Origin of the sequence: Phascolarctobacterium succinatutens (genome assembly GCF_023497905.1) — a bacterium.
Classification (GTDB): domain Bacteria; phylum Bacillota; class Negativicutes; order Acidaminococcales; family Acidaminococcaceae; genus Phascolarctobacterium_A; species Phascolarctobacterium_A succinatutens.
In genome coordinates, this window is record NZ_CP097284.1 from 535,343 (window position 1) to 766,028 (window position 230,686).

General features: G+C 47.9%; 217 protein-coding genes, 3 tRNA genes, 4 pseudogenes, 1 riboswitch and 2 other annotated features (2 of these 227 cut by a window edge). Of the genes and pseudogenes, 174 read left to right on the plus strand and 50 right to left on the minus strand.

What is annotated here, in order from left to right; translation table 11 throughout:
• From M5E81_RS02555 to leuC, 6 genes are all read right to left on the minus strand, one after another.
• Positions 1 to 61: the start of a transposase gene (locus M5E81_RS02555; RefSeq protein ID WP_249747798.1), read on the minus strand. It extends 344 nt beyond the left edge of the window; 61 of the gene's 405 nt are visible here — the first part of the coding sequence; it begins with the start codon at positions 59 to 61; its stop codon lies off the left edge, out of view.
• A gap of 81 nt (positions 62 to 142) precedes the next feature.
• A complete protein-coding gene (locus M5E81_RS02560; RefSeq protein WP_249747799.1) occupies positions 143 to 454 on the minus strand; it encodes an AzlD domain-containing protein in 312 nt (103 codons plus the stop codon).
• 3 nt (positions 455 to 457) lie between these two features.
• Positions 458 to 1,222 carry an AzlC family ABC transporter permease gene (locus M5E81_RS02565; RefSeq protein WP_249747800.1) on the minus strand — a complete coding sequence of 255 codons (765 nt, stop codon included), beginning with the start codon at positions 1,220 to 1,222 and terminating at the stop codon, positions 458 to 460.
• A 157-nt stretch (positions 1,223 to 1,379) separates the two neighbouring features.
• Positions 1,380 to 2,453, minus strand: a complete 1,074-nt coding sequence (gene leuB, locus M5E81_RS02570) for a 3-isopropylmalate dehydrogenase (protein ID WP_009145340.1) — start codon at positions 2,451 to 2,453, stop codon at positions 1,380 to 1,382.
• Positions 2,453 to 2,947: a 3-isopropylmalate dehydratase small subunit gene (locus M5E81_RS02575; RefSeq protein ID WP_009145339.1), complete on the minus strand. Its 495-nt coding sequence runs from the start codon at positions 2,945 to 2,947 to the stop codon at positions 2,453 to 2,455. The genes leuB and M5E81_RS02575 overlap by 1 nt, the downstream gene beginning before the upstream one ends.
• A complete protein-coding gene (gene leuC / locus M5E81_RS02580; RefSeq protein ID WP_009145338.1) occupies positions 2,944 to 4,209 on the minus strand; it encodes a 3-isopropylmalate dehydratase large subunit in 1,266 nt (421 codons plus the stop codon). The genes M5E81_RS02575 and leuC overlap by 4 nt, the downstream gene beginning before the upstream one ends.
• A gap of 187 nt (positions 4,210 to 4,396) precedes the next feature.
• Positions 4,397 to 4,611, minus strand: a binding site (T-box leader).
• Positions 4,612 to 4,962: 351 nt separating this feature from the next.
• Between leuC and M5E81_RS11380 the strand changes: the two are divergent.
• The 19 genes and pseudogenes from M5E81_RS11380 to M5E81_RS02680 all read left to right on the plus strand — a co-directional run.
• Positions 4,963 to 5,151, plus strand: a pseudogene (locus tag M5E81_RS11380) (glutamate synthase); the annotation flags it as partial.
• 53 nt (positions 5,152 to 5,204) lie between these two features.
• Positions 5,205 to 7,295, plus strand: a pseudogene (locus M5E81_RS11385) (glutamate synthase central domain-containing protein); the annotation flags it as partial.
• Positions 7,295 to 7,651: pseudogene (locus M5E81_RS02600) on the plus strand (glutamate synthase); the annotation flags it as partial. The pseudogenes M5E81_RS11385 and M5E81_RS02600, both read left to right, overlap by 1 nt.
• A 10-nt stretch (positions 7,652 to 7,661) precedes the next feature.
• Positions 7,662 to 7,877: a hypothetical protein gene (locus M5E81_RS02605; RefSeq protein WP_050787102.1), complete on the plus strand. Its 216-nt coding sequence runs from the start codon at positions 7,662 to 7,664 to the stop codon at positions 7,875 to 7,877.
• A gap of 278 nt (positions 7,878 to 8,155) precedes the next feature.
• Entirely contained in the window at positions 8,156 to 9,424 is a 1,269-nt protein-coding gene (gene obgE, locus M5E81_RS02610) for a GTPase ObgE (RefSeq protein ID WP_249747803.1), read from the plus strand.
• A 273-nt stretch (positions 9,425 to 9,697) separates the two neighbouring features.
• A complete protein-coding gene (proB, locus tag M5E81_RS02615) occupies positions 9,698 to 10,837 on the plus strand; it encodes a glutamate 5-kinase (RefSeq protein WP_009145331.1) in 1,140 nt (379 codons plus the stop codon).
• 15 nt (positions 10,838 to 10,852) lie between these two features.
• Positions 10,853 to 12,109 carry a glutamate-5-semialdehyde dehydrogenase gene (locus M5E81_RS02620; protein ID WP_249747804.1) on the plus strand — a complete coding sequence of 419 codons (1,257 nt, stop codon included), beginning with the start codon at positions 10,853 to 10,855 and terminating at the stop codon, positions 12,107 to 12,109.
• A gap of 316 nt (positions 12,110 to 12,425) precedes the next feature.
• Positions 12,426 to 12,932 carry a hypothetical protein gene (locus M5E81_RS02625; protein WP_009145328.1) on the plus strand — a complete coding sequence of 169 codons (507 nt, stop codon included), beginning with the start codon at positions 12,426 to 12,428 and terminating at the stop codon, positions 12,930 to 12,932.
• Between the two features lie 34 nt (positions 12,933 to 12,966).
• Complete coding sequence (locus tag M5E81_RS02630) at positions 12,967 to 13,257, plus strand: hypothetical protein (RefSeq protein WP_009145327.1); 291 nt, start codon at positions 12,967 to 12,969, stop codon at positions 13,255 to 13,257.
• A 34-nt stretch (positions 13,258 to 13,291) separates the two neighbouring features.
• Positions 13,292 to 13,717 (plus strand): SoxR reducing system RseC family protein, encoded by a 426-nt coding sequence (locus M5E81_RS02635; RefSeq protein ID WP_009145326.1) that lies wholly within the window; start codon positions 13,292 to 13,294, stop codon positions 13,715 to 13,717.
• Between the two features lie 8 nt (positions 13,718 to 13,725).
• Positions 13,726 to 14,286 (plus strand): Maf family protein, encoded by a 561-nt coding sequence (locus M5E81_RS02640; RefSeq protein ID WP_009145325.1) that lies wholly within the window; start codon positions 13,726 to 13,728, stop codon positions 14,284 to 14,286.
• A gap of 13 nt (positions 14,287 to 14,299) precedes the next feature.
• A complete protein-coding gene (radC, locus tag M5E81_RS02645; RefSeq protein ID WP_249747805.1) occupies positions 14,300 to 15,058 on the plus strand; it encodes a RadC family protein in 759 nt (252 codons plus the stop codon).
• Positions 15,059 to 15,072: 14 nt separating this feature from the next.
• On the plus strand, positions 15,073 to 16,116 hold the full coding sequence (locus M5E81_RS02650; RefSeq protein ID WP_009145323.1) for a rod shape-determining protein: 1,044 nt from the start codon (positions 15,073 to 15,075) through the stop codon (positions 16,114 to 16,116).
• A 13-nt stretch (positions 16,117 to 16,129) separates the two neighbouring features.
• Positions 16,130 to 16,978 carry a rod shape-determining protein MreC gene (mreC, locus tag M5E81_RS02655; protein WP_009145322.1) on the plus strand — a complete coding sequence of 283 codons (849 nt, stop codon included), beginning with the start codon at positions 16,130 to 16,132 and terminating at the stop codon, positions 16,976 to 16,978.
• Complete coding sequence (mreD, locus tag M5E81_RS02660) at positions 16,975 to 17,475, plus strand: rod shape-determining protein MreD (protein WP_009145321.1); 501 nt, start codon at positions 16,975 to 16,977, stop codon at positions 17,473 to 17,475. Before mreC ends, mreD begins: the two co-directional genes overlap by 4 nt.
• Before the next feature lie 32 nt (positions 17,476 to 17,507).
• Positions 17,508 to 19,340 carry a penicillin-binding protein 2 gene (mrdA, locus tag M5E81_RS02665; protein ID WP_249747806.1) on the plus strand — a complete coding sequence of 611 codons (1,833 nt, stop codon included), beginning with the start codon at positions 17,508 to 17,510 and terminating at the stop codon, positions 19,338 to 19,340.
• Positions 19,341 to 19,358: 18 nt separating this feature from the next.
• Positions 19,359 to 20,465: a rod shape-determining protein RodA gene (rodA, locus tag M5E81_RS02670; RefSeq protein WP_249747807.1), complete on the plus strand. Its 1,107-nt coding sequence runs from the start codon at positions 19,359 to 19,361 to the stop codon at positions 20,463 to 20,465.
• 250 nt (positions 20,466 to 20,715) lie between these two features.
• A complete protein-coding gene (locus M5E81_RS02675) occupies positions 20,716 to 22,605 on the plus strand; it encodes a TIGR03960 family B12-binding radical SAM protein (protein WP_249747808.1) in 1,890 nt (629 codons plus the stop codon).
• Positions 22,605 to 23,318, plus strand: coding sequence for a TIGR03936 family radical SAM-associated protein (locus M5E81_RS02680; RefSeq protein ID WP_249747809.1), 714 nt, complete (start codon positions 22,605 to 22,607; stop codon positions 23,316 to 23,318). Before M5E81_RS02675 ends, M5E81_RS02680 begins: the two co-directional genes overlap by 1 nt.
• Positions 23,319 to 23,412: 94 nt before the next feature.
• Here the strand turns inward: M5E81_RS02680 and M5E81_RS02685 are convergent, their stop codons facing one another.
• The 3 genes from M5E81_RS02685 to M5E81_RS02695 form a co-directional block, all read right to left on the minus strand.
• Positions 23,413 to 24,798 (minus strand): IS4 family transposase, encoded by a 1,386-nt coding sequence (locus M5E81_RS02685; RefSeq protein ID WP_249747153.1) that lies wholly within the window; start codon positions 24,796 to 24,798, stop codon positions 23,413 to 23,415.
• 116 nt (positions 24,799 to 24,914) lie between these two features.
• Complete coding sequence (locus tag M5E81_RS02690; RefSeq protein WP_249747014.1) at positions 24,915 to 26,300, minus strand: IS4 family transposase; 1,386 nt, start codon at positions 26,298 to 26,300, stop codon at positions 24,915 to 24,917.
• A gap of 221 nt (positions 26,301 to 26,521) precedes the next feature.
• The gene (locus tag M5E81_RS02695) at positions 26,522 to 27,349 is read right to left on the minus strand and encodes a MerR family transcriptional regulator (RefSeq protein ID WP_249747810.1); all 828 of its coding nucleotides are present in this window, start codon (positions 27,347 to 27,349) and stop codon (positions 26,522 to 26,524) included.
• 149 nt (positions 27,350 to 27,498) lie between these two features.
• On the opposite strand from M5E81_RS02695, the gene M5E81_RS02700 reads away from it, so the two are divergent.
• The 11 genes from M5E81_RS02700 to M5E81_RS02750 all read left to right on the plus strand — a co-directional run bounded on the left by M5E81_RS02700 (position 27,499) and on the right by M5E81_RS02750 (position 36,053).
• A complete protein-coding gene (locus M5E81_RS02700; protein ID WP_249747811.1) occupies positions 27,499 to 29,688 on the plus strand; it encodes a TonB-dependent receptor in 2,190 nt (729 codons plus the stop codon).
• A gap of 87 nt (positions 29,689 to 29,775) precedes the next feature.
• Positions 29,776 to 30,594, plus strand: coding sequence for a 4Fe-4S binding protein (locus M5E81_RS02705; RefSeq protein WP_249747812.1), 819 nt, complete (start codon positions 29,776 to 29,778; stop codon positions 30,592 to 30,594).
• A complete protein-coding gene (locus tag M5E81_RS02710; protein WP_249747813.1) occupies positions 30,591 to 30,785 on the plus strand; it encodes a hypothetical protein in 195 nt (64 codons plus the stop codon). The genes M5E81_RS02705 and M5E81_RS02710 overlap by 4 nt, the downstream gene beginning before the upstream one ends.
• Positions 30,778 to 31,269, plus strand: a complete 492-nt coding sequence (locus M5E81_RS02715) for a hypothetical protein (RefSeq protein ID WP_249747814.1) — start codon at positions 30,778 to 30,780, stop codon at positions 31,267 to 31,269. Before M5E81_RS02710 ends, M5E81_RS02715 begins: the two co-directional genes overlap by 8 nt.
• Before the next feature lie 228 nt (positions 31,270 to 31,497).
• Complete coding sequence (locus M5E81_RS02720) at positions 31,498 to 32,049, plus strand: hypothetical protein (protein WP_249747815.1); 552 nt, start codon at positions 31,498 to 31,500, stop codon at positions 32,047 to 32,049.
• 161 nt (positions 32,050 to 32,210) lie between these two features.
• Positions 32,211 to 32,564, plus strand: a complete 354-nt coding sequence (locus M5E81_RS02725; RefSeq protein WP_249747816.1) for a CGGC domain-containing protein — start codon at positions 32,211 to 32,213, stop codon at positions 32,562 to 32,564.
• A 147-nt stretch (positions 32,565 to 32,711) separates the two neighbouring features.
• Positions 32,712 to 33,938 carry a M20/M25/M40 family metallo-hydrolase gene (locus M5E81_RS02730; RefSeq protein WP_249747817.1) on the plus strand — a complete coding sequence of 409 codons (1,227 nt, stop codon included), beginning with the start codon at positions 32,712 to 32,714 and terminating at the stop codon, positions 33,936 to 33,938.
• A gap of 172 nt (positions 33,939 to 34,110) precedes the next feature.
• Positions 34,111 to 34,992 carry a hypothetical protein gene (locus tag M5E81_RS11475; protein ID WP_210683966.1) on the plus strand — a complete coding sequence of 294 codons (882 nt, stop codon included), beginning with the start codon at positions 34,111 to 34,113 and terminating at the stop codon, positions 34,990 to 34,992.
• Between the two features lie 23 nt (positions 34,993 to 35,015).
• Positions 35,016 to 35,486, plus strand: coding sequence for a peptidylprolyl isomerase (locus tag M5E81_RS02740; RefSeq protein ID WP_009145307.1), 471 nt, complete (start codon positions 35,016 to 35,018; stop codon positions 35,484 to 35,486).
• Entirely contained in the window at positions 35,487 to 35,750 is a 264-nt protein-coding gene (locus M5E81_RS02745; protein ID WP_009145306.1) for a GIY-YIG nuclease family protein, read from the plus strand.
• A gap of 102 nt (positions 35,751 to 35,852) precedes the next feature.
• The gene (locus tag M5E81_RS02750; protein WP_009145305.1) at positions 35,853 to 36,053 is read left to right on the plus strand and encodes a cold shock domain-containing protein; all 201 of its coding nucleotides are present in this window, start codon (positions 35,853 to 35,855) and stop codon (positions 36,051 to 36,053) included.
• 81 nt (positions 36,054 to 36,134) lie between these two features.
• Here M5E81_RS02750 and M5E81_RS02755 read toward each other — a convergent pair whose 3' ends face one another.
• Together M5E81_RS02755 and M5E81_RS02760 are read right to left on the minus strand one after the other, a co-directional pair.
• Positions 36,135 to 37,334, minus strand: a complete 1,200-nt coding sequence (locus M5E81_RS02755) for a quaternary amine ABC transporter ATP-binding protein (RefSeq protein WP_249747818.1) — start codon at positions 37,332 to 37,334, stop codon at positions 36,135 to 36,137.
• Positions 37,335 to 39,212: a glycine betaine ABC transporter substrate-binding protein gene (locus M5E81_RS02760; RefSeq protein ID WP_249747819.1), complete on the minus strand. Its 1,878-nt coding sequence runs from the start codon at positions 39,210 to 39,212 to the stop codon at positions 37,335 to 37,337.
• 445 nt (positions 39,213 to 39,657) lie between these two features.
• Between M5E81_RS02760 and M5E81_RS02765 the strand changes: the two genes are divergently transcribed.
• From M5E81_RS02765 to M5E81_RS02800, 8 genes are all read left to right on the plus strand, one after another.
• Complete coding sequence (locus M5E81_RS02765) at positions 39,658 to 40,962, plus strand: ABC transporter substrate-binding protein (protein WP_407725361.1); 1,305 nt, start codon at positions 39,658 to 39,660, stop codon at positions 40,960 to 40,962.
• 67 nt (positions 40,963 to 41,029) lie between these two features.
• Positions 41,030 to 41,908 carry a carbohydrate ABC transporter permease gene (locus tag M5E81_RS02770; protein ID WP_249747821.1) on the plus strand — a complete coding sequence of 293 codons (879 nt, stop codon included), beginning with the start codon at positions 41,030 to 41,032 and terminating at the stop codon, positions 41,906 to 41,908.
• Positions 41,898 to 42,725 carry a carbohydrate ABC transporter permease gene (locus M5E81_RS02775; RefSeq protein WP_249747822.1) on the plus strand — a complete coding sequence of 276 codons (828 nt, stop codon included), beginning with the start codon at positions 41,898 to 41,900 and terminating at the stop codon, positions 42,723 to 42,725. The genes M5E81_RS02770 and M5E81_RS02775 overlap by 11 nt, the downstream gene beginning before the upstream one ends.
• Positions 42,726 to 42,729: 4 nt before the next feature.
• Positions 42,730 to 43,821, plus strand: coding sequence for an ABC transporter ATP-binding protein (locus M5E81_RS02780; protein ID WP_249747823.1), 1,092 nt, complete (start codon positions 42,730 to 42,732; stop codon positions 43,819 to 43,821).
• 21 nt (positions 43,822 to 43,842) lie between these two features.
• On the plus strand, positions 43,843 to 44,598 hold the full coding sequence (locus tag M5E81_RS02785) for a sugar phosphate isomerase/epimerase family protein (RefSeq protein WP_009145562.1): 756 nt from the start codon (positions 43,843 to 43,845) through the stop codon (positions 44,596 to 44,598).
• Positions 44,599 to 44,972: 374 nt separating this feature from the next.
• Complete coding sequence (locus tag M5E81_RS02790) at positions 44,973 to 45,587, plus strand: hypothetical protein (RefSeq protein ID WP_249747824.1); 615 nt, start codon at positions 44,973 to 44,975, stop codon at positions 45,585 to 45,587.
• 103 nt (positions 45,588 to 45,690) lie between these two features.
• The gene (locus M5E81_RS02795; RefSeq protein ID WP_249747825.1) at positions 45,691 to 47,070 is read left to right on the plus strand and encodes a lipase family protein; all 1,380 of its coding nucleotides are present in this window, start codon (positions 45,691 to 45,693) and stop codon (positions 47,068 to 47,070) included.
• Between the two features lie 27 nt (positions 47,071 to 47,097).
• The gene (locus M5E81_RS02800; RefSeq protein WP_249747826.1) at positions 47,098 to 47,736 is read left to right on the plus strand and encodes a uracil-DNA glycosylase; all 639 of its coding nucleotides are present in this window, start codon (positions 47,098 to 47,100) and stop codon (positions 47,734 to 47,736) included.
• A gap of 75 nt (positions 47,737 to 47,811) precedes the next feature.
• Here the strand turns inward: M5E81_RS02800 and M5E81_RS02805 are convergent, their stop codons facing one another.
• On the minus strand, positions 47,812 to 49,368 hold the full coding sequence (locus M5E81_RS02805) for an ABC-F family ATP-binding cassette domain-containing protein (protein WP_249747827.1): 1,557 nt from the start codon (positions 49,366 to 49,368) through the stop codon (positions 47,812 to 47,814).
• An 84-nt stretch (positions 49,369 to 49,452) separates the two neighbouring features.
• On the opposite strand from M5E81_RS02805, the gene M5E81_RS11395 reads away from it, so the two are divergent.
• The 12 genes from M5E81_RS11395 to M5E81_RS02860 all read left to right on the plus strand — a co-directional run bounded on the left by M5E81_RS11395 (position 49,453) and on the right by M5E81_RS02860 (position 58,789).
• Positions 49,453 to 49,530, plus strand: coding sequence for a putative holin-like toxin (locus tag M5E81_RS11395; protein WP_222859551.1), 78 nt, complete (start codon positions 49,453 to 49,455; stop codon positions 49,528 to 49,530).
• A 157-nt stretch (positions 49,531 to 49,687) separates the two neighbouring features.
• Positions 49,688 to 50,152 (plus strand): NanQ anomerase/TabA/YiaL family protein, encoded by a 465-nt coding sequence (locus tag M5E81_RS02810; protein WP_009145557.1) that lies wholly within the window; start codon positions 49,688 to 49,690, stop codon positions 50,150 to 50,152.
• Positions 50,153 to 50,321: 169 nt separating this feature from the next.
• Positions 50,322 to 50,397: transfer RNA gene (locus M5E81_RS02815), tRNA-Asn, on the plus strand.
• A gap of 3 nt (positions 50,398 to 50,400) precedes the next feature.
• Positions 50,401 to 50,475: transfer RNA gene (locus M5E81_RS02820), tRNA-Glu, on the plus strand.
• A gap of 5 nt (positions 50,476 to 50,480) precedes the next feature.
• Positions 50,481 to 50,556, plus strand: a tRNA-Val gene (locus M5E81_RS02825).
• Positions 50,557 to 51,097: 541 nt separating this feature from the next.
• Complete coding sequence (sufC, locus tag M5E81_RS02830; RefSeq protein ID WP_249747828.1) at positions 51,098 to 51,850, plus strand: Fe-S cluster assembly ATPase SufC; 753 nt, start codon at positions 51,098 to 51,100, stop codon at positions 51,848 to 51,850.
• A 14-nt stretch (positions 51,851 to 51,864) separates the two neighbouring features.
• A complete protein-coding gene (gene sufB, locus M5E81_RS02835) occupies positions 51,865 to 53,271 on the plus strand; it encodes a Fe-S cluster assembly protein SufB (RefSeq protein WP_009145554.1) in 1,407 nt (468 codons plus the stop codon).
• Positions 53,272 to 53,282: 11 nt separating this feature from the next.
• The gene (locus M5E81_RS02840; RefSeq protein WP_249747829.1) at positions 53,283 to 54,386 is read left to right on the plus strand and encodes a SufB/SufD family protein; all 1,104 of its coding nucleotides are present in this window, start codon (positions 53,283 to 53,285) and stop codon (positions 54,384 to 54,386) included.
• Positions 54,376 to 55,611, plus strand: a complete 1,236-nt coding sequence (locus M5E81_RS02845) for an aminotransferase class V-fold PLP-dependent enzyme (RefSeq protein ID WP_009145552.1) — start codon at positions 54,376 to 54,378, stop codon at positions 55,609 to 55,611. The genes M5E81_RS02840 and M5E81_RS02845 overlap by 11 nt, the downstream gene beginning before the upstream one ends.
• Positions 55,601 to 56,032, plus strand: a complete 432-nt coding sequence (gene sufU / locus M5E81_RS02850) for a Fe-S cluster assembly sulfur transfer protein SufU (protein ID WP_249747830.1) — start codon at positions 55,601 to 55,603, stop codon at positions 56,030 to 56,032. Before M5E81_RS02845 ends, sufU begins: the two co-directional genes overlap by 11 nt.
• Before the next feature lie 142 nt (positions 56,033 to 56,174).
• Positions 56,175 to 57,374 (plus strand): HD domain-containing protein, encoded by a 1,200-nt coding sequence (locus M5E81_RS02855; protein ID WP_009145550.1) that lies wholly within the window; start codon positions 56,175 to 56,177, stop codon positions 57,372 to 57,374.
• 179 nt (positions 57,375 to 57,553) lie between these two features.
• Positions 57,554 to 58,789 carry a Glu/Leu/Phe/Val family dehydrogenase gene (locus tag M5E81_RS02860; RefSeq protein ID WP_040565096.1) on the plus strand — a complete coding sequence of 412 codons (1,236 nt, stop codon included), beginning with the start codon at positions 57,554 to 57,556 and terminating at the stop codon, positions 58,787 to 58,789.
• 169 nt (positions 58,790 to 58,958) lie between these two features.
• On the opposite strand, the gene M5E81_RS02865 is transcribed toward M5E81_RS02860, so the two are convergent.
• Positions 58,959 to 59,714, minus strand: a complete 756-nt coding sequence (locus M5E81_RS02865) for a TPM domain-containing protein (RefSeq protein WP_249747831.1) — start codon at positions 59,712 to 59,714, stop codon at positions 58,959 to 58,961.
• Positions 59,715 to 59,758: 44 nt separating this feature from the next.
• Positions 59,759 to 60,313, minus strand: a complete 555-nt coding sequence (locus M5E81_RS02870; protein WP_249747832.1) for a LemA family protein — start codon at positions 60,311 to 60,313, stop codon at positions 59,759 to 59,761.
• Positions 60,314 to 60,832: 519 nt separating this feature from the next.
• Here M5E81_RS02870 and M5E81_RS02875 point away from each other — a divergent pair.
• The 8 genes from M5E81_RS02875 (at position 60,833) to M5E81_RS02910 (ending at position 71,931) form a co-directional block, all read left to right on the plus strand.
• Positions 60,833 to 61,147 (plus strand): helix-turn-helix domain-containing protein, encoded by a 315-nt coding sequence (locus M5E81_RS02875; protein ID WP_009145545.1) that lies wholly within the window; start codon positions 60,833 to 60,835, stop codon positions 61,145 to 61,147.
• A gap of 145 nt (positions 61,148 to 61,292) precedes the next feature.
• The gene (locus tag M5E81_RS02880; RefSeq protein WP_009145544.1) at positions 61,293 to 61,706 is read left to right on the plus strand and encodes a CtsR family transcriptional regulator; all 414 of its coding nucleotides are present in this window, start codon (positions 61,293 to 61,295) and stop codon (positions 61,704 to 61,706) included.
• Between the two features lie 4 nt (positions 61,707 to 61,710).
• A complete protein-coding gene (locus tag M5E81_RS02885; protein WP_009145543.1) occupies positions 61,711 to 64,431 on the plus strand; it encodes an ATP-dependent Clp protease ATP-binding subunit in 2,721 nt (906 codons plus the stop codon).
• Complete coding sequence (gene radA, locus M5E81_RS02890) at positions 64,418 to 65,785, plus strand: DNA repair protein RadA (RefSeq protein WP_009145542.1); 1,368 nt, start codon at positions 64,418 to 64,420, stop codon at positions 65,783 to 65,785. The genes M5E81_RS02885 and radA overlap by 14 nt, the downstream gene beginning before the upstream one ends.
• A gap of 512 nt (positions 65,786 to 66,297) precedes the next feature.
• The gene (locus M5E81_RS02895) at positions 66,298 to 66,981 is read left to right on the plus strand and encodes a Crp/Fnr family transcriptional regulator (RefSeq protein WP_249747833.1); all 684 of its coding nucleotides are present in this window, start codon (positions 66,298 to 66,300) and stop codon (positions 66,979 to 66,981) included.
• Positions 66,982 to 67,302: 321 nt separating this feature from the next.
• Positions 67,303 to 68,571, plus strand: coding sequence for an SLC13 family permease (locus M5E81_RS02900; RefSeq protein ID WP_249747834.1), 1,269 nt, complete (start codon positions 67,303 to 67,305; stop codon positions 68,569 to 68,571).
• Between the two features lie 383 nt (positions 68,572 to 68,954).
• Complete coding sequence (locus M5E81_RS02905) at positions 68,955 to 70,229, plus strand: SLC13 family permease (RefSeq protein WP_009146354.1); 1,275 nt, start codon at positions 68,955 to 68,957, stop codon at positions 70,227 to 70,229.
• Positions 70,230 to 70,656: 427 nt separating this feature from the next.
• The gene (locus M5E81_RS02910; protein ID WP_249747835.1) at positions 70,657 to 71,931 is read left to right on the plus strand and encodes an SLC13 family permease; all 1,275 of its coding nucleotides are present in this window, start codon (positions 70,657 to 70,659) and stop codon (positions 71,929 to 71,931) included.
• A 179-nt stretch (positions 71,932 to 72,110) separates the two neighbouring features.
• Here the strand turns inward: M5E81_RS02910 and M5E81_RS02915 are convergent, their stop codons facing one another.
• Positions 72,111 to 73,685 (minus strand): DUF4127 family protein, encoded by a 1,575-nt coding sequence (locus tag M5E81_RS02915; protein ID WP_040565446.1) that lies wholly within the window; start codon positions 73,683 to 73,685, stop codon positions 72,111 to 72,113.
• A gap of 495 nt (positions 73,686 to 74,180) precedes the next feature.
• Here M5E81_RS02915 and thrS point away from each other — a divergent pair, with 495 nt between their 5' ends.
• Positions 74,181 to 75,974: a threonine--tRNA ligase gene (gene thrS / locus M5E81_RS02920; protein ID WP_009146358.1), complete on the plus strand. Its 1,794-nt coding sequence runs from the start codon at positions 74,181 to 74,183 to the stop codon at positions 75,972 to 75,974.
• Positions 75,975 to 76,192: 218 nt separating this feature from the next.
• On the opposite strand, the gene M5E81_RS02925 is transcribed toward thrS, so the two are convergent.
• From M5E81_RS02925 to M5E81_RS02935, 3 genes are all read right to left on the minus strand, one after another.
• A complete protein-coding gene (locus M5E81_RS02925; RefSeq protein WP_249747836.1) occupies positions 76,193 to 77,851 on the minus strand; it encodes a DUF4127 family protein in 1,659 nt (552 codons plus the stop codon).
• Between the two features lie 176 nt (positions 77,852 to 78,027).
• Positions 78,028 to 78,915: an IS3 family transposase gene (locus tag M5E81_RS02930; RefSeq protein WP_040565032.1), complete on the minus strand. Its 888-nt coding sequence runs from the start codon at positions 78,913 to 78,915 to the stop codon at positions 78,028 to 78,030.
• Positions 78,891 to 79,250 (minus strand): hypothetical protein, encoded by a 360-nt coding sequence (locus M5E81_RS02935; protein ID WP_009145279.1) that lies wholly within the window; start codon positions 79,248 to 79,250, stop codon positions 78,891 to 78,893. Before M5E81_RS02935 ends, M5E81_RS02930 begins: the two co-directional genes overlap by 25 nt.
• A gap of 230 nt (positions 79,251 to 79,480) precedes the next feature.
• On the opposite strand from M5E81_RS02935, the gene rsmD reads away from it, so the two are divergent.
• From rsmD to M5E81_RS02960, 5 genes are all read left to right on the plus strand, one after another.
• Positions 79,481 to 80,053, plus strand: coding sequence for a 16S rRNA (guanine(966)-N(2))-methyltransferase RsmD (gene rsmD, locus M5E81_RS02940; RefSeq protein ID WP_249747837.1), 573 nt, complete (start codon positions 79,481 to 79,483; stop codon positions 80,051 to 80,053).
• Between the two features lie 117 nt (positions 80,054 to 80,170).
• Positions 80,171 to 81,556 carry an IS4 family transposase gene (locus M5E81_RS02945; RefSeq protein WP_249747014.1) on the plus strand — a complete coding sequence of 462 codons (1,386 nt, stop codon included), beginning with the start codon at positions 80,171 to 80,173 and terminating at the stop codon, positions 81,554 to 81,556.
• Between the two features lie 116 nt (positions 81,557 to 81,672).
• On the plus strand, positions 81,673 to 83,058 hold the full coding sequence (locus M5E81_RS02950; RefSeq protein WP_249747153.1) for an IS4 family transposase: 1,386 nt from the start codon (positions 81,673 to 81,675) through the stop codon (positions 83,056 to 83,058).
• Between the two features lie 201 nt (positions 83,059 to 83,259).
• Positions 83,260 to 83,751, plus strand: coding sequence for a pantetheine-phosphate adenylyltransferase (coaD, locus tag M5E81_RS02955; protein ID WP_040565452.1), 492 nt, complete (start codon positions 83,260 to 83,262; stop codon positions 83,749 to 83,751).
• Between the two features lie 20 nt (positions 83,752 to 83,771).
• Positions 83,772 to 84,371, plus strand: a complete 600-nt coding sequence (locus M5E81_RS02960) for an ATP synthase subunit B family protein (protein ID WP_009146363.1) — start codon at positions 83,772 to 83,774, stop codon at positions 84,369 to 84,371.
• A gap of 98 nt (positions 84,372 to 84,469) precedes the next feature.
• Here M5E81_RS02960 and M5E81_RS02965 read toward each other — a convergent pair whose 3' ends face one another.
• Positions 84,470 to 85,648, minus strand: a complete 1,179-nt coding sequence (locus M5E81_RS02965) for a nucleotidyltransferase (protein WP_009146364.1) — start codon at positions 85,646 to 85,648, stop codon at positions 84,470 to 84,472.
• A gap of 156 nt (positions 85,649 to 85,804) precedes the next feature.
• Between M5E81_RS02965 and M5E81_RS02970 the strand changes: the two genes are divergently transcribed.
• The 12 genes from M5E81_RS02970 to rnc all read left to right on the plus strand — a co-directional run bounded on the left by M5E81_RS02970 (position 85,805) and on the right by rnc (position 95,941).
• Positions 85,805 to 87,013 carry an acetate/propionate family kinase gene (locus M5E81_RS02970; RefSeq protein ID WP_040565453.1) on the plus strand — a complete coding sequence of 403 codons (1,209 nt, stop codon included), beginning with the start codon at positions 85,805 to 85,807 and terminating at the stop codon, positions 87,011 to 87,013.
• 106 nt (positions 87,014 to 87,119) lie between these two features.
• Positions 87,120 to 87,623 (plus strand): YceD family protein, encoded by a 504-nt coding sequence (locus M5E81_RS02975; protein WP_009146366.1) that lies wholly within the window; start codon positions 87,120 to 87,122, stop codon positions 87,621 to 87,623.
• A 35-nt stretch (positions 87,624 to 87,658) separates the two neighbouring features.
• Positions 87,659 to 87,838 carry a 50S ribosomal protein L32 gene (gene rpmF, locus M5E81_RS02980; protein WP_021720064.1) on the plus strand — a complete coding sequence of 60 codons (180 nt, stop codon included), beginning with the start codon at positions 87,659 to 87,661 and terminating at the stop codon, positions 87,836 to 87,838.
• Between the two features lie 219 nt (positions 87,839 to 88,057).
• On the plus strand, positions 88,058 to 88,645 hold the full coding sequence (fapR, locus tag M5E81_RS02985) for a transcription factor FapR (RefSeq protein ID WP_210684007.1): 588 nt from the start codon (positions 88,058 to 88,060) through the stop codon (positions 88,643 to 88,645).
• Positions 88,642 to 89,655, plus strand: a complete 1,014-nt coding sequence (gene plsX / locus M5E81_RS02990; RefSeq protein ID WP_009146368.1) for a phosphate acyltransferase PlsX — start codon at positions 88,642 to 88,644, stop codon at positions 89,653 to 89,655. The genes fapR and plsX overlap by 4 nt, the downstream gene beginning before the upstream one ends.
• A 4-nt stretch (positions 89,656 to 89,659) precedes the next feature.
• Positions 89,660 to 90,649: a beta-ketoacyl-ACP synthase III gene (locus M5E81_RS02995; RefSeq protein WP_249747838.1), complete on the plus strand. Its 990-nt coding sequence runs from the start codon at positions 89,660 to 89,662 to the stop codon at positions 90,647 to 90,649.
• Positions 90,650 to 90,808: 159 nt separating this feature from the next.
• On the plus strand, positions 90,809 to 91,750 hold the full coding sequence (gene fabD / locus M5E81_RS03000) for an ACP S-malonyltransferase (protein WP_009146370.1): 942 nt from the start codon (positions 90,809 to 90,811) through the stop codon (positions 91,748 to 91,750).
• A gap of 108 nt (positions 91,751 to 91,858) precedes the next feature.
• Entirely contained in the window at positions 91,859 to 92,602 is a 744-nt protein-coding gene (gene fabG, locus M5E81_RS03005; protein ID WP_009146371.1) for a 3-oxoacyl-[acyl-carrier-protein] reductase, read from the plus strand.
• A gap of 56 nt (positions 92,603 to 92,658) precedes the next feature.
• Complete coding sequence (locus M5E81_RS03010; protein ID WP_009146372.1) at positions 92,659 to 92,889, plus strand: acyl carrier protein; 231 nt, start codon at positions 92,659 to 92,661, stop codon at positions 92,887 to 92,889.
• Between the two features lie 86 nt (positions 92,890 to 92,975).
• On the plus strand, positions 92,976 to 93,926 hold the full coding sequence (locus tag M5E81_RS03015) for an NAD(P)H-dependent flavin oxidoreductase (RefSeq protein WP_249747839.1): 951 nt from the start codon (positions 92,976 to 92,978) through the stop codon (positions 93,924 to 93,926).
• Positions 93,927 to 93,943: 17 nt separating this feature from the next.
• Complete coding sequence (gene fabF / locus M5E81_RS03020) at positions 93,944 to 95,203, plus strand: beta-ketoacyl-ACP synthase II (protein WP_009146374.1); 1,260 nt, start codon at positions 93,944 to 93,946, stop codon at positions 95,201 to 95,203.
• An 18-nt stretch (positions 95,204 to 95,221) separates the two neighbouring features.
• Positions 95,222 to 95,941, plus strand: coding sequence for a ribonuclease III (rnc, locus tag M5E81_RS03025; protein ID WP_009146375.1), 720 nt, complete (start codon positions 95,222 to 95,224; stop codon positions 95,939 to 95,941).
• A 130-nt stretch (positions 95,942 to 96,071) separates the two neighbouring features.
• Here the strand turns inward: rnc and trpS are convergent, their stop codons facing one another.
• The 6 genes from trpS to M5E81_RS03055 all read right to left on the minus strand — a co-directional run bounded on the left by trpS (position 96,072) and on the right by M5E81_RS03055 (position 102,276).
• Positions 96,072 to 97,154, minus strand: coding sequence for a tryptophan--tRNA ligase (trpS, locus tag M5E81_RS03030; protein WP_249747840.1), 1,083 nt, complete (start codon positions 97,152 to 97,154; stop codon positions 96,072 to 96,074).
• Between the two features lie 75 nt (positions 97,155 to 97,229).
• Positions 97,230 to 98,600, minus strand: coding sequence for a sodium-dependent transporter (locus M5E81_RS03035; RefSeq protein WP_009145073.1), 1,371 nt, complete (start codon positions 98,598 to 98,600; stop codon positions 97,230 to 97,232).
• A 118-nt stretch (positions 98,601 to 98,718) separates the two neighbouring features.
• Positions 98,719 to 99,153 (minus strand): DUF3887 domain-containing protein, encoded by a 435-nt coding sequence (locus M5E81_RS03040; RefSeq protein ID WP_009145074.1) that lies wholly within the window; start codon positions 99,151 to 99,153, stop codon positions 98,719 to 98,721.
• 255 nt (positions 99,154 to 99,408) lie between these two features.
• Positions 99,409 to 100,767 (minus strand): YadA-like family protein, encoded by a 1,359-nt coding sequence (locus tag M5E81_RS03045; protein ID WP_249747841.1) that lies wholly within the window; start codon positions 100,765 to 100,767, stop codon positions 99,409 to 99,411.
• 477 nt (positions 100,768 to 101,244) lie between these two features.
• Positions 101,245 to 101,718, minus strand: coding sequence for an IS200/IS605 family transposase (tnpA, locus tag M5E81_RS03050; RefSeq protein WP_249747842.1), 474 nt, complete (start codon positions 101,716 to 101,718; stop codon positions 101,245 to 101,247).
• A gap of 195 nt (positions 101,719 to 101,913) precedes the next feature.
• Entirely contained in the window at positions 101,914 to 102,276 is a 363-nt protein-coding gene (locus M5E81_RS03055) for a helix-turn-helix transcriptional regulator (protein ID WP_009145077.1), read from the minus strand.
• Between the two features lie 367 nt (positions 102,277 to 102,643).
• On the opposite strand from M5E81_RS03055, the gene M5E81_RS03060 reads away from it, so the two are divergent.
• The gene (locus M5E81_RS03060; RefSeq protein ID WP_040564802.1) at positions 102,644 to 102,949 is read left to right on the plus strand and encodes a hypothetical protein; all 306 of its coding nucleotides are present in this window, start codon (positions 102,644 to 102,646) and stop codon (positions 102,947 to 102,949) included.
• Positions 102,950 to 103,040: 91 nt separating this feature from the next.
• Here M5E81_RS03060 and M5E81_RS03065 read toward each other — a convergent pair whose 3' ends face one another.
• The gene (locus tag M5E81_RS03065) at positions 103,041 to 103,754 is read right to left on the minus strand and encodes an SIMPL domain-containing protein (protein WP_009144897.1); all 714 of its coding nucleotides are present in this window, start codon (positions 103,752 to 103,754) and stop codon (positions 103,041 to 103,043) included.
• A 234-nt stretch (positions 103,755 to 103,988) separates the two neighbouring features.
• Between M5E81_RS03065 and M5E81_RS03070 the strand changes: the two genes are divergently transcribed.
• The 7 genes and pseudogenes from M5E81_RS03070 (at position 103,989) to rbr (ending at position 109,397) form a co-directional block, all read left to right on the plus strand.
• Positions 103,989 to 104,180: a TFIIB-type zinc ribbon-containing protein gene (locus M5E81_RS03070; RefSeq protein ID WP_009144895.1), complete on the plus strand. Its 192-nt coding sequence runs from the start codon at positions 103,989 to 103,991 to the stop codon at positions 104,178 to 104,180.
• A gap of 14 nt (positions 104,181 to 104,194) precedes the next feature.
• Positions 104,195 to 105,496: an amidohydrolase gene (locus tag M5E81_RS03075; protein ID WP_249747843.1), complete on the plus strand. Its 1,302-nt coding sequence runs from the start codon at positions 104,195 to 104,197 to the stop codon at positions 105,494 to 105,496.
• Positions 105,497 to 105,584: 88 nt separating this feature from the next.
• The gene (locus tag M5E81_RS03080) at positions 105,585 to 106,202 is read left to right on the plus strand and encodes a hypothetical protein (RefSeq protein ID WP_249747844.1); all 618 of its coding nucleotides are present in this window, start codon (positions 105,585 to 105,587) and stop codon (positions 106,200 to 106,202) included.
• 71 nt (positions 106,203 to 106,273) lie between these two features.
• Positions 106,274 to 106,918, plus strand: a complete 645-nt coding sequence (gene fsa / locus M5E81_RS03085) for a fructose-6-phosphate aldolase (RefSeq protein WP_009144892.1) — start codon at positions 106,274 to 106,276, stop codon at positions 106,916 to 106,918.
• A gap of 94 nt (positions 106,919 to 107,012) precedes the next feature.
• The gene (locus M5E81_RS03090) at positions 107,013 to 108,077 is read left to right on the plus strand and encodes a copper amine oxidase (protein ID WP_249747845.1); all 1,065 of its coding nucleotides are present in this window, start codon (positions 107,013 to 107,015) and stop codon (positions 108,075 to 108,077) included.
• A 279-nt stretch (positions 108,078 to 108,356) separates the two neighbouring features.
• Positions 108,357 to 108,791 (plus strand): Fur family transcriptional regulator, encoded by a 435-nt coding sequence (locus M5E81_RS03095; protein WP_071585648.1) that lies wholly within the window; start codon positions 108,357 to 108,359, stop codon positions 108,789 to 108,791.
• Between the two features lie 66 nt (positions 108,792 to 108,857).
• Positions 108,858 to 109,397: pseudogene (rbr, locus tag M5E81_RS03100) on the plus strand (rubrerythrin).
• 179 nt (positions 109,398 to 109,576) lie between these two features.
• On the opposite strand, the gene M5E81_RS03105 reads toward rbr, so the two are convergent.
• Entirely contained in the window at positions 109,577 to 109,777 is a 201-nt protein-coding gene (locus M5E81_RS03105) for a hypothetical protein (protein ID WP_009144888.1), read from the minus strand.
• Positions 109,778 to 109,939: 162 nt separating this feature from the next.
• Between M5E81_RS03105 and M5E81_RS03110 the strand changes: the two genes are divergently transcribed.
• From M5E81_RS03110 to M5E81_RS03125, 4 genes are all read left to right on the plus strand, one after another.
• A complete protein-coding gene (locus M5E81_RS03110) occupies positions 109,940 to 110,197 on the plus strand; it encodes a TM1266 family iron-only hydrogenase system putative regulator (RefSeq protein WP_249747847.1) in 258 nt (85 codons plus the stop codon).
• 60 nt (positions 110,198 to 110,257) lie between these two features.
• Positions 110,258 to 111,673, plus strand: coding sequence for a [FeFe] hydrogenase H-cluster radical SAM maturase HydG (gene hydG, locus M5E81_RS03115; protein ID WP_009144886.1), 1,416 nt, complete (start codon positions 110,258 to 110,260; stop codon positions 111,671 to 111,673).
• Between the two features lie 111 nt (positions 111,674 to 111,784).
• Positions 111,785 to 112,348 (plus strand): transposase, encoded by a 564-nt coding sequence (locus M5E81_RS03120; RefSeq protein WP_249747006.1) that lies wholly within the window; start codon positions 111,785 to 111,787, stop codon positions 112,346 to 112,348.
• Complete coding sequence (locus M5E81_RS03125; protein ID WP_249747005.1) at positions 112,279 to 113,160, plus strand: IS3 family transposase; 882 nt, start codon at positions 112,279 to 112,281, stop codon at positions 113,158 to 113,160. The genes M5E81_RS03120 and M5E81_RS03125 overlap by 70 nt, the downstream gene beginning before the upstream one ends.
• Positions 113,161 to 113,240: 80 nt before the next feature.
• Here the strand turns inward: M5E81_RS03125 and uraA are convergent, their stop codons facing one another.
• On the minus strand, positions 113,241 to 114,488 hold the full coding sequence (uraA, locus tag M5E81_RS03130; RefSeq protein WP_249747848.1) for a uracil permease: 1,248 nt from the start codon (positions 114,486 to 114,488) through the stop codon (positions 113,241 to 113,243).
• 218 nt (positions 114,489 to 114,706) lie between these two features.
• Between uraA and M5E81_RS03135 the strand changes: the two genes are divergently transcribed.
• Positions 114,707 to 115,936, plus strand: a complete 1,230-nt coding sequence (locus tag M5E81_RS03135; protein ID WP_009144884.1) for a M20 family metallo-hydrolase — start codon at positions 114,707 to 114,709, stop codon at positions 115,934 to 115,936.
• A gap of 120 nt (positions 115,937 to 116,056) precedes the next feature.
• Here the strand turns inward: M5E81_RS03135 and M5E81_RS11400 are convergent, their stop codons facing one another.
• Entirely contained in the window at positions 116,057 to 116,137 is an 81-nt protein-coding gene (locus M5E81_RS11400) for a putative holin-like toxin (RefSeq protein WP_363316971.1), read from the minus strand.
• 89 nt (positions 116,138 to 116,226) lie between these two features.
• Positions 116,227 to 117,123, minus strand: a complete 897-nt coding sequence (locus M5E81_RS03140; RefSeq protein WP_040564798.1) for a radical SAM protein — start codon at positions 117,121 to 117,123, stop codon at positions 116,227 to 116,229.
• A gap of 193 nt (positions 117,124 to 117,316) precedes the next feature.
• Positions 117,317 to 117,395, plus strand: a riboswitch (ZMP/ZTP riboswitch).
• Positions 117,396 to 117,465: 70 nt separating this feature from the next.
• Here M5E81_RS03140 and M5E81_RS03145 point away from each other — a divergent pair.
• The 4 genes from M5E81_RS03145 to M5E81_RS03160 all read left to right on the plus strand — a co-directional run bounded on the left by M5E81_RS03145 (position 117,466) and on the right by M5E81_RS03160 (position 121,624).
• Complete coding sequence (locus tag M5E81_RS03145) at positions 117,466 to 118,644, plus strand: phosphoribosylaminoimidazolecarboxamide formyltransferase (RefSeq protein WP_040564796.1); 1,179 nt, start codon at positions 117,466 to 117,468, stop codon at positions 118,642 to 118,644.
• 222 nt (positions 118,645 to 118,866) lie between these two features.
• Positions 118,867 to 119,490, plus strand: coding sequence for a hypothetical protein (locus tag M5E81_RS03150; RefSeq protein ID WP_009144880.1), 624 nt, complete (start codon positions 118,867 to 118,869; stop codon positions 119,488 to 119,490).
• Between the two features lie 48 nt (positions 119,491 to 119,538).
• On the plus strand, positions 119,539 to 120,453 hold the full coding sequence (locus M5E81_RS03155) for an exonuclease domain-containing protein (RefSeq protein ID WP_249747849.1): 915 nt from the start codon (positions 119,539 to 119,541) through the stop codon (positions 120,451 to 120,453).
• 250 nt (positions 120,454 to 120,703) lie between these two features.
• A complete protein-coding gene (locus M5E81_RS03160) occupies positions 120,704 to 121,624 on the plus strand; it encodes a carbon-nitrogen hydrolase family protein (RefSeq protein WP_040564794.1) in 921 nt (306 codons plus the stop codon).
• Between the two features lie 85 nt (positions 121,625 to 121,709).
• On the opposite strand, the gene M5E81_RS03165 is transcribed toward M5E81_RS03160, so the two are convergent.
• Positions 121,710 to 122,744: a DUF2939 domain-containing protein gene (locus M5E81_RS03165; protein ID WP_249747850.1), complete on the minus strand. Its 1,035-nt coding sequence runs from the start codon at positions 122,742 to 122,744 to the stop codon at positions 121,710 to 121,712.
• Positions 122,745 to 122,952: 208 nt separating this feature from the next.
• On the opposite strand from M5E81_RS03165, the gene miaB reads away from it, so the two are divergent.
• The 23 genes from miaB (at position 122,953) to glmS (M5E81_RS03280) (ending at position 147,594) form a co-directional block, all read left to right on the plus strand.
• Positions 122,953 to 124,281, plus strand: a complete 1,329-nt coding sequence (gene miaB, locus M5E81_RS03170) for a tRNA (N6-isopentenyl adenosine(37)-C2)-methylthiotransferase MiaB (RefSeq protein ID WP_249747851.1) — start codon at positions 122,953 to 122,955, stop codon at positions 124,279 to 124,281.
• The gene (gene mutS / locus M5E81_RS03175; RefSeq protein ID WP_249747852.1) at positions 124,281 to 126,863 is read left to right on the plus strand and encodes a DNA mismatch repair protein MutS; all 2,583 of its coding nucleotides are present in this window, start codon (positions 124,281 to 124,283) and stop codon (positions 126,861 to 126,863) included. Before miaB ends, mutS begins: the two co-directional genes overlap by 1 nt.
• Positions 126,863 to 128,887 carry a DNA mismatch repair endonuclease MutL gene (gene mutL / locus M5E81_RS03180; RefSeq protein WP_249747853.1) on the plus strand — a complete coding sequence of 675 codons (2,025 nt, stop codon included), beginning with the start codon at positions 126,863 to 126,865 and terminating at the stop codon, positions 128,885 to 128,887. Before mutS ends, mutL begins: the two co-directional genes overlap by 1 nt.
• Entirely contained in the window at positions 128,887 to 129,675 is a 789-nt protein-coding gene (locus tag M5E81_RS03185) for a class I SAM-dependent methyltransferase (protein ID WP_249747854.1), read from the plus strand. The genes mutL and M5E81_RS03185 overlap by 1 nt, the downstream gene beginning before the upstream one ends.
• 3 nt (positions 129,676 to 129,678) lie before the next feature.
• Positions 129,679 to 130,614 carry a tRNA (adenosine(37)-N6)-dimethylallyltransferase MiaA gene (miaA, locus tag M5E81_RS03190; protein WP_249747855.1) on the plus strand — a complete coding sequence of 312 codons (936 nt, stop codon included), beginning with the start codon at positions 129,679 to 129,681 and terminating at the stop codon, positions 130,612 to 130,614.
• 80 nt (positions 130,615 to 130,694) lie between these two features.
• Positions 130,695 to 130,946 (plus strand): RNA chaperone Hfq, encoded by a 252-nt coding sequence (gene hfq, locus M5E81_RS03195; protein ID WP_009145913.1) that lies wholly within the window; start codon positions 130,695 to 130,697, stop codon positions 130,944 to 130,946.
• A gap of 115 nt (positions 130,947 to 131,061) precedes the next feature.
• Complete coding sequence (xerD, locus tag M5E81_RS03200) at positions 131,062 to 131,955, plus strand: site-specific tyrosine recombinase XerD (RefSeq protein ID WP_009145912.1); 894 nt, start codon at positions 131,062 to 131,064, stop codon at positions 131,953 to 131,955.
• 14 nt (positions 131,956 to 131,969) lie between these two features.
• On the plus strand, positions 131,970 to 133,241 hold the full coding sequence (locus M5E81_RS03205) for a divergent polysaccharide deacetylase family protein (RefSeq protein WP_009145911.1): 1,272 nt from the start codon (positions 131,970 to 131,972) through the stop codon (positions 133,239 to 133,241).
• 513 nt (positions 133,242 to 133,754) lie between these two features.
• Positions 133,755 to 135,002 carry an aspartate aminotransferase family protein gene (locus M5E81_RS03210; protein WP_249747856.1) on the plus strand — a complete coding sequence of 416 codons (1,248 nt, stop codon included), beginning with the start codon at positions 133,755 to 133,757 and terminating at the stop codon, positions 135,000 to 135,002.
• 14 nt (positions 135,003 to 135,016) lie between these two features.
• Positions 135,017 to 135,451 (plus strand): type II toxin-antitoxin system RatA family toxin, encoded by a 435-nt coding sequence (locus tag M5E81_RS03215; protein WP_009145909.1) that lies wholly within the window; start codon positions 135,017 to 135,019, stop codon positions 135,449 to 135,451.
• 96 nt (positions 135,452 to 135,547) lie between these two features.
• Positions 135,548 to 136,390 carry a zinc metalloprotease HtpX gene (gene htpX, locus M5E81_RS03220; protein WP_249747857.1) on the plus strand — a complete coding sequence of 281 codons (843 nt, stop codon included), beginning with the start codon at positions 135,548 to 135,550 and terminating at the stop codon, positions 136,388 to 136,390.
• An 81-nt stretch (positions 136,391 to 136,471) separates the two neighbouring features.
• Positions 136,472 to 136,885 (plus strand): nucleoside-diphosphate kinase, encoded by a 414-nt coding sequence (gene ndk / locus M5E81_RS03225; protein WP_009145907.1) that lies wholly within the window; start codon positions 136,472 to 136,474, stop codon positions 136,883 to 136,885.
• Between the two features lie 72 nt (positions 136,886 to 136,957).
• Entirely contained in the window at positions 136,958 to 137,470 is a 513-nt protein-coding gene (locus M5E81_RS03230) for a cob(I)yrinic acid a,c-diamide adenosyltransferase (protein ID WP_009145906.1), read from the plus strand.
• 238 nt (positions 137,471 to 137,708) lie between these two features.
• Complete coding sequence (locus tag M5E81_RS03235; RefSeq protein ID WP_249747858.1) at positions 137,709 to 139,103, plus strand: alanine/glycine:cation symporter family protein; 1,395 nt, start codon at positions 137,709 to 137,711, stop codon at positions 139,101 to 139,103.
• Positions 139,104 to 139,227: 124 nt separating this feature from the next.
• On the plus strand, positions 139,228 to 139,677 hold the full coding sequence (lspA, locus tag M5E81_RS03240) for a signal peptidase II (RefSeq protein WP_249747859.1): 450 nt from the start codon (positions 139,228 to 139,230) through the stop codon (positions 139,675 to 139,677).
• Entirely contained in the window at positions 139,635 to 140,579 is a 945-nt protein-coding gene (locus M5E81_RS03245) for an RluA family pseudouridine synthase (RefSeq protein ID WP_249747860.1), read from the plus strand. Before lspA ends, M5E81_RS03245 begins: the two co-directional genes overlap by 43 nt.
• Positions 140,580 to 140,648: 69 nt before the next feature.
• Positions 140,649 to 141,200: a bifunctional pyr operon transcriptional regulator/uracil phosphoribosyltransferase PyrR gene (pyrR, locus tag M5E81_RS03250; protein ID WP_021720014.1), complete on the plus strand. Its 552-nt coding sequence runs from the start codon at positions 140,649 to 140,651 to the stop codon at positions 141,198 to 141,200.
• Between the two features lie 37 nt (positions 141,201 to 141,237).
• Positions 141,238 to 141,876 (plus strand): lactate utilization protein, encoded by a 639-nt coding sequence (locus M5E81_RS03255; RefSeq protein ID WP_009145901.1) that lies wholly within the window; start codon positions 141,238 to 141,240, stop codon positions 141,874 to 141,876.
• 65 nt (positions 141,877 to 141,941) lie between these two features.
• A complete protein-coding gene (locus tag M5E81_RS03260) occupies positions 141,942 to 143,165 on the plus strand; it encodes a phosphopentomutase (protein ID WP_040565237.1) in 1,224 nt (407 codons plus the stop codon).
• A gap of 14 nt (positions 143,166 to 143,179) precedes the next feature.
• Positions 143,180 to 143,980: a uridine phosphorylase gene (udp, locus tag M5E81_RS03265; protein WP_249747861.1), complete on the plus strand. Its 801-nt coding sequence runs from the start codon at positions 143,180 to 143,182 to the stop codon at positions 143,978 to 143,980.
• A 16-nt stretch (positions 143,981 to 143,996) separates the two neighbouring features.
• Positions 143,997 to 144,581 carry a hypothetical protein gene (locus tag M5E81_RS03270; RefSeq protein ID WP_009145898.1) on the plus strand — a complete coding sequence of 195 codons (585 nt, stop codon included), beginning with the start codon at positions 143,997 to 143,999 and terminating at the stop codon, positions 144,579 to 144,581.
• Between the two features lie 118 nt (positions 144,582 to 144,699).
• Positions 144,700 to 145,716 carry a UDP-glucose 4-epimerase GalE gene (galE, locus tag M5E81_RS03275; protein WP_249747862.1) on the plus strand — a complete coding sequence of 339 codons (1,017 nt, stop codon included), beginning with the start codon at positions 144,700 to 144,702 and terminating at the stop codon, positions 145,714 to 145,716.
• A gap of 39 nt (positions 145,717 to 145,755) precedes the next feature.
• On the plus strand, positions 145,756 to 147,594 hold the full coding sequence (gene glmS, locus M5E81_RS03280) for a glutamine--fructose-6-phosphate transaminase (isomerizing) (RefSeq protein WP_249747863.1): 1,839 nt from the start codon (positions 145,756 to 145,758) through the stop codon (positions 147,592 to 147,594).
• Positions 147,595 to 147,892: 298 nt separating this feature from the next.
• Here glmS (M5E81_RS03280) and ilvA read toward each other — a convergent pair whose 3' ends face one another.
• A complete protein-coding gene (ilvA, locus tag M5E81_RS03285; protein ID WP_249747864.1) occupies positions 147,893 to 149,107 on the minus strand; it encodes a threonine ammonia-lyase in 1,215 nt (404 codons plus the stop codon).
• A gap of 102 nt (positions 149,108 to 149,209) precedes the next feature.
• A complete protein-coding gene (locus tag M5E81_RS03290; RefSeq protein ID WP_249747865.1) occupies positions 149,210 to 150,526 on the minus strand; it encodes an ATP-binding protein in 1,317 nt (438 codons plus the stop codon).
• Between the two features lie 175 nt (positions 150,527 to 150,701).
• Here M5E81_RS03290 and prmA point away from each other — a divergent pair, with 175 nt between their 5' ends.
• The 9 genes from prmA (at position 150,702) to M5E81_RS03335 (ending at position 161,156) form a co-directional block, all read left to right on the plus strand.
• Positions 150,702 to 151,637 carry a 50S ribosomal protein L11 methyltransferase gene (gene prmA, locus M5E81_RS03295; RefSeq protein WP_249747866.1) on the plus strand — a complete coding sequence of 312 codons (936 nt, stop codon included), beginning with the start codon at positions 150,702 to 150,704 and terminating at the stop codon, positions 151,635 to 151,637.
• Between the two features lie 12 nt (positions 151,638 to 151,649).
• A complete protein-coding gene (locus M5E81_RS03300; RefSeq protein ID WP_249747867.1) occupies positions 151,650 to 152,393 on the plus strand; it encodes a 16S rRNA (uracil(1498)-N(3))-methyltransferase in 744 nt (247 codons plus the stop codon).
• A gap of 6 nt (positions 152,394 to 152,399) precedes the next feature.
• The gene (gene mtaB / locus M5E81_RS03305) at positions 152,400 to 153,713 is read left to right on the plus strand and encodes a tRNA (N(6)-L-threonylcarbamoyladenosine(37)-C(2))-methylthiotransferase MtaB (RefSeq protein WP_249747868.1); all 1,314 of its coding nucleotides are present in this window, start codon (positions 152,400 to 152,402) and stop codon (positions 153,711 to 153,713) included.
• An 86-nt stretch (positions 153,714 to 153,799) separates the two neighbouring features.
• The gene (locus M5E81_RS03310; RefSeq protein WP_009145890.1) at positions 153,800 to 154,138 is read left to right on the plus strand and encodes a histidine triad nucleotide-binding protein; all 339 of its coding nucleotides are present in this window, start codon (positions 153,800 to 153,802) and stop codon (positions 154,136 to 154,138) included.
• A 117-nt stretch (positions 154,139 to 154,255) separates the two neighbouring features.
• Positions 154,256 to 154,432, plus strand: a complete 177-nt coding sequence (gene rpsU, locus M5E81_RS03315) for a 30S ribosomal protein S21 (protein ID WP_021720854.1) — start codon at positions 154,256 to 154,258, stop codon at positions 154,430 to 154,432.
• Between the two features lie 15 nt (positions 154,433 to 154,447).
• Positions 154,448 to 154,897 carry a GatB/YqeY domain-containing protein gene (locus tag M5E81_RS03320; protein WP_009145888.1) on the plus strand — a complete coding sequence of 150 codons (450 nt, stop codon included), beginning with the start codon at positions 154,448 to 154,450 and terminating at the stop codon, positions 154,895 to 154,897.
• Between the two features lie 576 nt (positions 154,898 to 155,473).
• On the plus strand, positions 155,474 to 155,632 hold the full coding sequence (locus M5E81_RS03325; RefSeq protein WP_249747869.1) for a hypothetical protein: 159 nt from the start codon (positions 155,474 to 155,476) through the stop codon (positions 155,630 to 155,632).
• A gap of 42 nt (positions 155,633 to 155,674) precedes the next feature.
• On the plus strand, positions 155,675 to 156,376 hold the full coding sequence (locus tag M5E81_RS03330; protein ID WP_249747870.1) for a LytR/AlgR family response regulator transcription factor: 702 nt from the start codon (positions 155,675 to 155,677) through the stop codon (positions 156,374 to 156,376).
• A 379-nt stretch (positions 156,377 to 156,755) separates the two neighbouring features.
• The gene (locus M5E81_RS03335) at positions 156,756 to 161,156 is read left to right on the plus strand and encodes a YadA-like family protein (RefSeq protein ID WP_249747871.1); all 4,401 of its coding nucleotides are present in this window, start codon (positions 156,756 to 156,758) and stop codon (positions 161,154 to 161,156) included.
• A gap of 344 nt (positions 161,157 to 161,500) precedes the next feature.
• Here the strand turns inward: M5E81_RS03335 and M5E81_RS03340 are convergent, their stop codons facing one another.
• From M5E81_RS03340 to M5E81_RS03350, 3 genes are all read right to left on the minus strand, one after another.
• Positions 161,501 to 162,382, minus strand: a complete 882-nt coding sequence (locus M5E81_RS03340) for an IS3 family transposase (protein ID WP_249747005.1) — start codon at positions 162,380 to 162,382, stop codon at positions 161,501 to 161,503.
• Positions 162,313 to 162,876 (minus strand): transposase, encoded by a 564-nt coding sequence (locus tag M5E81_RS03345; RefSeq protein ID WP_249747006.1) that lies wholly within the window; start codon positions 162,874 to 162,876, stop codon positions 162,313 to 162,315. Before M5E81_RS03345 ends, M5E81_RS03340 begins: the two co-directional genes overlap by 70 nt.
• 484 nt (positions 162,877 to 163,360) lie before the next feature.
• Positions 163,361 to 163,846 (minus strand): hypothetical protein, encoded by a 486-nt coding sequence (locus M5E81_RS03350; RefSeq protein ID WP_249747872.1) that lies wholly within the window; start codon positions 163,844 to 163,846, stop codon positions 163,361 to 163,363.
• A gap of 249 nt (positions 163,847 to 164,095) precedes the next feature.
• Between M5E81_RS03350 and M5E81_RS03355 the strand changes: the two genes are divergently transcribed.
• The 5 genes from M5E81_RS03355 (at position 164,096) to M5E81_RS03375 (ending at position 169,502) form a co-directional block, all read left to right on the plus strand.
• Positions 164,096 to 164,569 (plus strand): NfeD family protein, encoded by a 474-nt coding sequence (locus tag M5E81_RS03355; RefSeq protein ID WP_210684062.1) that lies wholly within the window; start codon positions 164,096 to 164,098, stop codon positions 164,567 to 164,569.
• Positions 164,570 to 164,573: 4 nt separating this feature from the next.
• The gene (gene floA, locus M5E81_RS03360) at positions 164,574 to 165,581 is read left to right on the plus strand and encodes a flotillin-like protein FloA (RefSeq protein ID WP_272881136.1); all 1,008 of its coding nucleotides are present in this window, start codon (positions 164,574 to 164,576) and stop codon (positions 165,579 to 165,581) included.
• A gap of 14 nt (positions 165,582 to 165,595) precedes the next feature.
• Positions 165,596 to 166,195, plus strand: a complete 600-nt coding sequence (locus tag M5E81_RS03365) for a hypothetical protein (protein WP_249747873.1) — start codon at positions 165,596 to 165,598, stop codon at positions 166,193 to 166,195.
• Between the two features lie 38 nt (positions 166,196 to 166,233).
• On the plus strand, positions 166,234 to 167,712 hold the full coding sequence (gene pap, locus M5E81_RS03370; protein ID WP_249747874.1) for a polyphosphate:AMP phosphotransferase: 1,479 nt from the start codon (positions 166,234 to 166,236) through the stop codon (positions 167,710 to 167,712).
• 74 nt (positions 167,713 to 167,786) lie between these two features.
• Entirely contained in the window at positions 167,787 to 169,502 is a 1,716-nt protein-coding gene (locus tag M5E81_RS03375; protein WP_009145880.1) for a B12-binding domain-containing radical SAM protein, read from the plus strand.
• Between the two features lie 334 nt (positions 169,503 to 169,836).
• Here M5E81_RS03375 and rpsT read toward each other — a convergent pair whose 3' ends face one another.
• Positions 169,837 to 170,100 carry a 30S ribosomal protein S20 gene (gene rpsT / locus M5E81_RS03380; protein ID WP_009145878.1) on the minus strand — a complete coding sequence of 88 codons (264 nt, stop codon included), beginning with the start codon at positions 170,098 to 170,100 and terminating at the stop codon, positions 169,837 to 169,839.
• Positions 170,101 to 170,291: 191 nt separating this feature from the next.
• On the opposite strand from rpsT, the gene M5E81_RS03385 reads away from it, so the two are divergent.
• The 23 genes from M5E81_RS03385 to M5E81_RS03495 all read left to right on the plus strand — a co-directional run bounded on the left by M5E81_RS03385 (position 170,292) and on the right by M5E81_RS03495 (position 199,607).
• Positions 170,292 to 170,666, plus strand: a complete 375-nt coding sequence (locus M5E81_RS03385; protein WP_249747875.1) for a MerR family transcriptional regulator — start codon at positions 170,292 to 170,294, stop codon at positions 170,664 to 170,666.
• 155 nt (positions 170,667 to 170,821) lie between these two features.
• Positions 170,822 to 172,621: a translation elongation factor 4 gene (gene lepA, locus M5E81_RS03390; RefSeq protein ID WP_009145876.1), complete on the plus strand. Its 1,800-nt coding sequence runs from the start codon at positions 170,822 to 170,824 to the stop codon at positions 172,619 to 172,621.
• 48 nt (positions 172,622 to 172,669) lie between these two features.
• Complete coding sequence (gene cdaA, locus M5E81_RS03395) at positions 172,670 to 173,509, plus strand: diadenylate cyclase CdaA (RefSeq protein WP_249747876.1); 840 nt, start codon at positions 172,670 to 172,672, stop codon at positions 173,507 to 173,509.
• Complete coding sequence (locus M5E81_RS03400; RefSeq protein ID WP_009145874.1) at positions 173,506 to 174,438, plus strand: CdaR family protein; 933 nt, start codon at positions 173,506 to 173,508, stop codon at positions 174,436 to 174,438. The genes cdaA and M5E81_RS03400 overlap by 4 nt, the downstream gene beginning before the upstream one ends.
• A gap of 7 nt (positions 174,439 to 174,445) precedes the next feature.
• A complete protein-coding gene (locus M5E81_RS03405; protein ID WP_249747877.1) occupies positions 174,446 to 176,050 on the plus strand; it encodes an NAD(P)/FAD-dependent oxidoreductase in 1,605 nt (534 codons plus the stop codon).
• A gap of 243 nt (positions 176,051 to 176,293) precedes the next feature.
• The gene (glmM, locus tag M5E81_RS03410; protein WP_009145872.1) at positions 176,294 to 177,634 is read left to right on the plus strand and encodes a phosphoglucosamine mutase; all 1,341 of its coding nucleotides are present in this window, start codon (positions 176,294 to 176,296) and stop codon (positions 177,632 to 177,634) included.
• Positions 177,635 to 178,148: 514 nt separating this feature from the next.
• Positions 178,149 to 179,978 (plus strand): glutamine--fructose-6-phosphate transaminase (isomerizing), encoded by a 1,830-nt coding sequence (glmS, locus tag M5E81_RS03415; RefSeq protein WP_040565233.1) that lies wholly within the window; start codon positions 178,149 to 178,151, stop codon positions 179,976 to 179,978.
• Positions 179,979 to 180,095: 117 nt separating this feature from the next.
• Positions 180,096 to 181,346, plus strand: a complete 1,251-nt coding sequence (locus tag M5E81_RS03420) for a WYL domain-containing protein (protein WP_249747878.1) — start codon at positions 180,096 to 180,098, stop codon at positions 181,344 to 181,346.
• Positions 181,333 to 182,262 carry a WYL domain-containing protein gene (locus M5E81_RS03425; protein WP_249747879.1) on the plus strand — a complete coding sequence of 310 codons (930 nt, stop codon included), beginning with the start codon at positions 181,333 to 181,335 and terminating at the stop codon, positions 182,260 to 182,262. Before M5E81_RS03420 ends, M5E81_RS03425 begins: the two co-directional genes overlap by 14 nt.
• A 204-nt stretch (positions 182,263 to 182,466) precedes the next feature.
• Positions 182,467 to 184,440: a proton-conducting transporter transmembrane domain-containing protein gene (locus M5E81_RS03430; protein WP_249747880.1), complete on the plus strand. Its 1,974-nt coding sequence runs from the start codon at positions 182,467 to 182,469 to the stop codon at positions 184,438 to 184,440.
• Entirely contained in the window at positions 184,437 to 185,327 is an 891-nt protein-coding gene (locus tag M5E81_RS03435) for a respiratory chain complex I subunit 1 family protein (RefSeq protein ID WP_249747881.1), read from the plus strand. The genes M5E81_RS03430 and M5E81_RS03435 overlap by 4 nt, the downstream gene beginning before the upstream one ends.
• Before the next feature lie 10 nt (positions 185,328 to 185,337).
• Positions 185,338 to 185,967 carry a hypothetical protein gene (locus M5E81_RS03440; protein WP_021720884.1) on the plus strand — a complete coding sequence of 210 codons (630 nt, stop codon included), beginning with the start codon at positions 185,338 to 185,340 and terminating at the stop codon, positions 185,965 to 185,967.
• A gap of 8 nt (positions 185,968 to 185,975) precedes the next feature.
• Positions 185,976 to 187,451, plus strand: a complete 1,476-nt coding sequence (locus M5E81_RS03445; RefSeq protein ID WP_249747882.1) for a proton-conducting transporter transmembrane domain-containing protein — start codon at positions 185,976 to 185,978, stop codon at positions 187,449 to 187,451.
• A gap of 4 nt (positions 187,452 to 187,455) precedes the next feature.
• Complete coding sequence (locus M5E81_RS03450) at positions 187,456 to 188,964, plus strand: hydrogenase large subunit (protein ID WP_249747883.1); 1,509 nt, start codon at positions 187,456 to 187,458, stop codon at positions 188,962 to 188,964.
• A gap of 12 nt (positions 188,965 to 188,976) precedes the next feature.
• On the plus strand, positions 188,977 to 189,699 hold the full coding sequence (gene nuoB, locus M5E81_RS03455) for an NADH-quinone oxidoreductase subunit NuoB (RefSeq protein ID WP_009145861.1): 723 nt from the start codon (positions 188,977 to 188,979) through the stop codon (positions 189,697 to 189,699).
• Positions 189,700 to 189,869: 170 nt separating this feature from the next.
• A complete protein-coding gene (locus tag M5E81_RS03460; RefSeq protein ID WP_249747149.1) occupies positions 189,870 to 190,910 on the plus strand; it encodes an IS30 family transposase in 1,041 nt (346 codons plus the stop codon).
• Positions 190,911 to 191,065: 155 nt separating this feature from the next.
• Complete coding sequence (locus M5E81_RS03465; RefSeq protein ID WP_044484792.1) at positions 191,066 to 191,548, plus strand: N-acetyltransferase; 483 nt, start codon at positions 191,066 to 191,068, stop codon at positions 191,546 to 191,548.
• Positions 191,549 to 191,718: 170 nt separating this feature from the next.
• The gene (locus tag M5E81_RS03470; protein ID WP_249747884.1) at positions 191,719 to 192,471 is read left to right on the plus strand and encodes an exodeoxyribonuclease III; all 753 of its coding nucleotides are present in this window, start codon (positions 191,719 to 191,721) and stop codon (positions 192,469 to 192,471) included.
• Between the two features lie 82 nt (positions 192,472 to 192,553).
• Entirely contained in the window at positions 192,554 to 194,566 is a 2,013-nt protein-coding gene (uvrB, locus tag M5E81_RS03475) for an excinuclease ABC subunit UvrB (RefSeq protein WP_302178449.1), read from the plus strand.
• A gap of 62 nt (positions 194,567 to 194,628) precedes the next feature.
• Positions 194,629 to 194,825, plus strand: a binding site (T-box leader).
• Positions 194,826 to 194,885: 60 nt separating this feature from the next.
• Complete coding sequence (leuS, locus tag M5E81_RS03480) at positions 194,886 to 197,375, plus strand: leucine--tRNA ligase (RefSeq protein WP_009145856.1); 2,490 nt, start codon at positions 194,886 to 194,888, stop codon at positions 197,373 to 197,375.
• Positions 197,376 to 197,817: 442 nt separating this feature from the next.
• Complete coding sequence (locus M5E81_RS03485; RefSeq protein ID WP_249747886.1) at positions 197,818 to 198,192, plus strand: endonuclease domain-containing protein; 375 nt, start codon at positions 197,818 to 197,820, stop codon at positions 198,190 to 198,192.
• A gap of 192 nt (positions 198,193 to 198,384) precedes the next feature.
• Positions 198,385 to 198,744: a hypothetical protein gene (locus M5E81_RS03490; protein ID WP_009145279.1), complete on the plus strand. Its 360-nt coding sequence runs from the start codon at positions 198,385 to 198,387 to the stop codon at positions 198,742 to 198,744.
• The gene (locus M5E81_RS03495; protein WP_040565032.1) at positions 198,720 to 199,607 is read left to right on the plus strand and encodes an IS3 family transposase; all 888 of its coding nucleotides are present in this window, start codon (positions 198,720 to 198,722) and stop codon (positions 199,605 to 199,607) included. Before M5E81_RS03490 ends, M5E81_RS03495 begins: the two co-directional genes overlap by 25 nt.
• A 65-nt stretch (positions 199,608 to 199,672) precedes the next feature.
• Here M5E81_RS03495 and M5E81_RS03500 read toward each other — a convergent pair whose 3' ends face one another.
• Positions 199,673 to 200,713: an IS30 family transposase gene (locus M5E81_RS03500; protein ID WP_249746999.1), complete on the minus strand. Its 1,041-nt coding sequence runs from the start codon at positions 200,711 to 200,713 to the stop codon at positions 199,673 to 199,675.
• Positions 200,714 to 201,199: 486 nt separating this feature from the next.
• Between M5E81_RS03500 and M5E81_RS03505 the strand changes: the two genes are divergently transcribed.
• The 14 genes from M5E81_RS03505 to M5E81_RS03570 all read left to right on the plus strand — a co-directional run bounded on the left by M5E81_RS03505 (position 201,200) and on the right by M5E81_RS03570 (position 215,462).
• Complete coding sequence (locus M5E81_RS03505) at positions 201,200 to 202,585, plus strand: IS4 family transposase (protein WP_249747014.1); 1,386 nt, start codon at positions 201,200 to 201,202, stop codon at positions 202,583 to 202,585.
• Positions 202,582 to 203,304 carry a ComEA family DNA-binding protein gene (locus M5E81_RS03510; protein WP_249747887.1) on the plus strand — a complete coding sequence of 241 codons (723 nt, stop codon included), beginning with the start codon at positions 202,582 to 202,584 and terminating at the stop codon, positions 203,302 to 203,304. Before M5E81_RS03505 ends, M5E81_RS03510 begins: the two co-directional genes overlap by 4 nt.
• Positions 203,304 to 205,451, plus strand: coding sequence for a DNA internalization-related competence protein ComEC/Rec2 (locus M5E81_RS03515; RefSeq protein WP_249747888.1), 2,148 nt, complete (start codon positions 203,304 to 203,306; stop codon positions 205,449 to 205,451). The genes M5E81_RS03510 and M5E81_RS03515 overlap by 1 nt, the downstream gene beginning before the upstream one ends.
• A 63-nt stretch (positions 205,452 to 205,514) precedes the next feature.
• Positions 205,515 to 205,799, plus strand: coding sequence for a helix-turn-helix domain-containing protein (locus M5E81_RS03520; RefSeq protein WP_040564469.1), 285 nt, complete (start codon positions 205,515 to 205,517; stop codon positions 205,797 to 205,799).
• Positions 205,800 to 205,814: 15 nt separating this feature from the next.
• Positions 205,815 to 206,885: a DNA polymerase III subunit delta gene (gene holA, locus M5E81_RS03525; protein ID WP_009144460.1), complete on the plus strand. Its 1,071-nt coding sequence runs from the start codon at positions 205,815 to 205,817 to the stop codon at positions 206,883 to 206,885.
• A gap of 203 nt (positions 206,886 to 207,088) precedes the next feature.
• The gene (locus M5E81_RS03530; protein WP_009144462.1) at positions 207,089 to 209,011 is read left to right on the plus strand and encodes a glutamine synthetase; all 1,923 of its coding nucleotides are present in this window, start codon (positions 207,089 to 207,091) and stop codon (positions 209,009 to 209,011) included.
• A gap of 212 nt (positions 209,012 to 209,223) precedes the next feature.
• Positions 209,224 to 209,670, plus strand: a complete 447-nt coding sequence (locus M5E81_RS03535; protein WP_009144463.1) for a PaaI family thioesterase — start codon at positions 209,224 to 209,226, stop codon at positions 209,668 to 209,670.
• 64 nt (positions 209,671 to 209,734) lie between these two features.
• Positions 209,735 to 210,874 (plus strand): acyl-CoA dehydrogenase family protein, encoded by a 1,140-nt coding sequence (locus M5E81_RS03540; RefSeq protein ID WP_040564471.1) that lies wholly within the window; start codon positions 209,735 to 209,737, stop codon positions 210,872 to 210,874.
• Between the two features lie 187 nt (positions 210,875 to 211,061).
• Positions 211,062 to 211,763: a YggS family pyridoxal phosphate-dependent enzyme gene (locus M5E81_RS03545; RefSeq protein ID WP_009144465.1), complete on the plus strand. Its 702-nt coding sequence runs from the start codon at positions 211,062 to 211,064 to the stop codon at positions 211,761 to 211,763.
• Positions 211,764 to 211,787: 24 nt separating this feature from the next.
• A complete protein-coding gene (locus M5E81_RS03550; RefSeq protein ID WP_009144466.1) occupies positions 211,788 to 212,351 on the plus strand; it encodes a cell division protein SepF in 564 nt (187 codons plus the stop codon).
• Complete coding sequence (gene proC, locus M5E81_RS03555; protein ID WP_009144467.1) at positions 212,339 to 213,160, plus strand: pyrroline-5-carboxylate reductase; 822 nt, start codon at positions 212,339 to 212,341, stop codon at positions 213,158 to 213,160. Before M5E81_RS03550 ends, proC begins: the two co-directional genes overlap by 13 nt.
• A gap of 3 nt (positions 213,161 to 213,163) precedes the next feature.
• A complete protein-coding gene (locus tag M5E81_RS03560) occupies positions 213,164 to 213,949 on the plus strand; it encodes a YlmH family RNA-binding protein (protein WP_021720901.1) in 786 nt (261 codons plus the stop codon).
• An 11-nt stretch (positions 213,950 to 213,960) separates the two neighbouring features.
• Positions 213,961 to 214,779, plus strand: coding sequence for a DivIVA domain-containing protein (locus tag M5E81_RS03565; protein WP_009144469.1), 819 nt, complete (start codon positions 213,961 to 213,963; stop codon positions 214,777 to 214,779).
• An 11-nt stretch (positions 214,780 to 214,790) separates the two neighbouring features.
• On the plus strand, positions 214,791 to 215,462 hold the full coding sequence (locus M5E81_RS03570) for a histidine phosphatase family protein (protein ID WP_249747889.1): 672 nt from the start codon (positions 214,791 to 214,793) through the stop codon (positions 215,460 to 215,462).
• A 61-nt stretch (positions 215,463 to 215,523) separates the two neighbouring features.
• On the opposite strand, the gene M5E81_RS03575 is transcribed toward M5E81_RS03570, so the two are convergent.
• The 5 genes from M5E81_RS03575 to M5E81_RS03595 all read right to left on the minus strand — a co-directional run bounded on the left by M5E81_RS03575 (position 215,524) and on the right by M5E81_RS03595 (position 219,568).
• On the minus strand, positions 215,524 to 217,146 hold the full coding sequence (locus tag M5E81_RS03575) for a recombinase family protein (protein WP_271824414.1): 1,623 nt from the start codon (positions 217,144 to 217,146) through the stop codon (positions 215,524 to 215,526).
• A 100-nt stretch (positions 217,147 to 217,246) separates the two neighbouring features.
• On the minus strand, positions 217,247 to 217,441 hold the full coding sequence (locus tag M5E81_RS03580; protein WP_002334813.1) for a hypothetical protein: 195 nt from the start codon (positions 217,439 to 217,441) through the stop codon (positions 217,247 to 217,249).
• 72 nt (positions 217,442 to 217,513) lie between these two features.
• Positions 217,514 to 218,458: a MobV family relaxase gene (gene mobV / locus M5E81_RS03585; protein WP_249747890.1), complete on the minus strand. Its 945-nt coding sequence runs from the start codon at positions 218,456 to 218,458 to the stop codon at positions 217,514 to 217,516.
• Between the two features lie 189 nt (positions 218,459 to 218,647).
• A complete protein-coding gene (locus tag M5E81_RS03590) occupies positions 218,648 to 219,043 on the minus strand; it encodes a replication initiator protein A (RefSeq protein ID WP_002578726.1) in 396 nt (131 codons plus the stop codon).
• 111 nt (positions 219,044 to 219,154) lie between these two features.
• Positions 219,155 to 219,568, minus strand: coding sequence for a cysteine-rich VLP domain-containing protein (locus M5E81_RS03595; RefSeq protein ID WP_024400051.1), 414 nt, complete (start codon positions 219,566 to 219,568; stop codon positions 219,155 to 219,157).
• Positions 219,569 to 219,907: 339 nt separating this feature from the next.
• Between M5E81_RS03595 and M5E81_RS03600 the strand changes: the two genes are divergently transcribed.
• The 5 genes from M5E81_RS03600 to M5E81_RS03620 all read left to right on the plus strand — a co-directional run bounded on the left by M5E81_RS03600 (position 219,908) and on the right by M5E81_RS03620 (position 224,104).
• A complete protein-coding gene (locus tag M5E81_RS03600; protein WP_002578724.1) occupies positions 219,908 to 220,705 on the plus strand; it encodes a helix-turn-helix domain-containing protein in 798 nt (265 codons plus the stop codon).
• A 24-nt stretch (positions 220,706 to 220,729) separates the two neighbouring features.
• The gene (locus tag M5E81_RS03605) at positions 220,730 to 221,500 is read left to right on the plus strand and encodes a nucleoside phosphorylase (RefSeq protein ID WP_249747891.1); all 771 of its coding nucleotides are present in this window, start codon (positions 220,730 to 220,732) and stop codon (positions 221,498 to 221,500) included.
• Positions 221,501 to 221,524: 24 nt separating this feature from the next.
• The gene (locus tag M5E81_RS03610) at positions 221,525 to 222,301 is read left to right on the plus strand and encodes an ANT(9) family aminoglycoside nucleotidyltransferase (protein ID WP_002578722.1); all 777 of its coding nucleotides are present in this window, start codon (positions 221,525 to 221,527) and stop codon (positions 222,299 to 222,301) included.
• Positions 222,302 to 222,500: 199 nt separating this feature from the next.
• Positions 222,501 to 223,046 (plus strand): P-loop nucleotide/nucleoside kinase family protein, encoded by a 546-nt coding sequence (locus tag M5E81_RS03615; protein WP_002578721.1) that lies wholly within the window; start codon positions 222,501 to 222,503, stop codon positions 223,044 to 223,046.
• A gap of 191 nt (positions 223,047 to 223,237) precedes the next feature.
• The gene (locus M5E81_RS03620; protein WP_001255868.1) at positions 223,238 to 224,104 is read left to right on the plus strand and encodes an aminoglycoside 6-adenylyltransferase AadE; all 867 of its coding nucleotides are present in this window, start codon (positions 223,238 to 223,240) and stop codon (positions 224,102 to 224,104) included.
• Here the strand turns inward: M5E81_RS03620 and M5E81_RS03625 are convergent.
• The 3 genes from M5E81_RS03625 to M5E81_RS03635 form a co-directional block, all read right to left on the minus strand.
• Entirely contained in the window at positions 224,053 to 224,463 is a 411-nt protein-coding gene (locus M5E81_RS03625; protein ID WP_002334817.1) for a hypothetical protein, read from the minus strand. The genes M5E81_RS03620 and M5E81_RS03625 overlap by 52 nt on opposite strands.
• Before the next feature lie 763 nt (positions 224,464 to 225,226).
• On the minus strand, positions 225,227 to 225,547 hold the full coding sequence (locus M5E81_RS03630; protein ID WP_009144471.1) for a hypothetical protein: 321 nt from the start codon (positions 225,545 to 225,547) through the stop codon (positions 225,227 to 225,229).
• Positions 225,547 to 226,068, minus strand: a complete 522-nt coding sequence (locus tag M5E81_RS03635; protein WP_249747892.1) for a thermonuclease family protein — start codon at positions 226,066 to 226,068, stop codon at positions 225,547 to 225,549. Before M5E81_RS03635 ends, M5E81_RS03630 begins: the two co-directional genes overlap by 1 nt.
• A gap of 213 nt (positions 226,069 to 226,281) precedes the next feature.
• Between M5E81_RS03635 and M5E81_RS03640 the strand changes: the two genes are divergently transcribed.
• Entirely contained in the window at positions 226,282 to 227,667 is a 1,386-nt protein-coding gene (locus M5E81_RS03640; RefSeq protein ID WP_249747014.1) for an IS4 family transposase, read from the plus strand.
• 102 nt (positions 227,668 to 227,769) lie between these two features.
• Here M5E81_RS03640 and M5E81_RS03645 read toward each other — a convergent pair whose 3' ends face one another.
• The 4 genes from M5E81_RS03645 to M5E81_RS03660 form a co-directional block, all read right to left on the minus strand.
• Complete coding sequence (locus tag M5E81_RS03645) at positions 227,770 to 227,946, minus strand: YvrJ family protein (protein WP_210684100.1); 177 nt, start codon at positions 227,944 to 227,946, stop codon at positions 227,770 to 227,772.
• A 22-nt stretch (positions 227,947 to 227,968) separates the two neighbouring features.
• Complete coding sequence (locus M5E81_RS03650; protein ID WP_249747893.1) at positions 227,969 to 228,181, minus strand: DUF2922 domain-containing protein; 213 nt, start codon at positions 228,179 to 228,181, stop codon at positions 227,969 to 227,971.
• 241 nt (positions 228,182 to 228,422) lie between these two features.
• Positions 228,423 to 228,650: a DUF1659 domain-containing protein gene (locus M5E81_RS03655; protein WP_210684102.1), complete on the minus strand. Its 228-nt coding sequence runs from the start codon at positions 228,648 to 228,650 to the stop codon at positions 228,423 to 228,425.
• 236 nt (positions 228,651 to 228,886) lie between these two features.
• Positions 228,887 to 229,504: a peptidoglycan recognition protein family protein gene (locus M5E81_RS03660; RefSeq protein ID WP_249747894.1), complete on the minus strand. Its 618-nt coding sequence runs from the start codon at positions 229,502 to 229,504 to the stop codon at positions 228,887 to 228,889.
• Between the two features lie 280 nt (positions 229,505 to 229,784).
• On the opposite strand from M5E81_RS03660, the gene M5E81_RS03665 reads away from it, so the two are divergent.
• Positions 229,785 to 230,686, plus strand: partial view of an IS30 family transposase gene (locus M5E81_RS03665; RefSeq protein ID WP_249746999.1) — the 5' portion only. Its footprint extends 139 nt past the window's final position; 902 of the gene's 1,041 nt are visible here — the first part of the coding sequence; the start codon lies at positions 229,785 to 229,787; the stop codon falls past the right edge of the window.

Consider the following 230,686-nt stretch of genomic DNA (forward strand, 5'->3'; position numbering starts at 1 on the left):
GCCATTTACCTTGTCGATATAATTCTACACACTGTCTTTTGAACTTATAGCTGTATTTCATTAAAATACCCCCAATACTGGGTGTCCAGTATTGGGGGTACATATCAAGAAAAATCTCCTAAGCCGGCGGCTTTTTTGCGCCTTACGGCACCATAATGAATTCTACGATAAACACTACTGCGCAGCAGCAAGAAGCAACATGAAAAAGGCTCATGCCGCGCCAGGCGGTGGCAACGCCGACGCCGAGGGCAAGCACACCTGCAGCAGGTGTTTGTGTTTCCTGCAGGATAGCAGGAAAGGTCATTACTGCGAGCGTCGTGTAGGGGACATAATATAAAAACGAACGGATGAAGGGATTTTTGATTTCCTTACGGATGAGTGTGAGGGGAAGCACGCGGATAGCATAGGTAACAAGTGCCATGACTGCAATATAAATGTAAATATTGTGTTCCATCTGCTAAGCCTCCTTTTGCTGGGACTGTACCGGCCTGAGATAAGCTGCAGCTGCTGCGATGACTACAGTGAGAATAATGGTACGCGTACCGCCGGTAAGATATGCCAACGGCTGCATATATGTTGCTGCAAAGCTGGCGATGAAGCTTGTGATTACAACAGTGAGAATGATACGGCTTTCGCGCGCCGGAGGCATGATAATAGCTAGGAACATGCCGAACAGTGCTACACTCAGTGCGCTGACAATGCGTTCTGGCAGTGCCGCACCGGCGACAATGCCGCAGGCTGTGCCAATCGACCAGCCCGGAATTGCTACTGCCATGCCCCCATAGTAATAGTATGGATTCAAAACCCCCGGACGGGAGATAGCGATACCGAAAAGCTCATCCGTTACAGCGAAGGCCATAGCCAGACGATGTATAAAGCCTTGTGCACTGCTGAGCCTTTGGCTAAGAGCGCAGCTCATCAGCATGTAGCGTGCATTGGCGATAAGTGTTACAAGTGCTATTTCGGTATAGCTGGCGTTTTGACCTATGAGGGTAATGGCGGCGAATTCACCGGCTGAAGTGTTGTTGAGCAGGCTTGCCAGAAAGCCTTGGAATACAGAAAGCCCGGATGTGCGGCAAATAATTCCCAGAGAAAAGGCTACGGCAAAATACCCCAATCCTATGGGGATACCATCGTGCAAGCCTTGGCGGAAGGCCGCAGCATCGCTTGAAGCATTATTAGTATACTCGGAATCAATATTCTTGGTTGAAATTTGCATCATAATACACCACAACGATCATAAAAAAATCCAAAAAACAAAAAAATCAAAATATAATAATGCTAAGTGTTGGAAATTTTACCCGTAAGCCCCAAACGGAAAGCTTACGGGTAGAAAGGCTTTGGTTAACGCTGAGGGGATGGCGTTATACCGGGAATGGTTATTTAAGCAGTTCCTGTGCAACAAGATGTCCTATTTCAGAGGTAGAAACCTTCTTCAGACCTTCTGCATAAAGGTCAGGCGTGCGGTAGCCTTGCTCCATAACTGCGTCAACAGCTGCTTCCATAGCGTCTGCTGCTTCGTTTTGGTTCAGGGAGTAACGCAACATCATAGCAACACTGAGAATGGTTGCCAGCGGGTTAGCAATGCCTTGGCCGGCAATATCAGGCGCACTGCCGTGGATAGGCTCGTACATACCGGTGCCGTCGCCGAGGCTGGCGCTCGGAAGCAGGCCGATGCTGCCTGCGATTGTGCTGGCTTCATCACTGAGGATATCGCCAAAGATATTGTTGGTCAAAATAACGTCGAACTGCTTCGGATTCAGCACTAACTGCATAGCGCAGTTGTCAACATAGAAGTTGTTCAGCTCGACTTCAGGATAATCCTTAGCCTGCATTTCGGCAACAATTTTACGCCACATACGGCTGGAACCCAATACGTTGGCTTTATCAACACTGGTTACTTTACCGCGGCGTTTTTTGGCAGCTTCAAAAGCAAAACGGGCAATGCGTTCTACCTCCGGACGGGTATATAGCTCAACGTCGCTTGCTTCCTCAACGCCGTCAGCGTTGAGGTGCGCTTCGTTGTGCTCACCGAAGTAGATGCCGCCGGTAAGCTCACGTACGATTAAAAGATCGGCACCTTCGGCACGTTCCGTTTTCAGCGGAGAAAGATGCGCGGTGAATTTGGAAACGGTCATCGGGCGCAAGTTGCAGTACAGGCCCAAAGCTTTGCGGATACCAAGCAGGCCTTTTTCCGGGCGGATATCCGGAGCAACATTATCCCATTTCGGTCCGCCGACAGCACCGAGCAGCACAGCGTCAGCAGCCTTAGCGCTGGCGATGGTTGCTTCCGGCAGGGGAACGCCGGTTGCGTCGATTGCGCAGCCGCCGATGAGCTGCTTGTCATATTCAATTTCAAAGCCGTATTTTTTGGCAGCAGCGTCGAGAACCTCTACAGCTGCATCAACTATTTCTACACCAATGCCGTCACCGGGCAGTAAGCAAATCTTCATTATTTGTTTTCTCCTTTAATATAATTAATCAGGCCGCCACAGTCTGCGATATGCTGGATAAATTCCGGCAGCGGTTTTGTTTTGATCGTAATATTTTTATTGAGGATTTTGATTTCACCCTTGTTGACATCAACGTCAATTTCATCGCCGGGTTCAATCTTTTCAACGTCGGCGCCTATTTCCAGCACCGGCAGGCCGATGTTAATCGCATTGCGATAGAAGATGCGGGCAAAGCTGTCTGCTACGATGCATTTGATACCCTTAACCTTTAATACTACCGGGGCATGCTCGCGGGAAGAACCGCAGCCGAAGTTTTTGCCGGCAACGATGTAATCTCCGGGCTGTACGTTGGCGGCGAAGTTAATTTCCAGGTTTTCTTTCGCATCCTCCATAGCGTGTTCTGCTAATTCTTTGAAATCGGCAATGTTCAGATATCTTGCCGGGATAATAACGTCTGTATCGATGTGGTCGCCGTAAAGCCAAACTTTGCTCATTTTACTACCTCCTCAGGGCTGGTGATATAACCGGTAATGGCACTGGCTGCAGCGGTATAGGGGCTTGCCAGATAAACTTCGCTGTCGACATGACCCATGCGGCCGCGGAAGTTACGGTTGGTGGTGGAAACAGCTCGTTCGCCTGCTGCGAGGATGCCCATGTAACCGCCAAGGCAGGGACCGCAGGTCGGAGTGGAAACGGCAGCGCCGGCATCAATAAAGGTATCAATATAACCGCGGTGCATAGCCTCCTGATAAATCTGTTGGGTTGCCGGGATGATAATCATACGCACATGGTCGCAAACCTTGTGGCCTTTGAGAATTTCGGCAGCCTGTTCAAGATCCTCCAGACGGCCGTTGGTACAGGAACCGATGACAACCTGGTCGATTTTGATTGCATGACCTTCCTTAGCAGGATGAGTGTTTTCCGGCAGATGCGGATAAGCAACAACGGGAACAAGCTCGTCGAGCTTAATATCGAGTACGCGGGCATATTCAGCATCTTCGTCCGCAGTAACTGCTTCCCATTCACGGGTTACGCCGCGTTCCTTTAAGAATTCGATGGTCTTTTCATCAACGGGGAAAATGCCGTTTTTGCCGCCGGCCTCAATAGCCATGTTGCAGATAGTCAGACGGTCGGCCATCGAAAGCTCGCTGACGCCTTCGCCGGTGAATTCCAAAGATTGGTAACGGGCGCCGTCAACGCCAATCATACCGATGATGGTCAGGATGATGTCCTTGCCTTTAACGTATTTCGGCAGTTTGCCGGTCATGTTAACCTTGATAGCCTGTGGAACCTTGAACCAGGAGGTACCGCTGGCCATAGCGCAGCCGATATCAGTCTGGCCCATACCGGTGCTCAGAGCATTGAGTGCACCGTAGGTACAAGTGTGGGAATCGGCGCCGATGATGATTTCGCCGGGAGCAACAAGGCCTTTATCCGGCAGCAGTGCATGCTCGATACCCATCTGGCCTACTTCAAAGTAGTTTTTGATTTCGTGCTTTCGGGCGAAGTCACGCATACGCTTGCACATGGTTGCGGATTTGATATCCTTGCAGGGGGAGAAATGGTCCGGAACCAGAGCAATTTTGTTTTTATCAAATACTGGTTTACCGATTTTTTCAAATTCGTTGATAGCCGGAGGACCGGTGATATCATTAGCTAATACTAAATCTACTTGAGAAACAAGCAGGTCGCCGGCACTTACGCTGTCGCGGTGAGCGTGCTTGGCTAAGATTTTTTGCGTCATTGTCATTCCCATAAGATAGTCCTTCTTTCTTTAGGGGCTGCCTATAAGGGGCCATCTGCTTCAGAAGCGCTTCTAGGAGTACTGGTATGTACGCCGTCGTCGCGCTTCTTCGCATCTGACGCTCCTCTAGACAGCCTGTAAATTTTTTAAGTTAGAAAGAGTGTACTATGAAATAAAATAGCCCCTATCTGCGCTTGCAGATAGGGGCGAAGTTTTTTCGCGGTACCACCCTAAGTTGTACTTAATTTTCCCGATTAGCGAATCGGCAGCGTAACGTGCTGGAAACGTCTGCTCCTACTTGGTTCAGAGAAGCTGCTCGCGGGTGAGCTTCTTTGCCTGCTTGCTGGCGGCTTGCACCATACGCCGTCTCTCTGGATGCTGGGGCAGGTAAATTTTCCCGTTCATTGCATTTTTGTTTTTGAAATTAAAATATACACATCGCTGTGTTCTTCACATTATCGCAACAATTTCACGGTTTGTCAAGTGTGAAAATAAAAAAATGCCTAGAAAAACATTTGATGTGCAACTGAAATGGAAAAAAGTATTGCTGAAGTGCAAAGGAGTGTAGGGGTAAAAAAATCCTTCTTTCAGAAAATTGCCTTTTGCAGAACTTTTGTCATGTAAATAAATATATATATATAATTTGTGATCGTAATAACGTGGTATTATAATTAAAATTACAGTCGTTGTGGTGGTCTTTAACAGAAACACTAACGGAACTGCTAATAGATTTATTGATAAAATGCTTTGAGAGGGGAATTTATTATGAATACTTCGCTGCCCAAAAAACAGGGATTGTATGATCCTTGGTTTGAACACGATGCCTGCGGTGTTGGCGTAGTTGCCAATATTAAGGGCAAGAAGTCTAATAAAATTTTACGACAGGCTTTGGTGGTTTTGCATAACATGGATCATCGCGGCGGTCAGGGAGCAGATATGAACTCCGGTGACAGTGCCGGTGTACTGCTGCAGATTCCGCATAACTTTTTTGTCAAGGAATGCGCGAAGCAGTACTCAGCGAAAAGCCGCAGCTTTTATATAACTAATTTAAACAGCTCTTTGTGCAGGTAACAAATCAGCCGATTGATGCCATTCATGAGGAGGTTTTCGCGGATACAACCAGCGGTATCGGTCCGGAACTGAATCTGATTAACTCGTAGCCGGAAAGCTGCCGCCAGATTTCTGCCGAATCTCCGGTATTAAGCAATATTGAGCTTGCTAAGCTGAAGAATATTCCTGATTTCGAGGCAGCAACAATTCCTATGCTTTACAAGGTTGCTGATGGCGGCGCCGGCTTAAAGCAGGCGTTGGATGCAATCTTTGCTGCTGCTGATAAATATATTGCGGAAGGCAAGTGCATTTTGATATTATCCGACCGCGGCATTACTAAAGATATGGCAGCGGTTCCTGCCTTGCTGGCAGGTGCAGGCATGCATCATCATCTGATTAAAAACGGTACACGTTTGCGCGCTTCTATTATCATAGAATCTGCTGAGCCGCGCGAGGTGCACCATATGGCGTTGCTTTTAGGCTATGGCGTCAGCGGTATTAATCCGTATCTTGCTTTTGAAAGCCTGGAGCATATGTGTGCTGACGGAATGCTGGATATCAGCTTTGAAAAGGCTGCTGAAAATTATATCAGCGCCTGCACTCACGGCATTGCTAAAATCCTGTCGAAGATGGGTATTTCTACTGTACAGTCTTATCGTGGTGCTCAGATTTTTGAAGCTATCGGTATCAGCAGTGCCGTTATTGAAGAATATTTCACCGGAACTCCGTCGCGTCTTGAAGGCATCGGCCTGGATGAGATTGCCAAAGAGGTTGCTATGCGTCATGAGCCTGCCTTTGCTGAGCAAAACATTGATCCTTTCAGCTATGAATCAGGTTCTCATTATCAATGGCGTAACGGCGGCGAGCAGCATATGCTTAATCCGGAAACGATTGTTAAGCTGCAGCAGGCCTGCAAGACCGGTGATTATAAGCTCTTTAAGGCGTTCAGCAAGCAGCTGCGCGGCAGTGCCTTTGCCAACCAGAATCTTCGCAGTATGCTGACCTTTACGCCGTAGCGTCTGCCGGTGAATATTGATGAGGTAGAATCTGTAGAAAGCATTTGTCATCGCTTCAAGACAGGTGCTATGAGCTACGGCTCTTTAAGTCAGGAAGCACATGAATGTCTGGCGATTGCCATGAACCGTATAGGCGGCAAGAGCAATACCGGCGAAGGCGGCGAGAATCCCAACCGTTTTGCACCGCTGCCTAATGGTGATAGCAAGCGCAGTGCAATTAAGCAGGTTGCCAGCGGACGTTTTGACGTAACCAGCAATTACCTTGTCAATGCGGACGAAATTCAGATTAAAATTGCACAGGGTGTTAAGCCGGGTGAAGGTGGACAGCTTCCGGGCGGTAAGGTTTATCCGTGGATTGCCGAATGCCGCGGTACGACGGCAGGGATTGGTTTGATTTCTCCTCCGCCTCATCATGATATCTATTTTATTGAAGATTTGGCTGAGCTGATTCACGACCTGAAGAATGCTAATCCCCGTGCCCGCATCAGCGTTAAGCTGGTAAGTGAGGTTGGTGTCGGTACAATTGCTGCCGGCGTAGTTAAGGCCTGCGCCGATGTTGTACTTATCAGCGGTACTGCCGGTGAACGCTTCTGCATCCGTAATAGCGGCGTGAACGCTGTTGTTGAGGGTGTTGGTGACCATGGCTGTGAATATATGACCGGTGGTACGGTAGTTATTTTGGGACGTACAGGACGCAATTTTGCTGCCGGCATGAGCGGTGGTACAGCCTATGTTTTGGATATGCAGGGAGATTTTGCAACCTACTGCAATAAGGAAATAGTGCTGTTGGAAAAGCTGGAGGAAATCGGCGACAGCCTGACGGTAAAGAAAATGTTGCTGCAGCATGCAGAGCATACCGGCAGTAAGCTGGCTTTAGAGATATTGGATAACTGGGATGAATATCAGGATAAATTTGTCAAGGTTATTCCTAAAGAATATAAGATTGTTACGCAGAAGCTTAATGAGTATCTGCAGCAGGGAATGAGCGCGGATGCTGCCACCCTGAAGGTATTTGAGGAGGTGAAGTCATAATGGGTAAGCCTACCGGATTTATGGATTACAAGCGTGTGGAGCTTGCTTTGCGTGCCCCCGAAGAAAGAATTAAGGATTGGCAGGAGATTAAGACGAGCAGCCTGCCGCATAAGGAAGCACTGTGCTGCCAGGCAGCGCGCTGTATGGATTGCGGCGGTCCCTTTTGCCATAGCGGTGTAATGATTAACCGCATGGTTTCAGGCTGTCCGCTGCACAATCTGATGCCGGAATTTAATGATCTTGTTTACCACGGGATGGATGATTATGCCTATGCCCGTCTGAATAAAACCAATAATTTCCCGGAATTTACATCTCATGTCTGCCCGGCTCCCTGCGAGGGTGTCTGCACAGCTGGTGCTCCTGTCTATGGGCTTTGTGGGCAGCGAAGAGCGACTGTTTGAGGAATTCAAGTTGGCGAAGGCACCTAACGGCAGCATAGCGGCTGATGACAGCAGCTATGCGACCAGCGTACCCGGTGTTTTCGCAGCCGGTGACGCGCGTCGCGGACAGAGTCTGGTAGTGTGGGCTATTGCCGAAGGGCGTGGTGCCGCACATGCGGTTGATAAATTTTTGCGTAAGTAAGCTATAAGATTCTCCTTTCCTTTTATAAACGTGCTTGCAGCTTTTGTGTATATAAAAAATAGCTGCAGGCACATTTTTTATTAGCTGTAGCCTTGAAATAGGTAACGGCTACAGCAATGCACCATCTGCGTCATATAAATCAGAAGTGAAATCTTCGCAAACTCAAAGCTTTTCTGCGGATTTGCTTTTTCCCACGTTGCACTTTCCCTGCAAGATAAGCTATAATATAGATAAATATACCTAGCAACAGCTAAATTTAAGATACAGGAGAAAACAAAATGTTTATTGACAGAGCGAGAATTTATGTAGAAGCAGGCGATGGCGGCGACGGCATGAGCAGCTTCCGCAGAGAAAAATTTGTAGAAAAGGGTGGCCCGAACGGCGGTAACGGCGGTCGCGGCGGTGACGTTGTCCTGATTGCGGACAAAAATCTCAATACCCTGATTGACTTCCGTTACAAGAGAAAATATGTTGCTAAGCGCGGCGGTCAGGGTGGTACTAAAAACTGCACCGGTGTACGCGCCGATACTGTTTTCGTGAAGGTTCCGATGGGTACTTTGGTACGTGATGATGCAACCGGCGCCGTTATGGCAGACCTTGTTGAGGACGGCCAGACCTATACGGCTGCTAAAGGCGGCCGCGGCGGCAAGGGCAATGCCTGCTATGTTACCAGCACCAACCGTGCACCGACCTTTGCCGAAAAGGGCGAACCCGGTGAAACCCGTTGGCTGAAGCTGGAGCTGAAGCTGCTGGCCGACGTTGGCCTTGTAGGCTATCCCAGCGTAGGCAAGTCCAGCATTATCGCACAGGTGAGCGCTGCCCGCCCCGAAATTGCTGCCTACCATTTTACAACGCTGTCCCCGGTTTTGGGCGTGGTACGTCTGGATGAGGAGCGCAGCTTTGTACTGGCGGATATCCCCGGTTTGATTGAAGGTGCGCATGAGGGTGTAGGCCTTGGTCATGACTTCCTGCGTCACGTAGAACGTACTAAGGTACTGCTGCATATTGTTGATGTGGCAGGCGTTGACGGCCGTGATCCGATTGAGGACTTTGATAAAATCAATACAGAGCTGGCAGAATACAGCGAGCGTCTGGCACGCCGCAAGCAATTGGTTGTTGCTAACAAAATGGACCTGCCGGAAGCTCAGGAAAACTTTGAGCGCTTAAAGGAATACGTTGAAGCTAAAGGCTACGAAATCTGCAAGGCAAGTGCTGCTACCGGCGAAGGCTTGCGTGAGCTGATGTTTAAGGCTTACGACCTGCTGCTGCAATATGTTCCGGAAGAAGATGAAGAAGACCTGGCACGCTTTGACGAGATTGATCCGGACAGCTATGAAATTATTGTCGGAAATGATACCGACTGGGAGGTTCGCGGCAAGAATATCGAGCGTCTTGTTGCCATGACTAACTTTGATAATGACGAGGCACTTTACCGCTTCCAGCTGATCTGGAAACGTCTTGGCATTGACGAGGCGCTGAAGGAGAGAGGCGTACAGGAAGGTCAGAGTGTGCGTATTAGGGATATGGTTTTCGACTACAAAGAGTAGTGAGTACGCATATAATGCACCGTCGAGCGTCATGAAAATTCCTCGACGTATAAGGACGCAGATAATGCACCATCTGCGTCATGAAGCCTCCTAGACGTACAATGCAGTACGTCGTCGTCGGCTTCATTTAGCATCTGATACATTCTATGCGTCCTTAGGGAGTATGCCGTTGTAAACTGTATTTAGTAACTGATACATCCTATGTGTCCTTAGAGAAAGCTATGTATTGCGGATAACGCAAAAAATAAGAACTAGAACTGCAGGTGAGGGGAAATGTTGAATAATGAAGCAAGCCGTGAGGCTTTAAAAAAGGCTAAGCGTATTGTTATTAAGGTTGGTACGAGTACGATTACCTATGCCAATGGCAAGCGCAATTTTAGTCAGATTGACCGTCTGGCGCGCGAAATCAGCGATTTGCAGAATCAGGGCAAGGAAATGATTCTGGTTACCAGCGGTGCCGTGGCTGTGGGCGTGGACCGTATGGGTTTGCCCGGAAAACCCAAAACTATTCCAGGCAAGCAGGCCGCTGCTGCCGTAGGTCAGGGCGTTCTGATGCACACCTACGAAAAATTCTTTGCCGATTACGGTCAGATTGTGGCGCAGGTTCTGATTACCAAAACAGAGGCCATTGACCGCCACCGTTACACCAATACGCGTAATACCTTTATGGAGCTGATGCGTCAGCGTGTTATCCCTATCGTCAACGAAAATGACGTTGTGGCGCTCGACGAGCTGAAAATCGGCGATAACGATAATATGTCTGCTCTTGTTGCAGGCATTGTGGATGCTGACCTTGTTATCATTCTTTCGGATGTGGACGGCCTGTATACCGCTAATCCGCAAACGCATCCGGACGCTGTTATTGTGCCCGAAGTTGCGGAAATTACTCCAGAGATTGAGGCAAGTGCCGGCGGTGTCGGCTCTGCCCGCGGTACAGGCGGTATGGCGACTAAAATTCAGGCTGCCAAGGCTGCGACAAGCAGCGGCATTCATCTGGTAATTGCCAGCGGTACCGAAAAGAATGCCATTACCCGTGTACTGCAGGGTGAAGAACTGGGAACCTTGTTCGTGAGCCGTGAAAACCGTCTGCAGTTCCGCAAGCGCTGGCTGGCCTTTGGTGCCAAAATCGCCGGCAGTATTGTTGTGGATGATGGCTGCGCCAAGGCTATTCGCAAGGCCGGCGGCTGCAGTATTCTGCCGGCAGGCGTGTTTGCCGTGCAGGGTGAATTTTTGCCGGGCAGTACGGTGAGCGTTATCGATAAGGATGCGCACGAGCTGGCGCGTGGTTTAGTGCATTATTCTTCTGCCGAGCTGGAGCAGATTAAGGGCTGCAATTCCGGCGAGATTGCAAATATTCTGGGACATAAAAATTTTGATGAGGTTATCCACCGCGATGACCTGGTTATTTTATAAGGCAGGGTGAAGATTATGGCAACGTATGAATTGGTGAAGGCTAAGGCGCAGGCTGCAAAGCAGGCTGCAGCAAAGCTTGCCGTTACTTCTACCGCAGTTAAGAATGCGGCACTTTTGGCGATGGCTGCTGCGCTGGAGGCACAACAGTCTGAAATTTTGGCTGCGAATGAGCGTGATATGACTGCTGCTGCAGCCAAGGGCATGAAAAGCTCAATGCTGGACCGTCTGAAGCTGACTGCCGAGCGTATAAGCGGTATGGCTGACGGCCTGCGTCAGGTAGCAGGCCTGGCTGACCCTGTGGGGAATGTTATTGACGGCAAAACTCTGCCTAACGGTCTGCATATTACCAAAATTCGCGTTCCCCTGGGCGTTATCGGTATTATTTACGAGGCACGTCCCAACGTTACGGCGGATGCCGCAGGCCTGTGCCTGAAGTCCGGCAATGCTGTTATCCTTAAGGGCGGCAGTGAGGCGATGGAGTCCAATAAAACTGTTGCTGCGATTTTGGCGCAGGCTGCGGAGGGTGCAGGCATTCCTGCGGGCTCTATTCAGTTTATTGATACCAGTGACAGACAGGCTGTGCAGGATTTAATCCATATGAACGGCTTGGTGGACGTGGTTATTCCTCGCGGCGGTGCCGGCCTGATTCAGGCGGTAGTGCGTAATGCCAGCGTGCCGGTTATCGAAACAGGTGCGGGCGTATGCCATACCTATGTTGACAAGGATGCCGACGTGGAGATGGCTATGAAGATTGCCTTCAATGCCAAGGTGCAGCGTCCTTCCGTATGCAATGCAATGGAAACATTGCTGGTGCATAAGGATATTGCGGATAAATTCCTGCCGATGATGCTGATGATGTATAATTCCTCCGCCGTAGAAATATGCGGTGACGAGGCTGTGCAGGAGTACAGCGGTCAGGTGCATCCGGTAACTGAAGAAGACTGGTCTACGGAATACGGCGATTTGCGTCTTTCCGTCAAGATTGTGGACAGCATTGAGGAGGCTATGGCACATATTGCCAAATACGGCACCGGTCACAGCGAATGTATTGTTACGAATAATTATCAGGCGGCACAGCTTTTCCAATATACCGTGGATGCTGCTGCTGTTTACGTCAATGCTTCTACCCGTTTTACCGACGGCAACGAATTCGGCTTCGGTGCGGAAATCGGCATCAGCACACAAAAGCTGCATGCCCGCGGACCTATGGCGCTGCCGGAGCTTACGAGTACGAAGTATCTGATTAACGGTAACGGTCAGGTGCGCAAATAAGCTCATATGTAACGGTGTTGCTGAATGGTTAGCAATGAAAAACCTCAGGGATGACAGATGTTACTTAAGGCTGACGTAATATCAGATGCTATATTTTAATAAAGCATAATACTTACTGAAACCCGCTTCAATGGCGTAAGCCGGCGAAGCGGTGTTTTGCTTTTGCAGGAAAGCTGTCTGATGCAGGTAAAATTCACATTTTTGCACCGATTTTTATTGCCTGAGGTATATGCTTTAAGTGTAAAATTTGATATAATTAATTGGATAAGATTGCTTTGTTGCTACTGCACAATTTAGAAAGCTGGAGGGAACTCTTTTGGAAGAATTGTATCGTGAAGAATCTGGAACAAGTACGCAAAGAAAAATCTTTGCAGTGATTGCCTTGCTGATGATTGCGAGCCTTTATTGGCATGAATGGACCTGGCTGCAGGAACATAGACGCTTTGATATGCTGGGCTGGGGTATGGATACAGTGCTTTTGGCTCTGTGGATTTGGCGTGTAGCCTTTGGCTATACTCTGATACTCTATAAGGATATGAAGCTTGAGGTAATCAGCCACGGCTTAGGCTTTATTAAACGCAGTTATGTTGTTGACCTGACCCGTACAGAAAGCTTTACCGATAAATATGTAAAGAGCTTTTTCCGTAAAACAGCGATTAAGCATTACATCCATCGCTATAATTCACTTGATGAAAATCCGCAGCGCTTGCTGGTATTTACCGAAGGCAAGAAAAATAAGCTGGCGGGTTTGCTGTTTAAATCCAGTGATGAGTTTGTCCGTGTACTGCGTAAGGAAATGCCGGATAAATTCATTCAGCTTTAATTGATGATTGTTTTGGTATAGGAGGCTTTGACAGATGGAAACAATAGCTAACGTAGAACCGGTGGTAGTCTGCGCCCGCGTTATGCAAATATTTTTTGGTTCTTTTATTTACATTTATCTGATTGCCAAGCTGGTTGGCCCCGATAACAAATTGGCCTGGTTCAGAAAACGTAAAAAATATACCTTCTTTAACCGCCGTGGTATTTTCGGTGAGGATATTAACTTCGGTTATCCTGTATGCTGGCAAGGCGTTCTTGTTTTCCTGGCAATTTACGGCGTAGTTTTCGGCGTCGGTTACTGGTATATTTTCGTACATGCATATTAAGCTAAAAGTTTTATAAGAGGAAGGATTTGCTTCAATGGCAGAAATTAGAGGTATTGTTGTTAAAAAGCAGGGCGAGCGCGCTGAGGTAAAGGTTGATAAAGCTGAAAGCGAACTGACAGGCCTGCCTAAATACATAGATTGCTGGAACCCGGTAGGTGCTAAGGCCGGCGATGTAGTAGGTGCGGAATACCGCGATTTTGACCAACGCAAGGCTAAGCTGGTTATTTACGGTCTGCCGGTAGCAGGCATTCTTGCAGGTGTTGCCTGCGGACACAGTATGGCTACGTTCTTTCATATGGATGAATTGCCGTTTATTGCCGTCTGTATTGTTTTGTGGCTTTTGGTAACCGTAAACTATGCACGTATTTTTAAACGTGATGCGGTACGCGAAGGCAAGCAGGCTGTTATTTTTGAAATCCAGCAGCCGAAGATTGTTATTGATATGGGTCAAAAGGAATAGGCTGAAGCATGAAGGTTATTTTGGCATCAGCCTCTCCGCGCAGACAGGCGCTGCTGCAACAAATAGGTATTACTCCGTTGGTTTGTCCGGCGGATTTTGCCGAAGGCAGCGGAACTGCCAGCCAGGCGCAGGAGGTTGCTTTGTATAATGCAGCCGGCAAATGCGCCGCTGTAGCAGCAAAGATGGGAGATGAGCTTCCTGTAATTGCTGCAGATACAATCGTAGTAATTGATAATGTTATTTTGGGCAAGCCGCAGGATGCAGCAGCTGCCAAGGCTATGCTGCAGTGCTTGTCCGGACGTACACATCAGGTGATAACAGGCGTTGCTGTGCGCTATAAGGGACAGCAGCTGTCCAAGGTGTGCGTTACTGACGTAAGCTTTCGTCAGCTGACTGCTGAAGAAATAGATGCTTATATTGCTACAGGCGAGCCTATGGATAAGGCAGGAGCATATGGAATTCAGGGCAGAGGTGCTGTCCTGGTGGAAAAAATCAATGGCTGCTATAACAATGTTGTAGGTCTGCCGTTGTCATTGTTGTACTTAATGATGCAAAGATTGGGAGTATGAGGAGCTATGAAGAGTGACTAATCCTGCAGTAAGCAGGACCTGCGATTTTTGCAGTGATTTTAGTAGTATCGACAAAACAACAAACAAAGAGAGTATTAAAAATCTTCCCTTAGAGGACAGACCACGGGAAAAGCTTTTTCTGCGTGGGGTGGAAGCGCTGACGGATGCGGAGCTGCTGGCAATATTGCTGCGCACAGGCACTGCTCGAAAATCAGCGTTGGAGATTGCTAAGGAGCTCACGGCTGACGGAGGTCTGTACAGGCGTCTGGCGGGAGTGAGGGACTTAAATGAGCTTATGCAAATCAAGGGTATGGGGCAGGCCAAGGCAGCAACAGTTTTGGCAGCTCTGGAAATAGGCAGACGTATTGCGTCGGCCCGCCCTTTGGATAAAATTCGTTTTGGCTGTCCGCAGGATGGTGCGGCATTTTTGATGCCACGCCTGCGTTATGCCACAAAGGAACAATTTTTGGTAATTTTGTTAAACAGTAAGAATAAAGTAATAGGCACAGAGCTGGTATCAGAGGGTTCGCTGACCAACTCGGTGGTGCATCCGCGTGAGGTATTTCTGCCGGCGATTCTGCAGCATGCAGCCTCTATCTGCGTGGCACATAATCATCCTTCTGGTGATCCACAGCCAAGCATTGAGGACAGGAAGCTGACAGCTGTTTTGCTGGCGGCAGGACAAACGTTGGGGATTCCTCTTCTGGACCATCTGATTATCGGGGACGGTGCTTATTACAGCTTTCAGGAAGATGGAGCATTAGAAGTTTAGGAGGATAGTCGGAAATGAAGTTTACTTTCCCTAATATCAGTATTTTTAACAATATGTCGGATGACATGGGTATAGATCTGGGCACTGCAAATACGCTGGTGCATTGCAAGGATAAGGGTATTATTATCCGCGAGCCGTCGGTAGTAGCTGTTGAAAAGGATACTAACGAGGTACTGGCAATCGGTGCGGAGGCCAAGAGAATGATCGGCCGTACTCCCGGTAACATTGTCGCTATCCGTCCGATGAAGGATGGCGTTATTGCCGACTATGAAATTACTCAGTCTATGCTGAAATATTTTATTAAGCAGGCTATGGGCAACCGTACCTTTGTACGTCCGCGCATTCTGGTTGGTGTGCCTTCCGGTGTTACCGAAGTAGAAAAGCGTGCTGTTGTTGATGCTACTATTGAAGCAGGTGCGCGTGAGGCTTACTTGATTGAAGAACCGATGGCGGCAGCAATCGGTGCAGGCCTGCCTGTACAGGAAGCAACCGGCAGCATGGTTGTTGATATCGGCGGCGGTACCTGTGAGGTTGCCGTAATTTCTCTGGGCGGCATTGTTGTCAGCAAGAGCGTACGCTGCGGCGGCGATGCTATCGACAGTGCTATTGTACGTTATATCCGCAAAGCCTTTAATATGTTTATCGGTGAGCGTACAGCAGAAAATATTAAAATTGAAATCGGTACCGCAATGAAGGTTGATGAGCCTGCTGTTATGGAAGTTCGCGGCCGCGACCTGCTCAGCGGTCTGCCTAAGAGTATAGAGGTTAATGCCAACCATGTATGCGAGGCTGTTAACGAGCCTGTAAGCATGATTGTGGACGCTGTTCGTAACACATTGGAGCGTACACCGCCTGAACTGTCCGCTGATATTATGGATCGTGGCATTGTTATGACAGGCGGCAGCTCTATGCTGCGCAATCTGGACAGACTGATTTCTCAGGAAACCGGTATGCCGGTATTCGTGTCCGATGAAGCTTTGAACTGTGTTGCTCTCGGCACCGGTATTGCTGTAGAAAATATTGATATTTACCGCAAAGGCTTTATGACCTCTAAATAAGTAGGAATGCAGCATGAATAAGAAGGTTATGTTGGTAGCTTTGTTCATTCTGGTCCTGTTTTCCATGCTGGCGATGGCCGTAGCAGGCAGAAGCCGTTTTCCTTTGGTCAACAGAGCGGTGGCAGCAGTAGTGCTGCCGGTAGAAAGTATGCTGACCAGGTTAGGCAATGCCGGTGATGGCGTGCGTGGCTATTGGAAGGCATTGACAGTAATGCAGAGCGAAAATGCAAAGCTGAAACAAGAAAATATTGAGCTGCGTAATGCCAATATCCAGATGGCTTCGATGTATGCAGAAAACAGGCAACTGAGAGGCTTGTTGGAGTATAAGGAGCAGCATAAATCGCAGAAGGTTGTAGCAGCAAAGGTAATTGCCCGCAGCTTCGGCGATTTACGTGACTGCATATATATCGCTGCCGGTAAGGACAGAGGCCTGGCACCTGATATGGCTGTAGTAAACGGCGGCTTGGTAGGCGTGGTTGACGAGGTATATGATGATTATGCCCGTGTACTTTTGCTCACCTCTCCGCGCTGTCGTGTAGGGGCTAGGGTATTGCGCGCTGATTCACGTGCTGTCGGTGTAGCCGGCGGTGTCAGCGGCAAGGATAAGCTGCTGTTGGAGCATATTTACCGCGAAGCAAGCCTGCGTGAGGGTGATATTATCGTTACCAGCGGTTACAGCGGCAGCCATCCTGCGGATATTCTTATCGGTAAGGTTACTGCTACTCATATGGATAGTGTAGGTCTGCTGCAGGAAGCAGATATTGTACCTGCTGCTGATATTGCAGATGTTGAACAGGTATTGGTTATTGTTGGCTTTACGCCGGAAGCGAAAATCGTATTACAGGGAGGACAGGCAAAATGAGGAGACTGATTTGGCCCGTCCTGTTTCTGTTCTTAATGCTGCTGCAGGGTTCGATGTCTGTGTATTATACGGGCTGGCTTTCCTGTGATTTGCTGCTTTTGGCGGTATATGCTTATGCGATACTGCGCGGCGAAAAAGCTGGTGCGGTAGTCGGCGGTATCACCGGACTGCTGCAGGATGCAATGACGGTGGGTGTTTTTGGCTTCCATATTCTTAGTCGTATCTGTGTAGGTTATATAGTTGGCCTGACAAAGGAAAAGGTGTTTAAGGATAATTATCTTTATCATATGAGCGCAATTGCTACGATTACCTTTATCCTGCGTTTTGTTTACTGGTGGCTGGAACTTTTGCGCAGTGGCGGACGCTGGAGCATCTTTTTTGCATATTTATGGGATTCCCTGGGCTATATTATAGGCAATGCGCTGTTGGTATGGCCTGTTGTAGTTATAATGAAGATGATTTATGAATGGATCAGAAAAGAAGATATATCTTATTAACCAGGAAGCAGGAAAGGAGACAGACGTAGCCTATGGAAGATAGAAACCGGATAACCAGATTGCACACCTTGCTGGTTGTGTGTCTGGTATTATTTGCTGTGCTGCTGGGACGAATGGTTTATTTGCAGCTGTGGCGCGGTGATTACTACGCTAAGCAATCTGACGGCAACAGGCTGCGCCAGTCGCGTATTCTTGCTCCACGCGGAATTATTTATGATAGCGAAGGTAAAGAGCTGGTAAATAATTTGCCCGGTTATGCCGTAGTATTGCAGAAGCAGTCCAGCTATAAACCGGAAACACTGCAGCGCCTCAGTAATTTGCTGCAGATGCCTGTAGAAGAAATTAACGCTAAAATTAAGGCGAGTGAAAATTTTTATGAACCGATTATGCTGAAAAATAATCTTGATCAGCAGATGGTAACGAAAATAGAAGAACAGCGCCGCTATATGCCGGAGGTTATGCTTTCGGTGCAGCCTATCCGCAATTACCCATATCATGAGCTTGCTGTACATGCTTTGGGTTACGTAGGCGAGGTAAGCTCCTATGAAATTGAGCAGGGACTGTTTAAGAATATTAGTCAGGGAAGTCTTGTCGGTAAGGGCGGATTGGAAAAGACTTATGATAAATATCTGCGCGGTGAGGACGGCGCCTTTATGGAGGAGGTTGACGTTGCCGGTAACGTTGTCAAGCATTACGATTCCGTGCAACCTATTCCCGGCAAAAATCTGAAGCTGACGATAGATTACGAGCTGCAAAAGGAGCTGGAGGCTTTTACAGATAAGCATCTTGCCTTTCTGCGAAGCTCCGGTATTGCTCCCGGAGCGAGAGCAGCGGCGGTAGTAGCCATCGATCCGCGTAACGGTGCGGTAAGGGCGATGGTAAGCCGTCCAGGCTATGACCCCAACTGGTTTGTGCATGGCATTTCCTCAAAGAATTGGAATTCTATTAATAACGATCCCAATTACCCGATGAATAACAAGGTTATTACCGGTGAATATCCGCCTGGTTCTACCTTTAAGATTGTTACCGGCAGTGCTGCCTTTGAACTGAAAAAGGTTGGCTTGAACGAGCCTATTTTCGACGGTGGTTTTCATCCGATGGTTCCTACTATGGGTAACGCCGGCGGCGAGGTTTTAGGATGGCTGACATTTATCAAAGCGTTGGCGATGAGTGATAACGTTTATTTTTACGAGCTTGGTTATCGCGTCGGCATTGATAATATTGAAAAATATGCGCATATCTTTGGCTTTGGCGAACGCACCGGTATTGACCTGGAAGGCGAAAGCAAAGGCCTTGTTGCCTCTAAAAAAGTAAAGCGTGAAATCTGGGATGAGGACTGGCGCTTAGGCGATACCTTCAACGCTGCTATCGGTCAGGGTTTCAACCTGACGACACCGATTCAGCTTTCTGTTATGCTGAGTATTGTTGCTAATGGCGGTACTAAGTATCAGCCATATCTGGTTGACAGTATTATAAACAGTGATGGCAGTCTTTTTGAAAAGCCTAAACGTGCTGAAGGTAAGCATATTGATGTGTCACAGCAGACAATTGACTATATCCGCATGGGCATGAGTGCTACTACGCAGGAGGGTGGTACGGCATCGTACTTTGCCGGCCTGCCTAAGCCAATTGCCGGTAAAACCGGTACTGCCGAAAACTCTCATGGACGTGACCATGGTTTGTTTGTAGCCTATGGTCCGGTAGATGACCCTGAGCTTGTTGTAGTCTGCATTGTGGAACAGGGCGGCTTCGGCTCTGTTGCGGCAGGTCCTATTGTTTATAAAGCATTTGAAGAATTTTTCCAGGAAAAGGGTTATATGCCCCGCCCTGATAAGGCTGCCCCGAAAAAGGACACCATCCAATAATGCAGGAAGGAGTACATTGTGGATTTAAAACGTATCCTGAAAAATCTTGACTGGTGGCTGATTACTGCTGTGCTGATTCTTATGGGCTGTGGCTTGGGACTTATCGACAGTGCTACCCATTCCTTTGCTGTCAGCACCGGTAAGGCCTGGCATGTGCAGCGCCAAAGTATGTTTATGGTCTTTGGCCTGGCTATTGTTACTGTATCGTTGGCTTTTGATTACCGTGTTCTCAAAAATTATGCCACCAAGCTGTATATAATTAATATCATACTGCTTTTAGCGGTAATGTTTGTAGGACAAAGTCAATTGGGCGCACAGCGCTGGATTCAAATAGGCTCTATGTCCTTTCAGCCCAGTGAATTTGCTAAGGTTTTTCTCATTATCTGCTTAGCTACCTTTATGGATAAGCGAATTGAATGGTTGGAGGAATTTAAGGATTACCTGCCGGTTTTTGCATATATTCTGGTGCCGTTTATACTTGTTATGCGTCAACCGGACTTAGGAACCTCGCTGACCTTTATTGCTATCCTTATAGGTATGATTTTTGTCAGCGGCTTCAAGTATAAATGGTTCTTCCGCATGGGACTGGCTTTTGTGGCTTTGATGCCGGCCTTTTGGATGATTCTGAAGGATTATCAGAAGAACCGTATTCGTGTTTTTCTGAATCCGGAGCTTGATCCTTTCGGCAGCGGTTATCATGTTATTCAGTCTAAAATTGCTATCGGCAGCGGCGGATTTCTTGGCAAAGGCTGGTTGGCCGGAACGCAGAGTCAGTTGAACTTTTTGCCGGAAAACCATACGGACTTTATTTTTGCTGTTGCCGGTGAAGAGTTTGGCTTTATCGGAACGGTGTTTATCATTTCTATGTATATGATTATCATCTGGCGAGGTATTGCGATTGCGCTTGATGCAGATGACACCTTCGGCATGCTTTTGGCAACCGGTGTAACGTCTATGTTTATGTTCCATGTTATGGTCAACATTGGTATGACTGCAGGTATTATGCCTGTAACCGGCGTACCGCTGCCATTTTTGAGCTATGGCGTCAGCTCGCTGACGACGAACCTGATGTTGGTGGCGATTTTGTTGAATATTAAGGTGAAAAAACAGAGCTTACAGTTCTAAGGATGATGATATCAACCTTTTTATAAAATATTATAGGAATCGGTCGACGCTAAAGTGTCATATGCTTAGCAACGACTCCTAGGAGTACGTTTAGTACGCCGTCGTCGCCGTCGCTTCGCCTCTGATACTTTCTCGTCAACCTTTTTATAAAAAACTAGAGGGAGCGGTCGACGCTAAAGCATCATATCAGATAAATATTGACGAAAACTGTTTTGAATAAACCCTTCAATCATTAAATATAGAGGAGAATATGAATTTGAAAAAGGATTTAACTATTGATATTTTAAGCAGCGTGCAAAAGCCTGCTCGCTACACTGGCGGCGAGTTCGCCAGCATTGTTAAGCCTGCTGAAGAAGTAGAGGCAACTATTGCTCTGGCCTTCCCGGATGTATACGAAGTAGGTATGAGTTATCTTGGATTTAAAATTTTATACCATTTGCTGAACAAGGAAGAAGGAATTGCCGCAGAACGTGTTTACGCGCCCTGGATTGACCTCGAGGCGAAGATGCGTGAGCGTGAAATTGCGCTTTGTACCTTGGAAACTAAAAAGGCTCTGAGCGAATGTGATGTTGTAGGCTTTACTCTGCAATACGAGCTTTCCTATACCAATATCTTAAATATGCTTGATTTGGGTGGCGTACCGCTGCTTGCCAAGGACCGTACTGATGCAGACCCCTTTGTTATTGTAGGCGGTCCCTGTGTGTACAACCCGGAGCCTTTGACTGATTTCTTCGATTTTGCCGTTATCGGTGAAGGCGAAGAGATTTTGATTGAGGTAATGCGTTGCTACAAGGAGTGGAAGCGTGAAGGCAAACCCGGCGGCAGACAAGAATTTCTGCAGCGCGTGGTAAAAATCAAGGGCATTTATGTACCTTCCTTCTATGAAGCAGAATATAATGAGGACGGCACCTTTAAGGCAATTAAGCCGCTGCGCGAGGATATTCCTGCTGTTATCCAAAAGCGTGTTATAGAGGATATGAACAGCGTAGATTTCCCGACATCTCCGATTGTTCCTTTCGGTGAAATCGTTCATGACCGCATCATGCTGGAGGTTTTCCGTGGCTGCAGCCGTGGCTGCCGTTTCTGCCATGCAGGTATGGTTTATCGTCCGGTGCGTGAGCGCAAGCCGGAGGTGCTGATGGACCTGTCGCGTAAGCTGGTAGATAACACAGGCTATAATGAAATCAGCCTGGTATCCCTTTCCAGCGCCGATTATTCCTGCCTGGCTCCGCTGGTACATAAGATGATTGGCGAGTTTAAGGATGAACGCGTCAGCGTTTCTCTGCCTTCTCTGCGTATCGACAGCTTCTGTGTTGCTATCGCCAAGGAGGTACAGGCAGTGCGTAAGAGCGGTCTGACCTTTGCTCCGGAGGCAGGCAGCCAGAAGATGCGTGACGTTATCAACAAGGGCGTTACCGAAGAGGATTTGATGAATGCTGTCGGTGCGGCGTTTGAATCCGGCTGGAACAGCGTTAAGCTGTACTTTATGATCGGTCTGCCCTATGAAACCGATGAGGATGTACTGGCGATTGCTGATTTGGCACGCAAGGTACAGTATAAATATTTCCAGATTACCGGTAAGCGTGGTTGCAAGGTTACCGTAAGTGCTTCGTCCTTCGTACCTAAGCCGTACACTGCTTTCCAATGGTTTGCGCAGAATGATTTGGAAGAAATTCGCCGTAAGCAGTTCCTGCTGAAGGATGAAATCAAAAAATATAAGAATATCACCTTAAACTACCATGATGCCAAAACCGGTACGATTGAGGCTGTTTTCGCCCGCGGTGACCGCCGTGTAGGCAAGGCACTGCTGCTGGCATGGCAAAAGGGAGCGCGTTTTGATGGCTGGAGTGATTGCTTCTCCTACGAGCGTTGGCTGGAGGCTATCAGCGATGCCGGTCTTGATAAAGACTTTTACGCTGCCCGCGAGCGCGGTGAGCAGGAGGCTTTCCCGTGGGAGCATATCTCTCCTGGTGTCAGCCGCCGTTTCCTGTGGAACGAATGGCGTAAGGCTTACGCTCAGCAGCTTACGCATGACTGCCGTCGCGCAAGCTGTACCGGCTGCGGTGTTTGCCAGGCATTGGGCGTAAAAATCGTTGACTATAAAGAAGAGTATCAAAACAATGGGGAGGTACAGGCATAATGAAACTGCGTATGCAAATTACCAAGGATAAGGATATCCGCTTTATCTCCCATCTGGAATATGTGCGCACCATCGGCCGCGCAATCCGCCGTGCCAAGCTGCCTGCTGCATATTCCGAAGGCTTTAATCCGCATTTAAAGTTCAGTCTGGCTTCTGCGCTGGGTGTAGGCGTTGTAAGCTATACAGAGTTCGTAGAAATCGAGCTTGCCGAGCCGATGGAGGTAGAAAAGGCTGCGTTGGCTCTTGATGCTGCTTTGCCGCGCGGTATTCGCGTGCTGGCTGCCGATGCTGTTGATACGCATCACGCTGCCCTGATGAGTCAGGCGGCAGGTGCAAGCTATCGCGTAACGCTGCCTTATAGCAAAGACGTGAGCGCTGCTGTTGCAGAGTTCAATGCGGCGCCGGAGCTGCTTTTCAAAAAAGCTGCACCCAAGACGAAGGTCAAGTTCAAGGAAATCGACGTTAAGTTTTACATCCCGCAGCTTACTGCGGAGCAGACCGAAACGGAAACAATCTTCAGCTTTGACTGTAAAATTACGCCGACAGGAAGCATGAAGGCAGTAGATTTGCTGAATGCACTGAATGAGCAGTATGGTTTGGCGCTACCTGTTGAGATGGCCGATATTGAGCGTCTTAGACTGTACCGCAATAATAAAAACGGCAAGCCTATTCCAATGCTGAACAGTGATGCCGTAACCTTAGGCCGATTTTAGCTTAAGGCTGTAAAAATAAAAAACTCAAACTTCGCACACGGAAAACATCCCGTATGCCTTGATAAATCAGCTTGAACTGAATGTCGAAAGCCATTCACGCACACTTCTGTGCACGCAGACGACTCATCCAAAGAGCGGGCAGATCGTTCAGGAATCGTTCCAAGAGCGATTCGACCAGCAAGACTTCTGACGGATATTCTGCCCGAAGCTGCTCCGCAAACTCCTGCAACACGAGGCGAAGCGCTTCCATGTACTTCAAGTCCGGAAGCTCATCAAGCCCCAGATAGAAGAGCTCGCCGAGGCTTCGCCCATCCGTGTTCTCACGTTCCTCGACAGCCAGGAGCATATATCGTGTGCAGACGACGGCGACATGCGCCGTCATCGCATCGTAGGAGACGGAACGACAATCCTTGCCGAGCCGCAGGTAGGACTTGCACGCTTTGAAGAACACCTCGATGCCCCAGCGCTTCCCGTAGAGCTGGATGACTTCTTCCTCCGAAAGCGAGAGGTCTGTCGTGACGAGGACGAGATAATCCTTCCGCTTGTTGCGGTTCCGCACGAAGACCAATCGCACAGGCACGAGGGATTCTCCCTGTTTCGTCGCGACAGCATCGACGGACAGGAGGTAACGCGAGCGTCCGCGGCGTTTCTTGTGTTCCTTGTAGATGGCCTTGACGTTCGAGATCTTCCCTTCGCAGAGGTAGCGCACCTTCTTGCTCTTCTTTGCCATAGCGGTGACGTCATAGCCGAGGTCATGGATGGCTTTCAGCGACGACGGCGAGCAGAACCATGTGTCGAAGAGGACGTACTGCGCGGGGATTCCTGTCGCCTTGACCTCCTGCAACAAATTGAGGACGACGGCTGGCGCTTCCATCTGCGCGAGCTTGCGCTGCTTTCCGCCGTTGCTCCTGGCATCGACGGACGCGTCGGCCTCGTTGAGACGATTCTTTCCCTTCGATGTCGAAAGGAGGCAGAACGTGAGCGGCAGGAAGGTGTTCCCATCCGTCCAGCCAAGGACGAGCAGGCGGAAGCCCTTCGTATAACGGTGGCTCACATGGTCGTAGACGTTCGCCAAGAGTTCCACGCGCTTGGAGCGCGAGCGGCTGAAGAGCGAATCGTCGACGATGATAGCGCAACGACGTCCGGCGTCTGTCAACGGTTTGATGGTTTCGTTGATGATCCGCGCCGCAAGGAGCAGCGTGAACCTGCGCCAGTTCGTGTGACAGGAGTTCAAGAAGCGGTAGGCCGTGTCCTTGCCAAACGGCAGGGATTCCTCGTGAAGCCGGCGTTGCATGTAAAGCGAGCGGTTCTCGAAGATGATGCTGACGAGCACAAGGAACACCAGAATAGCGGAAAAGCCCTTGAGTTTGCATGCGTTGGCAGACCGCAAAATCTGGCCGATGCGATATTGGTGGAAGAACAGCGAAGTTTTCTTCGAAATGGATTCCATCTGATGGGTGGTTTGTGGTATAATTTGCATAGCATGAACCTCCGCTTTAGTATGTTTTGTTTCACATCTTAATTACTCAAACTTCGCACACGGAAAACATCCCGTATGCCTTGATAAATCAGCTTGAACTGAATGTCGAAAGCCATTCACGCACACTTCTGTGCACGCAGACGACTCATCCAAAGAGCGGGCAGATCGTTCAGGAATCGTTCCAAGAGCGATTCGACCAGCAAGACTTCTGACGGATATTCTGCCCGAAGCTGCTCCGCAAACTCCTGCAACACGAGGCGAAGCGCTTCCATGTACTTCAAGTCCGGAAGCTCATCAAGCCCCAGATAGAAGAGCTCGCCGAGGCTTCGCCCATCCGTGTTCTCACGTTCCTCGACAGCCAGGAGCATATATCGTGTGCAGACGACGGCGACATGCGCCGTCATCGCATCGTAGGAGACGGAACGACAATCCTTGCCGAGCCGCAGGTAGGACTTGCACGCTTTGAAGAACACCTCGATGCCCCAGCGCTTCCCGTAGAGCTGGATGACTTCTTCCTCCGAAAGCGAGAGGTCTGTCGTGACGAGGACGAGATAATCCTTCCGCTTGTTGCGGTTCCGCACGAAGACCAATCGCACAGGCACGAGGGATTCTCCCTGTTTCGTCGCGACAGCATCGACGGACAGGAGGTAACGCGAGCGTCCGCGGCGTTTCTTGTGTTCCTTGTAGATGGCCTTGACGTTCGAGATCTTCCCTTCGCAGGGGTAGCGCACCTTCTTGCTCTTCTTTGCCATAGCGGTGACGTCATAGCCGAGGTCATGGATGGCTTTCAGCGACGACGGCGAGCAGAACCATGTGTCGAAGAGGACGTACTGCGCGGGGATTCCTGTCGCCTTGACCTCCTGCAACAAATTGAGGACGACGGCTGGCGCTTCCATCTGCGCGAGCTTGCGCTGCTTTCCGCCGTTGCTTCTTGCATCGACGGATGCGCTGGCCTCATTGAGCCGGTTCTTTTCCTTCGAGGTTGAAAGAAGGCAGAACGTGAGTGGCAGGAACGTGTTCCCGTCCGTCCAGCCGAGGACGAGCAGGCGGAAGCCCTTCGTATAGCGGCGGCTCACATGGTCGTAGACGTTCGCCAAGAGTTCCACGCGCTTGGAACGCGAGCGGCTGAAGAGCGAATCGTCGACGACGATGGCACAACGCCGGCCGGCATCCGTCAGCGGCTTGATGGTTTCGTTGATGATCCGCGCCGCAAGAAGCAGCGTGAACTTGCGCCAGTTCGTGTGGCAGGAGTTCAAGAAGCGGTAAGCCGTGTCCTTGCCGAACGGCAGCGAATCCTCGTGAAGTCGGCGCTGCATATAGAGCGAGCGGTTCTCGAAGATGATGCTTACGAGCACGAGGAAAACGAGAATGGAGGAAAATCCTTTGAGCTTGCAAGCGTTGGCCGCGCGCAGAATCTGGCCGACATGATAACGACGGAAGAACGCCGAAGTTTTCTTCGAGATGGATTCCATCTGCTGGGTGGTTTGTGATATACTTTTCATAGCATGAGCCTCCGGTGCTTGGTATGTTTTTGAGCCAACATAATTATACCAAACTGGCAAGACTCATGCTATTTTTCTGTTTACAAAGCCTGGACTTTCAAGGGGTGCAGGGGATTTTTACCTGCGAAGTTTGAGTAAAAAAGAGCAAAGCCTGCTCAGTGCTTTGATGATTAGAAAACCCCGTGGCGTCTGCCACGGGGTTTTTGCGTGCCTTGGATATGCTATTTTATCTGCAGCTCCAGCTTGTAAATATACTTATCGGTATCACCTGTCAACCAGTAGTCGCATAGAGATGTGACATAAAGCGGTGATATCGGCGTAAGCTGATGCTCCTTGCAATATTCTGCCAGCATTTGCAGATACTTTTTGTTGTTGAACATGTAGACGCCTTGAAAATAAAGCGTCAGGTAATTGCCTGCGGGCTTTTGATAACAATGCGGTGTAGGGAGCTTGTCATGAAGCGTATAAAAATAATGCTTCAGATGCTTGCTTTCGAAATCCTGCAAAATTTCCGTATCGTAAATATAACCAAAGCCGTTGGTTGTTAAGGTAATATCGTTTTGCAGATTGCTAAACATTTGGGCAATATGGGTAGAACGCTTTTTAAAGCATTCATTTTCTTCGGTAGTATTGCTCAGATAAAGATAATGTGCCTGCTCATGGACAAGCATAATTTTATCCAGAGTAATGTCCGCAATATGGTCAAGCTTGCTTAATTCGCTTTGCAGCTCCGTTTTCATGGCTTGCAGACGAGCTATTTCCTGCGTGAAGAAATCTATGCGCTCATTAAATAAATCACGATAGTTTTGCGGCGAACGGTTAGCAAGATAATCCTTGATGCGCGCAATCGGCACATCAAGCTGGCGTAGCGTAAGAATCAGCTGCAGTAAAAACAGTTGGCTGCGCTTGTAATAGCGGTAACCGTTTTCGTCGACAAGCTCTGGCGTAATCAATCCCAGCTTATCATAATAAAGCAAAGTCTTGCGGGGAATTTTGCAAAGCTGTGATAATTCACCGGTCGTAAAGTAATTTTGTATATTTTTTGACATTTTTAGCATTCCCCCCTTGACTGTCTAGCTACTATACACAGTATTATAACATATAAAAGAGAAAATGCATATTAAGACTTAATCCAAATAATTTCAAGTGCTTAATACGCAACTCGTTGTTTTTTTGATGAGTGAATGGAGGTATATCTGTGAAAAAACTGGCTAGTAAATGTTTATTGATGAGCGCATTGATTTGTGGCAATGTACTCTGGGGGGGCACAACAGTTCTTGCTGATGAGGTTCAGGAGTATGAACTGGATGAGATGGTTGTAACAGCTACGAGAACCATGAAGCAGATTCAGGAGGTTCCGTCCAGTGTCAGTGTGGTAACGGCAAAGGAGCTTGAAAATCATAATGTAATATCTGTTCAGGATGCTTTACAATATTTACCCGGAGTATATATGGATCAATCTTCGCAAGGTGCTATAAGCTTGCGTGGCTTTGGCTCTACCAATATTCTTGTTTTAGTTGATGGCGTGCAGCAGAATGATACTTATGAAGGTTCGGTAAACTTTAATTCTATTCCGGTAGAAAATATTGAGCGTATTGAAGTTGTTCGCGGTGCAGGTTCTTCTATTTATGGCGGTCATGCCGTAGGCGGTGTAATTAATATTACTACCAAAGAAGCAAAGGCGGGTACACATATTGATGCTGCAGTATCCTATGGCAGTTATAAGACATGGAAAAAATCCATGAATGTGAATGCTAAAGTTAATGATAAATGGAGCTTTGGCTTAGGCTTTGAAAACAGAAAGGCTGATGGCTTTGATGGCTATTACAATACTGCAAAAGCTTCTTCAGGTAAAGGTCAATATACCGCAAATCTGCCGACATTAAGTGACGGCTCTTATGTTTACGGCGGTCGCGGTACCAGTGATTGGGATCATAAAACATATACAGCCAATCTCAAATATAACTTTGATGACAGCAAATCTTTGAAATATAGCTACACTAAGTACAAAACATATTTCGGCTATAAAAATCCGTATAGCTTTGTAAAGGATGAAAACGGTAATCCTGTGTACAGTGGTACAGTTACAACACAGCATGGTAATGTTATAACTCTCAAAGCAAGCAATTTTTACGGATATAACAATATCAACGAGCGTGATACTCATGCATTAGTGTATAAGGATGAAGATAATAAGTTCAATGCTTCCTTCAGCTATCTGAATGACAAGAAGAGCGGTTTCACAAGCGCGTCCGTACCAAAAACATATCCCGGACTTGATTGGGATGGTGCCGGCGGTTATTCTTCTCATCCAGGCAAAATTTATAATTTCAATATGGAAAAGGCCTGGGAAAATGTTGGCAAACACACCATTGTTGTAGGTGCTAACTTCAAACAGGAAGAAATGGTTCAGGATCGTTATACCTTAAAGCATTGGAAGGATGAGAATTCTAAGGATCAGTACTATGCTCACGATAAAGGTAAGGTACAAAATTTTGCATTGTTCGTGCAGGACGAATATAAAATGAGTGATCCTGTTACCATGTATTTGGGAGCAAGATTGGACTATTATAAGAAGTGTGAAGGTGTTTTCTGGAACACAACTACCAGTAATCCGTTAGATACAACTTCTCCGTCCGAAACTCATATCGAGCTTAGTCCTAAGGTTGCTTTTGATTATAAGGCTGATGACAAGACTCACTATTTTGTTTCTTACGGTCACTCCTTCAATCCTCCTGCTATGTATAAGATGTACAGATACTCTGAATACACCAGATACTGGTATGTTCCGAATCCCGACTTGAAGCCAGAAACCTCTGATACCTTTGAGCTTGGCATGAAGAAGGAACTGGATAAGGATACTAATTTCAATGTTACTCTTTATCATGTAAAGACCGATGATAAGATTGCTGCGTCCGGTATCCTGCCCGGAGAAACCTATATGGGCAAGGGCGTGAAGAAGTATATGAACTTCGATTCCGAAAAACGCAATGGTGTTGAATTTGAGCTTACCCATAAAATCAGCGATAAGTTTGATACCTATATTAACTATGCATGGCAACAGGGCAAATTGAAATTGGGCGGTAAGGAAAGCACCAACTTCGATATTCCGAAGCATTTATTGCATGCCGGCATTGAATATAATTATGATAAATGGAACGCTTTGCTCGATTGCCAGTATGTAAGTGCTCGTCAGGCTCCTGATGATGAAACCGGCGAGTATGGCGCAGAGGATGCATATTTCATTATTAATACAGCAGTAAACTATAAGATTGCGAAGAATGCAACCTTGCAGTTTGGTGTTACCAACCTGCTTGATCGCGAATTCTATTCCGGTGATGCAACCGGTGGCCGTACCTATAACGTTGGCCTGCGCTACAGCTTCTAATTACTTGCTTAACGTTTTTCAATAGCTTAAAATAGGGATAGGGTGTTTGAGTTACCCTATCCCTATTTGTTATCGAGGTGATTGCCTATGTTATATAACCTTAAACGTTTAACCGGTTACGCTCTTGGCTTTATATTGTTTTATGCGCCGGTGGCGCTCTTTCAGCGCTGCCTGTTCTATTTGCTTTACGGAAGCTGGCAGCCGCAGAGTATTCACGGCCTTTGCTTTCGTATACCGATAGAGCATGTGTTGGACGGAATAATCTGGCGACTGACACCGATAAGCATGCTGAGCACATTACTGCTATTGGCAGCAGCCTTCTTCCTGGGGCCTGTTTTTTGCGGCAGGTTGTGCCCGGCGGGTGCGTTTACCGAATATCTGTCGAAGCTGATGCCGTCAAAATTTCAAATCAGCTGGCATCGTTATACAGAAATTGCCCCCATCCGTTATGGTATGCTGGCAGGCTTTTGCCTTGTGCCCTTTTTCGGTGGCATTCTGGCATGCTCCTATTGCAACTTCTTTTTGTTCGATTTACTGGCCAACTATTATACACGAGGTTACTTTATTTCGCTGACATCCAGTCTGCTACTGACAGCAATTATGTGGGTGCTCGTCTTTGGTATCTTCACAAAAGGTGGTCGCGGCTTCTGCAATTTTTTGTGCCCGGTAGGTGCTGCGCAGGGACTGATGCATGCCATAGGCTGCAAGCTGCCGTTTGTACTGCGCATGCGTGTAGACAAAAACCAATGCATAGGTTGTGGCTTATGCGAAAAGAAATGCCCTATGGAATCCGCTGAGCTTGCTGAAGGCAAAGCGCAGATTAACCAACATAATTGTATCTGCTGTGGTGTTTGTAAGCATGCTTGCCCGGTGCAGGCTATTAGCTACGGGAGGAAACGCATATGAAAGGTAAGCTGATAAATTTTATTGCGGCAATGGGAATTCCCGTCAGCGGCATTACTACGCAGGGGGCAGGTTGTACAGGGATTTGCGGCAGCTGCAGCTTGAATTGCGCGCCGGGAATTGTTGCTTTACTGCTTTTGGCAGGCAAGGCAATTTACAAACGTTATCATAGCGGGGTGGTGCAGCATGAATAAGCAAATGTTGAAGCGTGTAGTTGCCTTTCTTTTGATGGCGGCAGTAATGGTAGGTCTGGTGTTTTTCCGCAGTGAAAATAATTACGACAAGCACTATTTCCGTGCCAAGCTGGCACGGGGGCAGGAGGTGCATTGCCGGATAGACCTGGGCAAGGAGGGCGAGCTGAAATATTTGCTGCAGCCTAATATCTATACCTTATATTTACGCTTGCTACCGGAGGATAAGCAAGCGCAGCTGCGCTGCGAGGGCGAAGGCCTGCAGATGTTGCTGTCGCGCAGCAGCAAAAAAGGCTTGTGGAAAAAGCTGGCGCCTGATGAGATGATAAAGCAGTACAAGGGACAGATGTCAGTGAGTGCTGAGCTGTATTTTTCGCTGGAGCAGCTGCAAAAGTACCATGTACAGCAGGGGAAAATCAAGTTTTATGATGCAAAGGGCCTGTATGGCACTGTCATTGTTGATGTAATCAATTCAAGAGCAAAGTGAGATTAATATGGTTTTCAAGCTGTGGGCAGAAGTCCTGCCTGCAGCTTTTTGCTTTATAAATAATAAAGATATATTCCTAAGTTTTCTTGCAATCAATTAGGAATAGTGATAAAATAGCGAATGAAAAAAGTAGTTAAATGATATATATAATTAATTGCTTTGAAGACTGTTGTCTTGGTGCGCAAAAGCAGTTATGATAGCTGCTGATGTTAAAAGGAGGCTTATATTATGGCTGAAGAGTTTAACAAAAATCAACAAGAAGTGAAAAATGAGATTCGTAAAGGGATAGTTGAGCGTTTGCTTGGTAGCAAGCTAGATACAGAAAATGCAGAAATGCCGATAAGGTCCAGCTTCGTGAATCATAACTTGGATGATTACAATATTATAGATACTCATTATCAGGCTTTAAAAGAAGAAGTTTTACATGAGCTGGGAGCGTATCTTTTACACAATAAAAGCACTAATGCGAATGATGAAATGCCTATCAGAGCAAGCTATGTTAATCACACACCTGCAGATACCCGTATTCTCGATGGTCATTACCAAAAGCTGAAGGATGAAATCTGCTATGAAATTGCTCAACAGGTTGTCGGTGACAAGGTTGCTGTCGAAAAGGATGCTATGGCAATTCGTGCAAGCTATCTGCATGAGTTGCAGGAGCAGGGAAGCCTGAATGAAGCTATTGCCAAACGCCTGCTGGCTAAAGGCATGAGCATGGCTGATGTTGCTGAGGCTATGCAGATGCCTGAGGAAAGTGTTGCTAAGCTGCAGAAAAAATAGGAAAGGCGTAGCAGTTAACAGGTTTTTGAAAGCAGATAAATTATATTTTCATCTGTCGACATTGCACAAGCTGTCTATTGCCAACCCTCCTCAATAATGATAAAATCAAATGAACAGCAAGGCTTACAATGCCTGCAAGTTATTTTTTGGAGGAATATATTATGAAGAAAATAGCAATTCTGCGCTGCCTGAAAACCTCCGCTTCCTGTGCGGGAGCAGGTTGCCTGCGTGCTCTGTATGAAAAGGATAAAGCCTTTGCCCAGTATGGTGATGAGGAGCTGCGTCTGATGGCGATGTGGACCTGTAATGGTTGTGGTGATTCCATGCTGGAAAACCAGGAAGGCATCCGCAAGAAGATAGAGCGTATGAAGGCGTTGGAACTGGATGCTTTGCATATCAGCCACTGCACGCACAAAAAGGATGACAATGGAGAAAAGCATCTCTGTCCCAAGATTAAAGAGATTATTGATGAACTGCAGAAAGCAGGAATTACCATCGTAGACGGCACTCACTGAAAAATATATAAAGTTTGGCAAAGCAACAGTCAGTAATGGCTGTTGCTTTTCACTTTATCAACTTAAAAAAATCTCCTGTGGCAGGATTTTTTACACACCCTAACGAATAAATATAAATATGATTCCGAATACGAAAGGGGTAATAAAATGAGAGAAGCCGTAAAAAAGTATATTGCCGAGCATTATGAGGATTATGTGAAGGATTTGGAAGCCTTGACCAATATTGACTCCGGTAATGGTGACAGAGAAGGCACAGAGGCAGCAAATAAATTTGTTGCTGAAAAAATGACAGCTATCGGTGCTACCACGGAGTTCAGATATAATGACAGAGCCTGCCATCTGATTTCCCGCTTAAAGGGAACAGGCAAATACACGATTCTGCTTGTTGCCCATGTTGATACAGTATTTAAAAAGGGTGAAGCTGCACGTCGTCCGTTCCATGTTGACGAAAATAACTTTGCCTGGGGACCGGGCGTAGGCGATGACAAGGCTACCGTTGTAGAGGTTATATATGGCTTGGAGGCCTTGAAGGCTGCAGGCTTTGATAATTTTAAGGAAATTATTTATTACACTAACGGTGAAGAGGAGGGTGGCAGCAAGACTGCCGAGGATATCGTGGCAGAGCTGTCACAGCAGTCCGACTTTGCGATTATTATGGACGTTGCCCGTCCGAACTGGGGCATTGTTACCCAGCGTAAGGGAAATGCCAAATATCGCGTTGAGGTTACCGGTAAGGGCGGACACCACGGCAACGCATCTCAATCCTGCGCTAACGCTATTCACCAGCTGGCATACACGATTACCGAGCTGCAGAAGCTTGCCAGCCCCATGCCGGGAAATCCGGAGGATTATACGGCAGCAGCGCTGAAGGCGCGCGGCATTGTGGATGCAGGCCAGTTCATTCCGCAGAATACCGTAAATGTTGGTGTAATCGGTTCTACCAATGACAAAATCAGCGTTATTCCGGGTGATGCCTTCTGCGAGGTAAATATCCGTTGCTTTACGATTGAAGAACAACAGCGCATTGATGCTGAGGTTAAGGCACTGGCAGATAAGGTGGTTATCCCCGGCACCAGCATAAAGATTACCGGCGGCATTGTTACCGGACCGATGCAGAAAACCGCACAGGCGCAGAAGATGGTTGATGTATATAAGCGCATCGTCAAAGAGGAATACGGCGCTGAGGTGAACGAATGGGTAGCAGGCGGTCTGACCGACGGTAACCGCACAGCGAAGTTCGTACCGACACTGGATGCTTTGGGCGTAGAAAACTATGATGAGCATACCGACCATGAATCTGTAGATTTGAACACCGCAGTTCCCAGAACGACAGCCTTTGCTTTGACACTGGCGGAGCTGGCAGAAACCTTCTGATAAAAATTTCATAATGAGTTGAAAGCTTTCCCCGCGTACTGAATGTGCGTCGGGGAAACTTTTTTGCTATATTCTGACTTTCTGCCGACCTTTATCTGTTTTACATAATGACTAGACACTGCACTTGTGGTATAATAAAATAGTTAAAATCTTACAGATAAGGTGTGATGATATGTCGAAAAAAAGTAATAAATATGCAGGTGATCAGCCTGCCGCTTACGATCCTACGGGCATAAGCGAGTATCTTGGTCTGGGACGCCCAATTGACTTTGACAAAAAGCCGGTGCGTATTGCTATGATGTGCGCTGTTGCTATTTCCGTTGTGGTAACGCTGTGGAAATGCTCTACCGGTATGGATTCAGGCGCTGCTGTTGTAAGTGCTTTGGGCTATGCTTTATCCTTCCTCTTTAGCTATATGCTGGCTTTGGAGCTTGACCCTGACCGTCAGCTGGGCGGTTTTATCGGCGGCGGTCTGACGTTGGTAGCAACCTATTTTATGGGCGAGGGCAATATCCTGGTAATGCTGTGGCTGCTCTTTATCCTGCGTATGCTGAACCGCAGCTCCGGTGACAGACATCGTCTGATTGATAACGTTATTATGATTGGCAGTGCTGCCTGGCTCGGACTGCAAGGCTTGTGGGTATTTCCGCTGCTGACCGGTGCTGCCTATATTCTGGAAAGCCAAATTCAGGCAGGCTATTTCCGTAGCCTTTACCTGGCAGGTATTTCTCTGGCTTGCTTGCTTTTTGCGAAGTATGATACTGTTGCCAATGAGCTGTCCATGAGCAATATTATTATCATGGCACTGGCCTTCATTCTTTTTCTGCCGGAAATCCGCGTGGCAGACTACGTGAAGTCCAAGGGTGATAAAAACGGCAAGCGTCTGTTGCCGAAGCGTTTGCAGACCATGCAGGGTTATTTCTGCATGATGCTGTTCAGTCTGACATTTTTGCATGGCAATGCTATCGTACCGTCTTTAATGCCGGCTGTAGGTGCTGCGGCAGGCTGCGGTATCTATCTGTTTGTTGCGCTGCTGAAGCATGAAGTATTTTAAAGCTATTCTGGAGGTAAATATCAATGAGTGAAAACAGAAAAATTAAATTTACGACTAATAAAGGTGTTTTCGTTGCCGAAATGTTTGAGGACAAGGCTCCGCTGACTACTAAAAACTTTATTGAGCTGGTTGAAAAAGGCTTCTACGACGGTATTATTTTCCACCGTGTAATCGACGGCTTTATGATTCAGGGCGGCGACCCGACCGGTACTGGTATGGGCGGCCCCGGCTACAAGATTAAAGACGAATTCGGTGAAGGACTGAAGCATGATGACGAGGGCATTCTGTCCATGGCTAATGCAGGCCCGAACACCGGCGGCAGCCAGTTCTTCATCACTCTGGCACCGACTCCCTGGCTGAACGGCCACCATGCAATTTTCGGCAAAGTTGTTGAAGGCATGGATGTTGTTCGCCTGATCGGCGTAGTACCGACTGATTTCCGTGACCGTCCGCGCGAAGCTGTGACCATGGAAAAGGTAGAGGTTGTAAAATAAATGGCGGCGTTTGTATATATGCTGCGCTGCAAGGACGGCAGCTTATATACAGGCTGGACTAATGATCTGGAGCACCGTCTGGCAATGCATAACAGCGGACGCGGCGCCAAATATACGCGTGGACGCGGTCCTTTGGAGCTGGTCTACAGCGAAGAGCTGCCGGATAAGGAAGCTGCTTTGCGGCGCGAGTGTGCCATAAAAAAGCTGCGCCGGGAGCAGAAGCTCGCTTTGCTGCAGACATGGCAAGCTCGCATTGCAGAATAAAATTATAAAGATTCAGACAAATATTTGCTTTTCCTGTACATATAGGCTATAATAAGCTAAGTGAGTTTTAGAGGCTCAAATAGTAATTAGGGAGGCCTACAGATGACAGGCAAAGTTAAATGGTTTAATGCAGAAAAGGGCTATGGTTTTATCCAAAGAGAAGGCGGCAAGGATTTGTTCGTTCACTTCTCCGGTATTAAAAGCGAAGGCTTTAAAACCTTGGAAGAAGGCTGGAACGTAGAATTTGACGTTATCCAGGGCGACCGTGGCGAACAGGCAACTAACGTTGTACATGTTGAATAATAAATGCAAATAAAAAGCTGATGCTAAGGCAGGGAACTGCCGGAGCATCAGCTTTTTTGCTGTTTGCGGGAGGATGAGAGTTCAGTTGGTGACAAAGGAGGATATCACGGAAGCTTTGGTGACAATACCGCAAAACAGTTTATTATCGTCAATTACAGGCAGAGGGAAGGGCGTGCTTGCCGAAAGCGGCATAATATCTGCCACGGGTGTATCAAGATTATCTATCACAGGCACATTGCGCAGAATGCTTTTATCAAAGGTTGTATAGCCGGAAAGCACCTGCATAGCGCTATCCAAGGTAATGATACCGATAAAGCGCAGATGTTCGTCAACTACGTAAGCACTGGACACGCCGCTGTTTTTCATATTGCGCAGAGCAACGGCAGCACCGTCGATATTGCGCACGATACATGTCTGCGTACTCATTACGTTACGTACAGTGAAGATCTTACTGGAATCGGCATTATTGATAAAGCTGCGCACATAGTCATCTGCGGGATTGGTAATCATTTCCTCCGGCGTACCGATTTGCACCATGCGGCCGTCGCGCAAAATGCCGACGTGTGTTCCCAGACGGAAGGCTTCGTTGATATCATGCGTGATAAAAACAATGGTCTTACCTGTTTTTTCCTGAATACGCAACAGCTCGAACTGTAAATCGTTGCGTACCAAGGGGTCGAGCGCGGAAAATGCTTCGTCCATCAGCAGGATATCGGGATCGTTGGCAAGTGCGCGGGCGATGCCGACGCGTTGCTTCATACCGCCGGAAAGCGCACTGATGCGAGTTTTTTCCCAGCCTTGCAGGCCAACCATTTCCAGCATCTGCATAGCCTTTTCGGTACGTTCCTTCAGCGGTACGCCGCGTATTTCCAAACCATAATAGGTGTTTTCCAAAACATTACGGTTGCTGATAAGTCCGAAGTTCTGGAACACCATGGCAACCTTAGTGCGGCGCAGCTCCTGCAGCTGTTTGCTGCTGAAATCGGTAATGTTATCGCCCTCAAGGTAAACTGTGCCAGAGGTTGGTGGGTTAAGCATATTCAGGCAACGGATAAGCGTGGATTTGCCGCTGCCGGAAAGACCGATGAGGACAAATACTTCGCCTTTGTTGACCGTAAAATTTATATCAATCAGACCTGCGGTGATGCCGGTGACTTCCTGCACCTCGGTGCGGGATGCGCCTTGCTCCAGCATGGCCATAGCTTTTTTCTCGTTTTGCGAATGCTCCAGAGGAATAAACAGCTTGTACAGGTTTTTTACTTGTAATACGGGTACAGTCATTTATTTTCCCTCCTTTTTCTTGTCAGCCAGACTTTGCGTCAGGCGGTCAATGATAATCGCGATAATAACGATAGAAATACCGGCGATGAGTCCACGACCGGATTCGGTACGGTTGATGGCAATCAGCACCTCCATGCCGAGGCCGTTGGCACCAATCATCGCGCAGGTTACAACCATCGCTACAGCCATCATCATAGTTTGGTTGATGCCTGTCATAATCGTAGGCATGGCCTGCGGAATCTGCACCTTGAACAGTGTTTGCCAACGCGAAGCGCCGAAGGCAGCGGAGGCTTCGACAACGTTGGGGTCAACCTGCTGAATACCGTGGCTGGTTAAGCGGATTACAGGCACAATGGCATAAACTACCGTAGCAAGAACAGCAGGCACCTTGCCGGGACCGAGCAGCATAACCGCGGGAATCATATAGACAAAGGTGGGCATAGTCTGCATAGCGTCAAGCAGAGGACGCAGCAGGCTGTTTGCCAGCCTGCTGGTGGACACAAGAATGCCGATGGGCAGGCCTAAAAGCAGCGAGATGATAACCGAGGAAATAACTACTGCCAGTGTTTCGTTCATCATGCTCCAGTAGCCTAAGGCACCGATGGCGAACAGTCCTATCCCATAGATAATACCGCGCGACAGCTTGCCGGTAAGCACCTTGCCCAAGGCAGCAATAGCGATGATAGTCAGCCACCAGGGAATAAAGTTCAGCAATCGTTCGATAGAAAGAATACACCAGGTAAGAATATCCCTCACCTTATTGAAGAAGCTGGCGTAGGTGGTGTTGATGTAGTTGACGAAATTGTCGATGGGCTTAGTCCAGTCCACCTGAACTTCTTCGGGAAAGCTAAGAAGCCAGTTGGCTGCAGCAGCATTATCTCCTTTGAGTGCTTTGTTGATGCTTTGCAGCTTATCCTCAGGCAGCCACTGTGCAAGCAGCTCGGGGTGGCGCTGCATGAACCAGATGGCAGCCTCGTCATAGGTGCATTTGGTATCTGCAATGTGCGCCAACGCTTCCGCGGTGAGTGCGCTGGTTGTGTGATATTTTTGCAGGAAGGCAATAAACTCCGGTGCTTTGCTTTGCAGCTGTTTGTTGGCAACGATGCAGACGGGAACGGAGCGTGCTTCCGTCAGGCCGCGCTGAAAGCCGACTTCGTTGTAGGGCTCGTCCTGCAGCAGAACGAGGTCCAGCTTGCCGGTGAGCCATGTCGGCTCGTAGTTGTAGCCTACAATCGGTTCGCCCTTAGTGTAGGCGGCGAGGAAGGCGCTGTTCAGCGCCGGCTCACTGCCGGAACGGAAGTAGACGTAATTTTTATTTAAGCCGTAGGCTTCATATTTTAAATAAAGTATCTTATCAATGCTCCAGCCGGGGATAGCGCCGTAAAGACGGCCCTTGGAGGGATCTTCAGGATCCTTGAAAAGATGTGCATAGCGTGCCAGGTCTTTGACGGTTTTCAAATCCGGAGCGAGTGCCTTGATGCCGCGCTTGGCGTCACCCTCAATAAGATAGCGGGGAACATAAAGGCCCTGCTTATCATCATCAAAGTTGATGCCCAGATTGAGCAGCTTGCCGGTTTTCATGTCAGCTTCAAAGGTAGGCACGTTATCGGTCCACAGCTCCATATGCACATCTACGTCGCCACGGAGCAGCGCCGTCTGGATGATAGGTGTAGAGCCACTGATAATCTTAGGCGTGATATTATAGGCGTGAGTGCCGATGAAACCAGCAACGGCGTTGTGAAATTTGACACTGTCCCAGCCGGCGTCGGCGAAAACAACCTCTTGCTTTGCTTGCTCATTAGCGGCGTTGACATTGCCTGCTATAAATCCAAGTGAGGTCAGTATGAGTAAAAAAACGGCTGATAATTTTCGTAACATGGCTTCACCTCCGTCAAAGCAATAAAAAGAAAAATACTCCTCTTAATTTATTTTACAAAGCGAAAATTCTTCTTGTCAACTGCAAATGCAACAATGTATAAAAGAATAACTTTAAAAACTAAAGTTATCGCAAATGCAGAGTTTTGTATAAAGAAAAGTGTATGCGAATATTGGTGGGGATGATAAAAACTTCTGTCGAAACGCGGGACGTTTATAAAGCTTTATGATAGTCAAAGTTTTTATGCTTATTAAGCAGTACTGTGATTTCAATAAGTTGAATTGCTTGGCGCTAGAGTAAGCACAAGGGTATTTTTCTCATTTCTGTAACCTTTTTAACACAGATTTAACCGCAAGCTTACTTTGGATTTTACATTCATCCGTTACAATAAAAGCACGTTGTAGAAATGACAACAATAATTTTTGTGGAATATCAGTAAACGGAGGAATGAAAATGAAACTGAAAAAAGTTTTGGCAGCAGCAATGATTTCCCTGCTGGCAACTACTGCACTTGTTGGTTGCGGTAGCGATAAGAAAAGTGCCGACACCGGCAAAAAGGTGCAGATTGAATACTGGCACGTTGCTGCTGAGAGCTTTGGCGGCGCAACCGTAAAGGAATTGGTTGCCGACTTCAACAAAACTCACCCGAACATTGAAGTAGTAGAAAAATATAACCCGGATATGTACAAAGGCCTGACACAAAACCTGCAGGCTGCTATGGCTTCCGGTAAGAATCCGGACGTAGTACAAATGGGTTATTCCTTCCTGAACTACGCTGCTGAAAACTTTAAATACACCGATTTGAACGAAGCGTTTAAAGCTGCCGGCGATGAAAACTTTATGAAAGACAATTATCTGCCGAACGTACTGCAGCTGGCACAAACAGAAGACGGCAAGCAAATCGGTCTGCCGTATTCCGTAAGTGTTCCTGTACTCTTCTACAATCCGGAAATTTTTGAAAAAGCCGGCTTAGATCCGAAAAATCCGCCTAAAACCTGGGAAGAGGTTAGCAAGGCAGCTAAACAAATTAAAGATAAAACCGGCAATATGGGCTTCTTCATGCAGGAATATGCCGATAACTGGACTCAACAGGCTCTGATCGAATCCAACGGCGGCCAAATGCTGACTAAGGTTGACGGTAAGGTTAAAGCCGGTTTTGATACTCCGGAATCTGCTGCAGCTTATCAGGTTGTAGCTGATATGGTTAAAAACGGCAGCGGCCTGCATGCTACCAACGAAGAAGGCTTCCAAGCTTATCTGAGCGGCAAGCTGGGCATGGTTTGCACCACCATCGGTAAACGTGCTAACTTCGAAAAGGGCGCTAAGTTCAAAGTAATGGCTTCTCCGTTCCCTGCTTTCGGCAACAAACCGACCAAGATTCCTGCAGGCGGCAACTTCCTGATGGTATTCTCCAAAGATGCTGAAAAGCAAAAGGCTGCTATCGAGTTCATCAAATATCTGGAATCTCCGGAAGCACTTGCTAAATGGAGCACCGGTACCGGTTACCTGCCTCCACGCAAAGGCGTAGCTGATGATCCGAAGGGCTTCAAAAAGCTTGCTGATGAAAACCCCAACATTAAAATGGCTCTGCAGGAAATGACTAAGGTTACCAAATGGGCTAGCTTCCCGGGTGCTAACGGTCTGCAGGCTGAACAACTGCTGATTGATGCTCGTGATATCATCCTGAGCGGCAAAATGAGTGCACAGGATGCTTTACATCAAACCGCAGAAAAAATTAACAAGCTGCTGTAATTAGTCTGATAAATAAGCTGTCGCAGTTGCGGCAGCTTATTTTGCTAATAGCGCAAAGGAGGTTGCTATGAGTAAGAACAACAAGGAAGCAATACTTTATTTGCTGCCTGCTGCCGTACTTTTTCTGGTATTTTATTATTGGCCGCTGCTGCAGAATATTTATCTGAGTGTTTTTTCCTGGAATATGATCAGCCCTTATCAAAAATTTGTGGGCCTGGACAATTTTATCACTATCTTCAGCTCTGCCGAGCTGATTAAAATTTTAATCAACACCGTTTTGTTTGTAGCCATTATGCTGGTGCTGAATTTCGTTCTGCCTTATTTTTATTCGTTTATCCTGGGACATTTAGTGCATCGGTGGACGGCATTCTACCGTAGCGCGCTGTTTCTGCCGTCAACGTTATCACTGGCGGTAGCAAGTATTTTGTTCCTGTGGATTTACAATCCGCTTGCCGGACCGATTAACATTGTTCTCAGCCAGTTTGATATCGCTTCACCGCGTTGGTTTAAAGAAAACTATCTGGTTATTTTCGCTATCTGCACGATTATCGGCTGGAAGGTTTTCGGCTATAATCTTATCGTAATGCTGGCTGCTATGGTTGCGGTTCCCAAAGAAATGATTGAAGCTGCCAAGCTGGAGAATGCTTCCAACTGGGTTATCTTCAAAAAAATTATTTTGCCGATGACTTCTTCTACTGCAATTTATGTCTTTACGATAACGGTGGTTTTTGGTCTGCAGTACGTGCTTGTGCCTGTAAATATGCTGACGCAGGGCGGTCCGGATCAGGGCAGCAGTAACCTTGTATATATTATTTACCAATATGCCTTCACCTTCTTCAAGGCAGGCACCAGTGCAGCCTATGCGGTTATCACCATGGTCTGCTACCTTGCCTTCCTCTTTGTGAAGAATAAATATCTGGAAAAGAAGGTGTACTATGAAAACTAAGCTGCAGAATGAATGGTATTGGCATGCATTTTTGCTCATTGCGGTTTTCCTGATGCTGTGGCCGATAGTGTTTATGCTTTCGACCTCGCTGAAGGATTTGAATCAGGTTTTTGAATCTACCTTGAATCCTTTGCCGTTCCCGCCGACCTTTGACAACTACACTACGGTTTTACACAACTTCCCGCTGCTGACCTATATATGGAATACGTTTTATATTGCTATCGTGGTTACGGCCAGCAAGGCTGCGACAAGCGTACTGGCAGCCTTTGCCTTTGTGTATTACAACTTCAAATACAAGGAAACTGTTTTCAACGGTATGCTGCTGACGTTCTTCATCCCCATCACTGTTTTAATTATGCCGAACTATCTGATGATGTCTAAGCTTGGCCTTTTAGATACTCCCTACGGCGTTATGCTTCCCGGTCTTGTAGACGGTATGGGTATCTTCCTGATGCGTCAGACTATGCGTGGTATTCCCAAGCCTTTGCTGGAAGCAGCAATTCTGGACGGCGCCAAACCGCATCAGGTACTGTTCAAGGTTATTACGCCTTTGATTAAGCCTTCGGTACTCGCTATTTCGATTTTATTTTTCATTAACAGTTGGAACGAATATTTCTGGCCACTGCTGATTTTGCAGGACAAAGCAAATCTGACACTGCCGCTGGCGCTGCAGATGTTTATCAGTGCCGAGGGTGGCAGTGAATGGGGCATCGCCATGGCTGTAGCAACGCTGACAAGCTTGCCTCCGTTAGTACTTTACGGCTTCTGCCAGAAATTTATTATCAACACATTTATGCAATCGGGCGTGAAAGGATAAGAAGATGGATAACTTACAAAACGATTACAGCATTATATTTTCGCATGTACAAAAGGCTTATGGCAGCAATGTCGTAATTAACGATTTAAACTTGAATATCAGAAAGGGAGAGCGTCTGATTCTGCTTGGACCCTCCGGCTGCGGCAAGACAACTACCCTGCGTATGATTGCCGGCTTTGAGGAAATCACCAAGGGAGAGCTGTACATGGACGGCCGCGTGGTTAATGATATCGCTCCCGGTGAGCGCAATATTGCTATGGTCTTCCAAAGCTATGCCCTGTTCCCGCATCTGAGCGTTTGGGACAACATCACCTTTGGCCTGCAGCTGCAAAAGCTGCCGCAGGCTGAAATGGAAAAGCGTGCGCGTATGGCGATGGAAATTCTGCATCTTGAAGGCTATGAAAATAAAAAGACGCATGAATTGAGCGGTGGCCAGAAGCAGCGTGTTGCCCTGTGCCGTGCTTTAGTAAAGCAGTCGCCATACTTCCTGCTGGATGAGCCTTTATCCAATCTGGACGCCAAGTTGCGCCAGAAGGCACGTACCGAGCTGGTAAAAATCCATGAAATGTTCAAGCCGACGATGGTTTATGTAACCCATGACCAGATTGAAGCAATGACTGTAGCGCATCGTATTGCTGTTATGAATCAGGGCAGGATTCAGCAGATTGATACTCCGGCAAATATTTACCATCATCCTGCCAATACCTTTGTGGCAACCTTTATCGGTTCTCCGGCAATGAATATTCTGCAGGCAGAGATTTTAGACGGTAAAATTATTGTCGGTGACTGTGCTTTGAAGCTGACGCAGGAGCGCTTGCAGGAGCTTGGCGGCCGCAGCAAGGTCCTTTTCGGTTTGCGCCCGGAGGCTTGCACACCGAGCTTTGAAAGTGCTATGATTAATGGTAAGGCAGACTTTGTTGAAAATACAGGCAACCTGAAAACTGCTACACTTAAATTGGCAACCGGTGAAAGCTTTTATCTGCAGGACAGCGACCAAGGCCTGCAAATGGAGGATATCCGCGGCTTTAATTTTGATTGGCAAAATGTTTGCTTATTTGATGCCGAAAGCGGTGAAAACTTAGCGAAGGTACGCTAAGCCTTGAAGGGAGGAAGTTATATGCAATTTGAAGTCAGTGATTTACTCTTTCCGGGATTTACGAAGGATGCAATGAAGAGGCTTGATAAGCAGTATGGTATTGAATTCTTCTATGAGTTTGGCAAGGATTATTATTGGAAACAGCAGGTTGAGGAATGGGGCGAGCGTGCACTTTCGATTCATGCTCCCTGTGTTGCGCTGAATCTTGCTGATTCTAAGCAGAAAAATTATGCCCGTGTTATAGAAAAGACCTTTGCCTATGCGCAAAAATGCAAGGCAGATTTTGTTGTAGTGCATACAAATGAAGCTATTGAGGGTGACAAGGAGCTTTTGAGGGCACGTGTTATCCGCCGTCTGCGTCAGGTTATGAATCTGGGAAAACGTTATGACGTAAAGGTGCTTATTGAAAACGTCGGCCTGCGTACTAAAAATAATGTGCTCTTTGATTTGCCGGAATATGTTGCTCTGTTTGATATTTTCCCGCAGGCAGGAGCATTGCTTGATACAGGACATGCGCATGTCAACGGCTGGGATATTCCTGCGGTAGTAAAGGCATTGGGTGAGCGTTTAGCAGCCTGCCATGTTCACGATAACGATGGCAACGGTGACGCACATCTGCCGGTAGGACAGGGTGATATTGATTGGAAGGCTTATTTCGGCGCTGTTAAAAAATATGCACCGCAGGCCACGCAGGTATTTGAATACTGCTGCGGCTTTAATAATACCAAGGATTTGGAAGCGCATATTGCAGAGCTGAAAGAGGATTATAAATTATAACAGGTTATGACTAACAAATAAAAGCACTTAACGGAACCGAATATTGTTTACCCGGATTTTACCTTAAGGTTAATCTGCATTTAATATTCAGAGGCTATACTATGTATAACAAAGATGAATTAAGTCTGCGATATGCGTAGGAGGTAAGCGTTATGCAGGATTTATACCCGATATTGATTTTATTTGCCGGTTGGATGGCTGTAGATTTGCTGGTGTTTTAAACACTGTAAGAAATTTTGTCATTTGCTGAGAGAGCAGGGAAAAGCCTTGCTCTCTTTTCGTTTTTTATCAGGAAGGTATTATCAATTACTCTTTTCAGCTGGCTGTTTTCTTGCTACAATATAATTAATGAATATAGCGAGGAGGAAAGGTCCATGAAAAAACTGTTTCTTTGTATTCTCTGTCTGTTAATGTGTTCCGTTTGCGCTGCTGCCCCTGCAAAAAAGGTAGTGCTGTGGTATCAGGTTCCGGAGGCTGTTCTGGAAGCGCAGAATCTTGAAAATGATGTTGAGAAAGGTAAGACGGAATTTGAAGCCTTCCTCATGGAAAATTACGGCAAGCGTTTTCCTGTACAGATGATTAAGCAGGCTGCTCCGGATAAGGAACTGACTGCTGCAGATGTATCCCTGGTTACCCGTCCTAACTGGGTGCCGATTGTTGTGAAGCTTGATCTGGCCGGTGTTGGCAGCGGTGAAAAGCTGGTTGGCAAATACAGCACTGTGAAGGTTGCGCTGAAGGAAAGCACCGTTGTAGACGGTAAGCTTTTCAGCTATGATTATGGTATCAAAGAATATGACAGCAGCATGCTGCGTGTAGCAGGTTATGTTATTGCCAGTGAAGATGACCCGCGCATCAACACCAAAAATGCTGTTAATGACTGCATCAAAGAGGCTTGTACTTTGAACAGCAAGGTTAACCGCTATGCTGATCCTGCAGCCTATGATAAGGAAAATGCCCGTTACAACGGCGAGTTTGAAAAAATTCAATAAAACGTCTGAGTTTGTCTCAAATATAGAAAATCCCGAATCTCTTCAAGAGGTTCGGGATTTTGTGTTATAATAATAGCAATGGTATGTTACAAGGAGGTGCAGCATGCTTAAGCTTATGCGTTTACTTACAATTGTATGTCTGTTTTTCGGCTTGGGTACGATGACGTATGCAGCGTCACCTAATCCGGTAAGCTCTGCTTATATGCAGAGTTATTTTACAACAATCGCGGCAGCATCCTGTCTGGGTGTTTATCTGCCGCATACTTCCCAGGAGTTTGATTATCTGCGCAGCTATGGCTGGCAGATTGAAAGCCAGCAGGAAAGTGATGGCAAGGTAGAGCTGAATTATGCTGTAGCCAAAAATTATTTCCCTAAGGCTAATAAGCAAATATATCTGGTGACCTTTCGTGGCAGCGCCAGCAAGAGTGATTGGAAAATTAATCTGGCAACGAAAAAGGTTAATTACGGCGGTTCGACCTTAGCGGAGATGCACGAGCTGGCAGCGCAGCCTGTGCCTAAGGATGGCGCGGCGGTACATGCAGGCTTTAACAGCTATGTGGATGCGGTGCTGCGCAGCGGCGTAGTTGATGAGAACAGCAAGCTGAGAGGACTTTTCAAGCGCGTAAGCGAGGAACCTGATGCATACCTTGTGCTTACAGGTCACAGTCTGGGCGGAGCGGCAGCGACGCTGCTGGGCGAGCGCTTAGCGAGCCTGGGAATGCCTAAGGAAAAGTTTGTTGTTATCACCTTTGGCGCTCCGGCGATTGGCAACAGTGCCTTTGCGGAGCAGTACGGTAATAAGATTAAGCTGCTGCGTATCAGCAACACGGCGGACCCTGTTCCCGGCAGCCTGCAGACGTTTTTCGGTGGCTATAAGCAGTTCGGCGAGCCGGTGAAGTACAGCCTTTCCAATAAAATCAGCAATCTTCAGCATGCTATGGCTATGTATTTTGATTACAGCATCAGCGAATACTATAAAGAGCGTGACAAAGAGATAAGCATGGGACGCCTGGAACCTGTTGCGGATAGAAAAATAACGCAGAAGCCGGTGGTAGCTGTTTGGGTAAATACCTCCGACAGTCTGAAAAAGCTTGCCTATGTAACGGATATCAAGCGTTTTGTGCTTGACGAATATCGCAAAATGCTGCCAAGCTATATTATTATGGAACGCAATCTGCCCAAGGATGCCTACACAACGCAGGATTTGCTGAAGCTCAGCAGGGATGCCGGTGCAGAATATATGCTCGTCTGCGGAATAGAAGGTAATCAGTCTCCGAAGGAGGGCTATTGGTATCTGACGCTGGAGCAAGGGTTGTTTGATAAAAATGGTCGCATGCTGACGCTTGGCGCTTTCGGACGCAAGGTATCGCCGGCTGTCGGCAATATCCAGGCTGCGGGCGAAAATTTGTGGCAGGCACGTGAAGCCTTGTGCGAGCATTTGCCGTTTATTGTAACGCAGCATGAAGCTAACTTGGGATATTAGCATAGAAAAATTGTGGAGGATAAGGATATGGATTTAAGTGAATTAGAAGGGGAGTTGGCAAATTGTCAAGCCTGCCCCTTACGTCAGGATGCTATTGCGCCCGTGAGCTGGTACGGTAATCCCGAAAGCCCGATTGTATTTGTAGGAGAGGGCCCGGGCCAGGTCGAGGATGATTACGGCTGTCCGTTAATCGGTCCGTCAGGACAATTGCTGGACAAGGCTCTGTGGGCAGCTAAGATGACGCGTGACAGAGTACTCACCACGAACGTTATTAAATGCAGACCGAAAAATAATCGTACTCCGGATATTGCCGAAGCTGATTTTTGCGCCAAGCAGTGGCTGCAGCGTGAGCTGGAGATTATTCAGCCGAAGGTAATCGTGGCCTTGGGCAGCGTGGCGCTGCATTGTCTGGGACGACCGGATATGCGCATTACGCGCGACCGCGGCATGTGGTTCCGCACGGAGCAGGGCTTTGATTGCATTGCTACCTACCATCCGGCGTATTTGCTGCGTCAGTACGGCAAGCAGCTGGTGGCTTCCAAATGGGATGTGTTCCATGATCTGGAGGCAGCACGCGAGCGTGCTGCACTTTTGGCGCCGGGGTACGAATTTATGTCGGAGGAAAAGCCGGATTTGTTCAAGATTTTTAAGAAACGCATACGCTGAAAGTAAGCTGTTGCAGTAAAAAGCGTTCTGCCGTAAAATTACGGCAGAACGCTTTTGCATCTTATGCTTACAATATTAAATAATCTTAGTGGTCCAGTCTTCGATGTTCCAAACCTTATCTACCCAGTCCTCGTAGAATTCCGGTTCGTGGGAAACAAGCAGAACGCTGCCCTTGAATTCCTTCAGTGCACGCTTCAGCTCGTCTTTTGCGTCAACATCAAGATGGTTGGTAGGTTCGTCCAGTACCAGCCAGTTGACATCCTTCAGCATCAGCTTGCACAGGCGTACCTTGGCAGCCTCACCGCCGCTGAGTACGAAAACCTTACTGGTTATGTGCTCATTAGTCAGACCGCAGCCTGCGAGTGCAGCACGTACCTCGTAGTTGGTCAGGCCAGGATATTCGTTCCAAACATCATCGAGAGCAGTATTCTCGTTCTTTTTGCGTTCCTCCTGCTCAAAATAGCCGGGCTCCAGGAATTCACCCAGCTCGACTTTGCCGCTGACAGGCGGAATGATACCTAAAATGGTTTTCAGCAGGGTGGTTTTACCTAAGCCGTTGACACCGCGGATAGCGATTTTTTGTCCGCGTTCCAGATTAAAGGTAACAGGTCTGGTGAGAGGGCTGTCGTAGCCAAGCACTAAATCCTTTGCTTCTACGATGAAGCGGCTGGGAGTACGTGCTTCGGTGAATTTGAAGGTTGGCTTCAGCTTTTCACGCGGCTTTTCAATCATTTCCATCTTATCGAGCTTGCGTTGGCGGCTTTTTGCCATATTGGTGGTAGCAACACGAGCCTTATTGCGGGCGATGAAGTCCTCCAGCTTAGTAACCTCCTGTTGCTGACGCTCGTAGGCTGCAGCCTTCTGTGATTGATAGATGGCGTACATTTCCTGGAATTTGTCGTAGTCACCGCTGTAACGGGTAAGCTCGCAATTTTCCAGATGATAGATAACATTGACAACCTTATTGAGGAAGGGAATGTCATGGGAAATCAGAATAAAGGCGTGCTCATAGTTCTGCAGAAATTTGGTAAGCCATTCGATATGTTCAACGTCCAGATAGTTGGTAGGCTCGTCCAGCAGCAGAATTTGGGAGTTTTGCAGCAGCAGCTTAGTAAGCAGAACCTTGCTGCGCTGACCGCCGGAAAGCTCGCTTACGTCTTTATCCAAACCGATGCTGCCAAGACCGAGGCCGTTGGCAAATTCTTCGATTTTGCTGTCTAAGGAATAGAAACCGCTGTGCTCCAGCTCAGATTGGATTTCACCGACGGTATTCATCATTTTATCAAGCTCTTCGGGAGAAGCATCGCCCATTTTATCATACAGCTCCAGCATTTGCTGTTCCATAGCGTACATGCTGTCGAAGGCAGTGCGCAGAACCTCGCGGATAGTCATGCCCTTTTCCAGAGTGCTTTGCTGGTCCAGATAACCGACGGTGACCTTACCGGGCCATTCAACCTTGCCTTCGTCAGGCAGTACGTGACCGGTTACGATATTCAAAAAGGTGGATTTGCCTTCGCCGTTAGCGCCGACAAGACCGACGTGCTCACCGCGCAGAAGCTTAAAGGAAACGTTTTCTAAAATTTGGCGGCCGCCAAAGGAGTGGGAAACATTGGTGACATTTAAGTAGCTCATAAAAACCTCGCTTTATTAGTTTAGTTTTGGTATAATGATAATGGTCTGACGAACGTCGGCTGCCCCTCAAGGGAGGTGGGAGCTATGCGGGTGTACGAAGCCTTAAGTCTTATGATTGCTTTCGGCATTCTTGTTGCGACCATTATCTTGGCTTGTAAGTAACATTACAGAAAAGAAAAAGACCGACATATGACCGCCAGCCTTTTCTTCAATAAAACAATTTTTATGGGAAGAGCTGACGGAACCACTCGTCAGACCAACCTACATATATTATAACAATCAACAATGCTTTCGTCAACGATAGAGGAGGAAAATAATTATGCTGCAAGGAAATAAAAAAGATATTGAAAAGCTGCTGCCGTATGTAAGCGAGCGTTTGCAAAAAGCACTGGCTTACGTTGCTGCTACTGATTTCAGCAAGGTAGAAAACGGAGAATATGAAATTGACGGACGCAATGTTTTTGCCCGCGTCAATACATATGATACCGAGCCCAAGGCTGAACGTCGTCCGGAAAAGCACAACGATTATATTGATGTACAGTTTGTTGCTCGCGGTGAGGAAGCAATTTGGTATACACCGCTGACTGATGCTTGCGTGGAAACTGAAAATAAAGCAGAAAAAGAAGACGTAATTTTTTACGCCGACCCGCAGGAGAAAAACTGCGCAGTATTAAATTCCGGTGATTTTGCAATTTTTTTCCCGTGGGAATTGCACAGACCTAATTGTTCTGTAGAAAAAATCGCAAGTAACGTACAAAAAATCGTAGTTAAGGTAAAAGCCTGAAACACGTATGGTTGAGCGTTTTTTTCTGCTTAAGCAAAGAGGCTCGACGACTTTGGGAAACTTTTTCTGAAAAAATCATAAAAAAGTTCAAAAAAAGTGTTGACAAATGCGTGTGGACTTAGTATAATAACACTCGTGATGTTGAGCGACACAAAACATCACAAAATATTCCCCGATAGTTCAGCCGGTAGAACACCTGACTGTTAATCAGGGCGTCGTAGGTTCGAGTCCTACTCGGGGAGCCACCTGGCCGGTTGGTCAAGCGGTTAAGACACCGCCCTTTCACGGCGGTATCGGGGGTTCGATTCCCCCACCGGTCACCATTTTCGGGCGCTTAGCTCAGCTGGGAGAGCGTCTGCCTTACAAGCAGAATGTCAGCGGTTCGATCCCGTTAGCGCCCACCACGTAAATTCAGCACTTCATGCAAATGGAGTGCTTTTTTTTCGTTATGTGCCTAACTTGCTGTCTCCCAATCAACAGACATTAGTTGCGTATATTTTTATTATAATCAATAACAGGATGCGAAGCTTAGGCATATGCTTGCGCATCCTGTTTTACTTTGGGAAGTTTGCAAAGCTTGTCTGAGGGCTTGAGCTTAGCAATCGATTTAAACGAATTTTGGCTGCTGCGTTTTGATTGGTATTTTTCTGCGCTGTTTCTGGAAAAATTTTTCATAGACAGTGAATTTTGCTGTTTTGACCATAAATTTTCTCGCCTCACTATAAATTTTCCTGAAAATATTATATAATAAGAAGAATGCTGTTAAAAGGCATTTTTATCGCACTGTATTGCAAAATATTTGCAAATTGTAGGTGTATATTTGCGTCAAGCGCTTGCATAGTGCGAAAAATAATTTTATAATAGGGTATGGAATTCATACTAGAAATGTGGGAATTAAAATTTTGAGAAGCAGTTCTTCCGGATTGCTTCGATTGGAGGATAAATATGGCAGAGAATTTATTAGAGGTAAGAAATCTCGTAGTCAATGTAGAGGACAAAGAGATTCTGCACAATATTAATCTTGATATTAAGCCGGGTGAAACTCATGTGCTTATGGGACCTAACGGTGCAGGCAAATCCACCTTGGGTTATGCGCTGATGGGTAATCCTAAATATACTGTAAAAGGCGGCAGCATTAATTTTGCCGGCGAAGACATTACCAAACTTGCCGTAGATAAACGCGCTAAGGCAGGTCTGTTCCTTTCCTTCCAGAATCCGCTGGAGGTTCCCGGCATCAGCCTGAGCAGCTTTTTGAAAACTGCTTTGGAGCAGCAGCGCGGTGTACGCATCAAGGCTTGGGATTTCCGTAAGGAGCTGCGTCAGGCTATGGCTTTGCTGCAGATGGACAGCCAATATGCCGAGCGTGATCTTAACACCGGCTTCAGTGGCGGCGAAAAGAAGAAGGCAGAAATTCTGCAGCTTTTGATGCTGAATCCTAAGCTGGCAATTCTGGACGAAACGGACAGCGGTCTGGACGTTGACGCAGTGAAGATTGTTTCTCAGGGCATTAAAACCTTCCAGGAGCATCGTCAGGGAGCATTGCTGATTATTACTCATAATACTAAAATTCTGGATGCACTGCATGTTGACCACACTCATATTCTGGCTCAGGGACAGATTATCAAAAATGCAGGTCCGGAGCTGGTTGATGAAGTCAGCAAAAATGGCTTTGAAAAGTTTTTGCAGAATAAGGAATAACTGGTGGGGAAAATATGGAAGAAAAAACCTATGTTGATGATATAGACAGAAGTCTTTACGACTTCCGTAACGAGGATAAGGACGCTTACCGCATTCAGGAAGGCCTGACACGTGAGATTGTTGAAAAAATTTCCCGTGAAAAGCATGATCCGGAATGGATGTTGGAATTCCGTCTTAAATCCCTGGATATTTATAATAAGCTGCAGGTGCCGAACTGGGGCCCTTCGATTGACGGTCTGAATATGGATAACATCGTTACCTATGTACGTCCTAACACGAACATGCAAGGTAAATGGGAGGATGTTCCCGAAGATATTAAGGACACCTTTGATCGTTTGGGTATTCCTCAGGCAGAGCAGAGCAGTCTGGCCGGTGTAGGCGCACAATATGATTCCGAGGTTGTCTATCATAATGTGCGTAAAGAGGTAGAAGAGCAGGGCGTTATTTATACTGATATGGAAAGCGCCTTGAACGGACCGTATGCGGAGATGGTGCATGAGCATTTTATGAAGCTGGTGCCTCCTACCGACCATAAATTTGCCGCATTGCATGGCGCTGTGTGGTCCGGAGGTTCCTTTGTTTATGTACCGAAGGGAGTAAGCGTGGCGATTCCGCTGCAATCCTATTTCCGCTTAAACGCAAAGGGCGCAGGCCAGTTCGAACATACGCTGATTATTGTTGATGAGGGCGCAGACCTGCACTTTATCGAAGGCTGCAGCGCGCCGAAATATAATGTTGCTAACCTGCATGCAGGCTGTGTTGAGCTGTTTATTGGTAAAAATGCTAAGCTGCGTTATTCTACGATTGAAAACTGGTCGAAGAATATGTATAACCTTAATACCAAGCGTGCCTTGGTTGAAGAGGGCGGTACTATTGAATGGGTTTCCGGCTCCTTCGGTTCCCACGTTTCCTATCTTTATCCGATGAGTATTTTGAACGGCACCGGCGCGCACAGTGAATTTACGGGCGTAACCTTTGCCGGTCACAGCCAGAATCTGGATACAGGCTGCAAGGTTGTACACAATGCACCGAAAACTACCAGCATTGTCAACACACGCTCTATTTCCAAGAGTGGCGGCATCAGCACTTTCCGCAGCAGCGTAGTTGTTACCAATAAGGCTAAGCAGGCCAAATCTTCTGTTTCCTGCCAAAGCCTGATGCTGGATAATATTTCTCGTTCCGATACCATTCCCGCTATTGATGTGCGTACTGCCGACGCGGATATCGGACATGAGGCGAAAATCGGCCGTATCAGCGACGATGCGGTATTCTACCTGATGAGCCGCGGTATCAGCGAGGAAGAAGCAAGAGCGATGATTGTCAGCGGCTTTGCGGATAATGTTTCCAAGGAATTGCCGCTGGAGTACGCTGTTGAGATGAACAACCTTATCCGCCTGGAAATGCAGGGCAGTATAGGTTAAGGAGGAGCAGCATGATAGAAGAATTAGTAATAAATCAGTTGCCTGCTCCAACCTGGAACAGGTTAAAAATGAATGAAACAAAGCTGGCCGGCTTGGAGCTGCCGCAGGAGAGTTGTGAACCGCGTGTAGCTTTGGAGGGCAACGTTTGCCTGAATAAAAGCAAGGGCAGCAATTGCTGCGGCTGCAGCGAAAAGGCTCAGTGTGCAGTACATGGCACTGATTTTGCCAAAATAGCAGGCGGCGTCGGTGAAGCAATGAGCAATCTGGGCGAGGGCAAAAAGCTGCGTCTTGTTGCTGACGCAGGCAAGAGTGTAGCTGCTGTTACTTTGCGTTATGCCGATAATACAAGCTGCTATAATCAGATTGAAATCGAAGCTAAGCCCGGCAGTGAGGTTACTGTGCTGATGACCTATATCTCTACAGCACAAGCTAAAGGACAGGCAAGCATCCAGGCTAAGATAGACGTAGCTGCCGGTGCTAAGGTTAAGCTGGTGCAGGTACAGCTTTTGGGCAAGGATTTCCTGCATATCAACGACGTTGGCAGTGAGCTTGGCGACAATGCTGCCTTTGAGCTGCTGCAAATCCAGTTGGGTGCAGATAAAATTTACAACGGCGTACGCACCGAGCTTCTCGGTGACGGCAGCGATTTCAACGCTGCTATCGGTTATTACGGCCGCCATGGACAGACTGTTGACATGAACTTTATTGCCAACCACTACGGCAAAAAGACTACCTGCGAAATGACTGCGGACGGTGTGCTGCAGGGTGGTGCTAAGAAAATTTATCGTGGCACGATTGATTTCAAAAACGGCAGCGCCGGCGCTGTTGGTGACGAGAAGGAAACAGTATTGCTGTTGAGCGATGACGTGGTTAACCAGACGATTCCTCTGATTCTGTGCAGTGAGGAGGACGTGCAGGGCAACCATGGCGCCAGCATCGGCAAGCTTGATGACGAATTATTATTCTACCTGTGCAGCCGCGGTTTCAGCGAGCAGGAGGCAGTTGATATGATGGCTAAGGCGAAAATTGATGCCCTGTGCCGCAAGATTGATGACGAGGATACTGTGCAATTAGTACAGCGTTATCTGGAAGGAGTGATGGCAGATGGTGAATGATAAGGATTTACTGTCCTTTGATTATAAAAAGGATTTCCCTTTGCTGGCAGCTAACGATGTTGCTTATTTGGACAACTCTGCTACCACACAAAAGCCTGCCTGCGTTATTGAGGCAGAGCGTGATTTTTATCTCAAACACAATGCTAATCCGTTGCGTGGTTTGTATGACCTGGCAATGCAGGCAACCGACATTTATGAAGATGCGCGTGTTGCTGTGCAGAAGTTTATCAATGCCAAAAGCGAGCAGGAAATTATTTTCACCCGCAATACTACGGAAAGCCTGAACCTGGTAGCTTACAGCTACGGTCTGGCTAACCTTAAGCCCGGTGATGAAATCGTTACCACGATTATGGAGCATCACAGCAACATGCTGCCCTGGCGCATGGTTGCACAGCAGACAGGTGCAGTAGTAAAGTACATTGAATGTGCTGTTGACGGCAGTATCAGCGATGAGGCTATCGATGCTGCTGTAACCGAAAAAACTAAAATCGTAGCAATGGCAGAGGTTTCCAACGTTTTGGGACGCTTGAACCCGATTGCCAAAGCTATCAGTGCTGCGCATAAGGTTGGCGCTGTTGCTGTTATTGACGCAGCGCAGAGCGCACCGCATATGGCGATTGATGTGCAGAAAATGGACGCTGATTTTCTTGCTTTCAGCGGCCACAAGATGCTCGGACCTATGGGCATCGGCGTACTGTACGGCAAGAAGGCATTGCTGGAGGCTATGCCTCCGTTCCTGAGCGGTGGCGAGATGATCAGCTTTGTAAGCCGCGACGGCCAGGAATATGCACCGTTGCCGCACAAGTTTGAAGCAGGCACGGTAAATGCTGCCGGTGCTGCCGGACTGCATGCTGCTATCGAATATATCAACAGCATCGGCTTTGAGGTAATCGAAGCGCGCGAAGCAGCGCTGACGAAATTAGCATTTGATGCGATGCAGAATATTCCCGGTGTACATATTATCGGCGGTAAGACCGCAGAAGAGCACAAGGGTATTCTTACCTTTACGGTAGAGGGCGTGCATCCGCATGATATCGCTGCAATCCTTGATGCTGACGGCGTAAATATACGTGCCGGCAATCATTGCGCTCAGCCGTTGCTGGACCACCTTTGCACCGGTGCGACTGCCCGTGCAAGTCTGGCCTTCTACAATTCGGCAGCAGATGTAGAGCGCTTCATTAACAGCTTATCTACAATAAGGGAGAGAATGGGCTATGGCAGATAATAGAGCCTTTTATAACGAAATTTTAATCGACCACAATATGCATCCCGGTCATAAGCATGATTTGCCTGATGCAGACGTAGAGATGCGCGGCTATAATCCCAGCTGCGGTGATGATATCACCATGAAGCTGAAACTTGCCGACGGCGTGGTTGTTGATGGTGCCTTCCAGGGCAGCGGCTGTGCAATCAGCCAGGCAAGTGCTGACATGATGCTGGATCTTGTTATCGGCAAGAGTGAGGAAGAGGCTTTGCGCCTTGCTGATATTTTCCTGCGCATGATTAAAGGGACCGCCAGCGAGGAAGAAATTGACGAGCTGGAGGAAGCAGGTGTGCTGCAGGATGTATCCCACATGCCGGCGCGCGTTAAATGCGCCGTACTTGGCTGGCATACACTGGAGCAGATGCTGGATAAAAAGGCCTAAGTTAATTTGATGGGCAGCTTTCGCACAGGCGGAGGCTGCCTTTTAATATATGCAGATATAAAATAAAATTACCGGCGTTCTTGCCAAAAGCCTGCTTTTGCTGTTAAATAAGAGTAGACGTGTTTATGAGGGAGATGAAGCAATGCTGACCAAAAGCTTTATTGAATTTTTGTATGATGCAGCGCATATACAGCGCTGGAATGAGCATATCCGCCCCAGCGGCTTTACAGAGCTTGATAAGCAGGCACATAAAATAATGATTATGTATGTGCTGGCCCGCCATGAGGAGGATGACCATGGTGCGCAGCTCAACTGGCGTCTGCTTATAGAGGGCGGCATTTTTGAGTTTTTGCAGCGCAACGTGCTGACTGATATTAAGCCGCAGATTTTCCATGAAATGATGCGTGTTTATGGCAAGGAGCTTAATGCCTGGGTTTATCAGGAGCTGCGTAGAAGAATTCCTGATATTCAGGAAGATTTTATGGAAAAAATGCAGCTCTATTTTGAGGACCCGCAATACTGCGCTATGGAAAAAAAGATTTTGCGCGCTGCCCATTATTTGGCAACCAAATGGGAATTTGAGCTGATTTATCACTTTAATGAGGGTATTTACGGCAGTGAGGATACCAAGGCTGTTATAGAAAACGAGCTGGAGGATCATTACGATTTGGCGGCAGTAAAGAAGCTGGCGCTGAAGGGCAAGAGCAGCAAGTTTATCGATCTTGTCGGCCAGCTGCGTTTCCAAAAGCGATGGGCGCAATCGCCGCGTGTTCCCGAAACCTCTGTTATGGGGCATGAGCTGCTGGTAGCGATTATGGGTTATTTTTGCGCAGTTAAGCTGGGAGCCTGTGATGAGCGTATCGTAGGTGATTTTCTCTGCGGTCTTTTCCACGATTTGCCGGAGGTGCTGACGCGCGATATTATTTCACCGGTCAAACGCAGTGTACCTGGCCTTGATGAGCTGATTAAGCGCATGGAAGAGCGTATGGTAGCTGAAAAGATTCTGCCGCTCTTGCCTTATACCTGGCATGAGGATATTCTGTATTATACGCAAAATGAATTTTCCAATCGTGTCCGCATTGACGGCAAAGTAGTGCAGACGAGCATTGAAGAAATCGGCAGCAAGTACAACAAGCCGGGCTTCCATGCAATTGACGGCAGTGTGCTCAAAGGCTGCGATAATCTTTCGGCCTTTGTAGAGGTGTGGCTGTCGCGTCGCTATGGCATAACCTCCAAGCATATGGAGGAGGGCGAGCGGGCTATTCGCAAGCAGTACAAGAATAAAATTATTGGTGGAATTGATTTTGGCAGAGTATATGACGAGTTCCCTATAATAGACTAAAGTAAAAACGCCGGCGGCTTCGCTGGCGTTTTTACTGTAAACAAAGCAGTTTTGTAAGTAAAAAAGCTTTAAAACATTAAAAAATTACATAAAATTTTGTAGACAGTGAATAGTGTACACGATATAATAAGAGTACGGATATGGGGTTATATCCTTTTGGAAAGCAAGGAGGCTTGATTATGAATATTTTTGAAATGGCCCAAATTCCACTGAATAAAGCGATTGAGACAATGAAGCTTGATGCAGGCGCAGCAGCTATTATTGCGGTTCCCGAACGTACTTTGGAAGTTTCTATTCCTGTAAAAATGGATGATGGTACTACAAAAGTATTTACCGGCTACCGTAGCCAGCATAGTACAATCCTTGGCCCCGCAAAGGGCGGCGTACGCTATCATCAGAATGTAAGCATGGATGAGGTAAAGACACTTGCCTTTTGGATGACCTGTAAATGTGCCGTGGCAGGCCTGCCGTATGGTGGCGGCAAGGGCGGTATTATTGTAGATCCGTCTAAGCTTTCGAAAGCAGAGCTTGAGCGTCTGACACGCGGTTATATAGATAAAATTGCACCGATTATCGGTGAAAAACGTGATATCCCGGCACCTGATATGAATACTAATGCTCAGATTATGGGATGGATGATGGATGAATACAGCAAGCTGGCCGGTCAATATGAGCCTGGCTTTATTACAGGCAAGGCAATCAGCGTAGGCGGCTCATTGGGACGTACTGCTGCTACCGGACGCGGTGTTGTTGTTGCGGCACTGGAAGCACTGAAGCTGAAAGGAATTCAGCCGCATGAGGCAACCGCTGCTGTGCAGGGCTTCGGCAATGTAGGCAGCTGGACTGCCAAGCTGTTTTGTGATGCAGGCGTAAAGGTTATTGCCTTGAGTGATGTTTACGGCGCTATCTTTAAAGAAGATGGTTTTGATTGCTATGATGTAGATGCCTATGTCAAGAAAACCGGCAGCGTAATAGGCTATCCGGGAAGTAAAGCAATTAGCAATGCCGAGCTGCTGGCAATGGAGGTCACCGTGCTGGCACCCTGCGCTATTGAACTGCAGCTGACTATGGAGAATGCGGCGGCTGTACAGGCAAGCATTATCTGCGAGGGTGCAAACGGACCGACTACGCCGGAGGCTGACGATATTCTGGAGGCTAAGGGCGTGATGGTTATTCCTGATATTCTGGCCAATGGCGGCGGTGTAACCGTAAGCTATTTTGAATGGGTACAGAATCTGTACCGTTACTTCTGGCCGGAGGAAGAGGTTATTGAAAAGCAGAACGCATTGATGCGCAAGGCCTTTAAGGCTGTTTATGAAAAGGCAAAGCAGTATAATGTAACGCTGCGTGTTGCCGCTTACATGGTTGCTCTGGGCAGCCTGGAAGAAGCAATGAAAATCAGAGGCATGATATAACTGCTGAATTTCGTTTAAGAATATAAAATGATAAAAACTCCTGCCTAGGCATTGTGCTTTGGCAGGAGTTTTTGCATTGTGGCTGCATTGTCGGTTCATTGTAAAGTGAGCATACAAAAAACTGCATCACCGGAAAGTGATGCAGTTCAGAGTGAGCTTTTTTGAGTATTTACCAGCTGCGGGACGAACCGCCGCCACCGCCGCTGCCGCCGCCGAAGCCTCGGCCGCCTCCGCCGCCGCGACCACCGCCGCGGAAAATCAGCAGCAATAATATGCGCGTGAAAAAGCCGCCCAGTAAAAGATTATCCACAATAAGAAAACCGATTACGCCCAAAGCAAACAGTAAATCATCTAAGATGGAACCTGTATTTTTTTGCGGTTGGGGAGCGGGAGCCTGATATTTCGCCCCGCTCAGCTCCGTATTATAGCCTTGGGCAATTTTGGCTGCGGCAGCCTTGTAGCCCTGCAAAATACCCTTGCTGTAATTACCGTCCTTGAAGTAAGGAATCATATACTGGTCCTGGATGCGTCCTGTAAGACCGTCAGGCAATGAGCCTTCCAGGCCGTAGCCTACTTCAATGCGCGAGCGTCTGTCCTTGACGGCGACGACAATGAGCGCACCGTTATTCTGCTCCTTGCTGCCAATGCCCCATTGGCGCAGAACCTCCAGAGCGTAATCCTCAATAGGCTCGCCGTCAAGAGTGTTGATTGTCAGTACTGCCAGCTGTGCTGTTGTTTTGTTGTCAAGCTCAGCGCCCAAGCTGAGCATTTGCTGTTTATCCTCTTCAGATATGACACCGGCGTTGTCCTGTACGTAAATGCCGCTGCCGGCCGCCGGTCGTGGCGGCATGGCAGGCGCGGCGCCGGCGTAAGCGGCAAAGAAGGTCTGCAGGATAAGCAGCAGGCAGATTATAAAACGTTTCATTATTATCCCTCCGTCAGCAGCTTGCAGCTAGCGGGATTATCTGCTTAAAATTTAACCTGCGGTACCTTTTGGGCAGCTGCATCTGCCTTGAAGTAATCCTTGGCGGTAAAGCCGAAGGCACCGGCGTATAAAGAGGTAGGCAGAGATTTGATTTTTGCGTTGTAGGACTGTACCGCATCATTATAGTCCTTACGTGCTACGGCGATACGGTTTTCGGTACCTGCAAGCTCATCCTGCAGTTGCTGGAAGTTAGTGTTGGCCTTTAAATCTGGGTAATTTTCGGCAACAACCAGCAGACGGCTCAGAGCACTGTTCATTTCATTGTTGGCTGCAGTTGTTTCTGCTACGGTTTTGGCACCGCCCAGCTTAGCGCGAGCGTCGGATACAGCCTTGAATACCTCTGTTTCGTGTGCTGCATAGCCTTTGACGGTATTTACCAGATTAGGGATTAAATCGTTACGGCGCTGCAGCTGGTTTTCCACCTGCGACCATTTGCTGGTAACATTTTCATTCATACTTACAAGACCGTTATAGCTGCTGAAGAACATAGCTGCCGCAATGACAATAGCAGCGATAACGCCTAAAAGACCTTTTCCCATTTTTACAGCTCCTTTCGTATTTAACGGATATCAGACAGACTTGCAAGGTCTGCTTGATTTAATTGTAGAAGAAAGCTTTCGTGCTGTCAATTTACAAAAAGTCAAAAAGGCAAAGAATTTGCGAAACTATTGTGAAATATGCCGCTTTTTTCTGCAATTAAAGAATCATAGAAAATTATTTATAAAACAGAGATGCTTTTTGTTTTCAAACAATGAGAATAAGAAGGAGAAAAGTTTGGATGCAACTTAATTGCCTTAAAATATTAATTATTATTATTGCATAATGCCTTAAAGAGGTGTATTATATAATTAGGTAAGTTGGTTTAAGCATTCGTTAAAAGGACAATTAAAGTGCGAATAGAGCGCCGGTTCCGGGAGAGGGGGTAGCTTTTCAGGAAATGGTTCTGAAAGAATGCTGTGTTATATTATATAGGGTGCGGTTATGTAGAAGGTCATTTCACAAGCAGTTGGATGTAGCTGGCATCACTATATCAGCAAATAGTTAGGGGATGAGCTAATATGGCAAAGCAAGTGGATTATAAGGCTGTGGGTCTACGTATCAAAACATTGCGTTTGAAAAATAATATTTATCAGACTGAGCTGGCTAAAAATATAGGTGTATCGCAAACCCATATGAGTAATATCGAAAGCGGACGTGCAGGCCTGACTTTGGAAAATCTGGTTAAGATGACGAATATTTTTAATTGTGGTATTGATGATATAGTATTCGGTGAAGAAAAAGCCAAGAAAGAAACCCAGACAACCTCTCTGGAGAATTTCACTATGCAGGATATCGTGCAGGCTTTGCAGATGCTGAAGACTATTAAGGGTTAATCAATTTAATGTTAAAGATTGCCGTGACTGAGTATGGTTGCGGTAGTCTTTTTTTATATGCTTTTTTTTGCCATAGATTTTTCACTTGCCTAAAGTCGAAAAGTCAAATATAATATATTCAAATATATAATCAAGGTGAGTAACTATGAAAAATTTAGCGGATGCAATTGAAAGCTTTATTATAGGTGAATTGCTGCGTGAGCATGAGGATACTGTGCTTGTGCAGCGCAATGAGCTGGCTGAGCGTTTGTCCTGCGCTCCTTCGCAGATAAGCTATGTGCTCAGTACGCGGTTTACGCCGGAGCGTGGCTTTATGGTGGAGTCAAGGCGCGGCAGCGGCGGTTTTGTACGCATTGTACGTATGCAGCCTGCGGCAGAAACACCCAAGCCGCCTACAGCCTTGCAGCTGGTGCAGCATTTGCTGCAGCAGAAGATGATTACAGCAAGAGAAGGCGCTTTACTGCAGTATATGCTGCAGATTATCGACGCCGATGAGGATAAGAAGAAGGAAATATTGCAGCAGGCTGTAGGCTTGCTGCACAGCACCGGACGGAGGTGAAGAAATGCTTTGTGAAAATTGTCATAAAAAACAGGCTATCATGCACATGGTATGCCTGGTAGGTGATAAGCAGATTGATAAGTGGCTTTGCGGTGACTGCGCTAAGGATTACCTGCCTATGGGTATGGGCGATATGCCTCTGACACCGGAGGGAGCCAAACGCTTTTTGGATGAAATGCTGAAGGGCGCAGGACGCAAGCCCAAGAAAAGGGTTACCCGCGAGGGCTTCAGCGAGGCTGCGGCCAAGGTGCTGGAGCTGGCTACCACCAAGGCCTTGGACTGTGGCAGCGAGCATATAGGTACGGAGCATATTTTGTGGGGCCTTTTGACGATACAGGATTGTACCGGCAAAAAGCTGCTGCACAAATTGCATAATAATCTCGATGAGATGAAAACAGAGCTGAAGAGCTGGCTGGACAAGGGCAGTAAGCAGTCCAAGCTGCCGCAGTACAGCCAACGCGCGCAGCGTGTAATGGAGCGTGCGGCAGAGAACGCGCAGGAGCTGGAGCAGGAATATGTCGGCAGTGAGCAGCTGCTTGTAGGTCTGTTGGCTGCAGGCGACGGCATTGCCTATCAGGTACTGCAGAAGTTTAAGATTACGCTGGCTGCTGTCAAGGAGCTGGTGCAGGCACTTGATGATCAGCGCAAGGCTGTGCCGGGCAGAAATCAGCAGCGTCGTCAGGCAGAAGAAAAACAGGCTGATGTTCTGGAGGTACTTTCAGGCTACGGACGTAATCTGAACCTGGAGGCCAGCCGCGGTAAAATTGATCCTGTTATCGGCCGTGATAAGGAGGTTGAACGCCTTATCCAGATTTTGTGCCGCAGAACAAAAAATAACCCGGTAATTATCGGCGAGGCCGGTGTGGGTAAAACCGCTATTGCCGAAGGCCTGGCGCAAAAGATTATCAAGGGTGACGTGCCTGAGTTTCTGCAACGGAAAATTATTTTTTCGCTGGAGCTGGGAATGCTGGTGGCAGGTGCAAAATATCGCGGTGAATTTGAAGACCGCATGAAGGAAATACTAAAGCTGGTGCGTGACGATAAGCGGATTATTCTCTTTATCGACGAGCTGCATACCATTATCGGTGCAGGCAGTGCCGAGGGCAGTATAGATGCTGCCAATATTATCAAACCGGCGCTGGCGCGTGGAGAGCTGCAGGTTATCGGCGCAACAACTGTTGATGAATACCGCAAGCATATCGAAAAGGATGCGGCGCTGGAAAGACGCTTCCAACCAGTGCTTGTTGATGTACCGAGTGCGGAAATCAGCGAAGCGATGCTGTTGGGACTGCGCAAGCGTTATGAGGAATTCCACAAGCTGCAGATTCAGCCGGAGGCTGTCAAGGCTGCGGTGGAGCTGAGTGACCGCTACATTACGGACAGAAATCTGCCTGATAAGGCTATTGACCTGATGGACGAGGCCTGTGCTCGTCTGCGTATCAAGCTGTATAAAAAATCTGCGCCCGCAAGAGAGCTGCAGGAGCAGCTGGAATATCTGCAGATGGAAAAGGAAGATGCTGTAGAGCAGCAGGATTACGAAAAGGCAGCGGAGCTGCGTGATAACGAGGCCGAGCTGCAGACGCAGCTGGCGGCAGCCTTGGATGAGGTGGCCATGAAGCAGCCTGTAACTGCGGAGGATGTGGCTGAGGTTGTTGCTTCCTGGACCGGTATTCCGCTGACACGTTTGACCGAAACAGAAAGCAGCCGTCTGCTGCAGCTGGAGCAGCGTCTGCACAAGCGTGTTATCGGTCAGGATGAGGCTGTGAGCTCAGTAAGCAGAGCTGTTCGCCGTGCCCGCGCAGGCTTTAAGGACAAAAACAGACCTGTCGGTTCCTTCCTGTTCCTCGGTCCTACCGGTGTAGGCAAAACTGAGCTGGCGAAGGCATTGGCACAGGAGCTGTTTGGCGATGAACGTGCTATGCTGCGCTTCGATATGTCGGAATACATGGAAAAGCACACCACAGCACGCCTGATTGGCGCACCTCCGGGCTATGTAGGCTATGACGAGGGCGGACAGCTGACGGATGCGGTACGCCGTAAGCCTTACTGTGTAGTGCTTTTGGATGAAATCGAAAAGGCACATCCGGATGTGTTTAATCTGCTGCTGCAGATTATGGAGGATGGCCGTCTGACCGACGGTCAGGGACGCACGGTAGACTTCCGTAATGCCGTGCTGATTATGACAAGCAACGCCGGCGCACAGCAGCTGGCTAACACCAGACCGCTGGGCTTTGCCGGCAACGAGGCAGGCGAGCGCAAGAACCGCAAGGAGCAGGTGCTTGCTGAAATCAAGAACGTGTTCCGTCCGGAATTTTTGAACCGTGTAGACGAAATCCTTGTCTTTAATTCCTTGGGCAGACAGGAGCTGGAGCTGATTGCCGACAATATGCTGCGTGAGCTGAACCAGCGTCTGACAGGCAACGGTCTCAGCATCGAGCTGACTGCTCCGGCACGAGAGCTGCTGCTGAAGGAAGGCAGTGACAGCAAGTATGGTGCGCGTCCGCTGCGCCGCGCTTTGCGCAAGCTGGTGGAGGATCCATTGAGTGATTTGTTCCTGGCAGGAAAATTCCACAGCGGTGACAAGATTATTGCCGAGGCTGCAGATAAAAAAATGGATTTTCATATGGCGATTGAGGGAGCACAGTTTTTGCTGGAGCTGCCGGTGACAGATGAACAGACTGCTGCTGTAAGCAGCGGAAAGGAACCGCAGCATGGCCAGAACTAAGAGCAGATTTGTCTGCCAGGAATGCGGTTATGTTGCTTCCTCGTGGCTGGGACGCTGCCCGGAATGCGGCGGCTGGAACACGCTGGTGGAGGAGGCAGAGGTAACTGCCAAGGCAAGTAAAAGCTATTTGCCGGCTAATAATGAAAAACTGCGGCCGCGTACTATCGCCAGTGTTGCTCAAACGAAGGTAGAACGTCTGGCAACAGGCATCCGTGAATTTGACCGTGTGCTGGGCGGCGGTGTCGTTCAAGGCAGTCTTGTGCTGCTGGGAGGCACGCCGGGCATCGGCAAATCTACGATTTTGCTGGACGCAGGCCTGCGCTTCGGGCAGCAGGGAATCAAAGTGCTGTATGTCAGCGGCGAGGAATCGGAGGAGCAGACTGCAATGCGTGCTGTCCGCTTGGGCGGAGCGCAGGCCAATGATAACCTGTTGATTCTTACGGCAACGGATCTGGATGCTATTTTAGCACAGGCGAATGCCCTAAAGCCGCAGCTTCTGATTATCGACAGTATTCAGACTATGTATAACCCGGAACTGCAGACTGCTGCCGGCAGTGTGGGGCAGGTGCGTGAGTGTACGGCTAAGCTGCTGCAGTTTGCCAAAAGTACGGGCATTGCGGTGCTGCTGATTGGTCACGTTACCAAAGACGGCACTATCGCCGGACCGCGACTATTGGAGCATATGGTGGACGTGGTGCTGCAGTTTGAGGGTGACCGTTCCTATTCCTTCCGTGTTCTGCGTGCATTAAAAAACCGCTTCGGCAGTACGAGCGAAAGCGGCATTTTCTCTATGGAGGCAGGCGGTCTGCAGGAGGTAGCAAATCCTGCAGGTCTGTTTTTGGAGGACAGAGATGGTGAGGCTGCAGGCAGCGTTATCGGTGCCTGCATGGAAGGAAACAGGCCGATTATGGCAGAAATCCAGGCGCTGGTAGCTAAAACCCCCTACGGCATGCCAAGACGTACGGCAGTAGGCTTTGATTATAACAGGGTGAATATGCTGCTGGCGATTCTGGAAAAACGTTTTGGCTTGGACTTTGGCATTTATGATGCTTATGTCAACGTAGTTGGTGGCATGAAGGTTAATGAGCCGGCGGCAGATTTGGCGGTGGCGGCAGCGCTTGTTTCCAGCTATCGCAACAGGCCTCTGCCTAAGGGTATCCTCGTCTTTGGCGAGGTTGGTCTTACAGGCGAGGTGCGCCGCGTCAGCGCGCCCGAGCGCAGGATTATGGATGGCATTAATCTGGGCTTCAGCAAATTCATTGTACCGGACAGCAAGCTGCAGCTGCCATCTGTCAAGGCACAGATTGTGCGTGTCAAAACATTGGAGCAGGCGATTGCGGCTATGTTCGGTTAAAGATAACATTTATAGATTAGTCAGGTATAAAAAGCGCAGGCTGGTGGACAGCCTGCGCTTTCTTGTCTATACAGTGGCAAATCCTCATATACCGGCTGATGCTTATAATGCAAAAAAATCCCGGTACACTTCCCTCAAAATGTACCGGTAAAGCAATTGGTATAAGGAACAACGTCCCAGCAAATGTCTTAAGGTTATTATGGTTATATTATAAATTGTGCGACAATTTGTGGGCGTTGCCATAGCAACGTTTTAACAGTTTGCAAGCGCTTTCTTTATTTACAAAACATCTCAGAAAAGAATAATTTTGTAAGTTTTGTAAGTGAAGCCGGATATCGCATAAAAGCGCAGTTTTAGGGACTTTTTCGCAGTTTTGAAAATCAGGAAAAATGTTGCGTGAGCAACAAAATTACTAAACGTTTACTTTAGTTACATAATATTTACATATGTATTTTAATTTGGGATAATAAGGATGTGGAATAACTAATATGAAATAGAAGGCTGGTGATAATATGGCAGTAAAAATGTTTGCACCGAATTATCATGATATACCGTTGTTTAAAGGCTTGGGCAGAGAAGAGATTAACGAGGTTCTGCATAAGTTTCATGGAATGATTAAGCATTTTCCTAAATCCGACTATATTTATCTGGCAGGTGACTGCATCGAAAATTTATGCGTTGTCATGGAAGGTACTGTTCAGATGATCAAAGAGGATATCTGGGGTGAAAAATCAATTATTGCCAATTTGAGCGCAGGTGACGTTTTTGCGGAAAACTACCTGGGTAAGCTGAGTGACCACAGTGTGGTAAGCTATTTTGCGGCAAGTGACAGCGAGATTCTGATGCTTCCTTTGGGAAGAATGCTGTTTGACGGCAGCAATCACAATGAAACCAACAGACGTCTGATGTGCAATATCGTTTCGATTCTGGCAGATAATAACACGCGCCTGATTGAGAAAACGGAAATCCTTTGCAAAAAAACCTTGCGCGGAAAGATTATGGCTTATTTGGAGCAGGAAGCTAAGTATAATGGCAGTGATAAGTTTACTATTCCTTTTAACCGTACCGATTTGGCTAATTATCTGGATGCCGACCGCAGTGCTTTGACCAGGGAGCTGGCGCGCATGTGTGCTGACGGACTTATCAGCTTTGAGAAGAATACATTTGAGATTCTGGAGCATTCTCATACGGAATAATAATTATATATTTATTAAGAAAGGCACCGTGAAGGTGTCTTTTTTATTGTCCTGAACAGTTGCTGAAATTAGTACCTGAACAGCTGAAAAACAGCGCTTAAGTAATTAAAATAAGATACGTAAGTTTATAAACAAAAATACAATAGAAATTATAGAATTTAGAAACTAAAATATGAAAAAGATTATGTAAAATATAATAAATTCGTTGCTTAGGCTACAGCGGAAAGATGGGAGAAAATGCTATCATAAAATCAACGGAAGAGCATACAAGATTTCATTGCTGTATGACTTTCGGAAAAAGATTAAAAGGAGGTATTGCTTATGTCCCCCGCAATCAAATGTTTAATCCTGTTAGCGGTAATTGCTTTGTTCTTTGTAACTGAAATTATACCATTGGCAATTACTGCAATCGGCGGCGCTGTTGCCTGCGGCTTGATGGGTCTGATTCCGGCCAAGCAGGTTTTCAGCGGTCTCTCTAATTCTACTGTAGTACTGTTTGCCGGCATGTTCGTGGTTGGCGCGGCAATGTTCTACACCGGTCTAGCTCAGGCTATCGGTGAAAAGGTAGTGCATATTTTCGGAACCGGTGAAAACAGCCTGATGCTTGGCTTAATGCTTGCAGGAACTATTCTTTCTTCTGTTCTTTCCAACACAGGTACCTGCGCTTGTCTGATGCCTGTGGCACTTGGTATTTGTGCTGCTTCCAAAAACCCTGCATCCCGTCAGCTGCTGCCGATGGCATATGCTTGCGGTTGGGGCGGCATTATCACTCTGGTAGGTACACCGCCTAATATTATTGGCAGCGGCGCGCTGACAGCTGCCGGTCTGCCGGGCTTCAGCTTCTTTGAATTTGCCTGGATTGGTATTCCTCTATCTGTAGCAGGTATTCTCTATATGCTGCTGATTGGTAAGTATCTGCTGCCGAAGGCAGAGCTTGATGCGGACCAGGAAATCGAACAGGAAATTGAAGCTACTACCCATGATAAGAAAAAGCAGGTTATTTCCGGCGTTATCCTGTTGGCCTGCGTAACCGTAATGGCTTTGAATTTGAAATTTATCAGCTTGGAAATGACTGCTATTATCGGCGCTTTGGTATGCGTACTTACCGGCTGCTTAACCGAAAAACAGGCTTATTCCTCTATCGACTGGGTAACTATCTTCCTGTTCGCGGGTATGATGCCTGTGTCCACTGCAATGGATAAAACCGGCGCAGGCAAGCTGATTGCTAACTGGGCAGTAGGACTGATGGGCGGCGAACCTACACCGCTTATTGTAACGATAGTACTGTTTTCCATCTCCTGCTTCCTGACACAGTTCATGTCCAACACCGCTTCTGCTGCGTTGCTGTGCCCGATTGGTATAGCGATTGCTAAACAGCTGAATGCAGATCCCAAGGCTGTGGTAATGGCGATTGCTGTTGCTGCATCCTGCGCATTCGCAACTCCCGTTGGCACTCCGCCTTGTACTCTGGTGCTCGGTCCCGGCGGCTACAAATTTATGGACTATGTGAAATGCGGAACCGGTCTGGTGCTGGTATGCTTTGTTGTAAGCTTGATTGTTATTCCGATGGTATGGCCGTTCTTCCCTTAATGCTCTCATATTAGACGACACCCTGAATCAAACACTGGCAGAAAGGTCGCTGTTGCTGTAAAAGCGCAGCGGCCTTCTGCTGTTATGCAGGCGGGGAAATATGATAAGAATGAAAGTGTTGACAGCTTATAATATGTTATATTTTTTAGCACCTGGACGGATGAAATCTGTACTGTAGATACTAAAAACAACTTTAAAAAATTAAATAAATATAATGTAAATAAAATCATTTAAAATATTCTGAAAAACGGTTTAAAATGTTGCTTAAGTCACACATAAGTTGATATTTTTAGGATAATATTAAGACAACGGGAATGTAGAAATAAACTGTGATAAGTTATATTTATACATTACGTAAAAATTTATAAAAGGAGGAAACTGTTATGTCCCCTGCTATTAAGTGTTTGATTCTGTTAGCTGTGGTTGCATTATTTTTCATTACCGAACTTATTCCATTAGCAATCACTGCTACTGCCGGTGCTATCGCCTGCGGTCTGTTGGGGTTATTGCCTGCTAAGCAAGTTTTTAGCGGCTTATCCAATTCTACCGTAGTATTGTTTGCCGGCATGTTTGTCGTAGGTGCAGCGATGTTTTACACCGGTTTGGCACAGTCCATAGGTAACAAAGTTGTACACCTGTGCGGAACCGGTGAAAACAGCCTGATGTTTGGTCTGATGATTGTCGGCACTGCACTGTCTTCCGTGCTCTCAAACACCGGTACTGCGGCCTGCTTGCTGCCTGTAGCATTAGGCATCTGCTCCGCAGCGAAGATTCCTGCTTCCCGTCAGTTAATGCCTTTGGCATTTGCCTGCGGTTGGGGCGGTATCATCACCATGGTAGGTACTCCGCCTAACATCATTGCAACCGGTGCTCTGACTGCTGCCGGCCTGCCGAGCTTTGGCTTCTTCGAATTTGCCTGGATCGGTATTCCGGTATCCATTGCCGGCATGCTGTACATGATGTTTATCGGTAAACACCTGCTGCCGAAGGTTGAGCTTGATGCTGACCAGGATATTGAGCAGGAAATCGAAGCTACCAGCACTGACAGCAAAAAACAGATTATCTCCGGTGCTATCCTGATTGCCGTTGTTCTGGTAATGGCTCTCGATATCAAAGGCGTAACTCTGGAAATGGCTGCTATTATCGGCGCGCTGATTTGCGTACTGACCGGCTGCTTAACCGAAAAACAGGCTTATGCTTCCATTGACTGGGTAACCATCTTCCTGTTCGCAGGTATGATGCCTGTATCCACCGCTATGGATAAAACCGGCGCCGGCAAGCTCATTGCTGAATGGACTGTTGGTCTGATGGGCGGCGATCCGTCTCCGATGGTTGTAACTGCTGTACTGTTTGCACTCTCCTGCATCCTGACTCAGTTCATGTCCAACACCGCGTCCGCAGCTCTTCTGTGCCCGATTGGTGTAGCAATTGCTAAGCAGCTCAACGCTGACCCGAAGGCTGTTATCATGGCAATCGCTGTTGCAGCATCCTGCGCATTCGCAACTCCGGTAGGTACCCCTCCGAATACTCTGGTTCTTGGCCCCGGCGGCTACAAATTCATGGACTATGTTAAAGCAGGTACCGGTCTGGTTATCGTATGCTTCGTCGTATCCCTGATTGTAATTCCTATCGTATGGCCGTTCTTCCCGGGCAAGTGAGTTGAATGTAATATTTTGACAAATTAGTACTTACTTTACTTAAAAAACTAAAGAAAGTAGTAAAAATGCCGTGCGCTATTGCATGGCATTTTTGCTTTAATAAAAATGAGAGAGTTGGGTAAAATACAGTTGATAAAAGGGATTTTGAAATATATGCAGTTAATTCTAAAAGAAAGAAATAACGCCTAGGGATTTATGATAGCGTGGTCATATATGGAATATGAAGAGCTGGTGCTAAAAAATGTGTTGCTTGCGCAACAGAAGCGCAGAAAAAATGCTGTTATTATAAATTCAACAAAGCAAATAACAATACTTAATAAAGTAAAAAAGATTGCTTTGACATGTACTTTCACAAAGCTATAATTAAAGTTATATAATGTCCAGATGACATTGTATATAAAATTTTTTTACAAAGGAGGAACTTAAAATGTCCCCTGCAATTAAGTGTTTAATCCTCTTGGCAGTAGTTGCGTTATTCTTCGTAACCGAACTCATTCCTTTGGCAATTACTGCAACCGCTGGCGCTATTGCGTGCGGCCTGTTAGGCCTGATTCCTGCTAAACAAGTATTTAGCGGCTTGTCTAACTCCACCGTTGTCCTGTTCGCCGGCATGTTCGTTGTTGGTGCAGCAATGTTCTACACCGGTTTAGCTCAGGCTATCGGTAACAAAGTAGTTCATCTGTGCGGCACTGGTGAAAACAGCCTGATGTTTGGTCTGATGGTTGTTGGCACCGTACTTTCTTCCGTGCTTTCCAACACCGGTACTGCAGCTTGCCTGTTGCCTGTAGCATTAGGTATCTGTTCTGCAGCTAAGATTCCTGCTTCCCGTCAGTTAATGCCTTTGGCATTTGCCTGCGGTTGGGGCGGTATCATCACCATGGTTGGTACACCGCCTAACATCATTGCAACTGGTGCAATGACCGCTGCCGGTCTCCCTGCATTCGGCTTCTTCGAATTCGCATGGATCGGTATTCCTGTATCTATTGCCGGTATGCTGTACATGATGTTCATCGGCAAACATCTGCTCCCGAAGGTTGAGCTTGATGCTGATCAGGAGATCGAACAGGAAATCGAAGCTAACAGCACCGATTCCAAGAAAATGGTCATCTCCGGTATTATCCTGCTGGCAGTTGTTATCGTAATGGCACTGGGTATCAAAGGCGTAACCCTTGAGATGGCTGCTATCATCGGCGCTCTGGTTTGCGTACTGACCGGTTGCTTGACTGAAAAACAAGCTTATGCTTCTATCGACTGGGTAACCATCTTCCTGTTCGCAGGTATGATGCCTGTATCCACCGCTATGGATAAAACTGGCGCTGGCAAACTCATCGCTGAATGGACCGTTAGCCTGATGGGCGGCTCTCCTTCTCCGTTGGTTGTAACCGCAGTTCTGTTCATCCTGTCCTGCGGCCTGACTCAGTTCATGTCCAACACCGCATCCGCAGCTCTGCTGTGCCCGATCGGTATTGCAATCTCCAAACAATTAGGCGCTGACCCGAAGGCAGTTCTGATGGCTATCGCTGTTGCAGCATCCTGCGCATTCGCAACTCCGGTAGGTACTCCTCCGAACACCCTGGTACTTGGCCCTGGCGGATACAAATTCATGGACTATGTAAAAGCTGGTACCGGTCTGGTTCTGGTAGCTTTCGTAGTATCTCTGGTTGTTATTCCGATGGTTTGGCCGTTCTTCCCCGGCAAATAATTACAGTCTGACGAATAAAGCACCATGTGCTTCGTCACAAATGCAAATCAATCCCCGTCGCGAAAGTGACGGGGATTTTTGTTTGCCTAAAAAATTTAAGTTTCGATATATGGGGCTGATACACATAAAAAAGCACAGAGGTTTGCTGTTAAAAAATCAGCTTCTCTGCGCTTTGTTTTTTATTTCTTGATTTCTACGTCTACCTCGAATAAACGCTTCCAAGGGAAGGAGAGGGTGAATTTAGTGCCTCTTGTTATAGAATAGCTGTTGGCCATGCTTTGGCAGTCGGCAGTAATCTGCTGCAGGATGTTTTTTTCTTCTGTAGCAAGATCATATTTCAAATCCTCACGGTTATGCTTTTCTAGCTCGTTGGAAATGCTGCGGCGGGCATTGCTCTGGTAAAACCAATCGTCGATAAGGCGTTGGCGCAGCAATCTGCTGCGTGCTTCGCTGCTCATATCGCGTGCGATAAGCCCTTGGGCGATGGCATAGCCTACGGCGTTGTCAGCTGTATTCCAGCCATTGTAGGCTGCTAACGGCTGCAGGTTGATGCTGTTGGCCAGCAGGCTCATAAAGCCGTTGTCAGCACCGTTGGAATAGCTGATATCGGCCAGGGAAACATTGCGCCCGGAACGGAGCAGCTGCCCCAGGATTCCAACAAAATTTTTGTTGCCGGCAGATGCGAAGGGCTGATTGTCGTCTGCTGTGGAATCCTTGACGATACCGTCCTGCGGCGTATTGAGTGCCAAAATAAGGTCAGCGTTGTCCGCAGATTGTGCCTGTACTGCACCGGCAGCGATAATCTGCTGCGGTACGCTGTCCTGCAAGCGAGCATCGCTGTACTGGGGCAGGGTGGAGGCTCCGGCTCCTACGCTGTACAGGGGATAGACGGAAGGTTTGGTGCCGTTGGCCTCGTTGTAGGCACGGGCGATTAAAAGCAGTCCGAGCTGATCAACTCCGTCCAAAATCTGAAAGCAGTCCCTGCTCATATCAAAGGTGCTGAGGCTGATTTTGCGTCCTTCCATGTGCGTAGCGGAAAGAGTAGCATTGTCATCCTTGCCGATGGCAAAATAATGAAATTTGCCGTTGCGGGCCATGCGTGTAAGCTCCTGGTTAACAAGCAAATTTTTTTCACGTCGCTCCAACCAGTCGCCCAATTCAGCTTTTTTCATGTTGCGTTCCAGTGCCTGCATAGTCAGCTTTTCTGCAGGCGACAGCTTACCCTGGTCCTGTTTGTCAAGCAGCTGGCTGTAGGCAAAGATACTTGGGCCTATGGTGCTGTAGTATGGCGGTTCTACACGTCCTTTGCTGGCACGCGGTGTGCGCATAATCGTCGAAAAAGCATAAAGCTTTATCGGCAGGGTAGTTTTCAGCTTGTAAAGATGATTAACGCGCTTTTGCAGCTCCTCTTGGCTTACGTTGTGTGTGCGCGAGCCGACAAGGCCGCCGTAAACAAGGCTGTCTGTGCTGATAACTGCGGCATCGGCCTTGGGAGCCTTGTGCTCCAGCCAGTCCCAGATAGCTTCGGGATTACCGTTTTTTTCGTTAGTGGCAATATATTTTTCAGGCGGCAGAATAATTTTACAGTTTGCTGCCTCCATTGTCTGCTTTACATAGGCGGAGCAGACAGGTCTGTTGTCTAATGGTACATAGAGAATAGTCAGGCGTTTGGCCTGGACGGAAACCGGCATCAGTAAAGCAGCTGTGCATATGGCTGCTGCCAGCTTATGGCGCCGAAATGTGAATTTTGCCATGCGTACGCCTCCTTGATTATTAACAGTTCTGGATATATACGTTTTATAAAGGTTAATATACATGCACAAAGGACTCGTTATTTGGCATGTTTACAAGTAGAAGAATTTATTTTCTTATTATACTATGAAATAAAAGTTTTTTCCAGTGGAAGCTTGACAAGCATTGCCGGTGTGCTATAATAAACTGGTAAATGAAAATAGTAACAGTAATGCGAAGGAATTGCCGTCGTGGATGGTTCTACAGAAAATGCTGCCGTGGCTGAGAGCAGCAGGAAGGAAACGAAGGGCGCACCGCCTTCAAACTGACTGCGGAACGCGCAAGCAAGTATGCCAGTCCGTATTACCGGCGTTAACGGTACCGAGTGGGCATATGTTACTACATATGTCAATGAGGGTGGAACCGCGGATAACTCCGTCCCTTTGGTGTGGGACCGGGGTTTATTTTTTTGCCCGGACTGCACTGTTTACGATACATTATGTTAGGAGGAAACAAAAATGTCTGAGGAAAACAAATTTAGCTTTGAAAACAAGGAATACCGCCAAACCTATTGGCATACCTGCTCCCATGTGCTGGCGCAGGCTATGAAGAGACTTCATCCGGATGTTAAGCTGGCCATTGGTCCGAGCATTGACAACGGTTTCTATTATGATTTCGATACTCCGGCTCCGTTCACTCCGGAGGATCTTGCTGCACTGGAAGGCGAAATGCGTAAAATCTGCAAAGAAAAGCTGAAATTAGAGCGCTTTGAGCTGCCGCGTGCAGAGGCTGTAAAATTCATGGAAGAAAAAGAAGAACCTTATAAAGTTGAACTGATTAACGACCTGCCTGAGGATGCTGTTATCAGCTTCTACAAACAAGGCGACTTCACTGACCTTTGTGCAGGCCCGCATCTTGATTCCACCGGCCGTATTAAAGGCAACGCTATTAAACTGACCTCCGCTACCGGCGCTTACTGGCGTGGCGATTCTAACCGCAAGATGCTGCAACGTATCTATGGTATTGCTTTCCCGAAGAAGGAAGAGCTGGATGCATATCTGGAACAGCAGGCAGAGGCTTTGAAGCGTGACCATAACAAACTGGGCCGTGATCTGGAATACTTCACTACTGTTGATTATATCGGCCAAGGTCTGCCTATCCTGCTGCCGAAAGGTGCACGTGTAATCCAACTGCTGCAACGTTGGGTTGAGGATGTGGAACAAAAACGCGGCTATCTGCTGACCAAGACTCCACTGATGGCAAAACGCGACCTGTACCGCATTTCCGGTCACTGGGATCATTATCTTGACGGCATGTTCATCTTGGGCGACCCGCATGACGAAACTAAAGAATGCTTCGCTCTGCGTCCTATGACCTGCCCGTTCCAATATCAGGTTTTCCTGAACCGTCAGCGTTCCTATCGTGAGCTGCCGATGCGCTTGGGCGAAACCTCTACTCTGTTCCGTAACGAGGACAGCGGCGAAATGCACGGTCTGATTCGTGTGCGTCAGTTCACTATTTCCGAAGGGCATCTGATTCTTCGTCCTGACCAACTGGAAGAAGAATTTAAGGGTTGCCTGGATCTGGCTAAATACTGCCTGGAAACTGTCGGCATGCTGGATAAATGCACCTTCCGCTTCAGCCAATGGAATCCTGCAAACCCGAACAACAAATATGAAGGTACCGCTGAGCAATGGGATCATGCACAGGCTGCTATGAAGAAAATCCTTGATGACCTTGGTGTTAACTATGAGGTTGGCTTTGACGAGGCTGCTTTCTACGGTCCGAAGCTGGATATTCAGTTCCACAATGTATTCGGCAAAGAAGATACCATCGTTACTATTCAGATTGATATGCTGCTGGCAGAAAAATTTGGTATGTACTACGTTGATGAGAATGGCGAGAAGAAGCTGCCGTATATCATTCACCGTACTTCCCTGGGCTGCTACGAGCGTACTCTGGCATACCTCATCGAAACCTATGCAGGCGCACTGCCGACCTGGATGGCTCCGGAGCAGGTTCGTTTCCTGCCGGTAACCGATCGTGCTGTTGACTACTGCTATGAGCTGGCTCATAAGCTGGAGGCTAACGGCTATCGTGCAACTGTTGATGCACGCAATGAAAAAATCGGCAAGAAGATCCGTGAAGGTCAGCTGGAAAAAATCCCGTACATGCTGGTTGTCGGCGATCGCGATATGGAAAACAATACCGTTTCTCCGCGTAACCGTACCGAAGGCGATATGGGCGCTATGAGCTTCGAAGCATTTGAAGCAATCCTGAAGGATGTAGTTGATTCTAAGGCTAAAAAATAATATTTTCGGCTTCTGCTGAGATAAAAGAGCGAAGGCTGTTCTGTTAAAAGAGCAGTCTTCGTTTTTTAATTCTCAGGGTATTTGGGACTTTAGCATTGTAAATCTTGTGAGATTGGTCTTGAACATTTAAACAAGCCTCCGATATACTATTATACGAAGTTATATCAGAGGCTTGTTTTATTTAAGCGTATATAGAGAAAATGCGCTTGTACTGTATTTTATTCTGTTTTGACACCCGTATCTGTCCATACCTGCAGTTCTACTTCAAATATTCTGGCCCAAGGGAGCTTGGTACCGACGCTGAGGTCGCGCAGATAATAGCTATGGCCGTTTTGTTGGTAGAAGGGTGTGCGTCCCAAATTATCGTGCAGCAGCTTATATGCCTGCAGGCTGAGCTTTCCCTGGATATATTGATCTGTTTTCGTTTTATCTTCGCTGGCCAGCTCTACGGGATTTATACCAAAGGCTTCCAATTTTTGTCGCAGTTTGGGATGCACCAGCTTTTGGTAATAATAATCTTCGAGGATACGTTCTGCCGTAAAGTTCAGGTTGGCAGCATAGAGTGCTGTCAGCCGCTCGGTGTCCGCGCCTGCTGTCTGCAGCTGACGCAGGCGGCCGCAGAAAAGCAGTCCCTGTGCCAAAGCTGTGCCTGACGAATTGCTGAAGGTGTTCCAGGCGGCGTAGGCGGCGAGCTTATTGATTTGCACATTATTTGCCAAAAGCTGCGGCAGCATCAGCTCTTCTGCTTCAAAGTTGGCGCTGCTGTCGATGAGTGCAACCTTATAGCCCTTGTCCAGCATTTGCTGCAGCTCTTGTGCCTGCTTGGCAGACGGACGGAAATCGTCGTTACCGCAGTTAACATAGCAGATGAGGTCTGCACTATCCGGCGTGCTTGCTTCTGAAGCTCCCATGAGCTTCAACTGGTTGCGCAGCGCTGCACCGACGCAGACAGCCATATAGGGCATATCCGCACCTTCTGCTTTGGGAGAAGTATAATGCAGGTAAACCTTGGGCTGCCAGCTGCTTTGCTGCAGATAGTAGCGCGTGAGCAGCAGGGAGGCTATTTCATCAGCACCGTAGGTGAGCTGTGCCTGCTGCTGCAGTTTTTGGGCAGCGATGCTGCTTTGAATCTTGACGGCACTGGCGTGCGGCAGTCCGATGGGTGAAGCATCGTCCTGTCCGAAGGTTATTTGTCTGTCGTCCGTGGCAAGCTGAAGCAGGCCCAGGTTAAAGCGGTCGCTCTGCTGATAACGGCTGCGATATTTGTCCAGAACCTTGGCGGGAATTTTAGCTTCTGTGCGGCGCAGCTCCTGCGTGAGGGCGAAGCTGCCGGTGATGCGCACCATGTCGGCAAGCTGGGAATAGCGCATCAGCTGATATTGATACCAACGGTCCGGCAAAAGCTGGTCGCTGACGAGCAGACGTGGAATAACGGAGAAGATTGCCTGTTGCTTCGCCGGAGAAAGCTGCTGCAGATGCTTTAGCAGCGCATCCTCCTCTGTCGGGGTGGCGGTGTTCATGCGGGCGGCCAGCAGACCGCCGTGCAGCAGATTATCGGCAGAAATGATGCTGTAATCGTATTTTGACTGGTTTATCTGCAGCCATTGTAAAAGTTTTTGTCTGTCAGACGGCGTCCGGTAGTTGTCAAGACAGGCTTTTGGCGGTAAAATTACATTTAGGCCTGCAAGTGCGCCCAGCTTTTGCACCATGGTGCTGCAGACGGGGCGGCTGTCCAGCGGCAGCAGCAAAATGCTTTGCGTTGGCGTCGGCTGCGGCAGCCTGAGCGGAGTGCTTGAAGGCAGCGCAAGGCGTAAGCAGATGCCTGATATCAGCAGTATGGAGCAAATCATGAAGATTATTTTGCTTGAATTGCGCATAAGGGTGTCCTTTGAAAGAAAATGTAGAGAATATTTAAGATTAATTTCCCCTTCCGTCAGCTCATTACATTCGCTGACACCTTCCCCGGTGGGGCAGGCGAGAAAGTGATTGCGATGCACTAGTCAACAAATTTTAGACACAAATCATAAAAAAATATACAACAAAAAATTATCTGTTAGTCAGATATCCGTTCGTAATGCAACTTGCGATATTGAGTTGGCGTCAGATAGTTTAACGAATAAGCTGGACGCTGTTCATTAAAGAAGTGAATATATTCTTTTACTTCATCTACAACAGGCCTTTCGCCTGTTACATGAAAATCGGTAAACATTTCTGCCTTTATCCAACCATTAATCGCTTCCATTGCTGCATTGTCGGTAGGTGTTCCGGCACGAGACATGGAATGAGTAATGCTATACATTGGCAACAAGTCGTTAAATGCCTTAGATGTGTAAACAGATCCTTGGTCTGAATGCAAGATCATTTCATATTCCGGATACTGCTTCTTTAAAGCAATTAAATCCTCCAGACCGCTAATATATGTCATACGGTCACCACGTTTGGAAGATAGAGAATGGCTTACAATTTCATTATTCCAAAGATCCATATACAATGTTAGCTCATAATAGATCCCTTTTACATAAAAAGCAGTCATATCGCTTACAATACATTGCAGTGGTCCGTCAATCTGTATTTCTGTCATAAGCAGATTAGGAAAAACACGGTATGAATCTCCTGGCTTTTTGTATTTATAATGCTTGGCTTGACTCTTAATGCCAGTGATTTTACAGCACTTATGTGCATATGCATCTGAAAGTACAAGACCAGTATCCAAACGAATCTTAGCGTTAAGCCAACGATACCCATGAGAAGGAAACTTAGCATGGTACTCTTTAAAAAGTAAAATATTGCTAAGCAGGCTCTTCATTCTTGTAGAAGGATGCGCAAGCTTCTTTTTCCAAGCATAGAAACTACTGCGCTGGATATTCATGGTTTCGCATATAAGTTTTACTGGAAATTCTCCGGAAAGCTCTAATACTACTTGGTATTCTTCTTGCCGTATAGAATTACTGTACCATCCCCTTTCACCGCATAGCCTTTTTTTAATCTGGCTTCTGCAATTCTTGCTTTAAGCAATTCACGAATTAATTCTTCCTTGGTCATGGATTGAAAGTCATCCGTATTTGCAGAAAGTGCTGGGGAATCGGGACGTATTATATTACATTTTTGTTGTTTACAATTTTTTGCAGGCAGGTTATTTGCATCTCTGTACATACGCATATAAGTGCGTGCTGTACCTTCGCAAATTTTATATAACTCTGCAGCTTGATAGCGAGTAATCTCACTGTCATATATTCGTCGACCAATGTCTAATTTTTCTTGTTTAGTGTATTTCATGGTAAACCTCCTGTTTAGACTGAAGTATTCCTTGTTCAGTGATATATATATTGGTGTATTCCATTATATATTATCTGTACAAAAAATACCCCCTCTGTGTCTAAAATAAGTTTACCACTTCATGCGAAAGCTGACTGCTTGCCTTCCCCTACGGGGAAGGTGCCGAACGAAGTGAGGCGAAAGGGGGCGAAATGCCATCTTACCCCAATTATAACACAGAGGAGCAGTATATGAGAATAATTACCGGCAAGGCCCGCGGCCTGCAGCTGACTGTACCGAAAACATACGATGTACGGCCGACTGCGGACAGGGTTAAGGAATCCGTTTTTAATATTATAGGCAGTAAGATTATCGGCGCTGAGGTGCTGGACCTTTTTGCGGGTACAGGTAACCTGGGGCTGGAAAGCTGGAGCCGTGGTGCTGCAGCTGTTACATTTATTGACGCGAGCAAGGAATCGCTGCGACTGGTGCGCAGCAATATTGTCAAGTGCCGTGCTGAGGCTGACTGCAGGGTGCTGCAGGGAAGCGCTCCGGCAGTTGCGGAAAGACTGGCGGCAGCAGGGGAGCTGTTTGACTTTGCTTTTTGCGACCCGCCGTACAATAAGGGCTGGATTGAGCAGATAATTGCGCTTCTGGGCAAAAAGTCGTTTTTGCGCCCGGGAGGCTATCTGGTTGTGGAGCGCAGCGCACATAACGCACTGCCGGAGCTGCCGGCAGGCTGCGAGCTGGTACGCAGCAGCCGTTACGGTGAGACAATAGTGGATTTTATTTGTTATAATATGTTACTCAAACTTCGCAGGTAAAAATCCCCTGCACCCCTTGAAAGTCCAGGCTTTGTAAACAGAAAAATAGCATGAGTCTTGCCAGTTTGGTATAATTATGTTGGCTCAAAAACATACCAAGCACCGGAGGCTCATGCTATGAAAAGTATATCACAAACCACCCAGCAGATGGAATCCATCTCGAAGAAAACTTCGGCGTTCTTCCGTCGTTATCATGTCGGCCAGATTCTGCGCGCGGCCAACGCTTGCAAGCTCAAAGGATTTTCCTCCATTCTCGTTTTCCTCGTGCTCGTAAGCATCATCTTCGAGAACCGCTCGCTCTATATGCAGCGCCGACTTCACGAGGATTCGCTGCCGTTCGGCAAGGACACGGCTTACCGCTTCTTGAACTCCTGCCACACGAACTGGCGCAAGTTCACGCTGCTTCTTGCGGCGCGGATCATCAACGAAACCATCAAGCCGCTGACGGATGCCGGCCGGCGTTGTGCCATCGTCGTCGACGATTCGCTCTTCAGCCGCTCGCGTTCCAAGCGCGTGGAACTCTTGGCGAACGTCTACGACCATGTGAGCCGCCGCTATACGAAGGGCTTCCGCCTGCTCGTCCTCGGCTGGACGGACGGGAACACGTTCCTGCCACTCACGTTCTGCCTTCTTTCAACCTCGAAGGAAAAGAACCGGCTCAATGAGGCCAGCGCATCCGTCGATGCAAGAAGCAACGGCGGAAAGCAGCGCAAGCTCGCGCAGATGGAAGCGCCAGCCGTCGTCCTCAATTTGTTGCAGGAGGTCAAGGCGACAGGAATCCCCGCGCAGTACGTCCTCTTCGACACATGGTTCTGCTCGCCGTCGTCGCTGAAAGCCATCCATGACCTCGGCTATGACGTCACCGCTATGGCAAAGAAGAGCAAGAAGGTGCGCTACCCCTGCGAAGGGAAGATCTCGAACGTCAAGGCCATCTACAAGGAACACAAGAAACGCCGCGGACGCTCGCGTTACCTCCTGTCCGTCGATGCTGTCGCGACGAAACAGGGAGAATCCCTCGTGCCTGTGCGATTGGTCTTCGTGCGGAACCGCAACAAGCGGAAGGATTATCTCGTCCTCGTCACGACAGACCTCTCGCTTTCGGAGGAAGAAGTCATCCAGCTCTACGGGAAGCGCTGGGGCATCGAGGTGTTCTTCAAAGCGTGCAAGTCCTACCTGCGGCTCGGCAAGGATTGTCGTTCCGTCTCCTACGATGCGATGACGGCGCATGTCGCCGTCGTCTGCACACGATATATGCTCCTGGCTGTCGAGGAACGTGAGAACACGGATGGGCGAAGCCTCGGCGAGCTCTTCTATCTGGGGCTTGATGAGCTTCCGGACTTGAAGTACATGGAAGCGCTTCGCCTCGTGTTGCAGGAGTTTGCGGAGCAGCTTCGGGCAGAATATCCGTCAGAAGTCTTGCTGGTCGAATCGCTCTTGGAACGATTCCTGAACGATCTGCCCGCTCTTTGGATGAGTCGTCTGCGTGCACAGAAGTGTGCGTGAATGGCTTTCGACATTCAGTTCAAGCTGATTTATCAAGGCATACGGGATGTTTTCCGTGTGCGAAGTTTGAGTAATTAAGATGTGAAACAAAACATACTAAAGCGGAGGTTCATGCTATGCAAATTATACCACAAACCACCCATCAGATGGAATCCATTTCGAAGAAAACTTCGCTGTTCTTCCACCAATATCGCATCGGCCAGATTTTGCGGTCTGCCAACGCATGCAAACTCAAGGGCTTTTCCGCTATTCTGGTGTTCCTTGTGCTCGTCAGCATCATCTTCGAGAACCGCTCGCTTTACATGCAACGCCGGCTTCACGAGGAATCCCTGCCGTTTGGCAAGGACACGGCCTACCGCTTCTTGAACTCCTGTCACACGAACTGGCGCAGGTTCACGCTGCTCCTTGCGGCGCGGATCATCAACGAAACCATCAAACCGTTGACAGACGCCGGACGTCGTTGCGCTATCATCGTCGACGATTCGCTCTTCAGCCGCTCGCGCTCCAAGCGCGTGGAACTCTTGGCGAACGTCTACGACCATGTGAGCCACCGTTATACGAAGGGCTTCCGCCTGCTCGTCCTTGGCTGGACGGATGGGAACACCTTCCTGCCGCTCACGTTCTGCCTCCTTTCGACATCGAAGGGAAAGAATCGTCTCAACGAGGCCGACGCGTCCGTCGATGCCAGGAGCAACGGCGGAAAGCAGCGCAAGCTCGCGCAGATGGAAGCGCCAGCCGTCGTCCTCAATTTGTTGCAGGAGGTCAAGGCGACAGGAATCCCCGCGCAGTACGTCCTCTTCGACACATGGTTCTGCTCGCCGTCGTCGCTGAAAGCCATCCATGACCTCGGCTATGACGTCACCGCTATGGCAAAGAAGAGCAAGAAGGTGCGCTACCTCTGCGAAGGGAAGATCTCGAACGTCAAGGCCATCTACAAGGAACACAAGAAACGCCGCGGACGCTCGCGTTACCTCCTGTCCGTCGATGCTGTCGCGACGAAACAGGGAGAATCCCTCGTGCCTGTGCGATTGGTCTTCGTGCGGAACCGCAACAAGCGGAAGGATTATCTCGTCCTCGTCACGACAGACCTCTCGCTTTCGGAGGAAGAAGTCATCCAGCTCTACGGGAAGCGCTGGGGCATCGAGGTGTTCTTCAAAGCGTGCAAGTCCTACCTGCGGCTCGGCAAGGATTGTCGTTCCGTCTCCTACGATGCGATGACGGCGCATGTCGCCGTCGTCTGCACACGATATATGCTCCTGGCTGTCGAGGAACGTGAGAACACGGATGGGCGAAGCCTCGGCGAGCTCTTCTATCTGGGGCTTGATGAGCTTCCGGACTTGAAGTACATGGAAGCGCTTCGCCTCGTGTTGCAGGAGTTTGCGGAGCAGCTTCGGGCAGAATATCCGTCAGAAGTCTTGCTGGTCGAATCGCTCTTGGAACGATTCCTGAACGATCTGCCCGCTCTTTGGATGAGTCGTCTGCGTGCACAGAAGTGTGCGTGAATGGCTTTCGACATTCAGTTCAAGCTGATTTATCAAGGCATACGGGATGTTTTCCGTGTGCGAAGTTTGAGTATGTTATAATATATAGTATTTTGGAGAATAAAAAGGATTCTCGGCTTTTATGTCGAATAAAAGACAAGATATAATATGGGAATTTCTTTGGTCATTTTTTTGATTAAGGATAGATTAGGAGGTCTGGCTATGCGCAGAGCAGTTTGTCCAGGAAGCTTTGATCCTGTTACCAAGGGTCATATTGATATTTTTGAAAGAGCAAGTGCGATGTTTGATGAGCTGATTATCAGTGTTTTTCATAATCCCGGTAAGGATAAGGCCATGTTTTCCATGGAAGAGCGTGTGGAAATGCTTAAGGAAGCAACCAAGCATATTCCTAATGTAAGAGTAACCTGTTTTTCCGGATTGCTGAACGAATTCTGCAAAAAGGAAGAGGCTCCTTTTATCGTCAGAGGCTTGCGTGCTTTTACCGATTTCGAATATGAATTCCAAAGAGCGTTGCTTTTGAAAAAAATCGATAATGATCTGGAAACAGTTTTTATTATGACCAATGCCAAATATTCCTTCGTCAGCTCCTCCGGTGTGCGCGAGCTGGCAACCTTTGGCGGTCAGCTGAAGGATTTGGTACCTGAATGTATTGAAGAACGCGTACGCAAGCATGTTTACAAAAAGTTTGAATAGATTTTAGAGGGGTTGATATCATGATTGAACGCAACAAAACTAACGTAGCACTTGATGGACTTTTTGAGCAATTTCTTAATTTGATATCCGAGGCAAGACGTGTTCCTTTGGTAGATAAGATTATGGTTGATGAAAATGATCTGCTGAATATTATCGACGATCTCAAGGAAGCAATTCCGCGCGAAATCAAAAGCGCTAACCAGGTATTGGAGGAGCAGAAGAATATTGTCAACAAGGCTTATGCCGATGCTGACCGTATAGTGCAGCAGGCCAAGGATGAGGCTGAGCGCATTGTCAGCGTTGCCAAGGCTGAGGCTGATGCCAAGGTACAGCAGGAGGAAATTGTTAAGCAGGCTAATGCTGCGGCAGAAGATATCAAAGCCAATGCGCTGCGCTATCAGGAGGAAACTAAGACTGCTGCCGATGACTATGCTTTGCAGGTAAAGCAGGATTCCCTGCAATATGCAGAGGATATGCTGGCTTATCTGAGCGGTAATCTGTCCAGTGCTTTGAAAGGCCTGGAAGAAAATAAAGTAAACGTAGAAAATGAGATGAAGAATCTTAAGCTTCCGGCAGTTGCTGAGGAGGCTCCCGTACAGGAAGCTCCCGAGGAAGAATAAGAGCAATATAAAAGCTGTAACAACGAGCGTTATGCAAACGCGCCTGCGTTACAGCTTTTTTGTTGCCTTACAGCAGATTTCGCCGGTATAGGCTGATATTATATTTTGCTGCGGATATAGACGGGTGCCTGATAAAAGTCATTGCCGCTGCGGTTGAGTGCTGCATCTTTCTGCAGCAGGGACCACAGGTCGGTAGCGGTTACTTCTGCTGACAGTTGTGTTCTGTAAGCGGCGTTGTCGTTGTACAGTGCGTTTTTACCAAGCTTGTTGATGATTGGCAATTGAGCGTTTGTTTTCATCTTGTGCAGCAGCTGACGGCCGGTGTTGTTGAAGGCCAGCACGCGCAGATAGGCCGGGACTTGCTGCTGCCATACTGCTTTCGGGCGGTCTAAAATTATTTGCAGCAGCAGGCGGCGAATACGGCTGGCAGTGTAGCGCTTGCTGCTGCAGGCAGCGAGCGCTGCCTGCAGGCTTGTGCAGTCAGCGGCCTTGCTGAGCAGGTTTTCGATACCTTCGCTGGCCTCGCAGCGCTCTGCTAGCTGCTGTGGCGTGAGCAGACGCAGGCGATATTTCAGCAGCTGCCACAAAAGCTGTGCATCATAGCCTCCGGCCGCAAGAGCTGCGTGCATATAGTCCGGCACAGCCTGCTGCCAGCTTTCGTTACCGTCCGCCATTGCCCGGCGGATGGCGCTGGCGCTGGCTATACTGTTGCCGATAGCGGTGGAGTTATAGCCCTCGTCCGTGCGCTGCAGATAAAGCGGTTGAATGTCTGCGGCAGTTTGCAACAGTGCCTTGGTATATTCCAAGGCCAAAATGTCATTGGGAGTGCGGAAGGCTGTATTCGCGCCTAAAATTTTTTCCCAGGCCTGCGCATAGCTTAAGCCGCTTTGCAGCAGCTCGCGCAGCCTTGCTTGCGCTTCAGCGCTGCAGGCAAGGCGTGCTGCGGCCACAAAATCACTTTGCGGGTGTTCTGTGCCGCAGGCAAGCGTGTTGACGCAGCCTGTGGCTGCTAAAAGCTGCACAGCGCCCTTGGCAAAGAATTCGGCACTGCGCAGTGTAAAGACGCAGGGGAGCTCCAGCACCAAATCGGCACCGCCCTGTACTGCGCAGGAGGCGCGCTTCCATTTGCTTAAAACGGCAGGCTCGCCGCGCTGCATAAAGCTTCCGCTCATGACGACGATTAGCGGTTGCTGCGTCAGTCGCTTTGTTTCCTGTATATGATATAGATGACCGTTGTGAAAGGGATTATATTCGGCAATAATGCCAGTGGCCTGCATATTTTTTACCTCGCATGATTTTATCTCTGTGAATATTATAACATAGGCTGGGAATTGAGAAAATATTTCTGTTCAATTGGCCGCAAATAGTGTATACTAATAGTGTATTGGTATTTAAGACTCGATTTAATTTTGGCGTTGACCGGGAGGCTTATTGTGATTGTTTTCGTAGTAAATTGTGGCAGCTCCTCCATCAAATATCAGCTGATAAACATGGAAGGCGAGCGTGTCATGGCCAAAGGCCTGATTGAACGCATCGGTATGGAAGGTTCCACACTGAAGCATACGCCGGCAGGCAAATATACAATTGATTTAAAAGAGGAAATTCCCGACCATAAGGTTGGTATCCGTATGGCGATTAAGGCGCTGACCAGCAAGGAATACGGCGTTATCAAAGACATGTCCGAGATTGATGCCGTAGGTCACCGTGTTGTGCACGGCGGCGAGCGCTTTACCGACAGCGTACTGATTACCAGTGACGTATTGCGCGGTATCGAGGCCTGCTGTGAGATTGCACCTCTGCATAATCCGCCTAACCTGTACGGCATTAATGCCTGCATGGAAATTATGCGCGGTACACCGCAGGTAGCTGTTTTTGATACGGCCTTTCATCAGACGATGCCGAAGGTTGCATACCTTTACGGCCTGCCCTATGAAATGTATGTCAAATACGGTGTACGTCGTTATGGTTTTCACGGCACTTCACATAAATATGTGGCTCTGCGTGCTGCGGAGCTGATGCAGGAGCATATGAATGATTTGCGTATCATCAGCTGCCATTTGGGCAACGGTGCCAGCATCGCGGCAATCAAATACGGCAAATCTATTGATACGAGCATGGGCTATACACCGCTTGAGGGCCTGATTATGGGCACACGCAGCGGCGAGATTGACCCGGCAATTATTCCGTTCCTGATGGAAAAGGAAAATATGAATGCGCAGCAGATTGATGATTACCTGAACCGCCGTAGCGGTATTCTCGGTATCAGCGGTCTGTCCAGCGATTTCCGCGATCTGGAAAGCGCTGCTAACCGCGGCGATGATCGCAGCCAGCTGGCAATCGATGTTTTTGCCTACAAGGTAAAAAAATATATCGGAGGTTATGTAGCGGCAATGGGCGGTGTAGATGCTATTGTCTTTACCGCAGGCCTGGGCGAGAACTCTCCCTTTATGCGTGATAAAATCTGCAACGGTCTGGAATATCTCGGTACGCGCATTGATCCGGACCTCAACCAGGTACGCGGCAAAGAGCGCGAAATCAGCGTACGCCGTGCGCGTGTAAAAATTTTTGTTATCCCGACAAACGAGGAACTGGTTATTGCCCGCGATACATATAACATCTGCCGCAGAATCATTAAGCTGTAGGCATTTGCATGAGGTTATAGTAACTGATAACAGTTTTTATCCGTACAAAGCATTTTTACTTGACAAAGAGCGGTAATACCGCTATAATTGTAACGATTGGTGAAATATGATTAAAATAAATGTCGCAGAAATCAAGAAAAGACTAGTCGGTGAAAAGACTCTTGCTTATGAGCTTTCGCCTGCTGAACTGGAAATAACACCTGAAGAGCTTGTTATTGACAGTACAGTAAATTTGGAAGGCACTATGAGCAATGCTGGTGATGTATTATTACTGCAGGCTGTAATGACTGCTAAGGTACAACGTACCTGCGGACGTTGCCTGAAGAATTTTACAGGTGTAGCCAGGGCAGAAGTTGTCGAGAAGTTTTATCCGGCAAGTGCTGAACATATTGAAAATGATGCTTTTGTCTACGATTCGGACGTTATTGACATAACGGAACCGCTTCGTGAAGGGCTGCTGCTTGCAGAGCCCATGCAGGCTCTGTGTAAGCCAGACTGCCGGGGACTTTGTCCCGTTTGTGGCGCTGATCTTAATGATGGTGACTGCGGATGCGACAGGTCCACTGTAGATCCGAGGCTGGCGGCATTAAAGCAATTCATCAAAAATTAAATTCACTTCATAGCACTGAGGAGGTGTATTGAGAAATGGCAGTACCTAAGAGAAAAATGTCCAAAGCCCGTCGTGACAGACGTCGTGCTAACTGGAAACTGAGCGTTCCTGGCATGGTTGAATGCCCGCAATGTCATGAAATGAAAATGCCGCATCGCGTTTGCCCTGAATGCGGTTACTACAATGGCAAACAAGTCATTGCTAAAGCTGAATAATTTTAAGCTGTTTATAAGGCCTTCGGAATTTTTCCGGAGGCTTTTTACATGGTACGGTAAAATCTCCGATTTCACGGATAGTTAATTATGTAATTAAAGAAATTGGCGAAATGTAAGGGATATCACAAATTTTTTGCTAAAAAGCCCTTGCCAAAAACCTGCGATGCTCTTATAATAAAAACAGATATTATGAGCTGGTACTAAAAAGCAGGTGAGGCAATGACTTCTTCTAAAAAATTAATACGTCACAGAAGCTTGAAGAAGCTGCTTAGGGATAATCCCTTCAGCACTGATGAGCAACTGGCAAAAATGCTGGATGTCAGCGTACAGACAATTCGTCTGGATCGTGTTGCTCTGGGAATTCCTGAGCTGCGTGCCAGAACTCGTACTATGGCAGAGGAAGCTCAGACCAAGCTGCGTGCCATTGATAAAAAAGATATCGTGGGCGAGCTGCTGGATCTGGAGCTGAACAAAATCGGCATCTCAACGCTGAAGATTACACCGGATATGGTGCTTGAGCGTACCGGAATCGCACGCGGTTATTATATGTTCGCCATGGCCAATACTTTGGCTCTGGCAGTTGTAGATGCGGAATATGCACTGACTGCTGTAGGTAATGTCAAGTATAAGCTGCCTGTCAATGCAGGAGCTGTGCTTGTAGCCCGTGCAGTGGTTACGCACCGCCGCATGGATAAATATTATATTTTTGTTTCCGTGAAAAACAATAACGAAGAGGTTTTTCGCGCTAAGTTCATTATTGTTTCTTTGGATAACAGAACTAAGCATGAGGGGGAGCAGGAAGCATGAAAATCGCCGTAGATGTTATGGGTACCGATTATGGTCCCAAGGAGCTTGTTTTAGGCGCAGTCAACGCTGTTAAAGAGTATGGCTGCGAAACTGTTTTGGTTGGCGATGAAAAAATAATCCGTGAGCTGCTGGTAAAATACGGTGCGGATAAAAATCCGAAGATTACTATTCATCATGCCAGCGAGGTAATTGCGATGGACGAGCATCCTGCAATTGCGGTTAAGTCCAAAAAGGACGCTTCTATCGTAGTTGCGGCAGGATTGCTGAGAAACAATGAATGTGATGCCCTTGTTTCCTCCGGCAGCACCGGTGCTGCCGTTGCCTCAGCGCTTTTTTGCGTAGGCCGCATCAGGGGTGTGGAAAGACCTGCTATTGCAACGCCGATTCCCAGCCTGAAGGGTACGACTGTAGTGCTTGACAGCGGCGCCAAGGTAGACGCCAAACCTGAGCATATGGTACAGAGTGCTATCATGGGTACGGTGTACGCAGAAAAAATTTTAAAAATTTCTCAGCCGAAGGTAGGACTTTTGAACATCGGTGAAGAAGAAACTAAGGGTAATGAACAAGCACTGGCAACCTACCCTCTTTTAAAGGATACTCGGACGATAAACTTTATCGGCAATGTTGAAGGTCGTGACATCAACAAAGGCACGGTAGACGTAGTTGTCTGTGACGGCTTCGTCGGCAATGTCGTGCTGAAGTTCGGTGAAGGTCTGGCAAAGGCTATTATGACGCTTATCAAGGAAGCGATTATGAACGGCGGCATTCTGGCAAAGCTGGGCGGACTGTTAATCAAGCCTGCACTGAAGGGGCTGAAGAAACGTCTTGATCCTGCCGAATACGGCGGAGCTTTGCTGTTAGGCATCCGCGCGCCTTTTATTATCTGCCACGGCAGCTCCAAGGCCAAGGCAATTACCAATGCTATTCATGTAGCTATGGACTTTGCCGAGCAGGATGTTGTAAGTATCATCAAAGATAAGATTGCGGAATCAAAAGAAATGAGGAATTAGATAAATGACAAGAGCTGTTGGTATTTTAGGTTTAGGACATTATGTTCCTGAGAAGATTATCACTAATACAGACATGGAGAAAATTGTTGAGACCAGTGACGAATGGATTACTGAGCGCACCGGCATCAAGCAGCGTCACATCGCTGCTCCGGAAGAAGCAACCTCCGATCTGGCGTACAATGCTGCTGTAGAAGCACTGAAGGACGCTGGTGTTGCTCCGGAAGAGCTGGACCTCGTTATTGTAGGCACTGCTTCCTCCGACTATATTTTCCCGTCTACTGCGTGCCTGGTACAGGCTCGTCTGGGTGCTAAAAACGCAGCTGCCTTTGACCTGGCTGCAGGCTGCAGCGGTTTTGTTTACAGCTTGGCCGTAGCAAGCCAGATGGTTAAGAGCGGTCTGTATAACAAGATTCTGATTATCGGTGCGGAAACTCTGAGCCGCATCATGAACTGGACCGACCGTAACACCTGCGTTCTCTTCGGTGATGGCGCCGGTGCTGCTGTAGTTGGCGAGGTTGAAGAAGGCTATGGTGTATTAGGCATTGATATGGGTGCTGACGGCAACGGCGGCAAGTTCCTGCTGCAACCGGCAGGCGGCAGCCGTAATCCGGCAAGCGAAGAAACCGTTGCTGCAAAAGACCACACCATTCATATGAACGGTCAGGAGGTTTTCAAATTCGCTATTCAGATTATGGGCAAGACTGCAAAGCGTGCTCTTGCTAAGGCGAATATGAAGCCGGAAGAGCTGGATATGCTGTTCCCGCATCAGGCTAACTACCGCATCATCACCTCCGCTGCTAAGCGTCTGAAGATGCCGATGGATAAGGTTTGGGTAAACGTAGACAAATACGCTAATACCTCTGCTGCATCTATTCCTATCGCTCTGTGCGAGGCTCAAAAGGCCGGCGCTCTGAAAAAAGGCGACAACATTATTCTTGACGGCTTTGGTGCAGGTTTGACCTGGGCAGCTATTGTTCTCAAATGGAGTAAATAATCCAAACGATAAGGGCCCATCTACTTCGTAATGGCTTCTAGGAGTAGCAGTAGTACGCCGTCGTCGCCATTACTCGTATCTAAACCCTTCTCGTTTGTCTTGGTAGTATTTGATTATTATCGAAAGTTAATTATTATCGAAAGAGAGGTAATTTACACGATGAGTAAAATCGCATTCGTATTCCCCGGCCAAGGTTCTCAGACCGTTGGCATGTGCAAAGCTTTTTATGATGAATATCCTGTTGTAAAACAGATTTTTGAAGAGGCTGATGACGCTCTTGGCTATTCCATCAGCAAAATGTGCTTCGAAGGTCCTGCTGAAGACCTGAAGCTGACCGCTAACACCCAGCCTGCTATTCTGACTGCCAGCACTGCCTGTGCAGCAGTTCTGAAGGAGCATGGCGTAAGCTGCGATATCGCTGCAGGCCACAGCCTGGGCGAATACAGCGCACTGGTAAACACCGGCGCTCTGAAATTTGCTGACGCTGTACGCATTGTTAACAAACGCGGCCAGTTCATGCAAGAGGCTGTTCCCGTAGGCGAAGGCAGCATGGCTGCTATCCTGGGTCTGGACAGCGACAAAATCGTAGAAATCTGCCGCAGCGTAGAAGCTGAATCCGGCGAAGCAGTTCAAGCAGTAAACTTCAACTGCCCCGGTCAGGTTGTTATCGCAGGCGCAGTTAATCCTGTAAATAAAGCTATCGAAGCTCTGAAGGCTGCCGGTGCAAAACGCGCAGTTCTGCTGCCTGTAAGTGCTCCTTTCCACAGCACTCTGATGCAGCCCGCTGCCGACCGTCTGGCTGAGGTTCTGGCTCCGATTGAAATCAAAGATATCACCGTACCTGTTGTTGCTAACGTAACCGCTCAGGAAGTTACCAGCGGCGAAGAAATCAAAAAGCTGCTCGTTAAACAAGCTGCTATGCCTGTTCTCTGGGAAACCAGCGTACGCAACATGGTTGCAGGCGGCGTAGACATTTTTGTTGAGGTTGGCCCCGGCAAGGTTCTGACCGGCTTCACCAAGAAGATTGCCAAAGGTATGATGGCTCTGAACGTAGAAGACGCTGCAAGTCTGGAAAAAACCTTAGCTGAGCTGAATAAATAATTCACCAAGCTGAACTGTCCGCTTCGTGGTTCCCCTATATGTACATGCAGTATGTATTTGTGAAGAATAAAAGACAGTTGATGAATTGAAGGATAAGGAGAACTCAAAATGAAATTAGAAGGTAAAAAAGCCCTCGTAACCGGCGCTTCCCGTGGTATCGGCCGTGCAATCGCACTGGCTCTCGCTGCAGAAGGTGCTGATGTTGTTGTAAACTACGCAGGCAGTGAAGCTGCCGCTAAAGAGGTTGCTGCAGAAATCGAAGCTATGGGCCGCAAGGCTTTCGTAGTACAGGCAGACATTTCCTCCAACGAAGCTGCTACTGCTATGGTAGACGAAGTTGTAAAAGAATTCGGCCGCATTGATATCCTCATAAACAACGCAGGCATTACCCGCGATGGTCTGCTGATGCGTATGAAAGAAGAGGATTGGGACGCAGTTCTGACCACCAACCTGAAGGGTGTGTTCAACTGCACCAAGGCTGCTATCAAATACATGATGAAACAAAAAGCCGGCAAAATTGTCAGCATCAGCTCTGTCGTTGGTCTTATGGGCAATGCTGGACAGGCTAACTACGCTGCTGCTAAGGCCGGCGTAATCGGTTTTACCAAATCCGTAGCGAAGGAAGTAGCTGCTCGCGGTATTAACGTGAACGCTGTTGCTCCCGGATTTATTAAAACTGATATGACCAGTGTACTTTCCGACAAAGTTGTTGAAGGTATGCTGACTTCTATACCCTTACACAAATTGGGTGAAACTACTGATATTGCCAAGGCTGTTGTCTTCCTTGTGAGCGATGACGCCAATTATATTACCGGACAGACTTTACATGTTGACGGTGGTATGGTAATGTAATAGGGGGCCCGTTTGGGAGACCTGCAACTTTACCTATTGGAAGGAGGTGAATCGTAATGAGCACTTTCGACAAAGTAAGAGACATCACTGTTGAACAACTGAGCGTTGACGCTGACGAAGTAAAGATGGAATCCGCTTTCATCGATGATCTCGGCGCTGACTCCCTCGATATCGTTGAGCTGATCATGGCTTTCGAAGAGGAATTCGGTGTTGAAATCCCTGATGAAAAAGCTGAAAAAATCCGCACTGTAGCTGACGCTGTTAAACTGCTGGATGAAGAAAAATAATGCTTTACCTGCTTATGTTTAGGGAACCCCTTGTGGGTTCCCGGACACAAGCTACTCTACTTTAGTCCTGAAATGGGGGATATTTGTTGAAACTACCAGTGCTGAAAATCGGTAAGCTTGTTGCTGAAGTACCGATTATACAAGGAGGCATGGCTATCAGGCTGTCTACAGCCCGTTTGGCAGCTGCTGTAGCTAAAGAAGGCGGTATTGGACTTATCGCAGCGTCCGGCATGAGCTTTGACGAACTGCGTACAGAAATACGTCTGGCAAGAAAACTTACAGGTGGCAAAGGTATTATCGGTATTAATGCAATGTTTGCGGCAAGAGAGTTTTTAGGTCTGATTACTACCGCTGCACAAGAGAAAATAGATTTAATCGTAGCCGGCGCCGGTTTTTCAAGAGATATTTTTGCCGTCGGACGTAAATATGGTGTCGAAGTAGTACCGATTGTTTCTTCTGTAAAACTGGCTAAGATTTCTGAGAAGCTGGGAGCTTCTGCTATCGTTGTCGAAGGCACCGAAGCAGGCGGTCACTTGGGAACCCAGCAATCTATTAAAGAGATACTTCCGGAGATTGTTAAATCCGTTAATATACCTGTTATTGCTGCCGGCGGCGCTGTCTGCGGCAGTGATGTTGCCGAGCTTTTGAAGCTGGGCGCAAGCGGTGTGCAGATGGGCAGCAGATTTGCTGCCAGTGAGGAATCCAACGGCGCACCTGCTTTAAAAGAATTCTATCTTAAAATGACTAAAGAAGATGTTGTGCAGATTGATAGCCCTGTAGGCTATAAGGGACGTGCTATCCGCAATCCCTTTGCACAGTTATCTTTAGAAAATAAAGCTCCTAAACCCACCACCTGCGATTTGTGCTTAAAGCACTGCACCCACAGCTTCTGTATTATCAGAGCGCTGACACGTGCGCAGCAGGGTGACGTAGAAACCGGTCTTGTTTTCACCGGTGCCAATATGTGGAAAATCAAGGGAATACTGCCTGTAAAAGAAATCTTCAGGCGTATAAAGGATGAAATTTCAAAAATTTGATTACGAGGTGAACTATTTTGAGTAAAAGAAGAGTTGTAGTAACTGGCGTTGGCCCTGTAACTCCTATCGGTATCGGCAAGGATACCTTCTGGAATAACCTGGTTGCCGGTAAATCCGGTATCGGCCCTATCAGTCAGTTTGACACTACTGATTTCACAGTAAAGATTGCCGGTGAGGTTAAGGATTTTGATTACACTGCTTTCATCGATAAAAAAGAAGGCAAGCGTATGGACCGTGTAACCCACTTTGCAGTTGCTGCTGCTAAGCTGGCTATCGAAGATGCTAAGCTGGATATGAGCAAGGAAAATCCTCTGCGCTGCGGCGTTTGCGTTGGCAGCGGTATCGGCGGCATCCACACCTTCCTGGAGCAATCCCTGAAGCTGGGTTCCAAAGGCCCGTCCAAAATCAGCCCGTTCTTCATTCCAATGGAAATTCCGAACATGTCTGCAGGCCAGATTGCTATTGCAACCGGTCTGAAAGGTCCTAACACCGCTATCGTAACTGCATGTGCTACCGGCACCAACTGCATCGGCGACGCTCTGCGCACCATTCAATACGGTGATGCTGACGTAATGCTGGCAGGCGGCACCGAAGCTGCAGTTTCTCCGATTGCTATCGCAGGCTTTGCTAACATGAAGGCTCTGTCCACCAACAATGAAAACCCTGAAGCAGCATCCTGCCCGTTTGATAAAAAGCGTGATGGCTTTGTAATGGGTGAAGGCGCAGGCGTTCTGGTTCTCGAAGAGCTGGAGCATGCTAAGGCTCGTGGCGCACACATCTATGCTGAGCTGGCCGGCTTTGCTATGAACTGCGACGCATACCACATCACCGCTCCGGACCCGACCGGCGAAACTCCGGCAGCCTGCATCGCTGCAGCAGTTGCTGACGCTGGCGTAAAACCGGAAGAGGTTGACTACATCAACGCTCATGGTACTTCTACCCATCGTAATGACCTGGGCGAAACCATTGCCTTCAAGAAGGTATTTGGCGAGCATGCTTACGAACTGTGCATCAGCTCCAACAAATCCATGATCGGCCATCTGCTGGGCGCTGCCGGCGGTGTAGAAGCTATTGCTACCGTTATGACTATCGAAAACGATATCATTCCGCCGACCATCAACTACCAGGATAAGGATTTGGACGATCCGGAAGGTCCGCTGGATCTGGATTATGTACCGAACGAAGCTCGTAAGAAAGTTGTTAATGTTGCACTGAGCGACAACCTGGGCTTTGGTGGTCACAACGCTTCTATCGTATTCAAAAAATACGTTGATTAATAAGCAGGATTGATTAAAATGCAGGAAAAACGTACACAGCAGCTGCAGAGCTTCTGCCAGGGGCTGGGTATCCATATGCATGATTTAGAGCTTCTTGACATGGCTCTGACCCATACATCTTATGCCCATGAAGCTAAGCAGTATCCTAAACCGCATCATAATGAGCGGATTGAGTTTTTGGGTGATTCCGTGCTCAGCGTTATCGTGAGCACCTACATGTATAAGAACTTTCCTGATTTGGCTGAAGGCCAGCTCACCAAGCTGCGTGCTTATCTGGTTTGCGAAGGCTCTCTGTATGAATATGCCAAAAAGATTCATCTGGGTGACTATCTGCAGCTGGGCAAGGGCGAGGAGCTGAGCGGAGGACGCGAGCGCCCCTCCATCCTGGCTGATGCTTTTGAATCTGTTTTGGGTGCCATCTACCTAGATCAGGGCTTTGAGGTCGTACAGGCCTACCTGTTGGGCATGATGCAGTCGGAAATAGATTTCATCTGTCGCCATGGTATCTTTAATGATTACAAGACACGTTTGCAGGAGTATCTGCAGCGTGACGGCGATGCAGATATTCATTATGTTCTTTTAGGCAGCACCGGTCCGGAGCATAACAAGGTATTTACCTCTCAGGTAATGTTGGGGAATACTGTTATAGGCGAGGGCAGCGGTCGTACTAAAAAAGATTCGGAGCAGCATGCTGCTAAGCAGGCGCTAGCACAGCTGCATGTAAAGAATCAGGAATAACATTACAATATCGGCCTACGGTAGCAATACCGTAGGTCTTTTATTTTGCCTGCAGGCAGCTTTACGGGCTTCATAGCGCACAAAAAAATCCCCTCTTCCTGTTCGGAAAGAGGGGATTGCAGTATATGGCTTAGTGTTGTTTTTCGTAGGGCTGGTTCATCAAAGCTTCGTCATCGAAGTAGTTGATTCGCATTGCCTCGCGTACGTCATGCAGAGTTGCAGCAGCAGCAGCTTCAGCTTCCTTGCTGCCTGCACGCAGGATTTCATAAACCTCAGGGATGCGTTGCTCCCAATAGTGACGGCGCTCACGGATGGGCTCCAGCACGTCCTGCAGCACGTTGTTGAGGAACTTCTTAACCTTTACGTCACCCAGACCACCGCGTTGGTAGTGAGCCTTCAGCTCGTCCAGGTTAGCATAGTCCGGCAGAAATTTGGCAAAGTGCTCTTCAGTGCTGAAAGCGTCCAGATAGGTGAAAACAGTATTGCCTTCAATCTTACCGGGATCCTCTACGCGTACATGGTCAGGATCGGTGTACATGGACATAACCTTCTTTTTGATATCCTCCGGTTCATCGGAAAGATAAATGCAGTTGCCCAGGGATTTGCTCATCTTAGCCTTGCCGTCAATGCCGGGCAGACGCAGGCAGGCATCATTTTGCGGCAGCATGATATCCGGGTCAACCAGAGTTTCGCCGTACACGGAATTGAACTTGTGCACGATTTCCTTGCATTGCTCCAGCATCGGCAGCTGGTCTTCGCCTACAGGCACTACAGTAGCGCGGAAAGCGGTAATATCTGCAGCCTGGCTGATAGGATAGCAGAAGAAGCCGGTAGGAATGCTTGCTTCAAAGTTACGCATTTTGATTTCGTTCTTAACGGTCGGGTTACGCTGTAGACGGGATACAGTAACCAGGTTCATATAGTAGAAGGTCAGCTCGGTCAGCTGCGGTACCATGGATTGAATGAAAAGGGTAGATTTAGCAGGATCAAGACCGCATGCCAGATAATCCAGTGCTACCTCGATGATGTTCTTACGTACCTTTTCCGGATGCTCAGCGTTGTCTGTAAGCGCCTGGGCATCAGCAATCATGATATATACCTTATCATATGCACCAGAATTTTGCAGCTGTACACGCTGGCGCAGAGAGCCTACATAGTGGCCTACATGCAGACGTCCGGTAGGACGGTCGCCGGTCAGGATAATTTTACTCATATTAGTCTTACCTCTTTTTGTTCTTATATTTATATAATAATTATAAATGCACTGACGTAAACTGTCAACGCAACCTTATTTTACGAACATAGCATAGTATCCGTTGAAGAAGATATACAGCACTATCAGCGGCAGAATGTAGGTAGCATAGAAGCGAATCCATTTGGGGAAGGGAATGCCCTTACCGGTATCTGCCTCTGCAATAAAGTTATCCCAGCCCCAACCGTAACGGCTGGTGCAGAAGCTGAGATAAATCAGACTGCCCAAGGGCAGCAAATTGTTGCTGACAAGGAAGTCTTCGAGGTCAAGAATGCAGGTGCCTTTGCCCAAGGGCTGAATGTGGCCCCACAGATTGAAACCCAGCACGCAGGGCAGGGAAAGCAGGATAATCGCGATAATGTTAAAGCGAATAGTCTTTTTGCGCTCCCAACCGGTTAAATCGCAGATGCAGGAGGTAATGTTTTCGAATACAGCGATTACTGTAGACATGGCTGCGAAAAGCATGAACAGGAAGAACAGAGTACCCCAGATACGGCCGCCGCTCATGGCGTTGAACACGTTGGGGAGGGTGATGAACAGCAGGTTTGGACCGCTGTCGGGGTTGATGCCGAAGCTGAAGCAGGCCGGGAAAATAATTAGGCCGGAAACAATCGCTACAAAGGTATCCAGTGCCATAATCCACATTGCTTCACCGGTCAGGCGCTGTTCCTTGCCGATGTAGCTGCCGAAGATAGCCAGTGCGCCGATGCCAAGGCTCAGCGTGAAGAAGGCTTGTCCCATAGCGGCGAAAACTACCTCGCGGATACCGTGCTCCAGCACTCTGTTGAAGTCAGGATAGAGATAATATTTAAGACCTGCGGAACTGTTGGGCAGAGTAATGGAGTTTATTGCCAGAATCAGCATGAGCAGCAGCAGACAGGCCATCATATTTTTGGTGATACGCTCAACGCCGGCTTTGACGCCTAGATAGCAGACACCGAAGCAGGAGAGAACGATAATAATCATATTGCCTGCCATAGTTACGGGGTCGCTCAGCAGACTGCCGAAAACGTTGCCGACACCTTTGGCGTCCAGACCAACAAAGCCGCCGACAGCCATTTTGTAGAAATAATACAGCATCCAGCCGGAAACCGTGGTATAGAACATCATCAGAAGAACGTTGCCGGCAATAGCACCGTATTTATAAAGATGCCATTTTGTACCGGCAGGCTCCAGTACGTCGAAGGATTTTGCAGCGCTGCGTACACTAGCACGGCCGACAGCAAATTCCGCTACCATGATGGGCAAGCCCAAAAGCAGCAAAAAGCAAAGATAAATTAAAACGAAGGAGGCACCTCCGTATAAGCCCGTAATAAACGGGAAACGCCAGACATTGCCTAAGCCGATAGCACAGCCGGCAGATATTAAAATAAAGCCAAGACGTGAGGAAAAGCTTTCTCTTTCCATAAATATATACCTACTCCCTAAAAATTTTTGGATAAGTTAATTATAAGCGAAAGGTTGGTTATAAGCAATAAAAAACTGCATCCCACGGCTTGGGCAGCAGGATGCAGTGCAAAAGGTCTTATTTCTTTTCAGCAGGAGCTTGTTCCGGTGCTTTGTACGGAGAGAAGCTGAAGTTTTGCAACTTAGCATCTTTGCCGAAGACAAAGGACATAACTACGATTTTTTCTTTGGAGAAGCCTGCGATATAGGTTACCTTATCTGCCTGGTCATAGCGCTCAAAGCTGAAAAATTTAGTTTCCTTTAAGGAACCAAATTGTTGCTTAACCTGTCTTTGGATAGCAGTGAAGTTTTTCTGGTCCATTGTTTTGCTCAGTTCAGCGCTAAGAGCCGGAGCAAATGTTGCATAGCTGGTAGCAGCATCACCTTCAAGAGCTGTCATCATCTTTTCAGCGGTTCTTTGCTCCTTGTTCAAATCGCCGCCGTCAGCAGCAAATGCCAGACTGCTAAATGCAAATGCAAGCAGCATAGTTAAGACTAAAACTAATTTTTTCATTTACATTACCTCCAATTAAATATAGCTTAAAAGCCTATTCTATATATAATCATAACTGTTTTTTCTCAATTAGTAAAGTCTTTTAAAAGCATTTTAAGAAAAATTTGATTTTTAGTTTGGGAGTGCGTCATTATCTTGACATAAGAATACTGGTGCCACGCGGATGACACCAGTATTCGATAACAGCTATTTTATTGTTGCTTTACTAAAGCTTTAGTTTGCATACACCGATGTGAAGGTCTGCTGATTATCTGTTTAGCCTTTAGCCTTGCCAAAGCGCCAGGTTGCACCAATGCCGCCCATCATTTCGCCGCTGGAGCTGGACATGCTGAAGTTCAGCATGAAGTCTTTGTTCGGATAGTGGAAGAAGCCAAGAGCAATACCGGTTTTACCTTTGTACTGGCCTACGCCAACGGAGAATTCGGTAGGAGCTTCGGGGGAGTAGCCGATAGATTTCAGGGAAGCGATAGCAGCAGCCATTGCACCAACCTTATTTACGCGGGTATCCAGTTCGTCGATACGGTTATCAAGGCGGGCGATTTCGCCGCGGCGGATAGCAGCCTCTGCATTGAAGGCTCCAACTGCAGTGCCGTTGTACTCAGAATGAGCAGTCAGTTCTTGATCCAGATCACCGAGATAGCCAAGGTCGGAAAGTTTGATTTCGTTAGTGTTTTTGTCTTTGATTTTAACGTCGCCTCCTTCGGAAACGATGTCATCTTTAACATTCAGGTTCGCAGCAATATCTGTTGCGCCGTCAGCTGCTACAAAGAAATTGCCTTCTGCAGCGGAAAAAGTGCCATCAACTTCGAGTTTACCGTTAAGTTTAGAATCGCCGGTAACAGTCAAGGTATCTGTAGTAGTGCCACCGGCAACATTTAAACCGCCTTTAAGAGTAGCTTTATCAGTAACTTCGAGTTTGCCGTTAAGTTTAGAATCGCCGGTAACAGTCAGGTCACCTTGGAGGTTAGAATTGCCAGTAACAGTCAAGGTATCTGTAGTAGTGCCACCGGTAACATTTAAACCGCCGCCAACAGCTGCGTTGTTGGTAACGTTCAGGCTACCAGCAGTTGCAGCGCCGGTAACAGACAGTGTGTCTGTAGTAGCACCACCGGTAACTTCTAAACCTCCTTTGAGGGTTGACTTTCCTTCCGCATCAAGGGTAGATTTTACTGCTGTTGCACCATCAGCTGCTACAGAGAAGTTGCCGCCGGCAGCACTGATAGCACCATTTTCGCCTACAATGAATTGGCCGCCATCTGTACCAACTGCCAGTGTGCCTTTTACAGTCGCGTTTCTACTAACAGACAAATTATCATCTACAGTAATTTGGCCTGTGGTATGGAGACCTGTATTCACATAAATATTATTCATATTATCAGTTTGGATTTTTTGACCGTTTATAGTAATAGAGCCATTAGTGCCATCAATTGTAACTTTATCCAAATCAAGGTCGGTAATACGGGGGAACCCTGTAGATCCTCCTTTTACATATACTATATCACTTAGATTGCCTTTGTACAAACTCTCTGCGTACACCGGCCCACCATAAATACCGGCCAAAGCAGCAGTGCAAACCATAATGGCAACAATTTTTTTCGACATAGTCTTTTTCATAAAAATCACACTCCTCTGAAATTTTTTGTATTATGTGAGTTAAGCCTTTAGAGGAAAAAGATTTACAGCAACGTAGATATAAGTACATATTGGATAAGGAATATATTGTTCATTTTTTGCCGGATTCTTCATCCTCTCATTATAATTATTATAATATCGCGGTTTAACTACAGTCAAATAAATCAATTTATAAACATAGTTTATTAATTTAAAAGATGACTATATCTTATAAACTAAAAACGGAATTTCAAACGATAAAAAACAAGAAAATTAAGATAAAATTGACAAGCTATCAAGCGCAATTAAATTGTGAATTTTTACTGCTTTTTTCTACGTAGCTACAGTAAGGAATACCTTGCATTACTAGAAAGTAAAGATCAACCCGCCTAGCGGGTGGCTTTTATTTTTCGGGCATAGCCCTATCTTCAGCAGCCACACATAAATATGTCTTTTATTGGCCTGCCAGCCATGCAATTATTACTTGCTACCCATAAATGGATCTTTAGGATCAAATAACACTAACTGGTCCATTTCTTTATCTCGCTCCAATTGATTTGCTATGTATTCTTTTATTGCAGTAGTATTTTTACCTACTGTATCTACATAGTATCCCTTACACCAAAATTCGCGATTTCGATATGCAAATTTAATATTTCCAAACCGTTGAAACATCATCAGACTACTTTTTCCTTTTAAGTATCCTACGAAATACGAAACGCTCATTTTGGGCTGGATACTTAACAACAGATGTACATGATCTGGACATACTTCTCCCTCTATTATTTCTACTCCTTTCCATCCGCATATTGTTCTTAATATATACATTATCGCCAATCTTTTTTCTTCATAAAAAATTTTTCTACGATATTTGGGCGCAAATACTATATGGTACTTACAATTCCACTTGGTATGTGCTAAACTATTTACGATATTATCTTGCTTTTTCGGCATTTTAATGTTCTCCTAATGTGTTTTTTACTTTGACTGGCAGGTCATTAGTATATTAACACATTAGGAGCTTCTTTTCTTTGCTCACCGCTTAAGCTCTTTTTAACCCCGCCACAATGGCGGGGTTTTTGCATACAAAAAGCGCTGCGTCCAAAGGGACGCAGCGGCTTTAAGGATAGAACTGAAAAGCAGCTCGATTTATTTTACATTTTGGACTTCCGGGTGCTGCAGACATTGAAACATCATTTCTGCCAGAGAGCGCTTCAGAAGCTGATTGAATTCATCAACAGTGTGGTCGCTCAATGGCTTGCTTGCTGCCGGATAAGATTTTTTATTAGTGCCGAAAATCAGCTCATCCAGGCTGCATTTAAGATGTTGGGAGATACGGATGGCAATTGCCAGGCTTACGCCGGTCTTACCGTTTTCCAGATTGCTCATGTGGGTTTGGGAAATATTAATCGCTTTTGCCAGGCTTTGCTGAGACACCTGTGATTTGGTGCGCATTTGTTTGATATTGTTGCCGATAAGCTTGTAGTCAGGATTTACAGTTAAGCTTGCCATAATAACACCTCCAGCTGTTGTTTAACAATAGCATATTTTATCTTCATCGGTATGAACGCGAGCCGTTGCTTCGTCCTTCAAGTATATTATGACAGATTTATACCTGAATGTCCCTACACCAAATGGCGATTTCGGGTAGGATAGGGCAGTATTTTTATAAAAAAAAGACGAATTTTATTTACAAAATTTACTATTTGAATATCTTTATATTGTTAACTAATAATAAAAAATAGTAAACCAAATTTTGGCTGAATAAGGAGCCGAGTCAGCGGCATAAAGATAAGTTAGACTATGTCATCAGCTAAAGTTGCAAATGACAGCGCAACGTGTTATATTAAGGATAGATTATATGAAAATGAGGTGTATTATGCTTACTGCTGCTGATTTTGATCAACTGGGCTTTTGGGAGGATGCTACTCCGGAAGAAAATATTACGGTGTACGGTATGGATTTTGGCACGGATTATATTATGCTGACGGATGATTTGGGCAAAACACCGCTGGATGCCAAAAAGTTTATCGTTGTTGCTGCTTATGATGATGCTGACTGCTTTTTGTGGGGTGTAGAGCTGAAAAACTTTGCGGCACTCAAGGAGCTGTGCGCTCAATATGCACCCGGAAGTGCGGAGCTTTTTCAGGCGCTGAAGGAATATAAGCTGCCGAAGAAAAAATAAAACAGTGCAATACGGCAGGCTTGTTCTGCCAAAGAAAAAACTGCTGTCCTGCGTCTGTGACGCTAGGCAGCAGTTTTTAGCTTGCAGTAATTTATTCCATGGCGAAAACAGTATCAACGCTGGCTTTAATCGTAATTTCCTGCGCAGAGATGCTTGTTTCGGGGGCAACAGCTCTGTCGGATGCAGCCATCAGCTTCATGTTGCCATAGGAGCGCCCCATGCCGCCGCTGTAGGTGCTGATGTTGGCGCTCAGCAGCTTGCCGAGCGTGCGTCCGCCGGCATTGGCAACCACGGCAGCCTGCTGGCGTGCGTTTTCAACAGCCTGAGCCAGCAGTTTGTTGCGGTAAAGCTCTCTGCTGCTGACGCTGAAGGAAATATTATTGATTGTATCAACGCCGGCAGCACTGATTTTATCAATTACCGGACCAAGCTTGCTGATATCCTTGAGCTTGATGCGCACACTGTTGCTGGCGGTATAACCGGTGATTTTACCCTTGATATCGGTATCTGGATAAAGAGTATAGCTTGTTGTTGTAATATCATTACCCAGAATATTGCAGCCAAGAAGATTACGCTTAACACTATCCATTTTGGCGGCAGATGCGCTTGTTGCTTCGGCAGCGGTACGGCCCTTGCCATTGACATCAAAGCTGATTACGGCAGTATCCGGTGCCACCTCAATGCTTGCGTTGGCGCTGACGCTGATGCTCGGTGTATCAGGCTGTGCTGCCATAGCATTTGTACTGCCGATAAGCAGCAGGCAGACGGTAAGCAGGGCACAAAGCATTTGTTTAATCTTAGTCATATTTCTAACCTCCTGACTCTGATTTAATCAGCTTAATTATAGCATATAAATACAATTTTAACCTGAAAGACACAGAAAAAACACGAACCGGCAGGAGCATGACATTAATAAATAAAATGAAGCAGTTGCTTAACTTACTTACTTTTAACACTTACTGCCGTCAAAGCATTTTCTTAATGGTACAAATGTGCTATAATAAAAAACGCAATAAGAAGCAGGAGGTGCGCTTTATTTATGAAGAAAAAAGAGCGTGACAGGCTGCAGGTAGAATATATCTGTCCTGATTGCGGAAAACATTTGGCTTGGGCGCTGCCTACCGCTGCAATACAATGTCCGTGCGGACAGTGGGTGGATAATAACAATCGTTTAAAAGATAAGAGCGAGGTTTATCTGCCTTTAGACAGTGAGCAGACTGTACTTTTTTAATGGGGGTAAGAAACATGGCAACAATTTGGCAACAGGCTGAAGAATTAAAAGATGAAATGGTCGAACGCCGCAGAGATTTGCATAGACATCCGGAAACAGGCTGGACGGAATTCCGTACGGCAAGCATGATTATCGGTGAGCTGAAAAATCTTGGCTATGATGTTAAATTCGGCGATGACGTTATTGACGAAAAATCTATGATGGGCGTGCCGAGCGAGGCAGAGCTGGCTGATTATATGCAAAGAGCAATCAGCGAAGGTGCGGATCCGGAGCTGGTAAAGAAGATGGCAGGCGGCAAGACCGGTATCGTGGCAACTCTTAAAACAGATAAACCCGGTAAAACAGTTGCCTTCCGCTTTGATATGGACTGCAACGATGTAGAAGAGGAGCGCAGCGAGGAGCATCGCCCAGCTAAGGAAGGCTTTGCTTCCGAACATAAAAAGGCTATGCATGCCTGCGGTCATGACGGTCACGTAACCATCGGCCTGTCGGCAGCAAAGCTGCTTGCCGCCAATAAAGCACGTTTGGCAGGCACCATAAAATTGATTTTCCAACCTGCGGAGGAAGGTGTACGCGGTGCCTTCGCTATGATGAACGCCGGTGTAGTTGATGATGTCGATTATCTGTTCGGCGGTCATATCGGCTTCAAGGCTACTACAAACAACTGCCTGGTAACGATGACTGACGGTTTTCTGGCAACTACGAAACTGGATGCGGAATTTACCGGTGTGTCTGCCCACGCAGGCGCTGCTCCGGAGCAGGGCAAGAATGCTTTGTTGGCAGCAGCACAGGCTGCAATTTCCCTGAATACCATTCCCCGTAACAGCAAGGGCTCCAGCCGTATTAACGTAGGCGTACTCAACGCCGGCACCGGACGCAATGTTGTGCCTGATATCGCTGCTATTAAGCTGGAAACACGCGGTGCTACTACCGAAATTGATGAATACATGGTTACCGAGGCTAAGCGCATTCTTAATGCCTGCGCCGCTATGTATGACGTTAAGGTAAAAATCACCATGGCCGGGGCTGCACCTGCCTGCTTTGCAGACAAGGAGCTGGGCCATGAGGTAGCAGAGCTGATTGAGGAAAAATGTCATTATGACGAGGTTGTTGAATATGTGGACATGGGCGGCAGCGAGGACTGCGGTTACTTCATGGAGCGCGTACAGCAGCACGGCGGCCGTGCTCTGTATATGATGTACGGTACCAAAATCGCCGCAGGTCATCACAACAGTCACTTCGATTTCAATGAGGATTGCCTGTGGAAGGCTGCTGCTACCGTTACGGAAATCGCTGTACATTTCAGCAACAAGTAAATAATTAATCAAAACTGCCATGATTTTGCCATAATCTTATGCTATACTTATAAGCATAAACAAAAGCAATATCTTGGAGGCATATATTATGAAATCACTTAAAAAAATCGCTTTAGTATTTTCCTGCATGGCGCTGTTGGGTGCCGGCAGTGCTTTCGCCGCTGACGCGGCTCAATCCTCTCCCCTGGATGAGGTACAGGCAAATCCTGAGGTAATGCGCGCACCGGGAACCTATGTTACCCGTGGTGAAATCGTTGCTGTAGAGGATGGTATGTATGTTATTAAAGGCGAGGGCAGCAGAAATATGGTTGCAGCTATTGTTGACCGTGATACCTACGTTGTGGAGGGTGCCAGCGGTAAGCTGCGTCTGCCCTATGCTTTAAAGGAAGGCCAGAAGGTTACTGCTTATTATTCCGCAACCATGACACGCAGCATGCCGCCGCAAAGCCATGCTCTGGCGATTGTGATTGAAGACAGCGAAGAGCCTGCAAGCTTTTTTGAGGTAGCACAGGCAAGTCTTGCTAAGGATGGAAGCTATGTAACCGTACTCAACACCAATAATGATGTTATTGCAACGATTGATGCAGCTGCCTGCGCAGACTTCGCTAAGATTAAAAAAGGCGATAAGCTGCTTGTTTGGAGCAGCATGATGAGTCTGAGCTTGCCAGCTCAGACTCATCCTGAGAAGGTAGTCATACTTCCGTAAGGACGCGCAATAAAGCACAATAATAAATAACAAAAATATGAATTTGATTTGTAAAGAGGGTTAGTTAAAAAATGAAGATTTTTATGGATACTGCTAATGTAGAGGAGATTGCCAAATTTGTCGATTGGGGTGTTGTGTATGGTGTTACAACCAACCCGAGCCTGATTGCCAAAAGCGGCCGTACACAAGCTGAGGTTATTCCGGAAATTGCCAAGCTGGTTGCCGGTCCTGTCAGCGCTGAGGTTATCAGCACCGAATGTGACGGCATGGTAGAGGAAGCACGCAAGCTTGTAAAGATTGCGGATAACATCGTTATTAAAATTCCCTGCATCCCGGAAGGCCTGAAGGCAGTAAAAATTCTGAGCGCGGAAGGTATTAAAACCAATGTAACTCTGGTATTCAGTATGGCCCAGGCTTTGCTAGCCGCACGCGCAGGTGCCAGCTATGTCAGCCCGTTTATCGGACGCTTGGACGATATCGGTGAAAACGGTGTACAGCTGGTAGAAAACATTGTTAAAGCTTTTAAGCTTTATGGCATTACTACCGAAGTAATTGCTGCAAGCATCCGTAATCTGGAACACGTGGAAAAGGTTATGCTGACAGGATGCCAGATTGCAACTATTCCGACTAAGGTGTTGGAGCAGATGATTGTCCATCCGCTGACAGATAAAGGGCTGGCGCAGTTTATGGCTGATTATAAAAACAGCCTGAAATAAAAATCTTAGAATATTGTTACTGAGTCCGCAGCTTTAATTATAGTGAATAATTTTGGCTGCGGCTAGTTTTTCGTGAGTTTGAGGGAGGGGTTTGATGAACTTAAAAAAAGCTTTGCAGGCTTTTCTTGTTACTGTATCCTGTGGCGTGCTGAACATAGCAGGCGCACAGCAAAGACCGGTATTTATTCCGGAGGATTATGTTGCCGAGAAGGCGCAGGCGGATTTTGTCGCCAATGGACCGAAGCTGCTTTTCAGCGACAGTCCGGAAACTGTTTATAATAACGGTATACTGTACCGAGATAAGGTGGAGGGTGATGTACGTTTATTTCTGCATCATGTCAATGGTGTTGCCGGTAAGAAAAAGCTGGCGGTAATGCTGAAGAATACAGACAATCTGCGCCCTGTGACTTACAATGTAACACGCAGCGGTGTGGCAGGCTTTAACTATGATTATATGCGTGACGGCAAAAACTCTCAAAAGGAATATTTTGATGACAGCAGCCAGAAGCCGCAGGATGGCAAGCTGGGCTTTGGCCGCAGTCATGAGCTGCTCAGCGGTCGCGGAATTATTCTGCCGACAGATAAGCTGTATACGGCAACTATTGACCTGCACTTTGACAAGCCTGTTGAGGTAAGTGTACTGATGTGCGAAACAAAGAGTGATCTGGAGCTGTTTAACGAGGCTGCCGCAATTCAGCCGATGGATGAACATCCGCTGCGCGGTACATTTGAGGCTGCAGACTGGAACTATACGCTGAAAAAGCCTGTCAATGCGCCGGAAAAACCGCTCATGCTGGAGCTGGCAACGTCGCAGGAGGGCTATGCCAAGGGCGTTGATGCTACTACCGGACTGCCTGCGGAAAACTACGGTAACTACGGCGTTATCTATAAGGTAAACTTTACTGTTACCGGTAAAAAGCCTATCAGCTTTATTTTGAATCCGATCGGCGGACCATTTGCCGGCTATGGCGTACTGGAAAATAAAACTAAGGGTGAGCGTCAGCTGCTGGCATTACCGGAGAGCACGGTGTGCGTAGGGACAAAAATAGAGGAAGCCATTGAGCTTGGAAAGCTGAAAGCAGGAGAATACAGCTTTATCTGGTCTCCTCCCGGAGCCTCTAATCTGCCTGTGCAGTTAATCTGGGAGAAAACCGAATAAATGGTATAGGTTAACTAATACTGTCGGACAAAGTTCTGACAGTACTTTTTTTATATCTTGAATCAAGTGTTAATGAGAAGCATTTTCTATTCTTTGTTATGTTTTTTCTATATGAGTAATTTTAGAATTAAGAATGAATTGATTATCTGCTAGACAACAGCAAAAAAAGTAGAAATTTATTTGTGATTATTTTGTAGATTGGTACTAAAAATACTTGACAATTTTAACGGAGGGTGTATAATTCTAAATGAGAATTATTTTTGATAAAGGATGGTGAAAATGGCTAAAAGAAACACTATTCAAAGACAACTTGTTATCGCGGCTGTACGTTTTTTAGCAGATCACCCTACTGCTGAAGAAGTATATGACCGCATCACTATGGAGTATCCCGATATCAGCAAAGGTACCGTTTACCGCAACCTTAATTCTTTGGTTGAAAGCGGCCTGCTGAGCAAGGTTTCCGTTCCTAGCGGTGCTGATCGTTTTGATCATATTCTCGCAAGACATTATCACATCAAATGCACTGAATGCGGTAAGTTTATGAACGTAGAAAACTTTGATTATATCCCGGATATGGATGAAAAGGTAGCTGCTGTAACTGGCTACAAAATGAATCATCATGATATTGTTTTCAGCGGTATCTGCCCTGAATGCCAAAAGGAAATGGCAGAGCGCCCTGTAAGCGAAGAAGTTTTGGGTGATGACCAAAACTGATTCTAAGGCTATATAAGCTTTAGTTTGGGAAGGCTGTTGCGTCGTTTTCAAGAGGAGGAATTGAAAATGGATTTAAAAGGTAGCAAGACTGAAAAAAATTTGCAGACCGCTTTTGCCGGCGAGTCTCAGGCTCACACTAAGTACCAATATTATGCAAGTGCAGCCAAAAAAGAAGGCTATAACCAAATTGGCGCTATTTTTACCGAAACTGCCGGTAATGAAAAAGAGCATGCTAAATTGTGGTTCAAGGCACTGCATGGTGGCGCTGTTCCCCAGACTATTGAAAATCTGAAGGATGCAGCTGCAGGCGAAAACTATGAGTGGACCGAAATGTATGCCGAATTTGCCAAGGTTGCCAAAGAGGAAGGCTTTGATAAAATTGCATTCCTGTTTGAAGAAGTAGGCAAGATTGAAAAAGAGCATGAAGAAAGATATCGTGCGCTTTTGGCAAACATTGAGAATGACCGTGTTTTCCAACGTGAAGAGAAAAAGGTTTGAATCTGCACTAACTGCGGCAAGATTGTTATTGCTGAAAAGGCTCCGGAAAAATGTCCGGTATGCGACCATCCTCAAGGTTATTTCGAGCTGAAGGTAACCAACTATTAATTTGCTGAAGCAGAATTAATTATAGACGCTTTAAAAGGCTTTAATGGGGATTTCTGCGACAGAACGTAAAACAAAATAGCAGCATAAGAGGCAAACAGCGAGGCAAAAGCCTGCTGTCTGCCTCTTTTTTGCGTAAAGAAAAAAGCTGCCGCATTTGCGGCAGCCGGGCTGCGCCCTTTTCAGTAGAAAAGCAGCTGGGTTTTGTAGACAGCGCTGACGCCGGCGTTCAGGGCAAAAAGACAGCCAAGCGAAAGTGCTATGAGCAGAGCAGCTTCCTTGCTGTTTAACGGCTGTTGCTGGTGCATGGCACGGCTGATAGCCTTGCCGCATAAAACGATCAGCATGCCCAAAAGAAATAAAGAGAAAAATATATTCAGCATTATAATGGCTCCTTTTGTTATAAGCTGTTTACAAGCGGATAAATATTTATAGGATTAGTATACCACACTTTTCGTGAAATATGGTATACTATTATAGATATATTCAGCAAAATATCGCAGATTTAGATTCTGCCATGTTCCAAAAAGAGAAGGGTGATTAGTATGGAAACAAGAGTAGCTGTTATCTCTCTGATTGTAACGCAGCCTGAGGCTGTGGAAGAGCTTAACGCAATTTTGCATACCTACAGCAGTTATATTATCGGCCGCATGGGCCTGCCCTATCGCCAGAAGAATGTTAATATTATCTGCGTTGCCGTTGATGCACCGCAGGATATTATCAGCGCTATGAGCGGTAAACTGGGACTGCTGGCCGGTGTAAATACCAAAACTGTTTATTCCAACGTAATTGCCAAGGAATAGACTGCTGGATACAAACTATCTGACGGGAAAGATATTACTGACCTGTAAGGAGGAGACAAAATGTATAATGCAAAATCAATGAAGGCCGAAGAATTTATCTGTCATGAGGAAATCCTCGACACACTTGCTTATGCTGAGGCCAACAAAAACAACAAGGAGCTGCTGGAGCAGATTATTGCCAAAGCCAAGCTGCGCAAGGGCTTGAGCCATCGTGAGGCTAGCGTACTGCTTGCCTGCGAGGACGAAAAGCTGGTACAGGAAATGTTTGCTCTGGCTGAGCAGATTAAAAAGGACTTTTATGGCAACCGTATAGTGCTGTTTGCTCCGCTGTATTTATCCAACTATTGTATCAATCACTGCGTATATTGTCCTTACCATGCAACTAATAAGCATATCGGACGTAAAAAGCTGACTCAGGACGAGGTGCGTGCTGAGGTTATCGCACTGCAGGATATGGGCCATAAGCGTTTGGCGCTGGAGGCTGGCGAGGACCCGGTAAACAATCCGATTGAGTATATTCTGGACTGCATTAAGACTATCTATTCTATTAAGCATAAAAACGGCGCTATCCGCCGCGTAAACGTAAACATTGCGGCTACTACCGTAGAAAATTACCGTAAGCTGAAGGAAGCGGGCATTGGTACCTATATCCTCTTCCAGGAAACCTATCATAAGGAAAGCTATGAAAACTTGCACCCGCGTGGACCGAAGCACAATTACGCTTACCATACGGAGGCGATGGACAGAGCGATGGAGGGCGGCATTGATGATGTAGGCTTGGGTGTACTGTTCGGTTTGGAGCGTTACCGTTACGAATTGGCCGGCCTTTTGATGCATGCCGAGCATCTGGAGGCAGTACACGGCGTAGGTCCGCATACCATCAGCGTACCGCGTATCAAACGCGCCGATGATATCGACCCGGGTGTTTTTGACAACGGTATTGATGATGCAACCTTCTGCAAGATTATTGCTATTATCCGCATTGCTGTTCCGTATACAGGTATGATTATTTCTACACGTGAAAATCAGGCTGTGCGTGAAAAGGCACTGCATCTTGGTATTTCTCAGATTAGCGGCGGCTCGCGTACTTCCGTAGGCGGTTACACCGAGGATGTGCGCCCTACCGATACCGAGCAGTTTGACGTTTCTGACCAACGTTCTTTGGATGAAGTAATTGAATGGCTGATGGAGCTTGGCTTCCTGCCATCGTTCTGTACTGCCTGCTACCGTGCCGGACGCACAGGCGACAGATTTATGGAGCTGTGTAAGTCCAAGCAGATTCAGAATTGCTGCCATCCTAATGCGCTGCTGACGCTGAAGGAATATCTGGAGGATTATGCTTCTCCGGCAACAAAGGCTTTGGGCGAAAAACTGTTGCAGGCCGAGTTGCCGAATATTCCGCAGGAAAAGGTGCGTGAGGTTTGCCTAGAGCGTCTGCAAAAAATTGCTCAGGGAGAAAGAGATTTCCGTTTCTAAAATAAAAAAGACAAGCCTGCGCTCGCAGGCTTGCGTTGTAAATACTAAAAACCGCTGCAGAGCTTTGATATGTACCCCCAATACTGGACACCCAGTATTGGGGGTATTTTAATGAAATACAGCTATAAGTTCAAAAGACAGTGTGTAGAATTATATCGACAAGGTAAATGGCCTGAAACGCCTAAAGATATAACAGAAAAAAATTTCCACAATACAATCCGAGTTTGGGTTCGGATAGAAGATAAATGTGGTCCAGAAGCATTAAGACATAAAAATCAGAGAAAAACTTGGTCAGCAGAAGAGAAATATGAACTTGTAGCCAAAGTATTAGCTGGTGCGTCAAATAAGGAAACAGCTATTTCTGCAGGAATTAACGCTGGACTCTTGTATCAGTGGGTTAGATGCTATAAAATTAAAGGGTATCAGGGATTGGTCGCACAACGAAAAGGACGACCACCCAAGGAGCCTGAAATGAAGAAAAAAATAGAGCCGGCAGAACTTACTCCATCAGAACGAGAAGAAATGATTCTGCTCAGAGCAGAAAATGAGCGCTTGAGAGCGGAGATTGCTATTGTAAAAAAAGAGATTGCCTTGAGAGAAGAGAGATGCGCAGCGCAACTCAAGGCGAAAAAGCTGCGCTCGTCCAAAAACTGCGTGAAGAAGGTTACAAACTGAATTATTTGCTGGATGCGATTGGACTGTCGCGTTCAACGTACTATTACGAGCTTAGCAAGACAGATAAAGTTAGCGAACGAAATGCCGACTTATCATCCGAAATTATTGTTATCTTCAACGAGAACAAAAAGCGATATGGTGTAAGGCGCGTACATAAGGAGCTTCTGAATCGAGGTTTTCGAGTAAATCACAAGCGTGTCCAACGAATCATGAATCAGCTTACCTTGTTTGGAAAATGTCCCAAGGAAAAATACCACTCCTATAAAGGCGATGTTGGCAAAGTTGCTGATAATATCATCAATCGAGATTTCAATACCGAAAAACCTTTGCAAAAGTGGACAACCGATGTATCGCAGTTCAATCTGCCTTGGGGCAAATGTTATCTTTCTCCGATTTTGGATATGAACAGCAATGAAATAATCTCTTACAATCTTTCTCTACATCCAGATATGGCGCAAATAAAGGACATGCTGAAAAAGGCATTTAAAGGTTTTCCTTCTGTAAAAGGTCTTATTATGCACTCAGATCAAGGATGGCAATATCAGCATGCATTTTATAGGAATGAATTGCAAAAGCACGGAATCATTCAATCAATGTCTAGGAAAGGTAACTGCTATGACAACTGTATTATGGAAACTTTCTTTGGCAGATTAAAAAACGAGATGTTCTACGGATTTGAAAAAGATTACCCTTCGTTTGAATCTTTTTCAAACGCTATAGCTGAGTACATCGATTATTATAACAACAAAAGAATTCAAGCTAAAACAAAATGGATGCCTCCCTCTAAATTCAGAGAAGCATCCATGATGTAAATATAATTATTCAAATTTTTAGCGGTGTCCAGAAAACTGGGTACATATCACTTCTGCAGCGGTTTTGTGCTTTATATGTCTTATTCGTTCAGCAGGTGCAGGGATTCAAAGAGCTTGAAGATAAGGCTCATAATAATAGCAACAACGGTTGCCAGCACCATGCCCTGTACGGAAAAGGCACCGAAGGAGAGCTTCGCACCGGAAAGGCCGATAATCATAATAACAGAGGTCATTACGAGGTTGGAGGATTTGCTGTAATCTACCTGACGTTCAACCAGTACGCGGATGCCGCTGGCAGCGATTACGCCGAACAGCAGGATGCAGATGCCGCCCATAACAGGAACGGGGATACTGTGAATCAGCTCGCTGAGCTTACCGCAGAAGGAAAGGATGATTGCCATGACAGCAGCGCCGCCGATAACCCAGGTGCTGTAAACCTTGGTGATTGCCATAACGCCGATGTTTTCACCGTATGTAGTGTTCGGAGTTGCGCCGGCAAAGCCGCTGATAACATTAGAAAGGCCGTCAGCAAACAGGGAACGGGAAAGGCCGGGATCCTTAATCAGGTCGCGGTCAACAATGTTGCCGGTTACTACGAGATGGCCGATATGCTCAGCCAGTACAACGAGTGCGGCCGGAGCTATAATCATAATAGCGTTGATATCGAAAACCGGAGCGTAGAAATGCGGTACCTGAAACCAGGGAGCGTCGATTACCGGCTGGAAGTTGACGATACCCATGATAGCTGCAAAAACATAACCGCAGACAACGCCGAAGAGAATCGGGATGATGCTCATGAAGCCGCGGAAGGCAACAGAGCCGATAACGCCGACCGCCAATGTGAACATAGAAATAGCCACGTTGACCATATTAATGTTATCACCGGTCAAACCTGCCATGTTGGCTGCAACAGGTGCCAGCTCCAGACCGATAACAGCGATGATTGCGCCCATTGCTGCCGGCGGGAAGATGACATCAATCCATTTGGTGCCTACGCAGTGAATAATCAGCGAGAAAAGCATGAACAGCAGACCGAAAACGATAAAGCCGGACTGTGCATGGTTATAGGCAGAGGTGGACATAATCAGCAGTACAGGAGAGATAAAGGCAAAGCTGGAGCCGAGATAGGAAGGAATTTTGCCCTTGGTGATGAAGATGTAGAGCAGGGTACCCAGGCCGTTCATGAACAGGCAGGTGGTAGGGTTGACCTTGAATAAAAAGGGGACCAGCACGGTAGAGCCGAACATGGCGAACAGATGCTGGATACTTAACGGAATATTAAGTAGTAATGGCGGACGTTCTTCAACTTGAATAACTTTGCGTTCCAAAATAAATAACCTCTTTTCTTAAATTTTGCTATGATAATTTTACGTGGATTTTACATTAATTGCAAGGAGTTTTTAGCAAAAGTGTAAAAAACTTTCCATAATCTCGGATTTTCAGATGAAGTGCCGCTCTTGTGTGATGCTTAAGAAGCAAGTATAATAAAGCTGTCATCTTTATTATATATTTTTTGTTGCTATTTCCGAATGAAGGGGGAATAAAAATGTTACAGGTAAATCATGAACGTGTAGCTAAACTTTTACAAGGCTTGGCTTCTTTTACGGACAGTGAAGAGGGCGTTACCCGCCTTGCCTACAGTCCGCTGGATAAAAAGGCTCAGAGCTGGCTGTTGGAGCAGGTGCAGGATTTGCATTTGCAAATCCGCACCGATGCTGTGGGTAATGTGTTCTTACGTCGCGATGGCAAACAGCAGCTGCTGCCGCCGGTAGCCACAGGCTCGCATCTGGACACTGTTATCCATGGCGGTGCCTATGACGGCATGTGCGGTGTCGTAGGCGCCCTGGAGGCGCTGTACATGCTGCAGGACGAGGAGCTTGGGCGCAGTATTGAGGTTATCATCTTCCGTGCGGAGGAATCGAGTCGCTTCGGCTTTGCAACTATGGGCAGTAAGCTGCTGACAGGCAGCGCAGTGCCGGAGCAGCTGAACAAAGGCGCCAAGAAGGGCGATATCAGCTTTATCGAGGCCTTGCGTGAATGGGGCTGCAATCCTGACGCTTATCGTGATGCTGTAATTGCGCCCGGCAGCTATAAATGCTTTGCGGAGCTGCATATCGAACAGGGCAAGGTTCTGGAGCAGACGCAGCATCAGCTTGGTATCGTACATAATATTGCGGCACCGACACGCTTTAAAATTCATATTAAAGGCGTGGCAGACCACAGCGGCGCAACGCCGATGGGGATGCGCCGTGACGCGCTCGTCAGTGCTGCTAAGCTTATTTTGGCGGTGAACGAGGCTGCGGAAACAGAAAAAGCCAACGGCAGTGTCGGTACCGTTGGCGTGGTGGATGTAGAGCCCGGTTCGATTAACGTTGTACCGGGAGCAGTTACGCTGTGGGTTGATGTACGTGGTGTTGATAAAGCCAGCATTGCGCGCGTGCTGCAAAGCATCCGCGAGCAGGCCGAAAACGTCGCTGTCTGCGACGGCGTCGGCGTGCAGATTGAAATGCTGACAGCAGACAGCCCTGTTGCTTTGGATAAGGCCTTGGCCGCGCAGAGCGAAGCGATATGCACAGAAAAGGGCTTCAGCTTCTTGCATATGAATAGTGGCGCCGGTCATGATGCTATGCATATGACGAAAATCTGCCCCACGACAATGCTTTTTGTTCCCTGTCGAGCAGGCATCAGCCATAACCCGGCAGAGTACGCTTCAACTGAGAATATCTGCCGCGGCATTGAGGTCCTGGCAGAGGTTTTGCGTCGAGAGGCCAATTGACAATAGCGCAAAAACTGCTATAATAATTATAGAGATAGCCGATTGTGGTAGGTCGGCTTTCCTCGCAAATTTGTAGTTTGAAGGAAGCCGCCTAACCGTTAGGCGGTTTTTTTCATGCCTTTATTTAGAGCGATGTGATAAAATCAAAACTACGAGAGTTGCAAAGCCTATCATAAGCTGAAGTGCTTCGAAAACAGTCATAGCATCACCCACTTTCCAGCAGGAAACCGACGTCGGCTATCTCTATGCGAAAATTATATCGTTTTATGAAATTTAAAGAAAATATATTTTTATACTCCTGTACCGTCAAAGCAGGGGATAAAGTCCTTGCAGGCTGCATCACCCTCTTGCACAAAGCCATCTTCGATAGTGCTTTGCAGCAGATAGCTTTCCAGCTCCTTGTATTCCTCATCCGTAACCTTGCGGTTGATTTCAGGATATTCGTTGGCGCGGCCGCAGGGAACGTATTGGTGCATCAGGCTGAACATTACCTGCCCAGGCTTGAAGTTGGCAGCAATCCAGTCGATAATTCTCTTGGTATTGTCAGGCATTCCGGGCATAATCAGATGACGGATAATAACGCCTTTAGTCATAATACCGTTATCATCAATATGGTAGTCACCGACCTGATTATACATTTCCTTAATAGCTTCGGTTGCGATGCGGAAGTAGTAGGGTGCGTTGCTGTATTTGATAGCAGCCATATCATCACTGTATTTTAAATCCGGCAGATAAATCTGCACCTTGCCTTTAAGGCGGCGCAGTGTATCCTGCGTTTCAAAGCCGCTGGTGTTATAAACAACAGGCACCGGCAGAGGCTCGGCCAGACTTTGCAGCACTGCCTCGGTAAAATGGGTGGGCGTAACGAGATTGATATTGTGCGCACCTTGGGCGATAAGCTCGTGATAGATTTCCTTCAGACGTTCAATAGTAATTTCCTTGCCGAAGCCCTTGCAGCTTATGTCATAGTTCTGACAGAAAACACAGTGCAGGTTGCAGCCGGAAAAGAAAACCGTACCGCTGCCTTTAGTGCCGCTGATGACGGGCTCTTCCCACATATGCAGGCCGGCGCGGGCAACAATCGGAGCGAGGCCTACGCCGCAGCTGCCGAAGCAGCCTGTAGTATCAGACATATTTGCAGGGCGGTCTACACCGCAGCGATGCGGACATACATAACAGAGAGTCATATTATTTCCTCCTTTGAAAAGAGCTTGCCGTGCCTTTTCGGTATATGTATAGACAAGAATACTTGGTTCCCCCTTGGGGGAACTGTCGAGCGATAGCGAGACTAAAGGGGGCAACACTCTAATTCATCATACATTTATTTTACCACAATCGCCCGGTATTGACAAAAACAACGCGGCATCTTATAATTTTAGTATTAGGTCATATAACTGACGGAAGTGGGTTACCACAGGGGAGTATGACCGGTAGCACGCCGACCGTCTGGGCAAAGATTTTTTCTTGTGCCAGTGTGTCGGTTTTTTTGTTTGTCTAAGTGACTGGCACTATACAAAAGAGGAGGAGTTATAGTGAAAGAATTAGCATTAAAATATGGCTGCAATCCTAATCAGGGCAGCGCACGTATTTACATGAACAATGGCAGCGAGCTGCCGATTGAGGTGCTGAACGGCCGTCCGGGTTATATCAATTTTCTTGATGCTTTCAACAGCTGGCAGCTGGTAAAAGAACTGAAGGAGGCAACCGGTCTGCCGGCAGCAGCATCCTTTAAGCACGTAAGCCCTGCAGGTGCTGCAGTAGGCCTGCCGCTGAGCGATACTCTGAAAAAGATTTATTATGTAGATGACCTGGAGCTGTCTCCGTTGGCAAATGCTTATGCACGCGCTCGTGGCGCTGACCGTATGAGCTCCTATGGCGACTTTGTTGCTTTGTCCGATGTTTGCGACGTGCAGACTGCTAAAATGCTGGCACGCGAGGTTTCCGACGGTGTTATCGCACCCGGTTATACCGAAGAAGCTCTTACTGTTCTGAAGGGCAAACGCAAAGGCACCTACAACATTATTAAAATTGATGAAAACTACAAGCCGGAGCTGCTGGAGCATAAGCAGGTATTCGGTATTACCTTCGAGCAGGAGCGCAACGAAGCTAAAATTACCGCTGATCTGCTGCAAAACCGTCCGACCGTGAATAAAGAAATTCCGGAAGGCGCAGCACGCGACCTGCTGATTTCCTTAATCGTTTTGAAATACACTCAGTCCAACTCCGTTTGCTATGTAAAAGACGGTCAGGCTATCGGCATCGGCGCCGGCCAGCAATCCCGCGTACACTGCACTCGTCTGGCAGGCGGCAAGGCTGATATCTGGTGGCTGCGCCAGAATCCGAAGGTTTTGGCTCTACCGTTTAAAGACAGCATCCGTCGTCCCGACCGCGACAACACCATCGACGTTTACATCTCCGATGATTATGAAGATGTACTGGCTGACGGCGTATGGGAAAACTTCTTCACCGAAAAACCGGAACCGCTGACTCGCGAAGAGAAAAAGGCTTGGGTTGCACAGCTGAAGGACGTTGCTCTCGGCAGTGACGCATTCTTCCCGTTCGGAGATAACATTGAGCGTGCGCATCGCAGCGGCGTTCAGTATATTGCACAGGCAGGCGGCTCTATCCGTGATGATAATGTTATCGAAACCTGCGATAAGTACGGTATTGCAATGGCATTCACCGGCCTGCGTCTGTTCCACCACTAAGATAGCTTTATAATGAACTTGCGTCCCACTCGTCTGACGGGTGGGACGTTTTTATGTGCGCTTTTGATCTTGCTTAGAACAACACACTCAAAAAACCTCATTACTTTATTGCAAATTACGTAAATTGCATGTATGATTGAATACAGGCAGTCTTTTACAAAAGCGTAAAGTGAAATGCCTATATCATAATTAAAACTTACTCCAATCCTATGAGGTGATAATATGCTTCTTAAAGAAATGAATTTCCGCGACATTGTGGATAAATACCTTTACATAGACGCTGCCGGCGTGGCGCAAAACCTGGGCAGCATTTTTGAGGTAACAGAAGATGCTACCGGCGTGCTTTGCTATGGTTATATAGATGAACAGGCAGGCATCAGCTTTGAAATATTATGCTGTGCTGTACACGATGCAGCTAAAAAGACGCTGAAGCTGTTGCATGGTAATGATGAGCAATCAGCGAAGATAAGATTATCCGAGCTGCTTGAAGCACAGGCAGCTGTGCTTCCGAGCGAAATGCCTCGCCTGAGCGAGTTCCAAAGCAAGGTGGCAATGGTGCAAAAGGTTTATGAGGCAGACGAAGCGACAGAAGCGATGCGTAAGCTTACCTCTTTAGATCCTGCAAGACTTGCAACGCATCCCGATATCGTAACTGTTTATCTGGTGTGCGGCGATGAGGCCGAAGCAGCTTATGTGTTGCTTAAGGAAGTGCGCGAGGTAAATATCATAGGCACGCTGCTTTCCGAGCCTCAAAAGGTTTTCGGTCTGCACAAGGGCGATGAAATAAGCTTTTTCCTGGTGCGTAACGAAAAGGGAATTATGTGCATGAAGGTGTTGGAGAAATAAGCAAAAGAAAGGACATAGATGCTGAGCTAAGCTCGGCAAGGTGATTTTTTGAGTTCTGTAAAAAGAAACAGGTATATAGACGGCAAGCTGCTTCTGGCTTATCCTGACGATTATACTGTTTTAGATATTGAAACTACCGGATTGAGTCCGCAGAATGATTATATAACGGAAATATCGGCCATAAAATACCGCAATAATCGCAGAGTAGATGAATTTTCCAGCTTAGTTAAGCCGGAATTATCCATCCCGTATTATATTACACGGCTCACCGGTATCAATGACGCCATGGTTGCGGATGCTCCGGCAATCGACGAGGTAATTTTGTCATTTATGGATTTTTTGGCTGATGATATTATTGCAGGCTATAATGTAGCCTTTGATTTGAGCTTTATTGCGGAAAATCTGGCAGGCCATTATGCCAAAAGATTAGCCAATGATTATGTTGATGTTATGAAGCTGGCGCAGAATGAATTACCGTTTTTAGGCAGGTATAAGCAGACTGCGGTCGCCGAATATTTTAATATTGCTACAGCAGGTGCGCACAGGGCTCTTGTTGACTGCAATATTTGCAACGGCTGTTACCAAAAGCTGAAGGAGCTGGCGGTGGCGGATTATCATCTGCCGCCGCAGCAAAGAGAGCTTGCAATCGTACCGTCTTTCAGGCGCTTAAGACCGTTGGCAGATAAAAATATAGTTCTGCTTGGCTCTTTTGACGGTCTTTATCTTAAAAACCTTCAGGAGATACTGACTGCGCTTGGTGCAAGCGTTGCTTATCATGTTACAGCAGCTTCTGATATGGTTATTGTCGGCACGGCGGATGCTTCCGTGTGTGGAGGCGCTGATTTGCAGCGTGCTGTCAGCATGAAAAACGCGGGCAAGAATATCTATATTCTTAAAGAAGATGTGTTTTGCCAATCGTTGCTGGCCAAAGGCTGGCTGCGGGTTGGTGGATTGAATGATTAATTCTATCTTACTTTCTTAAAGGCGCATTTCGTTATTGTATAATGTATAATTGTTGTATATCTATATAATTCAACAGATGATTATTGTATAATACGTATATAAATCCGGAAAGCTTACTGACAGCAGCGAAAGACATGGCAGCTGCCACTGATTTAAGAAAAAAATATCGGTGCGAGCAATGATATGCTATGTTTTTGTTTTATGCAGCAAGCATTGTACCGGATAAATTTTTCATCTGAGGGTGAATAAAATGTTAGATTTAGAAAAAAATTGTCGTGTAGCCGTAGTACAGTGTTCACCTGTAATGTTTGATAAGGATGCAACACTGGCCAAATGTATTAATTTGATTAAGCAGGCAGGTGCCGGCGGAGCACAGCTTATCGTGCTGCCTGAGCTGATTATTCCCTGCTATCCTTACGGCATGACCTTTGGCTTTACCGTAGGCAGCAGACAGGAAGAAGGACGTGCCGATTGGAAGCGGTATTATGATGGTTCTATTGTAGTGCCTGGCGCAGAAACTGATGCGCTCGGAGAAGCGGCACGCGAGGTAAATGCTTATGTAAGCATTGGTATATCGGAGCGTGATGCTGTAAGCGGTACGCTTTATAACAGCAACATCATTTTTGCTCCTGACGGCAGCATTGCTGCCCTGCACCGCAAGCTCAAGCCTACGGGCGCGGAGCGCTTTGTTTGGGGCGATGCGGATAAGGCTTATTTTCCTGTGGTTGCTTCGCCGTGGGGACCGCTTGGTAATTTGATTTGTTGGGAGTCTTACATGCCGTTGGCACGTGTGGCTTTATACCAAAAAGGCGTCACGATTTTGATTTCCTGCAATACAAATGATAATCCTGAGTGGCAGGCTACTATTCAGCATATTGCGCTCGAAGGACGCTGCTATTACATTAACTGCGATCAGTTCTTTACTAAAGATATGTATCCTGCTGATTTGCATGCGCAGGATGAAATCGCTAAGCTGCCGGAGCTTGTCTGCCGCGGCGGCAGCTGTGTGATTGATCCTTACGGACATTATGTTACTGAGCCTGTCTGGGATAAGGAAGCAATTATTTATGCGGATTTGGATATGGACAAGGTGCCTGCCAGCCGTATGGAATTTGACGCCTGTGGTCATTATTCACGCCCGGATGTTTTGCAGTTGCATGTTAAAGAGTAAAACTTTGACGTAAAGAATTATAAGAACAAAAAACGCTTACGCCCCACGCATCAACGTGGGATGTAAGCGTTTAATTTTTTTGCGGTTATTCAATCAAACCCTTAGGAGAAATTACCTCGCCGTTGTCAAAAGCAATATAGGTGACCTGAATTTTTACGGTTTCTTTGGTAATATCCAGGTTCATCAGCTTTTGGTCATCCGGCAGCATGGAATTCAGCTTTTTGCTGGTGGTGAGCTCCACTGCCTGTCCGGGGGCAATGCTGCCCTGATAATGCTCCGGATAGGAATAAAGCTGTTCACCCTTATCGTTGAGCACGGTTACATCGTAATACATACGGTTGATAGCAACGTTACTCATGTTTTTGGCCATGATGGTAGCGGTAAGCGTAGCTTTTTCCTCGCTGCCGATTTTGTTGCTGTCCTTGTTCAGCGTCAGGCGCTCGCTGGTTGCCTGCAGCGCTTTGTTCAGGCGGTCCATAACAGGCTTGTTCAGCAGGGCCTGTTTAGCACGTTTGGCAGCATCCAACTGGACGATAAAGTCTGCCAGATTGCTGATCTTCTTAATCTGCCAATCGCCTTTATCATTTTGCTGCATTAACAGCTCGGCAATAAAATCCTTATCCAGCTCATTGTTGTGCAGCACCAGGGTTGCTTTTGCTGTCTCACCCTCATGCTTGCTGAGCTTCAGATCTTTGACAGTAAGGTTTTGGATGGGGATGTGGCGTTCCAGGTTACGCTTCATAGCATCAGGTACGGGATCGGCCGGCTGCTTAGGAGTATTGTAGGGCTTAGCGGCAATTTTGTCCAGAGCCTCTTGCGTCATCAGGTCTACGACCGAAGGCTTCAGCATATGCAGAATGCCGAGTGCGAACGGGTTGGAGAAAACATTATCGTTATTGATTTTGCTTTCTGCCTTGATGATGTCCTCGAAAGCGTTGTCCATAACAGAGGGAACATCAACATATCGTGAAAATTTTGCGCTGTCATGCTGCTGCAGTGCAACGCGCGCTTCGTTCAAGGCATAAGCCGGTGTACGGATAAAATAAAGAAAATAAAAGGCTGCGCCTGCAAGGGCAGCGAGCAGAATAAATACAACAAACCATTTCTTTTTGCTTTGCATGATTTTGACCTTCCTAAACTATATTAAAAGGCAATCGGAAAAATTCTTTGCCTGCATATATTGTAATCATCTTAAGGGCAGATTTCAATACCTACTACTAAAATATTTTATAAATTATTCCCTACTTCTTTCCGGGGGAAATGTTGCGGGAAGTGAGTGTAATTGGTTATAATATAATGATAGACTGATTTTACACGGAGGTATTTACATGAGTGATAAAAATAAAACCTACTGTCTGATAAATTACGGCTGCCAGATGAATGAATCCGATACGGAGCATTATGCAGGACAGTTGCAGGAGCTTGGTTATGTGCCTAATCCTGATTTTCATACCGCAGATATAATTATTGTCAACACCTGCTGCGTGCGCGAAAGTGCGGAAAAGAAAATTGCCGGCAAAATTGGCGAATTAAAGGCTGTAAAGCGTGCCAATCCGGATGTAGTTATCTGTGTTGCAGGCTGTATGGCACAGAAGGACGGCGAAAAGCTGCGTAAAAAGCATCCGCAGGTAGATTTGCTGCTGGGTACTGCTTATGTTAACGATTTTAAACGTCTGCTGCTGGAATTTCTGGCAGAGCGCAAGGCTGCGGTTTATACTGATCTGACTATTCATCAAAGCGAGTTTGAAGGTCATATGGTACGCCAAAGCTCTTTTGCTGCCTGGATTCCAATTATGTATGGCTGCAATAATTTCTGCACCTACTGCATCGTGCCGTATGTACGCGGACGCGAGCGCAGCCGCAGCATCGATAATATTGTTGCCGAGATTGAGGCAGCGGTTAAAGATGGCTACAAGGAATTTACTCTGCTGGGGCAAAACGTAAATTCCTACGGCAAGGATTTTGGCGACAAGGACGCTTTCGCTAAGCTGCTGCGCCGTGTGGATATTATTCCCGGCGTTGAGCGTATTCATTATATGACCAGCCACCCGCGTGATATGAGCGAGGAGGTTATCAAGGCTGTTGCAGAATGTGAGCACATCTGCGAAAACTTCCATCTGCCGTTCCAGGCAGGCAGCTCGGAAATTCTGCGCCGTATGAACCGCGGTTATACGAAGGAAAAATATCTGGAGCTGGTTAAGCTGGTACGCAAGTATGTGCCGGACGCAACGATTACTACAGATATTATTGTAGGCTTCCCCGGCGAAACCGAAGAGAATTTTGAGGAAACTCTGGATGTTGTGCGTCAGGTTGGCTTCACCTCTGCCTATACCTTTATTTATTCCAAGCGCAGCGGTACACCTGCAGCCAAAATGGAAAACCAGGTGCCGCTGGCAGTGAAGAAGGAGCGTTTGAACCGTTTGATGGCTCTGCAGAACGAGAACAGCCTGAAGTGCCATGAAAAGCTGGTAGGTCAGACTGTAGAAGTGCTGGCAGAAGGCCCCAGCAAGCAGAAAACCGTCTGGAACGGACGCACACGCACAGGAGTTCTGGTGCTGTGGCCGATTGAAGATAAGCAATACGAGGTTGGACAGAAGGTTAACGTGCAGATTGAAGCTGCGCAGACCTGGCTGGTGAAAGGTAAGGCGGTTGATTAATGGCTGCTGCAAATGTTACGCCCATGGTACAGCAATATATGGCAGTGAAGCAGGAGCATCAGAATGAGCTGCTCTTCTTTCGCTTGGGCGATTTTTATGAAATGTTTTTTGACGATGCTATTACAGCATCGCGTGAGCTGAATTTAACATTGACTAAGCGCTCCAACGGTATGGAGCATATGCCGATGTGCGGTGTGCCTTATCATTCGGTGGACGGCTATATCGCCAAGCTGATAAAAAAAGGCTATCGCATCGCTATCTGCGAGCAGGTGGAGGATCCCAAGCTCGCCAAAGGCATTGTCGAGCGCAAGGTTATTAAAATTATTACGCCGGGAACGGCGCTGAACGAACAGCTTCTGGAGGATAAGCACAATCGCTATCTGGTATTTTTACAGCAGGCGCAGGAAAAGGGAATGTGCTTGGCAGCGGCCGATGTAACTACGGGCGAGTGCGAATGGTTTCTTGACCAGACACCGGAAAGCTTTTTGAATATCACCGAGCAGCTTTACAGACTGCAGCCCGCAGAGCTTGTTGTTCATTTTACTTCTGATGAAATGAGTGAGAAGCTGCAGGAATGGCTGGCTGCAAGATTGCCGGAATGCGTTGTTACGCATTATGACGAGAGTACGCCGGAGGCTGATTATTTTGCGCAGCACTTTGCCGGTAGTGAGGTGCCGGATGAGGTACATAGTACGGTTGAGCTTTTGCTGCGCTATCTGCACGGAACGGTGATGGCCGATTTGAGCCATATTAACCGTTTGGTGCGGATTGAACGCAACAGCTTTATGAACCTTGATGTGACTGCTATCCGTAACCTGGAGCTGGTTCGCAATATGACGGATGGCTCGAAGCGCGGTACGCTGCTGCAGGTGCTTGATTTTACCAATACCTCGATGGGTGCGCGCCGTCTGCGCAGTTGGATTGAAAGCCCGCTGCTTGATGTGGGCCGCATTTATGAGCGTCAGGAGGCGGTAGCCGAGCTTGCTGCAGCCGCAGAGCTGCGCGAAGCAATTGTGGCGCAGCTGAAGGCGGTGGCGGATCTGGAGCGTATTGTCAGCCGTATTGAGGTGGGCAGTGCCAATGCCAGAGATTTGGTGGCATTGCGTAATTCCTTAAGCGTGCTGCCGGGCCTGAAGGGCATCCTGGAAGGCTGCAGCAGCGGACTGCTGCGTAAGCTGTGGAAGGGCCTGCATCTGCACGAGGAGCTGGCTGCAAGATTACAGCAGGCGATTGTCGATGAGCCGCCGTTTTCTGTCCGCGAGGGCGGTATGATTCGCACCGGTTATAATCAGGAGCTGGATGAGCTGCATCTGATTGCTGCCGACAATAAAACCTGGATGCAGAACTTTGAGCAGAAAATCAAAGAAGAAACCGGCATTAAAACCATGAAGGTCGGTTTCAATAAGGTTTTCGGCTATTATATCGAGGTAAGCAAGGGACAGAGCAGCAGCGTGCCTCCGTACTTTGTGCGTAAGCAGACGCTGGTAAACGCGGAGCGCTATATTGTTCCCGAGCTTAAGGAGTTCGAGAATAAGATTCTCGGTGCCAAGGAAAAAATCGAGCAGCTGGAGTATTATCTGTTTGATGAGCTGCGTACACTGATTCGCGGCAAAATCAAGGAGATTCAGGAAACTGCCCGCGCCGTCAGCTACATTGATGTGCTGACAGGTTTGGCAGAGGCTGCCTATAAATATAATTATGTAAGACCGGAGCTGAATAATAACGGCGAAATCAAGATTGTTGACGGACGCCATCCCGTAGTAGAGCGCTTGCTGGAAAAGGAGATTTTTGTCCCCAACAATACCAATCTGAATAATACTGACGAGCGCATGATAATTATTACCGGTCCGAATATGGCAGGTAAATCAACCTACATGCGTCAGGTGGCGCTGCTGGTGCTGATGACGCAAATCGGCAGCTTTATTCCTGCGCGTCAGGCGAGCGTTTGCCCGGTAGACAAGATTTTTACGCGCGTCGGTGCCAGTGATGATCTGGCGACAGGCCAGAGCACCTTTATGGTGGAGATGAACGAGGTAGCTCAGATTTTGAAATACGCTACGAAAAACAGTCTGATTATCCTTGACGAGGTGGGACGCGGTACTAGTACCTTTGACGGCATGAGTATTGCTCACGCAGTTATGGAATATATCCATGACCGCATCAAGGCAAAGACGTTGTTTGCTACGCATTATCATCAGCTGATTGCTTTGGAAAATGTGCTGAGCGGTGTGAAGAATTATTCCGTTGCAGTTAAGGAAAGAGGCAAGGATATTATCTTCCTGCGCCGTATTGTACCGGGCGGTACCGACCGCAGCTACGGCGTACATGTTGCACGCCTCGCCGGTCTGCCGAAGAAGGTGCTGGAGCGTTCGGAAGAGCTGCTGAAGGAATATGATAATGACAACGGCCACGTGCAGCAGCCTGCAGCTGCCGCAGCGCCGGATAATATGATGGGCTCGCTGTTTGGCAGTTCTATTGCCAATGAGCTCTTAAAGCTCGATGTTATGAGTATGACACCGATTGAGGCGATGAGCGCCTTGTATAAATTGCAGGATGAAGCAAGAAAGGAGCTGGGTAAATAATGGCAGAAGAGCATGCCGTCCGTTTGTTGGATACGAATACCGCCAACCAGATTGCTGCCGGCGAGGTTGTTGAAAAGCCTGCGTCCGTAGTAAAGGAATTGGTTGAGAACGCACTGGATGCCGGTGCGGATAAAATTGAAGTAACGATTTTTGCCGGCGGTACGGAATATATCAGAGTAACTGATAATGGCTGCGGCATGAGTGAGGCTGATGCCAAAATGGCTGTGCTGCGCCATGCCACAAGCAAGCTTACGAAGGCTGAGGATTTGCTGAGTCTGAATACCTTGGGCTTTCGCGGTGAAGCCTTGCCCAGTATCGCTTCTGTTTCTAACTTTACGCTGCTTACCCGTCCAGAGAGCGAGGAATTCGCTACTTCTGTGCATATCGACGGCGGTGAAAACACGGAGGTTACGGCAAGCGGCGGCAGTACAGGTACTACCGTAATTGTAGAGAATCTGTTCTTCAACGTGCCTGCACGCCGTAAATTCCTGAAAACCGTGAGCACCGAGGGACGTTATATCAGCGAGCTGTTGACAAGGCTGGCGCTCTCGCGTCCTGATGTGCGTTTTAAGCTGGTGAACAATGATAAAGAGGTGCTCAGTACTCCCGGTGACGGAGATTTAGAGCATGCTATCAGAGCACTGTACGGCAAGAATGTTGCTGAAAACCTTTTGGAGGTATCGCTGAACGATCCTAAGGTAAGAATTAGCGGCTTTATCGGCAAGCCTACGCTGTTGAAGGGAACACGCCAGTGGCAGACGTTCTTCGTTAACGGCCGCTGCATCGGCAGCAAGATGCTTTCCAAGGCTATGGACCATGCATACCAGTCGCAGATTCCCAAAAGCGGCTTTCCCTTTGCTGTCATCAATTTAAAGGTTGATACAGCCAGTGTTGATGTTAACGTGCATCCGCAGAAGAGCGAAATCAAATTCAGTGATGATAGTCTTATTTACAAGGCTATGTATAAGGCGCTGACCGATGCGCTGACGAAGCCGATGAGCGCCAAAAAGACGCAGGTAACGCTGCTGCCGGATTCGGAGCTGAATGTGTTTGTGAAGCCACAATCTATTTCAACTCCGGTTACACCTGCACCCCAGCCTAAGCCGGCGTATCAGGCGCCGCAGCCTGTGTTCAAGAGCGGTGCAGAGCCGATTTTTAAAACGCCGGAGCGCAAGGAAGATGCGCAGCTTGCAACTGCTTCCGAAAGTTTACTGGTGCCTGAACAGCCTGTGCCTGCTGTAAAAAAAGAGCAGGGAGAGCAGCAGACAATGTGGCAGCCGTTTGATGATTTCACTCAAACCGCCGCAACAGTTTCTTACAGCAAGGGATATCAGGAGCCTGTGCTGGAGGTGCATGAGGCGCGCAGCGAATTTGCTAAGCCGCAGCCGGCGGAGGCTGCACCTGCGGCTGACAGGGAAACTATTGCTTTTACCGATACCGACAGCGGTATGGATACTATCTGGCCGATTGGTCAGGTTGATAAAACATTTATTATTGCCCAAAGCGAAACAACGCTTTATCTTATTGATCAGCATGCTGCCCATGAGCGCATTCTTTATGACAAGCTTGTGGCTTCGCATGAGCAGATTCCGTCGCAGCAGCTTTTGATGCCGTTGTATGTGGATATGGCTGCCGATGATATTGCGTTGATTGAGGAGCACAGGGATGAATTTCTGGCTTTGGGTGTGGATGCTGCCAGCGCCGGCGAAAGCTTGCTGCGCGTGAGCAGTTTGCCGGCGGATATCAAGGCAGATTCTGCTGAGGATTTTATCAACGCTATCAGCAAAATGCTGCGGGAAATGCGTAATGTCAACGGCAGTGATTTGCGGCAGGAGGTGCTGCACATGACTGCCTGCAAGGCAGCGATTAAGGCAGGACAGCTGCTGAATATGCGGCAGATGCGTCAGCTGATTATTGATTTGTGCAATACTACGCATCCCTTTACCTGCCCACACGGCAGACCTTGCATGATTGAAATTGACAGCAATCAGCTGTATAAAATGTTTAAAAGGACGGGCTTTTAATGCTTACAGGCAAAATTGGCGTAACAACGGCCAGAAATGCTACAGGCAGCGCCGCTGCAGCTCAGGCTAGGGCCTGGGCGGAGCAGCTGGGCGCACTTTATGTGGAGCGTCCGCACAATATGGGCGTAGACGAGATTATGGCGCAACATGACTTGGCGGCGCTGGTTGTGGGCGAAAAGGACGGTCCGCGTATTCACAGTGCCGCAGGCAGCTTTGCCTATCATCCTGGTATGGCGGTGCTGCGTCTGCAGCAGCTGAAACGTAGCGCGACGGAGCATTTGCTGACGGCGTTGGACCTGCGTCCTGGGAAAAGAGTGCTGGATGCTACGCTGGGCCTGGCGGCGGATGCCGCCATCAGCTCCTATGCTGTCGGTGAGGATGGAACGGTTGTGGGGTTGGAGGCTTCACCGCTGCTGTATTTTGCCGTGAGCTATGGCCTTAAAAATTATGTTGCCGAGGATGTTGACCTGACGGCGGCATTGCGCCGGATTCAGCCGGTGCAGGCGCTGGCGGAGGATTATCTGACGCAGTGTGCACCGGACAGCTTTGACGTTGTTTATTTCGATCCGATGTTCCGCCATCCTGTCAACGGTGCCAAGGGCATGGAAGCATTGCGTCCGCTTTCCTACGAGGAAGCGCTGTCGGCAGAAACGCTGCAGCTGGCATTGCGTGTAGCACCGCGCGTGGTTATCAAAGAGCGCAGCAAATATATTCTGCGCGAGTATGGTTGCGAGGAATTTATCGGCGGAAAATACAGCAGGATTAAGTACGGAATAATAAAAAGGTGATTTATGTTGCAAAAACCCAAGGTAGTTGTTATTTTAGGAGCGACAGCAACCGGAAAAAGTCATTGCGCTATTGAGATTGCCAAGCAGTTTCAGGGCGAAATAATTTCCGGTGATTCAATGCTGGTTTATAAAAATATGAATATCGGTACTGCCAAGCCAACTGCTGAGGAACTGGCTGCCGTACCGCATCATCTGGTGGATATTCTGCCGCCGGACGCATCCTTCAGCGTTGTGGATTTTAAGGAGCGTGCGTCTGCGCTGATTACGGAAATCAATGCGCGCGGACATCTGCCGATAATTGCCGGCGGTACAGGTTTGTACATCAAAGCGCTGCTCGAGGATTATGCCTTTAACAATGCGGATGAGGACAGCAATCTGCGCCGCAGGCTGGAGGCCGAGGCACAGGAAAAAGGCGCGTTGGCGCTGCATGCGCGTCTGCAGGAGCTGGCGCCGCATGAGGCGGAGCGCATTCATCCCAATAATGTGCGCCGCGTTATCCGTGCGCTGGAATCTGCTATGCAGGGCGAGGCCGTCAACCAGTACGGGGCGCAGGAAAGTCCTTATGATGCCGTAGTTATCGGTTTGGAGATGGAGCGTCAGGCGCTGTACGAGCGCATCAACAGGCGTGTGGATTTGATGCTGGAGGCCGGTCTGGAGCAGGAGGTGCGCAGTCTGCTGGAGCAGGGCGTAGCGCCCGAGTGCCAGTCGATGCAGAGCATCGGCTACAGACAGATGGTATGGTATCTTAACGGCAGTATGGATTACGCGGCTGCCGTAGACAAGCTGAAGCAGGCAACGCGTAACTTTGCCAAGCGGCAGATTACCTGGTATAAAAAAATGCCGTATATTCACTGGCTGCATTTGGATGAAGAGCCTGATTATAAGCAGGCAGTGGCAGAAATTTCCGAAATACTTGTAGAAAGTGGTATTTCGGTGTAAAATATAAGTATAAAGAGGAGTGTAGGTTTTTAGGAATCTGTGCTTCCGGAGATAACGAAAATGAGTAGGAGGGGCTTTTAATGATTACTTCAGTAAAACCCGCAATGAATTTGCAAGACAGCTTTTTAAACCATGTTCGCAAGGAAAACCTGGGTGTTATCATCTATCTGATGAACGGTTTCCAAATCCGTGGCTTAGTAAGAGGTTTTGACAACTTTACTGTTATTATTGAAAACGAAGGCAAACAGCAGCTTGTTTACAAGCATGCTATTTCCACTATTTCTCCGGCAACTAATATTACTATTATGCAGCCTGAGAAAAAAGAATATTAATAAAGTTATGATTATAAAGAAAAACGGCGCATAAGCGTTGTTTTTCTTTTTCTGAAAGAGATTGCATCCGGCAAAATTTACAAGCGGCGAATTTTCGGTATGGAGGCAGGTTTTTATGTTTGACTATCTGGCCTTGTTTCAGGAATATCTGACGGTAGAGCTGGGACTGGCAAAAAATACACAGCTGGCGTATATGCGTGATTTGCGCCTGCTGATGAAAAGCCTGCAGCTGAAGGCAGATGAGGAGCTGCTGCAGGTTTCGCGACAGCAGCTGATTGCCTATCTTGTGCGGTTGAAGCAGGAGGGCCGCGCTGCATCGACGGTGGCACGCAAGCTGGCTTCGATTAAGGCGTTTTACCGTTTTCTTACGGCAGAGCGTTATATCCGACGCAATCCTGCCGAGGTGCTGGAGGCGGCGAGCAGAGGACTGCATTTGCCGAAGGTGCTGAGCGTTCAGGAGGTCGAAAGGCTTTTGGATGAGCCTAATTTGGGAACCTTGGACGGTTATCGCGACAAGACAATGCTGGAGCTTTTATATGCTACCGGCATGCGTGTGTCTGAGCTGGTAAATGTGCCGGTGAAAAATGTTGATATGAAGATGCAGTATGTCATTGTTATGGGCAAGGGCTCCAAGGAGCGTATGTTGCCGTTAGGCCGTACTGCGCTGCATTATCTGGAGCATTATTTGTCTGTGGTACGCCCGCAGCTTCTGCATGGCAAGCCTGATACGGCTGCAGAGCTTTTTGTAACCGGTTGGGGCGGGCCGATGACAAGGGAGCGTTTTTACGAAATTATTGTGGCATACGGCAAGAGCGCAGGCATCAGCAAGCGCGTTACACCGCATATGCTGCGTCATTCCTTTGCGACGCATCTTTTAAATAACGGCACCGACCTGCGCATAGTGCAGGAGCTTTTGGGACATGCAGATATTTCCACCACGCAGATATATACGCATCTTGATGTGGAGCGTTTGCGCGAGGTGTACGATAAAACGCACCCACGGGCTTAGAAAGGAGAACACCTATGACAAAAGCGAGCAAGAAAAAATCCTCCGGCAGTAAATATGCTGTGCTGATTTTAACAGCGGTTATTGCGATTGTTGCCATTGGCTGCGGACTTTTTTATGCCACCAGCAACAGCAAGAAGGATGTTTTGGACAAGAAGGGTGACGAGCCGCAGACGGTAAGTCTGCTGGATGAATCTATAGAAGCACAACGATTGTTGGATAATATTTTGCTGCAGAAAAATAATTGGCAGCTGATTGAAAATGATCATGGCAAAAAGGATGTTGAGGTTGAAGAATCCGGTGCCAAAGTGCAGATTAACCAGCGTGAGCTGGCAGTTGGCGTACCTTCCGGTACAAGCCTTGCCGGTGCCTGCGACTGGCTGCAGACAAAGGCTGAGCAGGCCGGACTGGTTTATATCAGCGGCAAGCCTGCCAAATATAAAAAATGGGATGCCTATAAGGCTGAAATTGGTATTAAGGTTAAGGCCGGTGCAGGCAGCAAGAGCTTTGTAACGGATACTGTGATTTTCTTCCATAACATTAACCTGACCAAGCAGGATAAGGATGTTAAGGATTTACCGGAGCAAAAGGCAGAAGAGGAGCAGCAGGGGACCGTCAGGCAATTCAGAGGAAAAGTAGCCATCGTTATTGATGACTGCGGTTATGATATGGCGCCGGTGCGCAAGCTGCTGAATACCGGGCTGCCGTTCAGCTATGCGATATTGCCGTATAAGCAGTACAGCAGCGATGTTCTGGAGATGGTGAAGGCTAAGGGGCGTGTGCCGATGCTGCACTTGCCGATGGAGCCTATTGATCGCAGTGCTATGAGCGAGGGCGCTGCTACTATCCGTACGGATTTGTCTGCGGCGGAGAAGCTGTCCCTGACGCGGCGTGCGCTTAACAGTCTGCCGGGAGTGATGGGTGTAAATAATCACCAGGGCTCGAAGGCGACTGCAGATAAGGATACTATGAGAGTTGTTTTGCAGGAGCTGCGTCGTCAGAAGCTCTTCTTTGTGGACAGCCGTACAAATTCTGCGTCGGTAGCACGCAATATGGCGCAGCAGCTGGATGTTTCTACTGCCCGCAATGATATCTTTTTGGATAACAGCTCTGACGTGCAGGCAATTCGTCAGCAGATATATAAGGCTTTCGCTATGGCGGAAAAGAATGGCAGCGTTATTGCTATCTGTCATGCCAGACCGAATACTGCCAAATGTTGGGAGATGTATGCGGCGGAGTTTAAGCGGACGGGGATAACCTTTGTGCCGGTGACGGAACTGCTGTATTAAATTTAGATTTGGAGTTAGATTCGGCTTCTTTCATAACTGAAAGAAGTTGGCAAGAAAGGTTTGCGCCTGATAACTGCGCAACTAACATATCGTTCCGCTCAGAAAAAATTTTCCCGTGCCCACAGGGCACAACGCAAATTTCGTGTGGAACCAGAACGAAGCGTCGCAAAAACTCGCGCAAAGCTTAGAGTTTTTGCAATATGAGTGCGGTGTAGCGCTCAAACAGTTGCGTCGTTTAGCGGTTCGTGTCAGACCAATCAGCCTCGCTCTTCGAGCTTGCTTCTTGGGACACTATCGCATGGCGCGCATGAGCCAATCAGCTTCGTCCAGCGGACTTGCTTCTTGGATGCGCCCGCATATGGTTCCGGACACTCATTTGCTAAAATTTTTATTCGCTGCACGATATATTTAGTTGCTTGCTCTGGTGTGTTGTTCAAGAGTTGTAATTATTAAGAAAAAGTTTTCTGCTGTTTGCAAAACTCTAATTTACATAAACTGAATCGAGGTAAGAAAATGTCTAATTATGTAGAAGAAACAATCGGTAAATATGAAAAGTATATCAATCCCGCTCAGGCAAAGCTGTTCCGCTTCATGGGCCTGGCAAGCATTGAAGGCCATGCTGAGGGCTGGACTATTACCGACAGCGAAGGTCAGGAGTTTATTGACTGCCTGGGCGGTTACGGTATGTTTGCTTTAGGCCATCGTCATCCGAAGGTTGTTGAGGCTGTGGAAAAAGAGCTGCATGCTATGCCGATGTGCGGCAAGGTGCTGTTCAACCGTCCGATGGCTGATTTGGCGGAGGCATTGGCCGAGATTACTCCCGGTGAGCTGCAGTACAGCTTTTTTGTCAATAGCGGTACCGAATCCGTTGAAGGCTGTCTGAAGGTAGCACGTCTGGCAACAAAACGCAAAAAGTTCGTTGCTGCAAAGAATGCTTTTCACGGCAAAACTTTTGGCAGCTTAACTGCTACCGGCCGTGATATGTATCGCGAGCCGTTTAAACCGCTGCTGGATGGCTTTACTCATGTAGAATACGGAGACGCCTCAGCTGTTGATGCTGCTGTTGATGAAGATACCGCTGCCGTTATTCTGGAGCCTGTTCAGGGCGAGGGCGGCATTATTGTTCCGCCTGCAGGTTACCTGCGTGAGGTGAAGGAAATTTGCGAGAAGAAGGGTGCTCTGCTGATTGCCGACGAGGTACAGACCGGTATCGGCCGTACCGGCGAATGGTTCGGCGTTAATCATGACGGTGTTACTCCCGACCTGATGGCATGCGCTAAGGCTTTGGGCGGTGGTGTAATGCCCATAGGTGCGATTATCGGTACTCCGCGTGCCTGGGCCGGTCTTATTGAAGCACCGTTCCTGCACACCTCTACCTTTGGCGGTAACCAGCTGGCCTGCGCTGCCGGTGTAGCAGCCATCAAGGCTATCAAGGAAGAGGATATGCTGCGTCGCGGACGTGAGGCAGGCGCTTATCTGAAGGCTGGTCTGGAGGCTATCGCTGCGGAATATCCTTCCGTTATCAAGGAAGTACGCGGTCGAGGTATGATGATCGGCATTGAGCTGACCAAAGAGGGTGCCGGCGGTATGCTGATGAGCCTGATGATTAACCAGCACATTATTGTTGCTTATACCTTGAACAATCCTAAGGTTATCCGTATGGAGCCGCCGCTGATTATGCCTAAAGAGGTTATCGACCATGTTCTGGAGGCTTTCAGAGGTGCTGTTAAGGAAACTGCGGATGTTATTGAAGATTTATAAGAGGAGATAAGATTATGCCTTATGTAGAGAGCAAAACCACCATCAAGGGCGATGGTGCAAAAATTTATGATATTATCAAGGATATGGCTGCTTACCCTAATTTTATGCATGACCTGGTAAGCGTAGAAATTTTGGAGCGCGGTGAGAATTATACTGTTTCTCATTGGGTAAGTAATGTTGACGGACGCAAAATCGTCTGGACCGAGCGCGATACATTCTATCCTGAGGAGCTGAAAATTACCTATGCTCAGACCGAGGGTGATTTAAAGAAAATGGAAGGCTCCTGGCTGATTACACCGCAGGCTGACGGCTGCGAGGTAACGTTGGCAGTTGATTTTGAGTTCGGTATTCCGATGATTGCCGGCCTCCTGAATCCTATTCTTAAGAAAAAAGTTCGTGAAAACAGTGAAAATATGTTAAACTCTATCAAGGCCCAAATTGAAAAATAAGTAATTACTTGTTATAATAGATATGTTGAAAATGTATTCTATTAATGCCTGTACCTGTTTACAGTGCAGGTCTTTTATGAGGAGGAAATTACTTAGATGAAAACAGCGTTTTTAATGGCGTTAATGACAGCGCTGCTGATGCTCCTGGGCGACTTCTTCGGTGGTCTGCGCGGCATGACCGTAATGCTTTTTGTAGGCGTGGCAATGAACTTCTTTGCTTATTGGAACAGCGATAAGATGGTTCTGGCACACTATGATGCACAACAGGTTGACCGCAACAGTGCGCCGGAGCTGTACGGAATAGTAGAAAAGCTGGCTAAAAAAGCCAATATTCCTATGCCGAAGGTTTATATTATCAATAGTCCGGTGCCTAACGCTTTTGCTACCGGCAGAAATCCGGAGCATGCTGCCGTTGCGGTAAATACTGCGCTGGCAGATATGCTGACCAAGGAAGAGTTGGCCGGTGTTTTGGGTCATGAGCTGAGTCACATTATGCATCGTGATATTTTGGTAAGTACTATTGCCGCTTCTATGGCAGGTGCTATTTCCACGATTGCCCAATGGGGTATGTTCTTTGGCGGCGGACGTGATGAGGATGGCGAAAGCCGTAATCCTATCGCTTCTATTCTGGTTATGATTTTGGCGCCTCTAGCAGCTATGCTGATTCAGATGGCAGTATCCCGTTCCCGCGAATATATGGCAGATAAATCCGGCGGTGAGCTTTGCGGCAATCCAAATGCTCTGGCTGATGCCCTGCTGAAGATTGAAGCCTATGCGGAGCGTCGTGTAATGCCCGGTGCTACCGAAGCAACTGCGCATATGTTTATTATCAACCCCTTTGCCGGTGTTGATGCCAAGCAGCTTTTCAGTACTCACCCCGCAACTGAGGAAAGAGTTCAGCTGCTGCGTGAGCAGGCAAGAAAAATGGGTATCCGTTAATAATTCAACTATACCTCTAAGTCACATCGGTGACTGGGTTAGTATAAAAAATTTAATTACACTTTAAGGAGAGATTTACAAATGGAACAAACACTCGTACTCGTAAAACCTGATGGAGTTAAGAAAAATCTGATCGGCGATATCATCGCTCGTTTCGAACACAAAGGCCTGCAAGTTGCAGCTCTGAAACTGGTTAAAGTTACCGAAGCTCAAGCTAAATTCCACTATGCTGAGCATGAAGGCAAACCCTTCTTCGGCGAACTGGTTGACTTCATTACCTCCGCTCCGCTGGTTTGCGCTGTAATCCGCGGCGAAAACGCTATCAAAGCTGTTCGTCAACTGAACGGTGCTACCAACCCGATCGAAGCAGTTCCCGGTTCTATCCGCGGCGACTTCGCTCTGAGCATCGGTGAAAACATTGTTCACGGTTCCGACAGCCCGGAAGCTGCTGAACGCGAAATCAACAACTTCTTCGCTCCGGAAGAAATTTACTAATTAACTTTAGCCTTTCGGCGGCCATGAGCTGACTGAGAGGGGGTACACTCTCACGGAAAGGATGGTGCAGAAATGAAGAAAGCTGCTGTTTATACCAGAACCGGTGACAAAGGAACTACAGGTTTGTACACCGGAGAACGCGTTCCCAAGCAAAGCCTGCGTGTAGAAGCCTATGGTACTGTGGATGAAATTTCCTCGGCATTAGGTTTGGCACGTGCTCAGGTTACGCGTGAGGATGTGCGTGAAACCATTTTCAATGTACAAAAGCTGCTCATGTCTGTGATGGCTGACATTGCCAGCCTCAACCTGCCCGAACCTTACATCAAAGAAGAACACGTTAAGCTGTTTGAAGATATAATCGACAAGTTTGATTCTCTGCTGCAGCCGCTGGGCCATTTTATTATCCCCGGCGATACTGTAGGTGCTGCCGCACTGGACATCGCACGCACTACTACCCGTCGTGCCGAGCGTTGCCTGCTGCGTCTGGCTGAAAACGAACCGGTTAACCCCAATGTTCTGGTTTGCCTGAACCGTTTGTCTGATTTGTGCTTTATTCTGGCACGTGTAGAATGCGAAGTAAAATAAGCATTGCTGATTAAGGAATAGAAGCTTCTGCCTGTGGCCCTTGGCCGCAGACGGAGGCTTTTTGCTTTGCATGCAGTGATTTGTCACACTATTCCCTGCCGTTAAGAAGAATACGTGTATACAATCGTGTGAAGTATTGTACACTATATATTGATGTGATACAATACTATACATGGGCTTCGGGAAAAAGCCTTAAATTGTAAACGTGTTTTAAATTTTTACTGGGGGGAATTTTTTTATGTTGGAGATTTTGAATTCTATTGATGGCTTCATTTGGGGCCCGCCTTTGATGATGCTGCTTATGGGCACAGGCATTTTAATGAGCGTCCGTCTTGGTCTGCTTCAGGTTATGAAGCTGCCTAAAGCCTTGCAGCTGATTTTTACCGCCCGCAGCAAGGGCGAAGGTGATGTAAGCAGCTTTCAGGCTTTGTGCACTGCTTTGGCCGCAACTGTCGGCACCGGTAATATCGTTGGCGTAGCAACGGCAATTAAGCTCGGTGGTCCTGGTGCTCTGCTGTGGATGTGGCTCGCTGCTTTCTTCGGTATGGCAACCAAATATTCCGAAGGCGTGCTGGCTGTTAAGTATCGTACCTATGATGAAAACGGTAACGCTTCCGGCGGTCCGATGTACTATATCGAACAGGGCTTGGGCAAAAAATTTAAGCCTTTGGCTGTAATGTTCTCTATCTTCGGTGTTATGACTGCCTGCTTGGGCAGCGGTACCTTTACTCAGGTAAATGCAATCACCTCTATTGTTAATGTATCCTTTGGCGTTTCCGAATACGTTGTAGCAGCAATCCTGACTGTTCTTGTTGCTGTTGTTATTATCGGCGGTCTGCAATCCATTGCTAACGTAGCAAGCAAGATTGTTCCTTTCATGGCTGCTGTTTATGTTATCGTAACCGTTTCTGTGCTGGTATTTTATGCTGATGCTCTTCCGGCAGCAATTAAGCTGGTTATCGACGGTGCCTTCAACGGTACTGCGGCAGCAGGCGGCTTTGCCGGTGCCGGAATTATGCTGGCAATGCGCAGCGGTATCGCCCGCGGTATTTATTCCAACGAATCCGGCTTGGGCTCTGCTCCTATCGTAGCAGCTGCAGCGAAAACCAAATGGCCTGCAGAACAGGGCCTTGTTTCTATGACCGGTACCTTTATCGATACCATCATTATCTGCACCATGACCGGCCTGTCCATCATCGTCAGCGGTGCCTGGACCGGCGACCTGAACGGTGCTGCTCTGACTGAGGCTGCTTTTGCTTCTGCTTTCCCGGCTGTTGCCAAGTATGTCCTGACCGGCGGCCTGGTACTCTTCGCCTTCACCACTATTATCGGCTGGAGCTATTACGGCGAGCGTTGCGCAGAATATCTCTTCGGCGTAAAATGCATCATGCCTTACCGTATCGGTTACATCATTCTGGTAGGTTTGGGCGTATTCCTGAAGCTGGAAATGATTTGGATTATTGCTGATATCGTTAACGGTCTGATGGCTATTCCTAACCTGATTGCTCTGCTGGGCCTGAGCGGTGTAGTTGTTGCAGAAACCAAGCTGTACTTCGAGCATTGGGAAAAGGTTCACAGCCGTCGCAAACAGCTTGCTGAGATTCGTGAAAATCTGGCAACTGAAAATAATTAATTAGTATTTATGAAAGCCATTGCGGAAATATGCAATGGCTTTTTTTCATTAAGTTTTTGTGTCATCTGTATTTTTATGTCTTTAGTGTGTTATAATATACATATCAAGATAATAGGAGAATAAAATGGTTTATGGTTTGTTAGCTTTGCTGGTGGTTCTGCTGGACCAGGCAACAAAGTATTATGTGGTAACACATTTTGCGTTAGGGGAGAGCGTACCGGTGATTAATAATGTATTTCACTGGACGTTTATACTGAATCGTGGTGCCGCCTTCGGCATGCTGGAGGGCAGCCGTTGGCTGTTCGTAATGATTGCGGTTGCTGTAATCGGCGGTGTCTGGTTTATGCGCCGTGAGATTGCCAAAAGCGGCGTAATGGCCTGCTGGGGAACAGCGCTTTTTGCCGGCGGTGCTTTGGGTAACCTGATTGACCGCACTGCACGCGGTGTGGTAATTGACTTTTTTGATTTTCGTATCTGGCCGATATTTAATGTGGCCGATATAGCAATTTGTGTGGGAGTAGGTTTGATTATATGGAGCATATTGCAAACGGAGCTGCTGAGCAGCAACGATTAATTATAACTGAACAGGAGGCCGGCCAGCGTGCCGATGTAGGCCTGGCGGCAATGCTGGAGCTTACACGTTCGAATATGCAGAAGCTGCTGGAGGAGGGCCGTGCGGTGCGCGGCAGCAAGGTGCTGAAATCCAACTACAAGCTGCGTCTGGGTGACGAAATTGATGTTACTCTGCCTGAGCCGCAGCCTCTGGATGTACAGCCGGAAAATATTCCTCTGGATATTATTTATGAGGATGAGGATGTTGTTGTTGTCAACAAAGCGCGCGGGATGGTAGTCCACCCGGCGGCCGGCAATTTAAACGGAACGCTGGTCAATGCGCTTTTGTATCACTGCAAAAACTTATCCGGTATCAACGGCGTTATCCGCCCGGGTATCGTGCACCGTCTGGATAAGGATACCAGCGGTATTATGATTTGTGCCAAGAATGATGCGGCGCATCTTTCCCTGTCGCAGCAGATACAGGCTAAAACCGCCCAGCGTACTTATCTTGCTGTAGTACGCGGCAACATAAAGACAGACAGCGGCGTGATTGAAACGCTTATCGCCCGTGATAAAAACGACCGTAAGAAAATGGCGGTTGTCAAGGAGGGCGGACGTGATGCTGTTACCGAATACGAGGTGCTGGAGCGCTTCGGCAAATATACTATTGTGCGCTGCCGCCTGCGAACGGGACGCACGCATCAGATTCGCGTACATATGGAGTATCTGGGCTATCCTTTGGTTGGTGACCCGAAATATTCTCCGATGAAAACTCCCTTCAGCATTCAGGGACAGGCTCTGCATTCGCAGACACTGGAATTCACCCACCCGCGTACGGGAGAACGCTTGAGCTTTGAAGCTCCGTTGCCGGAGGATATGCATAAGATTGTTACCCGCCTGCGCCTGGGACAGTTTAATTAGCAGAGTTCTGCCTTAGGGCAGTCTTGATAGCAGGTTAAAAAGCCTGAATAAAAATAAGAGGTGAGCCAAATGAGCAATTTTGTTAAAAAGAATGTTATTATGGATGCAGAGGCTATGCGTCGTGCAATTGTCCGTATTTCTCATGAAATTATCGAAAGAAATAAAGGCGTAGACAATGTTGTTATTGTCGGTATCCGTACCCGCGGTGTACCTATTGCGGAACGTCTGGCAGCAGCAATTAAAGATATAGAGAATGTTGAGCTGCCGGTAGGAATGCTGGATATCACTCTTTATCGTGATGACCTGTCTACTCTTGCATATAATCCTATTGTACACGGTACAGAAATTGACCTGGATCTGAACGGCAAAACCGTAATTCTGGTTGATGATGTGCTGTACACCGGCCGTACCATCCGTGCCGCTCTTGATGCTGTTATGGATATGGGCCGTCCGAAGGCTATTCAGCTGGCAGTGCTTATCGACCGCGGACATCGCGAGCTGCCGATTCGTGCTGACTTTGCCGGCAAAAATGTTCCTACCTCCCACAAGGAAGCTATCAACGTATACCTGGCAGAGGAAGACGGCATTGATGAAGTAGCAATCGGTGATATCGAAGAATAATCGACCGTAGCTTGTTAATGGAACAGGAGGAGATTCTATGCAGCAGGCTGAAATGTTGCGCAATGAGGCTTTGGGCGCAACTTTGGTAAAAAAATTGAAGTTGCGTGGCTTTGATGCTTATTACTGTGCTGATAAGCAGGCAGCGCTTAAGCAGGCTTTGGCGCTGATTCCGCAGGATGATGTTGTTTCCTGGGGCGGTTCTGTAACGATTGATGAAATAGGCCTTTTGAGCGCAGTAAAGGAGCGCAATAAGGTTATCGACAGAGCTGCGGCAGCAACTCCGGAAGAAAAAACAGAATTGATGCGTCAGGCGCTTTTATGTGATACATATTTAATGAGCAGCAATGCCATCAGCAGCGACGGTCAGCTGGTAAATATTGACGGCAACGGCAACCGTTGCGCCGCTTTGATTTTCGGACCGAAGCAGGTGCTGGTTATTGCCGGTATGAACAAGGTTACAGGCTCCTTGGAGGCTGCCATGGACAGAGCGCGCAATGTAGCTGCGCCGATAAATGCCAAAAGGTTTGCCGGACTGCAGACACCTTGTTATAAAGCTGGCCTTTGCGGTGACTGCCTTTCTGCGGACTGCATCTGCTCGCAGATTGTTATAACGCGTACCAGTCGTAATAAGGGACGCATTAAAATCATTTTAGTTGGCGAAAGCTTAGGATTCTGATTTTAGGGGAGTTGTTTAGCGTTGGTGTTAGCAGCTCCCTTTTGCTTAAGAAAGCAGGTGAAAAAATGGCTCGTACTATTATTCTGTTGTTGGATTCCTTCGGTATCGGTTATGCCCATGATGCCGAAGCTTATGGTGATAAGGGTGCAGATACCTTGGGCCATATCTGCGATTGGCTGGCGAAAAATCCGCGGCACGCAGGCGAAGCGCCGATGCCGTTGCATTTGCCGCATCTGGCTGAGCGCGGACTGCAGGCAGCTGCCGAGCTGAGCCGCGGCGAAGCGTTGCCGGCAGGCTTAGGCGCCGAGCATACAATCGGTGCTTATACCTATGCGCAGGAGGTCAGCCGCGGTAAGGATACACTGAGCGGACATTGGGAAATCAGCGGTGTGCCGGTTAAATTTGACTGGGGCTATTTCCCGGATGTGCCGAAATGCTTTCCGCAGGAGCTGGTGGATGCAATTATCAGCCAAGGCAATTTGCCGGGAGTGCTGGGCGAATGCCATGCCAGTGGTACCGAAATCATCAAGGAGATGGGCGAGGAGCATGTAAGAAGCGGCAAGCCGATTATTTATACCTCCGCCGACAGCGTGTTGCAGATAGCAGCGCACGAGGAAGCCTTTGGCCTGGAGCGCTTGTATGATTTGTGCAAGCTAGCTTTTAAGCTGGTGCAGCCGTATAATATTGCCCGGGTAATAGCGCGTCCGTTCGTCGGCACCTGTGCTGCGGATTTTACCCGCACAACCAACCGTCACGATTACGCAGTACCGGCACCACAGCCGACATTGCTTGATAAAATGGTTGCAGCCGGCGGCAGCGTTTACGCCGTAGGCAAGATTGCCGATATTTTTGCGCATCGCGGTATTACGAAGCATTATGCGGCAGGCGGACTGGATAAGCTGGTAGATGCAACGAAGCAGGCTGTAGCCGATGCTATGGATAATACCATTGTCTTTACTAATTTTGTTGACTTTGATTCCTCCTACGGACATCGCCGTGACATTCAGGGCTATGGTGAGGCACTGGAATATTTCGACAGCAGATTGCCGGAAATTACCGCTCTGCTGCATCCGGACGATTTGCTGCTGATGACGGCGGACCACGGCAATGACCCCAGCTGGAGCGGCACGGACCATACGCGCGAAAAAATTCCCGTACTCTTTTCGGGAGCAGGCATTGAATGCAAGCAGCTTAAGCCTATGCAGACCTTTGCCGATATAGGACAGACGATTGCCGATTATATGAAAATAGAACCAACCCTTACTGGAACTAAAGCGGACTTGTTTTGAAAGAGGTGGACAATATGAGCAAACATTACGCAGCACCTGAGGAGATTTTATACCATGTAGGTTTTTCGGCACAGCAACTGCAGGGCGCAACTGTTGCCGTGCTTCCCGGTGACCCCGGACGTGTGGAGCCTTTGGCGAAGGCCTTGGGCAGTGATGCAAGCTTTATTGCCAGCCATCGCGAATACACCAGCTGGCTGACTAAAATCAGCGATACTCCGGTACTTGTCTGCTCTACGGGAATGGGCGGTCCTTCCGTAGCAATTTGTCTGGAAGAGCTGGCGCGTATGGGTATCAAAAAGCTCATCCGCTTCGGTACGACGGGAACGATTCAGGAAAAGGTTAATCTGGGTGATATTATTGTTGATAAGGCAGCTGTTCGCCTTGACGGCACCTCGCAGCACTATGCGCCGTTGGAGTTCCCGGCTGTTGCCAGCTTTGAGGTGACAACCGCACTGGTACTGGCAGCCAAGAATGCCGGTGCGCTCTATCATTTGGGCATTGCGGCCTCCAGCGACACCTTCTGGCCGGGACAGGAGCGTTACGACAGCTTCACCGGCTATGTACCGCGCCGCTTCCGTGGGACGATGCAGGAATGGCAGGCGCTGGGCGTGCTGAACTATGAAATGGAAACCTCTGCTTTGTTCGTGACCTCGCAGGCGTTAGGCTTAGAGGCCGGTGCTGTCTGCGGCGTGGTAGTTAAGCGCACGCAGAGCGAAAGCGTAGCACCGCCTGATGTTTATCAACGTGCCTTCGGCTATATGGTGCAGGTGACACGCGGAGCTGTTGAGCTGTTGTTGGCAGCGGATGCCGATTAATTGGTAGGTGATACTTATGAAAAAAATTAGATGGCTGCTGCAAATATGCTTTTTAGTGGTATTTGCCTCCTTGTTTACAGCCTTAATGCCGCAGACGGCGCGGGCAGATTTTGCGGAGCGTCCTGTTGGCTTTGTGGTTATCGACCAGGACGGCGGTGTGGACGGCGCTGTTTATAAGGAGTGGCGTCAGATGGTCAAGCTGGCTTATCGCTTCCCATATTATCAGATTATAGATGGCGGCGAGCCTCAGATGCTGGTGAGCCGGGCAGTGCGTGACGGCGTAAAGCTGGATGCTGCTTCTTTGTCCGCTTTGGCGGAAAAGAGCAAAACAGATGTGCTGGTTGTTGCCCGTATTTATGAAATGGATGAAAGCCTTGTCAGCGGTTGGGGATTTCGCTTTGACCACGATACCTATGTGCGTGTGGTAGCGGATGCAGACCTTTTCGTATATAAAAAGGATGGCAATAAGCTGCTGAAGAAGCGTGTGCGTGAAAGCGGACTGCGCGATATGGGCAATTATGACAAGCCGGCAGAAACAATTAAATGGCAGCTTTCCAAGCTGGTAAATACTATGGAAAATAAGCCGATTATCGGCAGTTAAACAGAAAATATGAAAAAAGAGTTAGCTTGTTCACCTTAGTTTAAGGCAGCAGGTAGTAAAATAATACTGCAGGCGGTATAATAGAATAGTTGCCTGAAGCGTAAATTGAGGTGAAAATATGCATATATTAGTTACAGGGGGGGCCGGTTATATCGGCTCGCATACAGTTATAGAGCTGCTTAACGCCGGACATAGCGTTGCAGTCGTAGATAATCTTGTCAATTCCAGCAGGTTGGCAATGCAGCGTGTAGAAAAAATTACCGGCCGGCAGATTCCTTTTTATGAAACGGATATCAGGGACCGCGAGGGCTTGCGGAAAATTTTTGCTGAGCACAGCTTTGACTGCTGCATTCATTTCGCCGGCTTGAAGGCAGTAGGAGAATCGGTGCAGAAGCCGCTGGAGTATTATGACAATAATATTTCCGGTACCTTGGTTTTGCTGGAGGAAATGCGTAACGCAGGCTGCAAGAACATTATCTTCAGCTCCTCGGCAACGGTTTACGGTAATCCTGCTGTAATGCCGATTACCGAAAGCTGTCCCAAGGGACATTGCACCAATCCTTACGGTAATACCAAGTCGATGCTGGAGGAAATCCTGCGAGACCTGCATGTGGCTGATAATGAATGGAACGTAGTGTTGCTGCGTTATTTTAACCCTATCGGTGCGCACAGCTCCGGTTTAATAGGTGAAAATCCCAACGGCGTTCCCAATAACCTGATGCCGTACATTACGCAGGTTGCTGCCGGCAAATTAAAGGAGCTGCATGTTTTCGGCAATGATTATCCAACTCCGGACGGTACAGGTGTGCGTGATTACATTCACGTTGTGGATTTGGCGAAGGGACATGTCAAAGCATTAAAGGCAATAGATGACAAATGTGGCATAGAGGTGTATAATCTTGGTACAGGCATTGGCTATTCGGTGCTGGACCTGGTGAAAGCATTCGAAAAGGCCAACGGAATAAAAATACCTTATGTAATCGACCAACGCCGTGCAGGTGATGTTGCAGCCTGCTATTCGGACCCTTCGAAGGCGTGGGAAAAGCTGGGCTGGAAGGCAGAGCTGGGAATTGAGGACATGTGCCGCGATTCCTGGAACTGGCAGAAAAACAACCCTAACGGTTTTGAAGCGTAAGGCATAAAGAAAAATTGGAGAAAACGAGGAAAAATATTTATGTGTGGTATTGTTGGATTTTGTGGAGATAAGCAGGCAGCGCCTATTTTGTTGGATGGGCTGTCTAAGCTGGAATATCGTGGCTATGATTCTGCCGGTTTAGCAGTGCGTGACGGCAGTGCGCCGGTGCAGATTGTTAAGGCTAAGGGCCGTCTGAAGGAGCTTTACGCCAAGACTAACGGCGGTCAAAGCCTCGTTGGTACCTGTGGCATCGGTCATACCAGATGGGCAACCCATGGTGAGCCTTCCGAAACTAATGCGCATCCGCATGCAAGTGCTGATGGCAATGTAGTTGCCGTACACAACGGTATTATCGAAAACTATCAGGAGCTGAAGGAAAAGCTGCTGCATAACGGTTACACCTTCTATTCTCAGACTGATACCGAGGTTGCCGTTAAGCTGATTGACTACTACTATAAAAAATACGAGCATACTCCTACCGATGCTCTGAGCCATGCTATGATCCGTATGCGCGGCTCCTATGCTTTGGCAGTAATGTTCAAGGAATATCCTGGTGAAATTTATGTTGCCCGCAAGGACAGCCCGATGATCATCGGCGTACAGGACGGCGAATGCTATGTTGCCAGCGACGTGCCTGCTATTTTGAAATACACCCGTAAGGTTTATTACATCGGCAATCTGGAAATGGCTCGTCTGGCTAACGGCGAGGTTACCTTCTACAACGTTGATGAAGAAGTAATCGAAAAACCGCTGACCGAAATTAAATGGGATGCCGAAGCTGCCGAAAAAGCAGGCTTTGAGCATTTCATGATGAAGGAAATTCACGAGCAGCCCAAGGCAGTTCGCGATACCCTGAATTCCGTACTGGTTGACGGCAAGCTGGATATGAGCGCTGTCGGTCTCAGCGATGAGGATATCAAAAAGATTGACCAGATTTGCATCGTTGCCTGCGGCAGTGCGTATCATGTAGGCGTGGCAGCGCAATATGTAATTGAGGATTTGGCACAGATTCCGGTTCGCACCGAGCTGGCTTCCGAGTTCAGATACCGCAAGCCTCTGCTGAGCAAGAACGAGCTGGTTATTATTGTCAGCCAGTCCGGTGAGACTGCCGACAGCTTGGCAGCTCTGCGTCTGGCTAAAGAAAAGGGCATCAAAACTCTTGGCATCGTTAACGTAGTAGGCAGCTCTATTGCCCGTGAAGCTGATAATGTTTTCTATACTCTGGCAGGACCGGAAATTGCCGTTGCAACTACCAAGGCTTACAGCACTCAGCTGATTGCTGCTTACTGCCTGGCAATTCAGTTTGCTATTGTTCGTGGCACTATTGATGAAGCTAAATATCTGGAGCTGATTCAGGAAATGGCACAGCTGCCGGATAAAATCCAAAAGATTATCGAGGATAAGGAACGCATCCAATGGTTTGCCGCTAAGCAGGTTAACGCTAAGGATATCTTCTTTATCGGCCGTGGTCTTGATTACGCTGTCAGCCTGGAAGGCAGCCTGAAGATGAAGGAAATTTCCTACATTCATAGTGAGGCTTATGCTGCCGGTGAATTGAAGCATGGTACTATCAGCCTGATTGAGGACGGTACTCTGGTTATCGGTGTGCTGACTCAAAGCGAGCTTTACGAAAAGACTGTCAGCAACATGGTAGAGTGCCGCAGCCGTGGCGCTTACCTGATGGGCCTGACTACCTATGGTAACTATAATATTGAGGATACCGCTGATTTCACAGTGTATATTCCTAAGACCGACGAGCATTTCATGACCAGCCTGGCAGTTATTCCGCTGCAGCTTATGGGTTATTATGTGAGTGTTTCTAAGGGCTTGGATGTAGATAAACCTAGGAACTTGGCTAAGAGCGTTACCGTAGAATAGTAAGAGCGGGTATAACGCACCGTATGCATCGCAAACCATCCTCCACGTACTAGAAGTACGCGTTCGTCGGCTTCAGCAAGAGCGGGTATAACGTACCGTATGCATCGCAAACCCTCCTCCACGTACTAAAAGTACGCGTTCGTCAGGTTCGCATCGCCTCCGGTACATTCTCCCCGCTCTTATAAGATAGCGTAATATAAACGTCGTATACTTCGTACTTACAAGGAACAGAATAATGTAACGCACTATAAAAAACCACAGCTTACATTTTATGTAGGCTGTGGTAATTTTTTTGTTGTTAATAATGAGCGGCGTTTTTATCAATCAGTGTAAAGCCTGCCTTGGTAAGCTTTGCACGGATTTCGTTGATTTGTTCCGCATCACGGGTTTCCAGTTCTAAGCGCAGGAAGCAACCTGTGATATCCATATCGGCATCACTGCGGTTGTGCTGTACGCCTACAACGTTAGCGCCACAGCTGCTTACGATTTCGCTCACTTCACGCAGCTGGCCGGGACGATCCTGCAAAGCGATAACGAGGTCTGCCCTTCTGCCGCTGGTAACCTGACCGCGGGTGATTACGCGCGAAAGAATATTAACGTCAATGTTACCGCCGGATACAACGCAGACTGTTTTCTTGCCCTTAATCGGCAGCTTGTCGAACAAGGCTGCTGCTACCGGAGTTGCGCCTGCACCTTCGGCAATCAGCTTCTGTTTTTCAATCAAGGTTAAAATTGCAGTTGCAATTTCATCTTCGCTTACGGTAACGATATCGTCAACATATTTGCTGATGAGCTCGTAGGTGTTTTCACCAGGAGTTTTTACAGCAATGCCATCAGCGAAGGTGCTGACGTGATCTAAGGTTTCATATTTATGGTCATGGAAGGCTTTGAACATGCTGGCTGCGCCTGCTGCCTGCACGCCGTAAACCTTAACCTCCGGGCGCAGGCTTTTGATAGCGAAGGCTACGCCGCTGATAAGGCCACCGCCGCCAATCGGTACGATTACTGCTTCGACGTCCGGCAGCTGGTCCAAAATTTCCAAACCGATGCTGCCCTGGCCGGCAATAACAAGCTCGTCGTCATATGGATGGATAAAGGTCATGCCTGTTTCTTCCTGCAGCTGTACGGCGCGGTCATGTGCTTCGTCGTAGGCACCGGGAACAAGCTCCACCTGTGCGCCGAGGCGCTTGGTGTTTTCTACCTTCATAATCGGTGCGCCGTCCGGCATGCAGATGACGCTTTTGATGCCCATACTGGTTGCAGCCAGTGCTACGCCTTGCGCGTGGTTGCCGGCGCTGCAGGCGATTACGCCTTTGCTTGCTTCCTCAGGTGTAAGCTGGCTGATTTTGTAGTAGGCACCGCGTACCTTGAAGCTGCCTGTTACCTGCAGGTTTTCTGTTTTCAGATACAAGTTGTTGCCTTCGCTTAAATGCGGAGCAGCTATTAGATCTGTTTTACGTGCTACGCTTTTAAGGATGAAGGCTGCATGATAAATTTTGTCTAATGAGAGCATTTGGTTACCTTCTTTTCTTTCCCTTAATAAAAATACTAAAATAGACTGTGCAAAAGCTACAATCTATTTTAGCATAAGCACTTTTAGTTTTTGCGTCAAGGGTTAACTTTCTAAGTGCGTGTTTGCCAGCATCAGCTCCAGCTTGAAGCTTTGGTTATCAAAGCTTACATTATTGCTGCCTGCGTATTTTTCGCAAATCATCCTGATGTTTTCCAGTCCGGTGCCAGGTTCCTTGTAGTCGCGCTTGGCGGAATAAAACTGGTCATTATAACGCACGATGTTACCGCTGAAGGAATTAACAACTTCTATAAGTAATAGAGAGGCTCTTTCTCTGATTTTCACATTAATATAGCAGTTGCTGCGCTGGGCTACGTCGTCTTTGGTAACTGCGGTAAAAGCGTTTTCCAAAGCATTGCCTAAAATAATGGCCAGATCAATATCGTTGATTTTAATTTTGCTGAAGCTGATATCCACGGCAAAGGGGATGCCTTTTTCCTGTGCCTGCATCTGCCAGTAGCCGATAAGGCCGTCGATGGTTTCATTGCCATAAATCTTTACTGTTTGCAGCGTTTCGGTATATTTAAGGATAGCACGCAGATGCTGACCAAGCTTATCAAACTGTTTTTCTTCATAAAACTGGTTGAGCATAACCGCGAGATGCTTTTGGTCATGGCGCAGGCGGCGTGATTTCTGCCAGGTTTCGATAACAAAATCGTAGTAAGGCTTTTCGTTACGACGCAGTTCTTCCAGTGAGCTGAGCTTGACGGACATCACCTTGTTATCATTTTTTTCCTTCAGCAGATCCATCATCATGCAAACAAAGAAGAAGAGCGGCATGATGCACAGAAAGCGGGCAAAGAAAAGATTCCAGGTGCGTGGTTCGGAAAAATTGCGGATGAGTACCAGGGCAACGAAGTTAAAAGCTAAAATATAGTTGGAATAGGTGATAATCTTATTGTATTTAGTGCTGCGGAAGAGCTGCTTAAATTTTTTTACAGTAAAGTAGAACCAGGAAAAATAAGCAGATTGTGCCAGCAGGAGCACGAAGGTGGCGGTGGCATAGTAGTAGCCAGGAGTGGGCGAAAAGCGTTCGGCGAGCATAGCAAGTGTCTGCAGCACATTTTCAAAATTGCCTGAGAGCAGGATGCAAAAAAGCTGCTTACTTTTATTACCTTTTACGATGGCAAAGTAGTAGAATATGTAGAGCAGGTAAACTCCGTATAATGTCGGCAGCTTATCGAAATTGCGTCCGGTAAAGATGAAAATGCCCCATTCTATGAGAATAATAGCAAAAAAGCCGCATATTGCTGTTTTTTTGGATAAGCGCAGGTCTTCCAAAAAGGGATAGTAGCATAGATAAGAGCTGGGAGCAACGCGCAGGATAATATAGATAAGGATAATCAAATCTTGAATCTGCATATAACATCATTCCTTAAAAATAATATAGAAAAAGCTTCTTTAAGATAATTATAGCAAATGTAAACTAAATTTAAAGTAAATTTTTTCTAACGGCAGAGATAAAATGGCGTGTTGAAATGCGAGGCTTTTCTGTTGTATAATAAAATGAATATAAATTTTCAAAGGAGTGCATACAATGCAGTGGATAGAAGTTAATGTAGCGGTAACGCATGAAGCAGTTGAGGCCGTAGCGGATATGCTGACGAGCATCGGTTCTAAGGGAGTTGCGATTGAGGACCCGCAGCTGATTAATGATTTGCGCAACAGCGGTACCTGGGAGCTGTGCGATATTCCGGAGCAGGAGAATACCGAGGTTGTTACTGTCAGCGCTTATTATGCTGATGATGAGAAGCTGGAAAAACGCCTGGCGGAGATTGACGAGCAGCTGGCGCTGATTGAGGAGCGCATCGGCAAGTACCGTTTCGGTAATACCCGCTTCCGCAAGGTGAGCGAGCAGGATTGGGCTAACGAATGGAAGCAGTATTTCCATGTTACTCATGTGGGCAAGAGCCTTGTTATTAAGCCGAGCTGGGAGGAGTATGCTCCTAAGGAAGGCGAGCATGTTATTGAAATCGATCCGGGTATGGCTTTCGGCACAGGCACGCATCACACTACCAATATGATGATGGAGCGCTTGGAGAAGGTTATTACGCCTGATTCTACAGTGTTTGACGTTGGTACCGGCAGCGGTATTCTGGCGATTGCTGCGGCAATGCTGGGCGCTAAGTCTGTAAAGGCTGTTGATATTGACGGTGTGGCAGTGCGCGTGGCGAAGGAGAATGTTGCGTATAACGGCCTGAGCGAGCAGATTGAGGTGCGCGAGGGCGATTTGCTGCATGGCACCGAGGGCAAGGCTGATGTAATTATCGCTAATATTATTGCCGATATTGTTATTATGCTGCTGCAGGATATTCCGCAGAAGCTGAATGACAACGGTGTGCTGTTGGCGAGCGGTATTATTGAGGAGCGTATGCCGGATGTGGAGGCTGCAGCGCAGGCGCAGGGACTTTATGTTGACGCGGTTGACCATCGCGGCGGCTGGGTTGTTATGCAGATGAAGAAGAAAAAGTAAGGGGAAACCTATATGCATCGTTTTTTTGTACCGCAATTATATAACGAAACAATGACTATTGAGGGCGTGGATGCACGTCATATCAGTAAGGTGCTGCGCATGCAGCCGGGTGCGCAGCTACAGCTTGTGAGTGACGACGGCGTGAGCGCGCTGGCGGAGATTACAGCGATTGACAGCGAGTGCGTGACTGTGCATTGCCTGGAGAAGCTGGCGGAAAGCCATGAGCCGGCGGTGCGCCTGATTTTGGCGCAGGGCCTGGCGAAGGGCGAGAAGATGGAGTTCATTATCCAAAAGGCTGTGGAGATGGGCGCTTACAGCGTGGTGCCTGTGGCTATGGAGCATTCCGTAGTACGCCTTGACGGTGCGAAGGCTGCCAAAAAGGTGGAGCGCTGGCAGAAGATTGCCGAATCCGCAGCGAAGCAGAGCAAGCGCGATATTCTTCCCGAGGTGCAGCCTGTGCAGACGATGGCACAGATGCTGGCGGCGAATGACTGCGCTACGAAGATTATCGCTTACGAGTGCGAGGATAAAAAGAGCCTGAAGGCGGCGCTGAAGGAGGCGCAGGCGAAGGGCGCGCTGACAGATTTGCTGCTGATTATCGGTCCTGAGGGCGGCATCAGCGAAGCGGAGCTGGATGCGGCACGCGCAGCAGGTGCTGTGCCCGTATCGCTGGGCAGACGCATTCTGCGTGCGGAAACGGCAGGACTTGTTGCTATTTCAGCGATTTTTTATGAAACCGGAGATTTAGGAGATTAAACATAGATGAGAAAAATTGCATTTTATACGCTGGGCTGTAAGGTTAATCAGGCCGATACTGCCAGCATGGAGGGGATTTTCCGTGCGTCGGGCTATGAGGTTGTGCCTTTCGGTGAACCGGCAGACGTTTATTTAGTTAATACCTGCGTTGTTACCAATACCGGTCAGCGCAAATCGCGCCAGATTATCAACCGCGCTGTGCGTCACAATCCGCTGTCCTTGGTGGTTGTTACCGGCTGCTATCCGCAGACTGCGCCGGAGGAGGTGCGTGCTATCGAAGGTGTTGATGTAATCATCGGCAATCAGGAGCGCGGCCGCATTGTGGAGCTGGTTGAGGAGGCGCTGGAGCACAAGCGCACGGAGATTCTGGACAATGTGCAGCAGATGACTGTGGATACTAAGTTCGAAGAGCTGGGCGTTTGCACGGAAACCGATAAAACCCGCGCCTTCCTCAAAATTCAGGAGGGCTGCAACCAATATTGCACCTACTGCATTATCCCGTTTGCCCGCGGTCCGCTGCGCAGCCGCAGCCTGGACAGCATCCGCGAGGAGGTCGGCAAGCTGGTTGCCGCAGGCTACAAAGAAGTTGTGCTCATCGGCATTCACCTTGGCTGCTACGGCAAGGAGCTGGCGAAGGAAGGCAAGCACGTTACTTTGTATGACGCAGTAAAGGCAGCGCTGAGCGTTGAGGGTGTGCAGCGTGTGCGCCTCGGTTCTTTGGAATCCGTGGAGGTGGAACCGCGCATGCTGCAGCTGATGGCAGAGGAACCACGCCTGCAGCGTCACCTGCATCTGCCGCTGCAAAGCGGTTGCGACAAGATTTTACGTGCTATGCATCGTCCTTATGACACAAAGCGCTTTACGGAGCTGGTGAACGAAATCCGTGCGCAGGTGCCTGATGTGGCAATTACTACGGACGTTATTGTGGGCTTCCCCGGCGAAAACGAGGAGGACTTTGCGACTACTTTGGAATTTGCCAAGAAATGCGGCTTTGCCAAAATGCATATCTTCCCTTATTCCAAGCGCAAGGGTACGCCTGCTGCCGAAATGAAGGAGCAGGTGGACGAGGCTGTGAAGAGCGAGCGTGCGGCGCGTCTGGCGAAGGTGGACGAGGAGCTGCATCAGCAAATGCTGCAGAGCACTGTCGGCAAGGTGGAGGAGGTGCTGTTTGAGCAGCCTGTGGACGATGAGCATATGGAGGGCCTGTGCGGTCCGTATCTGCGCGTTGTCGTTCCGGGAACGGCGGAGCTGGCGAACACCATTGCCAAGGTAAAAATTACCGGCATCAAAGAGGATTTTTTGCTGGGCGAATTGAATTAATTTGTGAAAAAATTATTTCTTTAGCAGGATAAAAGAAATAAATACAGAATATAACTAGATACGATAAATGAGAGGAGGGACATGAAATGGCTGAGGATTGTATTTTTTGCAAAATCATTAAGGGCGATATCCCTTCTACCAAAGTGTACGAAGATGATAAAATGATTGCTATCAATGACGTTGCTCCGGCTGCTCCGGTTCATGTGCTGCTGATGCCTAAGGACCACACAGCTAACATCACTACTGCGGACCCCGAGTTGGTTGCATACATGCTGGGCAAGGTTAAAATGATCGCTGAAAAGACCGGAATTGCCGAAAAAGGCTTCCGCGTTGTTATCAACACCGGCGATGAAGGCGGTCAGACAGTAAAACATTTACATATTCACGTAATTGGCGGCAAAGCTTTGGGTTGGCCCCCATGCTAAACCTTGACAATGCTTGTCTTTTCTTGTATAATTAATCAGTAAGTGTTTTTAGCTGGCAACGGCTGAAACTTAATTTGCATATACACTTCCCTAAGTGTGTGGAGGGAGGGAGAACAGATGGCAGAAATTAAAGTTGGCAAGAATGAAACTTTAGACAGCGCACTGCGCAGATTTAAAAGAGCAACCCAAAAGGCAGGCATTCTTTCTGAGGTAAGAAAACGCGAGCACTATGAAAAGCCGAGCGTTGCACGTAAGAAAAAATCCGAAGCAGCCAGAAAACGTAAAACCAGATAATTGGAGGCGGGCTGTATGTCTATAAAAGACCAATTGACTGCTGATATGAAGCAGGCCATGAAGGACAGAGAAGCAGGTAAGCTGCGTTTGTCTGTTATCCGCATGGTGCGTGCTAATATTAAAAATGTTGAAATCAATGACAAAAAGGAACTTACAGATGATGAGGTTCTGGCTGTCTTGATGAAAGAGGTCAAAATGCGTCAGGATTCTGTTGAGGAATTCCAAAAAGCAGGTCGTGACGAATTGGTTGCCCAAGCTAAGGAAGAAATTGCTATACTGAAAAAATATCTTCCGGAAGCTCTCAGCGATGACGAGCTGAAGGCTATCGTGGCAGAGGTTATTGCTGCTGTTGGTGCTACAAGTCCCAAGGATATGGGCAAGGTAATGCCGGCAGTTATGGCAAAAACCAAAGGCCGTGCAGATGGCAAACGTATTAACGTTATGGTTCGTGAATTGCTCAAATAACAACTGATAACCGTGCTAAGAGAAATCTTGGCGCGGTTATTTTACTTTATAGCGATTAGCGGACCGAAGGACTGCCTGCTTTCTTAGCGAACCCTTCTCCGTCATCGATATGTGATGACACCCGCCCCAGGGCGCTATCTCTTGCCCTACGGGCAATTAACCTTGTCTCCCCAAGGAGAGGCTTTCACTACATCCTGCACAATTCAAAGCTTGCAAAGCTATGAATTGTGTGGTATATTAGATATAGAAAAAGACAACCGCCCACAAGGTGGGTTGCCGAGAAAAGAAATTTAGAAAGCCACTTCTTTACCCGCAAAGTGTAGGAGTGGTTTTCTTATGTCTGGGTTATTTACAATATTGAAAAATAAATGTAAGTAATGCCAGAATGAACATTCCGAAGAGCATTAAATCTTGAAAGGAATAGTTCTTCATAAGCATCACCTCGATTCCTGAGGAATTAAGGCAACACCATCCTGCAACACGGTTGTCGAAAACATTTTATCATAAAATATAGATTAAAGCAATAAAACGTTTGCTTATAAAGGAGGAGTTGCAATACTAAAGAAAAAGACAGCATTGACAATAGAAGAACGCTTGCAGCAGGCAGCGGAGCAGGCGCTGGCAAGCATCGACCTGATGAAGAAATCCATCCTGGCGCGTGCCTTTCGCGGTGAGCTGGGCACGAACAAAGCGAGCGCGTTGGAGCTGCTGCAGCCAGTGCTGGCGGAAAACTGAGCATAAGCAAGAGTATGTTGAGTGTAGGAAAAGAGTGATATTATGCGTATTGTGGCTTGTGATGATGATGTAAGCGAGCTGGAAGAGCTTAAACAGCAACTGCAGGAAATAGGCAGGAAGTATCAGCTGCTTTTGGATATACGTACATTTACTGAAGGGGAGCAGTGCTGTGAATACTTGCTTTTGAATAGCGCTGATATTGTTTTTATGGATATCTATCTGAAGCCCGGTAATGGCGTGGAGCTTGTGCGCCGCCTGCGCCAGCAAAGGCTTAACTTTCAGCTGGTCTTTCTTACCTCCAGTAATGACTTTGCCATTGAAAGCTATGAGGTGGAGGCAGCGTACTATCTGCTGAAGCCTTTGCAGCCGGAAAAGCTGGAGCAGGCGCTGAAGCGCTGCGGTGCTTTTGACAAGGAAGAGTATGTTACTTTTGATACTGCGGTGGAGACGGTAAAGCTAAAGCCCAAGGACATTATCGTTGTAGAGGTGCAGGATAAATACTGCTATATTCACACAGCACAGCGCACCTATAAGGTGTACAGCTCCATCAACAAGGTGCGGGAAAAGCTGACGCAGGATTATTTTCTGCTGACCTATCGCAGCGTGCTGATTAACATGCATTATGTAGAGGGTGTTTACAGCAATTATTTTTTGCTGGGCAATGGCTTCAAGGCACCCATCAGGGTGCGCGACAGCGCAGCTGTGCGCAACGCCTATATGCAGTGGGCGCTGCTGCAGGATTAAGGATACTTTGTTATAAAGAAAGAGAACCTCCGTTACGGGCAGGATTGCCGTTGTGGAGGTTTTTTAGTTGTTAGTGGATAGTTGTTAGTGAGTAGTGGGAAGTGGGCAGTGGGTAGTGATTAGTGGATAGTGAGTAGTTTTTAGTGGAAATGTGCTTTAATTATTGTTTTGTTTGTTACAGTTTTGAATAAAAATAAGCAAGTAAAGTTGGCAAAATGCGTTTTACGATGAGAACCTGCGCTTTACGATACAAGGCATTGAATTCACTGAATTTTATGAGATAATGACCATGATAATAGTTATGCGGAAGGCGCCGGATGCTGCCAGCTGCGGATGGCGCACGCATGGGTTTGGTTTATACGTAAGGAGGATGATGTTCATGACTAGGAAAAAAAGTAATGTAAAGGCGTTGGCTCTCGCCGTAACGTGTGCGATTCTCGCAGGGGGGGGCATTGGTCTTGAACCGGTGTATGCGGCGGAGGCTCTTACGTTGTACAAAGAAACTAGTGGCAATGTAACAACTTCTGCCCAAAGTGGTACCGCAGATAATACAGCAATTAATGAACTTACTGTTGGTGGTGTGACTATTGGTGGCACAGGAGGGATTAGCGGTAAAATCATTGCTAAGAATATAGTTGGTATTAAAAATACTGGTGAATCAACTCCGAGCGATATCAGTATTAATGGTGCAACATTTGCTAATGGCGGCGCAATTACAGCTACTAGCTTGAAGCTGAATGGTATGGATGATGTTAAAACTGCTATTGAAGCCAAAGCCGCTAAAACGGATGTTGATAATAATAAAGCTAACATTTCAGATTTACAAACTAGTAAAGCAGATGCAGCAAATGTATATACTAAGATAGAATCTGATAGCAGATTTGCAGGGAAAACCTATGAAGGTAAAGTTGATGTGTTGGAGGCTACTGTAAACGATACTTCTACTGGTTTGGTAAAAAAAGTAGGGGATTTGGAAACTAAAACTACTGACATTTCCTATGACTCTACAACTGGTACAACCATTGGTAGAGTTGATGGCGTAACGTTTAACGCTGGCGCTGTTAGTGGTGTGAAAAGCATTAACGGTAAAATTGAAATTTCTGCTGATGGCAAGACTGTAACCTTTAATAGAGGTGAGACGAACGGTCAGGTAGAAATTAGTGCAGCAGGTATTAAGGTTGGCACTGGTTCTACTTATATTAAAGGTGACGCTATTTATACTGGCGATGCGAATTATGATAATGCTAAAGCAGGCATGAAGAGTGATGGTTCTTTGAAGGCAGCTAATGGCAATTTCACTGTTGACGGTGCAACTGGCAATACTGCTGTTGGCGGCACGCTGGACGTGGCTGGAGAAACCACATTTGCTAATGGAATCAAGACTGATACGATTGTGGAAAAAACAGCTAATGCAGGCGTTACTGTTAATGGCAACAAAATTACTACTGACAATAAATTTAATGATGTCGAATTAAAAAATGGTAATGTAAACGCTACTGATATTACTGCAAATGGCGCATTGAAGGGGCAAACCTTAGGCATTGGCGGTACTGCTAATGATCAATTTACTGTTGAGGCAAATGGTAACACTAATGTTGGCGGTACGCTGGACGTGACTGGTGCGACAACCTTGAAAGACACTTTGAACGTCAAAGGCGCGACAACCCTAGGTAGCACTTTGGACGTGACTGGCAAAACTACCTTGAAAGATGAGCTGCAGGTGGATAAAAAAGCAACCTTTGGCAATGCGACAGGTTTGCATACTGTTATTGAGGGCGGCAATATTACAGCTGGCGGTATGCTGCATTCTGGATCCGCTAAGATTGGTTATGTAGGTATTGATAACACTGGCGCAATTACTGGTGTAACATCTCTGACAACTGATGCTTTGACTGTTACTGGTGCATTTACAACGGGCGGTAATTTAACTGTTAATGGTGATTTGACTGCAAGTGGAGCTATTAATGGCAAGACTATCAGCATTAATGATGGCGGCTCTATTGCAGGCGTAAACTTTGAAACTGGTGGCAAATTGACTGCTACTACCGGTACAATTGGCGATGTAAGCTTCGCTGCTGGCGGTAATGTATCAGGAATAAGCGAGCTGACAGCAACAACAATTAAAGATGGTGCAGGTACAATTATTACTGGCGGCAAGGTTGAATCCAAAACTGCTAAGATTGGTGCTATCAATATTGATAATGAAACTATTGAGGGTTCTTTTGCTAATGGCTTGAGCATTGAAGGCGTGAAGATTAAAGATGGCGTTATGAGCTCAGTAGTTTCCATTGAGGCAAACAAGGCAACCATCGGTGGAGTAAATACGCTGGATAATAAGGGCCTGACAGTAAAAGCTGGATCTAAAGTTCAGGTTGGGACTAATACTGTTATTGAAGATGGTAGCGTACAGGTTAGCCAGAAAACAAGTTTAACCGACCAAAGCTTGCAGTTGAATGATACCAACAAATGGACTAATGAAGGTGGTCTTGTAGCTGATAAAGCAACTGTTAATGGCATTGCACTGGGTACAGATAGTCAAGGTAAAGCGACCTTTAGTGATGCAGCTGGCAACACCACCACGATTGATGGCAACAAGATTACCACTGGTACAATTACTGCTGATGAGCTGAATGTTGATAAGATTAGCTTAGGTAAAGGCACTGATAAAAATATCACTATTGGCAGTAACGGCGACGTAACTACTAAAGGTGAAATCAAAATTACTGATACAGCTGGCAATGTAATGAGCAAGCTGTCGCAGGATAAAGCAACCTTTGGCAAGGATACAGCTAACCAGACTGTTATCGAAAACGGTAAACTGAACGCTAAAGCAGAGGATAGTAATCATCAGCAGGCTGAGCTGAAATTTGACGAAAATGGCTTTGCTGTTAACGGACAGACTGCAGAGGGCAAGACTTCTGCCTTCGGTTTTAATACTAAGAAAGGTATCGGCACTTTTAAAGGACTTGATGAAACAACTACCACTGTCAACGGCAGTGTAATTACCTCTATTAAATCTGCAACAGATACTGGCGTATTAAATGGCAGTAACCTGACATTGGTTAATGGTTATAATAAGACCGAACTGACCGCAGGCGGCGTGAGCTTCACTGGTAAAAAAGGTGCTAGTGCTCAAGAGGGTAATAAAACTACGATTGACGGCGGTATCATTACAACTGATACTTTGAAGGTACAACGTATTCAGCTTGGTGAAAAAATTGTAGATGAAAGAACTGGCAAAGAGATTGGTTCTGGTGTAACTTTAGCTGCTGATGGCGGCTTCACTGCGGCTGGCGGTAATTTCAAGGTTACTGGCGGTACTACAGGAAGCAGAGGTTCTATTACTAATGTTGTTGGTGATGATGCTAGTGGTAAGACTTCTTTTACAACCAATCAAAAAGGCGCTAAGATGAGCTTTAAAAAAGGCGACGTAACATCCAATGTTTCCGTAGCAGACGGCAGTGCTAATGTATCCGCTGGTGCAGGCTCTATCGACGTAACCAACGAAAGTATCACGAGCAAGGTTACGGACAATGCAACGAGCACGATTACGAAGGACAGCATTGTCGATAAGGTTGGCAACAACTCCGTAACTACGGACGCTAACGGTACGACCTTCGCTAATGGCGGCAGTAAGACAACTAACATTAACGGCGGTACGATTACTACCGGTAAGCTGATTACTGACGAGCTGGTAATCACCGGTAAAGGCGATGCAGCGGGCGATGGCTCCGGTTCTCTGGCTTTCGGCGGCAATGGCACGATTAAGAGCGACGTCAAAGAGGCTGGCAGTGCTAAGAATACGCAGTTCACGACTGATATTAATGGCGTAAATACCAAGGTAACCGATGGCACGACTACTACGGAAAACAAGGTTACCGCTGCAGGCAACAGCAACACTGTTACTGAGGATGCGAAGCATAAATCCGAATTCAACCAAGGCTTTACCTCTATCGGCGGCGTGGTAACGAATGGCGAAATTAAGGTAGCGCAAAAATTAGACGGTGCAACTGGCCTGCTTACCAACGAAGTTACTGATGCCAACGGAAGCAGCAAGCTGGAGCAAAGCGGCACTGGCCTGACCTATACGGACAGCGCTAAGCCTGACAACGCAACCCGCATCAACAGCAGCGATGTTTCCATCGGTTCGGCAACGGATGACAGCAAGCGCATCAACCTGTCCGACCTTGGTCAGATTGATAACCTCGACCCTGAACTCACTGGTCGCGACGAGTACAAGAACAATTCGACCGCAGTCGGCGGCATCAACGCCGAAGCTGCAATTCGCCGCGAAGAGGTAGCGCGTCTTGACGGCCGCATCAACGACGTCAACGACCGTGTAAATAAGGTTGGCGCTATGGCAGCAGCTATCGCTTCCCTGAAGAGCATTGGCTACGATCCGCAGGCTCCGAGTGAATTCAGCATCGGCCTCGGCCAATACAAGGGCGAAACTGGCGTGGCAATGGGCTTCTTCCACTATCCGAACAAGAACTTCATGATCAACGTCAGCCTGTCTACTGCCGGCGGCGAAACCATGGGCGGTATCGGTGCAACCTGGCGCTTTGGCCACAAATCCCCGCAAAAGCTTTTAGAAGAGCAGCGCGAGGCTCAGGCTAAGAAAGAGCTGGCAGCAGCTGAAAAATATCAGGCAGCAGCCAAACTTGCCAAAGAAGCGCAGGAGCGTGCTGAATATGCAGCCAAACTGGCGCGTCAGGCACAGGTGAGCGCAGATAATGCTAAGGCAGCAGCTGATGCAACCCAGGCTAAGCATTTTGGCTGATAAGCTGGCAGCAGGTGCAGTCATAGCAGGATAACAACTGGTTTTCCTATAAATCATCATACTCCGCCAAGCAATGCCCCCAACCGCTTGCTTGGCAGTTCATGAGGCTGGGTTCATCATACTGACCTTATGAACAAAAAAGGCTGGAGTTTGAGCGTTTGCTCAAATTCCAGCCTTAAAACTTGCTAAGCCATATAATCTGTGGTATATTAGATATAGAAAAGACAACCGCCTAAGCGGTGGGTTGCCTGAGTAAAAAAGTTTTTAGAAAGCCGCTTCTTTGCTTGGAATGTGTGATATGTACCCAGTTTTCTGGACACCGCTAAAAATTTGAATAATTATATTTACATCATGGATGCTTCTCTGAATTTAGAGGGAGGCATCCATTTTGTTTTAGCTTGAATTCTTTTGTTGTTATAATAATCGATGTACTCAGCTATAGCGTTTGAAAAAGATTCAAACGAAGGGTAATCTTTTTCAAATCCGTAGAACATCTCGTTTTTTAATCTGCCAAAGAAAGTTTCCATAATACAGTTGTCATAGCAGTTACCTTTCCTAGACATTGATTGAATGATTCCGTGCTTTTGCAATTCATTCCTATAAAATGCATGCTGATATTGCCATCCTTGATCTGAGTGCATAATAAGACCTTTTACAGAAGGAAAACCTTTAAATGCCTTTTTCAGCATGTCCTTTATTTGCGCCATATCTGGATGTAGAGAAAGATTGTAAGAGATTATTTCATTGCTGTTCATATCCAAAATCGGAGAAAGATAACATTTGCCCCAAGGCAGATTGAACTGCGATACATCGGTTGTCCACTTTTGCAAAGGTTTTTCGGTATTGAAATCTCGATTGATGATATTATCAGCAACTTTGCCAACATCGCCTTTATAGGAGTGGTATTTTTCCTTGGGACATTTTCCAAACAAGGTAAGCTGATTCATGATTCGTTGGACACGCTTGTGATTTACTCGAAAACCTCGATTCAGAAGCTCCTTATGTACGCGCCTTACACCATATCGCTTTTTGTTCTCGTTGAAGATAACAATAATTTCGGATGATAAGTCGGCATTTCGTTCGCTAACTTTATCTGTCTTGCTAAGCTCGTAATAGTACGTTGAACGCGACAGTCCAATCGCATCCAGCAAATAATTCAGTTTGTAACCTTCTTCACGCAGTTTTTGGACGAGCGCAGCTTTTTCGCCTTGAGTTGCGCTGCGCATCTCTCTTCTCTCAAGGCAATCTCTTTTTTTACAATAGCAATCTCCGCTCTCAAGCGCTCATTTTCTGCTCTGAGCAGAATCATTTCTTCTCGTTCTGATGGAGTAAGTTCTGCCGGCTCTATTTTTTTCTTCATTTCAGGCTCCTTGGGTGGTCGTCCTTTTCGTTGTGCGACCAATCCCTGATACCCTTTAATTTTATAGCATCTAACCCACTGATACAAGAGTCCAGCGTTAATTCCTGCAGAAATAGCTGTTTCCTTATTTGACGCACCAGCTAATACTTTGGCTACAAGTTCATATTTCTCTTCTGCTGACCAAGTTTTTCTCTGATTTTTATGTCTTAATGCTTCTGGACCACATTTATCTTCTATCCGAACCCAAACTCGGATTGTATTGTGGAAATTTTTTTCTGTTATATCTTTAGGCGTTTCAGGCCATTTACCTTGTCGATATAATTCTACACACTGTCTTTTGAACTTATAGCTGTATTTCATTAAAATACCCCCAATACTGGGTGTCCAGTATTGGGGGTACATATCAGTGTAGGAGTGGTTTTCTTATTATTGCGCGCAATTCAAAACTTGCAAAGCTGTGAATTGTGTGGTATATTAGATATAGAAAAGACAACCGCCCACAGAGGTGGGTTGCCGAGTTTAGTTAAGAAAAATCCGCTCCGAGCTCGCCAAAGTCAAGGGGCGGTTTTTCTATGTCCGTAACTTTTTTACTATTTGTTCTTAAAAATGAACGTAAGTAATGCTACGATAAAAATTCCAAAGGACATTAAATCCTGAAAGCTGAAATATACCATAGACATCACCTCCATTCGTATAGAATGAAGGCAATCACACCCCGTGAACCGGTTGTCAAAAACATTCTATCATAAAATTTCAACTAAAGCAATAAAATGTTTGCTTATAAAGAGCTTCATTAAAAATTAAGACCTTGGCGTCAGTAAAAACTGACATCAAGGTCTTTTTGTTACGCTTTGCGTCTGAGCATATCGGCAATGCGCTTTTGGTTTTCCATCGCTGTCAACGCTCTTTCGTACAGCAGCATCTGCAGCTTGCTTTTGACAGGCTGCAAATTTGGCGAGCCTTCGATAGTGTAAACAACATTATCGTCCTTATCGGTGTACAGGCTTTTGAGCAACGCATACTGCGTACCATCGTTATTATACAAATAAATCTGCGTCATGCTGATTGCTGTTTTCAGCTCCGGCTTGGTGGCCTGCAACTTAGGCAGCATTTCCTTATTGTAGCGCAGCTCGGCAGACAACAGCAAAAAAAGCTTGTCGCCCTGGCGCAATGCCTGCAAATTATCCTTATCAAGATATAAATCGCCAGCGCTGGTGCTGGTTATTTTTTCCATGTTAGCATTTTTATCAGTGCCTGCGCCAGCGAAGGCTGTGCAAGTGCAGGCAAGCGCAAAAATCAGCGTCAGTAAAATAAGTAATTTTTTCATCATTAAGTCCCGCCTTTGCTTATAGTAGAAGAAGCTTTTCCTTTATCATACAATTTTTGGCGCAATAAGTAAAGCAGCAAATGCTCTTGCTTGGTACGTCTTCAAGCTACTGCTTTTTAAATTAATGAGCCAAAAAAATTCTTTTGTTAAAGTATTACAGGCAGCTTTGCTTTTTGCGGCATAAACTTTAAATTTACTTCATGCTTTTACTCTGCTATACTATAAATGTACAAGCGTTGAGGAGGTGCAGTCATGCCATTGGAATATTATTTTATGCTGGCGGGCCTTGTCCTGCTGCTGATAGAATTTGTTGTGCCGGGCTTCGGAATTTTCGGTGTCAGCGGCATGGTGTGCCTGACAGTCGGCGGCTTTTACGTTTTGGGCGGCAATGCCTGGGCGGCGCTGGTGCTGTTGGCAGTGTATCTGTTTTTGGTGCTGGTAATTACGCTGCTGTGCGTGTATCTTCCCAAGGAAAGCAAGTATAATCCCTTTGTGCTGTGGACACGCCAAAAGAATAGCGAGGGCTACACCGGCGGCAAAAACTGGAGCATGCTGGTGGGCAAAAGAGGCACAGCCTTGACTACGCTGCGTCCTGCAGGTACGATTCTGGTGGACGGCAAGCGTCTTGATGTGAGCAGTCAGGGAGATTATATCGAAAAGTCTGCTCCCGTGATTATCGTGCGGGTAGAGGGCAGCAAAATTTTTGTAGAACAAACGAAGGAGTGACATTATGGATTTATTATTCAGTATGATTTTCGGCAGTGGCTTTGCAGTAATCATTGCTATTGCCGGTATAGCGATTTTTTTTAACTTTGTGCCGTTGGGCCTGTGGATTTCGGCAATCGCCGCCGGTGTTAACGTAGGCATCTTCAACCTCATCGGTATGCGCTTGCGCCGCGTGCCCGCGTCGCAGATTGTGCTGCCGCTGATTAAGGCTAACAAGGCAGGCCTTGACGTAAATGTCAACCAGCTGGAGGCGCATTATCTGGCAGGCGGTAACGTTGACCGCGTTATTGATGCTTTGATTGCTGCCCACAGAGCGCAGATTGAGCTGAGCTTTGAGCGTGGCTGTGCTATCGACCTTGCGGGACGCAACGTGCTGGAGGCTGTGCAGATGAGCGTTAACCCCGAGGTTATCGAAACTCCGGTAGTAAGCGCTGTTGCCAAGGACGGCATTGAGCTGAAGGTAAAGGCACGCGTAACCGTGCGCGCCAACATTGACCGCCTGGTAGGCGGTGCCGGCGAAGCAACGATTATTGCGCGTGTCGGCGAAGGCATTGTAACAAACGTAGGCTCCAGCGCCGACCACAGCAAGGTACTGGAAAACCCCGACTATATTTCCAAAACAGTTTTGGACAAGGGCCTTGATGCAGGCACCGCTTTTGAAATTCTTTCCATTGATATTGCGGACGTAGATGTTGGACGTAACATTGGTGCTGCGCTGATGACCGACCAGGCGGAGGCAGATAAGCGCATTGCTCAGGCACGTGCTGAGGAACGCCGTGCGATGGCTGTTGCCAAGGAGCAGGAAATGAAGGCCTATACTCAGGAAATGCAGGCGAAGGTTGTGGAAGCACAGGCTAAGGTGCCGACAGCTATGGCGGAGGCACTGGCCAACGGCCGCTTGGGCGTAATGGATTACTACCGCCTTAACAACATTCAGGCAGATACGCAGATGCGTCGCACGATTGCTGAGGTAAGCCCGGAGGGCGAGGAAAAGCCTGAGGGCGGCAAATAAGCGAGGTGTAGCTTATGGGCGGTTTGTTTGACAGTGATTTAATCCCTCTGCTTTTTGTCCTCGTAATGCTGGCCAACGTATTTTTGGACAGGCGCAACCGCCGCCGCAGGCAGCAGGAGCTGCCGCAAGAGCAGCCGCAGGAAACGGCGGAGCCGACGCAGGCAGAGCAGCAAACGCAGACTAAGCCTAAAGACCTTGCTGCCGAGTTTGAACGCCGTCTGAAAAAGACTACGGAGGAAGCACAGGCGCGCAAAAGTCAAAACAGCCGCGAAGGCGGCGTGGTGCATGACGGAACGCGCGTGCGTCGTGATGACGACAGCAGAGTTCACCGCGACGGCGAAGCAATGCATGACCACACCGGCAGAATTCACCGTGAAAACGAAGCCCTGGTGCATGACAAGGGCAAGGTTTATTACGATCCCCGCAGTGATTACAGCTACGACGAAGCAAAGATGAACGCTGCCGCAGCGGCGTTTAATGCGCACTACGCACAGCAGGCGCAGCCTGCAGCAAAAAAGCGTGTGAAGCTGAAGCATGCGGCGCTGGTCAACGGCATTATCATGGTAGAGGTATTAGGAAAACCGCGCGCTCTTAACCCCTATGAGGAGCGCTGATTTAAAGATTCTCACAAACAGTAAGGAGATGTTGGAGAATGCTGGAAAAGCTGGATTTGAGTAAAAAAGTGTCCAAGGAAGATTACAACAAGCAGATGGATGTGCTGGGTGAGCGCCTGGGAAAGGCGCAGCGCATGGCCCGCGACGCCAAAAGACCGATTATCATCGTGTTTGAGGGCTGGCGCGGTGCGCGCCGCAGTGCGCTGATTAACGAAATGATGCAGCAGATGGATGCCCGCGGCTTTAATGTATATTCCAGCGTGCGCCTGCGCGGCGTTCTGCAGGAGCAGCCGTTTTTCAGTGCCTTCTGGAAGCGTTTGCCGGCTTTGGGACATATTGCCGTTTATCACCGCAGCTGGTATTATCTGAAAAACGCCAACGAGATGGCGGATAAGGCAGAGGACGATTCCAAATATCCCGTAGTTTCCTTCGAGCATATCAACAACTTTGAAAAAATGCTCACGGACGATAATTATCTTGTGCTCAAATTTTTCCTGCATCTGTCACCGGAGCAGCAAAAGAAAAATATCGCCAAGAATGCCAAAACACTGGGCAAAGCGTGGCGTGATCTGAATCCTGCGATTGATGAAAGCGAAGATTACGATAAATTTTTGCCGCATTACGAAAAAATGCTGGAGGCTACCGATACGGTAAACGCTCCCTGGCACCTGATTGCCGACGATGATCCGCGCAGCGCGCGTCTGGAGGTTTTTACTAAGATTGCCGATGCTATCGAAAAAGCTGTGCAGATGCCTGTCGAGCCTGCTGCCGACAAGCGCACCGCGGCAACCTACGATGTGCTGAGCACGATTGACGCCAACAAGGAGCTTACCAAGGAAGAATATAAGGAAAAGCTCGATAAGTACCAGAAAAAGCTGACACAGCTGCAGATTGAAATGTTCAAGGCGCAGATACCGGTAGTTATCGGCTTTGAGGGTTGGGACGCTGCCGGCAAGGGCGGTGCTATCCGCAGACTGACGGCGGCACTGGACCCGTTGGGCTTTCATGTGCACCCGATTGCGGCGCCGAACGTGGTTGAAAAGCAGTTCCATTATCAGTGGCGCTTCTGGACCAGACTGCCGCAGCCGGGCACTATAGCGATTTTTGACCGCACCTGGTACGGCCGTGTTATGGTAGAGCGTATCGAAGGCTTCGCCAAACCGCAGGAATGGCAGCGTGCCTACGATGAAATTAAGGATATGGAGGCGCAGTGGAGCGAGCACGGTATCGCCATCGCCAAATTCTGGCTGCAGATTGACAAGGATGAGCAGCTGCGACGCTTCAATGATCGTCAGAATGACCCCAACAAGCAGTGGAAAATTACGGACGAGGATTGGCGCAACCGTGATAAATGGGATGCTTACGAAGCAGCAGTCAACGAAATGCTGGTACGCACCGACACCTCCTATGCACCGTGGACCGTGGTTGAGGGAAACAACAAATATTATGCCCGCTTAAAGGTTTTGAAAACAGTTATCGATTTGTTTGAACGCAAATTGGCAGAAAAACAGCAGTAAAATACAAGAGATATCAGCGTAATTCTGCGCTGATATTTTCTTAATACATTATAGATACTCGGAGAGGAAATGCTTTGTCCTGGATAATCAAAAACTATATTAAAGAAACAAGAGAAAATGAAACCGGCGCGCAGGTGTATCCGCCGGGCTTACGTCATCCGGTAGCGTTTATTTACCCCAACGTCTACCATTTAGGCATGTCGAACCTGGGAATGCACATTCTGTATCAGATGATTAACGAGCGCGGTGACAGTGCCTGCGAACGCTTCTTTTTGCCGGATAAACGTTTGCAGCAGGAGCATATCAAAAGCAAAACACCGCTGCTGAGCCTGGAAAACCAGCGTCCGCTGGCAGATTTTGACGTTATCTTCGTCATGCTGTCCTTTGAAATGGATTATGATAATCTGCTGACGGTGCTCGATTTAGGCAATATCCGCCTGCGGGCGGCGGAGCGCAATCAGCGTGAGCCGCTGGTGATTATCGGCGGTCCCTGTGCTACCTTTAATCCCGAGCCGATGGCTGCTGTGGCTGACGCCTTTGTTATCGGCGAGGGTGAGGAAACGGTACAGCACGTGTTGGATACCATCTACCGCGAGGAAAGCAAGCAAGAGCGTCTGGCGGCGCTGGCGCAGGTGCCGGGTGTTTATGTGCCCAGCCTGTATACGGCGCAGTACGATGATGAGGGCGAGTTTACCGCCCTGCTGCCGCAGGAAGGTGCGCCGGCGAAGGTAGCACGCCAGTGGGCGCGTGATATCGACGCTTATCCGCACACCTCTGCTATTGTGACGAGCGGAACGGAATTTGAGGATATGTTTATTGTCGAGGTGGCGCGTGGCTGCGGCCGTCACTGCCGCTTCTGCATGGCAGGCTATTGCTTCCGCAAGCCGCGTCCGCGTAAGCTGGAAAATATTTTGGCGGATATCGCCAAGCGTCCCGAGCGCACGAAAAAGGTGGGCCTGATGGGAGCTGCCGTTTCCGACCATCCGCAGATGGCGGAGCTGACGGAATACCTGGTAGAGCATAAGATACCGTTTTCCGTGGCCAGCATGCGTGCCGATATGCTCACGGAGCAGATTGCGCATGCGTTGGCGCAGAGCGGACAGCGCACGATGACCGTAGCGCCGGAGGCAGGCAGCGAGCGGATGCGCGCTGCGATTAACAAGGGCATTACGGAGGAGCATGTTTATAATTCTATCGAGCTGGCTGCTGCTGCCGGAATGCGCAACATCAAGCTGTATTATATGATCGGTCTGCCGGGAGAAAAGGACGAGGATATCGTTGAAACGGTGGAGATGATTAAACGCGTGCGTGCCAAAATGGACGCGGTGGGCAACAAGGGCGAGCTGGTTATTTCGGTCAACGGCTTTGTGCCTAAGCCCTTTACGCCGTACCAGTGGGCGCCGCTGTGCAATGTGCGCACGCTGAAGAAGCGCTTCAAGATTTTGAGCGACGGTCTGAAGAAGGAAAAGCGCATCAAGCTGATTACCGAATCGCTGAAGGAAACAGTGGTGCAGTCCGTGCTGGCGCGCGGCAGCAGACGTATCGGCGAAGCGCTGCTGAAGGCACATGTGGAAGGCCGTAGCCTGAAGCAGGTGCTGAAGGAGGAGGGCCTTGATGCCGAGGAGCTGGCGGAGCGCGAGCTGCAGCTCGGCCAGCCGCTGCCGTGGCAGCATCTGGACATGGGCGTGACGCAGGAATATCTTGCTGCCGAGCTGCAGCGCAGCGAGAGCGGCAAGTTTACGCCGATGTGCTTTGACGGCTGCCGTCGCTGCGGTGTCTGCCGGGAGTAAGGCGTAGGCAGTGAAATGACTGCTGCTGATAAAAAATTAAGCACCCCTACACTTTTTGCAGTAAAAGTGTGGGGATGCTTTTGCTTTTTTACGCTATAATGATGCTGAGAAACACAGCTTTTGCTGCTTCGGAAGCGGTAACAACCCTTCCGTCTGCTCGCCGGTGCTCGCAGCCACCTTCCCTTACGGGGGAGATATATTCGTTCCGCAATCAATGGAGGGATATACAAAAGAAATTATTTTTGGGCATGACCTTGGGAATGGCCTGCCTGCAAAAATTTATCCCTGAAATGCAAAAAACCTGCTCTTTTCAGAGCAGGTCAGCTTGTAAGAATTAAGCCATAGCGTTGATTCTCTTTGCAAGTCTGGATTTTTTGCGAGCTGCAGCATTCTTATGGATAATGCCTTTGCGAGCTGCTTTATCGAGCAAACCGGAAGCAGTAGCCATAGTAGCTTGAGCGTCTTCTTTAGCGCCGGTTTTAGTCAGAGCCTCTACTTTGCGGGAAGCATTACGGAGAGATGCTTTAATCGGAGCGTTTTTAGCACGACGTTCTGCGTCGGTCTTTACACTGCGGATGGAAGATTTAATGTTCGGCAACGAATTTCACCTCCTGAATTTTCTTGTACTGCATTATTCTACCACGAATGAGAGCATTATGCAAGAGAAAATCACAAATATGCCTGCCTGTTCCTGTAAAAAATATTTTGCGGACGCTTGACCTGGAGCTGACTCCAAATGCTAAAATATAAGCAGAAAGCAGGAAACAATCTTGGCAGGAGGTAAGCGGGATGAAAATAAACGAAGTAAGCAAAATGTATGATATTACAGCGGATACGCTGCGTTATTATGAGCGCATCGGCCTGATTCCGACTGTGAACCGCAACGAAAGCGGTATTCGCGACTACACCGAAACGGACTGCAACTGGGTAAACTTTGCCAAATGCATGCGCGCAGCAGGCATTTCGGTAGAAAGCCTGATTGAATATGTGGCACTGTTTCAGCAGGGCGACAAAACGCAGGCCGCACGCAAGGAAATTTTAATCGAGGAGCGTGCCAAGCTGCTCGAGCGCATGGAGCAGATGCAGGAAACGCTCGATAAGCTGAATTATAAAATCGATAATTATTACAAGTGCGTTGAATTTGAGGATAGCAAACTGAAATAAAACGCAGTACGAGGAGAGATGGCGCCGAGCTGTCTCTCTTTTTAGTTTACAGGCTTTGCCGTATAATGGTATAATAATTAGTACTAATAAAACAGGCTCAAGCCAATATTGGCCTGAAATAATACATTCTAATGAAGGAGCAGGAAGAGTAATTTATGATTGAACAAAATCACATTCGCAACTTTTCTATTATCGCCCATATAGATCATGGCAAGTCTACCCTGGCGGACAGATTGATTGAATATACAGGAACGCTGAGCAAGCGTGAGATGGAGGAGCAGATTCTCGATTCCATGGATTTGGAGCGTGAACGCGGCATCACCATCAAGGCGCAGGCTGTGCGCAGCATTTACAAGGCGCGCAACGGCGAGGAGTATATGCTGAACTTTATCGACACCCCGGGCCACGTAGACTTTACCTACGAGGTTTCGCGTGCATTGGCAGCGTGCGAGGGCGCACTGCTGGTTATTGACGCTACCCAGGGCATTGAAGCGCAGACTTTGGCTAACGTGTATCTGGCGCTGGATAACGATCTGGAGATTATCCCGGTTATCAATAAGATTGATTTGCCGAGTGCGGACCCGGAGCATGTTAAAAGGGAAATTGAGGACGTTATCGGTATTGATGCCTCCGACGCAGTTTTGTGCAGTGCCAAGACAGGCATTGGCATCGAGGACGTACTGGAAGCAATCGTAGCGCGCGTGCCGGCGCCGCAGGGCGATGCGGAAGCACCGCTGAAGGCCTTGGTATTTGACTCCAAATTTGACGCTTACAAGGGCGTAGTTTTATATATACGCATTATGCAGGGCCGTCTGCGCAAGGGCATGAAGATTCGCATGATGGCAACCGGTGCGGAATTTGATGTTACCGAGGTCGGTTACTTCAAACCCGGCCTTGTCAATGTTGATGAGCTGGAGGAGGGCCAGGTAGGCTTCTTTGCTGCCAGCATCAAAAATGTTAAGGATGCACGCGTAGGCGATACCGTAACCGATGCCGATAATCCTGCCGAAAAAGCGTTGCCCGGTTACCGCAAGGCTACACCGATGGTATACTGCGGTTTGTATCCGGTAGAGAATTCCGATTACGATAACCTGCGTGATGCTTTGGAAAAGCTGCAGCTGAACGATGCTTCTCTGGTATTTGAGCCGGAGACATCTACCGCGCTGGGCTTTGGCTTCCGCTGCGGCTTTTTGGGCCTGCTGCATATGGACGTTATCAAGGAGCGCCTGGAGCGCGAATATAATCTGAGCCTGATTACTACCGCACCGAACGTTATTTATGAGGTGTTCCGCACCAACGGTGACGTTGAAATGGTAGATAACCCGTCCCTCTTCCCGGACCCGACCGTTATCGACCATGTTGAGGAGCCTTTCGTTAATGCAACCATCATTGTGCCGAAGGATTACGTCGGCGCTGTTATGGAGCTGAGCCAGGAAAAACGCGGTGAATACGATAATATGACCTATCTTGATGATACCCGCGTAATGATTCACTACGCATTACCGCTGAGTGAGATTATCTTTGACTATTTTGACCGTCTGAAATCCGCTACCCGCGGTTATGCTTCTTTGGACTACGAGCTGTCCGGCTATCGCTATTCCGATTTGGTGAAGGTAGATATCCTGCTGAACGGCGAGCCTGTCGATGCGCTTTCCGCGATTGTGCATAAGGAATTTGCTACTGTTCGCGGCCGTCAGCTGGTTGAAAAGCTGCGCAGCCTGATTCCGCGTCAAATGTTTGAAATTCCGGTACAGGCAGCAATCGGCAACAAGGTTATTGCCCGCGAAAACGTCCGCGCTATGCGTAAGGACGTACTGGCGAAATGCTACGGCGGTGATATCAGCCGTAAGCGTAAGCTGTTGGAAAAACAGAAGGAAGGTAAAAAGCGCATGAAGCAGGTTGGCAGTGTAGAGCTGCCGCAGGAGGCATTCATGGCGATTCTGAAAATGGACTAAGGCTTAGCGCTTAGTCGATAGTGTCTGATAGATAGGAGCAATGCAATTATGATGATACAACTGCAAGGCTTGCTTTCGACAATCACATTTTTGGATGTTATAGATATTGTCGTCGTTGCCTATTTTCTTTACCGTTTGTTCCTGATGCTGAAAAACACCCGTGCCGCAACATTGGGTAAGGGGCTTATGGTGCTGATAGGCTTCACGCTTATCTGCCGTTGGCTGAACCTGCATGTTATCAGCTGGCTGCTGGAAAAGAGCATGACGGTGATTATGGTCGCCCTGCCTGTTGTCTTTCAGCCGGAGCTGCGACGTGCTTTGGAGCAAATCGGCCGCGGCAAGCTGTTTCATAAGGGCAGCGAGCTGGACGAGCAGGAGCTGGAGGAAATGCTGGATTCCGTTGCTCATGCCACTAAGGTGATGAGCAAAAACAAGGTAGGTGCGCTGATGGTCTTTGAGCGTGCTACCGGTTTGGCAGAGCGTATCGAAACCGGTGTGCCGATTGACGGTCTGGTGAGCTCGGGACTGCTGCAGAACATTTTTGTTAAGGATACACCGCTACATGACGGCGCTGTCGTTATCCGCGGCAACCGCGTTGTTGCTGCCTGCTGCTTGCTGCCGCTTACGGAAAACCGTAATCTGAGCCAGGAGCTTGGTACCCGCCATCGTGCCGCTATCGGTATGTCCGAGCAGTCCGATGCGATGATTCTTGTTGTCAGCGAGGAAACCGGTACGATTTCCATTGCCCGCAACGGTGAGCTGATGCGTTATCTGACGGTGGATGATGTGAAGGAAATTTTGCGCACGGCAATTTTCCGTCCGCATGCAGCAGTTAAGAATTCTTTGGTTGATAAAATCAAGAGCTTGTGGGGCGGTGAGAAAAAATGAGATTTTTGCAAAGGCTGGCGCGTAAGGAAAACCTGTTGGCAAGGATTATCTGCCTGCTCATGGCCTGCGGCCTGTGGGTATATGTAATGACCGACCAGAACCCGATAATCGAGCGCAATATCGAGGTGCGCCTGCAGCAGAGAAATCTGCCGCAAAATATGATGGTCTTTAATGCTCCCGATAAAATTCTGGTAAAGGTGCGCGGTTCGCGTGCCAAGCTGAGTTCCGATAATCTGAGTGCCGAAATCAATGCTTCTATCAATTTAAAAAATATAACCGAAGGTCAGCAGAGCCTGCCGATTACGGTAACCTACTCCGGCGGCGAGATTGTATCCGTAACGCCTAAGGAGGTTTCCGTATATGTGGATACGGTAAGCGAGAAAAAGGTTCCCGTTACTACGCGTATCGTTGGCGCGGTGAACGGTGATATGACCATCGGCAGCAGTATAATTACTCCAGCGGAGGTTACTTTGCGTGGTGCAACACATCGTATTGACAAGGTAAACCGTGTGGTTGCTCCGATAGATATCAGCAACCATAGCGGCAGCTTCCAGACGGAAAGCGAGCTGGTTGCCGTGAGTGACGACGGTTACGATATTCCTAATATGAGAATTATCCCTGAGCGCGTTATGGTGCAGGCCAATATGGTAAGCCAGATGCATTCGCTTGATATTCCGGTTAAGCTGGTTATGAGCGGTGATTTGCCTGCCGGTATTATTGTTACCAAAACAGAGATTGTGCCGACAAGCGTTCGCGTTACCGCACCGCCTTCCGTGCTGAAGGAGCTGAAGGATGTCAAAACTAAGCCCTTGGATGTAAGCAAGCTCAATGGCAGTACTGTTGTTGCAGCTGAGCTTGATTTGCCGGAAAAGGTTATTCCAGAAAGACGTACGGTGCAGATTAAAATATCGGTAGAAAGGCAGAACTGATTTATAGATGAAGCTGAAAATAAATAATGTGCGTATCAGCCTGCGACAGGAGCAGACGCTGGAGCAGGCGGTGTGCCGCAAATGCGGTATACCGCGCGAGGCTTTGGGCAGTGTGAGGATAGTACGCAAGGCAGTGGATGCGCGCAAGAAAAATGATATCTGCCTCAACTACCATGTGCTGGCAGAGGTTGAAACAGGCGGCAGACAGGCGAAGCGTCTGCTGGCGGACCGTGATATTACACAATATCAGGAGCAGCAGCAGCCGACGCTGGAGCTTGGCACACTGCCGCTGAGCGCACCGCCTGTGGTTATCGGTGCCGGTCCTGCGGGACTTTTGGCGGCACTGCAGCTGGCGGAGCATGGCTACAAGCCGCTGCTTTTGGAGCGCGGCAAGCCGGTGGCGCAGCGCGTGCAGGATGTGCAGCGCTTTTGGCAGACGGGAGAATTTAACCCCGCGTCCAACGTTCAGTTTGGCGAGGGCGGTGCAGGCACCTTTTCGGACGGCAAGCTGACTACACGTGTGAATGATCCTATGATGGCTGAAATCCTGCAACTGTTTGTAGATGCAGGCGCGCCGGAAAATATTTTGTACGAGCACAAGCCGCACGTAGGCACGGATAAGCTGCGTGCGATGGTGCAGGGGCTCAGCCGCCGCATTGCGGAGCTGGGCGGCAGCGTGCGCTATGATGCGCATGTTGTTGATCTGGATATTAAAAATAATGCTGTGCAGGGGGTAATCCTCGACGGCGGCGAAAGACTGGCGGCAGGAGCCGTGGTACTGGCCTGCGGTCACAGCGCGCGCGATACCTACGCTATGCTGGCACGCAGGGGCGTAGGCATTGTGGCGAAGCCCTTTGCTATCGGTGTGCGCATCGAGCATCCGCAGGAGCTGATTGACAGGGCGCAGTACGGCAGCTTTGCCGGACATCATCTGCTGGGCGCAGCGGATTACGCGCTTGTTTACCATACTCAGGATAAAACACGCACAGCCTATTCTTTCTGCATGTGCCCTGGCGGTCAGGTAGTTGCCGCTGCTTCGGAGGCCGGTGGCGTGGTTGTCAACGGCATGAGCATGTTTAAGCGTGACAGCGGCATTGCCAACAGCGCGTTGGTGGTGAATGTGGACAGCAGGGATTTCGGTGATGGTGCGCTGGCAGGTGTAGAATTCCAGCGCCGCTACGAGCAGCTTGCTTATGCGGCGGCAGGCCAAAATTATTATGCGCCTGCGCAAAATCTGGACAGCTTTTTGAAGCGCAGCACACCGTCTTTGGAATGCATGGTGCAGCCAAGCTATCGTCCGGGACTTGCGGCCTGCAGCTTAGACAAGGTGCTGCCTGCTTACGTTACGGATACTCTGCGCGAGGGCATTACGAGCTTCGGACGCAAGCTGGCTGGTTACGCCGACGGCGGCGCGTTGCTGACGGGTGTGGAAACACGCACCTCGGCGCCGGTTCGCATCGAGCGCGACAGACAGAGCTATGTATCGCTGACGCATGATTTGCTTTATCCCTGCGGCGAAGGCGCAGGCTATGCCGGCGGCATTATGAGCGCCGCGCTTGACGGCTATCATGTGGCGCGCGCGATTATGGAACGATTTGCGCCGGTGAAGTAGGATAATAAAATACGAAAAATACGGTGATAAAGCCTCTCCTAGGGGAGAGGTGGCATCGCGTAGCGATGACGGAGAGGGGCGCGCTCAACATAACGCTGTTAGTAAGCATAGCGAGTACCAACCCCTCTCAGTCACCCTGTGGGTGACAGCTCCCCCAAGGGGAGCCTATCAATTTGATTTTTTAGCTCAACAATTCCCAACTCACATATAAACGAATTAACATTAGGGAGGTTATTACAAAAAATGGCAAGATTATTTGGTACTGATGGTGTTCGCGGTGTAGCGAACGTAGAGCTTACTCCGGAGCTGGCCTTTAAGCTGGGCTATGCTGCCGCAAAATACTTTGGCCGCGAGGTTTCCTGCCCGAAAATTATTATCGGCAGAGATACACGCCGCAGCGGACAAATGCTGGAAAGCGCTTTGGCAGCAGGTATCTGCAGCGCCGGCGGCAATGCACATCTTCTGGGCGTTATGCCTACTCCGGCAATTTCTTTCCTGACCAGTGAGGTTAAGGCTAACGCCGGTGTAGTAATTTCTGCTTCTCACAATCCGTTTGAAGACAACGGCATCAAATTCTTCTCTCAGACAGGCCACAAGCTGCCTGATGCAGTAGAGGACGAAATTGCAGCTATCGTTGCTGCACCGATTGATTACACTCAGGCAGTAAGCGGCAGCAGCGTCGGCCAGATTATTCATGAAAAGGATTTGTCTGCGCTGTATATTAAGCACATTCTGAGCACTGCTTATGCTAAGCTGAACGGTCTGAAGATTGTTATGGACTGCTCCAACGGTGCCAACAGCGAAATCGCACCGGTTATCCTGCGCAGCCTCGGTGCTGAGGTTGTGGCAATTTTCAACGAGCCTAACGGCATCAACATCAACAACGGCTGCGGCTCCACTCATCTGGAGGCTTTGCAGAAGAAGGTTGTCGAGGTTGGCGCTCATGTAGGTATCGCCAATGACGGCGACGCCGACCGCTGCCTGGTAGTTGACGAAAACGGCGAGGCTATGGACGGCGACCAAATTATGCTGATTTGCGCTCTGGAGCTGATGAAGCGCAACAAGCTGCATGACAATATGCTGGTAACCACTGTTATGAGTAACGTCGGCCTGCATCAGGCTATGAAGGCTCATGGTGGCAAGACTGTCAAAACCGCGGTAGGTGACCGCTATGTACTGGAAGAAATGCTCAAGCATAATTATTCTATCGGCGGCGAGCAATCCGGTCATATCATTTTCTCCGAATTCGCTAAAACCGGTGATGGCATTCTGACTGCTGTACAGCTGTTGTGCGCAATGGTTCGCAACAACAAGCCTTTGTCCGAGATGGGCGCCGTAATGACTAAATTCCCGCAGATTCTGCTGAATGTACGCGTGAAGAATAAAAACGGCTGGGAAGAAAAGGCTGCTATTCAGGAAGTAATCAAAAAATATCAGGAGGAGCTGGGCGAAAACGGCCAGATTCTGGTACGTGCTTCCGGCACCGAGCCTTTAATCCGTATTATGGCCGAAGGACCGAAGCAGGAGCGTCTGGAGCAGATTGCCAACGCTATTGCCGACGTTGTAACCAAGGAGCTGGCATAAGCAGGCCTTTGCTAAAATATTTTTAAAGTAAAACTAGACTTTTACCGTATTTGCAGTTGGTAAAGGTCTAGTTTTTTATCTGGCATTTCTTTTTTGGTATAAAAAATTCAAGGAATGTTTTCTTGACCTGTCAGTCATCATATTGTAAAATTAAATTAGTCTGAGGATGTGCCGCGTGGGACTGCCTGCCTGCGCGGCTCATTGTCTGTTTGCTCATAAATCAGCAGAGCCTTGTCTTTGCTGCTAAAAGCAGACAGTGAAGGATGTAAGCGCATGTACCGCTTAGGCGGTGGACGAGGAATGAGGTTATCGATCAGTCAGCGGATGCCTCACGGCCGGCTGCAGGCCGCAAACCGTGTACAAAGTCCTCCGGTAACGGGGGAGAGAAAAGCACGGTGGCAGAAAGGGCAAAGAATATAATACAGGCTCGCAAGGGAGAAGGTATCAGATACGAGGAAATCTGACGAAGCAGATGATGCCTTATACCTTGCAGCGTAGAGGAGGATTACTACTTATGTGCGGAATTGTAGGTTATATCGGTAATCACGAAGCAGCCCCCTTTTTGCTTGACGGTATGAGCAAGCTAGAGTATCGCGGTTATGATTCTGCCGGCATTGCTGTTTATGAAAACAACAGCATCCGTGTAGAAAAATGTGTAGGCCGTCTTGACGCACTGCGTCAGAAATTAGCGGATAATATGCCTGTGGGCAATGTAGGCATCGGTCACACACGCTGGGCAACACATGGCCGTCCGTCGGATCGCAACGCGCATCCGCATACGGACAGCAGCGGTAAGTTTGTCGTTGTCCATAACGGTATTATTGAAAACTATCTTGGCTTGAAGGAAGAACTGATTGCCAAGGGACATGAATTCCTGTCCGAAACAGACAGTGAGGTTGTAGCTCATCTGATGGCGGACCAATATGACGGAGATTTCGAAGAAACCGTCAAAAAGGTGCTGAAGCTCATCAAGGGTTCCTACAGCTTGGTGTTTATGTGCGAATACGAGCCTGATAAAATCATCTGCACCAAAAAGGATAATCCGCTGATTATCGGCCTGGGTGAGGGTGAAAACTTTATCGCTTCCGATATTCCGGCAATTATCAACCATACGCGCCGTACCTTTATCATGAGCGACGGCGAAATCGCTACGGTAACGGCAGACGGTGTATGGGTGCAGGATATCAACGGAACTCCCATCAGCAAGAAGGTGTTTGTCGTTAACTGGAATGCCGAAGCAGCGGAAAAGGGCGGCTTTGAGCATTTCATGCTGAAGGAAATTTATGAACAGCCCAAGGCTTTGCGCGATACCATGACCAGTCGTCTGGATGCGGCAGCAAAAACCATCGGCTTCCCCGAGCTGAACTGGACAGCCGAGGAGCTGCGGGAAATCAATAAAATCTTTATTGTGGCCTGCGGTACCGCTTACCATGCAGGCATTGTCGGCAAATATTATCTGGAGCAGCTGGCACGTGTGCCGGTTGAGGTGGATATTGCCAGCGAGTTCCGTTACCGCGATCCGCTTGTTGATGGCAACAGCCTGACGATTGTTATCAGCCAGAGCGGTGAAACAAGTGATACACTGGCAGCGCTGCGCGAGGCTAAGCGTCTTGGTTCCCGCACTCTGGCAGTTACAAATGTTGTCGGCAGCTCTATTGCGCGCGAGGCAGACCAGGTTGTTTATACATATGCCGGTCCGGAAATTGCCGTAGCATCTACCAAGGCTTACACTACACAGCTTCTGGCAATGCTGATGCTGGCGATTTATGTAGGCCGTCTGCGCGGCAGCATGAGTGCCGAGCGTGAGCAGGAGCTGGTGCGGGGCCTGACCTTTGTACCCGAGCAGATTCATAAAATGCTTGAAAACGTGGACCAGATTAAGGTGTTTGCGCGTGAATACGGCAGCAGTGAGGATGCCTTCTTCCTGGGACGCAGCCTTGATTATGCCGTAGCGCTTGAAGGTGCGCTGAAGCTGAAGGAAATTTCCTACATTCATGCGGAGGCTTATGCAGCAGGCGAGCTGAAGCACGGCACCTTGGCTTTGATTGTTTCCGGTGTACCGGTAATCGTGCTGGCAACGCAGATGGATGTATATGATAAAACCGTCAGCAACCTGCAGGAGGTTAAGGCGCGCGAGGCTGTGGTTATTGCTATCGGCTTTGAGGGCGACACCTCTCTGGAAAAATATGCGGATCACGTTATCTACATCCCGCGTACGGACAAATATCTGGCACCGCTGATGGCAGTGCTGCCCTTGCAGCTTCTGGCCTACTATGCGGCGCTGACTCGTGGCTGTGATGTTGATAAACCGCGTAATCTCGCAAAGAGTGTAACAGTTGAATAAAAAATAAATTAACGGCGTAACGGATGTAAAAATCTGTTGCGCCGTTTTTGTAATTACAGAGATACGTTGCTTATGTTATACTAATATTAATTTAGCGCGGAAGGGGAACAGAAGCAGATGGCTTATAGCGAGCTTTTTAAAAATTACAGTGATATACGCAATTTTATGCGGCGCTTTTATGTATATGGCTTTGAAAAGCGGCAGGATTTTACCGCCAAAAGCTCCAGAAGCTACGATGATAATCGCCGGCGTCTGGACAGCTGGCTGGAGGATTACATGAGCTTCAAGAGCGAAGCGGACGGCAGAGCCTACCGCATTTCCTTCGACAGCAGCAGTATCAGTCATAATCCTTTGTATAAAAGCTGGAAGGCCAAGAGCTTTACGTCCATGGATATTACGCTGCATTTTTATCTGCTGGATATTCTTGCAGACGGCAAGGCCTATTCGGCGGCAGAGCTGTTGGAGCTGCTGAGCGGCCGTTATTTTAACTGTTTCGATAATCGGCTGCGTCAGCCCGATGAATCGACGGTGCGCAACAAGCTGAATGAATATACTGCGCTGGGAATGCTGCGGCTGGTGAAGCAGGGACGGCGCAATCTTTACTGCCTGGCGCGTGATGAAGTGAACTGGCGCAGTTGGCAGTTTGCCTGCGCCTTCTTTTCCGAGGCGGCGCCTTTGGGAGAGGTTGGCTCCTATCTGCTGGATAAATTTGCCGAGGACTGCGAAGCGTTTGCTTTTAAGCATCACTTTATTCTTTATACTATGGACAGCAGGCTTTTGTTTGAGCTGCTGGAGGCGATGAACAGCAGGCAGTCCGTAACGCTTTACCGCTGTGACAAGGACGGCAGCAGCATACCGCAATATGTTTGTCCTTTGAAAATTTACTGTAGCACAAGGACAGGACGACAGTATCTTTTGAGCTATAGCTATGCTGCACGGAAGCTGTTGTTCAACCGCTTGGACCATATCGAGAGTATTGAGGTTAAACGCGCAGAAGGACGTTATGAGGAGTTTCTGCAGCTGGCCAAAGAGGTGGCGCCGCACATCTGGGGCGCAGGCATGCTCAGGACAGATCGGTTGGAGGAAATCAGCTTTACGGTGGAGGCGGCAGCTGACGAGCAGTTTATTGTGCAGCGCCTGGAGCGCGAAAAGCGCTGCGGAACGGTGCAGCAGCTGGATGCGGAGCATTATTGCTTCAGTGCTGCCGTGTATGATGCGCGTGAGCTATTGCCGTGGATACGCACCTTTATCGGGCGTATTACTGCTTTTAGCTGCAGTAACGAGGAAATAGAGCGCATTTTTTATGATGATCTGGAGCAGACGGCAGCCTATTATCTGCAGGAGGTGCAAGCGGATGGCGAAAAATGACAGCTTTTTTAACGAAATATACGGCACCTATTTTAATGTTGTGAGCAGTATTCTGCGGCAGGCGCAGGAAAAACAGCTGACGAAGGACAGCTTGGAGCTGTTGGTGCGGGAGCAGGCCTTTGCCGACAGCTGCCTGACCATTCCCAAGGCACTGCAGGACGGAAGCTGGCCGCTGCTGCAGAAGGATATGACTACGCCGCTGCGGCATGCACCGGCGATGCCGTTGACAACATTGCAGCGTCGCTGGCTGAAATGCCTGCTGACGGATAAGCGGATACAGCTTTTTGATGTAGATTCCAGCGGACTGGAGAATGTGGAGCCGCTGTTCAGTGAGGAACAGTTTGTGTATTTCGACCGTTACAGCGACGGTGATAATTATGATGATCCCGAGTACAAACAGCATTTTCGCTTGCTGCTGCAGGCGATAACGGAAAAGCGCAGGGTAGAAATCAGCTTTATCAGCGGCAAAAACGAGAGCGTGCGGAAAGAATATCTGCCGCTGCAGCTGGAATATTCGGCGAAGGATGACAAGTTCCGCCTGAAGGCGGTGTGCGAGCGCCATCTGCATTACGTTAATGTGGGGCGCATCAAAAGCTGCAAAATGCTGGAGCAGACGGGTGAGGAGGCCTGCATGCTGCTGGAGCCGGAGCGATGTGCGGTTACCGTCCTGCTGACGGACGAGCGCAATGCTCTGGAGCGGGCGATGCTGCATTTTTCGCATCTGGAAAAGATAACGGAACGCTTGGATGAAAAGCATTATAGGCTGCAGCTGATGTATAACAAAAGTGATGAAACGGAAATGGTTATCCGTATTTTATCCTTCGGACCGTTGCTGCGGGTGCAGGAGGCGGCAGGCTTTATTGAGCTGCTGCGTCACAGGCTGCGTAAGCAGCTGGCGCTGCGGGCGAAGGAGTAAGGGTAAAAATATAATTTGCCGGAAGCTCATTTGATGCCGAAGCCTTATTATAAACCACCGGACCTGTGGAATTTCTGCAGGTTCGGTGTATTTTTTTTGCCTGCTTAACAGTAATTTGCTTTTACGCAATCAACAAATGTGTTATAATTAACAATACATGTCATTTTTGTGAAGAAGTTGAAATTTTTATGTGTAGGTGATGAAATGGAAATGTTTTTGGTGTCTGTGGGCTTCTATGGCATCGGCGTATTAACCATGCTGCTTCCCCACGGCATGCAGCGTGCTGCACACTGGCTTGCTAACAGCGCTGCCCTTTTTGGCAGCGCTGTCTGCGCTTATGCAGCAGGCCTGCTGCTTTTCGGCGGCGTGAGCCCCGCACCCCTGATCTGGGGCTCGTATTCTTTAGGCTGCGATGGCTGGAGCGCAGTCTTTCTGCTTTTGATCGGTATCGCCGGTGTTGTTACCAGCCTGTACGCGCTTGGTTATGCGCGTGGTTATGAGGGCAGTCGTCTGCGCCTTTTGGGAGGTATGTGGTGCCTGTTTATCATGTCTATGGTACTGGTGCTGCTGGCCGGCGATGCCTTCAGCTTCCTGCTTTTCTGGGAGATTATGGCCGTAGCCTCCTTTATGCTGGTTAACCATGAATCCGAAAAGCGTGCTACCTGGAATGCTGCCTATCAGTATCTGGTTATGACCAGCGTAGGTACGGCGGCGATTATGATTGCCTTTTTGCTGACAGGCTCTGCCAGCGAGGGCTTCAGCTTTGCTGCTATGGCCAAGAATACGTTGGATGGCAGTTGGCAGCATCTTGTTTTTGTCTGTGCCTTTGTCGGTTTTGCTTTGAAGGCCGGTCTGGTGCCGCTGCATGTGTGGCTGCCTAAGGCGCATCCGGCAGCACCCAGTCACGTTTCCGCGCTGATGAGCGGTGTTATGCTGAAGATTGCGCTTTATGGCTTCGGTCGTTTTATGTTCAGCTTTTTGCCTGCCTGGAATTACTGGTGGTGCGTTGCTGTACTGCTGGCAGGCGTAGTATCCGCATTTTTGGGCGTACTCTATGCCCAGATGGAAACGGATATCAAGCGCGTGCTTGCTTATTCCTCCGTGGAAAATATGGGCGTAATTTTTGCTGCCTTCGGCTGCGGTATGCTGATGAAGGCTTCCGGCAGCAGCTTTTATATGCTTGGCTTTGTGGCTGCGTTGGTGCATGCCTTTAACCATAGCATTATGAAGGTGCTGATGTTTATGTGTGCCGGCAGTATTATGCACGGTACCGGAAGCAAAAACCTGGAGCTGTTCGGCGGCCTCGCACGCAAAATGCCGTATACCGCTGTTTTTGCTTTCGTCGGCTCGCTGGCACTCGCCGCTATTCCGCTGACGAACGGCTTTACCGGTGAATGGCTGGTGCTGCAGAGCTTTATCAGCCTGGGTACAAGCTGCGCAGGTCAGGATATCCGCCTGTGGACGGCAGTGTCCTTTGTTCTGCTGGGCTTTACCGGAGCACTGGCTCTAGGCTGCTTTGTACGCTTCTTCGGCATCACCTTCCTGGGCCGTGCTCGCAGTGAAATCGTGGAGCATGCGCACGAATCCGATAAATTTATGCTCGCTGCTATGGGCGTAGCATCTGTTTTAGTTGTTGCTTGCGGTCTTTATCCGCTGCCTGTTGTACGTGCAGCAATGCTGGCGTTGGGCATGCCTGTCGCACTTGATGCCTTCGGTATGAATCTGGCGTGGGCCGGTGTAGGCACTGCTGTCTGCTACAAGCCGCTGCTACTCTTGGCTCTGCTGCTGGTACTGGGCGCAGTGCTGTGGCTCGCTGTTAAGGATTGCTTTGTTGTGGAGGATGTTACCTGGAACTGCGGTACCTATCCGACGCAGCGTCAGCAGTATTCCGCAACCGGCTTCAGTAAGCCTGTACGTCGTGCCTTCGATTATCTGCTGAAGCCCAAGCGTCAGGTAACCTACATGCGCAAGGAGCATGCTTACTTCGGCCGTCAGCTTTCCTACAAGCTGGAAATTCCCGATATGATTACAGAAAAGCTTTATCAGCCCCTGCAGAAGCATTTTGTAAGTGTTTCCAACTTCCTGCGCCGTCTGCAGCAGGGCAGTGTGCGTTTATATGTTGCCTATGTTATGGTGGCAATGATGTTGGTACTGGTATGGGGGGCGCTTTATAAATGATTTTAGAGAATGAATTGTTACAGCTGGCCCTCGGTATGGCGCAGGCAGTTTTGCTGCTTTTGTGCGCTCCGCTGGTAACCGGCATTGTTAAAAAGGTAAAGGCCTGGATGCAGAACCGTATCGGCAGCAGCATCTGGCAGGAATATTACGATATCCGCAAATGGTGGGGCAAGCCTACTATGCTTACTCCTTATACCAGCATCACCTTCCGTCTGGCACCCTGCGTATATTTTCTGACGACCTTTGCGGCAGCCTGCATGCTGCCGGGCTTCTTAGGCGGTCAGGCCGGCTTCGGCGACGTTTTTGTATTTGTTTATCTGTTGGCTTTGGGACGCTTCTTTATGGCAGTTTCCTCGATGGATGCAGCCACCGCCTTCGGCGGCATGGGCGGCAGCCGTGAGGTTTATGTGGCAGCCTTCGTTGAGCCTGTGGTAATGCTGGCCGTGCTTTCCAACGTGCTGCACACCAACAGCACCTCGCTGGCAGGCATGAGCCTGCGTATGGATGAGGTCAACCTGACGGTAGCAGGCGTGCTGACCTGCATTGCCTTCTTCCTGGTGCTGCTCGCAGAAAACAGCCGTATCCCGGTTGATAACCCTGATACGCATCTGGAGCTGACGATGATCCATGAATGTATGACACTGGAATATTCCGGCCGTCTGCTGGCGCTCATCCATTGGGCAAGCCAGCTCAAGCTGCTGGTATTCTTAGTGCTTTTCGCTATGCTGTATCTGCCGCTGGATTTGCCGGTTGTATTTAAGGTGCTTATCAGTGCGGTGGCAGTAGGCGTAGTAGAAACCTTGAACAATAAGATGCGCCTTTTCAAGGTGCGTGTATATCTGGCCGCAGCAGGCCTGATGCTGCTGTTGGCAGTAGTGGCACAGTAAGGAGGTAACGATGGAATATTTGGTTGTAAGTTTAATGTTTATCGTTTTCCTGCAGACGCGCTTTGTGGAGCTGCGCCGCGCAACTCTGTGCCTGGCGCTGCAGTCTGCACTGATTGCGGCAGCCTGCCTCGTCGTAGGCATGAGCCATGGCAGCGGCCTGCATGCCTGGCTGCCCGGTGTGCTGACGATTGCCGTTAAGGTGCTCTTTATTCCTTACGCTATTTTGCGCGTGGTAAATCAGCTGCGCGATGAGCGTGAAATTGTCAGTGATATCAATGTTAACTATTCCACTGCTTTTGCAGCCTGCAGTCTGGCACTCGGCTACATGGTAATTGACGGTCTGCTGCCGCAGGCAGAGGGACGCGATATTTTAGCGACCTCTATGTTTATGATTATGACCGGTCTGGCGCTGATTGTTATGCGCAGCCGTGCCATTATGCAGATGATCGGCCTGATTACCTTGGAAAACGGCATTTACCTGCTCGGTCTGATTATGACGGAAGGCTTGCCGCTGATTATCGAGCTGGGTATTTTCCTTGATGTGCTAATTGCTGTTGTTATTCTTGTTATTTTAACCTCGCGTCTGCGTCTGTCGTTTAAAACGACGGATACAAATGTGCTGGACAAGCTGAAAGGGTAGGGAATGTAATGTTAACATATATTTTGATACTGTTATGCCTGTCACCCTTGTGCGCGGTGCTGGCACTGGCTGCGGGCTTCGGCAATAATATCCTGCATTGGCTGCACCGCCTGACGGCAACTGCGGTAGGTGTGTGCGTAGCGCTGATGGCAAAGTCCTTTAATCCCGCTGTGCCCTATGTAGACGATTATTTTTACATTGATGCGTTGAATATGTGGGTAATCATTATTATTACCACACTTTATCTGGCAGCGACCTGGACTGCGCGTAATTATCTTACGCGTGAAGAGCGCTGCGGCGTACTCAAGGGCGAGCAGCTGCAGACCGGCCGTTACTTTGCACTGATGCAGCTTTTCTGCTGGACGATGTTCATCGTACTGCTGGTAAAAAACTTGGGTCTGATGTGGGTAGCCATCGAAGCGACTACCTTAATCAGTGCGTTGCTCATTTCCTTTAAATTCACCCGCGCTGCTTTGGAAGCAACGTGGAAATACATCATGGTTTGTACCGTCGGCATTTGTCTGGCACTTTTGGGTACACTGGTGCTGTATTATGCACAGCTTGATGCGTTGGGCGGCGAAAAGGCGCTCAGCTGGCTGTACCTGCATGAGCATGCCAAAAGCCTGAACCCGGCTATGACTAAGCTGGCACTGCTGTTTATCGTTATCGGCTACGGTACGAAGGCAGGCATGGCGCCGATGCATACCTGGCTGCCTGATGCCTACGCCGAGGCTCCGTCGCTGACCAGCGGTATGCTGAGCGGTGCACTCTGCAGCTGTGCTATCTATGTATTGCTGCGTAATCTGGTTATCCTGCTGCCGACAGCAGGCGCTGCGATGATGAGCAGCATGCTGCTGTTCTTTGCCGTGCTGACTGTGGCCATTGCGGTACCTTTCGTTGTTGTACAGCGCGACGTTAAGCGTATTCTGGCTTATTCCTCCATGGAAAACATCGGCATTATGGTTGCCGGTATCGGCGTCTTTTCCGCTTTTTCCCTGAAGGCTGTAATGCTGCATATGTACAGCCATGCGATGATTAAGTTTGTTCTGTTCTATATTGCCGGCACTATTATCCAAGAATATCAGACACGTAATATGATGCGTATTCATGGTATGATTAAGGATGTACCGCATACCGCGACCTTCTGGCTTTTGGGTATGCTGGGCATTTTGGGCCTGCCGCCGATGGGCCTTTTCTTCAGTAAGTTTTACATTATGGCGTCCATGTTCCGTGAGGGACATTGGGTAGCAGGCAGTCTGCTGATTATCCTGCTGGCCGGCGTTTTAATCGGTATTTTGTACCACGGCATGCGTATGCTGTGCGATAAATCGAAGCGTCAGCCCTTGGGCGATTTGCTGGGCGCGACCGACGTATCTGTGCTGGCTGTGCTGCTGCTTTTGACCTGCGTAGTGGGTGCCGGCTTTGAAAATATTCCCTGGCTCAACAATCTGCTGAACCAGGCTGTGCGGATTATAGGAGGCTGAGATAATGCTAGTTAAACCGGAAAATTTGCGTGGTGCTGCCAATATCTGCAGTGACAGCGGCAAGCGTCCGCTGGCTGCTATGTTCGGCGCAGACGAAACGCTGCAGGGCGGCGGTCTGGCCATCTACTGCCTGTTCTATAATGCTGCCAAACGCGATATTGATGTTTTGAAGGCTCCGTTCCCCGCGGATGGTCCTCTGGAATATCAGTCGCTGACTACGCTGCTGCCGGCTGCTGCTTGGTATGAGCGTGAGCTGCATGATATGTTCGGCTTCGAGCCGCAGGGACATCCCGATATGCGTCCGCTGGTGCTGCATGAGAGCTTTCCCGAAGGCTTTCATCCGCTGCTGAAAAAATATCCTAAGAATTACGATGCACGCGGAAATCGTGAATACGAAATGCTTACCTCTCAGGGCGAAGGCCTCTTTGAGGTTCCTGTAGGTCCTATCCACGCAGGCATCATCGAGCCCGGTCATTTCCGCTTCAGTCAGGCAGGCGAGGCTATGCTGCAGCTGGATGCCAAGCTGTTCTTTACCCATCGCGGCATTGAAAAGGCTGTCGAAGGTCTTACTCCGATGGAGGCACTGCCGATTGTAGAACGCATCTGCGGTGCCTGCAGTGTAGCAAATACGCTGAGCTTCTGTCAGGCGGTGGAAAAATGTTCGGAGGCGGAGGTGCCTTACCGTGCGTGGTTAATCCGTACACTGGCTGCGGAGATGGAGCGCTTGTATAACCATGTGGGCGATACGGGCAATATTTGCGCCGGTGTCGGCTTCTCGCCTGTAATCAGCATGGGGGCGCGTCTGAAGGAATACCTGATGCAGCTTAACGAAATGCTGGCAGGCAACCGTTTCCTGCGCGGCCTGATTATCCCCGGCGGTGTGCAGTACGATGTTACTGACGCAATGTTGGAGGAAATCGAGGAGGTTCTGCGTGAGGTAGAGGCTGTTTATGCCGATATGGTGCATATCATGTGGGAGCAGGCGAACTTCGTCAACCGTATCCGTACCACCGGCAGAGTGCGTCCGGAAACTGCCTTTGATCTGGCTATGGTAGGCGTGGGTGCGCGTGCCAGCGGCAGTACCCGTGACAGCCGTAAGGATATCGGCTACGGTATTTATGATGAGCTTGATTTTGAGGTTATTACGGAAACAGCTGGCGATGTCGAAGCACGTATCAAGGTGCGTATCGGTGAGGTTGCCCAAAGCCTGAAGATGGTGCGCCAGCTTATCAGCAAGCTGCGCCGCAACGCGGAAACGCAGCTGGCGGTAGAGCTGGGCGAGCTGCAGCAGGAGGAAGGTCATTTTACCTGGGGCATCAGTGAATCTGCCCGCGGTGACAATCTGCACTGCCTGCTGTTGGATAAGGAAGGCCGCATAGAACGCCTGTTTGTGCGCAGTGCCTCCTATCCTAACTGGCCTGCGCTGACTGTGGCGGTACAGGGCGACATCATCCCGGACTTCCCGTTAATAAATAAGAGCTTTGAGTTATGCTATGCCTGCATAGACCGCTAAGGAGGTGGCAAGATGTTAAAAATGCTGGAGGCAATTTTTCACGGAAAGATTGCTACCGAAAATATTGATACTACGGGCCACAAGCGTCTGCGTGGTCAGCTGCAGTGCGACGGCGGCTGTGACGGCTGCGGTGCCTGTGCCGCTGCCTGCCCGGTCGGCGCTGTGAGTGTGGCTGACGGTAAAGCAAAAATAGATTACAGTAAGTGCGTTTTCTGCGGACGCTGTGTGGAGGCCTGCGCGCGTAAGGCGCTGGTGCATACGAACCATGATGCTTTGGCGCAGATTCTGGCTGACAGTGCCGTGGAGGTCAGCGAGGCTGTTACGGCAAAGCTGGGACGCTCTCTGCATGTACGTCATCTTGACGCTGGCAGCTGCAATGCCTGCGACTTTGAGCTGGGTGCGATGAGCAATCCTGTTTATGATTTACACCGTTACGGTATCGCCTTCGTTGCTTCTCCGCGTCATGCGGATATGCTGATGGTTACCGGCGTAGTTACGCGCAACCTGGAGCAGGCGCTGCGTATGACCTATGACGCTATGCCTGAACCGAAAATGGTTATGGCTTGCGGTGCCTGTGCCTGTGGCGGCGAAACCTATGGCAGCACTTATGCTGTTGTAGGACGTGCGGCTGACGTGGTGCCGGTTGATATTGCTGTGCCTGGATGCCCGCCGCGACCTGCTGCTATTATTGTGGCTTTGTGTGCTGCGGCAGACATGCTGAAGGAAAGAATGTAACCTTGTTTGAAAAAAGAATTAATCAGTATTTTATTACACTGATTAATTCTTTTTTTGGCTCATTGTATAATGAAATTGCACACCTGAAAAATTGAATAAAAATAGTCCATTGTGATACCTTTGTGTTAAGATTAAGTTTCTACACAAAAACTAACTAAGGAGTAATCACAATGGACTACACCAAAGATATCACAAATCATCAAAAAGGTAAACACTTTTCTTTAGGAGACCGCAGGGAATTACAAGGAATTCTGTCTGACAGCTCTAAACAGTATTCTCTTCGTCAGCTGGCAAAGTATTTTAACTGTGCTCCAAATACTATCAGGAATGAACTCAAGCGTGGTGCTCATCCTCATACCGGTAGATATGGAGCTGCTCGTGCTCAACGTGCCTATATTGCTAGCCATAGCAACAGTATTTGCAAGTCTAAAAGATTTCTTACAAGTAATTTTGTTACTTGGACTGTTCGAAAAGTATTGCAAGAACACTGGTCTTTGGATGCCTGCCATGGCTATGCCCTAGACAATCATCTATTTCCTCTCAAAGAAATTGTGTGCGTAAAGACTCTCTATAACTATGTAGATTCCATGCTGCTTAGATTGCGCAACATTGACCTTCCATTAAAGGTAAGAAGACGTAAAACAACCCGCAGCATAAAGAAAAATCTGAAGCATATGGGTCGCAGCATAGACGAGAGGGATTCTAATGTGGATGAACGCAATGAATTCGGTCATTGGGAAATAGATACTGTTATAGGAAGTAAAAGCAAGAGTGACAACGTGGTGTTGACTCTTGTGGAACGTATAACACGCAAGTATATCGCACTGAAAATAACTAGTAAAACATCCTTTGCTGTTAACGAAGGCATTGCTTACCTAAAGGAATACTATGGTACTAAATTCAGTCAGGTGTTTAAGACAATTACTAGCGATAATGGAAGCGAGTTTGCAGAACTCTCGCAAATAGAGAATGACACTTCTATAAAAATATACTTCGCACATCCTTACAGTTCTTGGGAAAGAGGCAGTAATGAGCGCCATAATGGTTTGCTCAGAAGATTCATCCGAAAAAGAAAGAGGATGGACAATTATAGCTACGAAGATATTATGTTTATCGCTGATTGGTGTAATTCACTTCCAAGGAAGATTCTGGGATATAAAACTCCAGATGAACTGTTTGACTTTGAGTTGGATAAGATCTATGCATCTTAATTTTCAAAAAGTGTGCAACTTCTTATTGCAATTTAGATAATTCTTTTTTTGCATTTTTATACTTGTACTCTGCTGTAATACGTGATAATATATAGAAAATCAGTTACGTTAGATAAACTGATATGGGGAATACAAATGAGGGGGTTTGAAAAATGATTGTTTTTAGACCGGCAACTTTCAGCGATGTAGAACATATACACAAATTGCTGAATTATTATGCAAAGGAAGGCTTGATGCTGCCACGTGCGCGCAATGCGATTTATGAGAATCTGCGCGATTATATTTTAGCGGTGGAAAACAACCGCTTGTTGGGTTGCGGTGCGCTGCATTTTGTCTGGGACCGCTTTGCGGAAATCCGCTCGCTGGCGGTGGAACCGAGCTTGCAGAAAACAGGTATAGGCCGTCAGCTGGTGGAGCATTTGGAAAAGGAGGGCATTGAGCGCGGAGTGACGATGTTTTTCACTCTGACCTATCAGCCGGGATTTTTTGCCAAGTGCGATTATATTGAAACAGCGAAGGATAAGCTGCCGCAGAAGGTATGGAAAGAATGCGTGTATTGTCCGCAGTATCCGTACTGCAATGAGATTGCTTTCATCAAGACAACAGTTGATTATGAGCCGTCGCAAATCAAATTCTAAAATTTAAGGGCTGCCGTGCACATTTGTCATCGCTGATGACGAGGCTGCGCTGAGGGCAGCTCTTTTATTTTTTTGCATCGAATGTTAAAATAAAAAGACAGAGTATAAATTTTACACAGTAATTTTACCGTTGTTATACCGGATAAATTTACGGAAAAGAGGTTGATTTTATGAAATTATATTCCTGGAATGTTAACGGTTTGCGTGCCTGCATGACGAAGGGCTTTGCCGATTTTTTGCAGGAGGCTGCGCCGGATATTATTTGCCTGCAGGAAACGAAGATGCAGCGTGAGCAGGCTGATTTTGTGTTCCCCGGCTATGAGGAGTATTGGAACAGTGCGGAGCGCAAGGGCTACAGCGGTACTGCTGTGTTTACGAGGGTTAAGCCTTTGGCTGTTACCTATGGCTTGGGACAGGAGGAGCACGATAAGGAAGGCCGTGTGATTACGCTGGAGTTTGCGAGCTTTTATCTGGTGACGGTGTATACGCCTAATTCCAAGGATGGGCTGGCGCGTCTTGATTACCGCATGGTGTGGGAGGATGTGTTCCGCGCTTATCTGCAGGAGCTGGATGCGAAGAAGCCGGTTGTTGTCTGCGGTGATCTGAATGTGGCGGCTGAGGAGATTGATTTGAAGAATCCTAAGACTAACCGCAGGAATGCAGGCTTTACGGACGAGGAGCGCGCTAAGTTCCGTGAGCTGAAGGCCGCTGGATTTACGGACAGCTTCCGTTATCTGCATCCGGAGGAGGTTAAGTACAGCTGGTGGAGCTATCGCTTTAAGGCGCGCGAGAAGAATGCGGGTTGGCGTATTGATTATTTTGTGGTGTCGGACAGGATTGCGGATAAGTTGCAGAGTGCGGAGATTCACAATGAGGTTTTCGGCAGCGACCATTGTCCGGTAAGTATTGAGCTGGATGTGTAAGGGTTGAGTCTGGCGTTGCAATTGCATATTTTGTACTTTCATTTTTACGGTTTTGGTTATTGTTTTTTAGTTGGTGATGAACATGGATTTTAAAATTCAGGCTCCGTTTGAGCCTGCCGGCGACCAGCCGCAGGCGATTGCCAACCTGGCGGAGGGCGTAGAGCAGGGCCTGCGCACGCAGGTTTTGCTGGGCGCAACGGGTACAGGTAAGACGTATACGATTGCGCAGGTAATCAATAAGGTGCGCAAGCCGACGCTGGTGATTGCGCATAATAAGACGCTGGCGGCACAGCTGGCGAGTGAGCTGAAGGCGTTCTTCCCGGAGAATGCGGTGGAATATTTTGTTTCGTATTATGATTATTATCAGCCGGAGGCGTATATTCCCCAGTCGGATACGTATATTGAGAAGGATGCTTCGATTAACGATGAGATTGATAAGCTGCGCCACAGTGCGACCAGCGCTTTGTTTGAGCGCAAGGATGTTATTATCGTAGCCAGCGTTTCCTGTATTTACGGCTTAGGCGCTCCGCAGGAGTATTATGATATGGTGCTGTCGCTGCGCTTGGGGCAGATTATCGACCGCCAGAAGATTTTACATAAGCTGGTGGAGATTCAGTATACGCGCAATGATATTGATTTTAAGCGCGGCACCTTCCGTGTGCGCGGTGACGTGATTGAGGTTATTCCGGCGGCCTACGGCGAGAAGGCAGTGCGTATTGAAATGTTCGATGATGAGGTTGACCGCATTGTGGAATTTGATGTGCTGACGGGCGAGATTCTGGCGCAGCGCAATCATGTGGCAATTTTCCCGGCGAGCCACTATGTAACGAGCCGTGAGAATCTTGAACGCGCTATGAATGATATCCGCGAGGAGCTGGACGAGCGCCTGGATGAGCTGAATAAGCATGGCAGGCTGCTGGAGGCACAGCGTCTTGAGCAGCGTACGAATTATGACCTCGAGATGATGCAGGAGATGGGCTATTGCTCCGGCATCGAAAACTATTCGCGCCATCTGGCTGGCCGTAAGGCCGGTGAGCCGCCGTTTACGCTGGTAAATTATTTTCCTAAGGATTTTTTGCTGGTAGTGGATGAGTCGCATGTAACGCTGCCGCAGATTCGCGCTATGTATGCCGGTGACCGCTCGCGTAAGGAGATGCTGGTGGAGCATGGCTTCCGTCTGCCTTCGGCCTATGATAACAGACCGCTGACCTTTGATGAGTTTCAGGCACAGATTAAGCAGGCGATTTATGTTTCTGCTACGCCGGCGAAGTATGAGCTGGAGCAGGCGGACAATGTTGTCGAGCAGATTATTCGTCCGACCGGACTGCTGGACCCGCAGATTGAAATCCGCCCGATTAAGGGACAGATTGACGATTTGTTGGGCGAAATAAACAAGGTTGCCGCCGCAGGCGAGCGTGTGCTGGTGACTACGCTGACGAAGCGCATGGCGGAGGACCTGACGGAATATCTGAAGCAAGCAGGGGTGCGTGTGCGCTACCTGCATTCGGAAATCGCCACGATTGAAAGAGCGGAGATCATCGACAGCCTGCGTGCCGGTAAGTTTGACGTGCTGGTAGGCATTAACCTGCTGCGTGAAGGCCTTGATTTGCCCGAGGTATCGCTGATTGCGATTCTGGATGCCGATAAGGAAGGCTTTTTGCGCAGTGATACGGCGATGATTCAGACTATCGGACGCGCTGCGCGTAATGCTCACGGTCGTGTTATTATGTATGCCGACCGTATTACCGACAGCATGCAGCGGGCGATAGACGAAACTAATCGCCGCCGTGAAAAGCAGCAGGCGTACAACGAGGAGCACCACATTACGCCTAAGACGATTTACAAGGAGCAGCGCCAGCTGATTAAGCTGACGAAGGTGGCAGACACCGAGGAGGCAACGTCCTATGGTAGCAGTAAGAAGCTGAAGCAGAAATCAACTAAGGAGCTGAACACGCTGGCCCGCGAGCTGGAAAGACGGATGCAGGAGGCGGCGAAGGCGTTGGATTTCGAGGCGGCGGCCGAGCTGCGTGACCAGCTGATTATCGTCAAAGGACAGCTGGGGCAGAAGCTGGTGCCGAAGAAAAAGAAAAAATAAATGCCGATGCGGAAGTTTGACTTTTCCTGTTTGGCGTTATATAATATACAATATATTTTTATTCAAATTCTGTGAAGCGGAGCAGTAGTCTGCAGTATCTTACAGAAAGTCGGCGGTTGATGCGAGCCGGCAGTTAGGGCAGATGAACTCACCGTGAAGAAGCCGCAAGGAAATGTGCGGACGTGATGCTGCGTTAAGGCTAATTGAGTGGCGGCTGTAGCCGCAATCAGGGTGGTACCGCGAATTTTTCGTCCCTGACCTTCTTTAAGGTCGGGGATTTTTTATTTTCGACCAACTATAATACCTGGGAGGTAATGAAATGATTCAAGAAAAGTATGCTCCCCATGATATTGAAGCTAAATGGCAAAAATACTGGGAAGAAAACAAAACCTTTAAAGTAGAGATGGATAAGGATAAGCCTAAATCCTACGTTCTGGAAATGTTTCCCTATCCGTCCGGCAACCTGCACATGGGTCACGTTCGTAACTATTCCATCGGCGACGTAATCGCACGTTTCCGCACCATGAAGGGCTTCAACGTTCTGCATCCGATGGGTTGGGACTCCTTTGGTATGCCTGCTGAAAACGCTGCTATCAAACACAATATTCCGCCTAAAAAATGGACTCTGGAAAACATCGCTAACATGACTCGCCAACTGAAGGCTCTCGGTCTGTCCTACGATTGGGACCGCGAGGTTACCACCTGTAAGGAAGATTATTACAAATGGACTCAATGGTTCTTTGAGCTGTTCTACAAACGCGGTCTGGCAGTTAAAAAGGAATCTGCCGTAAACTGGTGCGACACCTGTAACACCGTATTGGCTAACGAGCAGGTTATCGACGGCAAATGCTGGCGCTGCGACCATGAGGTTGTTAAAAAGGATTTGAGCCAATGGTTCTTCAAAATCACCGATTATGCTGATGAGCTGCTGAAGGATCTTGACCTGCTGCCGGGCTGGCCCGAGCGCGTAAAAACCATGCAGCATAACTGGATCGGCCGTAGCGAAGGCTTGGAATTCTCCTTTGAAATCCCGGCACTTAACGATACTGTTGCTGTTTACACCACCCGTCCGGATACTGCTTACGGCGTAACCTTCATGGCTCTGGCTGCTGAGCATCCGCTGATTAAAAAGATTTGCGAAAACAATCCGAAGGCTGACGAAATCAACGCCTTCTGCGAGCGTGTACGCAATCAGTCCGAAATTGAACGTACCTCCAGCGAATCCGAAAAAGAGGGCGTATTCACCGGCGTATACTGCATCAACCCGTTCACCGGCCGCAAGGTAGAAATCTGGGTAACCAACTATGTACTGTATGATTACGGTACCGGCGCTGTAATGGGCGTTCCTACTGGTGACCAACGTGACTGGATGTTTGCTGACAAATACGGCATTGAAAAAATCGTTACCATCTGCCCTATTGGCAAAGAGCTGAAGCTGGAAGAAATGACCTGCGCTTACGAAGAAAAAGAAGGCATGCTGGTTAACTCCGGCGAATTCACCGGCATGGAAATGCACAAGGCTATGAGCGCTATCATGGATAAGGCTGAAGCTGAAGGCTTCGGTAAACGCCGTGTAAACTATCGTCTGCGCGATTGGCTGATCAGCCGTCAGCGTTATTGGGGCGCTCCGATTCCTATCATTTATTGCCCGCACTGCGGCGAGGTTCTGGTTCCGGAAGACCAGCTGCCGGTTCGCCTGCCTGAGGACGTAAGCTTCAATGCCGGTGCTAAATCTCCGCTGGCAACCTCCGAAGAATTTGTTCACTGCAAATGCCCGAAATGCGGTGCTGACGCAACCCGTGAAACCGATACCATGGACACATTCCTGTGCTCCTCCTGGTACTATCTGCGTTATACCGACGCACACAACGACAAGATGCCGTTTGACAAGGAGCTCAATAACTATTGGGGTCCTGTAGACCAATATATCGGCGGTATTGAGCATGCTATTCTGCATCTGCTGTATTCCCGCTTCTTTGTAAAGGTTCTGCGCGATGCAGGCCTGGTTGATTACGATGAACCGTTCAGCAACCTGCTGACTCAGGGCATGGTAATCAAAGACGGTGCTAAGATGAGTAAATCTCTGGGCAACGTTGTTTCCCCTGAAGAAATTCTTTCCAAATACGGTGCTGATACCGCGCGTCTGTTCATCCTCTTCGCTGCTCCTCCTGAAAGAGAGCTGGAGTGGAGCGACCAGGGCGTTGAAGGCTCCTTCCGCTTCCTGAACCGTATCTGGCGTATTGTACAAGCATTTGAAGCTGTTCTGGCACAAAAGGTTACCGAATACGATCACAGCAACCTGAGCGAAGCAGATAAGGACCTGCGCCGTGTACTGCATAGCAGCATTAAGAAGGTTACCAACGATATCGAAACCCGCTTCAACTTCAACACTGCTATTTCCACTATGATGGAATTGGTTAACGCTCTCTATGCTTATAAAGAAGCTGCTAAAGAGCCGAATGCTGGTCTGGTTTACGAAGCAATTTCCGACCTTATCAAGATGATGAGCCCGTTTGTTCCGCATATCACCGAAGAGCTGTGGCGCGGTGCTATCGATGCCAACAGCAGCGTACATGAACAAAGCTGGCCTGAGTGCGATGAAGAAGCCCTGAAGGTTGACAATGTAGAAATCGTTCTGCAGGTTAACGGCAAAGTTCGCGGTCGTCTGACTGTTCCGGCTGAAGCTACCAAGGAAGAGCTGGAGAAGATTGCTATGGCTGACGCTAACGTTCAGGCTCACATCGGCGATGCAACCGTACGTAAGGTTATCTGCGTACCCGGCCGTCTGGTAAACATCGTAGCGAAGTGACACCCACTTTGTCGCGAGCAATAGCGAAGCGAGAAAGTGAAATGGTGGAACGAATCCCCGTTGCGAGCGGATAGCGAGCAAGAAGAGGGGAGAAATAAAATTAGAAATAAAATCTGTCGCGAGCTTTAGTATTACTGGCCACTAACCACTAATTACTAACCGCGACCACCGCAGTTACAGCTGTCCTGCAACAGGCAGTTTCCGCAGACTGTAGCGCGGACAAAAAAATAAGCAGTGCATGTCAGCAATGACATTATTTAGTAGTACTAAATAACGCTTACATTTTCAGAGTCTCTGAGAATAACGTAATTGTTATTCTTGGGGGCTCTTTTTGTTTTTTTGTGATGTTTATCCAGCGATTAATTTAAAGGAGGCTTCCCTAGGGGGGAGCTGTCACCCGTAAGGGTAACTGAGAGGGGAGAATAGCTAAAGGAGAATAATTATGTTTAATAATTTATCGGATAGAGCAACAAAGAATTTTGCGAAAAAATTGCGTAGAGCAATGACTAAACAGGAAAAACATCTATGGTATGATTTTTTACAAAAACATAGGTGTAAGTGGTATAAACAAAAGCCAATAGGTAAATATATTACAGATTTTTATTGTGGACATGTTAAGTTGATTGTTGAACTGGATGGGAGTCAACATTACGAAGATAAGCATGCTAAATATGATGAAAGAAGGACAGCTTATTTTAATGATTTGGGAATAACAGTAATAAGATTTCCTAATAATGCTATTGATAAAAATTTTAATAGCGTTTGTGATGAGATAGAGAAGGGTGTGTCTGCGTTGGAATTGATTATGAAAACGTAAGAAATAAAACTTTAGAAGAGGCTCCCCTAGGGGGGAGCTGTCACCCGTAAGGGTGACTGAGAGGGGATAGTGAAGTGGTAAACTTATTTTAGACACAGAGGGGGTATTTTTTGTACAGATAATATATAATGGAATACACCAATATATATATCACTGAACAAGGAATACTTCAGTCTAAACAGGAGGTTTACCATGAAATACACTAAACAAGAAAAATTAGACATTGGTCGACGAATATATGACAGTGAGATTACTCGCTATCAAGCTGCAGAGTTATATAAAATTTGCGAAGGTACAGCACGCACTTATATGCGTATGTACAGAGATGCAAATAACCTGCCTGCAAAAAATTGTAAACAACAAAAATGTAATATAATACGTCCCGATTCCCCAGCACTTTCTGCAAATACGGATGACTTTCAATCCATGACCAAGGAAGAATTAATTCGTGAATTGCTTAAAGCAAGAATTGCAGAAGCCAGATTAAAAAAAGGCTATGCGGTGAAAGGGGATGGTACAGTAATTCTATACGGCAAGAAGAATACCAAGTAGTATTAGAGCTTTCCGGAGAATTTCCAGTAAAACTTATATGCGAAACCATGAATATCCAGCGCAGTAGTTTCTATGCTTGGAAAAAGAAGCTTGCGCATCCTTCTACAAGAATGAAGAGCCTGCTTAGCAATATTTTACTTTTTAAAGAGTACCATGCTAAGTTTCCTTCTCATGGGTATCGTTGGCTTAACGCTAAGATTCGTTTGGATACTGGTCTTGTACTTTCAGATGCATATGCACATAAGTGCTGTAAAATCACTGGCATTAAGAGTCAAGCCAAGCATTATAAATACAAAAAGCCAGGAGATTCATACCGTGTTTTTCCTAATCTGCTTATGACAGAAATACAGATTGACGGACCACTGCAATGTATTGTAAGCGATATGACTGCTTTTTATGTAAAAGGGATCTATTATGAGCTAACATTGTATATGGATCTTTGGAATAATGAAATTGTAAGCCATTCTCTATCTTCCAAACGTGGTGACCGTATGACATATATTAGCGGTCTGGAGGATTTAATTGCTTTAAAGAAGCAGTATCCGGAATATGAAATGATCTTGCATTCAGACCAAGGATCTGTTTACACATCTAAGGCATTTAACGACTTGTTGCCAATGTATAGCATTACTCATTCCATGTCTCGTGCCGGAACACCTACCGACAATGCAGCAATGGAAGCGATTAATGGTTGGATAAAGGCAGAAATGTTTACCGATTTTCATGTAACAGGCGAAAGGCCTGTTGTAGATGAAGTAAAAGAATATATTCACTTCTTTAATGAACAGCGTCCAGCTTATTCGTTAAACTATCTGACGCCAACTCAATATCGCAAGTTGCATTACGAACGGATATCTGACTAACAGATAATTTTTTGTTGTATATTTTTTTTCTAAATTGCAATAAGAAGTTGCACACTTTTTGAAAATTAAGATGCATAGATCTTATCCAACTCAAAGTCAAACAGTTCATCTGGAGTTTTATATCCCAGAATCTTCCTTGGAAGTGAATTACACCAATCAGCGATAAACATAATATCTTCGTAGCTATAATTGTCCATCCTCTTTCCTTTTCGGATGAATCTTCTGAGCAAACCATTATGGCGCTCATTACTGCCTCTTTCCCAAGAACTGTAAGGATGTGCGAAGTATATTTTTATAGAAGTGTCATTCTCTATTTGCGAGAGTTCTGCAAACTCGCTTCCATTATCGCTAGTAATTGTCTTAAACACCTGACTGAATTTAGTACCATAGTATTCCTTTAGGTAAGCAATGCCTTCGTTAACAGCAAAGGATGTTTTACTAGTTATTTTCAGTGCGATATACTTGCGTGTTATACGTTCCACAAGAGTCAACACCACGTTGTCACTCTTGCTTTTACTTCCTATAACAGTATCTATTTCCCAATGACCGAATTCATTGCGTTCATCCACATTAGAATCCCTCTCGTCTATGCTGCGACCCATATGCTTCAGATTTTTCTTTATGCTGCGGGTTGTTCTACGTCTTCTTACCTTTAATGGAAGGTCAATGTTGCGCAATCTAAGCAGCATGGAATCTACATAGTTATAGAGAGTCTTTACGCACACAATTTCTTTGAGAGGAAATAGATGATTGTCTAGGGCATAGCCATGGCAGGCATCCAAAGACCAGTGTTCTTGCAATACTTTTCGAACAGTCCAAGTAACAAAATTACTTGTAAGAAATCTTTTAGACTTGCAAATACTGTTGCTATGGCTAGCAATATAGGCACGTTGAGCACGAGCAGCTCCATATCTACCGGTATGAGGATGAGCACCACGCTTGAGTTCATTCCTGATAGTATTTGGAGCACAGTTAAAATACTTTGCCAGCTGACGAAGAGAATACTGTTTAGAGCTGTCAGACAGAATTCCTTGTAATTCCCTGCGGTCTCCTAAAGAAAAGTGTTTACCTTTTTGATGATTTGTGATATCTTTGGTGTAGTCCATTGTGATTACTCCTTAGTTAGTTTTTGTGTAGCAACTTAATCTTAACACAAAGGTATCACAATGGACTATTTTTTATTCAATTTTTCAGGTGTGCAATTTCATTATACAATGAGCCTTGTATATTTTTTTATGATTTGTGTCTAAAATTTGTTGACTAGTGCAATAGAGTTCAGAAAACAGTTGCACAAAAAAACCCCTCTCCGCCTCGACAAGCTCGGCACCTCTCCCCTAGGAGAGGCTCGGTCTGCCGATGCACGTCATATGAGAGGCTCTTTAAGATAGGCTCTATTTTTGTTCTAAAATATTTTTCCCCAACATCATTAGGAGGTATCCCCATGCAAGCAAAAGTAACTCAAACTTCGCAGGTAAAAATCCCCTGCACCCCTTGAAAGTCCAGGCTTTGTAAACAGAAAAATAGCATGAGTCTTGCCAGTTTGGTATAATTATGTTGGCTCAAAAACATACCAAGCACCGGAGGCTCATGCTATGAAAAGTATATCACAAACCACCCAGCAGATGGAATCCATCTCGAAGAAAACTTCGGCGTTCTTCCGTCGTTATCATGTCGGCCAGATTCTGCGCGCGGCCAACGCTTGCAAGCTCAAAGGATTTTCCTCCATTCTCGTTTTCCTCGTGCTCGTAAGCATCATCTTCGAGAACCGCTCGCTCTATATGCAGCGCCGACTTCACGAGGATTCGCTGCCGTTCGGCAAGGACACGGCTTACCGCTTCTTGAACTCCTGCCACACGAACTGGCGCAAGTTCACGCTGCTTCTTGCGGCGCGGATCATCAACGAAACCATCAAGCCGCTGACGGATGCCGGCCGGCGTTGTGCCATCGTCGTCGACGATTCGCTCTTCAGCCGCTCGCGTTCCAAGCGCGTGGAACTCTTGGCGAACGTCTACGACCATGTGAGCCGCCGCTATACGAAGGGCTTCCGCCTGCTCGTCCTCGGCTGGACGGACGGGAACACGTTCCTGCCACTCACGTTCTGCCTTCTTTCAACCTCGAAGGAAAAGAACCGGCTCAATGAGGCCAGCGCATCCGTCGATGCAAGAAGCAACGGCGGAAAGCAGCGCAAGCTCGCGCAGATGGAAGCGCCAGCCGTCGTCCTCAATTTGTTGCAGGAGGTCAAGGCGACAGGAATCCCCGCGCAGTACGTCCTCTTCGACACATGGTTCTGCTCGCCGTCGTCGCTGAAAGCCATCCATGACCTCGGCTATGACGTCACCGCTATGGCAAAGAAGAGCAAGAAGGTGCGCTACCCCTGCGAAGGGAAGATCTCGAACGTCAAGGCCATCTACAAGGAACACAAGAAACGCCGCGGACGCTCGCGTTACCTCCTGTCCGTCGATGCTGTCGCGACGAAACAGGGAGAATCCCTCGTGCCTGTGCGATTGGTCTTCGTGCGGAACCGCAACAAGCGGAAGGATTATCTCGTCCTCGTCACGACAGACCTCTCGCTTTCGGAGGAAGAAGTCATCCAGCTCTACGGGAAGCGCTGGGGCATCGAGGTGTTCTTCAAAGCGTGCAAGTCCTACCTGCGGCTCGGCAAGGATTGTCGTTCCGTCTCCTACGATGCGATGACGGCGCATGTCGCCGTCGTCTGCACACGATATATGCTCCTGGCTGTCGAGGAACGTGAGAACACGGATGGGCGAAGCCTCGGCGAGCTCTTCTATCTGGGGCTTGATGAGCTTCCGGACTTGAAGTACATGGAAGCGCTTCGCCTCGTGTTGCAGGAGTTTGCGGAGCAGCTTCGGGCAGAATATCCGTCAGAAGTCTTGCTGGTCGAATCGCTCTTGGAACGATTCCTGAACGATCTGCCCGCTCTTTGGATGAGTCGTCTGCGTGCACAGAAGTGTGCGTGAATGGCTTTCGACATTCAGTTCAAGCTGATTTATCAAGGCATACGGGATGTTTTCCGTGTGCGAAGTTTGAGAAAGTAAAAAAACTAATCTTCATCGCCATTCTCCTCACAGGCTGCATCATCACCAGTCTTATAAGCACCAACGATAAGGAGAAAACGCTACCCGGCAGCAGCCTGCCGCAGTCCGCGCAAGGCGCTGTCGCATCCAAAGCAGCGCAGGTAAAAACAGTACGCGTGCAGGTGAGCGGCGCCGTGCTGGAGCCGGGAATTTACGACCTGCCTACCAACTGCAGAGTGGAAGAAGCCATTGCTGCTGCCGGCGGCTTGACGGAAAATGCCGACAGCGAACGTGTCAACTTGGTGCGTAAGGTGCGCGATGGCATGCAGATACGAGTGCCTGTGCAGAAGGCTGCACGGACAAGCAGCGCGCAGAGGAAAAACGCTCAGGCAAAGTTCGGTTTAGGTGAGAGTACGTCAGGAAAGTCTGGCAGTGCTAAAGCAGGCTCAGGCAGAAACAGCAGCATGATGCAGAGTGTGCGCATTAATAGCGCAAGCGCCGGTGAGCTGCAGCAGCTGCCGGGCATAGGTCCTGCGCTGGCGCAGCGTATTGTAGAAACAAGAAACAGCGGGCGTTTTACCAGCGCGGATGATTTGCTGCGTGTGCCGGGAATAGGCAAAGCCAAGCTGGCAAAGCTGCGTGATTATGTGGAGGTAGATTAGTGCTGCAGAAAACACGTTATCTACGATTATTTTTGCCCTTCATGCTGCTTTGCGTACTGTTTTTTCGTCTGCTTACCGTGCCGCCGTCCGCCGAGCAGCAGCTTGCTGCCTGCTTTGGGCGGCAGCTGGTTGTGTATGGCGCGGTGGAACCTTTGAGCGTGCGCAGGCAGGATGGCTTTAGTAGTGCGGTTCTGCGCTGCTACAAGGTGTATAGCGACACGGAGCTTGCTTACAGCGGACGTTTGCGCGTGAGCGTGAAGGGCGAGCTGCCGCAGGCAGGCTGTGTGGTGCTTAAGGGGACGCTGGAGCAGCTGGACAGCTTGCGTAACCCCGGAGGCTTTGATGCTGCGAGCTACAACAGAGTGCAGGAGCTTGGCGGACGTTTGAGCAAGGCGCAGCTGCTAAAGACAGAACCGCAGGTTTTGTGGTGGCAGCGCTTTACCTTGTGGAACAAAAAGCTGAGCGAGCGCATGGAAGCAACAGTTGGTGCTGAACATGGGGCTCTGCTGAGCGGCATGATGCTTGGCGGCAGCGGCAGGCTGGACGAAGAAACACGTGAGCTGTTTACGGATAACGGCTTGGCGCATCTTCTTTCTGTTTCGGGTACGCATATTGTGCTCCTGACAGGTTTGCTGCTTGCTTTGCTGCAGTGGGTACCGCTGCCCTGGCGCAAGGTTATAGTTATAACTTTACTTACTGCCTATGCGCTGCTCTGCGGCTTGCGTCCGCCGGTGCTGCGGGCGCTGGCTATGAGCAGCGTCCTGCTGCTTGGCGGCAGTGGTGCGGAGCGCGGGCGTTTGCTGTGTTTGGTGGCGGCGCTGCTGTTGTGTCTGCAGCCGTTATGGCTAGCCGATATCGGTTTTCAGCTATCGTTCGGGGCGGCAGCCGGTCTTTTGTGGCTGCTGCCTGCATGCCAAAGGCTGCTGCCGCAGGCTTTGCCTGCGCCGATAGGCGAAGCGGCAGCGGTTTCACTGGCAGCACAGCTGGCTGTACTGCCGCTGGAGGTTTACTATTTTCAACAATTTTCGCTGATTGCCTTGGTAAGCAATATCGTACTGGTGCCGGTGTTGGAAATCGCGGCGCAGTTGGCACTCGTGGGTGCACTGTTGCCTGTCTGCGGCGAGTATCTGTTGCAGCTTGCTGCCTGGCTGACGGCGCAGGTGCTGACGCAGGCGCGTTTTTTTGCCGACCTGCCGTACAGCACGGTGGTTATCGGCAAGTTGCCTGCCTATTGTTTGGTGCTTTATTATGCAGCGCTGTTTGTGTGGGCGGATTTTCCATGGCTACAATTTTGGAGCAATAGGGAACGGCGCTGCATCCTGCTTTTGCATGCCTTGCTGCTTGCCGGGATGCTTGCTTATCAGCAGTATCGCACGCTGCCGTTGGCCTGCTATTTTCTGGATGTGGGACAGGGGGACTGCGCTGTTATCGTCACGCCGTCGCAGCGGGTGGCAATTATTGATACCGGCGGCTTGAAAAATATCTCGACTGCTACGCGCGTGATTACTCCGTTTTTGCGTTATCTTGGCAAGCGTGAGGCTGATATCCTGCTTTTAAGCCACTATGATTTTGACCACGTCGGTGCTGCAGCGGACCTATTGCGACAGCTGCGGGTGAAAAAGCTACTTTTGCCTAACGAAGCACTGACAGAGGAAAGCAAAAGAGTGCAGCAGGAAATTTTGGCGCAGGCCGGCAGGACGCAGGCGCATGTGGTGCAGGGCGGTGAACGCTATGCGTTGGATGATAATGCGGAGATTGTTTTAGTTGATGTACCGCAGCAGGACGTGCCGGGAAATGAAGCCAGCACGCTGGCGGCGCTGCAGAGTGTTCAGGGCAGCGTGCTGTTTACAGGCGACATGGGGGAAGAACGCGAGCAGAGGCTGCAGCTGCAGCAGTACACTGTGTTGAAGGCAGGACACCACGGTTCGCACTATAGCAGCAGTATGGAATTTCTGGAGCAGGTGCGGCCAAGGCTGACAGTTATTTCCTGCGGGCGCGGTAACCGCTATGGCCATCCGCATCAGGAAACGCTGGAGCGTTTGCAGGCAATAGGCAGTGCTGTTGTCCGAACGGATGAGCTTGGCTGTATTAAAGTTGTTTTTGACGCAGAGGGAATAAAATGCTATGGCTACGCTGATTTACAGTGAAGCTGTTGTCAAAATATAACTCATAAGTTATAATTAAAGGAGAGAAATTAAGGAGTGAGGAAAGTGAAAAATAGTGCAGTAGGCTATGAATGGCAGGATGTCAGAAAGAATATTTTTACACCGGAAGAAATCTCCGCAAGTGATTTGCGAGTTGCCTTAATCGGTGAACTTATCAAGGCACGTCAGGATAAGGGAATAACTCAAAAGCAATTGGAGCTTTTGAGCGGAGTAAAGCAGCCTGTAATTGCGAGAATGGAAAACGGTACCTCTATTCCTAAAATCAGTACAATCTTAAAAATACTTGCACCTTTAGGCAAGACATTAGCCATTGTACCGTTAGAAAAATAATAAGAGGGAATACAGATGGATATTAAACCGGAAAACCTGATTTCACTATTACAACAGCATAAGCCGCTGCCGCAGGCGCAGGTACTGCTTTTGTGCGGCGAGGAGGATTACTACCGCAACAGCATTATTGCCGCGCTGCCGGAATATGTTTTTGGCGATACGCCGGAGGCTGACCGCGAAATAACGGTCTTTGACAAAGATACCAACCTGTCCGGGCTGCAGGCAGCCGTCAACAGCTATCCCTTCTTCTGCGGCAAATCGCTGATTTTCCTGAAGGATGAAAAGCTGTGGGCAGCAAAGCCTGCCAAAGCAAACAGTGCCGCTGATGCGCAGGATGATACCGATTCCAAGAAAATGGAGCAGCTGGCGGCGATAGTCAGCGACGTACCGGATTATTGTCTGTTGGTTATCAGCAGCAAAAAAATGGATAAGCGGACCAAGCTGTATAAGCAGCTCAAAGCAAGTGCTCTGATTTGCCCGTGTGAGCGCATTAAGGAAAGAGATCTTGATGATTGGCTATATGCGCAGGCAGCAGCATACGGCGCGCATTTTACCAGAGATGCGCTGGCTGCCATCAGCGAATATATTGAGCCGGTGAAGGAAGAAATTCCGCTGGATTTGCTGCAGCAGGAAATCGGCAAGCTGGCAATTTATGCCTCAGGACGTAGGGAATGGACGGAAGATGATGTGCTGAATGTGTTCGCGCTGCTGCCCAACGCCTCATCTTTTGCGCTGACCAATTATATTATGGCAGGCAAGCTGAAGCAGTGTCTGGAGCTGTTGGCGAGCGAACGCAAGCACGGAACCTATATCCTGCCGCTCAGTGCAACCGTAGCTTTTAAATTGCGTCAGGTGCTGCGTTATCTGGAGCTGAAGCGCAGAGGCTACGACCAGAAGGGTATTATGGAGGAGCTGGGGATGCGCAGCCCATATGCCTACAGATTTTTGGAGCGCGACAGCAGGCGCTTTGATGAAAAGCGCCTGACGGAAGCCTTGCTGGGACTATCGGATATGAATATCAAACTGCGTCAGGGCGGACGCGGCTACGAAAAGCTGGAGGAAATACTTGTCCGCCTGCTCGCCTGATATCTTATCCTCAGAAATTAAAGCTGGACAAAAGCACTTAATATCTGCTATAATAATGGAACAGTCAACGAGGACTTTTTTGAGTAAGGAAGTAGTGTGTCCATGCTTAAAAAGGTCCTTTTTCGTTTATCTTGCGGAAAATATGTAGGGAGCATTTTTCTGCAGCATGATAATTAGGGAGTATTGAGAAAGGAGGCAGCCTTATGGCTGCACTGATCATGAACAACAAAGATTTACTGTACGTAATTAAACCTGAAGAACAAAACGAAAGCACTCTGCGCGAGCTTCTGACTCTGCATCCGGAGATTCAGTTCGTATCTCTGATGGGTGTGGATTTTGCCGGTAATGATACCGACGAAAAAATCCCGATGAAGATTTTCCTTGAGGATATCGATGGCTTTTTGGCAGGCAGCGCAGCACAGACTGACGGCTCCTCCGTTGTGCTGACCGGTATCGCTACTCTGAACGATGCCCGCGTTGATATGAAGGTTGATAAAACCGTTAACTGGTTTGTTGATTATAACTATGAGCATTTTGATGCAGAAAGCGGTCGCATGATCGGTACTCTGCGCATTCCCTGCTATCTGATTCACAACGGCAATCATGTTGATTCCCGTTCTATTTTGAATGATACTCTGGCTTATGTAGAAAAAGAGATTATGGATTTGTTTGCTAAGCATCCGGTAATTGCCGGCCTGGAGCATGTAAATCCTGCTGAGATTGAAAAGCTGCTCTTCACCAGTGCTACCGAGCTGGAATTTTGGGTAAAAACTCCGCGTGAGGACGCACCGCTGGAGGCTCTGAGCTCTTCTCAGGTAATGCAGGAGCAATATTGGCAGCGTACCCGCGGCAATGTGCGTACTGCATTGGAGCAGACTATTCAGACTTTGGAGCTGTACGGCCTGGAGCCTGAAATGGGCCACAAGGAATGTGGCGGCGTTAAAGGTCAGATTGATGCCGCAGGCCATATGACTCACGTTATGGAGCAGCTGGAGGTTGACTGGAAGTTCAGCAGCGGCGTTCAGACTGCGGATAACGAGCTGCTGGCACGTATCATCGTTAAAGAAGTTTTCCGCATGAACGGCTTGGAGGTTTCCTTCCAGGCTAAACCGATTCCCGGTGTTGCAGGCAGCGGTGAGCATACACATGTAGGCATTGCCGCAAAAATGAAAAACGGCAAAATCGTCAACCTGTTCTCGCCGAAGGATATGCACAAGGACTTCCTTTCCGCTGTCGGCTATGGCGCTCTCATGGGCCTTTTGAAAAACTACGAGGTAACCAATCCGTTTATCTCCTGCACCATTGACTCTCTGAACCGTCTGAAACCCGGCTTTGAAGCTCCTGTCTGCATCGTTACCAGCCTTGGTCTGAGCCCGGATAATCCGTCCCGTAACAGAACCATTCTTGCAGGCCTGATCCGCGATTTGGACAACGATAAAGCTACCCGTATCGAAATGCGTTCTCCGAACCCGTACACCAATACCTACATCGCCATTGCTGCCTTCTACCTGTCCTGCCTCGACGGCATCAAGGCTTGCGTAGAATCCGGCAAGGACCTGAAGGCTCTGGAAAAAGAAATTTCCAAGAAGGCCGGCGAAGAGGGCTTCTATCTGGATACCGACCGTCAATACCGCACTGAGGAAGACGTGTTTGAAGATTTCACTGCGGAAGAACGCAGCAAGCTGTTCGGCGAACCGCCTGCTACCGTTTGGGAAAATCTCTGCGCCTTCGAAAAATATCCGGAAAAGGTTGCCGTGCTCACCCAAGGCAATATCCTGAAGAAGGAATATATCGACTCCTTCATGCAGGGTGCGCTGATTCGTTGGAAGACCGAGCTTTTGACTCGTCTGATTCCGGAAAACTATCAGGCTGTTATCGACATGAAGCGCTTGCATAACCAGGAAACCTGCACCGACTGCGACCTGGCAATGTGGCGTAAAATCCAGAACCTGCGTGCTAAGCTGGCCAAGGATTCCTTTGAGGAGAAGAGCATCTTCACTGCTATCCGCAGAGCTGTTGCCGAAGGCGACTATGATACTGTTTCCAAGCTCAAGGTTGAGATGGGTGCAACTATGGAAGAGCTCAAGACTCTGTATCACGATTATAAACAAAATATTATCGATTAATTTATATGCTTCCTGCATGGCTGCTGTACTCAAAGTGCGGCAGCCATTTTATCTTTACCGCTTATATCAAAGTGCGATTATTGAAAAAATTATCCCTAAAACTTTCCTTTCAGCTTATTTTTTTGCATGAAACTGTTGAGTTAAGCGCTGTTTTGTGGTAAAATATCAAAGATATATTGACAGTAATATTTTCTGCTGTCCGAAGAAAGGCGATGATAGCTGTGGAGCAGGTCAAGGATGTTCCTGCCTATATTCGCCAGATGTACACAGATAATAATTTTATGACTCAATTCGGTGTGCATATTGGTGAGATAAAGTGTGGCAGTGCTGAAGTCAGCATTGACGTTGATCCGGCAAAGCATTTTAATCATCGTGACATATGTCACGGCGGAGTAATGTTGGCCTTGGCAGACTCCGTTCTGGGTGTTACCGGTGCAAGCGTGGGCGCTGTAGTGGCAACTCTTAATTTCAGCATGAATTTTATCAAAGGTGTCCATGAGCCGACAACCTTAACGGTACGAAGCCATATTAAGCATTCCGGACATTCTACGATGGTTATTGAGGCTGAAATGACTGACAGCAAAAAGAATTTAATTGGGACGATTTTAACAACAATGTTTGTCGTCGACAGATTTAAAGAAATACCCGCCAAATGGTGAGCTTGCCTGAGTTGATTTGGAAGGGAAATGACGCGGAAGACCGCTTGATATCAAGGAGGATATGATGGATTTTGCATTAAACGAGGAACAATTAGAATTACAGGAAATGGTAAGGGAGTTTGTTGAAAAAGAAATTACTCCTTATGCTGCTGAAATGGATGCAGAAAACCATATGCGTGACGGCCTGATTGACAAGGCTAACGAAATGGGCTTGCTGAACGTTATTGTTCCGGAAGAATTAGATGGCCCCGGCCTGGACAGCATTTCTGTTGCTACCATTTATGAAGAGCTGGGCAAAGGCTGCGCAGGTGTTGCAACCTCTCTGGCTGCCAACAGCCTGGCAACTGTACCTGTTCTGCTGGCAGGCACCGATGAGCAAAAGAAAATGTATTGCGATATCCTGAACAACGGCGGTCTGGCTGCTTTCGCTCTGACCGAACCCGGTGCAGGCAGTGATGCAGGCGGTGTTTCTACCCGTGCTGTACACAACAAGGAAGAGGGTACCTACACTCTGAACGGTACCAAAATGTTCATCACTAACGGTGGTCTGGCAGAAATTTTTCTGGTATTCGCTAACACCCGTAAAACCGGCGGTATCCGTGGTTTGACTGCTTTCATCGTTCCGAAAGACACTCCGGGCTTCTCCGTTGGCAAGAAAGAAAACAAAATGGGCATCCGTCCTTCCAATACTACCGAGCTGGTTCTGCAAGACGTTGTTATTCCTGAGTCCTATCGCGTAGGCCGCGAAGGCGAAGGCTTCCGTATTGCTATGAATACCTTAGACAGCGCTCGTCCGTTCGTTGGCGCTGTTTCCGTAGGTATCGCTCAGGCTGCTCTGGATTGCGCTGTTAAATATGCTAAAGAGCGCCGTCAGTTCGGCCAACCGATTGCTTCCTTCCAAATGGTTCAAGGCATGCTGGCTGACATGGCTATGAAGGTTGAAACCGCTCGCCTCATGGTTCAAAAGGCTTGCTGGATGCGTGATCAGGGCATGGAATTCTCCAAAGAGGCTGCTATGGCTAAATGCTATGCTGCCGATACCGCTATGCAGGTAACCACCGACGCTGTTCAGGTAATGGGCGGCTACGGTTACACTAAAGAATACCCTGTAGAGAAGATGATGCGTGACGCTAAAATCATGCAAATCTACGAAGGTACCAACCAAATCCAACGTTTGGTTATTGCCAACAAGCTGTTATACTAATAGCTATCATAACGAAGATAAATTTATTGAGAGCTGCTGCACTTTTGTGCGGCAGCTCTTTGTTGTTTTTATTCGTGACAATGGTTTACACGTATGCTAAAATATAAAGATAAAGAGCTTTTAAAGCATAATAAAAAGCAGAATCTTTGCCACAAATCATTTTGCTGAGAATTGGGGGGCAAATACATTGTTAGCTGATAATTTAAAGCAGGTTCAGGAGCAGATAGCGTCTGCTTTGGACAAGCGTAAAAATAAAGACCTGCTCACAGGAGATAATGTAACGCTGGTGGCGGTGACGAAAAATCATCCGCCGGAAATTATTACAAATATCGAAGCCTTGGGCATTGCCAACGTAGGCGAAAACCGCGTGCAGGAGGCCAAGCATAAGCAGGAGGCCTTGGGCAAACACGGCTACTGGCACCTTATCGGACATCTGCAGACGAATAAGGCGCGTCAGGCTGTTGCTTTGTTTGACCTTATCGAATCGGTTGACAGTGAGCATTTGCTGGCTGCGATTGATAAGGAGGCGGAACGCATCGGTAAGGTGCAGGATATCCTTTTGCAGCTGAATATTGCCCATGAGGAGCAAAAGTCTGGCTTAGATAAGGAAGATTATCTGGCGCTGCTGCCGAAGCTGCCCGAATACAAGCATGTGCGTCTGCGCGGACTGATGGTTATTGCCCAGAAATGCGAAGATATCGAGCAGACAAGACCTGTATTTGCGGCAGGCTACCGTGCGTTCGCCCGCTTAAAGCAGCAGTATCCGCAGGCAGATATTCTGTCTATGGGTATGAGCAATGATTATACAGTTGCGATAGAAGAAGGTGCCAATATTGTGCGTGTAGGCACAGCCTTGTTCGGCCAGCGTGATTATAGCCTGAAATTTTAAGACATAGATAAGGTTGGTGACGTGATGAATATTATTGATAAAATCATGAATGCATTAAGTCTTTATGACGAGGAAGAAATCATCGAAGAAGAAGTTGAGCAGAAGCCTGCTAAGACCGAGCAGGAGCCGGCTAAACCCAAGAAGCGTTTCTTCGGCAGCAAGGAGCCTGCCGCTTCGGTACCGGCAGAGGAGCCTAAGCGTGAACGCAAATCCATTTTGAACTTTAAAAGTTCGGCAGCAACGCCTGAACCGGCAAAAAATGAAAAAATGGGCAGTAAAACCATTAACCTGCCTATTGCCGACAAGCTGATGACGGTTGTGCTGCTGGAACCTGTCGATTTCAACGATTCTCCTAAGATTGCCGATTATCTGCGCGATAATCAGGCTGTAGTTGTTAATTATGATAAGACAGATAATGTTGTTGCCAAGCGTATGACCGATTTTATCAGCGGTACTGTTTATGCTATCGGCGGCAGCATGAAAAAGCTGGGACGCAATATTGTTATCTGCGCTCCGAAAAACGTAGATATAGATGCGGGCGAAGAGCACGAGCTTGACGAGAGGGGAAATAATCCATGGGACAAATAGCAGTAAAGAAAATTGCATTTATCGGCGGCGGCGCTATGGCCAAAGCCATTATTAAGGGAATTATCGGCGGCGGCCTGATTGCGCCGGAGATGATTACCGTAGGCGAGCCGACTGAGGCACATGCGCGCAGTCTGCATGAAGCCTTTGGCGTAAATGTTACTACGGATAATAAAGAGGCAGTAAAGGATGCTGATCTGGTAATCTTTGCCGTTAAGCCTCAGGTAGCACCGGTGGCACTGGTGCCCGAGCTGATGGCTGCGATGAAAAAGGATGCCTGGGTACTTTCTATCATGGGCAGTGTTACATTGGAACAGCTGCATGCCTATGCTCCGGGGTTCCCGGTAATCCGCACGATGCCGAACACTCCGCTAGCAGCAGGCGCCGGTATGACTGCCATCTGCTGCGATGAGGCTGTAACCGAGCCTATGAAGCAGACTGCGGCAGCAATTTTCAGCAGCTGCGGCGAAATAGAATTTGTAGATGAGAAAGCATTACAGGCGATTACCGCTATTTCCGGCTGCGGACCGGGCTATTGCTTTGTGATTATCGATGCACTGGCTGATGCAGGCGTGCGTGCCGGTTTGCCGCGTGCGCTGGCTATTAAGCTGGCAGCACAGACAATGGCAGGCAGCGGCAAGCTGTGCGTAGAAAGCGGCCTGCATCCGGCACAGCTGCGCGACCAGGTAACAAGCCCCGGCGGCACGACTATTGCCGGTATCCATGCATTGGAAAATCATGGCGTGCGCGGTGCTTTTTATGATGCGGTGCAGGCAGTGCTGCAAAGAGATAAGGAATTACAGGGGAAATAATTTATGGCAGACAGAGAAAAAATTCTGCGTTACTTTAAAGCCGGCGGTGACGAACAGCTGGCGGCCAAGCTGCTGGATTTGGCCGAGGGCGCCAATAAATCGCGCAAGTTCCGTGTGAGCGAGTTTCTTGATCCTCATGCCTATAACGTTGCGGAAATTATTGCGGCGAACTACGAAAATGTGCGTCTGGAAAGCGACGGCGGCTTCAGTAATGCCGAAAGGGTGAAGGCTGCCTTTGTTGCCGATGATTTTTACGGTCAGCCGGATTTCGGCATGGCCTATTTTCTGGCGGCTTGGGATAAGCGCTATTATGATTTGTCGCATCGCGATATTCTCGGTGCGTTTATGGGCACGGGCTGCAAGCGCGAGGCCTTGGGCGATATCGTTTTTGTGCCCGAGGGAGCGCAGTTCGTGGTAGAAAAATCACTGGTAAATTATCTTACCGGTAATCTGACGCAGATCGGTTCTGCGCCGGTAACGCTTACGGAAATTCCCCGCGAGGAATTGCTGCAGAAGGAAGAAAAGGTTAAGCTGATTAACGCTACAGTCGCTGATTTGCGTCTTGATGCCGTGGCAGCGGCAGGCTATGGCGTAAGCCGCAGCCGTATGGCGGATGAAATCAAAAGCCTGAATGTCAAGGTAAACTGGAAAGAGGCCAAGAAGGCGGCACAGCCGGTGAACGAGGGCGATGTAATTTCCTTCCGCGGCCGTGGACGAGTAGAGATTGAGGAAATCCGCGGCACTACTAAAAAAGGACGCATCAGCGTAACGCTGAAGCGTTATATCTAGGAGGATAAACCATGCTTAATCCGGAGGATTTAAAGAAAAAAACTTTTACCAAGGGTTTTCGTGGCTATGAGGTAGAAGAGGTAGACAAGTTTCTTGCTAAGCTGATTAAGGAATACGAATACCTTTATCTGGATAACCTGGAGCAGAAGGAAACTATCGAGCGCGTCAGCTCCAAGCTGGAATATTATCAGCAGATGGAGGCTACCATGCAGAGTACACTGGCTGTAGCGCAGGAAACTGCTGACGAGGTAAAGAACGCCAGTGAAAAGAAGGCGGCGCTGCTGGAGAAGGAAACTGCAGTGAAGTGCGAGCAGCAGCTGAGAGAAGCGAAGGCTGCGGCGCAAAAGCTACATGATGATACCATGGCGCATGCTGAGGATTTGTATAATCAGACAAAGAACAAAACCGATAACATGCTGCAGGCAGCGATGGCTGAATGCAACAAGCTGCGCGAAGAGGCTAAGGCTTATGCAGATAAGCTGCGCAGCAGTGCTGAGGTAGATGCAGAAAAGCTGCGTGTTACTACCGAGGATGTCTGCAAAAAACGCGCTAACAGTGCTGCCAGCGAGGCTAACAAGCTGCTGGAGGATGCTCGCAGCGAAGCCGGCAGAATGATGCTGGATGCAAATACTAAATATCGTAAACTGGTGGGGGATGCAGAGGAACGCAGCCGTAAAATTATTTTTGAGGCTGATGCCAAGGCTGCTATGGCCGAACAGGCTTATAACGAGCAGGTGAAAAAGGCGGCGCTGCATCGAAAAAATATGCTGCATCTGTTGGAAACGCAGGTTGAGCTGCTCAAAAACTATGCCAGTCATAACGAAGAATAGTCGGAGGATGAATGATGATTATCTTAGTGAGGCATGGTGAAGCAACGCATCATACGCAAAGATTGACCGGCGGCTGGACGGATTCGCAGCTGACCGAAAAGGGAAGGGCGCAGATAAAGGCTGCTGCGGTAAAGCTGGCGAAGGATTTTGCCGGACGTAATTGCAAGCTGCGGATTCTGGCAAGTGATTTGCAGCGCGCTTCCGCATCGGCGCAGATTATTGCCGAGGAGCTTGGCTTTAAGGGCGAAATAGAGCATTGCCGATTCCTGAGGGAAAAGAATAACGGCATTGCTGCCGGCATGACCGAGGAAGAGGCTAAGAAGCATTTTTGCAAGCCGGCTTCCGAGCAGGAGCTGGATCACCGCAACTATCCCGGCGGTGAAACGCGCAATGAATTTTATCGCCGTAATGTACACGGCTTGTGGCATTGTGCGGATGTCGACAAGGAAAATCTGCTGATTGTTGCGCATAAGGGCACGATTCAGAATATTATTTTCCGTTGGCTGGGAATGGATATGCAGCAGGTGGCGGCGTTTAACTTTTCGGTTGATGTGCAGCCTGCCAGCGTAACTGTTCTGGGGATTAACAAATGGCATGAGCACGCTGTTTTCCGCCTGAATGACGTTAGTCATCTGACGCAGGGAAAGGGCTTTGGCGTGTTTGAGTTTAAGTACGAGAAGTGAATAAGGCTGTGAATGACCCGTTTCCCTTAGTTAAAGATATTGTTGGGTATCTCAAGATGTGTCATTCGATTTTGCCGATAAAGCGGTAGAAGATTTCCACTTCCTGTTCCCGGCTTCCGTCCTCACTTTTGACCGCTTCATGGACAAGGATTTTTTCAATCAGCGTATTCAGAAGTTCAGCCGTCAATTCTGTGGGATTGACATACTGTTTCATCAGACCTATCCACTTTTCAGCGTCAACCGCTGTCTGGGCGGCGGTCTCCATCGCTTCGTGAAGCCGTTCAATTTTTACGTCCAATTCTCGCTGTTCGCCCTGATACTTTTCGGACAGCATATTGAAATTGTATTCTGTAATGCGTCCGGCAGACCAGTCCTCATACATTTTTGCAAACAGGGTGTCTACTTCTGCTTTGCGCTTTTCCGCCTTTTTCAGTTCGGCTGTCTGCCGCTTCCTTGCAGTATTGCGTTCCTTGTCGCTGGCGTTAAGTAGCCGTTTCAGAAGTTTGTCCCCATCCTGCTGTGCCAGCACAGACCAGTATTGCAGACGGGAAAGGACATAGGCGTAAAGCACATCATAGCGGATATAGTGCATGGAACACTGGTGCAATCCTTGCCCGTACTTGCTACAATGGTAGTGGGCATAGGGATTTTTGTTCTGGCTGTTCATACCATAGGCCAGCGACCAGCCGCAGTCCGCACATTTTACCAGCCCGGAAAATATCTGTGTTGTGCCGTTCTTCTGCCGTCTGCGCCTGTTGCAAATCTGCTCCTGTACTTGACGGAACACATCTTCGGAAATAATCGCTTCGTGGGTGTTCTCCACACGATACCATTCCTCTTTTGGCTTGCGTACTTTCTTCTTGTTTTTGAATGAAATGTTGGTCTGCTTATTGTGGACGCTGTGTCCGATATAGGTTTCCTCTTTCAGAATACTTTTCACCTGCGCTATCGTCCACGCATAGGCTTTTTCCTCCGGCGCTCCGGCATAGATATTTGCGAAAGTGCCGTATCTCTGGAAATTCAGCCAGCCGGGAGTAGGTACTTTTTCTTCGACCAAAATCCGTGTAATGCTGGCGGCTCCCCGGCCATGAACGGCAAGGTCAAAAATCTTTTCGATAATCCACCTTGTTTCCGGGTCAATCAGAAGATGGCCTTTCTTATCTGGGTCTTTGACATAGCCAAGCGGAGCATAGGCTCCATAGTGTGCGCCATTTGCGAACCGTGTCCGCATGGCCGCCTTTACCTTTTTGCTGGTCTGGCGGGCGTGCATTTCATTCAGAATGTTGAGGAATGGGGCAAGCTCATTCTCTCCGTTGATGGTGTCCACATTGTCATTGACAGCGATATAGCGGACTCCTTTGCTGGGAAAGTAGATTTCCGTGTATTGGCCGGTCAGAATGTAGTTTCTGCCTAAGCGGGATAAATCCTTCGTAACAACGCAGTTGATTTTCCCGTCCTCAATGTCATCAATCATTCTCTGAAAATCCGGCCTGTCAAAGTTCGTTCCAGACCATCCATCGTCGATATATTCATCTATGACATTCAGGCTATGCTCGGCGGCATATTGCCGGAGCATCATGCGTTGTGTCTGAATACTCCCGCTTTCTCCTTGCAGTTCATCGTCCCGGCTCAATCTCATATAAAGCGCCGTGTTGTAAATCGTAGTATTGTAAGGTTGTTTCACCGTTAAAAATCCTCCTTCTAAAGAAACAACCCACGCTTACAATACTTTTGCTCTATGGCAATTATATCATAAGCGTGGGCGTGTTATCAATGATGGGCTATCAGGTTGAAGCGGCTTTTTCTGCGGTATGCCGCACCACATCTACAATCAGATCACCGAGGGGCTTCCCGCCTGCGGCGAAGTGTTCGGAGATTTTTATACGGTTGTTCCCACATACAAAATACTGCGTGCCGTTCTCTGCTTGTATGACCTGCCCTGTCCGGGGTGTAAAAATATCGCTTTCGCTTTTTGCCATCCAGTGTCCTCCATATTCAGTTTTCAAGGTACAATGCCGCACAAAGGCGGCGAAAATTTCTGCTTATATCTATCACCTTTCCTTTACCGTGTGCCGCTGCTGACGTTTCAGTTCCGCCAGTATATCCGGCGGGATACGGTCAACCAGCCGCTGTAAATTGTCCAGTTCGCTTTTCAGCTTTGCCCGTTCCATCGTATCTTTCATCTTTCCTTTTTCGCTGGCCTTTGCCCTTGCTTCCAACTTCTCATTCTCCGCCAACAGGTCATTGATTGTGACCTTGTACTTTTTCAACTGCCCGGAGAAGTTCTCCATCTGCGGGAACCACTTTTTTAGCATGGAGAGGGCTTCCTCTTTTTTCTTTCCGGCGTTCAGCGGGTTAATGCCGTCAAGGGCGGCTTCAATGGCTCTGGCCTGTTTGGAGAGGGAAACCGCCTGTTTGAAAAGCCGGGTGGGGATATGCTTCCGGCCTGTCTTGCTGGCACTCTCCCCACGCTCCAAGTCGGGATATTTCACCACCATATAGGCGTGAAAATCGTCCTGCCACTTCGTCAGGTTTGCCCGGTTGCCAATAATCTCTTTAGCGCACAGGCGGTTGTCCTTTGTCAGCGGAACAAGGGTCAAATGCAGGTGGGGCGTTTTCTCGTCCATGTGTACCACCGCCGACACGATATTTTCCCGTCCTACCCGGCCAATGAGGAAGTCCGACGCCCTTTGGAAGAACGCCTGTATCTCCTTTGGGGATTTCCCCTTAAAAAACTCCGGGCTGGCGGTTATCAGCGTATCGACAAACCGTGTGCTGTCCTTGCGGGTTCGGCACCCGGCCTGCTCAATCCGGCTCTGAATGAAGTGGTAATAGCGTCCCTCCGGCTTGACGATATGGAAGTTGTATTTGCTCCGGCTTGTGTCAATGTCGGGATTGCTGGCATACTGTTCTTTCTGTCTTTCGTGATGGGCTTCCAGCGGCCTTGCCGGGTTGCCCTTGTGCTTCTCAAACCGTAAAATTGCGTGTTTTGCCATTCTGCTCCTTTCCCCATTCCTTTCCTATCCGGGGTTTTCCACAGGGAAAATCCCGCAGAAAATAGCTCGGATAGGATTGGAATGGATAGAATATAAATCAATCTTTTTATCTTTGTATTTCGTATTTCTATATACCGTCCGGTTTTCGTACGTCTCAGGAGTGATTTCCGTACTTCATGGGTACGGTTTTCAGTCCTCCGGCGTACCAGAACCGGATTTCTTGAAGTCGGTGTTTGGAACCGCTTCATAGGATTTTGGGAAAATGCGGTTGGGTTTTCCACAGCCCTGCTTCTGGATCTCCACCAGTCCGGCGTATTGCAGTTCCCGCAGGGTATTCACCGCTTTCTGCCGCCCACAATGGAGCAGTGTGACCACTTCACAGATAGGGTAATACAGGAAAATCCGTCCGCAGTCATCCGCCCACCCATTCTTGCGGGATAACTCTGTCCGGCGCAGGATAAAGGCGTACAGAACCTTTGCCTCGTTAGACAGGGGCTTGAATGTGGGGGCTTCAAAGAGGAAATTCGGGAGCCGGGTGAAGCTGAACGCCTTTTCCGGCTGATGGATATAGATGGTATTTGTCATAGTTCGTTTTGTGGACGGTTAGAAGCCCGTTTTCCGGGGCGGGCGATACTTTATACCACCTGCCCCGGTTTGGGGCTTGCAAAGCCTGATAAATCAAGGCTTTTTTCGCTCCTAACTGTCCACAGCAGACCTCCTTTTCCGTTCACTTTCTGTTTTCTGCCGCCTGTGAACTCTGGCGGCACAGCCGGGGCAGTATTTTGCCCGGTTGGATTTGGGGACGAACACGCCACCGCAGACCGCACAGCGTTTCAAGTCCTTATCCCGGACAATTTCCGCTTCCAGCGTCCCGTCCAGCGGCAAGACCGCCCAGCGGAACCACTTACAGCAGACCGAGAAAGAAATCGTCTGCGGGCAGGTGCAGGTGTCCCCATCATCAAGGACAATGCAGTTGCCGTCCTCACAGCAACAACACTCCCGGCGTATCAGGCTGGCCGCCTGTTTTCTCTGCGCCGGTGTCATGCGGTAAAGGGAACCGTCCGGCCTGCGTTCCAGTGGCGGCAAGTCTTTATAGGGGTTATCTCTCATGCGTTCCCTCCATTTTGCTTTCCGTTGCCGTTCTCCCCGAAAAGGTTTCCTGCCCCATTCCTGCGGCGTGTTCCGGCGTTGGCACGCTCCTCGCAACTTCGGGACATTTTGTCCCGAAGTCCGACTCCTTGCGGTGCTTCCCCAGCCGGGGTATTCCTTTTCGGACGGTCATTCTGTTTTCAAGGTGCCGTCCATCGATGAACTACCCTAAGTCTACACGAAAAAAATGCAATTCCCGGAATATTGCGAGAATTGCATTTTGATGAAGTTTACACTTTGGAAATTGCATTTTTTGCAATCATTCTGTATAATGGAAGTATGCGGAGGAGGTGCGTATCTATGGCTTTACCCGGAACACCCGGACAGCGGATTTCCGATTTATGCAACGGGAACCACATCACACAAAAGGAACTTGCGGAGAAGATAGGCGTTTCCGCTTCCCAGTTGAGCCGCATTGTCAGCGGCGAAACAAGAACGGTCAGCAGTGATATTCTCATAGGCGTGGCAAAGGAATTTAAGGTATCGACAGACTACATACTGGGCTTATCCACCGTGAGCGTCCGTAAAAGCTACGATATTTCTGAATTAGGCTTGTCCGAGGGAGCCGTGAGGGGGCTCGTGACGGGTGCTGTTGATGTGCAAATCCTCAACCGCCTGTTGGAACACAGGAATTTTCCTAAGCTGATAGATTTGATACGGATTTATTTTCAGGACACAGCGGCAAAAGGCATAACAGCAAGAAACCAGCTTATCGAGATAGCAACGGCTTCCCTGTCCGACCTGATGAAAGAACACCCGGAACACCGGGCGGAAGCAAAGCAGGATTTACAGCTTTTGAACGCCCAGAAGATGGGGGAACATGAGGCGGAGATTGAGAAAATCAAAAATGTGTTCCTTGCTATCCTGCGGGATATTAAGAAAGACATTGACAACGGGGAACAGCCGGGAGAAGCTGTGACCGCCGCGATGTTCCAAGCCATGCGGGACGCATTGGCGGAACAGAAGCAAAACCCGCTTTCCATTGACGATGTAGCGGCGATGGTTGCCGGACAGATCGGACAGCTTACGCCGATGGATGAAGAAACTGCCGACCTGTTCAAGCAGTTGGCAAAAAAGATGATGAAAGGAATAGAATAATAGCCTGTTATTCGAGATAATAATATGCCATTAGTAAAGCATGACTACCCTGTTTTAGAGTACGATACCGCATCAAAAGCTGTTTTTCAGCCGGGAAATGGGAAAAAATGTTTTCCTGCAAAAGCAGTGTTTGCTTTTTTAGGAGACGAGGTTGAAAATTATGCACATACCCATGATGGAATACAGATAGATGAAATTGAAAGTGCAACAAGACGATATCCTATTTATGAATGTCTTTATAATCAGGAGAAAATATGTCTATGTCCGGCTCCTGTGGGAAGTGCTGCTGCCGTCCAAGTTTTAGAATATTTAATTGCAGGGGGTGTAACAAAGATTATTTCCGTCGGCTCCTGCGGCGTATTGGAAGACATCCCGGAAAATAGATTTTTGATACCTGTTTCTGCATTGAGAGATGAGGGAACATCTTACCATTATCTTCCTCCCTCCCGAGAAGTAGAGATTTCAAAGGCTGGTATAAATGCGATTGAATCTGCTTTAAGCCAAAAGAATATACCATATTGGGAAGTTAAAACATGGACAACAGACGGTTTTTATCGAGAAACAGTAGAAATGGTTCAGTATCGGAAAGAAGAGGGATGTCAAGTAGTAGAAATGGAATGTTCCGCATTGGCGGCGTGTGCAAAATTTAGAAAAGTTACATGGGCTATGCTGCTTTTTTCAGCCGATACTCTTGCAGACCCTCATAAATACCAAGAAAGAGAATGGGGAAAAACAAGTATATCCATAGCCTTAGAATTAGCCTTAGACGCTGTTTTATCAGTTGTTGAGGAGTAAAAATAAATACATATAGGAGTTACAATGAATATAAATGAATTTCCACAACAAGTAAATCAAGTTATTTCAATAGCAGAAACCATATTACAAGGTCAAATATTGGGGATATATTTATATGGTTCAGCAACAATGAATGGGCTGCGTCCAGATAGTGATATAGATATACTGATAATTACTAAGCAAGAATTGAGTAATTCAATCAGAGCAGATCTAACAAAGCAATTATTGAAAATTTCTGGCTCCGTAGGCTGTATTGAAAAAAGACCTTTAGAGGTAACTATTATCAATCAATCTGATATTGTTCCGTTGCAATTTCCGCCAAAATGTCAGTATATGTATGGTGAATGGCTAAGGGGAGAGATGGAAGCAGGAGAATATCCGCAAGCCTGCAATGACCCAGATATAATGATTTTATTATGGCAAGCAAGAAAAAATAGCATAACTTTGAAGGGGGCGGAAAGCAAAGAGCTTATTCCCGCTATCCCATTTCACGAAATTAAAAAAGCAATTCGGTTTTCTTTACCTGGTTTGATTTCCAGCTTTAAGGGTGATGAAAGAAATGTGTTATTAACCTTATCACGAATGTGGTTTACTTTAGTAACAGAAGAAATCACGACAAAAGATGTTGCCGCAAAATGGGTAATTTTAAAATTGCCGGAGAGATTTCCCCCCCTGCTAACAACGGCAAAGGAAGCTTATTTGGGAAATTTGTCTGATGAATGGGAGACAGTAGAAAAGGAAGCGATGGCACTTGTAGAATATATGAAAAAACAAATTGAGGAATTACTTAGAACAGAGTAGCAAAGTTAGCGGGGCCAATCAACGGTCAAGATGAACGGCGCATAAATGCGCCGCCGTTGACAGTCCCGCCCGTCTTTGCTGATGGGCAATCAAGGCGGGAAAGCCCTAAAATGGCTTCCCGCCCATTTCAATCTTGAGAGAAGAAACGCTCCAAAATCAGAAAGAGAGCGGTAAATCTGAATTGCGAGGGAGAATGTAGATGAATCAAGGAAGAATTATTGTGATTACAGGTTCGCCGGGAACAGGAAAGACAACAACTGCGTCGATTGTCGCAAAAGAATCGAACATGGATAAATCTGTGCATATGCACACAGACGACTTTTTTCATTATTTAAGCAAAGGAGCAATACCGCCGCATTTACCAGAGTCCAACGAACAAAATTTAGTTGTCATTGAAGCCTTTTTAGAAGCTGCAAAGCGCTATGCCCGCGGCGGATATGATGTAATTGTAGATGGAATTGTCGGGCCGTGGTTTTTAGAACCATGGAGAGCCCTTGTTCGAGAAGATTATGAAGTACACTATATTGTTTTAAGAGCCAGTAAAGAAGAAACTATGAAACGAGCTGTGGAACGTTCAAAATTAGACAGAAAAACAAATGTTGAATTAGTAGAAACAATGTGGGAGCAATTTTGTAATTTGGGGATATATGAATCGAATGTTATAGAAACGACAACCTATTCTATCCAAGAGGCTGTTTTTGCAGTAAAAGAAAAAATTTCAAGTGGAGCCGCATTGCTATCTTAAACGATTTCTAAAAATCGAAATTTCATTTATCAGAGAAATAGCAAAGGCAGCCAAGCCAGTCAACGGTCAAAATGAACGGCGCATTTCATGCGCCGCCGTTGACAGTCCCGCCCGTCTTTGCTAAAGGGTAATCAAGGCGGGAAAGCCCTAAAATGGCTTCACACCTATTTCAATAATTGGAGGAGATAAAAATGAGATCAGAAAAGGAAGTTTATGATATTGTTTTGAATTTTGCAAAAACAGACAAACGCATTCGCATGGTTACTTTGGAAGGATCTAGAACAAATACAAATATTCCGCCTGATGATTTTCAGGATTTTGATATTACTTTTTTTGTTACGGATATGGACAGCTTCACAAGTGATGATAAATGGCTAGATATATTTGGTGAAAGGTTGATTCTGCAAAAGCCGGAAGATATGGAATTATTTCCAGCTGTAGAAAAGGGATTTTCATATTTAATGCTGTTTACTGATGATGTTAAGATAGATTTAACTTTGCTGCCGCTGGAACTGATAGACGAGTATTTTACATGGGATAAACTGGTAAAGTTACTGTTGGATAAAGACAACCGTATCGTAAAGCCGCCAATACCAACGGATATAGACTACCACTTGCAGAAGCCTACTCAAAGAATGTTTGACGATTGCTGTAATGAATTTTGGAATACTACAACATATGTAGTAAAGGGCTTATGCCGCAAAGAAATTCTTTTTGCTATTGACCATATGAATGATATAGTACGAAAAGAATTGCTTCGCATGATTTCCTGGCTGATTGGTATCAAACAGGGATTTCATTTCAGTTTGGGAAAAAACTATAAATTTATGAAGCAATATGTCCCAGAGGAATTGTGGGAACGACTTATGTCCACTTATAATATGGATTCCTATCCCCATATGTGGGAATCCTTTGAACAATGTATGGCATTGTTCCGGGAGGTTTCGTCAGAAGTGGCATGCCAGTTGGATTACCAGTATCCACTATATGATGAAAAAATCAGTAATTATGTGATTCGGCAAAAGAAAAAATATGGCATTGAAGATGATAACAAATAAAATTTTTTCAATCGAAAAAATTTATTTTGATTATTCAATTTTGAAAAACTGAATACCTCAAAATCAGAAAGAGAGCGGCCAAGCACTTTGAGGGATTGGCCGCCTTGTCCACCCATCCAGCGGGACAGCGGGCGGAGGTCAAGGCCGGGTGTAAACCCGTTCATTTCAGCCTTGACGGTTGCCCGTTGTCCTGCTACTTTTCCGGGAGTGTGGCCACAACTTCGGGACACTTTGTCCACAAGTTGGAGCGTAGGACGAGGAACTGGGGCTTTCATATACGCCCTGTCTGCTGATGAGTCCAGACCTGCGCTTGCGGCTCCACGCCACGCAAGCACAGCCCTGTTTTCCTGCCGCTTCAAATGCCCTTGCCCTCCCCGGCGGCAACGGCATTTTCACGGCAACGCCGGCAGAGCGTATAACACACTACACTTTGCTTCGCAAAGTCGTGTGCCAAATGGGGGCGTTGCCCCCTTTGGAAACCCCCACAAGAAAAGGCGGTACGCTACCCCTCCACGGGGCGCATACCGCCTTTTCTTGTTATCCAGCCCTCCGGCTGTATCGGTTGAGCAAAAGTCCGCGTGGGATTGATGTGGTATCTTTAACTTTGGGAAACTCCGCTTGGGTGCTTGGGGAAAGCGCTTAAGCGGTTGTTTTTGTGTTCTCACTATACTAATGGCTTTTTTTGTCGTTTTATTCACCCCCTAACGCAAAAAAATAAGCAGGACAAATTTGAAGATAGTTTATCCTGCTTGCGTTTATCATATAATTTATCTGAGTAATACGGCAGATAAATAATTGGTTGGGTAGTTACTTAACTTCATTTTGTCAACAATAATGCCAGAGTGCTGAGATAATTCTCGCGAATACAGTACTCCACCAGATCATGATCTGTCCACTTGCTCTGCATATTTCAGAAGATAAAAAATGCGTAAAGCATCAAAACTTGGTACAATAGAAGTGAAACAAACAATCAACCAAGTATGAGAGATTCATGTCTAAACTCCTAGCACAGATGCAGCAACTTTTGCAGACTGCTCGATATATTTTATTTCTTAAAATATCCTTTTTTCAACAATAAAAATGCTCCGCTTACTCTTTTTTTAGGGTAGGCGAAGCATTTTATTATTTATTGTTCAGTTCTATAGCCAAAAGCTTAATTTTCTCCTGTGCTTCTTCTTCCGTTTGGTGCATAGAAAGAATGACTGGTGCCTTAGACCAGTTAACGAAAGCCATCACATAATAATAATCTTTGTATTTGCCATCAGCAGTAAAACACCAATCACCATTATCATATACCAGATTAGTAATTGTATCGCTGTTTATGTAATCCGGCAGACGGTTCATACATCTCCAATGATTATCATAGAAATCCAATCCTTCAATATTATCTGAAACACTAAAGTCAGATGGCCAATTAGGTGTGTTAAAAGTTCTGATAAACATTATTCATTCTCCTTCCGATGTTTTCTTCTTAAATCCCAAGGCTTTTCAATTTTTTCCTGTGACCATAAGCCTTTATGCCAGCGCTTTGCTGCTGCCTCAAATTTATCATATATTTCGCATTTATCGAAGTTCATGTGGTAATGCAGTGCCATGCCGTCCTTCAGCATTTCGGCGCTCACGTCCTTTCCTTCGCAATATACAAAAGCAACTTCACGGTTATACTTATCAATACACTTAACTTTCAAGCGGACTGTGCTTTGGCGTAACAGTTCGCTTAGTTTTTTTGTTGATTCCGTGCCAAAGGGCTGCTCACTTTCCGGTGCATCTATCATAGCAAGTCGGATGCGGTGTGCTTCGCCTGTTATATCGCGTACATGAATGGTATCACCATCTATAATGCGTACCACATGTGCTGTATAGGTGCTGCAAGGCCTCGCCTGTGCGCTGGCTATGGAGGCTATGCCGATAAGACCGAGTGCAAAGAGAAGAAAGAGAGTATAGGCAATTATTTTATAGCGCATATTATTTTCCTTTCCTATAAAGATGGGCTGCCGTACTGCTAGGTACGACAGCCCCTGTGCCATATGATTAGTTCTTAGCTCAAACTTCGCAGGTAAAAATCCCCTGCACCCCTTGAAAGTCCAGGCTTTGTAAACAGAAAAATAGCATGAGTCTTGCCAGTTTGGTATAATTATGTTGGCTCAAAAACATACCAAGCACCGGAGGCTCATGCTATGAAAAGTATATCACAAACCACCCAGCAGATGGAATCCATCTCGAAGAAAACTTCGGCGTTCTTCCGTCGTTATCATGTCGGCCAGATTCTGCGCGCGGCCAACGCTTGCAAGCTCAAAGGATTTTCCTCCATTCTCGTTTTCCTCGTGCTCGTAAGCATCATCTTCGAGAACCGCTCGCTCTATATGCAGCGCCGACTTCACGAGGATTCGCTGCCGTTCGGCAAGGACACGGCTTACCGCTTCTTGAACTCCTGCCACACGAACTGGCGCAAGTTCACGCTGCTTCTTGCGGCGCGGATCATCAACGAAACCATCAAGCCGCTGACGGATGCCGGCCGGCGTTGTGCCATCGTCGTCGACGATTCGCTCTTCAGCCGCTCGCGTTCCAAGCGCGTGGAACTCTTGGCGAACGTCTACGACCATGTGAGCCGCCGCTATACGAAGGGCTTCCGCTTGCTCGTCCTCGGCTGGACGGACGGGAACACGTTCCTGCCACTCACGTTCTGCCTTCTTTCAACCTCGAAGGAAAAGAACCGGCTCAATGAGGCCAGCGCATCCGTCGATGCAAGAAGCAACGGCGGAAAGCAGCGCAAGCTCGCGCAGATGGAAGCGCCAGCCGTCGTCCTCAATTTGTTGCAGGAGGTCAAGGCGACAGGAATCCCCGCGCAGTACGTCCTCTTCGACACATGGTTCTGCTCGCCGTCGTCGCTGAAAGCCATCCATGACCTCGGCTATGACGTCACCGCTATGGCAAAGAAGAGCAAGAAGGTGCGCTACCCCTGCGAAGGGAAGATCTCGAACGTCAAGGCCATCTACAAGGAACACAAGAAACGCCGCGGACGCTCGCGTTACCTCCTGTCCGTCGATGCTGTCGCGACGAAACAGGGAGAATCCCTCGTGCCTGTGCGATTGGTCTTCGTGCGGAACCGCAACAAGCGGAAGGATTATCTCGTCCTCGTCACGACAGACCTCTCGCTTTCGGAGGAAGAAGTCATCCAGCTCTACGGGAAGCGCTGGGGCATCGAGGTGTTCTTCAAAGCGTGCAAGTCCTACCTGCGGCTCGGCAAGGATTGTCGTTCCGTCTCCTACGATGCGATGACGGCGCATGTCGCCGTCGTCTGCACACGATATATGCTCCTGGCTGTCGAGGAACGTGAGAACACGGATGGGCGAAGCCTCGGCGAGCTCTTCTATCTGGGGCTTGATGAGCTTCCGGACTTGAAGTACATGGAAGCGCTTCGCCTCGTGTTGCAGGAGTTTGCGGAGCAGCTTCGGGCAGAATATCCGTCAGAAGTCTTGCTGGTCGAATCGCTCTTGGAACGATTCCTGAACGATCTGCCCGCTCTTTGGATGAGTCGTCTGCGTGCACAGAAGTGTGCGTGAATGGCTTTCGACATTCAGTTCAAGCTGATTTATCAAGGCATACGGGATGTTTTCCGTGTGCGAAGTTTGAGTTCTTAGTATATTTTTGCTTGTATATACTATTTACTGCTGTGCATATGGAAATTGCATCACAAGTCTTTCCTGCAGCACACGGGTTAAGGTGTCGATATTGGCACTCAGCTTTTCGATTCTGCCTTCCATACGGACCAGAAGATACGAGCTGACGAGCATGGGGAAACCATAATCCGCTGCAGCGGAGAGAAGTCTGTCAAATTCCATGAGGATCACTCCTTAGTGCTTTTTACGCCAGAACTTGGACGTTACGATTGACAACACGAGCTTCAACAGCTTGTACCAGGTCACCGCCGATGGTGTTGAAAACGTTGGCTGCGACGATTTTTTGCATTGCTTCGTCGGTTTCGGATTTGGTGAGGTTTTCTTTGGGGTTGGAGATGGTGATGATTTTGGTGCTGCCTGCAGCGTTTTTAAAGACGAGTTGTAAAGATTTTTCCATGTTTGATTGCTCCTTTGTGTCATAATGATAAAAGTTCGGTAGAAGATAGCCTCTCCTTTGGGAGACAAGGTGAATTGCCCGCAGGGCAAGAGAGGGCGCCCTGGGGCGGGTGTCACCCGATAGGGTGACTGAGAGGGGACTGAAAGCAATGTTGCTTTAGGCAGAACCCCTCTCCGCCTCGACAAGCTCGGCACCTCTCCCCAAGGAGAGGCTCTCCTACTTATTTACTTTGGCGTTCTGCTTACGCCTCCGCCAGCTCACTCTTCTCGGTCAGCTCAATATCCTTATAAGGCTTCTCCATCAGACCGCCGAGGGCAGTGCCTGCCTCGTACACCTTGTCCAGTGCAGCGTCAGTCTTGATGCCGTTGAAGTTTTTCGCCTTATACTTGGTAGTGCCGTCGGCACCGGTGCCATCCTCAACGTTGATTACCAGAGTGCGTTTCAAAATTTCCTGATTGATTTCTGCCATAGATTAAAACTCCTTTCGATGATGAAAAAAATGAATGGTATGAAGATAGGCTCCCCTAGGGGGGACAAGGTGAATTGCCCGCAGGGCAAGAGAGGGCGCCCTGGGGCGGCTGTCGCCGTAGGCGACTGAGAGGGGACTGCTGTCATTATGCTTAGCAATTAAACCCCTCTCCGTCATCGCTTCGCGATGCCACCTCTCCCCAAGGAGAGGCTTTTTGTCGGCGCTAGGCGTTGCCCTCACGCCGCCAGCAGCTCAGGCTGCTCCACTTCCGCTTCATGTGGCTGCAGCAGCTTGTCCCTAAGCATACCGTGCAAATACGCCAGAGCCTTTTTTCGCAGCAGCACGCCTCCCGGGCGCAGGGCCCTCGTTTCCGGCATGCCTTTGAGCATGTACAAATCCCAGCGCATATCGGGATCACCTTGACCGGGACCATATTGGTCGCGACTGGCTGCTTCGGCATGAGTCATTACCGTATCATTGTTGATTTCCAGTTCCAACTCGTGACACAGGATAGCGACTACTATCGCCATCTGTTCCACTTGAAGTTCAGTCGGTGGATATGCGCCAAACACAGGATTGCATTTGTAGGCGAGGATTGCATCCTTAGCGCAACAGAGAGTGACGCCAATGGAGCGACTGTTGCGACGCCAGGTGTGCGATTTATATTCGCGCAGCATGTTGCAGGTGAGGTAAAGCTCGCCCTGCTCGCCAATGTTGATGTGGTAATCATCAAAAACCTGCTCGTAGGTTCCTGCCGTCCAATGCAGATAGATGTGAGTGATACCGCCTTTGGCATTTCTAGCCAAGATTCGCAGCTGTTCATGATTAATTCTGCGGGGATTTGTTACAAGCATATATCAAAAAGCTCCTTTGTATTTTTTCTCCCATGCGCTTACTTGCATATCCGGATTCTGCTTTGGGCAAGAGGCGGGAGCGTGTTGTTTTTGCCTCTCACTATACTAATGGCTTTTTTTAGGGTAAAAGTCAGACACACAAAATAAATATTTTTAAAAAATTTTGGCTCATTGTATAATGAAATTGCACACCTGAAAAATTGAATAAAAAATAGTCCATTGTGATACCTTTGTGTTAAGATTAAGTTGCTACACAAAAACTAACTAAGGAGTAATCACAATGGACTACACCAAAGATATCACAAATCATCAAAAAGGTAAACACTTTTCTTTAGGAGACCGCAGGGAATTACAAGGAATTCTGTCTGACAGCTCTAAACAGTATTCTCTTCGTCAGCTGGCAAAGTATTTTAACTGTGCTCCAAATACTATCAGGAATGAACTCAAGCGTGGTGCTCATCCTCATACCGGTAGATATGGAGCTGCTCGTGCTCAACGTGCCTATATTGCTAGCCATAGCAACAGTATTTGCAAGTCTAAAAGATTTCTTACAAGTAATTTTGTTACTTGGACTGTTCGAAAAGTATTGCAAGAACACTGGTCTTTGGATGCCTGCCATGGCTATGCCCTAGACAATCATCTATTTCCTCTCAAAGAAATTGTGTGCGTAAAGACTCTCTATAACTATGTAGATTCCATGCTGCTTAGATTGCGCAACATTGACCTTCCATTAAAGGTAAGAAGACGTAGAACAACCCGCAGCATAAAGAAAAATCTGAAGCATATGGGTCGCAGCATAGACGAGAGGGATTCTAATGTGGATGAACGCAATGAATTCGGTCATTGGGAAATAGATACTGTTATAGGAAGTAAAAGCAAGAGTGACAACGTGGTGTTGACTCTTGTGGAACGTATAACACGCAAGTATATCGCACTGAAAATAACTAGTAAAACATCCTTTGCTGTTAACGAAGGCATTGCTTACCTAAAGGAATACTATGGTACTAAATTCAGTCAGGTGTTTAAGACAATTACTAGCGATAATGGAAGCGAGTTTGCAGAACTCTCGCAAATAGAGAATGACACTTCTATAAAAATATACTTCGCACATCCTTACAGTTCTTGGGAAAGAGGCAGTAATGAGCGCCATAATGGTTTGCTCAGAAGATTCATCCGAAAAGG

Coding starts and splice junctions, on each gene's coding strand:
- M5E81_RS02560 (WP_249747799.1), bottom strand. CDS start 454: ATGGAACACAATATTTACATTTATATTGCAGTCATGGCACTTGTTACC.
- M5E81_RS02565 (WP_249747800.1), bottom strand. CDS start 1,222: ATGATGCAAATTTCAACCAAGAATATTGATTCCGAGTATACTAATAAT.
- leuB (WP_009145340.1), bottom strand. CDS start 2,453: ATGAAGATTTGCTTACTGCCCGGTGACGGCATTGGTGTAGAAATAGTT.
- M5E81_RS02575 (WP_009145339.1), bottom strand. CDS start 2,947: ATGAGCAAAGTTTGGCTTTACGGCGACCACATCGATACAGACGTTATT.
- leuC (WP_009145338.1), bottom strand. CDS start 4,209: ATGGGAATGACAATGACGCAAAAAATCTTAGCCAAGCACGCTCACCGC.
- M5E81_RS02605 (WP_050787102.1), top strand. CDS start 7,662: ATGGGCTTTGTGGGCAGCGAAGAGCGACTGTTTGAGGAATTCAAGTTG.
- obgE (WP_249747803.1), top strand. CDS start 8,156: ATGTTTATTGACAGAGCGAGAATTTATGTAGAAGCAGGCGATGGCGGC.
- proB (WP_009145331.1), top strand. CDS start 9,698: ATGTTGAATAATGAAGCAAGCCGTGAGGCTTTAAAAAAGGCTAAGCGT.
- M5E81_RS02620 (WP_249747804.1), top strand. CDS start 10,853: ATGGCAACGTATGAATTGGTGAAGGCTAAGGCGCAGGCTGCAAAGCAG.
- M5E81_RS02630 (WP_009145327.1), top strand. CDS start 12,967: ATGGAAACAATAGCTAACGTAGAACCGGTGGTAGTCTGCGCCCGCGTT.
- M5E81_RS02635 (WP_009145326.1), top strand. CDS start 13,292: ATGGCAGAAATTAGAGGTATTGTTGTTAAAAAGCAGGGCGAGCGCGCT.
- M5E81_RS02640 (WP_009145325.1), top strand. CDS start 13,726: ATGAAGGTTATTTTGGCATCAGCCTCTCCGCGCAGACAGGCGCTGCTG.
- M5E81_RS02650 (WP_009145323.1), top strand. CDS start 15,073: ATGAAGTTTACTTTCCCTAATATCAGTATTTTTAACAATATGTCGGAT.
- mreC (WP_009145322.1), top strand. CDS start 16,130: ATGAATAAGAAGGTTATGTTGGTAGCTTTGTTCATTCTGGTCCTGTTT.
- mreD (WP_009145321.1), top strand. CDS start 16,975: ATGAGGAGACTGATTTGGCCCGTCCTGTTTCTGTTCTTAATGCTGCTG.
- mrdA (WP_249747806.1), top strand. CDS start 17,508: ATGGAAGATAGAAACCGGATAACCAGATTGCACACCTTGCTGGTTGTG.
- M5E81_RS02675 (WP_249747808.1), top strand. CDS start 20,716: ATGAATTTGAAAAAGGATTTAACTATTGATATTTTAAGCAGCGTGCAA.
- M5E81_RS02680 (WP_249747809.1), top strand. CDS start 22,605: ATGAAACTGCGTATGCAAATTACCAAGGATAAGGATATCCGCTTTATC.
- M5E81_RS02685 (WP_249747153.1), bottom strand. CDS start 24,798: ATGCAAATTATACCACAAACCACCCATCAGATGGAATCCATTTCGAAG.
- M5E81_RS02690 (WP_249747014.1), bottom strand. CDS start 26,300: ATGAAAAGTATATCACAAACCACCCAGCAGATGGAATCCATCTCGAAG.
- M5E81_RS02695 (WP_249747810.1), bottom strand. CDS start 27,349: ATGTCAAAAAATATACAAAATTACTTTACGACCGGTGAATTATCACAG.
- M5E81_RS02705 (WP_249747812.1), top strand. CDS start 29,776: ATGTTATATAACCTTAAACGTTTAACCGGTTACGCTCTTGGCTTTATA.
- M5E81_RS02710 (WP_249747813.1), top strand. CDS start 30,591: ATGAAAGGTAAGCTGATAAATTTTATTGCGGCAATGGGAATTCCCGTC.
- M5E81_RS02715 (WP_249747814.1), top strand. CDS start 30,778: ATGAATAAGCAAATGTTGAAGCGTGTAGTTGCCTTTCTTTTGATGGCG.
- M5E81_RS02720 (WP_249747815.1), top strand. CDS start 31,498: ATGGCTGAAGAGTTTAACAAAAATCAACAAGAAGTGAAAAATGAGATT.
- M5E81_RS02725 (WP_249747816.1), top strand. CDS start 32,211: ATGAAGAAAATAGCAATTCTGCGCTGCCTGAAAACCTCCGCTTCCTGT.
- M5E81_RS02730 (WP_249747817.1), top strand. CDS start 32,712: ATGAGAGAAGCCGTAAAAAAGTATATTGCCGAGCATTATGAGGATTAT.
- M5E81_RS11475 (WP_210683966.1), top strand. CDS start 34,111: ATGTCGAAAAAAAGTAATAAATATGCAGGTGATCAGCCTGCCGCTTAC.
- M5E81_RS02740 (WP_009145307.1), top strand. CDS start 35,016: ATGAGTGAAAACAGAAAAATTAAATTTACGACTAATAAAGGTGTTTTC.
- M5E81_RS02745 (WP_009145306.1), top strand. CDS start 35,487: ATGGCGGCGTTTGTATATATGCTGCGCTGCAAGGACGGCAGCTTATAT.
- M5E81_RS02750 (WP_009145305.1), top strand. CDS start 35,853: ATGACAGGCAAAGTTAAATGGTTTAATGCAGAAAAGGGCTATGGTTTT.
- M5E81_RS02755 (WP_249747818.1), bottom strand. CDS start 37,334: ATGACTGTACCCGTATTACAAGTAAAAAACCTGTACAAGCTGTTTATT.
- M5E81_RS02760 (WP_249747819.1), bottom strand. CDS start 39,212: ATGTTACGAAAATTATCAGCCGTTTTTTTACTCATACTGACCTCACTT.
- M5E81_RS02765 (WP_407725361.1), top strand. CDS start 39,658: ATGAAAATGAAACTGAAAAAAGTTTTGGCAGCAGCAATGATTTCCCTG.
- M5E81_RS02770 (WP_249747821.1), top strand. CDS start 41,030: ATGAGTAAGAACAACAAGGAAGCAATACTTTATTTGCTGCCTGCTGCC.
- M5E81_RS02775 (WP_249747822.1), top strand. CDS start 41,898: ATGAAAACTAAGCTGCAGAATGAATGGTATTGGCATGCATTTTTGCTC.
- M5E81_RS02780 (WP_249747823.1), top strand. CDS start 42,730: ATGGATAACTTACAAAACGATTACAGCATTATATTTTCGCATGTACAA.
- M5E81_RS02785 (WP_009145562.1), top strand. CDS start 43,843: ATGCAATTTGAAGTCAGTGATTTACTCTTTCCGGGATTTACGAAGGAT.
- M5E81_RS02790 (WP_249747824.1), top strand. CDS start 44,973: ATGAAAAAACTGTTTCTTTGTATTCTCTGTCTGTTAATGTGTTCCGTT.
- M5E81_RS02795 (WP_249747825.1), top strand. CDS start 45,691: ATGCTTAAGCTTATGCGTTTACTTACAATTGTATGTCTGTTTTTCGGC.
- M5E81_RS02800 (WP_249747826.1), top strand. CDS start 47,098: ATGGATTTAAGTGAATTAGAAGGGGAGTTGGCAAATTGTCAAGCCTGC.
- M5E81_RS02805 (WP_249747827.1), bottom strand. CDS start 49,368: ATGAGCTACTTAAATGTCACCAATGTTTCCCACTCCTTTGGCGGCCGC.
- M5E81_RS11395 (WP_222859551.1), top strand. CDS start 49,453: ATGCGGGTGTACGAAGCCTTAAGTCTTATGATTGCTTTCGGCATTCTT.
- M5E81_RS02810 (WP_009145557.1), top strand. CDS start 49,688: ATGCTGCAAGGAAATAAAAAAGATATTGAAAAGCTGCTGCCGTATGTA.
- sufC (WP_249747828.1), top strand. CDS start 51,098: ATGGCAGAGAATTTATTAGAGGTAAGAAATCTCGTAGTCAATGTAGAG.
- sufB (WP_009145554.1), top strand. CDS start 51,865: ATGGAAGAAAAAACCTATGTTGATGATATAGACAGAAGTCTTTACGAC.
- M5E81_RS02840 (WP_249747829.1), top strand. CDS start 53,283: ATGATAGAAGAATTAGTAATAAATCAGTTGCCTGCTCCAACCTGGAAC.
- M5E81_RS02845 (WP_009145552.1), top strand. CDS start 54,376: ATGGTGAATGATAAGGATTTACTGTCCTTTGATTATAAAAAGGATTTC.
- sufU (WP_249747830.1), top strand. CDS start 55,601: ATGGCAGATAATAGAGCCTTTTATAACGAAATTTTAATCGACCACAAT.
- M5E81_RS02855 (WP_009145550.1), top strand. CDS start 56,175: ATGCTGACCAAAAGCTTTATTGAATTTTTGTATGATGCAGCGCATATA.
- M5E81_RS02860 (WP_040565096.1), top strand. CDS start 57,554: ATGAATATTTTTGAAATGGCCCAAATTCCACTGAATAAAGCGATTGAG.
- M5E81_RS02865 (WP_249747831.1), bottom strand. CDS start 59,714: ATGAAACGTTTTATAATCTGCCTGCTGCTTATCCTGCAGACCTTCTTT.
- M5E81_RS02870 (WP_249747832.1), bottom strand. CDS start 60,313: ATGGGAAAAGGTCTTTTAGGCGTTATCGCTGCTATTGTCATTGCGGCA.
- M5E81_RS02875 (WP_009145545.1), top strand. CDS start 60,833: ATGGCAAAGCAAGTGGATTATAAGGCTGTGGGTCTACGTATCAAAACA.
- M5E81_RS02880 (WP_009145544.1), top strand. CDS start 61,293: ATGAAAAATTTAGCGGATGCAATTGAAAGCTTTATTATAGGTGAATTG.
- M5E81_RS02885 (WP_009145543.1), top strand. CDS start 61,711: ATGCTTTGTGAAAATTGTCATAAAAAACAGGCTATCATGCACATGGTA.
- radA (WP_009145542.1), top strand. CDS start 64,418: ATGGCCAGAACTAAGAGCAGATTTGTCTGCCAGGAATGCGGTTATGTT.
- M5E81_RS02895 (WP_249747833.1), top strand. CDS start 66,298: ATGGCAGTAAAAATGTTTGCACCGAATTATCATGATATACCGTTGTTT.
- M5E81_RS02900 (WP_249747834.1), top strand. CDS start 67,303: ATGTCCCCCGCAATCAAATGTTTAATCCTGTTAGCGGTAATTGCTTTG.
- M5E81_RS02905 (WP_009146354.1), top strand. CDS start 68,955: ATGTCCCCTGCTATTAAGTGTTTGATTCTGTTAGCTGTGGTTGCATTA.
- M5E81_RS02910 (WP_249747835.1), top strand. CDS start 70,657: ATGTCCCCTGCAATTAAGTGTTTAATCCTCTTGGCAGTAGTTGCGTTA.
- M5E81_RS02915 (WP_040565446.1), bottom strand. CDS start 73,685: ATGGCAAAATTCACATTTCGGCGCCATAAGCTGGCAGCAGCCATATGC.
- thrS (WP_009146358.1), top strand. CDS start 74,181: ATGTCTGAGGAAAACAAATTTAGCTTTGAAAACAAGGAATACCGCCAA.
- M5E81_RS02925 (WP_249747836.1), bottom strand. CDS start 77,851: ATGCGCAATTCAAGCAAAATAATCTTCATGATTTGCTCCATACTGCTG.
- M5E81_RS02935 (WP_009145279.1), bottom strand. CDS start 79,250: ATGAAATACACTAAACAAGAAAAATTAGACATTGGTCGACGAATATAT.
- rsmD (WP_249747837.1), top strand. CDS start 79,481: ATGAGAATAATTACCGGCAAGGCCCGCGGCCTGCAGCTGACTGTACCG.
- M5E81_RS02945 (WP_249747014.1), top strand. CDS start 80,171: ATGAAAAGTATATCACAAACCACCCAGCAGATGGAATCCATCTCGAAG.
- M5E81_RS02950 (WP_249747153.1), top strand. CDS start 81,673: ATGCAAATTATACCACAAACCACCCATCAGATGGAATCCATTTCGAAG.
- coaD (WP_040565452.1), top strand. CDS start 83,260: ATGCGCAGAGCAGTTTGTCCAGGAAGCTTTGATCCTGTTACCAAGGGT.
- M5E81_RS02960 (WP_009146363.1), top strand. CDS start 83,772: ATGATTGAACGCAACAAAACTAACGTAGCACTTGATGGACTTTTTGAG.
- M5E81_RS02965 (WP_009146364.1), bottom strand. CDS start 85,648: ATGCAGGCCACTGGCATTATTGCCGAATATAATCCCTTTCACAACGGT.
- M5E81_RS02975 (WP_009146366.1), top strand. CDS start 87,120: ATGATTAAAATAAATGTCGCAGAAATCAAGAAAAGACTAGTCGGTGAA.
- rpmF (WP_021720064.1), top strand. CDS start 87,659: ATGGCAGTACCTAAGAGAAAAATGTCCAAAGCCCGTCGTGACAGACGT.
- fapR (WP_210684007.1), top strand. CDS start 88,058: ATGACTTCTTCTAAAAAATTAATACGTCACAGAAGCTTGAAGAAGCTG.
- plsX (WP_009146368.1), top strand. CDS start 88,642: ATGAAAATCGCCGTAGATGTTATGGGTACCGATTATGGTCCCAAGGAG.
- M5E81_RS02995 (WP_249747838.1), top strand. CDS start 89,660: ATGACAAGAGCTGTTGGTATTTTAGGTTTAGGACATTATGTTCCTGAG.
- fabD (WP_009146370.1), top strand. CDS start 90,809: ATGAGTAAAATCGCATTCGTATTCCCCGGCCAAGGTTCTCAGACCGTT.
- fabG (WP_009146371.1), top strand. CDS start 91,859: ATGAAATTAGAAGGTAAAAAAGCCCTCGTAACCGGCGCTTCCCGTGGT.
- M5E81_RS03010 (WP_009146372.1), top strand. CDS start 92,659: ATGAGCACTTTCGACAAAGTAAGAGACATCACTGTTGAACAACTGAGC.
- rnc (WP_009146375.1), top strand. CDS start 95,222: ATGCAGGAAAAACGTACACAGCAGCTGCAGAGCTTCTGCCAGGGGCTG.
- trpS (WP_249747840.1), bottom strand. CDS start 97,154: ATGAGTAAAATTATCCTGACCGGCGACCGTCCTACCGGACGTCTGCAT.
- M5E81_RS03035 (WP_009145073.1), bottom strand. CDS start 98,600: ATGGAAAGAGAAAGCTTTTCCTCACGTCTTGGCTTTATTTTAATATCT.
- M5E81_RS03040 (WP_009145074.1), bottom strand. CDS start 99,153: ATGAAAAAATTAGTTTTAGTCTTAACTATGCTGCTTGCATTTGCATTT.
- M5E81_RS03045 (WP_249747841.1), bottom strand. CDS start 100,767: ATGAAAAAGACTATGTCGAAAAAAATTGTTGCCATTATGGTTTGCACT.
- tnpA (WP_249747842.1), bottom strand. CDS start 101,718: ATGCCGAAAAAGCAAGATAATATCGTAAATAGTTTAGCACATACCAAG.
- M5E81_RS03055 (WP_009145077.1), bottom strand. CDS start 102,276: ATGGCAAGCTTAACTGTAAATCCTGACTACAAGCTTATCGGCAACAAT.
- M5E81_RS03060 (WP_040564802.1), top strand. CDS start 102,644: ATGCTTACTGCTGCTGATTTTGATCAACTGGGCTTTTGGGAGGATGCT.
- M5E81_RS03065 (WP_009144897.1), bottom strand. CDS start 103,754: ATGACTAAGATTAAACAAATGCTTTGTGCCCTGCTTACCGTCTGCCTG.
- M5E81_RS03070 (WP_009144895.1), top strand. CDS start 103,989: ATGAAGAAAAAAGAGCGTGACAGGCTGCAGGTAGAATATATCTGTCCT.
- M5E81_RS03075 (WP_249747843.1), top strand. CDS start 104,195: ATGGCAACAATTTGGCAACAGGCTGAAGAATTAAAAGATGAAATGGTC.
- M5E81_RS03080 (WP_249747844.1), top strand. CDS start 105,585: ATGAAATCACTTAAAAAAATCGCTTTAGTATTTTCCTGCATGGCGCTG.
- fsa (WP_009144892.1), top strand. CDS start 106,274: ATGAAGATTTTTATGGATACTGCTAATGTAGAGGAGATTGCCAAATTT.
- M5E81_RS03090 (WP_249747845.1), top strand. CDS start 107,013: ATGAACTTAAAAAAAGCTTTGCAGGCTTTTCTTGTTACTGTATCCTGT.
- M5E81_RS03095 (WP_071585648.1), top strand. CDS start 108,357: ATGGCTAAAAGAAACACTATTCAAAGACAACTTGTTATCGCGGCTGTA.
- M5E81_RS03105 (WP_009144888.1), bottom strand. CDS start 109,777: ATGCTGAATATATTTTTCTCTTTATTTCTTTTGGGCATGCTGATCGTT.
- M5E81_RS03110 (WP_249747847.1), top strand. CDS start 109,940: ATGGAAACAAGAGTAGCTGTTATCTCTCTGATTGTAACGCAGCCTGAG.
- hydG (WP_009144886.1), top strand. CDS start 110,258: ATGTATAATGCAAAATCAATGAAGGCCGAAGAATTTATCTGTCATGAG.
- M5E81_RS03120 (WP_249747006.1), top strand. CDS start 111,785: ATGAAATACAGCTATAAGTTCAAAAGACAGTGTGTAGAATTATATCGA.
- M5E81_RS03125 (WP_249747005.1), top strand. CDS start 112,279: ATGCGCAGCGCAACTCAAGGCGAAAAAGCTGCGCTCGTCCAAAAACTG.
- M5E81_RS03135 (WP_009144884.1), top strand. CDS start 114,707: ATGTTACAGGTAAATCATGAACGTGTAGCTAAACTTTTACAAGGCTTG.
- M5E81_RS11400 (WP_363316971.1), bottom strand. CDS start 116,137: ATGACTGTTTTCGAAGCACTTCAGCTTATGATAGGCTTTGCAACTCTC.
- M5E81_RS03140 (WP_040564798.1), bottom strand. CDS start 117,123: ATGACTCTCTGTTATGTATGTCCGCATCGCTGCGGTGTAGACCGCCCT.
- M5E81_RS03150 (WP_009144880.1), top strand. CDS start 118,867: ATGCTTCTTAAAGAAATGAATTTCCGCGACATTGTGGATAAATACCTT.
- M5E81_RS03160 (WP_040564794.1), top strand. CDS start 120,704: ATGTTAGATTTAGAAAAAAATTGTCGTGTAGCCGTAGTACAGTGTTCA.
- M5E81_RS03165 (WP_249747850.1), bottom strand. CDS start 122,744: ATGCAAAGCAAAAAGAAATGGTTTGTTGTATTTATTCTGCTCGCTGCC.
- miaB (WP_249747851.1), top strand. CDS start 122,953: ATGAGTGATAAAAATAAAACCTACTGTCTGATAAATTACGGCTGCCAG.
- mutS (WP_249747852.1), top strand. CDS start 124,281: ATGGCTGCTGCAAATGTTACGCCCATGGTACAGCAATATATGGCAGTG.
- mutL (WP_249747853.1), top strand. CDS start 126,863: ATGGCAGAAGAGCATGCCGTCCGTTTGTTGGATACGAATACCGCCAAC.
- M5E81_RS03185 (WP_249747854.1), top strand. CDS start 128,887: ATGCTTACAGGCAAAATTGGCGTAACAACGGCCAGAAATGCTACAGGC.
- miaA (WP_249747855.1), top strand. CDS start 129,679: ATGTTGCAAAAACCCAAGGTAGTTGTTATTTTAGGAGCGACAGCAACC.
- hfq (WP_009145913.1), top strand. CDS start 130,695: ATGATTACTTCAGTAAAACCCGCAATGAATTTGCAAGACAGCTTTTTA.
- xerD (WP_009145912.1), top strand. CDS start 131,062: ATGTTTGACTATCTGGCCTTGTTTCAGGAATATCTGACGGTAGAGCTG.
- M5E81_RS03205 (WP_009145911.1), top strand. CDS start 131,970: ATGACAAAAGCGAGCAAGAAAAAATCCTCCGGCAGTAAATATGCTGTG.
- M5E81_RS03210 (WP_249747856.1), top strand. CDS start 133,755: ATGTCTAATTATGTAGAAGAAACAATCGGTAAATATGAAAAGTATATC.
- M5E81_RS03215 (WP_009145909.1), top strand. CDS start 135,017: ATGCCTTATGTAGAGAGCAAAACCACCATCAAGGGCGATGGTGCAAAA.
- htpX (WP_249747857.1), top strand. CDS start 135,548: ATGAAAACAGCGTTTTTAATGGCGTTAATGACAGCGCTGCTGATGCTC.
- ndk (WP_009145907.1), top strand. CDS start 136,472: ATGGAACAAACACTCGTACTCGTAAAACCTGATGGAGTTAAGAAAAAT.
- M5E81_RS03230 (WP_009145906.1), top strand. CDS start 136,958: ATGAAGAAAGCTGCTGTTTATACCAGAACCGGTGACAAAGGAACTACA.
- M5E81_RS03235 (WP_249747858.1), top strand. CDS start 137,709: ATGTTGGAGATTTTGAATTCTATTGATGGCTTCATTTGGGGCCCGCCT.
- lspA (WP_249747859.1), top strand. CDS start 139,228: ATGGTTTATGGTTTGTTAGCTTTGCTGGTGGTTCTGCTGGACCAGGCA.
- M5E81_RS03245 (WP_249747860.1), top strand. CDS start 139,635: ATGGAGCATATTGCAAACGGAGCTGCTGAGCAGCAACGATTAATTATA.
- pyrR (WP_021720014.1), top strand. CDS start 140,649: ATGAGCAATTTTGTTAAAAAGAATGTTATTATGGATGCAGAGGCTATG.
- M5E81_RS03255 (WP_009145901.1), top strand. CDS start 141,238: ATGCAGCAGGCTGAAATGTTGCGCAATGAGGCTTTGGGCGCAACTTTG.
- M5E81_RS03260 (WP_040565237.1), top strand. CDS start 141,942: ATGGCTCGTACTATTATTCTGTTGTTGGATTCCTTCGGTATCGGTTAT.
- udp (WP_249747861.1), top strand. CDS start 143,180: ATGAGCAAACATTACGCAGCACCTGAGGAGATTTTATACCATGTAGGT.
- M5E81_RS03270 (WP_009145898.1), top strand. CDS start 143,997: ATGAAAAAAATTAGATGGCTGCTGCAAATATGCTTTTTAGTGGTATTT.
- galE (WP_249747862.1), top strand. CDS start 144,700: ATGCATATATTAGTTACAGGGGGGGCCGGTTATATCGGCTCGCATACA.
- glmS (WP_249747863.1), top strand. CDS start 145,756: ATGTGTGGTATTGTTGGATTTTGTGGAGATAAGCAGGCAGCGCCTATT.
- ilvA (WP_249747864.1), bottom strand. CDS start 149,107: ATGCTCTCATTAGACAAAATTTATCATGCAGCCTTCATCCTTAAAAGC.
- M5E81_RS03290 (WP_249747865.1), bottom strand. CDS start 150,526: ATGCAGATTCAAGATTTGATTATCCTTATCTATATTATCCTGCGCGTT.
- prmA (WP_249747866.1), top strand. CDS start 150,702: ATGCAGTGGATAGAAGTTAATGTAGCGGTAACGCATGAAGCAGTTGAG.
- M5E81_RS03300 (WP_249747867.1), top strand. CDS start 151,650: ATGCATCGTTTTTTTGTACCGCAATTATATAACGAAACAATGACTATT.
- mtaB (WP_249747868.1), top strand. CDS start 152,400: ATGAGAAAAATTGCATTTTATACGCTGGGCTGTAAGGTTAATCAGGCC.
- M5E81_RS03310 (WP_009145890.1), top strand. CDS start 153,800: ATGGCTGAGGATTGTATTTTTTGCAAAATCATTAAGGGCGATATCCCT.
- rpsU (WP_021720854.1), top strand. CDS start 154,256: ATGGCAGAAATTAAAGTTGGCAAGAATGAAACTTTAGACAGCGCACTG.
- M5E81_RS03320 (WP_009145888.1), top strand. CDS start 154,448: ATGTCTATAAAAGACCAATTGACTGCTGATATGAAGCAGGCCATGAAG.
- M5E81_RS03330 (WP_249747870.1), top strand. CDS start 155,675: ATGCGTATTGTGGCTTGTGATGATGATGTAAGCGAGCTGGAAGAGCTT.
- M5E81_RS03335 (WP_249747871.1), top strand. CDS start 156,756: ATGACTAGGAAAAAAAGTAATGTAAAGGCGTTGGCTCTCGCCGTAACG.
- M5E81_RS03340 (WP_249747005.1), bottom strand. CDS start 162,382: ATGCGCAGCGCAACTCAAGGCGAAAAAGCTGCGCTCGTCCAAAAACTG.
- M5E81_RS03345 (WP_249747006.1), bottom strand. CDS start 162,876: ATGAAATACAGCTATAAGTTCAAAAGACAGTGTGTAGAATTATATCGA.
- M5E81_RS03350 (WP_249747872.1), bottom strand. CDS start 163,846: ATGATGAAAAAATTACTTATTTTACTGACGCTGATTTTTGCGCTTGCC.
- M5E81_RS03355 (WP_210684062.1), top strand. CDS start 164,096: ATGCCATTGGAATATTATTTTATGCTGGCGGGCCTTGTCCTGCTGCTG.
- floA (WP_272881136.1), top strand. CDS start 164,574: ATGGATTTATTATTCAGTATGATTTTCGGCAGTGGCTTTGCAGTAATC.
- M5E81_RS03365 (WP_249747873.1), top strand. CDS start 165,596: ATGGGCGGTTTGTTTGACAGTGATTTAATCCCTCTGCTTTTTGTCCTC.
- pap (WP_249747874.1), top strand. CDS start 166,234: ATGCTGGAAAAGCTGGATTTGAGTAAAAAAGTGTCCAAGGAAGATTAC.
- M5E81_RS03385 (WP_249747875.1), top strand. CDS start 170,292: ATGAAAATAAACGAAGTAAGCAAAATGTATGATATTACAGCGGATACG.
- lepA (WP_009145876.1), top strand. CDS start 170,822: ATGATTGAACAAAATCACATTCGCAACTTTTCTATTATCGCCCATATA.
- cdaA (WP_249747876.1), top strand. CDS start 172,670: ATGATGATACAACTGCAAGGCTTGCTTTCGACAATCACATTTTTGGAT.
- M5E81_RS03400 (WP_009145874.1), top strand. CDS start 173,506: ATGAGATTTTTGCAAAGGCTGGCGCGTAAGGAAAACCTGTTGGCAAGG.
- M5E81_RS03405 (WP_249747877.1), top strand. CDS start 174,446: ATGAAGCTGAAAATAAATAATGTGCGTATCAGCCTGCGACAGGAGCAG.
- glmM (WP_009145872.1), top strand. CDS start 176,294: ATGGCAAGATTATTTGGTACTGATGGTGTTCGCGGTGTAGCGAACGTA.
- glmS (WP_040565233.1), top strand. CDS start 178,149: ATGTGCGGAATTGTAGGTTATATCGGTAATCACGAAGCAGCCCCCTTT.
- M5E81_RS03420 (WP_249747878.1), top strand. CDS start 180,096: ATGGCTTATAGCGAGCTTTTTAAAAATTACAGTGATATACGCAATTTT.
- M5E81_RS03425 (WP_249747879.1), top strand. CDS start 181,333: ATGGCGAAAAATGACAGCTTTTTTAACGAAATATACGGCACCTATTTT.
- M5E81_RS03430 (WP_249747880.1), top strand. CDS start 182,467: ATGGAAATGTTTTTGGTGTCTGTGGGCTTCTATGGCATCGGCGTATTA.
- M5E81_RS03435 (WP_249747881.1), top strand. CDS start 184,437: ATGATTTTAGAGAATGAATTGTTACAGCTGGCCCTCGGTATGGCGCAG.
- M5E81_RS03440 (WP_021720884.1), top strand. CDS start 185,338: ATGGAATATTTGGTTGTAAGTTTAATGTTTATCGTTTTCCTGCAGACG.
- M5E81_RS03445 (WP_249747882.1), top strand. CDS start 185,976: ATGTTAACATATATTTTGATACTGTTATGCCTGTCACCCTTGTGCGCG.
- M5E81_RS03450 (WP_249747883.1), top strand. CDS start 187,456: ATGCTAGTTAAACCGGAAAATTTGCGTGGTGCTGCCAATATCTGCAGT.
- nuoB (WP_009145861.1), top strand. CDS start 188,977: ATGTTAAAAATGCTGGAGGCAATTTTTCACGGAAAGATTGCTACCGAA.
- M5E81_RS03460 (WP_249747149.1), top strand. CDS start 189,870: ATGGACTACACCAAAGATATCACAAATCATCAAAAAGGTAAACACTTT.
- M5E81_RS03470 (WP_249747884.1), top strand. CDS start 191,719: ATGAAATTATATTCCTGGAATGTTAACGGTTTGCGTGCCTGCATGACG.
- uvrB (WP_302178449.1), top strand. CDS start 192,554: ATGGATTTTAAAATTCAGGCTCCGTTTGAGCCTGCCGGCGACCAGCCG.
- leuS (WP_009145856.1), top strand. CDS start 194,886: ATGATTCAAGAAAAGTATGCTCCCCATGATATTGAAGCTAAATGGCAA.
- M5E81_RS03485 (WP_249747886.1), top strand. CDS start 197,818: ATGTTTAATAATTTATCGGATAGAGCAACAAAGAATTTTGCGAAAAAA.
- M5E81_RS03490 (WP_009145279.1), top strand. CDS start 198,385: ATGAAATACACTAAACAAGAAAAATTAGACATTGGTCGACGAATATAT.
- M5E81_RS03500 (WP_249746999.1), bottom strand. CDS start 200,713: ATGGACTACACCAAAGATATCACAAATCATCAAAAAGGTAAACACTTT.
- M5E81_RS03505 (WP_249747014.1), top strand. CDS start 201,200: ATGAAAAGTATATCACAAACCACCCAGCAGATGGAATCCATCTCGAAG.
- holA (WP_009144460.1), top strand. CDS start 205,815: ATGGATATTAAACCGGAAAACCTGATTTCACTATTACAACAGCATAAG.
- M5E81_RS03530 (WP_009144462.1), top strand. CDS start 207,089: ATGGCTGCACTGATCATGAACAACAAAGATTTACTGTACGTAATTAAA.
- M5E81_RS03535 (WP_009144463.1), top strand. CDS start 209,224: ATGATAGCTGTGGAGCAGGTCAAGGATGTTCCTGCCTATATTCGCCAG.
- M5E81_RS03540 (WP_040564471.1), top strand. CDS start 209,735: ATGGATTTTGCATTAAACGAGGAACAATTAGAATTACAGGAAATGGTA.
- M5E81_RS03550 (WP_009144466.1), top strand. CDS start 211,788: ATGAATATTATTGATAAAATCATGAATGCATTAAGTCTTTATGACGAG.
- proC (WP_009144467.1), top strand. CDS start 212,339: ATGGGACAAATAGCAGTAAAGAAAATTGCATTTATCGGCGGCGGCGCT.
- M5E81_RS03560 (WP_021720901.1), top strand. CDS start 213,164: ATGGCAGACAGAGAAAAAATTCTGCGTTACTTTAAAGCCGGCGGTGAC.
- M5E81_RS03565 (WP_009144469.1), top strand. CDS start 213,961: ATGCTTAATCCGGAGGATTTAAAGAAAAAAACTTTTACCAAGGGTTTT.
- M5E81_RS03570 (WP_249747889.1), top strand. CDS start 214,791: ATGATGATTATCTTAGTGAGGCATGGTGAAGCAACGCATCATACGCAA.
- M5E81_RS03580 (WP_002334813.1), bottom strand. CDS start 217,441: ATGGCAAAAAGCGAAAGCGATATTTTTACACCCCGGACAGGGCAGGTC.
- mobV (WP_249747890.1), bottom strand. CDS start 218,458: ATGGCAAAACACGCAATTTTACGGTTTGAGAAGCACAAGGGCAACCCG.
- M5E81_RS03590 (WP_002578726.1), bottom strand. CDS start 219,043: ATGACAAATACCATCTATATCCATCAGCCGGAAAAGGCGTTCAGCTTC.
- M5E81_RS03595 (WP_024400051.1), bottom strand. CDS start 219,568: ATGAGAGATAACCCCTATAAAGACTTGCCGCCACTGGAACGCAGGCCG.
- M5E81_RS03600 (WP_002578724.1), top strand. CDS start 219,908: ATGGCTTTACCCGGAACACCCGGACAGCGGATTTCCGATTTATGCAAC.
- M5E81_RS03605 (WP_249747891.1), top strand. CDS start 220,730: ATGCCATTAGTAAAGCATGACTACCCTGTTTTAGAGTACGATACCGCA.
- M5E81_RS03610 (WP_002578722.1), top strand. CDS start 221,525: ATGAATATAAATGAATTTCCACAACAAGTAAATCAAGTTATTTCAATA.
- M5E81_RS03615 (WP_002578721.1), top strand. CDS start 222,501: ATGAATCAAGGAAGAATTATTGTGATTACAGGTTCGCCGGGAACAGGA.
- M5E81_RS03620 (WP_001255868.1), top strand. CDS start 223,238: ATGAGATCAGAAAAGGAAGTTTATGATATTGTTTTGAATTTTGCAAAA.
- M5E81_RS03630 (WP_009144471.1), bottom strand. CDS start 225,547: ATGTTTATCAGAACTTTTAACACACCTAATTGGCCATCTGACTTTAGT.
- M5E81_RS03635 (WP_249747892.1), bottom strand. CDS start 226,068: ATGCGCTATAAAATAATTGCCTATACTCTCTTTCTTCTCTTTGCACTC.
- M5E81_RS03640 (WP_249747014.1), top strand. CDS start 226,282: ATGAAAAGTATATCACAAACCACCCAGCAGATGGAATCCATCTCGAAG.
- M5E81_RS03645 (WP_210684100.1), bottom strand. CDS start 227,946: ATGGAATTTGACAGACTTCTCTCCGCTGCAGCGGATTATGGTTTCCCC.
- M5E81_RS03650 (WP_249747893.1), bottom strand. CDS start 228,181: ATGGAAAAATCTTTACAACTCGTCTTTAAAAACGCTGCAGGCAGCACC.
- M5E81_RS03655 (WP_210684102.1), bottom strand. CDS start 228,650: ATGGCAGAAATCAATCAGGAAATTTTGAAACGCACTCTGGTAATCAAC.
- M5E81_RS03660 (WP_249747894.1), bottom strand. CDS start 229,504: ATGCTTGTAACAAATCCCCGCAGAATTAATCATGAACAGCTGCGAATC.